Annotated in this window: 168 protein-coding genes, 2 tRNA genes and 2 pseudogenes; 102 read left to right on the top strand and 70 right to left on the bottom strand. The window is 47.4% G+C overall.

Annotated elements, in window-relative coordinates; genetic code table 11:
* The first annotated feature begins 72 nt into the window (after positions 1-72).
* Both H8K52_RS08000 and H8K52_RS07995 read left to right on the top strand, forming a co-directional pair.
* Positions 73-1,179: a substrate-binding domain-containing protein gene (locus tag H8K52_RS08000; RefSeq protein WP_186922371.1), complete on the top strand. Its 1,107-nt coding sequence runs from the start codon at positions 73-75 to the stop codon at positions 1,177-1,179.
* Positions 1,180-1,242: 63 nt separating this feature from the next.
* The gene (locus H8K52_RS07995; RefSeq protein ID WP_186922370.1) at positions 1,243-1,608 is read left to right on the top strand and encodes a hypothetical protein; all 366 of its coding nucleotides are present in this window, start codon (positions 1,243-1,245) and stop codon (positions 1,606-1,608) included.
* 44 nt (positions 1,609-1,652) lie between these two features.
* Here the strand turns inward: H8K52_RS07995 and H8K52_RS07990 are convergent, their stop codons facing one another.
* Entirely contained in the window at positions 1,653-2,567 is a 915-nt protein-coding gene (locus H8K52_RS07990; protein ID WP_186922369.1) for a 1-aminocyclopropane-1-carboxylate deaminase/D-cysteine desulfhydrase, read from the bottom strand.
* 105 nt (positions 2,568-2,672) lie between these two features.
* Here H8K52_RS07990 and H8K52_RS07985 point away from each other — a divergent pair, with 105 nt between their 5' ends.
* The 8 genes from H8K52_RS07985 to H8K52_RS07950 all read left to right on the top strand — a co-directional run bounded on the left by H8K52_RS07985 (position 2,673) and on the right by H8K52_RS07950 (position 11,459).
* Complete coding sequence (locus H8K52_RS07985) at positions 2,673-3,317, top strand: GGDEF domain-containing protein (RefSeq protein ID WP_186922368.1); 645 nt, start codon at positions 2,673-2,675, stop codon at positions 3,315-3,317.
* 128 nt (positions 3,318-3,445) lie between these two features.
* Complete coding sequence (locus H8K52_RS07980) at positions 3,446-5,410, top strand: CocE/NonD family hydrolase (RefSeq protein WP_186922367.1); 1,965 nt, start codon at positions 3,446-3,448, stop codon at positions 5,408-5,410.
* A gap of 163 nt (positions 5,411-5,573) precedes the next feature.
* A complete protein-coding gene (locus H8K52_RS21805; protein ID WP_186922366.1) occupies positions 5,574-7,271 on the top strand; it encodes an HD domain-containing phosphohydrolase in 1,698 nt (565 codons plus the stop codon).
* A gap of 16 nt (positions 7,272-7,287) precedes the next feature.
* Complete coding sequence (locus H8K52_RS07970) at positions 7,288-8,583, top strand: bifunctional diguanylate cyclase/phosphodiesterase (protein WP_186922365.1); 1,296 nt, start codon at positions 7,288-7,290, stop codon at positions 8,581-8,583.
* A gap of 38 nt (positions 8,584-8,621) precedes the next feature.
* Positions 8,622-9,530: a methylglyoxal synthase gene (locus tag H8K52_RS07965; protein WP_186922394.1), complete on the top strand. Its 909-nt coding sequence runs from the start codon at positions 8,622-8,624 to the stop codon at positions 9,528-9,530.
* Between the two features lie 124 nt (positions 9,531-9,654).
* Positions 9,655-10,140, top strand: coding sequence for a phage regulatory CII family protein (locus H8K52_RS07960; RefSeq protein ID WP_186922364.1), 486 nt, complete (start codon positions 9,655-9,657; stop codon positions 10,138-10,140).
* A 132-nt stretch (positions 10,141-10,272) separates the two neighbouring features.
* Positions 10,273-10,869, top strand: coding sequence for a chromate transporter (locus H8K52_RS07955; RefSeq protein WP_186922363.1), 597 nt, complete (start codon positions 10,273-10,275; stop codon positions 10,867-10,869).
* Positions 10,866-11,459: a chromate transporter gene (locus tag H8K52_RS07950; protein WP_186922362.1), complete on the top strand. Its 594-nt coding sequence runs from the start codon at positions 10,866-10,868 to the stop codon at positions 11,457-11,459. Before H8K52_RS07955 ends, H8K52_RS07950 begins: the two co-directional genes overlap by 4 nt.
* A gap of 15 nt (positions 11,460-11,474) precedes the next feature.
* On the opposite strand, the gene H8K52_RS07945 is transcribed toward H8K52_RS07950, so the two are convergent.
* Both H8K52_RS07945 and H8K52_RS07940 read right to left on the bottom strand, forming a co-directional pair.
* The gene (locus H8K52_RS07945) at positions 11,475-12,824 is read right to left on the bottom strand and encodes an ATP-binding protein (RefSeq protein ID WP_186922361.1); all 1,350 of its coding nucleotides are present in this window, start codon (positions 12,822-12,824) and stop codon (positions 11,475-11,477) included.
* 9 nt (positions 12,825-12,833) lie between these two features.
* Positions 12,834-13,556 carry a response regulator gene (locus tag H8K52_RS07940; RefSeq protein WP_186922360.1) on the bottom strand — a complete coding sequence of 241 codons (723 nt, stop codon included), beginning with the start codon at positions 13,554-13,556 and terminating at the stop codon, positions 12,834-12,836.
* 294 nt (positions 13,557-13,850) lie between these two features.
* On the opposite strand from H8K52_RS07940, the gene H8K52_RS07935 reads away from it, so the two are divergent.
* On the top strand, positions 13,851-14,408 hold the full coding sequence (locus H8K52_RS07935; RefSeq protein ID WP_186922359.1) for a Spy/CpxP family protein refolding chaperone: 558 nt from the start codon (positions 13,851-13,853) through the stop codon (positions 14,406-14,408).
* Positions 14,409-14,547: 139 nt separating this feature from the next.
* Positions 14,548-15,618, top strand: coding sequence for a M29 family metallopeptidase (locus tag H8K52_RS07930; protein WP_186922358.1), 1,071 nt, complete (start codon positions 14,548-14,550; stop codon positions 15,616-15,618).
* Positions 15,619-15,643: 25 nt separating this feature from the next.
* Here H8K52_RS07930 and H8K52_RS07925 read toward each other — a convergent pair whose 3' ends face one another.
* Complete coding sequence (locus H8K52_RS07925) at positions 15,644-15,856, bottom strand: SlyX family protein (protein ID WP_186922357.1); 213 nt, start codon at positions 15,854-15,856, stop codon at positions 15,644-15,646.
* Positions 15,857-15,982: 126 nt separating this feature from the next.
* On the opposite strand from H8K52_RS07925, the gene H8K52_RS07920 reads away from it, so the two are divergent.
* The 5 genes from H8K52_RS07920 (at position 15,983) to H8K52_RS07900 (ending at position 19,783) form a co-directional block, all read left to right on the top strand.
* Positions 15,983-16,396 (top strand): GtrA family protein, encoded by a 414-nt coding sequence (locus tag H8K52_RS07920; protein ID WP_186922356.1) that lies wholly within the window; start codon positions 15,983-15,985, stop codon positions 16,394-16,396.
* 142 nt (positions 16,397-16,538) lie between these two features.
* Positions 16,539-17,288: a hypothetical protein gene (locus tag H8K52_RS07915; protein WP_186922355.1), complete on the top strand. Its 750-nt coding sequence runs from the start codon at positions 16,539-16,541 to the stop codon at positions 17,286-17,288.
* A 177-nt stretch (positions 17,289-17,465) separates the two neighbouring features.
* Positions 17,466-19,463 carry a tetratricopeptide repeat-containing diguanylate cyclase gene (locus H8K52_RS07910; RefSeq protein ID WP_186922354.1) on the top strand — a complete coding sequence of 666 codons (1,998 nt, stop codon included), beginning with the start codon at positions 17,466-17,468 and terminating at the stop codon, positions 19,461-19,463.
* A gap of 132 nt (positions 19,464-19,595) precedes the next feature.
* A tRNA-Val gene (locus tag H8K52_RS07905) sits at positions 19,596-19,671 on the top strand.
* Between the two features lie 35 nt (positions 19,672-19,706).
* Positions 19,707-19,783, top strand: a tRNA-Asp gene (locus H8K52_RS07900).
* A 136-nt stretch (positions 19,784-19,919) separates the two neighbouring features.
* Here the strand turns inward: H8K52_RS07900 and H8K52_RS07895 are convergent.
* Complete coding sequence (locus H8K52_RS07895; protein WP_186922353.1) at positions 19,920-20,828, bottom strand: recombination-associated protein RdgC; 909 nt, start codon at positions 20,826-20,828, stop codon at positions 19,920-19,922.
* A gap of 278 nt (positions 20,829-21,106) precedes the next feature.
* Here H8K52_RS07895 and argS point away from each other — a divergent pair, with 278 nt between their 5' ends.
* The 5 genes from argS to H8K52_RS07870 all read left to right on the top strand — a co-directional run bounded on the left by argS (position 21,107) and on the right by H8K52_RS07870 (position 25,940).
* Positions 21,107-22,819, top strand: a complete 1,713-nt coding sequence (gene argS / locus H8K52_RS07890; RefSeq protein WP_186922352.1) for an arginine--tRNA ligase — start codon at positions 21,107-21,109, stop codon at positions 22,817-22,819.
* A gap of 46 nt (positions 22,820-22,865) precedes the next feature.
* Complete coding sequence (locus tag H8K52_RS07885) at positions 22,866-23,501, top strand: SPOR domain-containing protein (RefSeq protein WP_186922351.1); 636 nt, start codon at positions 22,866-22,868, stop codon at positions 23,499-23,501.
* Between the two features lie 40 nt (positions 23,502-23,541).
* Positions 23,542-24,237 (top strand): thiol:disulfide interchange protein DsbA/DsbL, encoded by a 696-nt coding sequence (locus H8K52_RS07880; RefSeq protein ID WP_186922350.1) that lies wholly within the window; start codon positions 23,542-23,544, stop codon positions 24,235-24,237.
* A gap of 84 nt (positions 24,238-24,321) precedes the next feature.
* A complete protein-coding gene (locus H8K52_RS07875; protein WP_186922349.1) occupies positions 24,322-25,110 on the top strand; it encodes an SDR family oxidoreductase in 789 nt (262 codons plus the stop codon).
* Positions 25,111-25,112: 2 nt separating this feature from the next.
* Positions 25,113-25,940 carry a helical backbone metal receptor gene (locus H8K52_RS07870; RefSeq protein WP_186922348.1) on the top strand — a complete coding sequence of 276 codons (828 nt, stop codon included), beginning with the start codon at positions 25,113-25,115 and terminating at the stop codon, positions 25,938-25,940.
* A gap of 117 nt (positions 25,941-26,057) precedes the next feature.
* Here H8K52_RS07870 and H8K52_RS07865 read toward each other — a convergent pair whose 3' ends face one another.
* Together H8K52_RS07865 and H8K52_RS21255 are read right to left on the bottom strand one after the other, a co-directional pair.
* Positions 26,058-28,499: a TonB-dependent receptor plug domain-containing protein gene (locus H8K52_RS07865; RefSeq protein ID WP_343044150.1), complete on the bottom strand. Its 2,442-nt coding sequence runs from the start codon at positions 28,497-28,499 to the stop codon at positions 26,058-26,060.
* Positions 28,500-28,505: 6 nt separating this feature from the next.
* Entirely contained in the window at positions 28,506-28,661 is a 156-nt protein-coding gene (locus H8K52_RS21255; RefSeq protein WP_246464344.1) for a hypothetical protein, read from the bottom strand.
* 327 nt (positions 28,662-28,988) lie between these two features.
* Between H8K52_RS21255 and H8K52_RS07860 the strand changes: the two genes are divergently transcribed.
* The 4 genes from H8K52_RS07860 to H8K52_RS07845 all read left to right on the top strand — a co-directional run bounded on the left by H8K52_RS07860 (position 28,989) and on the right by H8K52_RS07845 (position 38,225).
* On the top strand, positions 28,989-34,094 hold the full coding sequence (locus tag H8K52_RS07860) for an alpha-2-macroglobulin family protein (protein ID WP_186922347.1): 5,106 nt from the start codon (positions 28,989-28,991) through the stop codon (positions 34,092-34,094).
* Positions 34,095-34,307: 213 nt separating this feature from the next.
* Positions 34,308-36,275 carry an AAA family ATPase gene (locus H8K52_RS07855; RefSeq protein ID WP_186922346.1) on the top strand — a complete coding sequence of 656 codons (1,968 nt, stop codon included), beginning with the start codon at positions 34,308-34,310 and terminating at the stop codon, positions 36,273-36,275.
* A 354-nt stretch (positions 36,276-36,629) separates the two neighbouring features.
* Positions 36,630-37,934 carry a type II toxin-antitoxin system HipA family toxin gene (locus H8K52_RS07850; RefSeq protein WP_186922345.1) on the top strand — a complete coding sequence of 435 codons (1,305 nt, stop codon included), beginning with the start codon at positions 36,630-36,632 and terminating at the stop codon, positions 37,932-37,934.
* On the top strand, positions 37,935-38,225 hold the full coding sequence (locus H8K52_RS07845) for a helix-turn-helix domain-containing protein (RefSeq protein ID WP_186922344.1): 291 nt from the start codon (positions 37,935-37,937) through the stop codon (positions 38,223-38,225).
* Positions 38,226-38,297: 72 nt separating this feature from the next.
* On the opposite strand, the gene H8K52_RS07840 is transcribed toward H8K52_RS07845, so the two are convergent.
* The gene (locus H8K52_RS07840) at positions 38,298-39,380 is read right to left on the bottom strand and encodes a TFIIB-type zinc ribbon-containing protein (RefSeq protein ID WP_186922343.1); all 1,083 of its coding nucleotides are present in this window, start codon (positions 39,378-39,380) and stop codon (positions 38,298-38,300) included.
* Between the two features lie 94 nt (positions 39,381-39,474).
* Positions 39,475-40,599, bottom strand: a complete 1,125-nt coding sequence (locus H8K52_RS07835) for an SPFH domain-containing protein (RefSeq protein ID WP_186922342.1) — start codon at positions 40,597-40,599, stop codon at positions 39,475-39,477.
* A 306-nt stretch (positions 40,600-40,905) separates the two neighbouring features.
* Between H8K52_RS07835 and H8K52_RS07830 the strand changes: the two genes are divergently transcribed.
* The 5 genes from H8K52_RS07830 to H8K52_RS07810 all read left to right on the top strand — a co-directional run bounded on the left by H8K52_RS07830 (position 40,906) and on the right by H8K52_RS07810 (position 48,949).
* Positions 40,906-41,943: an AraC family transcriptional regulator gene (locus H8K52_RS07830; protein ID WP_186922341.1), complete on the top strand. Its 1,038-nt coding sequence runs from the start codon at positions 40,906-40,908 to the stop codon at positions 41,941-41,943.
* Between the two features lie 205 nt (positions 41,944-42,148).
* Entirely contained in the window at positions 42,149-43,300 is a 1,152-nt protein-coding gene (locus H8K52_RS07825) for a nuclear transport factor 2 family protein (protein ID WP_186922340.1), read from the top strand.
* The gene (locus H8K52_RS07820; protein WP_343044149.1) at positions 43,297-44,352 is read left to right on the top strand and encodes a serine hydrolase domain-containing protein; all 1,056 of its coding nucleotides are present in this window, start codon (positions 43,297-43,299) and stop codon (positions 44,350-44,352) included. Before H8K52_RS07825 ends, H8K52_RS07820 begins: the two co-directional genes overlap by 4 nt.
* Before the next feature lie 1,117 nt (positions 44,353-45,469).
* A complete protein-coding gene (locus tag H8K52_RS07815) occupies positions 45,470-48,577 on the top strand; it encodes an outer membrane beta-barrel protein (RefSeq protein ID WP_186922338.1) in 3,108 nt (1,035 codons plus the stop codon).
* 84 nt (positions 48,578-48,661) lie between these two features.
* Positions 48,662-48,949, top strand: coding sequence for a DUF1203 domain-containing protein (locus H8K52_RS07810; protein WP_186922337.1), 288 nt, complete (start codon positions 48,662-48,664; stop codon positions 48,947-48,949).
* Between the two features lie 15 nt (positions 48,950-48,964).
* Here the strand turns inward: H8K52_RS07810 and H8K52_RS07805 are convergent, their stop codons facing one another.
* Together H8K52_RS07805 and H8K52_RS07800 are read right to left on the bottom strand one after the other, a co-directional pair.
* Positions 48,965-49,747: an alpha/beta fold hydrolase gene (locus H8K52_RS07805; protein ID WP_186922336.1), complete on the bottom strand. Its 783-nt coding sequence runs from the start codon at positions 49,745-49,747 to the stop codon at positions 48,965-48,967.
* A gap of 10 nt (positions 49,748-49,757) precedes the next feature.
* Positions 49,758-50,792: a M14 family zinc carboxypeptidase gene (locus tag H8K52_RS07800; RefSeq protein WP_186922335.1), complete on the bottom strand. Its 1,035-nt coding sequence runs from the start codon at positions 50,790-50,792 to the stop codon at positions 49,758-49,760.
* Positions 50,793-51,081: 289 nt separating this feature from the next.
* Between H8K52_RS07800 and H8K52_RS07795 the strand changes: the two genes are divergently transcribed.
* Positions 51,082-52,782: an alkaline phosphatase D family protein gene (locus tag H8K52_RS07795; protein WP_186922334.1), complete on the top strand. Its 1,701-nt coding sequence runs from the start codon at positions 51,082-51,084 to the stop codon at positions 52,780-52,782.
* Between the two features lie 131 nt (positions 52,783-52,913).
* Here H8K52_RS07795 and H8K52_RS07790 read toward each other — a convergent pair whose 3' ends face one another.
* Positions 52,914-53,360 carry a nuclear transport factor 2 family protein gene (locus tag H8K52_RS07790; RefSeq protein ID WP_186922333.1) on the bottom strand — a complete coding sequence of 149 codons (447 nt, stop codon included), beginning with the start codon at positions 53,358-53,360 and terminating at the stop codon, positions 52,914-52,916.
* Between the two features lie 170 nt (positions 53,361-53,530).
* Between H8K52_RS07790 and H8K52_RS07785 the strand changes: the two genes are divergently transcribed.
* Both H8K52_RS07785 and H8K52_RS07780 read left to right on the top strand, forming a co-directional pair.
* Positions 53,531-54,127 (top strand): DUF4124 domain-containing protein, encoded by a 597-nt coding sequence (locus H8K52_RS07785; protein ID WP_186922332.1) that lies wholly within the window; start codon positions 53,531-53,533, stop codon positions 54,125-54,127.
* A 13-nt stretch (positions 54,128-54,140) separates the two neighbouring features.
* Positions 54,141-54,569, top strand: a complete 429-nt coding sequence (locus tag H8K52_RS07780; RefSeq protein ID WP_222613723.1) for a hypothetical protein — start codon at positions 54,141-54,143, stop codon at positions 54,567-54,569.
* A 179-nt stretch (positions 54,570-54,748) separates the two neighbouring features.
* Here the strand turns inward: H8K52_RS07780 and H8K52_RS07775 are convergent, their stop codons facing one another.
* Entirely contained in the window at positions 54,749-57,007 is a 2,259-nt protein-coding gene (locus H8K52_RS07775; protein WP_246464370.1) for an NHL domain-containing protein, read from the bottom strand.
* 281 nt (positions 57,008-57,288) lie between these two features.
* On the opposite strand from H8K52_RS07775, the gene H8K52_RS07770 reads away from it, so the two are divergent.
* Positions 57,289-57,678 (top strand): DUF2845 domain-containing protein, encoded by a 390-nt coding sequence (locus H8K52_RS07770; RefSeq protein WP_186922329.1) that lies wholly within the window; start codon positions 57,289-57,291, stop codon positions 57,676-57,678.
* A gap of 53 nt (positions 57,679-57,731) precedes the next feature.
* On the opposite strand, the pseudogene H8K52_RS07765 reads toward H8K52_RS07770, so the two are convergent.
* The 3 genes and pseudogenes from H8K52_RS07765 to H8K52_RS07755 all read right to left on the bottom strand — a co-directional run bounded on the left by H8K52_RS07765 (position 57,732) and on the right by H8K52_RS07755 (position 61,943).
* A pseudogene (locus H8K52_RS07765) lies at positions 57,732-59,633 on the bottom strand (potassium transporter Kup).
* 67 nt (positions 59,634-59,700) lie between these two features.
* Positions 59,701-60,408, bottom strand: coding sequence for a response regulator (locus H8K52_RS07760; RefSeq protein WP_186922328.1), 708 nt, complete (start codon positions 60,406-60,408; stop codon positions 59,701-59,703).
* Entirely contained in the window at positions 60,405-61,943 is a 1,539-nt protein-coding gene (locus tag H8K52_RS07755) for a DUF4118 domain-containing protein (protein WP_186922327.1), read from the bottom strand. The genes H8K52_RS07760 and H8K52_RS07755 overlap by 4 nt, the downstream gene beginning before the upstream one ends.
* A 149-nt stretch (positions 61,944-62,092) precedes the next feature.
* On the opposite strand from H8K52_RS07755, the gene H8K52_RS07750 reads away from it, so the two are divergent.
* From H8K52_RS07750 to H8K52_RS07715, 8 genes are all read left to right on the top strand, one after another.
* Entirely contained in the window at positions 62,093-62,230 is a 138-nt protein-coding gene (locus tag H8K52_RS07750; protein WP_186922326.1) for a hypothetical protein, read from the top strand.
* A complete protein-coding gene (gene kdpF / locus H8K52_RS07745) occupies positions 62,230-62,319 on the top strand; it encodes a K(+)-transporting ATPase subunit F (protein ID WP_186922325.1) in 90 nt (29 codons plus the stop codon). The genes H8K52_RS07750 and kdpF overlap by 1 nt, the downstream gene beginning before the upstream one ends.
* The gene (gene kdpA / locus H8K52_RS07740; protein ID WP_186922324.1) at positions 62,319-64,139 is read left to right on the top strand and encodes a potassium-transporting ATPase subunit KdpA; all 1,821 of its coding nucleotides are present in this window, start codon (positions 62,319-62,321) and stop codon (positions 64,137-64,139) included. Before kdpF ends, kdpA begins: the two co-directional genes overlap by 1 nt.
* Positions 64,140-64,155: 16 nt before the next feature.
* The gene (kdpB, locus tag H8K52_RS07735; RefSeq protein ID WP_186922323.1) at positions 64,156-66,315 is read left to right on the top strand and encodes a potassium-transporting ATPase subunit KdpB; all 2,160 of its coding nucleotides are present in this window, start codon (positions 64,156-64,158) and stop codon (positions 66,313-66,315) included.
* A 416-nt stretch (positions 66,316-66,731) separates the two neighbouring features.
* Entirely contained in the window at positions 66,732-67,304 is a 573-nt protein-coding gene (gene kdpC / locus H8K52_RS07730) for a potassium-transporting ATPase subunit KdpC (protein ID WP_186922393.1), read from the top strand.
* A gap of 29 nt (positions 67,305-67,333) precedes the next feature.
* Positions 67,334-70,099, top strand: coding sequence for a two-component system sensor histidine kinase KdpD (gene kdpD / locus H8K52_RS07725; protein WP_186922322.1), 2,766 nt, complete (start codon positions 67,334-67,336; stop codon positions 70,097-70,099).
* Complete coding sequence (gene kdpE, locus H8K52_RS07720) at positions 70,096-70,815, top strand: two-component system response regulator KdpE (RefSeq protein ID WP_425507530.1); 720 nt, start codon at positions 70,096-70,098, stop codon at positions 70,813-70,815. The genes kdpD and kdpE overlap by 4 nt, the downstream gene beginning before the upstream one ends.
* Before the next feature lie 325 nt (positions 70,816-71,140).
* Entirely contained in the window at positions 71,141-71,887 is a 747-nt protein-coding gene (locus tag H8K52_RS07715) for a TorF family putative porin (RefSeq protein ID WP_186922321.1), read from the top strand.
* A gap of 107 nt (positions 71,888-71,994) precedes the next feature.
* On the opposite strand, the gene corA is transcribed toward H8K52_RS07715, so the two are convergent.
* Positions 71,995-72,960 (bottom strand): magnesium/cobalt transporter CorA, encoded by a 966-nt coding sequence (gene corA, locus H8K52_RS07710; RefSeq protein WP_186922320.1) that lies wholly within the window; start codon positions 72,958-72,960, stop codon positions 71,995-71,997.
* 432 nt (positions 72,961-73,392) lie between these two features.
* Between corA and H8K52_RS07705 the strand changes: the two genes are divergently transcribed.
* From H8K52_RS07705 to H8K52_RS07680, 6 genes are all read left to right on the top strand, one after another.
* A complete protein-coding gene (locus tag H8K52_RS07705; protein ID WP_186922319.1) occupies positions 73,393-77,028 on the top strand; it encodes a hybrid sensor histidine kinase/response regulator in 3,636 nt (1,211 codons plus the stop codon).
* A gap of 125 nt (positions 77,029-77,153) precedes the next feature.
* Entirely contained in the window at positions 77,154-78,365 is a 1,212-nt protein-coding gene (locus H8K52_RS07700) for a pyridoxal phosphate-dependent aminotransferase (RefSeq protein WP_186922318.1), read from the top strand.
* Positions 78,366-78,425: 60 nt separating this feature from the next.
* Positions 78,426-79,019 (top strand): putative metalloprotease CJM1_0395 family protein, encoded by a 594-nt coding sequence (locus tag H8K52_RS07695; RefSeq protein WP_186922317.1) that lies wholly within the window; start codon positions 78,426-78,428, stop codon positions 79,017-79,019.
* Between the two features lie 632 nt (positions 79,020-79,651).
* On the top strand, positions 79,652-83,245 hold the full coding sequence (locus tag H8K52_RS07690; protein WP_186922316.1) for an indolepyruvate ferredoxin oxidoreductase family protein: 3,594 nt from the start codon (positions 79,652-79,654) through the stop codon (positions 83,243-83,245).
* Between the two features lie 313 nt (positions 83,246-83,558).
* On the top strand, positions 83,559-86,837 hold the full coding sequence (icmF, locus tag H8K52_RS07685; protein ID WP_186922315.1) for a fused isobutyryl-CoA mutase/GTPase IcmF: 3,279 nt from the start codon (positions 83,559-83,561) through the stop codon (positions 86,835-86,837).
* Between the two features lie 101 nt (positions 86,838-86,938).
* Positions 86,939-87,400, top strand: coding sequence for a DUF3592 domain-containing protein (locus H8K52_RS07680; RefSeq protein ID WP_186922314.1), 462 nt, complete (start codon positions 86,939-86,941; stop codon positions 87,398-87,400).
* 125 nt (positions 87,401-87,525) lie between these two features.
* On the opposite strand, the gene H8K52_RS21250 is transcribed toward H8K52_RS07680, so the two are convergent.
* The 10 genes from H8K52_RS21250 to H8K52_RS07630 all read right to left on the bottom strand — a co-directional run bounded on the left by H8K52_RS21250 (position 87,526) and on the right by H8K52_RS07630 (position 99,854).
* Complete coding sequence (locus tag H8K52_RS21250; protein WP_186922313.1) at positions 87,526-87,879, bottom strand: alpha/beta hydrolase; 354 nt, start codon at positions 87,877-87,879, stop codon at positions 87,526-87,528.
* Positions 87,880-88,179: 300 nt separating this feature from the next.
* Complete coding sequence (locus tag H8K52_RS07670) at positions 88,180-89,490, bottom strand: methyl-accepting chemotaxis protein (RefSeq protein ID WP_186922312.1); 1,311 nt, start codon at positions 89,488-89,490, stop codon at positions 88,180-88,182.
* A gap of 329 nt (positions 89,491-89,819) precedes the next feature.
* The gene (locus H8K52_RS07665; RefSeq protein ID WP_186922311.1) at positions 89,820-90,644 is read right to left on the bottom strand and encodes an alpha/beta hydrolase; all 825 of its coding nucleotides are present in this window, start codon (positions 90,642-90,644) and stop codon (positions 89,820-89,822) included.
* Positions 90,645-90,852: 208 nt separating this feature from the next.
* Positions 90,853-91,275, bottom strand: coding sequence for an organic hydroperoxide resistance protein (locus H8K52_RS07660; RefSeq protein WP_186922310.1), 423 nt, complete (start codon positions 91,273-91,275; stop codon positions 90,853-90,855).
* Between the two features lie 316 nt (positions 91,276-91,591).
* The gene (locus H8K52_RS07655) at positions 91,592-92,053 is read right to left on the bottom strand and encodes a MarR family winged helix-turn-helix transcriptional regulator (RefSeq protein WP_186922309.1); all 462 of its coding nucleotides are present in this window, start codon (positions 92,051-92,053) and stop codon (positions 91,592-91,594) included.
* Between the two features lie 316 nt (positions 92,054-92,369).
* Positions 92,370-95,366 carry a tetratricopeptide repeat protein gene (locus tag H8K52_RS07650; protein ID WP_186922308.1) on the bottom strand — a complete coding sequence of 999 codons (2,997 nt, stop codon included), beginning with the start codon at positions 95,364-95,366 and terminating at the stop codon, positions 92,370-92,372.
* A 424-nt stretch (positions 95,367-95,790) separates the two neighbouring features.
* Positions 95,791-96,381, bottom strand: a complete 591-nt coding sequence (locus H8K52_RS07645) for a dienelactone hydrolase family protein (RefSeq protein ID WP_186922307.1) — start codon at positions 96,379-96,381, stop codon at positions 95,791-95,793.
* Between the two features lie 124 nt (positions 96,382-96,505).
* Complete coding sequence (locus tag H8K52_RS07640) at positions 96,506-98,116, bottom strand: M56 family metallopeptidase (RefSeq protein WP_186922306.1); 1,611 nt, start codon at positions 98,114-98,116, stop codon at positions 96,506-96,508.
* Positions 98,116-98,508 carry a BlaI/MecI/CopY family transcriptional regulator gene (locus tag H8K52_RS07635; RefSeq protein WP_186922305.1) on the bottom strand — a complete coding sequence of 131 codons (393 nt, stop codon included), beginning with the start codon at positions 98,506-98,508 and terminating at the stop codon, positions 98,116-98,118. Before H8K52_RS07635 ends, H8K52_RS07640 begins: the two co-directional genes overlap by 1 nt.
* Before the next feature lie 74 nt (positions 98,509-98,582).
* Positions 98,583-99,854: an alpha/beta fold hydrolase gene (locus H8K52_RS07630; RefSeq protein WP_186922304.1), complete on the bottom strand. Its 1,272-nt coding sequence runs from the start codon at positions 99,852-99,854 to the stop codon at positions 98,583-98,585.
* 309 nt (positions 99,855-100,163) lie between these two features.
* Here H8K52_RS07630 and H8K52_RS07625 point away from each other — a divergent pair, with 309 nt between their 5' ends.
* Positions 100,164-100,640 carry a nuclear transport factor 2 family protein gene (locus tag H8K52_RS07625; RefSeq protein ID WP_186922303.1) on the top strand — a complete coding sequence of 159 codons (477 nt, stop codon included), beginning with the start codon at positions 100,164-100,166 and terminating at the stop codon, positions 100,638-100,640.
* A gap of 184 nt (positions 100,641-100,824) precedes the next feature.
* On the opposite strand, the gene H8K52_RS07620 is transcribed toward H8K52_RS07625, so the two are convergent.
* The 3 genes from H8K52_RS07620 to H8K52_RS07610 all read right to left on the bottom strand — a co-directional run bounded on the left by H8K52_RS07620 (position 100,825) and on the right by H8K52_RS07610 (position 106,840).
* A complete protein-coding gene (locus tag H8K52_RS07620) occupies positions 100,825-103,680 on the bottom strand; it encodes a DUF4214 domain-containing protein (protein WP_186922302.1) in 2,856 nt (951 codons plus the stop codon).
* Between the two features lie 119 nt (positions 103,681-103,799).
* On the bottom strand, positions 103,800-105,155 hold the full coding sequence (locus tag H8K52_RS07615; RefSeq protein WP_186922301.1) for a DUF1501 domain-containing protein: 1,356 nt from the start codon (positions 105,153-105,155) through the stop codon (positions 103,800-103,802).
* Positions 105,152-106,840 (bottom strand): DUF1800 domain-containing protein, encoded by a 1,689-nt coding sequence (locus H8K52_RS07610; protein WP_186922300.1) that lies wholly within the window; start codon positions 106,838-106,840, stop codon positions 105,152-105,154. The genes H8K52_RS07615 and H8K52_RS07610 overlap by 4 nt, the downstream gene beginning before the upstream one ends.
* Before the next feature lie 266 nt (positions 106,841-107,106).
* Between H8K52_RS07610 and H8K52_RS07605 the strand changes: the two genes are divergently transcribed.
* Together H8K52_RS07605 and H8K52_RS07600 are read left to right on the top strand one after the other, a co-directional pair.
* Entirely contained in the window at positions 107,107-107,571 is a 465-nt protein-coding gene (locus H8K52_RS07605; RefSeq protein ID WP_186922299.1) for an FKBP-type peptidyl-prolyl cis-trans isomerase, read from the top strand.
* Between the two features lie 114 nt (positions 107,572-107,685).
* A complete protein-coding gene (locus H8K52_RS07600; RefSeq protein ID WP_186922298.1) occupies positions 107,686-108,897 on the top strand; it encodes an exonuclease/endonuclease/phosphatase family protein in 1,212 nt (403 codons plus the stop codon).
* Positions 108,898-109,231: 334 nt separating this feature from the next.
* Here H8K52_RS07600 and H8K52_RS07595 read toward each other — a convergent pair whose 3' ends face one another.
* Positions 109,232-109,975 (bottom strand): helix-turn-helix domain-containing protein, encoded by a 744-nt coding sequence (locus tag H8K52_RS07595; protein ID WP_186922297.1) that lies wholly within the window; start codon positions 109,973-109,975, stop codon positions 109,232-109,234.
* Between the two features lie 189 nt (positions 109,976-110,164).
* Here H8K52_RS07595 and H8K52_RS07590 point away from each other — a divergent pair, with 189 nt between their 5' ends.
* Both H8K52_RS07590 and H8K52_RS07585 read left to right on the top strand, forming a co-directional pair.
* Positions 110,165-110,956, top strand: a complete 792-nt coding sequence (locus tag H8K52_RS07590; RefSeq protein ID WP_186922296.1) for a hypothetical protein — start codon at positions 110,165-110,167, stop codon at positions 110,954-110,956.
* A gap of 138 nt (positions 110,957-111,094) precedes the next feature.
* Positions 111,095-111,322, top strand: a complete 228-nt coding sequence (locus H8K52_RS07585) for a hypothetical protein (RefSeq protein WP_186922295.1) — start codon at positions 111,095-111,097, stop codon at positions 111,320-111,322.
* 5 nt (positions 111,323-111,327) lie between these two features.
* On the opposite strand, the gene H8K52_RS07580 is transcribed toward H8K52_RS07585, so the two are convergent.
* Positions 111,328-112,233 carry a DMT family transporter gene (locus H8K52_RS07580; RefSeq protein ID WP_246464342.1) on the bottom strand — a complete coding sequence of 302 codons (906 nt, stop codon included), beginning with the start codon at positions 112,231-112,233 and terminating at the stop codon, positions 111,328-111,330.
* A gap of 13 nt (positions 112,234-112,246) precedes the next feature.
* Positions 112,247-113,320 carry an MBL fold metallo-hydrolase gene (locus H8K52_RS07575; protein WP_186922293.1) on the bottom strand — a complete coding sequence of 358 codons (1,074 nt, stop codon included), beginning with the start codon at positions 113,318-113,320 and terminating at the stop codon, positions 112,247-112,249.
* Positions 113,321-113,509: 189 nt separating this feature from the next.
* Here H8K52_RS07575 and H8K52_RS07570 point away from each other — a divergent pair, with 189 nt between their 5' ends.
* From H8K52_RS07570 to H8K52_RS07455, 24 genes are all read left to right on the top strand, one after another.
* Entirely contained in the window at positions 113,510-113,911 is a 402-nt protein-coding gene (locus tag H8K52_RS07570; RefSeq protein WP_186922292.1) for a MerR family transcriptional regulator, read from the top strand.
* 220 nt (positions 113,912-114,131) lie between these two features.
* A complete protein-coding gene (locus tag H8K52_RS07565; RefSeq protein WP_186922291.1) occupies positions 114,132-115,316 on the top strand; it encodes an isovaleryl-CoA dehydrogenase in 1,185 nt (394 codons plus the stop codon).
* 206 nt (positions 115,317-115,522) lie between these two features.
* Positions 115,523-117,286, top strand: a complete 1,764-nt coding sequence (gene aceK / locus H8K52_RS07560) for a bifunctional isocitrate dehydrogenase kinase/phosphatase (protein ID WP_186922290.1) — start codon at positions 115,523-115,525, stop codon at positions 117,284-117,286.
* Positions 117,287-117,334: 48 nt separating this feature from the next.
* Complete coding sequence (locus H8K52_RS07555; RefSeq protein ID WP_186922289.1) at positions 117,335-118,516, top strand: acetyl-CoA C-acetyltransferase; 1,182 nt, start codon at positions 117,335-117,337, stop codon at positions 118,514-118,516.
* A 98-nt stretch (positions 118,517-118,614) separates the two neighbouring features.
* The gene (locus tag H8K52_RS07550) at positions 118,615-119,283 is read left to right on the top strand and encodes an SDR family oxidoreductase (RefSeq protein ID WP_186922288.1); all 669 of its coding nucleotides are present in this window, start codon (positions 118,615-118,617) and stop codon (positions 119,281-119,283) included.
* Positions 119,284-119,302: 19 nt separating this feature from the next.
* On the top strand, positions 119,303-119,566 hold the full coding sequence (locus tag H8K52_RS07545) for a hypothetical protein (protein ID WP_186922287.1): 264 nt from the start codon (positions 119,303-119,305) through the stop codon (positions 119,564-119,566).
* 37 nt (positions 119,567-119,603) lie between these two features.
* Positions 119,604-120,737, top strand: coding sequence for an acyl-CoA dehydrogenase family protein (locus H8K52_RS07540; protein ID WP_186922286.1), 1,134 nt, complete (start codon positions 119,604-119,606; stop codon positions 120,735-120,737).
* Between the two features lie 220 nt (positions 120,738-120,957).
* Entirely contained in the window at positions 120,958-121,563 is a 606-nt protein-coding gene (locus H8K52_RS07535) for a 2-hydroxychromene-2-carboxylate isomerase (RefSeq protein WP_186922285.1), read from the top strand.
* 108 nt (positions 121,564-121,671) lie between these two features.
* A complete protein-coding gene (locus tag H8K52_RS07530) occupies positions 121,672-122,070 on the top strand; it encodes a rhodanese-like domain-containing protein (RefSeq protein ID WP_186922284.1) in 399 nt (132 codons plus the stop codon).
* A 5-nt stretch (positions 122,071-122,075) separates the two neighbouring features.
* Complete coding sequence (locus H8K52_RS07525; protein ID WP_186922283.1) at positions 122,076-122,372, top strand: DUF7660 family protein; 297 nt, start codon at positions 122,076-122,078, stop codon at positions 122,370-122,372.
* 290 nt (positions 122,373-122,662) lie between these two features.
* The gene (locus H8K52_RS07520; RefSeq protein WP_186922282.1) at positions 122,663-123,040 is read left to right on the top strand and encodes a YchJ family metal-binding protein; all 378 of its coding nucleotides are present in this window, start codon (positions 122,663-122,665) and stop codon (positions 123,038-123,040) included.
* 119 nt (positions 123,041-123,159) lie between these two features.
* Positions 123,160-124,782 (top strand): carboxyl transferase domain-containing protein, encoded by a 1,623-nt coding sequence (locus H8K52_RS07515; RefSeq protein ID WP_186922281.1) that lies wholly within the window; start codon positions 123,160-123,162, stop codon positions 124,780-124,782.
* A gap of 166 nt (positions 124,783-124,948) precedes the next feature.
* Positions 124,949-125,731 (top strand): enoyl-CoA hydratase/isomerase family protein, encoded by a 783-nt coding sequence (locus H8K52_RS07510; protein ID WP_186922280.1) that lies wholly within the window; start codon positions 124,949-124,951, stop codon positions 125,729-125,731.
* 174 nt (positions 125,732-125,905) lie between these two features.
* On the top strand, positions 125,906-126,226 hold the full coding sequence (locus H8K52_RS07505; protein WP_186922279.1) for a DUF6881 domain-containing protein: 321 nt from the start codon (positions 125,906-125,908) through the stop codon (positions 126,224-126,226).
* A gap of 132 nt (positions 126,227-126,358) precedes the next feature.
* Positions 126,359-127,744, top strand: coding sequence for an adenosylmethionine--8-amino-7-oxononanoate transaminase (gene bioA, locus H8K52_RS07500; RefSeq protein WP_281387940.1), 1,386 nt, complete (start codon positions 126,359-126,361; stop codon positions 127,742-127,744).
* A complete protein-coding gene (bioF, locus tag H8K52_RS07495; protein ID WP_186922278.1) occupies positions 127,741-128,925 on the top strand; it encodes an 8-amino-7-oxononanoate synthase in 1,185 nt (394 codons plus the stop codon). The genes bioA and bioF overlap by 4 nt, the downstream gene beginning before the upstream one ends.
* A 290-nt stretch (positions 128,926-129,215) precedes the next feature.
* Complete coding sequence (gene bioD, locus H8K52_RS07490; protein WP_186922277.1) at positions 129,216-129,902, top strand: dethiobiotin synthase; 687 nt, start codon at positions 129,216-129,218, stop codon at positions 129,900-129,902.
* A gap of 11 nt (positions 129,903-129,913) precedes the next feature.
* Complete coding sequence (gene bioB / locus H8K52_RS07485; protein WP_186922276.1) at positions 129,914-130,969, top strand: biotin synthase BioB; 1,056 nt, start codon at positions 129,914-129,916, stop codon at positions 130,967-130,969.
* 2 nt (positions 130,970-130,971) lie between these two features.
* Complete coding sequence (locus H8K52_RS07480) at positions 130,972-131,304, top strand: hypothetical protein (protein ID WP_186922275.1); 333 nt, start codon at positions 130,972-130,974, stop codon at positions 131,302-131,304.
* 20 nt (positions 131,305-131,324) lie between these two features.
* Positions 131,325-133,319 (top strand): acetyl/propionyl/methylcrotonyl-CoA carboxylase subunit alpha, encoded by a 1,995-nt coding sequence (locus tag H8K52_RS07475; protein WP_186922274.1) that lies wholly within the window; start codon positions 131,325-131,327, stop codon positions 133,317-133,319.
* Between the two features lie 194 nt (positions 133,320-133,513).
* Positions 133,514-133,915, top strand: a complete 402-nt coding sequence (locus H8K52_RS07470; protein WP_186922273.1) for an endonuclease domain-containing protein — start codon at positions 133,514-133,516, stop codon at positions 133,913-133,915.
* 48 nt (positions 133,916-133,963) lie between these two features.
* Complete coding sequence (locus tag H8K52_RS07465; RefSeq protein ID WP_186922272.1) at positions 133,964-134,893, top strand: 2-hydroxyacid dehydrogenase; 930 nt, start codon at positions 133,964-133,966, stop codon at positions 134,891-134,893.
* Positions 134,894-134,895: 2 nt separating this feature from the next.
* On the top strand, positions 134,896-135,828 hold the full coding sequence (locus tag H8K52_RS07460) for a hydroxymethylglutaryl-CoA lyase (RefSeq protein ID WP_281387939.1): 933 nt from the start codon (positions 134,896-134,898) through the stop codon (positions 135,826-135,828).
* A 147-nt stretch (positions 135,829-135,975) separates the two neighbouring features.
* A complete protein-coding gene (locus H8K52_RS07455) occupies positions 135,976-136,767 on the top strand; it encodes a TIGR00266 family protein (RefSeq protein WP_186922271.1) in 792 nt (263 codons plus the stop codon).
* A 74-nt stretch (positions 136,768-136,841) separates the two neighbouring features.
* Here H8K52_RS07455 and H8K52_RS07450 read toward each other — a convergent pair whose 3' ends face one another.
* The 19 genes from H8K52_RS07450 to H8K52_RS07360 all read right to left on the bottom strand — a co-directional run bounded on the left by H8K52_RS07450 (position 136,842) and on the right by H8K52_RS07360 (position 188,998).
* Complete coding sequence (locus tag H8K52_RS07450) at positions 136,842-142,199, bottom strand: beta strand repeat-containing protein (RefSeq protein WP_186922270.1); 5,358 nt, start codon at positions 142,197-142,199, stop codon at positions 136,842-136,844.
* Positions 142,200-143,072: 873 nt separating this feature from the next.
* Entirely contained in the window at positions 143,073-148,133 is a 5,061-nt protein-coding gene (locus H8K52_RS07445) for an Ig-like domain-containing protein (protein WP_186922269.1), read from the bottom strand.
* 363 nt (positions 148,134-148,496) lie between these two features.
* On the bottom strand, positions 148,497-150,260 hold the full coding sequence (locus H8K52_RS07440; protein WP_186922268.1) for an ATP-binding response regulator: 1,764 nt from the start codon (positions 150,258-150,260) through the stop codon (positions 148,497-148,499).
* Positions 150,261-150,881, bottom strand: a complete 621-nt coding sequence (locus H8K52_RS07435; protein ID WP_186922267.1) for a response regulator — start codon at positions 150,879-150,881, stop codon at positions 150,261-150,263. It lies immediately after the preceding gene.
* Between the two features lie 98 nt (positions 150,882-150,979).
* Complete coding sequence (locus H8K52_RS07430) at positions 150,980-151,588, bottom strand: PepSY-associated TM helix domain-containing protein (RefSeq protein ID WP_281387938.1); 609 nt, start codon at positions 151,586-151,588, stop codon at positions 150,980-150,982.
* Between the two features lie 309 nt (positions 151,589-151,897).
* The gene (locus tag H8K52_RS07425; protein ID WP_186922265.1) at positions 151,898-159,526 is read right to left on the bottom strand and encodes an Ig-like domain-containing protein; all 7,629 of its coding nucleotides are present in this window, start codon (positions 159,524-159,526) and stop codon (positions 151,898-151,900) included.
* A gap of 305 nt (positions 159,527-159,831) precedes the next feature.
* Complete coding sequence (locus H8K52_RS07420; protein WP_186922264.1) at positions 159,832-166,401, bottom strand: Ig-like domain-containing protein; 6,570 nt, start codon at positions 166,399-166,401, stop codon at positions 159,832-159,834.
* Positions 166,402-166,476: 75 nt separating this feature from the next.
* The gene (locus tag H8K52_RS07415; protein ID WP_186922263.1) at positions 166,477-167,067 is read right to left on the bottom strand and encodes a hypothetical protein; all 591 of its coding nucleotides are present in this window, start codon (positions 167,065-167,067) and stop codon (positions 166,477-166,479) included.
* A gap of 78 nt (positions 167,068-167,145) precedes the next feature.
* Entirely contained in the window at positions 167,146-167,673 is a 528-nt protein-coding gene (locus H8K52_RS07410; protein WP_186922262.1) for a phage tail protein, read from the bottom strand.
* Positions 167,674-167,682: 9 nt separating this feature from the next.
* Positions 167,683-168,204: a phage tail protein gene (locus H8K52_RS07405; RefSeq protein WP_186922261.1), complete on the bottom strand. Its 522-nt coding sequence runs from the start codon at positions 168,202-168,204 to the stop codon at positions 167,683-167,685.
* Between the two features lie 12 nt (positions 168,205-168,216).
* The gene (locus H8K52_RS07400) at positions 168,217-168,744 is read right to left on the bottom strand and encodes a phage tail protein (RefSeq protein ID WP_186922260.1); all 528 of its coding nucleotides are present in this window, start codon (positions 168,742-168,744) and stop codon (positions 168,217-168,219) included.
* A 9-nt stretch (positions 168,745-168,753) separates the two neighbouring features.
* The gene (locus tag H8K52_RS07395; protein WP_186922259.1) at positions 168,754-169,302 is read right to left on the bottom strand and encodes a GNAT family N-acetyltransferase; all 549 of its coding nucleotides are present in this window, start codon (positions 169,300-169,302) and stop codon (positions 168,754-168,756) included.
* Positions 169,303-169,319: 17 nt separating this feature from the next.
* Positions 169,320-169,787, bottom strand: a complete 468-nt coding sequence (locus tag H8K52_RS07390) for a DUF6916 family protein (protein ID WP_186922258.1) — start codon at positions 169,785-169,787, stop codon at positions 169,320-169,322.
* 25 nt (positions 169,788-169,812) lie between these two features.
* Entirely contained in the window at positions 169,813-170,121 is a 309-nt protein-coding gene (locus H8K52_RS07385; RefSeq protein WP_186922257.1) for a DUF6916 family protein, read from the bottom strand.
* A gap of 303 nt (positions 170,122-170,424) precedes the next feature.
* On the bottom strand, positions 170,425-179,091 hold the full coding sequence (locus H8K52_RS07380; protein WP_186922256.1) for an Ig-like domain-containing protein: 8,667 nt from the start codon (positions 179,089-179,091) through the stop codon (positions 170,425-170,427).
* Positions 179,092-179,093: 2 nt separating this feature from the next.
* Positions 179,094-179,942, bottom strand: coding sequence for a sulfotransferase (locus H8K52_RS07375; protein ID WP_186922255.1), 849 nt, complete (start codon positions 179,940-179,942; stop codon positions 179,094-179,096).
* A 446-nt stretch (positions 179,943-180,388) separates the two neighbouring features.
* Positions 180,389-187,570, bottom strand: coding sequence for an Ig-like domain-containing protein (locus H8K52_RS07370; RefSeq protein ID WP_186922254.1), 7,182 nt, complete (start codon positions 187,568-187,570; stop codon positions 180,389-180,391).
* On the bottom strand, positions 187,563-188,411 hold the full coding sequence (locus H8K52_RS07365; RefSeq protein WP_186922253.1) for a sulfotransferase family protein: 849 nt from the start codon (positions 188,409-188,411) through the stop codon (positions 187,563-187,565). The genes H8K52_RS07370 and H8K52_RS07365 overlap by 8 nt, the downstream gene beginning before the upstream one ends.
* Before the next feature lie 269 nt (positions 188,412-188,680).
* Complete coding sequence (locus tag H8K52_RS07360) at positions 188,681-188,998, bottom strand: DUF6916 family protein (protein ID WP_186922252.1); 318 nt, start codon at positions 188,996-188,998, stop codon at positions 188,681-188,683.
* Between the two features lie 192 nt (positions 188,999-189,190).
* Here H8K52_RS07360 and H8K52_RS07355 point away from each other — a divergent pair, with 192 nt between their 5' ends.
* The 5 genes from H8K52_RS07355 (at position 189,191) to H8K52_RS07335 (ending at position 194,652) form a co-directional block, all read left to right on the top strand.
* The gene (locus tag H8K52_RS07355) at positions 189,191-189,679 is read left to right on the top strand and encodes a GNAT family N-acetyltransferase (protein WP_186922251.1); all 489 of its coding nucleotides are present in this window, start codon (positions 189,191-189,193) and stop codon (positions 189,677-189,679) included.
* Between the two features lie 67 nt (positions 189,680-189,746).
* A complete protein-coding gene (locus H8K52_RS07350; protein ID WP_186922250.1) occupies positions 189,747-190,463 on the top strand; it encodes an aspartyl/asparaginyl beta-hydroxylase domain-containing protein in 717 nt (238 codons plus the stop codon).
* 330 nt (positions 190,464-190,793) lie between these two features.
* Positions 190,794-191,474, top strand: a complete 681-nt coding sequence (locus H8K52_RS07345) for a phage tail protein (protein WP_186922249.1) — start codon at positions 190,794-190,796, stop codon at positions 191,472-191,474.
* A gap of 185 nt (positions 191,475-191,659) precedes the next feature.
* Positions 191,660-193,816, top strand: a complete 2,157-nt coding sequence (locus tag H8K52_RS07340) for a DUF4214 domain-containing protein (RefSeq protein ID WP_186922248.1) — start codon at positions 191,660-191,662, stop codon at positions 193,814-193,816.
* Between the two features lie 212 nt (positions 193,817-194,028).
* Entirely contained in the window at positions 194,029-194,652 is a 624-nt protein-coding gene (locus H8K52_RS07335; RefSeq protein ID WP_186922247.1) for a DUF4124 domain-containing protein, read from the top strand.
* A gap of 2 nt (positions 194,653-194,654) precedes the next feature.
* Here H8K52_RS07335 and gshA read toward each other — a convergent pair whose 3' ends face one another.
* The gene (gshA, locus tag H8K52_RS07330) at positions 194,655-196,274 is read right to left on the bottom strand and encodes a glutamate--cysteine ligase (protein WP_186922246.1); all 1,620 of its coding nucleotides are present in this window, start codon (positions 196,272-196,274) and stop codon (positions 194,655-194,657) included.
* Positions 196,275-196,561: 287 nt separating this feature from the next.
* Here gshA and H8K52_RS07325 point away from each other — a divergent pair, with 287 nt between their 5' ends.
* The 5 genes from H8K52_RS07325 to H8K52_RS07305 all read left to right on the top strand — a co-directional run bounded on the left by H8K52_RS07325 (position 196,562) and on the right by H8K52_RS07305 (position 203,595).
* Positions 196,562-197,791 (top strand): efflux RND transporter periplasmic adaptor subunit, encoded by a 1,230-nt coding sequence (locus tag H8K52_RS07325; protein ID WP_186922245.1) that lies wholly within the window; start codon positions 196,562-196,564, stop codon positions 197,789-197,791.
* A 16-nt stretch (positions 197,792-197,807) separates the two neighbouring features.
* A complete protein-coding gene (locus H8K52_RS07320) occupies positions 197,808-198,572 on the top strand; it encodes an ABC transporter ATP-binding protein (RefSeq protein ID WP_186922244.1) in 765 nt (254 codons plus the stop codon).
* Positions 198,569-199,792 carry an ABC transporter permease gene (locus tag H8K52_RS07315; protein WP_246464340.1) on the top strand — a complete coding sequence of 408 codons (1,224 nt, stop codon included), beginning with the start codon at positions 198,569-198,571 and terminating at the stop codon, positions 199,790-199,792. Before H8K52_RS07320 ends, H8K52_RS07315 begins: the two co-directional genes overlap by 4 nt.
* A 154-nt stretch (positions 199,793-199,946) precedes the next feature.
* Positions 199,947-201,224: an Hsp70 family protein gene (locus tag H8K52_RS07310; RefSeq protein ID WP_186922243.1), complete on the top strand. Its 1,278-nt coding sequence runs from the start codon at positions 199,947-199,949 to the stop codon at positions 201,222-201,224.
* A 145-nt stretch (positions 201,225-201,369) separates the two neighbouring features.
* A complete protein-coding gene (locus H8K52_RS07305; RefSeq protein ID WP_186922242.1) occupies positions 201,370-203,595 on the top strand; it encodes a putative bifunctional diguanylate cyclase/phosphodiesterase in 2,226 nt (741 codons plus the stop codon).
* 45 nt (positions 203,596-203,640) lie between these two features.
* Here H8K52_RS07305 and queC read toward each other — a convergent pair whose 3' ends face one another.
* From queC to H8K52_RS07290, 3 genes are read right to left on the bottom strand one after another with little or no spacing between them, the layout of a single operon-like run.
* Positions 203,641-204,363, bottom strand: a complete 723-nt coding sequence (queC, locus tag H8K52_RS07300; RefSeq protein ID WP_186922241.1) for a 7-cyano-7-deazaguanine synthase QueC — start codon at positions 204,361-204,363, stop codon at positions 203,641-203,643.
* Between the two features lie 29 nt (positions 204,364-204,392).
* Positions 204,393-205,145, bottom strand: coding sequence for a DUF3108 domain-containing protein (locus H8K52_RS07295; RefSeq protein WP_186922240.1), 753 nt, complete (start codon positions 205,143-205,145; stop codon positions 204,393-204,395).
* 7 nt (positions 205,146-205,152) lie between these two features.
* Positions 205,153-206,268, bottom strand: coding sequence for a DUF3108 domain-containing protein (locus H8K52_RS07290; RefSeq protein WP_186922239.1), 1,116 nt, complete (start codon positions 206,266-206,268; stop codon positions 205,153-205,155).
* A 133-nt stretch (positions 206,269-206,401) separates the two neighbouring features.
* On the opposite strand from H8K52_RS07290, the gene H8K52_RS07285 reads away from it, so the two are divergent.
* Entirely contained in the window at positions 206,402-207,208 is an 807-nt protein-coding gene (locus tag H8K52_RS07285) for a PhaM family polyhydroxyalkanoate granule multifunctional regulatory protein (protein WP_186922238.1), read from the top strand.
* A gap of 83 nt (positions 207,209-207,291) precedes the next feature.
* On the opposite strand, the gene H8K52_RS07280 is transcribed toward H8K52_RS07285, so the two are convergent.
* Positions 207,292-207,852 (bottom strand): glutathione peroxidase, encoded by a 561-nt coding sequence (locus tag H8K52_RS07280; protein WP_186922237.1) that lies wholly within the window; start codon positions 207,850-207,852, stop codon positions 207,292-207,294.
* A 199-nt stretch (positions 207,853-208,051) separates the two neighbouring features.
* On the opposite strand from H8K52_RS07280, the gene rfaE2 reads away from it, so the two are divergent.
* Positions 208,052-208,540, top strand: a complete 489-nt coding sequence (rfaE2, locus tag H8K52_RS07275) for a D-glycero-beta-D-manno-heptose 1-phosphate adenylyltransferase (RefSeq protein ID WP_186922236.1) — start codon at positions 208,052-208,054, stop codon at positions 208,538-208,540.
* Positions 208,541-208,822: 282 nt separating this feature from the next.
* On the opposite strand, the gene H8K52_RS07270 is transcribed toward rfaE2, so the two are convergent.
* The 12 genes and pseudogenes from H8K52_RS07270 to H8K52_RS21960 all read right to left on the bottom strand — a co-directional run.
* On the bottom strand, positions 208,823-209,917 hold the full coding sequence (locus H8K52_RS07270; protein WP_186922235.1) for a protein-glutamate methylesterase/protein-glutamine glutaminase: 1,095 nt from the start codon (positions 209,915-209,917) through the stop codon (positions 208,823-208,825).
* Positions 209,917-210,408 (bottom strand): chemotaxis protein CheD, encoded by a 492-nt coding sequence (locus tag H8K52_RS07265; RefSeq protein ID WP_186922234.1) that lies wholly within the window; start codon positions 210,406-210,408, stop codon positions 209,917-209,919. The genes H8K52_RS07270 and H8K52_RS07265 overlap by 1 nt, the downstream gene beginning before the upstream one ends.
* A 43-nt stretch (positions 210,409-210,451) precedes the next feature.
* On the bottom strand, positions 210,452-211,285 hold the full coding sequence (locus H8K52_RS07260; RefSeq protein ID WP_186922233.1) for a CheR family methyltransferase: 834 nt from the start codon (positions 211,283-211,285) through the stop codon (positions 210,452-210,454).
* Positions 211,275-211,847, bottom strand: coding sequence for a chemotaxis protein CheW (locus tag H8K52_RS07255; RefSeq protein ID WP_186922232.1), 573 nt, complete (start codon positions 211,845-211,847; stop codon positions 211,275-211,277). Before H8K52_RS07255 ends, H8K52_RS07260 begins: the two co-directional genes overlap by 11 nt.
* Before the next feature lie 9 nt (positions 211,848-211,856).
* Positions 211,857-213,959, bottom strand: coding sequence for a methyl-accepting chemotaxis protein (locus H8K52_RS07250; RefSeq protein ID WP_186922231.1), 2,103 nt, complete (start codon positions 213,957-213,959; stop codon positions 211,857-211,859).
* A 191-nt stretch (positions 213,960-214,150) separates the two neighbouring features.
* Positions 214,151-216,355, bottom strand: a complete 2,205-nt coding sequence (locus H8K52_RS07245) for a chemotaxis protein CheA (RefSeq protein ID WP_186922230.1) — start codon at positions 216,353-216,355, stop codon at positions 214,151-214,153.
* A gap of 21 nt (positions 216,356-216,376) precedes the next feature.
* On the bottom strand, positions 216,377-216,658 hold the full coding sequence (locus H8K52_RS07240; protein WP_186922229.1) for an STAS domain-containing protein: 282 nt from the start codon (positions 216,656-216,658) through the stop codon (positions 216,377-216,379).
* 9 nt (positions 216,659-216,667) lie between these two features.
* Positions 216,668-217,036, bottom strand: a complete 369-nt coding sequence (locus H8K52_RS07235) for a response regulator (protein ID WP_186922228.1) — start codon at positions 217,034-217,036, stop codon at positions 216,668-216,670.
* A 46-nt stretch (positions 217,037-217,082) separates the two neighbouring features.
* Complete coding sequence (locus H8K52_RS21050; protein ID WP_222613721.1) at positions 217,083-218,282, bottom strand: methyl-accepting chemotaxis protein; 1,200 nt, start codon at positions 218,280-218,282, stop codon at positions 217,083-217,085.
* Between the two features lie 795 nt (positions 218,283-219,077).
* Positions 219,078-219,548 carry a tRNA (uridine(34)/cytosine(34)/5-carboxymethylaminomethyluridine(34)-2'-O)-methyltransferase TrmL gene (trmL, locus tag H8K52_RS07225; protein WP_186922227.1) on the bottom strand — a complete coding sequence of 157 codons (471 nt, stop codon included), beginning with the start codon at positions 219,546-219,548 and terminating at the stop codon, positions 219,078-219,080.
* A gap of 75 nt (positions 219,549-219,623) precedes the next feature.
* Complete coding sequence (locus H8K52_RS21240) at positions 219,624-220,058, bottom strand: ComF family protein (protein ID WP_186922226.1); 435 nt, start codon at positions 220,056-220,058, stop codon at positions 219,624-219,626.
* A 114-nt stretch (positions 220,059-220,172) separates the two neighbouring features.
* Positions 220,173-220,334 (bottom strand): annotated as a pseudogene (locus tag H8K52_RS21960) (double zinc ribbon domain-containing protein); the annotation flags it as partial.
* Positions 220,335-220,438: 104 nt separating this feature from the next.
* On the opposite strand from H8K52_RS21960, the gene H8K52_RS07215 reads away from it, so the two are divergent.
* From H8K52_RS07215 to H8K52_RS07190, 7 genes are all read left to right on the top strand, one after another.
* Positions 220,439-221,350, top strand: a complete 912-nt coding sequence (locus H8K52_RS07215) for a methyltransferase domain-containing protein (RefSeq protein WP_186922225.1) — start codon at positions 220,439-220,441, stop codon at positions 221,348-221,350.
* Between the two features lie 217 nt (positions 221,351-221,567).
* A complete protein-coding gene (gene coxB / locus H8K52_RS07210) occupies positions 221,568-222,758 on the top strand; it encodes a cytochrome c oxidase subunit II (RefSeq protein ID WP_186922224.1) in 1,191 nt (396 codons plus the stop codon).
* Positions 222,759-222,775: 17 nt separating this feature from the next.
* Positions 222,776-224,380: a cytochrome c oxidase subunit I gene (gene ctaD / locus H8K52_RS07205; protein ID WP_186922223.1), complete on the top strand. Its 1,605-nt coding sequence runs from the start codon at positions 222,776-222,778 to the stop codon at positions 224,378-224,380.
* Between the two features lie 44 nt (positions 224,381-224,424).
* Positions 224,425-224,529, top strand: coding sequence for a cytochrome oxidase small assembly protein (locus H8K52_RS21040; RefSeq protein WP_222613719.1), 105 nt, complete (start codon positions 224,425-224,427; stop codon positions 224,527-224,529).
* A gap of 18 nt (positions 224,530-224,547) precedes the next feature.
* Positions 224,548-225,150: a cytochrome c oxidase assembly protein gene (locus H8K52_RS07200; protein ID WP_186922222.1), complete on the top strand. Its 603-nt coding sequence runs from the start codon at positions 224,548-224,550 to the stop codon at positions 225,148-225,150.
* Between the two features lie 43 nt (positions 225,151-225,193).
* Positions 225,194-225,409, top strand: a complete 216-nt coding sequence (locus H8K52_RS07195; RefSeq protein WP_186922221.1) for a DUF2970 domain-containing protein — start codon at positions 225,194-225,196, stop codon at positions 225,407-225,409.
* 49 nt (positions 225,410-225,458) lie between these two features.
* Entirely contained in the window at positions 225,459-226,319 is an 861-nt protein-coding gene (locus H8K52_RS07190) for a cytochrome c oxidase subunit 3 (RefSeq protein ID WP_186922220.1), read from the top strand.
* An 83-nt stretch (positions 226,320-226,402) separates the two neighbouring features.
* Here H8K52_RS07190 and H8K52_RS07185 read toward each other — a convergent pair whose 3' ends face one another.
* Positions 226,403-226,603 (bottom strand): twin transmembrane helix small protein, encoded by a 201-nt coding sequence (locus tag H8K52_RS07185; protein WP_186922219.1) that lies wholly within the window; start codon positions 226,601-226,603, stop codon positions 226,403-226,405.
* A gap of 33 nt (positions 226,604-226,636) precedes the next feature.
* Here H8K52_RS07185 and H8K52_RS07180 point away from each other — a divergent pair, with 33 nt between their 5' ends.
* Genes H8K52_RS07180 through H8K52_RS07160 form a run of 5 tightly spaced genes read left to right on the top strand, consistent with a single transcriptional unit; the run spans position 226,637 to position 230,509 of the window.
* Positions 226,637-227,356: an SURF1 family protein gene (locus H8K52_RS07180; protein WP_186922218.1), complete on the top strand. Its 720-nt coding sequence runs from the start codon at positions 226,637-226,639 to the stop codon at positions 227,354-227,356.
* Positions 227,337-227,930 (top strand): SCO family protein, encoded by a 594-nt coding sequence (locus tag H8K52_RS07175; RefSeq protein WP_343044146.1) that lies wholly within the window; start codon positions 227,337-227,339, stop codon positions 227,928-227,930. The genes H8K52_RS07180 and H8K52_RS07175 overlap by 20 nt, the downstream gene beginning before the upstream one ends.
* A 7-nt stretch (positions 227,931-227,937) precedes the next feature.
* Complete coding sequence (locus tag H8K52_RS07170; protein ID WP_186922216.1) at positions 227,938-229,002, top strand: COX15/CtaA family protein; 1,065 nt, start codon at positions 227,938-227,940, stop codon at positions 229,000-229,002.
* Positions 229,003-229,011: 9 nt separating this feature from the next.
* Positions 229,012-229,896 (top strand): heme o synthase, encoded by an 885-nt coding sequence (cyoE, locus tag H8K52_RS07165; RefSeq protein WP_186922215.1) that lies wholly within the window; start codon positions 229,012-229,014, stop codon positions 229,894-229,896.
* A 1-nt stretch (position 229,897) separates the two neighbouring features.
* Complete coding sequence (locus H8K52_RS07160) at positions 229,898-230,509, top strand: SCO family protein (protein ID WP_186922214.1); 612 nt, start codon at positions 229,898-229,900, stop codon at positions 230,507-230,509.
* Positions 230,510-230,686: the final 177 nt, after the last annotated feature.

Here is a 230,686-nt window from a genome sequence, read left to right as displayed (position 1 = left end):
ATTTCATCTATTCAATTCGGCATTGAATTTGAAATATTGCGCTTTATTGTTCACCCTGATCGATTTGGATTTATGACTACTTTCCACAGTAAAAGCTTACTCATCATGTTGTTTGTGTCTTGCTTCATCTCTGGGGCGCAAGCGCAACAAAATTCTATGCAATTTACTAGCGCAGCGAATGCAAAAGTCGCGAAAGCCTCGGCGCTTAAATCTAAATGGGAAGGTCCAACTGCCGGACCACAGCTGCAAAAAGATAAAAAAATTATCTTCATCGCGCATGATATGAGCGATGCTGGCACCTATGGTGTTTTTAATGGTATGAAAGAAGCGGCAGCAGGTACCGGCTGGCAAATTCTTCCACTTGACTGCCGTGGACAATGTAATCAAGGTGCCGGTGTTGTTAAGCAAGCGCTAGACATGAAACCTCAAGGGATCGTGCTCGCTGGTGTTGATGCTGCAAGCCAGTCTAAAGGGCTGACTGCCGCGAGTGAAGCAAAAGTGCCGGTTGTCGGTTGGCACGCCAGTTTTAAAGCTGGCGCTGTGCCTGGTTTGTTCACTAATATCACAACAGATCCAAAAGAGGCGGCACAAATCGCAGCCTTGTTTGGTGCCACTGAGGCGAGCAATAAAGCCGGTATCGTGGTCTTTACCGATACCTCAACCCCATTCTTGGCAACCAAGTCTGGTGCCATCGTTGAGGCCTTACGTCAATGTGAAGCTTGTCGTATTCTCAGTACCGAAGATTTGCCCTTAGCGGAGTCGCGTAAGAAGTTTCCGTCGGTAATCGAAGGTCTGGTCAAGCGTCATGGCTCCAAGTGGACGCATGTCATCGCGGTCAATGATATTTATTTTGATATGTTGGATCGGCCAGAGGTTGAAAAAGTAGTGGCAGCAAATAAATTGCGTGGTATTTCCGCAGGAGATGGTTCCCCTACTGCATATAAGCGAATTCGTAAAAGTGACGTGCAGATCGGTAGTGTTCCTGAACCATTATTTTTACATGGTTGGCAATTGGTTGATGAGTTAAATCGTGCTATGTCGAAAGTGGAGCCTAGCGGTTACAATGCCCCCTTGCATTTAGTAACATTGCAAAATATTACCTACGATGGTGGACCAAAAGATGTGTTTGATCCATCCAATGATTTTCGCGCTAAATATCTCTCCTATTGGGGGAAATAAATCGAAAACGAATAACGAGAAAAGGGCGAATTTTTCGCCCTTTTTTATTCTGAGAACTGAATTATGAATAAAGCAGAAGCAATACAAATCGCCAATGAGTCCTTACGTGTCAATGCACTTCACGAGGGCAATACGCAGTTTTCACAATTGGTACGCTATGTAAGTGATGAGGGGTGGTGGTTGAATATTCCCTTAGCCAATTTTCGGAGAGAAAATCATTTTTTGCTTTGCAGTGAAAAAGCAAAAGTCATCCGGCACATTATGCTAAAGCCAAATTGCATTCTCAGCCCTGCCACTAAATTTCGGGTTAAGGATGGCGTTGCTGATGTGTTCATTTCTGCTGCTAATTCACGCAAGTTAGTCGATGTTTTGGAAGGGGGAAGCAAGTATAGTTTCAATAAACATCTGGTAGACGAACATCGGTTTTGAGGGCACTTGGAAAGCAAGGCTTCGCGTATAAATACTTACTTGAATTAGATAAAGCCTCGCTTACCCTGTAAGCCCCCGGTATGAATGGCGACAATTTTTTCACCTGGTTTGAATTCACCCATTAGACACAGTTGGTGCAACGCGTAAAACATTTTTCCTGTGTAAACTGGTTCAATGGGAATCAGAGTTTCAGAGCTGAATTCATCGCAAAATTTGAGTAAGTCTGGTGAGGTTTTGGCGAAGCCGCCGTGGGTGAAATTGTGCAGAATTCTAAAGTTTTCAGCAGGTGGAAAACCCGCAAGAGACAAAAGATTATCAACGTCATTTGGCAAATAGTGGGTATTTTGTACCGCGGCAATGCCGATGACTTTGCTCCGGCTTTCCACTCCAGCGGCCACACCTGCCAAAGTCGCACCTGTACCACAAGCGAGAATGATTTGCTCGGGCGGCTCTTCCAATTCTTCCAGTATTTCTGCGACCAATTCGGATACGCCACGAACAGCGGCACTGCTGCTGCCTCCTTCCGGTAGCCACAAATACTCGGACGGACTACGGTCAACCCAGCGCTGCCAGGCACTTGGGTTATCACGCAGTTGTCGATACTCCAGGCGCGATAAAAAGTGTAATTGCATGCCTGCTTCCATGCAGTCTCGCAAGCAGGCGGATAGTGGACTACTGTGATCACGCAAGCCTCGCACTAAACCTATGGTTTGTATTGCCGACAGGCGTCCTGCATGCGCTAAAGCATGTAAATGGTTTGACCAAAAGCCCCCCATTGAGACAATGGTGTGGCGATGGAGGTCATCCTTCAGGGATAGCAGGGGATATTTTAACTTTCGAAATTTATTTCCAGAGACTTGTGGATGAAGTAAATCATCGCGTTTGACCCACAGTTTAATTCCGGGAAAAAGTGCGCTGTGTACGTATTGCAAGGGGGAAGAATGCGACAGAAAGTTCATACATGCTTGCTCAACAGCTTCAAAGTGGCTATTGTAAGCCCAATCACATCCGCATTTTCGTGAAAAAAAGGATGTTTGAATAACCTTTTATTGAGTGCTCACTGTATGCCAAAACATACTCAAACCACCATACCATTCGCTCAACAACAGTTGTTGGAAGCGATCGCACAAATTAAAGAGGGGAGTGGGCGTGAGGACGTTTTGCCAAAGTTAGAGGCAGTGATGGCGCAGCTCCAAACTTTGGTAACGCATGACCATTTGACTGGCGCATTTAACCGCAAGACCTTGATTGAACGTTTAGAAAGTGAATTGCAACGATCTCAACGAACTGGGCACACTTTCACAGTGGCGATGATTGGTGTCGACGCGCTCCCAGAAGTGATGGAACAACATGGACAAGATGTTGCCAAGCGTATTTTGCAAGTCTTGACGGCGGAGGCGTTATTGGTATTGCGTAGTCTGGATACTTTCGGACGGATTGAAGCCACCGAATTTGCCATTATTATGCCAACCACGTGGTTAGACCAAAGTCTGACAGCAATTAATCGCCTGAAGGTGCGCTTGCAAGAATTCAATTGGGGCGAATTGGCCGATAATCTGCAAGTGAGTTTCTGCACAGGATTAACGACTAATGCGGCAGGTGATAGTGCGGACCAATTGTTAGCGAGGGCGCAGCAAGCCTTACAGCAAGCACGATTGCAAGGCCATAATTCAGTCGTGCAAATTGAACCTGAATTGCCCGGGTTCTAGGACTTATTGAGCCGACGCACTTCAATGCTGAAGTAACTATGAACTTAGGCGATGCTGTATGGTCAAAGCACAGTTGTTCTTCACCTTATCGTTGCTAAGTTGCGCACCTCAAATTGAAAGACTTTGATATGAAACTCCGATTTTCCCATCATGCGTTGGCTGCTCTGTGCTGGTCTGCGTTCTCGTTGCCGGTACTGGCATCCTCTGCTTCGGTCGTAGTAAATACGACAAGCCTAGCGGTGCAGGATGAAAAAGAAACGGCCGCACAGCGTGCTGAATACATACGCAAACATTACACGAAGTACGAGTATCGTATTCCCGCCCGTGACGGCAAATTATTGTTTACGTCGGTGTATGTGCCGAATGATGCCAGTGCGAGTAAGCGCTATCCTATCTTGTTGGTGCGCACCCCTTATACTGTTGCACCTTATGGTACTGACAAATACAAGAGCCGTTTGGGGCCGACATTTGACTATGAGAAAGAAGGATTTATCTTTGCTTTTCAAGATGTGCGCGGTAAGAATATGTCTGAGGGCGAGTTCGTCAATATGCGTCCTCACATCAGTAAAAAAATGGGTAAAAATGACGTTGATGAAAGCAGCGATACCTATGACAGTATCGACTGGATGATCAAAAATTTACCTGCCAATAATGGCAAAGTCGGACAATGGGGCATCTCTTACCCTGGTTTCTATACTTCCGCTGGTGCGATTGATTCGCATCCTGCACTGAAGGCCGCATCGCCACAAGCACCAATTGCAGATTGGTTCCGTGGTGATGATATGCATAGAAATGGCGCGTTCAATGTGCAGTTGGCATTCAGTTTTTTTAGCGGCTTTGGAAAACCTCGTCCTCTGCCTACCGATGTCAATAATGATCGCGGTTTTGACTGGGGTGTTCCCGATGCCTACCAATTTTTCTTGGAGTTGGGCTCGTTGGCGAATGCCAATACCAAGTATTTTAAGAACGAAATTCCATTTTGGAATGAATTAATGGCGCATCCTAATTACGATAGTTATTGGCAAGCCAAAAATTTGTTGCCGCATTTGAAAAATATTAAAGCTGCCGTGATGACGGTTGGGGGCTGGTATGACACGGAAGACCTCTATGGCCCATTGCAAACCTATAAAGCCATAGAAAAAAATAATCCGGGAATTAATAATACGCTGGTGATCGGTCCTTGGGTACACGGCGGTTGGACAAGTACAACCGGAGAAAAAATTGGTGATGCCAATTTTGGTTTTAAGACCTCGTATAGTTATCAACCAATTGAGTTTGCTTTTTTTAAACATCATTTAAAGGGCGGCGAAAAACCTGCATTGCCAGAAGCCTGGATATTTGAAACAGGTGCCAATCGTTGGCGCGGTTTTGATAGTTGGCCTCCAGCCAATACCCAATCGAAGTCCTTGTATTTTCAAGCTGATGGCAAGTTAAGTTTTAGTATGCCGCAAGACAGTTCTTTGAGTTTTGATGAGTATGTGAGTGATCCCGCAAAACCTGTTCCTTACACCACCGAGATTGGTAATCGTTGGAGCAATCAATACGTTGCGATGGATCAGCGTTTCGCGAGCAGTCGTCCAGATGTGTTGACCTATCAGACCGACGTGTTGGAACGTGACGTCACTTTTGCAGGGCCTTTGGAAGCTGCCTTGTTTGTTAGTACGACCGGTAGTGATGCCGATTTTGTGGTGAAATTGATCGATGTGAATCCGAATAAAATGGACACCGTTGCTGGCGAAGTCAATCGTGGCGCACAGCAGACTTTGGTTCGTGGCGAACCATTCCGTGCCCGCTTCCGTGATGGTTTTGAACATCCTAAAGCGATGCAAGCGAACGAAGTCCATCAGGTGAAGTTTGGCATTAATGACGTGATGCATACGTTTAAACGTGGTCATCGCATCATGATCCAGGTGCAATCTTCCTGGTTCCCATTTATTGATCGTAATCCGCAAAAGTATGTGGAGAATATTTATCAGGCCAACGATAGCGATTTTGTGAAGGCTAATCATCGGCTCTATCGTGGTGCCGGCAAATTAAGTCATTTGCAAGTGCAAGTGTTACCAGCTTTGGATGACAGTCAACATTCCAAATAGTTTATGAATTTGTGTCGAGAAAAACCCGCCTTGCATCTCAGTAGACGGGTTTTTTTTCGTCGATTGCTCGTCGGCATCGATAAAGTCGTTATGATTACGGCTATACGCAAAATAAGCGCATAGGTGCTTGCGTCAGTTTTATTTTTTTAAGAGTGATTAACCCGTGGCCAATAAGACGCATCAATTATGTGAAGCTCTACGCATCCGAATTGATGATTTACGTCTGGGGATGTTCGTTACCGAATTAGATCGACCTTGGGCCCAAACGCCGTTTATGCTGCAAGGTTTTTTGCTCAGCGACGCGTTAGACTTGAAGACCCTGCAAGGCTTAGTCAAAGAAGTCGTGATTGATCCTCGTCGTAGCAATGAACATGCTTTGGTTCATCTTCCTTTTGATAGTTTGTATGAAATGATCCAAGTCGTGCCAGGCTTGGCAAATTCACGCAATACAAGGGGGCGGCGGGGCGAGATCGATATACGGCAAAGTCATTTGGACAAAGTCGTCGGTTGGTTGCATAGCAAATTTACAAAGTCGGATTACGCGACCGCGCATCGATTGCGTCATCACCATCACAAAAAAGCCTTACATCATCACAAATTAGCTAAGCAAGTATCGCCCGAATTGGCTCAATTCGAGCACGCGCCACTGACTGAGCACGAAAGCATCGTACACGCCTTAGATAAAACCCATATCGGTAGCAATAAGCGATTTGCCGCCATGATGCAGGGGATGGAGCCGCGAGATGCGAGCCAGGCAAATCTGAATTGGTGGGAGCGTTGGTTACGTTGGAGCGAACAAGGTCGACACTTGCATCGATCCTTATGGAACCGCCCTAAGTCAATCAAGAAGCGTTCGCATCGGCCAGAATATATTCCTGAAGATATCCACCTGGTGCAATACCGAGATCAGCTAAGTATGGTCGATGAACTGACGCGCGCGCGCGATGTGGTGGAAAAAGCGGAAGGCTTAATTAGCAAATTGCACCAAGACTTGCGCAATATGCAGTCCCTAGAACTGAAAGAAGTGTTACCCACGGTGCAGATTTTAACTGACAGCGTGATTGCTAATCCTTCGGCGATGATGTGGCTATTGAGAATGCGTTCAGAAAATATGAGCGTCGTATCGCATGCACTCAAGGTTTCTGTGTATATGCTAACGCTAGGACGACACATAGGGTTTTCTAAGCAGCAGCTGATTGAGTTGGGTTTTATCGGCCTCTTGCTCGATATTGGCAAACTCGAAATGCCGGAATCCTTGCTGAAAAAACCTACTAAGTTATCAGCGGCGGAAGCGAGTCTTATTCAAACGCATGTGAATGCTGGTATTAATCTGCTCGAGGCACAAGAACCACTTAGTCCCAATATTAAATTGGGAATTAACGAGCATCACGAAAGAATGGATGGCAGCGGATATCCGCGTGGCTTGGCTGGTGCTGAGATCAGTATTTTTGGACGCATGGCGGCCATTGCCGATAGCTTTGCCGCCATGACGTCCGCTCGACCTTATGGAGATACTCGTTCCTCATTTGAGGCCATGAAAGAATTGTTCTACATGGCGGAGGGACAATTGCACGCGCCTTTAGTGGAAGAATTTGTGCAAGCGATTGGAATCTTTCCAGTTGGCAGTCTGATTCAATTGACAACCGGCGAAGTTGCCATCGTCTTGGAGCATAACAAGGTGCGTCGGCTCGATCCGAAAGTCTTGATTCTGACCCGTGCAGATAAAAGTCTATTGGAGAAACCCATGATGTTTGACCTGATGCGCCAGGATTTGGTGGGTGACACAGAGCGTATCAGCATCCTGCGTGGTTTGGCGGATGGTGCTTTTGGTTTAGTTTGTCATGATTTCTACAAAGCCTAAAGAGAGTAAAGCACATATGACAACACCACAAAAATACGCTTTGATCGACAATTTGGATGGATTTATGTCCATGTTGGAAAATGAGATTCAGTATGTCGCCGAACAGAATTTAGTTGCCGTGTTGGTCGTATCCTTGCAACGTAGTGATCGCTTGCAGGCGCTCTTAAATTCACAATACGCGAACATCGTACAGCAACATATTTGTGAAGCTTTGTATCCCAGCTTGCGGGCCAAGGATCGCTTTGTGTTTGCGACAGAGGATGAGTGCTGGTTTATTTTGCCCAATCTTTCTTCCGAAGCATTGGCGGTCTTGGCCGGGCATCGTTTATTGAATGTCTTGAGCGTGCCCTTAAAAATTGAATCCCATACGATTTTTTTTCATCCCAGTATAGGTATCGCCTGTGCGCCTTTACATGCACTTAGTGCAACCGAAGTCTTGCGTATCGCAGATCAAGCGATGAAGAATGCGCAGTCAAATAATTTGCGATTTGAATTCGCCATGGTGAAACGCGATCAGCGTAATCGCCCAGATGATTTGCCGCGCGCGGTCAAGCAGGTACTTGATGACAATGCTTTGGAAATGCATTATCAGCCTAAGGTGGATTTGCGATCCAAGAGCATCAAATCGGTAGAAGCTTTGGTACGCTGGCCTGCAGAGCATGCACAAAGTGTGGCCACTAATATTTTGATCGATACCGCAGAACAATATGGTTTGATTGAACAGCTAACCATGCAGGTGTTTAATAAGGTTTTACAAGAGGCTGCAAACTGGGAACGTCAGGGTTTGCATGTCGTGGTCTGGGTCAATTTGTCTGCACGTTTATTGGCACTTGAGCAGCTACCAAAAGTGTTGGAGCGTATGCTCAAAGTCTGGAATATGCCAGCATCATCGATAGGCTTAGAGGTCACGGAAAGTGCCTTTATTCATGATATTGAACATACGACGGCCTTGTTATTTGAATTGAAGGATTTAGGCTTTCGCTTATCGATTGATGATTTTGGTACAGGTTATTCTTCACTTGCCTATTTGCGTCGTTTTCCGATTGATGAACTCAAAATTGACCGGGTTTTTGTGCAAGGGATGATCAGCTCTAAGCAAGATAAACAAATTGTGCAAAGCATTATTGGCTTAGCGCACAACTTTGGTCTCTCAGTCGTGGCGGAAGGTGTGGAGCAAGAATCTGGATTAAATGCACTGCGATTAATGGGCTGCGACGAAATTCAAGGTTTTTATTTTGCACAGCCGATGCTAGGAAGCGAGTTAATTGACTGGTGCGAGGAATTTAATCGCCACAGCATGGAACGTTTGTAGTTGTCCCTTTTTACCGATTTTAGATTGTCCCGATTATGATGAATGACGCCTCAGACCTTAAGACACATTCGCCTACTTTACGTATAGGACTGATCGCCAATCGTGCTCATCAAGATGCGCCAGACTCGGCGCTGGTTCAACTATTTCAACGGGCGGCAAAATCCATTCAGGCACTGGATATTGAATGGGTCGTCGTTGGGCGTACCTTGGATGCGATCCAGACGCATGGCTTACTGGAACTATGCAGTCCGCATGTGCGCTTTCCTTACGGACGCGATGGTGGTCTGATGAAGCTGGCCGCCCACGTAGTCAATAGCGATCCGCATAACTCAATTGATGCGGTGATTTATTTGATCGACCCAGTTGACCACTCGTCGATTTTCCCCGAAGCTTTGGCGCTCAAGCGTCAGTGTGTGATACACCGCAAACCTTTTTTATCGACCTTGGCTGCTGCTTGCGAATGGTTGGAATTAGAAGCACTTGCCGCTGGCGGCCGTGACCATTTTAGCGATGGTTTAGGGCTGGATTTACAACATGAGAGCATTGCCTTAATCGCGCACGATGCTTTGAAACAGAGCATGTTGCAGATCGCGGAAAAGCATTTTTCCTTACTCGATCGATTTGCCCATCGTTATGCGACTGGTACCACCGGATCATTGCTGAATCAATTGGCGTGCAGGATGAAAGGTGAAGAACTGGGACGACACTGGGTGCAGCCTTTTTTGTCTGGGCCGATGGGCGGAGATGCGCAGATCGCTGAGTTGGTCTTGGAAAAAAAGATACGGCGCATCGTGTTTTTGGAAGATCCACACGTGGCTCGTCAACATGAGGCGGACATACAATTATTGGAACGCGCTGCCAGAACGGTGACAGATTTCGCCTTGGTAGTGAGTGATGGTGAGGGGAGCGACCGATGGTTGCGTCTGTTGCATGAGCGCTTGTCCTAAGCAAATGGGACATGGTTATTTCAATATTGATTCGGTACAATGCCTGTCAATTAGAACTCAGCGCTATGCCATGAGTTATTTGTAAAAACGTATTGCTTTAATGTATCTCGAAAGAAAAGAAACCATGACACGTCGCTATTCCGATATGAACCAACATGATGCCCTGTACAAAGTTGCCCGCGCTTATCCCGGCGGTTTAGATGCGTTGGCGGCACGCATGCAAATGTCGGTGAATGTGTTGCGCAATAAGTTAGCTCCAGGGATAGAAACGCATTATCCTTCCTTTGAAGAAACCTCGGAAATTATCAGTTTATGTCATGATGCTGGCGTGAAAGACGCTTTGTTACCACTGCATGCGATGTTGGCACGACATGGCATGGCGGGTTTTATTGTTCCAGAAACGCAGGAATTTACTAACGATGATTTATCGCAAACGGTTTGTCGTGTCATGAGTCAGGTTGGTAATGCCGCTGAAGCGGTATCCGAAGCGATGATGGACAGAGTCATTACGACGATGGAAGCGGATCTGATTGAGCGTGAATTTCAAGCCGCGTTGGCTGCCATAGGTGAATGGCGGGCGCGGATTCGCCAGCATCATAAAGCGACTTAATGGCCGCTTGATTTCTACTAACCATCCGATAGAGTCTGATGTTTGTTGGGCGCGGCAAATTGTAGATCGCGTCTTGTTTGCTGTCTTATCGTGGCCATCACTTCGATGATTTTCATGTCATTTTTTTAAAAAATGCCAGACCCTCAATTGACTCCTATCCCCGCACAACCACGCTCGCTTGCCGATTTGTTTTGGTCGTTTACGATTTTAGCCATACAAGGATTTGGCGGTGTGGTGGCCATCGTTCAACGCGAATTGGTCGATAAAAAACGCTGGATGACGCGCGAAGAATTTGTCGAAGAGTGGGCGGTGGCGCAAGTCATGCCAGGTCCCAATGTGGTGAATCTGGCGATGATTATTGGCAATCGTTTTTTCGGTTTAGCGGGCGCGTTGAGTGCCTTGGCCGGCATGTTGTGTTTCCCTTTGCTGCTGTTATTGCTGGTTGTTCTTTTGTATGGACAAATCGCGCAACATCCCGGCGTTGCTGGTGCCTTGCGTGGTATGAGTGCGGTCGCGGCCGGCATGATTATCGCTAGCGGATTACGATTACTGCCAGTGTTAAAGACACATCCTCTTGGCACATTAGTTTCCACATCGATTGCTGGCACTAGTTTTTTTGCGATAGCGATCTTTCGAGTGCCTTTGGCTTTCGTTTTACTACCACTGGGAAGTCTGTCGATGTTTCTGGTGTACCGTCAGTTGAAACGTATCGCTGGAGCGCAAGCATGAGTGGGGCGCCGGCGATCACTTTACTTGATTTGACTTGGCTTGATTGGCTGGGCTTTTTTTTGCACTTTATGTTGCTGTCATTGTTGTCAGTGGGCGGTGCAGTATCGACATTGCCGGATATGCATCGTTATCTGGTGAACCAACAACATTGGATGAGTGATGCACAATTTAATGCATCGGTCGCGTTGGCGCAGGCGGCGCCAGGACCGAATGTTTTATTTGTTGCCTTAATGGGCTGGCATGTTGGCGCGAATACCGGTAGTTTATGGATGGCTTTACTGGGCGTGTTGATCGCCATGGTGGGGATCATCTTGCCCAGCGCAACGCTGACTTTTAGTTTCGCAAACTGGAGTCATCACAATCGGGAATTGATTGTGGTGCGCAGTTTTAAATTAGGGATGGCACCGATCGTGATTGGCTTGTTGCTGGCAACCGGATGGATTATGGCAAGCGCGCCGCACGACAACGCGAGACTATGGGCGGTCGCTTTATTGACCGCCATCTCGGCGCTACTTGTTTGGCGTACGCAAATTCATTTGTTATGGTTGTTGGGCGCGGGTGCGCTATGCGGATGGTTTGGATTCATTTGAGCCAGCTGTTTTACATTAGGTTTTTACTGGCAGGCTCAAACGAACTTCCAAGCCCGCCTCTGGCAAATTCGACAGACTGATTTTGCCATTATGCTGCCTCGCGATGTTCATCGCGATAGTGAGTCCCAAACCTGTACCACCAGTCTCTCGTGAGCGTGACGTCTCGATGCGGTAAAAAGGTTCGAAGACGCGATTTTGCTGATCGGGTGGAATCCCATTGCCACGATCTCTTACGCAGATGTGCAGCCATTTTTGTTTGGCTTCGGTGGATTGAAGTAAGTGTATCTGCGCACCATGGCCATATTTGATGGCATTGTCGAGTAAATTATTCAGACAACGACGTAACGCCTGTGGACGTGCCATCACCGTGACTTTGGATTTGTCGATTAAGCTGACATCATGTCCAGCATCGCTGGCATCGGTACATATACTATCGAGTAAGGAGTCGATATCCAAAGCTTGTAAGCTTTCGTTACTGTCCATACTACGGGCTAAATCGAGACCTTCTTTTACCATCATTTGCATATTTGACAGATCACCGACCAGCTTGTCATGTAGTTCATTGTCGGCGACTTTTTCTAAGCGTAAACGCAGGCGAGTCAAGGGTGTTTGTAGATCGTGCGTGATCGCCGCCAGCATTTGTGTCCGCTGTTGGATGTGATCGCGAATGCGCAATTGCATGAAGTTGAATGCCTTGATTGCCTGTTGAATTTCTTTCGCACCACTTTCTATGAGCGCAGGTCGATTAATGTCCTGCCCCAAATCGGTTGCCGCTTGAGCCAATTGTTGTAAGGGGCGTATCGTCATACGGGAAACGAATAGCGCGAGTCCAGCGATACAGGCGAGGAACAGACCAAGATAGTAGTAAGTTTCTGCTTGAATCGGATTAGGTGGCGGCTTTGCAGGAAAAATGGTTTGACGTAAGCCCGAGCCATCGCTCAAAACGAAAATCAAGGCTTCACATGCATCAACCGGGCCGCGATCATCCTGTCGCATCAGGCAGTTTTCAGGGGCTGGTGGCAGAGGAATGATGGTGAACGATTTGCTCAGTCGTTCACTGAGGGCAATTCCATAGGGCGTGCTGGCTTGATAGTTGGGGATTTGTGTGGGAACGGGAACCACTTTGAGACCAAATCGATGAATTGCTTTGAGTAGTCCTTCGCGATTAGCCGCTGGCAGATTATTAATTGCATGAATCAGTTGTTCTGCATGCTTGGCACGATCAGCGCGATAGGAGTTACGTTCATTGCTGATGCTGTGCTGCCGTTCACCAAAGGCTAACCACCAAGTCAGCGCCGCTGAGCACAAGATGCCAAACAGAAGAACAGAAAAGATACGGACAGAAATGGTGTCAAAACGTTTCATGTGCGGGGCTCAAACTTCGGCGTGGACGTTGACGGTCAGCACATAGCCACCATTGCGAACAGTCTTAATGATTTGCGGCGAACGCGCATCTTCCCCGAGTTTTTGACGTAGGCGGCTAATTTGAATATCGATAGAGCGATCAAAGGGATCCGCATCACGACCTTGGGTCATATTTAACAATTGATCGCGGTTGAGCACGGTGTTGGGCTGATCTAAAAAGATATTTAGTAATCGATATTCTGATCCTGACAGGGCAATTACGCGGTTGTCTGGGCTGATCAAGTGACGGGCGACCAGATCTAACATCCATTCACCAAATTTGAGTTTTTGTGGTTTATTAATCTCACCGCTGTCGCCATTGGTTTGGGAGCGACGCAATACGCTTCGAATACGCGCTAATAATTCTCTCGGTTCAAAAGGTTTGGGTAAATAGTCATCCGCTCCCATTTCTAAACCCAAGATACGGTCCAAAGGCTCGCTGCGGGCGGTCAGCATAATGACGGGTAAGTCTGATTTGGCACGCAAATTACGGCATAAGGTCAGGCCATCTTCACCAGGTAAATTGAGATCAAGTACGATCAGATCAACCGCGTGCTTTTCCAGACAAGCCCACATGCCCTGACCATCTCCAGCCATCAAGGTGATATAGCCATGCGTTTCGAGGTAGTCCGCCAGCAAGCTGCGGATTTCACGATCATCGTCGACGATTAAGAGAGTATTTTGCGTTTCCATGTCCGTATTATTGATCAAGGCTTGTGACTCTGCACGATTTTGCTTGATGAGTTTTGTATCGACTTGTTACTGCCCAACAAGATTGAAACAAATCGAAACACGCCAGCGGTATTGAACTGCCACGGTTACAACGCGAAACACATTTTGTACAGTTTGACACTTGCTGATTGCAAAAAGCGCGCAATATGTCTCACATGTGCAGTGCACATAGCAAGTTTCGATGAGCTTCATGGACGATAAATTCCTCTATGGATTTCATTCCAACGCATTTACCTTAACGAAGGAAACATGATTATGAAATTCTTAAAGAACACTTTTTTTGTTGGCTTGACAGCACTTAGCCTTGCAACGAGTGCTGGAGCTTTTGCGCAACAAGCAAATTCTGGCTCATCCCCTTCTCCAGAGCGTGCAAAAAAGATGGAACAAATGCAGCAACGAATGCAAGCTGGAATGGAAAAACACCGCATGCAATTGCATGACAAATTGAAGTTGACCGCGCAGCAAGAACCAGCTTGGAAGGCATTTACCGAAGCGACGTCTCCGCAACACGCAGGCATGCATGAACCTAAAGGAGATCATCAAGCCATGGCGAATCTATCCGCACCGGCGATGATGGAGAAAATGCTGGAGCGTTCTAAGGAGCGCATGGCACGTCAGCAGCAACATCTGGATGCGTTAAAAACGTTTTATGCGGCGTTGACACCAGAGCAGCAAAAAATTCTCGATGACAACCATCGTCGTATGCATCATGGTATGAAAATGCGTATGCATGAAGGTATGCAAAATCGTATGCAAAAACGCATGCAGCACAATATGCACGAAGGACAAATGGCGGCACCCACTACGAAATAATCAAACTTATGTGAAATTGATGACTGATTTCACAGCCATAGTGAGACTATCCGATAAAATGGAGGCTTAGTTAATCAGCCTCCATTTTCTTTTTTTCCGCTGTTTTACGTAGTTAAGACGCGGATCTCGATGTAATCACATGACAATTGCCAACGCTACAATCACCGATGCTACCGGGGGGCTAATCCCCGCTTTGCCAGACAGCGCGGTTTTGACCGCTGCACATCATTTAAACCAAGTGGTGAAAATTTGTTTTTCCCATACGGTAGAACATCGCGCCATCGTTGTGTTTGACCTTCGCAGCGATTTGGCAATGGCGTTGACTAGCGCCTATCGTCAATGTTTGCCAGACGCTATGTTTATTGACTTTGATCAGCATAGTCCAGAGCACGTGATGACGAGCCTGAATGCTTTGCAGGCTGGAGATTTGGTCGTGCTGGTGCAGACGACGAATTTTCGTATGGATGCGTATCGGGTCAGGGTAGAGTTATTTAAGCGTGAGTTAAAGGTCATAGAGCATCCGCATTTGGGACGTATGCCAGCAGAACAGGCTTTGATTTATATTGATTCGCTGGCCTATGACGAACAGTATTATCGCGGTGTAGGACGTGGGCTCAAGCAGTTGATTGATCAGGCACCGTTTGGCGTTTTGGACAGTGGCGAAGGCGCAGAATTAGTCTATGCCTGCCCATTTGAGGACGCCAAATTGAATATCGGCGACTACAGCGGTATGAAAAACTGGGGCGGGCAATTTCCGATTGGGGAAGTGTTTACTGAGGCCAAAGATTTGGAAGCCGTGAACGGTAAAGTGCGTATTTTTGTATTTGGCGACACCTCGTTTTCTGTCAATCAACCAGCCAGTCCAATCACTTTGGTCATAGAGCGCGGACAAGTGGTGAGTGTGCTTGATTCCACCCCAGAATTCGATGAGGTCATCGCTAAAATTAAAGAAGACGAGCAGGTGGTTTGGGTTCGTGAGCTTGGTTTTGGATTAAATCGCAGTTTTAACCGAGAGCGCACCGTTAGCGATATCGGTACTTATGAACGCATGTGCGGCATACATTTATCTTTGGGCGCTAAACATGGCATTTATGGCAAACCTAATTTCAAGCGTGGCGACGGTAAATACCATGTTGATGTCTTTGCCGTGACGGAATCTGTGCGCTTGGGTGAGCAGGTGGTCTACAAAGATGGCGCTTGGATTGTTTGAGATGGCGGCGCTTGATGTTTTCGAACTAGTAATGCGGCGGCCGTTCATCCACAGGTATCTGGCGTTGATTGGCAGCTACAGCGACTTCCCGTAATCGACCAGCCAGCGCGAGACAAAGTTTTTCTAATTCATCGATCTTTTTTTGTTGTTGATACACTTGCATGTTCAAGGTGTCGACGAGGTCATCTTGTCGGCTTAGACGAATCTCCAAATCTACTAATCGTTCTTCTACGCTCATGCTATACCTTGTGTGGATGACGCCAGATCTGGCGTGAGTCCGTATTTTAGCGTATTCATCTGAATAACTTCGGGTGAAGATGTTGAAAGGTATAATTCCCGCCACCTCCTTATTTGAACTGCTTCAATGTTTACATTTTTAGAATCGCCGGCAATCCAACAGTTTTTACGATTTGCAGCCGTCGGCTTGTCGGGTACTGCGGTCCAGTATGTGACGATACAATTGGCAGTGATGCTGCATTTTACGGCGTTCGGAAAGTCTCCTGCAGTGATCGGCTCAGCCCTCGGCTATCTGCTCGGTTCCATAGTGAATTACATACTGAATTATTTTTTGACTTTTGGTAGTGGCAAATCACATGTTGAGGCGGCTAGCAAATATTTTAGTGTGTTGGCAGTCGGTTGGTGTATCAATCTTGGCTTAATGACGCTACTAGTTGAGCAATGGGGAGTTTGGCACTGGTATGCGCAAGTTTTTACCACTGGGCTGGTTCTGTGCTGGAATTTTGCTGGCAGTAAATTGTGGGCATTCAAAGACAAGTAATTCTGCTGTAGTTGATTGAGAGCCTTATCGTCACGAGGTTTCTCGGATGGGAAATGCGCAGTATTTCAACTATCAGGTAAAATCCTTGGCAAGTTAAGATGTGTTTGATTGGTCGCACGAATCGAGATCACTGGGAGTGCTGGTGTTAACAAAAATACTGAGTAAACTGTTTACCTCTATTACGCCGACTGCAGCTGTCGCACCACCGCCTATAGCGGGTTCATCCTTAAGTCAACAAACTGCAACAGATCAAGCCGATCCCTTGTTTGCCGTCAAAAAAGCGGGTAAAGAAATCGCATCAAAGTTGTTTATGGCAATGTCTACCGAGAAGGGCATACACTTAGAGTCTTTACTAAGTGCATTAGGTGCATTAGCGGGATATGCTTGCCAGGTTAGCGTACGTGAAGATTTTGTGGTGCGTCAGGGGCGAGCTGAAAACGATGTTTTTATTCTCGTACATAGCAAGCAAAATTCTGATACCTACTATTTTGGAGATTTGCTTAATCGACCATTGGCTGAAAGTCGTTATTCGGTATGGTCCCTATCATCCGGCGCGACGCAAAAATTAGGCTTGCAAGAATTGATCGATCTGCATGATATTTTTAAACATGTCACGGCCACCCTAGGGACAGTCGATTTTGGCGTTCCTCGTGTCGCGGATGAGCATAAGGCGAAAGAAATACCTTTGAATTATGTCAGTTTCTTATGGCCACAGCTCTTTCCGCTTGCACAAAGTTTTTGTCCAAATCCAACAGATTGGCCTATTATTTTCGGTGTCGCGATACAAGAAATATTGTTTGCCAGTAAAGATCTGATAGCGCCAAAATTAGCACTGACTATCGTTATGGAAAGTGCGGTCCCTATGTCAAAAATATATCTGGCAGATCGATAAAAAAAGCAATGATACTCCTGTGTTTTTGTTCTTTACTTGCCGTTAAACAATGTTAAGATAAAGTAAGTTTTGCCGTTTTCTAGCTCCTTTAGCTAAATAAATTCAATTTAAGGCATATCTATGGTGGCTCAGCGCAAATTAATATTGTCATCGCTCATTTTGGCTTTCTCTATCAGCATGTCTGCGAATGTGCATGCTGATGTTAAAGCCGACTTGGCACGTCTTGATGCCATACAGCTACTGTCTGAACAAGATAATCAAGCCGCGCTTAAACAGCTGAAAGAATTTTATGCGCAATTTAACGTAGAGACAGACTATCAAGTTCGGATTGATACTCTGCGTGAGTTATCTGCAGCTTATGATGACGCCGGTGATATCGCTGCCAGCGAACGAAGTCGCGCCGAAATTTTGCAATTGGCCAAAGCGAAAAATGATAAAGAAGTCGTTGCTTTGATGCAGATTGATGAGGCGTTCAGGCTGCGCGATGCAGGAAAATTTGATTTGGCGATTGCCAAATTAGATGAAATTGCGAAGGTCTTGAAAGGCTCAGTCCGGCCGGAAAACTTGATGCGTTTAGAGATTACTTATGGCGTGATTTACCATGGCGCGAGTAAATTTGAACAAGCCTTAAGTCATCATCTTGAAGCTTTGCGTTTAACCGATCAACTAACACATAGAAAAGCCTTATCAAAAATTCGGCGTTTAGATACCTTAGCCGCATTGTATCTAAGCATGCAAAACCCCGAACAGACTTTGATTGTGTCGAATCAGGCAATGGTGCTCTCGGGACAGGTTGATTCACCGCGTTTGATCGCCAGATTGCGAACAAATCAGGCCATGGCATTAGGGGACTTAAAACGCTATCCTGAAGCCTTGGTCGCCTACGAACGCGCGCTGAAAGCAGCACAAGATGCCAATCTGCCCAAAATGGAAGCATTGATTTTGAGTAATATCGCTGATTTGCATTTGCGCACCCATGATTTCGTGCGGGCGGAAAATATGGCGCGACAGGCTCTGAAGAAAGCCGAATTAATTCAGGATGAACTCTCTATCTTGAACGCCAAAGCAAATATTGGTTTTGCCGTTGGTGGTCAAGGCAAAGTCACGCAAGCAATGGAGTACCTCGCGCCGACATTACAACATTCACGGGATCAGGGCGATAAGGCGGACCTCGAAGCATTTGTTGGTGAGATCAGCCGCATGTACGAACATGCAAAAATGTATAAAGAAGCTTTGGAATACACCCGCGAGCAACAAAAAATCAGTAACGAATTATTTAGAGCAGACCGTTCAAAGACCGTCGCCGCATTGCAGGAACAGTTCGATGCTGACCAGCGCAAGAAGCAGATTGAACTGTTAGCGCGTGAAAATCAAATCAAAGATGCTGATATCAAAAACAGTCGACTGCAACAGATAGTGACTTTGCTTGGTGCAATCTTAACGGTGATGGGCGGGATTTTTATTTATATGCTTTATCGTAAAGTGAAGCTGACGAATGAACGTTTAGAAGAAGTCAATCAACAATTGGAGTTTCATTCGGTACGTGACCCGTTAACGGGTCTGTTCAACCGTCGTTCATTTTTGGAAATGATGAAGGATCGTACCGAAAATGCGTCGCCTGAGCGGCGAGAGGAAGATGGTGATAGTCCAGATTGTTTAATGATTATGGATATCGATCACTTCAAGCATATTAACGATACGTGGGGACACACGGCCGGTGATGCCGTATTAGTGGAGGTTGCCAAGCGTTTACGTAGTGCTGTGCGAGATACTGACATGACCCTGCGTTGGGGCGGCGAAGAATTTTTGATCTTTGCACCAAATACCAAACCGCCTCAATTAATGACATTAGTTGAGAGAGTTCTCAAGTCGATTGGCTCAACCCCTGTCATCGTCGGAAACAATATGATTCCGGTGACGGTGAGCGCGGGATATATTTCTCTGCCATTTTCTGGTATCCCAGAAACCGTCTGTAACTGGGAAAAAGCGATGCAGTTAGCGGATATGGCTCTATATTTGGGGAAAGTGAATGGCCGTAATCGCGCCTATGGTTTACTCAGCTTACTCGTACCATACGAGCAAGCCTTGCCAGAACTGGAGCGGGATTTTTCTGCAGCGATCAAACAAGGTATGGTGGAAATCGCCATCGTACAGGGGCCACAGAGCAGTACATAAGCACTACTTAAGCAAGATTTGCAGAAAAAATGCTGGTACCCCTAGACAAGTTTCAGATTTGTGCCTATAATCTTGTTTCTGTCGTTGCTGATGACACAGCAAACAGTTATTTGAACTAAGCAAGTTGTATATGGGTGCTTAGCTCAGTTGGTAGAGCGGCGCCCTTACAAGGCGTAGGTCGGGAGTTCGAGCCTCTCAGCACCCACCATCAAATAGCTGCAAAAACAGAGTCGTTTCTAAAACGGAGTGGTAGTTCAGTTGGTTAGAATACCGGCCTGTCACGCCGGGGGTCGCGGGTTCGAGCCCCGTCCGCTCCGCCAAGTTGTAAGAAAAAACGCGCTAAGGCGCGTTTTTTTTCGCCTATAAAAAGTGCTGTCAAAAGTGAAGCTGATTTTGATGATAAAAAAATGCCAGCGTTTTGCTGGCATTTTTCGTTAACATCGCGCTGATTGTGATTTATGCAGCCAACGGATCGGCTAATTGACCGCCTAGTGAAAAGACGATGTCATCTAACATTTTTGCTAATTCGGATGCCATTAATAAGAAATCGGCATCAAAACGCTCGTTCTCATCCGCAGTGCGCTGATCTTTGTCTTCGTTCAGGATATCCAGAGGCTTGATGCGTTTGATCGCGAGATTTTCGGATAATACAAAGGAAATCTTGTCATCCCAGGTCATGGCCAATTTTGTGCATTGTTTGCCCGCGGCGATGTGGCGCTGCACGTCATCTGGATCAATGGAATGTCGCACATAACGCACTGTTGCCTTGTCTTCGGTATGCGCGCGTAATTCTGTATCTTGATCAATCGTAAAACCTTTGGGTGCTTCATTGCCGGCGAGCCAATCGGTCATCGCGGTCTGTGGTGAAATTTTCGTGCGCAAACTTTCCATGGGGATTTTGTCGCATTTCAAGAGTAATTTGATCACTTCATCCGCCTTGCTTGGGCTTGAGCTATCAATGACCAACCAACCATTTACTGGATCGATCCAGACCCAAGTTTGGCGAGTGATAGAGAAAGCGCGTGGTAACAGTTCATCCGTAACGCGTTCTTTCAAATCCTTCATGGCTTTACGACCGGGTGCGAAACCTTGTTGCTCTTCCAATTCTTTAGCTCGGGCTTTGGTGACTTGATTGACGACTGAAGAAGGCAGTAGCTTCTTTTCAGTTTGTAAAAGCAGTAGTAATTGTTGATTAACGCTGTGTATCAGGCTTTCGTTATTGCGCGGTGATGCCCAGCCTTCGCTTTGCATATCGCCAGATCCAGTATTCGAAAAGGATTGCGATGCCAATTGCATATTCAATTGTTCTACATCGACTTTCCAAGGCGCAGGAAGACGGAAAACTTGTAAATTCTTAAACCACATGTGCAGTCCCAAAGGAGAGGAAAAGCGACTGATTTTACACCTTTGGTGACTGCTTGTAGACGCTTGTGTGCAGAAAACCTGCTGCAATTTATGTAGCAGTGCTAGCTTGTCTTCAACATTAAGAAGAGGATCGATAGGATATCTCAGTGTTTTTATTGGGATTGGGGTCGCTTGTCGTAAATTCGCAGGCGGACAAAGGTTATAATGCGGACTAATTTTCTTTCAAATATTTGTGCGTGTTGTGAATTGCTCGCACAGCAAAAAACTACTCAAACACCATGTTAGCTCAGCAAAAACTAGACATACTTGAAGCCATCAAAAACGCGGTTGCGCCTATTATTGACGGTACCGATCTTCAACCTACGATTGCATTAGAGCGCCCACGTGATCCTTCCCATGGCGATATTGCTTGCAACATCGCCATGCAAATCGCCAAGCCATTGAAGAAGAATCCACGTGAACTAGCACAGCAAATTGTCGATGCTTTGCTGGCACAGAATCATCCTTTGATTGCCAGTGCAGAATTGGCTGGCCCAGGATTCATCAATCTACGCGTCACGCCGGCAGCGAAGCAAGCAGTAGTGAAAACGATCTTGCAACAACAAGATCAGTTCGGTAAAGGGAGCAAAGGCGATGGTAAGAAAGTGATCGTCGAATTCGTTTCTGCCAATCCAACGGGTCCATTACATGTCGGTCACGGCCGTCAAGGTGCACTTGGTGATGCCCTGTCCGCATTGTTAGAGGCGCAGAGTTATCAGGTAACACGTGAGTTCTATTACAACGATGCAGGTGTGCAGATCGGTAACTTGGCTTTATCGGTGCAAGCGCGTGCTAAGGGCTTTAAACCGGGTGACGCTGAATGGCCTGAGTCTGCTTATAACGGTGAATACATTGCCGAGATTGCACAAGATTTCTTGGGGAAAAAAACAGTTTCTGCCAGCAATGGGGAGCCTGTCACAGGTAGCGGCGATGTCAATGATATCGATTCTATCCGCCAATTCAGTGTGACTTATCTGCGTAATGAACAAGATATCGATTTGCTCGCTTTTGGTGTGAAGTTTGATAATTACTATCTTGAGTCTTCCTTATACACAGACGGCAAAGTTGAAGCAGCGGTGGCGGCCTTAATTGCTGCTGGCAAGACTTACGAACAAGACGGTGCTTTGTGGTTGCGTACGACAGAATATGGCGACGATAAAGATCGCGTGATGAAAAAGTCGGACGGTACTTATACTTATTTTGTTCCGGATGTCGCGTATCACGTGGTGAAATGGCAGCGTGGTTTTAGTCAAGCGATCAATGTACAAGGTAGTGATCATCACGGTACGATTGCACGGGTACGTGCCGGTTTGCAGGCGGTGAATCAAGGCATTCCACAAGGCTATCCTGACTACGTTTTGCACAAGATGGTCACCGTGATGAAAGACGGCGAGGAAGTGAAAATTTCTAAGCGTGCGGGTTCGTATGTAACTGTGCGTGATCTGATTGAGTGGTCAGGTGGCGGTGATGTGCAAAAGGGTCGCGATGCGGTGCGTTTCTTTTTGATTTCGCGTAAAGCAGACACGGAATTTGTTTTCGATGTCGATGTCGCTTTAGCCAAGTCTGACGAAAATCCTGTGTACTACGTCCATTATGCTCATGCACGTATCTGCCGTATGCTGGCGCAGTACAGTGAGTCAGATGCTGATTTGGCCGCATTGAAAGATGTGGATTTATCGCCATTGACGGCAGCGCGTGAAGCCTCATTATTGCAAAAGCTGGCTGAATATCCTGAGATGCTGGAAAGAGCTTTAGAAGAGTTGGGCCCACATCAAGTGGCATTCTATTTGCGTGATTTAGCTGGTGAATTGCATAGCTATTACAACGCTGAGCGTGTATTAGTGGACGATGAGCCAACCAAACTGGCTCGGTTGGCGTTAATACTGGCAACCCGTCAGGTTTTGCGTAATGGACTACAGTTGATCGGTGTCTCTGCACCAAATCAAATGTAAGTAATCAGTCAGCATAACAATCATGTCGTGAGGATTTAGGGGAAATATGCGTTCTAGTACAATCAATAACCTACATAGATTTACGCGTCAGGCAGGGAATACCTTGACTGGCATCATTATTGGTTTAGTGATCGGTTTGAGTATTGCCGTTATCGTCGCCTTGGTGATCAACAAAGCGGCTACACCGTTTACCAATAAAAATGGCAAAAGCGATAAGCCGGACGCGCCAGCGACGCAGATGCAAGACCCCAATAAACCTTTGTATGGCAATAAAGATGCAGTGAATCAAGCAGCGAAAGAAGTGGCTGCGAGTAAAACGGCGGAAAGCGTAAAGCCAGTCGATGCATTGCAAGCCGCAGCGGCCGCCGCGAATCCAGCTCCCGCTTCAACTGCTGTGCCCGCGGTCGCTACCGCTACCGCATCTAAGCCAGAGGTCGCAGACGAGAAATACATCTATTTTTTACAAGTAGGTGCATTTAGAGAAGTTGCTGATGCTGAAAGCGCGAGGGCGAAATTGGCGATGGTTGGGGTGGAAGCGAATGTATCCGATAAAGCCAGTGACAACGGTGTGTTACATCGAGTCAGAGTCGGTCCCTTTGACAGTTTTGACGCTATGAACAAAATGCGTGCAAAGTTGTCAGAGAATAGTGTAGAGACAGCTGTCGTCAGATCTGCCAAGTAAGTTGAATCATTATTTTGAAAAGAAACCTTAAGAGGAAACCATGCGTTTATTTCGTCAGTTACTAGTATTGAGTATTGCTTTTCTGTCTTTTTCCGCAGTGGCGCAAGAGCCACGCTTAGGCCAGGAATTCACCGTGTTGGAACGCCCACAACTGACCGACTCTGGAAAAAAAGTCGAGATCACCGAGTTTTTCGGTTACTTTTGCCCTGCATGTAATGCATTTGAACCGTACTTTGAAGAGTGGATTAAAAAGCAAGGCGATCGTATTGTCGTCAAGCGCGTACATGTGAATTTTCATGAATTGGTTACCCAACAAAAGCTCTATTTCACTTTAGAAGCGATGGGTAAAGTTAACGAATATCAGTTGAAGACTTTTAATGCTTATCACATTGAGCGCAATCGTTTATCTACCGATGCGGAAGTGATGAAATACGTTGAGAAAGTCGGCTTGGACAAGAAAAAATTTGCGGATATCTACAGCTCATTTTCCATTCAATCTAAAGTGAATCGTGCAACGCAATTGATGAGCGATTACAAAATCAATGGTGTTCCAACGGTGGCGATTGATGGGCGTTTTATTGTGTCTCCAGCAGATTTATTTGCCAAATCAAAAGTGCGTGATGGTTCTCACGCTGGCTTAGTCGTCATGGATTGGTTAGTAGACAAAGTGTATAAAGAGAAAAATGGCGCTGCTGCAACTGCGGCGCCTGCTCCAGCGCCAGCGAAGAAAAAATAAGCATTACGTTTAGGAAAAAATCCGTCAATACGACGGATTTTTTTTCGCCTCTATTTTGGCTCGATATCAATGAGAGACAACATCATGCATGCACAATTCACTCCTGCCGTATTTATTACTGGTGCATCCTCTGGCCTAGGTGCCGCCATGGCTCGCGAATACGCTGCTCAGGGCGCGCGTTTGGCACTGGTAGGGCGTCGTGCTGAAGCATTAGCAAGCTTGCGCGATAGCTTAGCTAATCCGCAGTGGCATCAGATCTACGCGGTGGACGTGAATGATCAGGAGGCGCTCACGCAGGCTGCACAGGATTTTATTCGAGTCGCAGGTAAGGTTCACGTTGTGATCGCTAGCGCAGGGATCTCCGTCGGCACCTTGACGGAGGTGTCAGAAGATTTGGCCGTTTTTACACGTGTAATGCAAACGAATGTGATGGCAACCGTAGCGAGTTTTGCGCCCTTCATCGCCCACATGCAGCAGCACGCACAGCAAGAGCCTTGCCGCCTGGTGGGAATTGCCAGCGTTGCCGGTATTCGTGGCTTACCCGGAGCCAGTGCCTACAGCGCCTCAAAAGCAGCGGTGATTAGTTATTGTGAATCGTTGCGAGTTGAATTACGAAGTAGCGGCATACAAGTGGTCACGATTGCGCCAGGCTATATTGACACGCCAATGACCCAGATTAATACGTACGCGATGCCTTTCCTGATGCCAGCACATTTATTTGCACAACGTGCAATCGCCACGATTCAGGCGGGCACTAGTTATGCCGTTATTCCATGGCAAATGGGCGTAGTCGCCAAAGTTTTACGCGTGCTTCCTAATTGGGTGTATGACAGAGCATTTGCAAATGCCCCACGCAAAGCAAGGCAGGAGTAGGAATGAATTCTGACCCGCAATTCACAGCTTCCATGTTAGCGGATGCCATCGGTGTACAACATGAGGCGGTGGCATTGAATGCGCCAGTACGAATAGTTTGTCTGGTGCCTTCGATCACCGAGCTTCTATGCGACTTGGGTTTGGCACCATGGCTGGTTGGACGGACTGGCTTTTGCATCCATCCCAAAGCGGTTGTAAGTGATATTCCTAAAATTGGCGGAACTAAAGACGTCAATATTGGGAAAATTCGACAATTGGCTCCGACGCATTTGATCGTGAATATTGATGAGAATGAAAAACCCACCGTCGAAGAGTTGGCGCAATTTATCCCGCATGTGATCGTTACCCATCCAATCACACCAATGGATAATTTGGCGCTCTTTCGTTTGCTTGGGGCTATCTTCAATGTTCTACCGAAGGCGCAACAATTGTGTGCGGCATTTGAGGCGAATTTACTTCGCGTGCATCGTGACGCCGATGCCACACCAAAGAATATCCTGTATTGCATCTGGAAAGATCCGTGGATGACGGTCAGTCATGACACTTATATTGCCCATACTTTGGCACTGCGCGGCTGGCAGCATTGGCAAACAAAGCAAGTTGAGCAAATTAGTAAGCGCTATCCGATCTTTGAATGGGACGATACTTCTCTGCAAGAGATTGACGCGGTTTTACTATCGACAGAACCATATAGTTTTACGCATTTGCATGTAGAGCAATTGAAGCAGACAATTCAAAAGCCAGTGATTTTGGTCGATGGTGAAATGTTGTCATGGTACGGTAGCCGAGCGATAGCTGGATTAGCCTATTTGGCTGCGCTTGAGATCTAGAATATGTATGTTTGATTTGTATTGAAAAGGTGATTTCCTGACGTAAAAAAAGACCGCGAGTGCATCGCGGTCTTTTTCGTTTGACTTTGATACTTCAGAGAAGTATCAGGAAGTGCTTTAGAAACGATAGTTCAACGAGAGGTTGTACATACGGCCTAATTGGCTGAAATGTGAACCGTCGTAGGTGACCATAGGATAGCGACCGTTAAAGGTAGCATTCGAAATCTGTGTCTTAACTTTTGCTGGATCTTTCAGAATGGCTTCACCCTTTGCTTTGTCTCCTGCGGCCTCGAAATTCCAAGCTGGCGTCACATCAAACATATTGTTGATGTTGAATGCTAGGGTGATATTTTTTGTCACCTGATAGTTGATTGAAAAGTCAGTAACAGTTTTCGTTTTGAAGACGACGGCTAGGTTTTTATCAATATCTGCGTTCCTGAATTTGGTCGGGCCAAACACGGTGTTGTTAAGCGACAGATTAAAATCATCAAAGTCAGCGTCGATTCCAAAGATGGTCTTGAATTTTGGTCTTGAGGTGAACATTAATGCGTCTTGAGTATGGTCAAATACAGACATTCCTGCGCTTGATACGCTGGATGGATTGGTAATATTGCCATCGCGTTCGTTCTTAAGTGTGTAGTTGCCAGACAAATTGAAAGCTAACTTAGCGTCTCCTAATTTGATATTGCGCTGATTGAAAACGTAATCAATGCCGGAAGTCTTGCTATCCATTGCGTTGGCAAAGAAACTCAACCCGACCCATTCGCGCTTAGCCAAGACTTGATCAATCGCTGATTTAGCATCGCCTGTTGGGCCCAAAGTTGAACCCAAGATAATTCGATCTTTCAGTGAGATGTTGTAGTAATCAAGCGTGATACTGGTATCTTTAGTCGGCTTATAACCTAGACCCAGTGTGATATTGGTAGATTTTTCTGCTTTGAGTTTGTTGACGCCCAATTTTGTAGCATCGTCAGAGATGTTGTTGAGAATGCCTGTGACCAGAATTTTGCCACCTGAAAAAGAATATTGATTTTTTTCAGTGTAAATTTGCATTAATGATGGAGCTCTAAAGCCAGATGAAATCGACCCACGCAAAGTAACTTCATCGTTAACCGTGTATTTTCCGCTCAGCTTACCAATCATTGCATTGCCGAAATCACTGTATTTTTCATAGCGACCTGTCACATCAACGACGAATTCTTTAGAAACGTCGATGATGCTACCGCCGTAAATACCATAGTTCGATCGAGTCCAAGATCCGGCCTGTCCTTTTTTCTGTACACCATCTTGAAGGTACGTTGCAGGCGAGTTACCCGCATAGGAATCCGCACCAGCATACAAGTAGGAACCACGGTCACCAGCAACAATAGTGTATTTTTCTGAGCGAATCTCAGACCCAAAATACGCGTTGATCCCTTTCGTGAGCTCTTTAGAAAAGTCTGCATTTAGCACTGCGTGTGTGAATTTTGTTCCGCCAGCATCAAAGCGGGTTTGCCCGTGTTCTGGTAGTACTATGCCGTCGAGGAATTTTTGTTCCACAGCACGGTTAACGGAATTGGTGATTGTGTACGCTTGTTCATTGCCACCAAAAGTAAGACTGACATCGGAATCCCACCCTGCTGTATTAAATTTGCTACCGAATGTTGCATTGTAATCTTTTAATGCGCCCAAGAAACCTGGTACATAGCCTTCATATGGTGTTCCTGCTGGATGGAGTAAGCCATAATCAGTAGGTCTCCAGTATGGCGTGCGGTAGTTGGCATAGCTATCAATTTTCTTATCGACGTATGCCGCGTTCGCATAAATATTCACGCCATCGGTGATGTCATAGCGAGAGTTAATCAGGAATTTATTTGCGCGTGTATCCGGTGAACCATTTACATGGCCACCGTCAGGACGTTTTGCCAAAAATTTGCTTACTGTTGCAACATCACTTTCCCAGTAATTAACTTCATCTTGTACGTTCAAAACGGCTGAGCGATTTGCCAGGCCATTATGGGAAGTGTCAACAGTAAAGTTCACGAATCCTTGATCGCCCAATGCTAAACCTTGGTTCCAGGTCAATCCCTCTGATTTTCCATCGCCTTGGGATGTCTTTCCAAGTTTCGCAGTGATGGAGCCGCCAGTCGGATTGTCTTTCAAAATAATATTAACCACACCAGCAATTGCATCGGAACCGTATTGTGCAGAAGCACCGTCACGCAAAACTTCGATACGCTTAATCGCATCTTGTGGAATAGCAGAGATATCAGCACCACTTTCACCACGACCTGGTGAGGTTTGAGTGTAGACCAATGAGCTAGAATTTTTGCGTTTTCCATTAATCAAAATCAACGCGCGGCTTGGACCCATGTTACGGATCTCATAAGGATCGAGCAAAGACGTGGCGTCATTGACTGGTGTTTGTACGGTATTAAAGGAAGGCACGCGGAAGGCTAAGGCTTTATCCAGAGATGCTTGCGCTGTTTTGGTCAGTTCACTAGCAGACAAAATATCGACCGGTACAGGAGTATCAATCACTGTTCGGTTGGAGCCGCGGGTACCGGTCGATGTCACCACGACTTGTTACACTTCTTGTGTCGCAACGGGCTTGTTTGGACTGGCCTCTTGCGCGTTGGCGATACCACCAGTTGCCAACATCAAAATAGCGATCTGAACAGCGCTTTTTGCAAACAGTTCTTGTTTCGGCGAACGGCCGGAGTTTGTTGATTTATTTTTCAATTCTTATCTCCCATTTGATTTATTTGTATTGAATGACAGGGTGTCATTCAATGCGTATTTATTACTGGTATGCCTTGCTGCCCTGCAAAAATTAGGCTGTTTGATACTACAGGAGCGAATTGTTAGGCGCAATATGATCTATGGGCTTGTTGTTTTTCGGTGTTTTTATTGCAATTGAGAATTGCTTTTTAGATCTTGTTGCTGTATTTGCTTCTTTTTTTATTGATTTTATGTACTAACAAAATCTTTCCGGTAATAGCTTGAGTTTTACACTTTTGTATTCTGTCCAATGCTATATTGGCATCATTGATAATTAGGGAAATGAAGATGACACAATTTTCTAAAAAGAGCCTTGCCGTCGGGTTGTTGAGCATCGCTCTGGTATCTGCTGGTGCAGGAATTTGGTGGATGAAAAAAAGCAAGAATCGTGTGCCAGTGAGTGGTGATGCGGTTGTGCTGAATCCCGATGCACCATTTACGATGGGATCTTGTTTGGCTCGTTTGCATGAGGACAAACCAGCTTTGGCGGTAATGTTTTCGCAAAGCGTCGATCCAGATCAAGCGTTGGACAAGTTGATTGAAGTTACCGATCTAGGTGATAGCAAAGCGGAGCAAAATAAAACGTCGTCCGGTCAGGCCTCGGCCGCTGCCGCATCTAAACCTAGCGATTTGGTCAAAGGTGGTTGGATCGTTTCTGATAATCCGCATGTTTTACTTTTTCCGTTTGTAAAAGCGGGTCATAAATATAGCGTTAAGCTGAGTGGTATGCTCGCTGCCAGCTCGGGCAAAAAATTAGAGAGCGCGGCTAGTTGCGACGTCATTAGTGATGAAATGGCGCCATCTTACTTCTTTGCGAGTAAGGGTACGGTATTGCCAGCAGGTTTAAATGGTGGCTTACCAGTTGTGACGGTCAACATTCCTGAAGTGGATGTGGAATTTTTGCGTGTCTCGCCAGAAAAGCTCCCGAAGTTTATTGATATGGTGATTGGTAAAAATCGACATGGTGAAAGTGTTGACGAAGAAGGTGAAGGCGAGGGTGGTGAGGAGGATTATTATGACTACTACGGTAATCGCAATAAACTCAAAGGCTTAACCTCAGGTTGGCAATTAAATGCCTTGCAAGGTATTGCCGACAGCGTTTATCAAAATCGGTTCGTCACCAATGAAGTACCAAATAGCCGCAAAGTCAGCTTTTTACCTGTCGAAAAAATTACTGAATTAAAAGAACCAGGCATCTATGTTGCAGTAATGCGTCGTCCTGGTCATTACGAATACGATTATCAAGTTACGTATTTTTACGTCAGTGATATTGGTTTGCATGTACGTCGCCAATTGAAACAAACGGATGTCTTCACAACTTCATTAAAAGAAGGCTCGGCGCAGGGGAGCGTTGATCTAGAAGTCTTGGGTGCCGACGGTAAAGTCTTATTGCGTGGAAAAACCGATGGCGATGGTCATGGTGTTTTGCCGGGTTTGCCGAATGGCGCCAAATTATTGTTGGCCAAACGCGGTAAAGAAACCTCAATCATTGCACTACAAGAACCAGGTTTGGATTTAGCTGAATTTGATATTGGTGGCCATTTGCCGCGCGATGCCAAATTGTTCGCGTGGTCAGGGCGTGATCTGTACCGTCCCGGTGAAAAATTCACTGCATCCTTAATGGCGCGCACAGCAGAAGGCGTAGCCTTACCGCCCGCACCGATCAAAGTCGATTTGAAGAAGCCAAGTGGCGATGTCGTCAGCTCCAGCATCTGGCAACCTAATTCCAAGACGCCGGGATATTTGCAGAACACGATCGATTTACCACCTGATGCCGCGACAGGGAAATGGAGTTTGGAATTCCGCGCCGATCCGACGGCTAAACGTCCAGATTCTATCTACACATTTCAGGTGGAAGAATTTTTACCAGAGCGCATGAAGCTGAGTTTGACATCGGAAACCACGCCATTGGCCGATACCACCAGTTTTGGTGTTGACGTGCAAGGCGATTATTTGTACGGCGCGCCAGCTGCTGGTAATCGCTTGCTTGGAAGCGTGGCACAAGAGCGTTTCAAGAATCCTGTTGCGAAAGAATGGCCGGGCTTTATCTTCGGTGATTTCGCCGATGATACGAATAAGAGTCGTTCTGAACTCGAAGAAACGAGCTTGGATGATAGTGGCAAAGCCGAAGTCGATGTGCCTTTCGTTGCGAATGCAAAATCACCATTGAAAGTACGTGCTGCATTTAGCTTATTAGAGTCTGGCGGCCGTCCGGTCGTGCGCTCAATTGAACGTGTCTGGTGGCCTGCGCAGCACATGATAGGCATCCGTCCACTATTTGAAAAAGACGTTACTCGCGAAGGTAGCATGGCGGAGTTTGAAATTATCCGTGTGAATACTGCTGGTAAATTTTCTGTCCTAAAGCAAGCACCATTTAAATTGGTGCGTGAAGAACGCGAATACTATTGGCGTTTTGAAGCCGGGCGTGGTTGGCATTCAGGCTATACCGAAGGTGAAGAAACAATCCATGCCGGTGCTTTGGAATTAAAGAACCGCGCTAAGTTAACTGTGCCAGTGAAGTGGGGGCGCTATCGTTTAGAAATCACCGATCCAGAAACTAATTTAGTCGCACGCTACTTCTTCTACGCAGGTTGGAATGCGCAGGATAGCGAAAGCGTAGGCAATCGTCCTGATCGTGTTCGTCTGCAATTAGAAGGCGCACCAGCTAAACCTGGCCGCGACGTTAAGCTCAAAATTATTCCACCGCATGATGGTGAAGCTCTGGTCTTAGTCGAAGCCGATAAAGTCTTGTGGAGTAAACGCGTTTCCGTCAGCACCGATGGAACGACGGTGAGTATTCCAATTGACAAAGCTTGGAACCGCTCTGATATGTATATCTCGACCGTCGTGTTCCGTCCCGGCAGTCAAGGCGATAAAGTCACGCCTGCGCGTGCAGTCGGTTTAACTTGGTTGCCCCTGGCACGTGAGCCGCGTAAGTTGAAAGTCAGTGTGTCAACACCAGCCCAAGTTGAGCCAGAAAAACGCATGATCGCCAAAGTGAAAGTCGAGAATGCTGCTGGTAAAAAAGCCATGGTAACGGTCTCCGCTGTCGATGTCGGCATTCTGAATATCACTAGTTTTAAAACGCCAGATCCGTTTGATTTCTTCTTCGGAAAACATCGTTTCAGCGCCGAGTTGACCGATATTTACGGTAAATTAATTGAGCGTATGGATGGCACGCCCGGCAAAATCAAATGGGGCGGTGATGCCGGTAAACGTGATACGAAGAGCATGCCTAAGAAGGTGAAATTGGTCGATATCTTTTCAGGTCCAGTGCAGCTCAACGACAAAGGCGAAGCCGATGTGCCTCTGAATATTCCTGACTTCAATGGTACTTTGCGCGTGATGGTCGTCGCATCGACCGATGACGCTTACGGTAGCACTGATAAAGAGCTTGTGGTCAGCGCCCCTATCGTCGCCGAGATCGCAACGCCACGCTTTATCGGTCCCGGCGATACCTCGACATTTGCATTAGATGTGACCAATATGATGCCAAGCGAGCAGAGTATTAACATCAAACTCTCTGCGGATAAATTATTGAAAATCGCCGAAGGTGAACGCAATATCAAACTGGTTCCTAAACAAAGAACGATCTTGCGTTTTAATGTGGAGCCGACCGAACCGTTTGGTTTGTCACGCATCACTCTCGATGTAAAAACCGCAGGTGCAAAACCCGTCGTGATACGCAGAGAATTCGCACTGCAAATCCAACCACCAGTACCGCGTGAGCAAGATGCACGTCGCCTGCGTATCGAGCCAGGCGCAACACAAAAACTCGATGCCAATATGGTTGAGCGTTTCTATCGCGGCTCGGCAACTTTGAGTGTGGTAATGTCGAATCGCCCACCATTGAATGTACGCAGTATCGTCAAGGGTTTGCTCGACTATCCGTATGGCTGTTTAGAGCAAACCACCAGTGCGGCTTATCCACATGTCTACATCGATGAAGAAGGCGCAAAAGCGGTTGGACTAGTACCGCATACGCGTGAACAACGGGCTAAGTTTATCGAAGGCGCGATCAGTCGCATCGCTGGCATGCAAGGAGCAGAAGGTGGCTTCCGCTTGTGGAATGGCAACGATGGTTCCTACGAAATGTGGCTGACACCTTACGTCACCAGCTTCTTAGCTGATGCACGCGAAGCAGGCTTTAATGTGCCAGAAGAAATGAGCAAACGTGCGCAAAAATGGATGACCGAAAAACTTAACGGCGCAGCGAATCAATTCTCGCCATTACCAGCCGCGGTTAAACCAAATGCAAATGGACAGTATGATTGGCGCGATTACGATTTGATCCGCAATAGTCATCAACGCTTTGCCGAATTAGCGCACATCGGTTATATGTTGGCACGCGATCAAAAGGCTTCGTTAGCGTCTCTTCGTTTGCTGCACGACAGCTACCGCGATCGTGCGAAATCACCGCTTGCATTGGTCCATCTGGGTTTAGCGTTGCAATTGATGGGCGATCAAAAACGTGCTGATGTTGCCTTCAATGACGCTATGACGAAACCGTATGGCATACGCACCGACTGGGATTGGGATTATCTCGGCGACTATGGCACGGCAGTGCGCGATCAAGCCATGTCTTATGCTTTGATGTTGCGTCATAAAGTCGCTCACCCACAACGTGAAACCATACTGACGAATTTGGCAGATCGCCTCGGCAAACCTCGTGGTTATTTCTCCACCCAAGAACGTATCGCTTTATTCTTAGCGGCACGCGCAGCCGGTGGCACTGTCACTGATCCATGGGAAGTGGTACTCAAAACTGCCGATGGCAGCAACACGATTAGTTCCAAAAACAGCGAGAGCCGCAGCTTCGATCCCGCCTTGGCAATCAAAGGTATCACGCTGGAAAACAAAGGTGCCAATCCATTGTGGATAGAACTTGAGGCCAGTGGTTATCCATTGAAATTGCCAATTCCAAGCGCAGAAAAAATTAGCTTAGAGCGCAAATGGTTCACCGTTGCAGGCAAACCATGGAGTGGCGGTAATCTCAAAGTTGGCGACATGCTGATCGTACGCGTCACCGCCAAGTCTAAACAAACCATCGAAGATGCCTTGGTAATCGATCATATCCCAGCAGGCTTAGAGGTAGAAAATCTAAACATCTCACAAGGCCCACAAGCAGGTGAATTCAGCATTGACGGTGTCAACCTCGCAGCCGCGATGGCGGATGAACGCATCAAGCACAAGGAATACCGCGACGACAGATTCGTTGCCGCAGTCAGGCTGAGTGGCAGTCCGATCAATCTCTTCTACATGCTACGCGTCGTCACACCAGGCCGCTTCCATGTACCAGGGACTTATGCTGAGGATATGTATCGACCTGATATCCGCGCTAATGGACCTTCGCCTGAAGCGGTGAATGTGGTTGATCCGCGTGGTGGGAAGTAGTTAGTTTGTTAGGAAATGCCTCAAGGACGCGCGTATTGACGCAGTCCTTGAGGTGTTGAAAAGAACCGTGAGCTAAGTCATTCCCGCGTGCCTTTAGCGGGAATCCAGTGGGATAGTATGCCTATTTTGTGTATGGCAGACCTAGTCGACACGATTGATGGATGAATTGAAGTTGAATCGAATGGCCTACAGAAATCAACAGGAATTGTGATTATGAGTATTTATTTGAGTGATTTATTCTTAATAAATCGAGCGCCATTCGAATCTCTGCGATTGGAATTCGGACAGAACGAGATAGCTATATTAAGTGGTGTTAATGGGCGGGGTAAAACCACAGTAATGTCTTACATCGTTGATTCGATTCACGAGTTCGCGAAACTCGGTTTTGAATTGGAGTACGAAGGTAAAGCACAGAAATATTATCGGATATTTACACCAAGTGATAGGCTTGATCCCAGTAAATTTTCTTTGGTATATCTTCGTTTCAGAAATAACGATGGCGAGACATTTGATTACGCGAACATGCTTGGATCTCTCGATTCGAGTGAATACGATTTAACAATTCCATTAGAAGAAAAAATTCCTTATTCCAATTTTCAAGGCGAATCGGTTTTAGGTTCGCCAGTGAAGAGAGTTTCTGCCTCATCAACAAAAGAGAAAATTCAAAAAATATTCTCTGAGAATCTAATGTGTTATTTCCCCTCATATAGATATGAAGCACCTAGCTACCTAAATGATATCTACAAAATAGAAATTGATTTTGCGAAAAAAGACCGATTTTCTGGATTTCTTTTAAATCCGATCGAAGTCGTTACTGGGCTTCCTCAGCTTATCAATTGGATTATGGATGTCTTGTTAGATTTGAATATCAATAAAGATGAGAATTTTTCAAAAAATATATCCCAAAACCTCAATTTAATTTTATCAAAAATTCTGATATCGAAGAATTTTGGAGATGTTCGATTTGGTATAGGATTTCGTAATAATGGCGGTGGGCGCTTGCAGGTTGTTAAGGATACTTATGAAATCATCTCGTCATATTCTGCAACTCCACCATCAAAACATGTCATTAAGCAAATTTATCCATCAATTTTCAATATTTCATCTGGCGAAGCTGCTTTATTGATAATTTTTGGCGAACTTCTTCGCCACATAGACAATTTGTCTGTGCGAAGTACATTAAATGATGTCACTGGATTGGTTCTAATAGATGAAGTGGATAAGCATTTACACATCCGCTTACAGAAGGAAATATTACCAATTCTTTTTGGACTATTTCCGAATGTTCAGTTTATTTTGAGCTCACATTCACCATTTTTAAGCATTGGGCTTGCAGAGACTCAAGCATTGCGTACTCAAATAATTGATTTGGACAATTCTGGCAGGTCTTGCGATCCTGTTAGTAACGAGATGTATAGAGAAGTATATGAAATGATGATTTCCCAGAATAATCGCTTCAAAGATCTATATGATTCATTGAGTGCAAAAATATTAGCTACATCTCATCCACTTATAATTACAGAAGGCAAAACAGACTGGAAATATTTCCTGAGAGCGCTAAAATATTTTCATGGGAAAAATGAGTATTTGGAGATCGAAGATAAATTCTTCCTACGATTTGGTTCGTGTTCTGAAAAAGATTTAACGACATGTGGAACTGTGATCGATTTTGATATGAGTGGCCCTCAGTTACAAGCACATTTGAAAGAACTCATTCAAACCAGAAAAAAGGAACTCAATCCAAATTTCCCCAAGAGAATCGGAATATTTGATTCTGACGATAGCAATATTAAGCTCCATGGGGACGATGTGTTAAATGTTTTTTCTTTCAGAATTCGCCCTGACGATATTTCAACAGAGTTACTTTTTGATGAAAGTGAAATTAAAACTGAATATGATGGAAAGCGATTATTTTTAGGGAGCGAGTTCGATCGCAATTCTAAATTTTGCCATTCTGATTCGAATTTACATATTGCGGGTGAACCTAATAACTCTAATAAGGCGGGGAGAAAAGTAATCGTGGATGAGAGTGTTTTTGATGCCCGCACAAGAGACAATGTAGCACTTTCGAAAGCTAAATTTTCTGAACTTGTTTTTAACGAAGACATTCATATTTCACCGGAAAGTTGGGAGAAATTTCGTTTTATTTTTGATGAGTTAAAGCGGATACTAGCGATTTGATTTGATGAAAAGAGTCATTTCAGTGTGAGTGAGATATGTAAATTCTGGGAGCATGAAATATCGCATATGGTTAAGACATCTCAGTTAAGATTGCGAGCTATCGAAGACCGTGATGAGTAGTGCATCGTTGGACTTAATTTGGTTCATCGCAGACATCCCAATCAACCCACCCCACGCAAATCCAGGTACCAACTCTCAACATCAATCGCTCAGAGTCGCCTTACCAAGACCATAGGACAGCAAGGCACGTTCGCGTAGTAAATCGCATCACTTTTAACTTTTTACTACATTTAAGCACTTTTCCTACATAAATACTCGGTAAACTGCAGATATTACTGCTAGTATTCTGTGCATATGAACCCCTCTACCTGCACATTACAGTTGTTTATTGATGGCGTTTGGCGTGATGCCGCTGCGCTTGATTTGACTGGCGACCCGGCGCTGGGTATGGCTGCGTCTACGTATTTAATCTATTTGTCTGAATTTGCGCTGTCCTATTGGGAGAGGTCGGATGCTGCTGCCTTATCTGTGAATGTGCCTGTTGATTTGCGTAGTTATCCGAGCGAGGCTTGGCCAGCTTTTTTGATTGACTTACTGCCTCAAGGTTATGGACGGGCTGAGTTGTTAAAGCAATTGGCACGGAGTGAAACCGCAGGGCCATCGGCTGACTGGGCCTTGTTGTGTGCAGGTGCTGGTAATCCTATTGGGAATATCCGGATCAAGGAAGCGCATGAATGGGTTGCAGCACGTAGCAGCCAAAACGTCGATGCCAAACTCCGTGGCTTTTCGATGGCAGAGATCGCATCTAGGGCTGGTGATTTCAATGAATACCTCGCCCAACATGGACTATTTTTAGCGGGATCTTCTGGCATACAAGGTGAGTGGCCGAAGATCCTGTTGACCCGTGCGCATGATGGGCTGTACTACCTTGATCATGCTTTACCCGACGAGCTGGCAGAGGCGCATTTTATCGTGAAGTTTGGCCGAGGTCGTGACATCGCGTTAGCGACTATTTTGCGTTTGGAAGCACCGTATATGCAATTGGCAAAGCGACTGGGTTTGCATGTTCATGCCGAGTTGAGTTTGCATGAGCGAGCTTTGTTCATACCGCGTTTCGATCGGGAAGTGCGGGACGGAAAAGTGTTACGCAACGCTCAAGAGAGCATAGCATCTCTTTGTGGTATCAATGGATTTGGTAAGCTACCTTCGCATAATGAAGTGTGTCGTGAGTTAGCTAAAGTCAGCAGTGATCCTATGCGCGATATCGTTGAGTACATCAAGCGTGATATTGCGAATATTGCGCTGGGAAATAAAGATAATCATGCGCGTAACACGGCAATACAACGGTGTGATGATGGCACGATTTCTCTGACGCCTTTATTCGATTTTGCTCCTATGTATTTACATCCTGATGGCATCGCAAGGCGTATCCGTTGGCAACAAGATGACGGTGGATCGCCAAAATGGGCGAGCGTCATTCGTCAGGCTTGTGATGCGACAGCGTTGGATTTTAATGCGGTCAAAAATGGCGTTCAGATCATGGCTGAACCCTTGGCAACGCTGGTCGAGGACGCGCTGTCTTTGGGGATAGAGGAAGAATTTATCAATCCATTTGAAAAGACGATAGCGAATCTTCGATCACAACTGGAGGGATTGTAGATGGATAAACGCTTTATTCCTTTGTCACCCGCCGAGGCAATACAGGCGCGGCGTGCTTTGACCGAAGAGCTTGCCGCTGATCCTAGTATGCCTATCCCCGCAGTCATCAAAAAGATTCGTACTAGCTTACGTTTTACCATCGCCGAGTATGCAAAATTGTGTGGCGTATCGGCGCGCACTTTGCAAGACATCGAACGTGAGGTGTCAAGCCCAAGTTTAGCGACGGTGGAAAAACTTTTGCGTCCTATGGGGATGGTGCTTAGCGCAGTGCCTAAGTCGAGTTCGCGCTGACATCACTTGAAAATAAGCTGTATGTGATGTCAGCGCCTGCTATTTATTTCATGCGCAAAGTCCAAGTTCAGCTTACCTCTTCGTCAACGCAATCACCATCATCACCACAGCAAACGCCAATAAAACCGCACCGGCGATTTTCCAATACGAATAAGGCCGCTCACCCTGTACTTCACCCGTCTGTCCATTGACCAAAAAGCGATAAGTCTTTTCGCCGTACTTGTACGACGATAGCCAAATCGGTAGCAAGATGTGTTTGAAGCTGATGTTGGAATAGCGTGGCTGCATCGCGGTAATGCGTTGGTGGTCGCCGCCGATGTCGCGGCAGATCGCGCTGCGTATGCCGTCTTCCATGATGGCTCTGGCATCGACAAAGCCAGGTTCTAACGCGACCTGATAGGCCTCGACTGTGAAGCCGGAGACATAGTCATCGCGATAGCCTTGTAGTTTGTCGAGGTGCCAGGGCGCTAGATTGTCAGCGTATTCTTTTGGTAGTGTTTTTGAAGCGATCACTAAGACGTCGTCGAAACTCACTTGCACCTCGCCTGCGGCTGGGTACCAATTGGTTTTGGTAACTTGACGGGTTTTGGTTTCGCCATCTTGTACATAGCTTTCAGTGGCGGTGTAATCGACGCCGCGTTGTCCTTGATAGGTCGTGTCGGAATCTGCGTCATAGGTCCAGTATGGCGTATAGATACCCTTCAATCCTCGCTCGGCGCGATAAGCGCGTTTGAGGGCGTTGGGAGCGAACCATAATCCGTGTACCCAATCACTAAATTTTTTGCGAGCATCGCTTTCTTTGATGTCGAAAGGCGCAATCGCTTTAGGTTGAATCTGGCGCTTGGCGTAGGCGTTGGTGGCGATCATCGGTGCCGCGCAAAATGGGCAGCGATCAGAGACAATGTTTTGTCCAAATTGCGATTGCGCGCCGCATCCTGTGCATTTGACAGTTTGTTGTTCTATCATCGCTTCGTTGCCAGCTTGCTTGCTTAAGAAAGCGTCGTAATCCAATTCTTCGTAGGCAATCGTTTGCTCGGTTGCGTCGGCTTCGATTTGATTTTGATTGCCGCAGTAAGGGCATTTGAGTGCCAATTGACCGGGTGCGAATTCTAGTTTGGCACCGCATTGGGTGCAGGGATAAGTTTTGGTTGTCACAAGCGTATCCAAGAATCGGTGGCTGAGTTGATGCTGATCTCACTTCAATGCGAATCCTTTGAAGTGAGATCAGTGTGAACGAAATTTAGTCAGATTATTGCGGTGGCAACGGTGGAGGCATTGCGGAAAACAGGTCTTGTAAATCTGCCTGATCGCTAGCTTTCGCCCAAGCTGCCATCCCTTGACGCCAAACCAGACTGTCGCGTGTCAATGTGCCATTGACGACTTGTGCTTGTAAAGCGGCACGTTCGAAAGGGCCAGCTTGTGCGCCATTCACGGCGATAAAATAAGGCGTCGCGCCTGGTAGTGGTGGTGGCATCGCGCCAGCGGCAGCAGCAGGCGCTGTATTGTTCGCAGCAAACAGGTTTCCCATGCTTTGATTTAACATACCACCCACGCCAACACCCATCATCGCACCAGCCATGCCGGGATTTTGTGCGGCATCACGCAGTGCTTGTGCGCCTTGATATTGGGCGAACTGTTGCATATTGCCGATAGCGCGCATCGCGCCTTGTTGGTCAATGGCTTTTTCGACTTCTTCTGGCAGGCCAATATCTTGTACCTGCACTTCGCACAGCTCTAAGCCGTACTGTTCAAAATCACCCGCGATTTTTTCTAATATGCGTTGACCAACGACGCTGACTTTGCTTTCTAAATCGATGACTGGCACGCCGATTTCTGGCATGACTTCTTTGATGCGCAATCCGATTTTGCCGCGCAGATTTTCTTCGATATCTTGAATTGTGAAATCAGCTTGCGTGCCAACCAATTCCAGTAACACCGTTTTTGCATCGCGAATGCGCAGACCATAAATACCAAATGCGGTAACGCGCACTACACCAAACTCGGGGTCGCGCATGGTTGCTGGCCCTGCTGTGCCCCATTTTAAATTGGTAAAACGTGTGGTTTTGAAGAAGTAGACTTCGGCTTTGAATGGGCTGTTAAAGCCATATTTCCAACCTTTGATCGTGCTTAGGAGCGGCATGTTCTCGGTGCTGAGTTCATACATGCCAGGCATGAATACATCGGCGACTTGTCCTTTGCCCATCTGGCCTTCGTTGACCATGACCGCAACTTGACCTTCACGCACAGTGAGTTTTGCGCCCATTTTGATTTCGTTTTGATAGCGCTCGAAGCGGTGCACCATCACATTGGGATTATCGTCTAACCATTCGACGATATCGATGAATTCATTACTTAGTTTGTTCCACAGTCCCATGGTGTTCTCCAATCTTCAATTTAAAACGAAATTGCGCCAGATTTACTAGTAAGTTTATGCAAGTGCGAATCAGCAGACCTCGCAGAATGACATCGCACTCGGCATTTTGCTAGCGTCGTAGTATTGCCTATTTGGCACAGGATCACAAGTGCTGCGTCAATATCTACGCGGGCTGACTGTTGGGTAGTTTGAAGCGTGAGAGAATTATTTGGATCGAGATTGTTGCTGATTGATAAGTGACTGCGCAATAACGAATAAGTTTATACTCGCGAATTTCATTTGCTGTTATTTCTTTAGCATTCACCAATGATCTCAGGTCAATTTTTATTCTTGTTTAGCGCCCTCGGCGCGATGAACGGTATTTTCTTAGCGATCTATTTTTTTAGTCGCCGTCCGCATCGCTTGGCGAATAGTATGTTGGGCGCGTTATTACTGGCGATCTCAGTGCGTACAGCCAAATCGACTTTCTACTTTTTTAACCCAAATCTTGCGGTTGAATTTTTGCAGTTTGGTTTGTCGGCTTGTTTGTTAATCGGACCGTTGACCTATCTTTATGTGCATTATCATCTGAGGGATTCACGACAAGAGGCTGCGGGGCGCGAATGGCGCTGGCATCTTGGCTTGTCTTTTTTTGTGATTGCTCTTGGTGTGTTTTTTCCTTATGCCGAATATCGTTTTATCTGGCGCCACTCTACTTATGGCATACATGTTTTTTGGTTCTTGTATTTAGTGGCGGCTGGCTGGGAGCTGTGGCGATCACGTGCGATTTTGCTCGATGATGTAGGACGCATGCCTCGCAGCACCTTGCTTCTCTTGAGTGCTTATTGCAGTAGCTGCTTGATTTTGATCGCATACCTGAGTACGCCATTGACCTCGTACATCGTCGGCGCCTTATCATTCACCTTCTCCGTGCACATCACAGTTGTCGTATTGATGTTGCGCAAAGAAGCGCTGGTCGAGACGGGTAAAAAAGAAAAGTATCAAAACCGCAAATTGGCAGAAGACGACGCGCTGACATTATTGACGTCATTGAATCAGCTCATGCATGAACAACAATTGTATTTGAATCCGAATTTAACGCTGGCACTCTTGGCCAAAAAAGTCGGAAGTTTGCAAACCACCGTTTCACAAGTCTTGAACGATAAACTCAATAAAAGCTTCAATCTTTATGTGAATGAGTTCCGTATCGACCATGCCAAAAAACTGTTGCTCAGCGAGTCACATTTGAACATGGAATTGGTCGCAGAGCGTTGTGGCTTCAATTCCAATTCCACCTTTTTCGCTGCGTTTAAGAAAATCACCGGACAGACACCTGCCAGCTATCGTGCTGCGTCCGTCTCATAGCGGAATGTTCTCCGAAATTATGATTCTGTAGTCCTGAATCATGGTTTGGAACCGCAAACCTCCCTACCTATCTTACATTGAGCATCTGCAAAACAGGTGTTCATAGCCGCTGCGCTTTTGACGTTTTCGAATTTCAGTTCTCTCTGAATACCGATTTGTATTTCAATAATTAATGAACAAATATTTTTCGGATTAAGGTGAAGTGATGAATCAAATTTTCTTGGTACGGTTTCTTTTTATGTTTTGTTGTTGGTTTTCGGTAGTCGACCGGAGTCTCGCTACGTCTCTAGTGGCTGATAATGAGGAAGAAAAAGGCATTAAACAAGCCATACACTGGTATTTGAATGGAACCAGTTATAACGATCAAAGCCAGATCAACAAAGCTTTTTACTTCAATGCTCGTTTATATTTGCCCGGCAAAGACGATGCCTTGCGCGAAATGGGTGCGTTGGAGTACTCGCAACTTTTCCCCGCAGAAAAGAAAGGGGAATTCAATGGGCGAATTGGCCGCTTAATTAGTATGGAGGTGACGGGCGACGTCGCCACAGCGAAAGCAGAAATCTTACTGCTGAAGCCAGGTATACGCTTTGTCGATGTATTTTTACTCAAGAAAATTCAAGGTACCTGGCAAATCATTAGTAAGTCGGCGATTCGAGAAAATACACCACAGCACGGCCGTAAGATTTTGTTTGTCGTGTCTAATGCGCAGCAATATCCTGGCACCTCGGTGAATACAGGGAATAATTTCCCCGAGCTAGCGTACGCGTATCAGACCTTTATCAAAGCGGGTTATGCCGTTGATTTCGTCAGCCAGCAGGGTGGTTCTGTCCCTTTGGAAATGATCAATACCTCAGATACGGTGCAGAGGCAGCATCTCTATGACCGTGATTTTATGTGGGCGCTGGCGCATACCAAACATCCCACCGAGATCGCGGCGAAGGATTATGCTGCCATTAATTATATCGGTGGCGGTTCCGCCATTATTGAGATTGCCGATAATCCGGCTATACAAGCGATTGCCATGCAGATTTATGAGCAGCAAGGCGGTGTGATTGCAGCGATTTGCCAGGGTACGCAAGGCATTAGTAATTTGAAACAGCGTGATGGAACATTTTTACTGAGTGATAAGGTACTGACCAGTTTTCCGGATCGCTACCTGAATCAACAATCGCCCATTTTCAAGGCCTACCCTTTTTCGCTAGAAACGACGATTAAGCAACGCAAAGGAAAATTCACCTCTGGCGCAAATGGTTCAAGTCATATTGAGGTCGATGGACGTCTGGTGACTGGGATGAATTGGGAATCTTCGGTTGCAGTGGCGGAAGCGGTGATTCGCTTACTCGATGAGAAGAAATGATGTTGATCTGTTTAGCGCGAGTTTGCTTTCTCTGCTTACTGTTATTCAGTATGCCTCATGCTCGTTCTCAAACCGAGAACGAAATCGATCGTTATGTGAAACAGATACAGCAGTTGCATCACATACCCGGTCTAACATTGGCGATAGTCAGAGATGGCAAGCTTATACACCGAGGTAATTATGGGCTGGCAAATTTAGAATTTTCTATGCCTGTTTCAGATGACACCGTGTTTCCTCTATTTTCCAGTACCAAGATTTTCTCTGTGGTCGCAGTGCATCGATTGATAGAGCAAGGGAAATTATCGTTGGATAACAAGCTGGTGGATTTTTTGACCGACTTGCCCGAGGCTTGGCGCGAGGTAAAAATCGAACATTTACTCAGTCATTCATCCGGTTTGCCCGATATCGTCATGTATGAGAATTTGCCTGAAGCCGAGGCACAGCAAGCGGTGTATGCGCAGGCGATTCTATTTAAACCCGGCGCTCAGTTTGATTACAATCAAACGAATTATTGGTTACTCAATCGTATTTTTCAAAAGATAATTGGTCAAACTCTGAGTGCCTACATCATGGAAACGCAGTTTTCAGGAACACAAACCTCTGCATTTTTTGAAGGAAATCATCTCGCGGTTATGCCTAATTTTGCTTCGGGATATAACAATGCGGGCGACAAGTTGACCAAGCGCAATTGGCATTTTCCTCACTACAATTACGCTGCGGCTGGTTTGAGTTTGAGTATGAATGCTTTTCTCGATTGGAATAAGAAATTGGATGCGGGCGCCTTACTTTCAGCCTCCGGCTTAGTTAAATTACGCCAGCCTTTTGTGTATGCGAAGCCCAGAAATTTCGCTCATGGCTGGGATTTGATTGAATTGAACGGTGTGGCGACATATGGATTTACTGGCGGCATGGCTACGGCCTATCGGCAAGTGCCACAAAAGAAGATGACATTGATTTTGTTAGCGAACGCCATGTTTATTCCCACTGTGCAGCGACCTGGTTTGGATGCGATAGTGAATCAGTTACTTACTATGGCAGACGAGCTTCCTTGACAGTGTACGGTGTAAGATTGACGGAAATGCTTGATACCTGTGCCAACAGACCTTGGCTAGCTTAACTCAAATTTTTCGGTCTTTGGTTGACACTGTTTCGTCGTCTGAAATTTAGCGTCCGAATCCTTTGATGTCCCTCATCCCAAATAAGATCACCCTCAAATACCTCGCCTATCTGAGCATCAAACGGGTCTTTACTCGCTTCGTCACAAGTATCCCATAAAGGCGGTTCATGGCGAGGGCGAATCTGGGTGGATCATGTGGCTCTCCTAGATACACCAGTATTTTTCTGATTACGGCTTCATCGTTAGTCGCCGCAATGAGCCTTATTTCTCCACTGCGGAGTGAACACAGTAGCGGAAAAGCTTGATAAATGCGCTTATTCAGCATCGCACACAGATAGCGAGGGGGGGGGGAGCGTTTAGCGTTGTTTGTATCTTCTTCTGGTTCGGGTCGTGCAGACACGGTGATGATGGGAGTATCTGTCGCAAGTGCTGTGATCGCTTCCCTTAATGGTGAATTGGGCGCTAACACGCCAAAGTAACGGTGTCTATGCGTACGTGGGGATACTAATGCGGCGTTTTGGCTATCAATTCGAGTGGGGTGAGAATCTTCGTTCCCTTTTTGCCACCTGATTGTGGTTTAGGGCAAAGATAGATAAGTTGATCCCCTTTGGCATGTCGCTTTTTTATCGAAAAGAGTGGTCTTGTGCACGAATTTCAAACACCTGCAACAAGCGCTCTTGATCTGCCCGATCAACGCTGGCAATTTACGCGCTTGCATCAACAGAAAAACACGACGTCCCGTGGACAATTTACAACAATTTTATCTTAATATTTCATCTAGTTTTTATTTGTGAGTGAGTGTCAATTTTATAAGTTGACGCACCAACAGGCATCATTTTCCCTATGAAACCAGCGCAATTTCTAGACCTAAAAATATATTGTAAATAGGTTGAACTTTTAGCCAAACATGACACAAGTAAAACTTAAAAAAAATAGGCTTTGATTGATATATTGAAAATTAATTTTCTAGATTAAACTCACAGCTGCGTATTTTTAAGCTATTTTTTTGCTAAATTTCCGCATGGGCACACATTAAAACAATAAGGGATGTTATGAAGAAATTAATTTTTAACAAGCTTACATTTAAGCGCTCGGCCATATCAATTGCAGTGAGTTTTTGCTTCGTTTCTGGCGCATTAGCACAAAATTCTGAAGGTTCAATTTATGGTCGTGCGGAATCAAAAGCACTCATCACCGTTACCAATGTTGACACTGGCGTTTCTCGTCAAATCCACGCGGAGGTAGATGGAAGCTATCGCCTTCCTAAATTGCAGCCTGGTCGCTATTCCTTATCGTCAGGCGCATTGAAAAAGGAAGTTGACGTAGTTTCTGGTTCTGGTGTTGAAGTTTCCTTATCCAGTGCCACGAACGTCGTCATCACGGGTTCCCGTACCCGCTCAGCCATTGACATGAGCTCAACGGAATCGAACGCGATTTTCACTGCGAAACAAATCCAAGCTCTGCCGGTCTCACGCGATACGACCTCTGTTTCTTTGCTGGCGCCAGGCACAGTACAAGGTTCACCAGGCTTAGGTGGTTTGGCTGCAATTGGTGGCGCGTCTGTGGCTGAAAATGCCTATTACATTAATGGTTTTGATGTCACCAATCTTCGTACATTTACAACGTACATCAATCTTCCATTTGAGGCGATTGCTGAACAACAAGTGAAAACAGGTGGCTATGGCGCACAGTTTGGTCGTTCTTTGGGTGGTGTGGTGGCATTGACCACCAAAAGCGGTACGAACACTTGGCAGGGTGGTGCTTCTGTGTACTACAGCCCAAACAATTTCTTCAGTAAAAAACCAAAAAATATCATCGATAACGAACTTTACAATGATCCAGTCACTGGCAAACCCCAAACCACCCCGACTCGGTATATCACGGGTGGTTTCAATCGCGACAATACCGCCGACTCCTTGACCGGCAATGTGTATTTAGGTGGACCCATTATCAAGGATAAGCTTTTTATCTTCGGTTTAATCGCCAGTCGTATCAGTCATTCTGATACTTATGGACGCCAAACTAGCACTCAAGGTAAAACTAACGCACCGAGTGGTGTACTTAAACTTGATTTCAATATCACCCAGGATCACAGGCTAGAATTTACTGGCTTAGTGAATAATTCTGATCGCTACTCCAATATTTACACCAATCTAGTGCGTGACGATAAAGGTAATGTCATCCCAAATGAATATGCTACAAGCCATATAGGCGCAGCGGATCATCAGACTTTTGATTCAAAGTCTGATGCTGAGATGTTCAAGTACACTGGCTATTTGAGTGATAATTTCAATATCTCTGGACAATTGGGGCGTGTAAAAAACATCCGTGAACTCAGAACCAATCCAAACCGAAACGGACGTGATTGTCCTTGGGTATTGGATGTCAATTTGAATCCTATGGGATGTTACGACCCGAATAATAATGGTGCGGAACGTGATGCAAAAATTCCCCGTGATTATGACGAACGCAAATCTGGTCGCCTTGATTTAGAATACACTTGGAAATCGCATACGATCAGAGCGGGTTACGATGCACAAAAATTCACTTCCGCTCAGGCCGGCACATCGCAAAACAATAGTGGTGGCGTCTACTATCGGTACTACGCGGCGGATAAAAATGGTACGGCCAACAACGTATTCGGTCTTTTAAAACCAAATGAAGAGTATGTCCGCGTCCGTGATGATGGTAGTAGCTCTGGCGTTTATGATGTTATTAATACCGCTAAATTCATTGAAGACTCGTGGAGCATCAGTAAAGATATTTTGCTAAATACGGGCTTACGCTGGGAATCATTTGACAACAAGAACGCCATTGGGAAGAGCTTTGCAAAAGCCGACAATCTTCTAGCGCCACGTCTTGGTGCGGCATGGAACGTATTTGGAGATGGTGCAACCAAAATCTTCGGTAATGTAGGTCGCTATTACATTCCAATTTCGTCCAACACGAATATCCGTGCCTCACGTGCCGAATGGACTTTCCATCGCTTCTACACATTTAAGGGCAAAGACCCAAGAACAGCTGCGCCACTCAATCTTGGCCCTGAAATCGGTGCCGCTGGCATTACTGGTAGTGAAATGACACCTGTACCTGAGACGGTCGCAGATAGTAAATTGCGCCCAATGTCACAGTACGAATATATTCTTGGCTTCCAACAAGCACTCACAAAAGAATGGTCTGTTGGTGTGAAATACATGCATCGTCAAATCACCGATGGTATGGATGACTTCTGTGGTTCCACTGGTATCGGTCAATTCATGAAGGACAAAGGCTATACCAAGTTTAATCCTAACACGCTAGCAACTTGTGTCATCATGAATCCAGGTCGTGATTTGAACATCAATGTTGACGCCGCAAACGATGGTAAATTAATACCGGTGACGATTCCGAATAGCTATATTCGTCTCGCTAAATTCGAACGTAAGTACGACGATATACAATTTAGCTTAGATCGTCCTTTTGACGGAAAATGGGGTATGTCTTCTTCCTATACTTACTCCAGAAATCTTGGCACCTCCGAAGGCTATGTGAGCTCCAATAATGATCAGACGGATCCAGGTGTGACCTCAGAATTTGACTTTGCATCAGGCACGGATGGTATTTATGGTCCAACGCCTAACCAACGTACTCACTCACTCAAAGCCTTTGGTACTTATGCGCTCAATGACCGCTTCTCCATTGGCTTGAACGCCAGCTTAGTCTCAGGACGACCAATATCTTGCTTAGGCAATGTACCACGCCCAGGTATGCCAAACGCAGCGTTTGATTTCTACGGTGCGGATGGGACGACTAAAGGCGGCGCCGGTAGCTATGGCTACAGTTATTACTGTCTCAATGGCGAATTCGCACCCGATACGCGCGACCCTAAAAAGCAAATGGCGCAAAGCTCTTTAGTGCAGCGCGGTTCTCTGGGCACTTTACCTTGGACCAAATCATTTGATTTAAGCGTGAACTATAAATTGAAACTCGAAAGCGGACTGTTGACAATTTCTGGAACAATTTATAATCTATTTAACTTCCAAACTGAGCAAACGATCAATGAGTTCAAGGACTATAGTCGCGATACGCAAACAGCTGGACGTATTAGTAAAAATTACGGTCTACCAACCGCATATCAGTCACCTCGTTCGACTCGTATCTCCGCACGCTACGACTTCTAATTGATTTCTGTAAAACGAAAATAAATTGGTTTTCTAGCGTACGCTAAAAGAAAGGCTTCTCAAGAAATTGAGAAGCTTTTTTTTATGGAATATGGTCCGATTTTTATTCGTGCCCATGAACATGAATATCAGAATACGCAAGTGCGTCCCCAGCACCTACCGGGGGTCATAGCGCAGCATTACCTTGGACAACAATTCGTTCTACGTGCCTATTCGGCGCAAGAGCGTATCGTTGACGCCTGTCTTACTACGCCGCTGCAATGCGAAGATGATTTGCAAAGTTTGTTGGCTAAGCAGGAAGTTGAATTCGTCTTCGTCAGATTCCCTACTTACGGTTGTTACGCATGCCGTATTGAGCGCGTGTCTTCTTGAGCATTTTTTCTTTGCTTAGGCCACGTCAAAATCTTTGTCACTAAAGACATCTCTGCGCCATTCCTGGATGGCAGTAATCACCCATTGCGCATCATCTAAGGGTAAGTCGTGGCCGGCCTTGTCGTGGATTCGTAAATTCACTTGCCATTTATCGGCTAAGGTTTGCGAACAATGCATATCCACCAGTTGATCTTGTCGCCCTGCTAGCATCAGAATAGCTGAGGTGGGGGGACGTTCAGGCGCTTGAAATTGCGATGCAGCCCGTAGTTGTCGCAGAATATTCTTGCGCGAAATTGGATACTCCCGCGCGTAATGTACCCATTGGTCAATCACTGTACTGGCTGTTTTTTTGTCGGTCAAACGACTGGTCAACTGCAGAATTAATGACTCACGTTTTTGCGTGTTGCCGAACATTAAGGTACGGAGTAAACGCGGATAGTTCTGAGGACGCAATCGTTCATAAAACGGATTGTGCGGTGCCAGACTTGTGTTGATCATGACTAAGGATTTGATGTCGTCGGGGAACGATTCTGCCCAGGAGACTGCGACCATGGCACCAAGTGAAATCGCCAACACGTGATAGGGCGGCGGCAAGCCCTTGGCCTGCAATTGCTGCTGGCAGTGCTTAGCCATTTCAGGCACGCTGGCGAGGCTTTGTTGCTTGTTGAGAGGGCCATTCCCGGGAAAATCGATGCAGATGATGTCCTCATCACCGATGACTCGCTGCAGTTGATGTGGAAAGTCGCCCCAGTGACGAGATTCACGCATGAGGCCGCGTAATAACACCCAAGTCGTCATTGTGCCGACCTCATGCGCGATACCAACGTGCTACGGCGCGCTCTTGCAAGCGACAGCGTTGGGGTCCTGTGCTGAGCCAGTTTTGATAGCCGCAACTGGCTCTGACTAAAAAATCTAGCCAAGAGGCGTGACGTCGTAACACTCTGTGCAAGCGATGTTCGGCGGTAGGATTGAACATGCCATGTCGCGAGAATAATTGGCGGGGATTTTTCTTCACCCACAGCCATGAGCCCATCTCTAAAGTTAATGGCAAAAATGTGTTTGGTATTGTTGTAGTAAGGCTTGTTTTGTTTTGCTCTTGATGATGCAAATATAAGTAGTCCCAGATATCGCCATGGGTTTGATATTGCAAACTTTGTGGTTCAAATAGATAGCGGTGATGCGGATGGGTTTCTTGAAACAATTCTTCTAGCCTAAGAATATCCGCCAGATGAGGAATCGGATGTTGGCTGTGGGCGTGTGGGAACCAGACTCTATCGACCAAACCAAAGCCCGAGTGACAATCAATTGCCATACTAAATTGCCGGCTGAGGAGTTGTTCTCGGACGACTTTGCACAAGGCTTGATTTTCAATTTCCATCTCCGCATCGATACTGCCACGATACCAAGGCAGACGTGGGCTGATGCGATGTCCGCCTAACAGAAAAGGCACTTTGCCGTGGGCTTCGACGGGGGCATTGCGCATGAGATCAACGCCATTCGGATTGGCGCGCGTTGATTTCCACATACCACCCGGATTCACCAGTGGCATAAACACCAACCGCACATGCTGCAATAGGGCTTGCAAACTGTTATCCCAGACTAACTGTGATAACAAGCCGCGCAAATAGCTGAGTAGCACTTGGGTACCGATGCGCTCTAAGCCATGAATGCCACCGAAAAAACCGATCGCCGGAATCTTAGGATCTGGATTGCCGAGTGCTAATTGATATACCGGAAAACACTTGTGCCTGACTTGAACCTCGCAAGTAATATTGACTTCGAGATGGTGTTTCCCCAATTGTATGAGTCGCTCGAGTTCTTGTAATTCTGGTAGTGCAGGCATGTTGATGCAGACTTTCAGAGATTTGCGGAGGTAGGATGGTAATTGCTTCGCGGAATTAGCGTAAGTCGATCATGCTAGTGCAGTCGACTGGTGAAAGCAAGGCAAGTGCGCAACAAGTCATGATTTTCCTCAATCTCGAACGACCTTTAACTTTCATGGAAAGGCAGTAAAGGCGGCGATTACATTTCGCTAATTCATGTAGCGGATTCGAGGACTTCTTCTAGAAGTCGTCATTAGTGAGTAATAATCAATTCATAGTATCAAGGGCTTTACCACTCAAGGGCTGCCCATGAAAACCCCAAATACCCGTCGTCAATTTATCCGCAACTTTGCCGCAACCACAGCAGCGGCCTCTACCACACTGGCTCTAAGTGCTTGTGGTGGTGCTGGTATCGCTCCCGTTTATGCGACTTTCGAACATGGGATTGCCAGTGGCGATCCACTCAGTGATCGCGTCATCATTTGGACACGTGTGACACCGTCGAGCAATTATGATGGCAGAGATTTTGAGTTGACATGGCAAGTCGCCAGTGATGATCAATTCACTAAAGTTGTGAAGTCGGGCAGTATCGTGACCGGTGCAAGTCGTGACTTTACTGCGAAAGTCGATGTCAGCGGCTTGAGTGCGAATACGGTGTACTTCTATCGTTTTAACTTTGACAGTCGCCTCTCGCCGGTCGGTCGTACTAAGACCTTGCCGATTGGCAGTGTGCAACAGGTTAAATTAGCCGTCGTAACTTGTTCCAATTATCCTGCTGGCTATTTCCATGTATATGCTGAAGTCGCCAAGCTAACCGAGCTCGATGCCGTGATTCATCTGGGCGACTACATTTATGAATACCCACGCGATGGTTACGCTTCACAGGATGCTGCTAGTCTCAATCGTCTAGTTGAGCCAAAGACGGAAATCGTCACATTGAGCGATTATCGCAGCCGTTATGCGATTTATCGTGGCGACGCGGATTTGCAAGCGGTACACGCCAAGCATCCTTTCATCACGGTATGGGACGATCACGAATTCGCCAATGACACTTGGATAGGCGGTGCTGAGAATCATGACCCAGCAAGCGAAGGTCCATTTAGCGCTCGTCGTGCGGCAGCACTGCAAGCTTATAACGAATGGATGCCAATTCGTTTGCCAGACGCAGCCAAGAATGATCGTATTTATCGTTCCTTTGATTTCGGCAGTTTGGTCGCCTTACACATGTTAGATACGCGTCTGATTGGTCGTGATAAGCAACTCTCGTATGCCAATTATATGGGTACGAATGGGGCATTCGATGCCGTGAAATTTACCACCGATATGAGTAATCCAGCGCGTCAATTGATGGGGGCAGAGCAGACCACTTGGTTGCAATTGCAGCTAGCAAAATCAAGCGCTACTTGGCAAATTCTCGGCCAACAAGTGCTGATGGCGCGAATGAATATTCCAGCGCCATTGGTGCTAGGACAAATCAGTTTCTCAGACTACACCACACTGCTTGGCAAAGCTCAGCTTGCGCCAGCGGCATTGACCGTGGCAGAAAAGACGATTCTTGCGCAGCCCGCGATTCCTTACAACCTTGATGCTTGGGACGGCTACGTGGTCGCCCGCGAAACCGTCTTTGCTACGGCAAAAAATCTGGACAAAAATTTGATTGCTTTGGCAGGCGATACGCACAATACCTGGGCTAGTGATTTGAGCGACTTGAGCGGCAATGCCATCGGTGTTGAATTTGGCGTAACTTCAGTGACCTCCCCAGGATTTGAAGAAGTCTTTGCGAAAGAGGATCCGGCCAAGGTCGCGGCAGGTTTAGAGCAAATAGTCGGACCTCTGGTGTACGCAGAAACTAAGAGCCGTGGCTTTATGATCGTCACAGCAACGCCAACGGAAACCCGTTCCGAGTGGCGTTATGTGAATACGGTAAAAGCGAAAACATATAGCGTCGTCAGTGGTAAAACGCTTAAGGTCTTGCCAGGCAAGGCGAATCGCAAGTTACTAGCGGTCTGAAGTCACTAGGGGATCTTGCGAGCTGAGACGTGCGCTAGATTCGGGATGTTTGAAATCGTCTTAAGAGGAGACATCGTGCGACGATGCCTCCTCGACAGTGAATAAGATACGCTTAAATTTTGCGGCTCTATTTACTTGACTAGCTTAGGTTTGCTATACCAAAGCGCATTCACAATGATCCAACGATCACCAAAGCGTCCCATATGAAAGTAGTCGATAAACCATGGTGTCTCTAGTCGAACGGAGGCAGCGGTCTCGCTGACATCCAGTACCTTGCAGCTACGATTCCATTGCTCGACTGGTGTTTTAAGGGCGCCTTGTTTGGTCAATGCCACCAATTCTTCTTTTGACATACGACGTAGTCCAAGGCGTTCGTCCGGTGTATCACCAATCACCGCACGCTTTGCCAGATCCGGATGCAGCGAGCGCGCAACGCGTTGCGGATTTGCTTCTAATTGTCCATCAATATAGTCAAAGCAAGTCGCCTCGATGGCGGCGATGGTCGCTGGGTCGGTATGATTGGCTGCACTGGCGGTGTTAGCGAATAGGGCTGCCGCGAGAAGGGTGATAAATTTCATGATGCACGACTCCTGATTAGGCTTGATTGAAATTGGATCGAGGATTGGACAGAATCCATTGCGTTTGGTTCTTCATATTGAAATCCAGCAGAGAACTGTGCCAGGTTAGAACCTTCTTGTGTATAGTGTTAATTCATTATTTAATTTCTTGTTTGATAAATTACTGCGCCATGAAAACATTTGAGAGTCTAGCTGCGAATTGTTCAAGCCAACATCAGTCTAATTGGCGTCATTTCTTCCTTGTGCTGATCACTATCCCAAGTTTTTTAAATCTGAGCTATGCGCAAGGCGTTTACAAATGGACTGACGCGAATGGCAAAGTGCATTATGGTGATGCGACTATGGCGCCAACCAAGAGTAAGAAAATTGCAGGCAATGATGTATTGGTTGAGGCGGCATCAGCAAGTAGTGCCAGTAAGCCGACAGAGAATAAACAGTCTGGTTCGAATGCTTCGGCAGAAGGCAAATCGGTAGCTCAAGCTTTTCAGGGATTACCCGCCGAGCGAATTCAGAAATGTAGTGGCCTCGCCAAAGAAGCTGCGTTGATTCAAATCACAGGGGAAAATTTGTCGAAAGGTATGAGCAAACAGCGCAATTTACTAGAACAGATTCGCGCCAATTGTACTGGTACCGGCTTTGATTGTTCGCTTAGCCGAACCAATCCGGCGAATGACCGCTGTGAACCTTTTGCATGGAAAGGGAAAGGCGAGATGCTGAGAGCGAATATCGACGGTACTGTGTTAAAAGCGGGACCTGGCGATTTCTAGGCGAGAGTTCTTGATGATCGGTCAATTGCGAATAACTGCGTTGTTGGCGGCCTTATTTTTGAGCAGCACCAGTGGCGCTTGCTCCTGCCCAAGCAATTTGCGGAGTGAGCAGCAAATCGTTGATGCGATGTTACAAGACGGACGCTTAGTTTTTATTGGCAAAGTTGTCGCCACCGGCATGCCAACGATCAAGCTGGCGCAGCGCACTTTCCGTTTTGAAGTTCAAGAAAATTTCAAGGGCAAGAACAGTGGATCGGTGTTGGTGTCAACACCACTGACCAGTGCAGAATGCGGCACCACGGTCGCTCTTGGTAAAACCTATCTCGTGGTTGCATATGGTTCTGAGCGGGCGCCGATTATTCAATCTTGTGACAGGCCAGAGGAGGTGGAATTTGTCGCCGCGCGAATCGCATTATTGCGTGAAAAACGGAAAAGTCCTTGATGTCTATGATGACGATCAAACCAATTTAGACGCTGCATGTGTTTGCATGTAAGTCATAAAACCACACCGATCTTGCAATGTAGTGCAGTGCTGTGCAGTGATAGGAAAAACAAGGGCGCTGTGTTCTATTTTGCCCTTGTTTTTCATTTCTCTATTTGATGAATATCTGCATGCAAATATTAAAAATGCAGCTGAAACACTCCTTGGTCCATCGCTACATAAAATTTTCCTGCGTTGTCAAAGGTGATCCCCCATACATTCCCAAGTGTTTTTATTGAGTAAGGAAGCAAGTTGCCGAGCGTTGCAGTTCCTGCGACAGTGCTAACTGAACCGTCTGGCGTAATTTTTCGGATGGTGCGATTGCCTGTGTCTGTAACAAAAATGTTTCCTGCTTTGTCGATGGCAAGTCTGGTTGGATAGTTGAAGCTCGCGGCGAGGCCCACACCATCCTTTGTCCCGACTAGACCTATGCTAGAACCAGCCAGCGTCGTTACCACGCCACTTGGCGTAATTTTTCTGATGTTGTGATTGAGGATGTCGGCAACATATAGATTCCCCGAGATGTCCTGAACCATGCCGCCCGGATAGTTAAACTTGGCGCTTGTTCCAGTTCCGTCCTGATTGCCGAATTCACCACCTGCCACTTCAGTGGTCGCACCTGAGGGCGTGACTTTGTAGATCACGCCTTTTGATGATGCTGATATAAACAAATTGCCATTGTTGTCGATTACGATACCTTCAGAAGTACTGATTTTAACTTCGTAATTTCTATTGTTTGCCCAGCTTGAAATGATGCTACTGACCATTCCTTGCGGAGTGATTTTTCTGACAAAGTCATTGTTGCCTGTAACATACAAGTTGTCACTACTATCGATGGCAAGCGCCAGTGGATATTCGAATCTTGCGATATTTCCCGCCCCGTCAATTTCCCCAGCCTTTCTTACTGTGCCAGCGAAAAGGCTTACTTGTCCGTTTGTTGAAATTTTGCGGATGACATGATTGCTCATATCCGCAACAAAAATATTACCACTTCGATCTGTGACAATCGATTTAGGATTATAAAATCTAGCAGCATTCCCGATACCGTCGGTACTTCCAACAATGGAACCACTCCCTGCTATGGTACTGACTTCACCATTCGCGGTGATTTTCCGAATCGTCGAATTATCGGCCAAATAGAAATTTCCATTATCGTCTGTGGCAATCCCCCTAGGTGAATTGAATTTTGCTGAAGATGCTGGGCCATTATCGCTTCCTGCAATATTTTCCTGACCGGCCAAAATGCTTACTCGATTGTCCGGTGTGAGTTTTTTAAGTAAATGACTTTGTTGTTCCGAAAAAATGATATCGCCATTGCTCATGACCTTGAGATAAGTAGGTTGTTCGATTTGACCTACGCTTGGTTTGATGGATGTGACATTTCCATTCGTGTCAATTTTTCGAATCATATTGTTGTAAGTATCTGCGACGTACACAGTATTGTTGCGATCAATTGCGATACCCACTGGGAGTCTAAACATGGCAGATTTGGCCGGTCCATCAGCGAAACCGGATGAATTTGGATTGCCTGCTAATGTCGTGACTTGTCCGGTGCTAGAAATTTTTCGAATGAGGCTGTTGAATTGATCCGCGATGATAAGATTTCCTTGATTATCGATTGCGATATCTGCAGGCGAGTTGAAACGTGCTGCAGAGCTGGTTCCATCCGCTTTGCCAAGCTCTAATGCTTTGCCTGCAAGCGTGGTAACAACACCAGCGGGGCTAATTTTACGTATGAGGTGATTCACATTATCTGCGACATATAAATTGTCGCTGGCATCGATTGTGATGCCATTCGGTTCGTTAAATAGAGCCTTGCCCGCCTCACCGTCGGCGGATCCAGGTATCGCAACTTGACCTGCAAATGTACTCACAAGTCCAGAGGGGGTAATTTTTCTGATCGTGTGATTATATTTATCTGTTACGAATAAATTCCCACTCTTGTCACGGGCGATTCCGATTGGTGTATCAAATCGTGCATTGCCACCAATACCATCCGCACTGCCAGGCCCCCCAATATTGCCCGCAATTAAAGTCAACGGTGATTGGGTGACTGCGAGTTTTGATGTTTGCGTCGCACTGCCGCCAGCGCCGCTGCAATTTAAGCTATATGACAATTCGCCCACTTGCGTTGCATTGACAGTCAAACTGCCACTAGTCGCCTGAGTGCCACTCCAATTGCCACTGCCGGTACACGAGCTGGCATTGCTAGCTGACCAGGTGAGGGTGGTCGTCTGTCCAGTAAATGCCGTACTAGTCGACATGCTCATGTTGATGATGGGGGTTGGATTGGCAGGGGTGGGCGAACCACCGCTGCCACCGCCACCGCAGGCACTTAATAAGAATGCCGCGACAATACTGGCTAAACGTTGAGGGAAAGTTAGTCGTATGGATTTCATTTGCAATTTTGGTCCGTAAAAAGTTAGCGAAGACTGGTTGCTGCTTAGTCACTAGATGAAATCGAAAGGGTATCGGGATCGTCCCTTTCGATCAGGAAGTGCCGCTATTTTACCCATATCTTTAATAGACAATGAATATTTGGCAATAAAATTATCTACGTTTAATATCTTCAATTCGAAAAATCGTAAGGCGGTCAACCTTATCAATCCGCATACCGTTGAAACTCTCTACCTTTGCGATTCTGTTAGCGTCTGGTATTGCTTACTTTGAAACCTACCTTATGAAAATTTATCTATATGTCTTGGTTTGCTCTGTCTGTGTTGGTTTTTTTGGCCTGCCAAAACCAGCACAAGCGCTAGCCTTTCGTTGTGACTCCTACGTTATTGATGTCGGCATGCATAAAGCGGAGGTGATGAAGAAATGCGGCAACCCAGCGACGCGGGATCAACGCGTGGAGCGACGTCGAATTGGAGTGCGTCAATCGACGGGCAATCAAGTCTTGCCACCAGTGACTATGCAAGGCAATCGCAATGCGGTTGACTACGAGCGCGAGATTGAAATTCAGATTGAAGAGTGGGTGTATAACTTTGGTTCGCAACGCTTTATGCAGTTGCTGACATTTGAAGATGGGCGTCTAAAGCAAATTCAAGATTTGGGTTACGGCCAATAAAAAAACGAGCACCTGGCTTTGCCAAGGTGCTCGTTTTTTTTGCGCTGACTTGTTTAGATTTGTACCCGGGTTCCCAATTCAATCACACAATTATTCGGTAAGTGGAAAAAGTCCGCCACACTACGAGAATTGCGTGACATCAATGCAAATAACAGCTCGCGCCAGTGCGCCATGCCTGTGCCTTTGGTTGGCACCACGATTTCGCGACTTAGGAAATACGAAGTTTCAAACAAATTGATAGACAAGCCATGCTGTTCACAGCGCTCTAAGGCTTTCGGCAAATCAGGCTCATTCTTAAAGCCGTAATTCACTTTCACCTTTCAAAAACCTGGTACCAGCGGCTCGACTTGTATGCGTTCATTGTCTGCTATCCATGGCACATCGTGGAACACCACGGTTAAGATCAGATTGCGTTCATGCAGCACTTGATTGTGCTTCAAGTTATGCATCAAGGCTTGCGGCACCGTATCAGGATTGGCGACCGCATAAATCGCTGTGCGGGCGGCGCGGTGCATGTTGTCTGCAGAGAGAGCAGTGATGAACGGTAACAATTCTGGATCATCTTGTTGGATGTGGGTGATCAACAATTCACGGCCACGGCGCCAAGTTGCCATGATGGTGAAGATGATGGCGCCGAGTACCAATGGAAACCAGCCGCCTTCGATGATTTTGAACGAACATGACACCACCAATAAGGCATCCAAAGTCATGAACAAACCGGTCGCTCCGAGAGCCAATGCTAAAGGATAATTCCAGGCATGTCGCACCACGAAAAAAGTTAACAAGGTCGTGATTAACATGGTGACGGTGACAGCAATACCATAGGCGCCTGCCATCGCTGATGAGCTGCCAAAACCGAGTACGGTCAACAAGACGCCGACTAACAAAACCCAATTCACACTAGGAATGTAAATTTGGCCAATCTCTTTGACGGACGTGAAATGGACTTGCATGCGCGGCAGCAAGCCGAGTTGCATCGCTTGTTTCGTCATCGAATACGCGCCCGAGATCACTGCCTGTGACGCAATCACAGTCGCTAAGGTAGCCAGGATCACGGCGGGCATCAATAGCTGATCGGGAAACAGTTGAAAGAAAGGATTGTTAATCGCCGATGCATCGCGCATCAATAGCGCACCTTGTCCCATGTAGTTTAATGCCAAGGCCGGCAACACCAGACCAGTCCACGCCAGGCGTATTGGCTTTTTGCCGAAGTGTCCCATGTCTGCATACAGCGCCTCAGCACCAGTAAATGCCAGTACCACTGCGCCGACGACGATGAACACGTGTGCGCCTTGCGCCCAAAGAAATTGCACCGCATACAGAGGATTGAGTGCCGCAAGAATCGCTGGCTGCTGCATGATTTGGATGACACCGAACACGGCCAAGGTCGCAAACCAAATGACAATAACGGGCCCAAATAACTTACCGACCACGGAAGTGCCGTAGCGCTGCATGGCGAATAGCGCAATTAAGACGCCGATTGAGATTGGTAAAACATAGGGTTTGAAATTGGGTGAAATGACTTCTAGTCCCTCAACCGCACTCAAGACTGAGATGGCAGGCGTAATCACGCTGTCGCCATAGAATAAAGCAGCACCGAGCACACCGATTAAGAGTAAGCCGACGCGACGGAAGTGGGTACTGCCTGCGGCTTTACTGGCCAAGGCGGTTAAGGCCATGATGCCGCCTTCTCCTCGATTGTCCGCACGCAAAATTAGGGTCACATATTTCAAAGTGACGACCGTCATGAGTCCCCAAAAGATGACGGAGACCACGCCGATGATGTGCAATGCGTCTAACGGCACGCCAGTGTGGGCACTGAAAATTTCTTTCATGGTGTACAAAGGACTGGTGCCGATGTCGCCATAAACCACGCCTAAAGCGCCCAAGGTGAGTGCCGCAACACTTTCGCGTTGACTATGTTGTGGGTCTTGATTCCCGGATACCTGACTCATAAAAACCTGACATAAATTGAACAGACTTCGATTGTCTTTGTTGTCGTGTTAGGAAGGCATAAGGATCTTAATTGCCATTAGCATTGTCGTCGGAGGTAGCAAGTCGATAGCCGACTCCTGTTTCTGTTAGCAGATAACGTGGCTCGGCGGGGTGATCCTCAATCTTGGCTCTGAGTTGCGCCATGTAGAGGCGTAGATAATGCGTATGCTCTACGTATTCCGGCCCCCACACATCACTGAGCAATTGCCGATGCGTGACTAGATAGCCAGCACTGCGTACCAAGCGTGCTAGTAGATTGAATTCGGTGGGCGTCAGATGTATGGTCTGCCCGCGCAAAGTCACCGCATGTTTGGCTAAATCGATGAATAAATCTAGATGCGTATATTCGGTGATCGCCGCTGCCAGACGCGTACCTCGATGGCGCAGGGCGACGCGCATACGGGCTAAGAGCTCTGGCACGCTGAACGGTTTTACTAAAAAATCATCGGCACCGGCATCGAGTAAACGGATTTTTTGTGTCTCTTGATGACGAGCTGAAATGATCAAAATCGGCAAATTGTGTTGGGTGCGCAACTGGCGCACTAGTTGTTCGCCGTCGCCGTCGGGCAGACCCAGATCAAGTAATAGCAGATCGGGTAAGGCATGCTGTAGCATTGCGCTTGCTTCGCTGATGGAAGTCGCGGTTTGTACCTCGAAGCCTTCTACACTCAGACTAGCGTGTATCAACTTGCGGATTTCTTTGTCGTCTTCGACGATGAGGACACGTATCGTCATGGGTTCGTTATCGTAAGTTCGGGCTTGAATGCTGGTAGTTCGGGAATAGGCAGTGTTAGTACAAAACAGCTACCACCTTGGTCTCTATTTTGAACCATCAAATTGCCGTCATGGGCTTTGGCGATTGCACGACAGACGGCTAATCCCAAGCCTGCACTGCGTTGATTGGACTGATCGTGTTGTGCTAAACGTGAGTAGGCGACAAAGATACTGTCATGCTCAGCGTCGGGAATGCCGGGGCCACGATCTTTGATTGCCACTTGCAAGAATGCTGGGTGCGCTTTATGTTGAACGGCAACGTCCAGCTCCACTAGTTCATCGCTATATTTCAAAGCATCGTCTACTAAGTTGCTGAGCAATTGAGCAATGAGTACGGGATCGAGACGTAATAGTGGTAAGTCTTTGGCTAATGTGGCTTGAATGCGAGACTCATTATTTCCCTGTTTGATTCTGGCCAATACCGCGCCGACGATTTCCTCTATCGATTCCCAATCGCGTCGCAGGCTGTTTTCTGCATGGGTAAGACGTACTAGTTGCAAAGTATTTTCGGTGACATTGGTCAGATAGTTGCCTTCGTTGACAATGCTTTCTAGTAGTTTATCTTGCTGGTCAGCAGAGAGCTTAGCGCCTTGACTTTGTAAGGCACTTGCTGCTCCCACCATCACTGCTAAGGGCGTGCGCAAATCATGGGAGATCGCTGATAAAAAAATACTTTGAAGCTGCTGCTTTTGCGCTTCGTTTTGAGCGGTTTGCAAATATAGGTTTAGTTGTAAGCGCTCGAAAGCCTGCGTTAATAGTGAACATAAGGCTTTGGCATGTTCTTGTCCATCTTCGTCATTCGGTCGTACCGTTTGTATCAATACCGCGCCCCGAACTTGACCAGCACTACCCAAGGGAACATACCAATCATTCAAATCGCCCCAACGCAAACTACCCGCGCCCAGAAATTGCATCTCTTTCATACAGCATCGCAGTCCATCGATTTGTTGCCTGCTTAAATCAGTTCGTTTATCCAAACTCAGGTTCTGATCGGCAAGTATCAGGCAGGTTCTACCCTGAAAGGCGCGTTCAAACGCCGCTTGCCCGAGTTGCTGAATGGCCGCAGTCGTTTCGGTGATGGTCAAGCTTATCGCCAACTCTTGCAACTGTCGCGCACGTTGTTCGTTTAAATGTGCCAACACGGTTTCTTGTTTAAGGCGCGTGGTCAATTGATTGATGACCAGCGCCACGACGAGCATCGTACCTAGCGCAATTAAATGCTCAGATTGCTCGACATGAAAAGTCCAAGTTGGCGGCACGAAGAAAAAATTCAGTAGTAAGACAGACGCCACCGCACCGATGATGGATTGCAATCTGTCCAACTGATAGGCGGCGATCGTCACGACCAGCACAAATAGCATGGCCTGGCTGGTGAAGCTGACAAAGGTGCTTAGTAAGGACGAGAGCAGGGTGGCGATGGATAACAACAAGAGTAGGAACAACCATGCCCGCAGCGCGTAAAGATGTCGCAAAAGTTTGCTAAAAATCGTAGTCATACGAAAGCCTAACATAGGCCTCATTAGAAAAGCGTAAGGAAACCCCGCAATTTTTACACTTTGTTTACACCACGCACCTGTCTTTTAACAAGATTCTTATACGGTTTTTACTATGCTTCTATCTGCAGAAAATGCTTATGGAGGATGGGATGGCTAACTTGATTGAAAACTTGATCGATATTTTATATGTAGGGGGAATCCTAGGATTCTTCCTGTTGGTGCTGGCCCTAGCAGCTATGTGTCACAAATTGGATAACCGTCATGACAACAAGCTGGAGAGCAAATAATGAATAGCTTTTATGTTATCGGCAGCGTGGTTGCAGCGGCTTTGCTGGTGTATTTGGTATATGCATTGTTAAATGCAGAGGAGCTGTGATGACTAGTCAATCTTTAATCTTAATGCTGGTCTTTTTCGCGGTCTTGTTGGTCTTGGCTTATCCATTGGGTAAGTTAATTAGCCAAGTGGCAGATGAAAAAACCAATGTCTCTGGTTTGAATTGGTTGGGCTACTTAGAGCGTGGGTTATACAAATTGGCCGGTGTCAAAAGCGATCAGGAAATGGGCTGGAAAGGCTATGTAATCGCTTTGTTAGTATTCAATGCCTTTGGTACATTGATGGTCTATACGGTCCAACGCCTGCAATTCTGGTTACCCTTGAATCCACAAGGCATGGCGAATGTCAGTGCAGATTCTTCTTTTAATACCGCCGTAAGTTTTGTTAGTAACACCAACTGGCAAGGCTATGTCGGTGAAGCGACTATGAGTTATTTGACTCAGATGTTGGTGCTTGCCGGACAAAACTTCTTTTCCGCAGCGACTGGGATTGCGGTGGTGTTTGCATTGATTCGTGGCTTCTCGCGGCACTCCTCCAAATCCATCGGTAACTTCTGGGTCGATATGACACGCTCAACGGTGTATTTGTTGTTACCACTGTCGGTAATTTTCGCGACTTTCCTGATTAGTCAGGGCGTGATTCAAAATTTCTCTTCCTACAAAGAAGTGCAATTGATTGAGCCTGTGACATATAGCGTGCCAGCAACTGGCGCAGATGGGCAAGCTTTGAAAGACGACCAAGGCGCGCCTGTCATGGAAACGCTGACTACAAAGACACAAACTTTGGCGATGGGGCCAGTTGCTTCACAAGAAGCGATCAAGTTATTAGGGACCAATGGTGGTGGGTTTTTTAATATGAACTCAGCACATCCGTTCGAGAATCCAACGGCCTTGACTAACTTTTTCCAAATGATTGCGATCTTCTTGATTCCTGGCGGCCTGTGTTTTGCTTTTGGTCGTATGGTCGGTGATCAGCGTCAGGGCATCGCGATACTTGCCACCATGAGCATCCTATTTGTGTTGATGGCTCTAGGTGTCATGGCGGCGGAGCAGCAAGCTCATCCTGCTTACGCGGCGCTGAATATTGACCAAGCGCAGAGCGCCTTACAAGCGGGTGGCAATATGGAAGGCAAAGAAAGTCGCTTTGGTATCAGCGCCTCGACCTTGTTTGCAGCGGTGACGACAGCCGCTTCCTGCGGTGCGGTGAATGCCATGCATGACTCCTTAATGCCACTCGGTGGTTTGGTGCCGCTGGCTTTCATGCAATTTGGTGAAGTGGTGTTTGGTGGCGTTGGCTCCGGACTGTATGGCATGTTGATCTTCGCGATTCTTGCCGTGTTTATCGCCGGTTTGATGATAGGTCGTACTCCAGAATATTTGGGTAAAAAAATCCAAGCCTACGAAATGAAAATGACTTCCATCGCGATCTTGGTGACGCCGATTTTGGTGTTGGCTGGTACGGCAATCGCGGTCATGAGTGAAGCGGGACGTGCTGGTATTTTGAACCCCGGTGCGCATGGCTTCTCTGAGGTGTTATACGCCTTTACCTCAGCAGCGAATAATAATGGTAGTGCCTTTGCTGGTCTGACTTCGAACACGCCTTTCTACAACATCATGCTAGCGATAGCGATGTGGTTTGGACGCTTTGCCGTGATCGTTCCTGTGCTTGCGATTGCTGGTTCATTAGCAGCGAAAAAACGCCTGGAAGTGAATGCCGGCACGATGCCTACCCATGGCCCTATGTTTATCGCGCTGTTGGCTGGCACTGTGGTGTTGATTAGTGTGTTGAACTATGTACCGGCTTTGGCTTTGGGGCCTGTGGTCGAACATTTGCAAATGTTTAGCTCAGCAAGTCCACGCTAAGCCCTAGGAGAATCTGATGTCTAATACGAATTTACAAAAAAATCTAGCCGGCGCTAAGGCTGAACAAATCGTTAGCGTCGATACTGCCAGTACGAAAAATCGTCTGGCGCTATTTGATGCGAAGCTGATCAAGCCCGCCATTATCGATGCTTTCCGCAAATTGACGCCACGTACGCAATTACGTAGTCCTGTCATGTTCGTGGTGTATGTCGGCAGCATCATCACCAGTATGCTGTATGTGCAAGCCTTGCTCGGTAAGGGCGAAGCTGATGCAGGCTTTATTCTGGCGATCTCCATCTGGTTGTGGTTCACCGTCTTGTTCGCGAATTTTGCCGAAGCACTGGCTGAAGGTCGCAGCAAAGCACAAGCGGCCTCATTGAAAGGCTTAAAGCAATCGACGATCGCCAAGAAATTGGCAACACCGAAACATGGTACAACTTGGTTGCCAGCGAACGTGCAAGACTTGCGTAAAGGTGATGTGTTTTTGGTGGAAGCCAATGATGTGATCGCGATTGACGGTGAAGTCATAGAAGGTGTTGCGACCGTGGATGAAAGTGCGATTACCGGTGAATCTGCGCCTGTGATCCGTGAATCGGGTGGTGATTTTTCATCTGTCACTGGAGGTACTCGTGTATTGTCCGACTGGTTGGTGGTGCGCGTGACTTCTAATCCAGGTGAAGCCTTCATTGATCGTATGATCGCCATGGTCGAGGGCGCTAAACGTCAAAAAACGCCGAACGAAGTCGCCTTGACGATTTTGCTGATCGCCTTGACGATTATCTTTTTAGTCGTGACAGTCACGCTGTTACCGTTTTCTCTGTTTAGCGTCAGCGCCGCAACCGCCTTAGGTTTGAGTTCTGCACCTGTATCCATCACAGTCTTGATTGCCTTGTTGGTTTGCTTGATCCCGACCACGATCGGTGGGTTGTTGTCCGCGATTGGTGTGGCAGGGATGAGCCGTATGATGCAAGCGAATGTGATTGCCACGTCTGGTCGTGCAGTGGAAGCTGCCGGTGACGTCGATGTCTTGTTATTGGACAAAACCGGTACTATCACTTTGGGTAATCGTCAGGCCTCAGAATTTTTCCCCGCGCCGGGCGTGACGGCAGTGCAGTTGGCTGATGTGGCGCAACTAGCTTCTTTAGCAGATGAAACCCCTGAAGGCCGCAGTATCGTCGTGTTGGCAAAACAGCGCTTTAATTTACGTGAACGTGAAATGGCGTCTTTGCAAGCACAGTTCGTACAATTCACAGCACAAACACGTATGAGTGGTATCGATATCGGTGAAGGTGTGGTTCGTGTAGTACGTAAAGGTGCGGCTGATGCGGTGAGGAAGTTTCAGGAGGCAGCTGGACGTGCTTTCCCTGTCGAAGTCATTAAAACCGTTGATGATATTTCACGACGTGGTAGCACGCCACTTGTGGTGGTCGATGACGGCAAAGTCATGGGCGCGATAGAGCTGAAAGATATCGTCAAAGGCGGCATCAAAGAACGTTTTGCCGAGTTGCGTCGCATGGGTATTAAAACTGTGATGATCACCGGTGACAATAAATTGACCGCAGCGGCCATTGCGGCCGAGGCAGGCGTTGATGATTTTCTGGCAGAAGCAACGCCCGAAGATAAATTAAAATTGATACGCAGCTATCAAGCTGAAGGTCGTTTAGTCGCGATGACCGGTGACGGCACCAATGACGCTCCTGCTTTGGCGCAAGCTGACGTGGCGGTGGCGATGAATTCTGGTACGCAAGCCGCAAAAGAAGCGGGCAATATGGTGGATCTGGATTCGAATCCGACCAAGTTGTTGGAGATCGTTGAAATCGGTAAACAAATGCTGATGACACGTGGATCTTTGACCACCTTCTCGATTGCGAATGATATCGCCAAATACTTTGCGATTATCCCTGCTGCATTTGTGGCGACTTATCCGCAGCTGAAATCGTTGGACATCATGCAATTGACCAGTCCAAATACAGCCATTATGTCAGCGGTGATTTTTAATGCTTTGATTATTGTGTTCTTGATTCCTTTGGCATTAAAAGGTGTGAAGTATCGTGCAGTTGGTGCGTCTTTGTTATTGCGTCGTAATCTTTTGATCTATGGCCTGGGCGGTATTGTCTTGCCTTTCGTCGGGATTAAATTGATCGATATGATTTTGACTTTCTTGAATTTGGCTTAGTTGGTTGCGACCATTAGGTGTCATGACGGACTCTGATTTGAAAATGTATCGGGTCTAGTTTAAAAGGCGGAGAGGCGAACTCTACATACTGGATGATGACCAACTGTTGACGTGTCAACGTTCCCTCTCCCGCAGGCGGGAGAGGGCTAGGGTGAGGGTAGTTCAGCGACAGCAAAGTTATTGAATTGGTTAGAACAGTGCAGAGAACGCAATATGTATACGTTTAAAAGATGTCATCCGAAACTGAACAGCCCTCATCCCCGACCCTTCTCCCGCTTGCGGGAGAAGGGAGTTTCAAACCAAAACTATCAAGAAATTTATTCGAGATAGCATTGTGATCAAGTCCGGCATTACGAAATAAAGCTCCTTGTAAAGCAATCTAAAAAATAGGAAATATCATGAATACAAATAATTCTATCTTGTCGACCTTACGTCCTGCAGTGATGCTGTTTGTGGGACTGACGGTAGTAGTAGGAATTGCTTATCCACTAGCCATGACAGGCATCGCGAAAGTCGCCTTTAACGATCAGGCAGAAGGCAGTTTGATCGTCAAAGATGGCAAAGTGGTCGGCTCTAGTTTAATCGGTCAATCCTTTAGCTCCCCTCAATTTTTCTGGGGGCGTCCTTCTGCGACAGGTCCGATGGCGAACAATGCTGTCAATTCTAGTGGCTCGAATTTAGGCCCGACCAATGCGTCGCAGTTGGAAAATGTGAAAGCCCGTGTTGAGGCTTTGAAAGCTGCTGATCCAAGCAATACAGCAGCTATTCCGGTTGACTTAGTGACCGCTTCAGCCAGCGGCTTAGATCCAGAAATCAGCTTAGCAGCTGCATATTATCAAGTTCCAAGAATTGCGCGTGAGCGTAAAATGGCGGAGACTCAGGTACGCGCATTAATCGAACAATTCTCCCAGAAGCCTGTTATGGGCTTGTTTGGCGAACCGCGTGTGAATGTCCTGCAGTTGAATCTAGCACTCCCGCAATCTAAGTAATTAGTTAAATCGACGACACGCAAATTGTTATGGGAATCAACACCGACCAACGCCCCGATCCTGATGTCCTGCTCGCGCATGTGCAGGCGCAGGAACGGCGTGCAACACGTGGCAAATTACGCATCTATTTTGGCGCCTCCGCTGGGGTCGGCAAAACTTATGCGATGCTATCTGCTGCGCATAAACTGCTGAAAAATGGTGATGAAGTCTTGGTCGGTGTGATCGAAACCCATGGTCGTGATGAGACTGCAGCGCTATTGGATGGATTGGAAGTCTTGCCTCTGAAAGCGATTAGCTATCGTGACAAGACTTTGAAAGAGTTTGACATCGATGCAGCCTTAGCACGCAAGCCTGCATTGATTTTGATGGATGAGCTCGCACATTCGAATGCGCCTGGTTCGCGTCATCCTAAGCGCTGGCAAGATGTTGATGAATTGTTAGATGCCGGTATCGATGTGTTTACCACCGTGAATGTCCAGCATTTGGAAAGCCTGAATGATGTAGTTGGTGGCATCACCGGTATACGTGTCGCAGAGACTTTGCCTGATAAGATTTTTGATGACGCCGATGAAGTGGTGTTGGTAGATATTCCTGCCGATGAATTACTCGCTCGTTTAAAATCGGGTCGCGTCTACAAAATTCAGCAAGCCGAGCGTGCCGCGAAGAATTTTTTCCGCAAAGGCAATTTAATCGCTTTACGCGAACTCGCCTTACGCCGTACCGCGGATAGAGTCGAAGATGATGTCCAAGCCTATCGCATAGAAAAATCGATTAACGCAGTATGGAAGACGGATGCTGCCTTGTTGGTCTGCATAGGACCACAAGCCAACGCCGATCATGTGGTGCGCAGTGCGGCGCGTCTGTCTAAACAAATGAATGCGGAATGGCAGGCAATTTATATTGAGACTCCTTCGCTACAAAAATTGCCAGCGTCGGCACGCGAACGTATTTTAAAGAATCTAAAACTGGCACAAGATTTAGGTGCCAAAACGGCCGTCTTGACGGGCAATGATATTGCGCAAACCGTCGTCGATTATGCCAATCAGTACAATTTTTCACGCATCGTGATTGGCCGTCGCAAAGCCGTATTCAACTGGCGCACCACCTTGGCGCAGCAGTTGGCGGCACGTGCCCATAATCTGGATTTGATTGAGATAGGCGGCGAATCGAATCAGCTTGAAACTAACCAAGACTCGCGCGCCTCAGAAACCAATGCAATGCCGACCGAAAACGGTAATGTAGGCAAACGACGTGCAATGCGCTACGCGCATGCGGCGCTCGCCAGCGTCATCACTGCGTTGGTGGCAACGCCTTTACTCGCGATATTTAATCTCGTCAATATCGCGATGCTATTCCTGCTGACGGTGGTGTTGGTCGCAGTACGATTTGGTCGTGGTCCTTCAGTCCTGGCGACGGTGGTGGGTGTATTGGCGTTTGATTTTTTCTTCGTGCCACCGCGTTTTTCATTCGCCGTTAGCGATCTGCAATATGTCATGACTTTTGGCGTCATGCTCGCAGTCGGTTTAATTACAGGGCATTTGACCGCCGGCCTCCGATATCAAGCCAAAGTGGCATCGCATAGAGAGGCGCGTTCATTGGCTCTGTATGAATTCGCGCGTGATTTGTCAGGCTTCTTGCAGAGCGAGCAAATCACCGAAGCTACGCAAGCGAAAATACAAAGTGCCTTTCGTGCAAAAGCTATTTTGTTACTTCCTGATGATGAAGGGCGCATGCAATTGCCAGAATCCGCCGCGACTGGTTTAGATATGGGTATTGCGCAATGGGCGTTTGACAAAGTCGAAGCAGCTGGAATCAGCACGGATACTTTACCTTCGAGTCCGTACTTCTATTTGCCTTTGGTTGCACCGATGCGTACGCGCGGTCTGCTGGCGATTGCACCAGAAAATCGTAGTTGGATTTTGATCCCAGAACAACGTCAACAACTCGATACCTTCGCCGCCTTGGCAGCGATTGCCTTAGAGCGCGTGCACTACATTGAGATTGCACAAGGCGCTTTACTTCACATGGAATCGGAACGTCTGCGCAATTCCTTGTTGGCGGCGTTATCGCATGATTTACGCACACCCTTGACTTCGATAGTCGGTATCTCCGAAGCACTGAGCACATCGAAACCCGAACTTAGTCATAAACAACAAGACATGACGCAAGCGCTGTACGCTGAGGCACTGCGCATGAGTGCCCTGGTCGCCAATTTGCTAGATATGGCTCGCATACAAAGTGGCGAGGTGAAATTGGATTTGCAGTGGCAACCTTTCGAGGAAGTAGTAGGTAGCGCGATACGTATCAGCACACCGCAACTGAAAGAACATCAAGTGCAAACCCTGCTGGCGAACGACTTACCACTAGTGAATTTTGATGCGGTCCTGATAGAACGCGTTCTCTGTAATTTGTTAGAAAACGCGGCGAAATATACGCCAGAAGGTTCACGCATTACATTGAACGTGAATCTTCTAGAGTGCGATCTCCAAGTGATGGTCTATGATAACGGACCGGGTTTGCCGGTGGGTAAAGAAGAAGCCATTTTCGAAAAATTTACCCGTGGCGAGCGTGAATCGTCGAAGCCAGGTGTTGGCTTAGGTTTAGCGATTTGCCGCGCGATAGTAGAAGCGCATCATGGTCACATACGTGCGGCGAAGTCACCGGATGGCGGTGCTTGTATTTTATTTACTTTGCCTTTAGGCGTGCCACCACAAATGCCGGATTTTGAATTGATGAATGCCTTGCACACAGAGCTGCCATTAGCCATAGTCGTTGAAGGACAGGAACAACAATGAGTCAAGCTATGAAAGACCCTAACGTCAGCACGCCGAGCGCGCTCTTAGTCGAAGATGAGCCGCAGATCCGTCGTTTTGTGCGTTCTGCTTTGGAAGAAGAAGGCTGGCAGGTCAATGAATCGGGCACTTTGCAACGGGGATTGATTGATGCTGGCACGCGCCAACCGGATCTGGTAATACTTGATCTGGGTTTGCCCGATGGCGACGGGATTGATTTCATCAAAGATGTACGTCGCTGGTCTAGCGTGCCAATTATCGTCTTATCAGCACGGGTCAGTGAAGTCGAAAAAATTCGTGCACTCGATGCCGGTGCCGATGATTATCTTACCAAACCATTTGGGATCGGTGAGTTGCAAGCGAGGGTTCGAGCGACCTTGAGACGGCAGCGTCAACCGGGTGTTGACCTGAGTGGCATCGTGCAATTTGGTGATGTGAAGATCGACATGAAGGCGAGATTGGTGACCAAAGCGGATGAAGTCGTGCACCTGACGCCGACTGAATTTAGACTACTGAATGTCTTGGTTAGCAGTGCCGGCAGAGTCGTGACCAACCCGCAATTGCTCAAGGAAGTCTGGGGGCCATCGCATGGCGAAAGCGGTCATTATCTCAGGATATACATGCGTTATCTGAGGCAAAAATTAGAAGACGATCCTACCCAGCCAAAGTACTTGTTAACCGAAACTGCAGTCGGATATCGTCTGATGCTTCCGCATTAGCTAGCCACAAATCAACACCTCAATGCGTAGAAATCGACGATCAATTGATCAGTCGATAGGGCTTGTGTACGCCTAATTTTTGTAGCATCGATAATCCGATAGGTCGAAGCGATTGAAGTACAACAGGGAATAGACGTACCGTAAATGTCGTCATTCCCGCGTGCTGTTAGCGGGAATCCAGTGGCGTTGCTTGATCAACGAAAAACACTGGACTCCTGCCAACGCAGGAGTGACACAGTAAAAAAGTATTTATGTACTTGCTGAACACTGATTCAACAAGAACATTCACCAGAACGACATGGTCGTTAATTTGAAAGGAAGTAAGATGAAAAAAGTATTATTAGCAGCAGCAATGGCGACTTTGTTTTGCAGTCAAACTGCGCAAGCACAAGACGCAGCACCAACGGTGAAGCCAGAGCATGAAGTTAGCTTTAACGCGGCATTGGCGTCAGACTACCGTTATCGTGGTATTTCACAAACACGCTTGCAACCAGCCCTGCAAGGCGGTACAGATTATGTGAATAATCCATCAGGCTTGTATGCAGGCGCATGGGCGTCCACTATCAAATGGACCAAAGACGCTGGCGGTGGTGGTAGTGTAGAAGTGGATTTGTATGCGGGAAAACGCGGCTCCTTGACTAGCGATTTCAGTTATGACGTTGGTGTCTTGACCTATGTGTATCCGTCCAATGGCTTGGCGGTGAGTGCAAATACGACAGAGATTTATGGTCAGCTCAACGATGGTCCAGCGTATGTGAAATACTCGCGCGCGACGACAAATTTGTTTGGCTTTGCGAATAGCAAAAACAGCGGCTACCTGGACCTCGGTGCGAATATTGAGATTGACAGTGGCTTGGTGTTGAACTTACATGCAGGTCATCAGCAAGTGAAGAACAACAGTATTTCTGCCTATACCGATTGGAAAGTTGGCGTCACCAAGGATTTTGGTGTCCTCAGTGCGTCTTTAGCTCTGATAGGCACGAATGCCAGCGAGATTGCTTATGCCTCACCAGCGAACGGAAAATTTTTGGGTAAAACTTCAGTTATAGCGATGTTGAGTAAGACATTCTAAGGCTGGAGGGCATCTTGTCGATTGCCGAATACATTCAACGATTCGCCACACATAGACGTCTAGTCCGGTATCTATCTGGCGAATCGTGAGTGCTTATCTGATACTCCTCACAACCAGCCAGATTTCCTGAAACGATAGTAGAGATAAGCACAAACGCTAATCATCGAGCCTAGTGCGACGGGGTAGCCATATACCCATTTGAGTTCTGGCATGTGTTCAAAATTCATACCCCAGATCCCGGCGAAAGCAGTTGCTACCGCGAAGATGGCCGCCCATGCTGCGAGCCGTTTGTTGACTTCACTTTCGTCGATATTCACCAGCGATAAACTTACCTGTATTGCCGTACTGATGGTGTCGCGAATCGACTCGATCGAGGTGTTGATTCGGTACAAATGATCCTGTACATCACGGAAATATTCTTGCGTGCCGACGCAGATCGGTGGAACTCGGCCACCGTCGAGCTTGCTGACCGCTTCTAATAGCGGTGCAACCGCATGTTTCAACATCATGACTTTGCGTTTGAGTTGATACAGTTGTTCCACATTCAAACGGTGCGAACCTTGTGTGAAAATGTGATCTTCTATCGTTTCTAATTCAGATTCCAAGGCGTCGACCACTGGAAAATAGCGATCCACGACGGCATCCATCAGCGCATACAACACAAAGGCAGAACCTTTCGTCAAGTGATGCGGTTCTAGTTCACAGCGTGCACGCACACCGAGAAAACCTTGTTGGCAGCGATTGCGGATGGAAAGTACATAATTCTCACCGACAAAAACGTCCACCTCACCTAAGGATAGTTCACCATCGATCATTTCAACAGTCTGCATTACGGCGAAAAGGGAATTGCCATACTCTTCGATTTTAGGACGTTGGTGACCTTTCATCGCATCCTCGACTGCCAATTCATGTAAGCCAAATTCGTCTTGCATCTCCGTGAGCTCATGCGTTTCCGCGTCTTTGAGCGCGACCCAGACGAAGCAGTCACTGCGTTTGACGTAGTCACTAATGTCCTCGACCAGAATATCGGCGAGTTTTTTGCCTTCTTGGTAGGCGACGCAATTGATTAACATAAGTGACTTTATCTTCTTGTAATGAGCTGCGGTTGGTTGAGTCGCGTCAGTATGCCTTTCCGCATACGAGACTTTACTGGTCGTGAATTGTAATCTAGGGAGACGTATCTCGTGTCGACTTTACGCTGCGAATTGGTGTCGGCCTGTGGATGGAGGTAAGGCAAAATTCAGATGATGGCACCTGTATCCAATGGTTAATCGATGTCATCATCCTGTTAGAAAGACACATTATATTTTTTCATTTCATATACTTAAGTTTTATTGCTGATAGACGTAAAGTTTGCAAAATGCGAGATCTAACAAGCAGTTGAACAACACAAACAACTGATTGTAGGCAATATTTTTATAGAAATAGCTAGAAACAAGCACTTCGCCTTTAGAATCGCTGATTCGAAGTCGACTTGTGAGTTTTCTCCTGATCGCCAAAACCCGATGACCAAAGCCATACTCTCCAATTTGCAATACAAGATGTTGATGCTGACGCTGCTTGCAGTCTTTGGTGTCCTAGACTTGTGGGCGAGTAGTTTTTGGCAGAACAAAGGCGTTCCACATATCGCAGCAGAAATTGGCGCAACATTTGGCGCACCAAATCGTGATTATCGTTTGCCGATTGAGCAACTAAAGCCAGAATCAAGCTTAAGTGCGTTAGGCGCACAGCGCGGCGATCTTGTGAAATTTGACCATGTCGGAGATCAGGCTCGATTGCTGACGATGGCGGATCAGATTGGTCTGCGTTTGTATCGGGCTGGCGCTAATTCTGATCAAGGCGAGCATCATCAGTTGGCGGTCATTCCTAAAAATTTGCACCACGCCGATATCTGGTCGGCCGTAGCTTTGCTCCAGTTTGCCACCACCTTTATCGCCATTTTTATTATTAGTATGCTGGTGTGTCGACATGCCAATAGTGTTCCAATGCGAGCATTGGCGATCGCGATGATGGCGATTATTCCTGATACGTTCATCATTTATTTTCCTGGTGGCGCCTTACAAGACTTTTTGACTTTGTATGTGTTCCCAATTGAACTCTTTGTTGGCTACGTTTTCTTTACCTATTTCTGTTTGGTATTCCCCGAAAGTCGACCACACTGGCGTTTGCCCGCAGTGCGGGTGGTGTTTTATCTGTATGCGCTGTGCTTTGCCAGCTATACCTTTTGTCATATTTTTTTAAAGCTGGAATTGCTGCCATGGGAATTGCGCGAATGGTTGAATATGCGCTTGTGGCGTCGTGCTTTAGCAGTGACCTCCGTGATTTTTTCTTTGGGGGCACTGGCGATTTCTTGGCGAGTCAGTAGTGGCATCACTCGTCAGCGTCTGGCATGGATAGGCTTTTGCATGAGCCACATCTATACGATTTACTTATTCTATAACTTGGTGCGGATTGTCGATGAGGAATCTGCACTGGCGTACTTCGAGCTGGTTATCACCTTCATTATTTTCTCGGCCTACGGTGGCTTGGGCTATGCTTTATTGCGTAATCGCTTATTTGATTTTAGTTTTGCCTTGAATCGCTTTAGTGTGTATGGCTTACTAAGTCTAGGTTTGTTTGCGTGCTTAGTCGCTATGCAGCTACTCATTGAGCCATATCTGCTCTTGGATACGCGTTGGAAAACGCTTATGTTTGACGCCGTATGCGCTGCCATTTTATTGGCCGTATATAAGCCTTGGCGCGAGTTTTCGGAACGCTTGGTGCGCACGTGGTTATATCCTAAATGGCGGATGCAGGAAGAGGCTTTGCAAATTGTGGTGGCGAATGCTGCCAATATTCAGGGGCAGGATCAATTGCTTGCGCACTATTTGGGTGCTTTTCATGCCTATACCGGTGGGGCGCATAGTGCAATTTATACCTATCACGACGGCTACTGCCGAAAAATCGCGGGGGATTTCGAACAAGCACCGGATAAAATCTATGCGCTCGGTGGTGATTTGGCGCGAATTCTGACGGCAAAATTGCCGCCTTCTTTATTCGATGTCGCCGGTGAAAATGCGATCTTGGTGCCCGTCACCCATCGTGGTAATTTGACTGGTATGTTATTGGTTGGTGGTCGTCCTGATTTTAATCAGTATCGTCCTGATGAAATTCGCACCATTGTGCAGACTGCCGCCTCCCTCGATCAAGATTTGCAAGCCGAAGCGCAGCGTTCGCATCAGCAAATGCTAGCCGAAAAAATTGCTGCAGAGTTGCAAGCTCGTGAAGCTGCCGAATTGGCGAATCAGGCGAAGAGCTCTTTTTTGGCGACCATGAGTCACGAAATTCGTACTCCCATGAATGCGATCATCGGTTTAGCCTATCTGACTTTACGTTCGGATTTGAGCGCGAAGCAAAGAGATGATGTAAATAAAATTCAGGACGCTGGAAATGCTTTATTAGGCATCATCAATAATATTTTGGATTTCTCCAAAATCGAAGCTGGGAAGATGGAGATCGACTACAGCCCATTTTCTTTGGATGATGTGATCAATCATGTAACCACCGTCACTGCGCAAAAAGCCGAAGAAAAAGGTTTGCGTCTGCACATAGATTTACCTGAACACATCCCAAGGTTCTTGGTCGGCGATGCGATGCGTTTGAGGCAAATTTTAATCAATTTGGTGAATAACGCGATTAAATTTACCGAACACGGGCAAGTGCGTTTAAGTGTCCGCCAGGACGACGCGGTTAACGCGCTTCTGGCTAAGCGTTTGTTGTTGCACTTTGCTATACATGACACCGGTATTGGTATGAGTCAAGATCAACTTAGCCGCCTGTTTTCTGCCTTTACGCAAGCTGATAGTTCGACCAGTCGGCGCTTTGGTGGTACGGGTCTGGGATTATCGATCTCGCATCAATTAGTCGATTTGTTGGGCGGGCAAATTCGGGTTAACAGTGAACCAGAAGTGGGTTCGTGTTTCGAATTTACTTTGCCATTTGAGATTTGTAGCGAGGCGACTTTACAGCAGATGGGACGGCGCATTTCCGATGCACTGCAGAGTTATCGCGATACGATGGTGTTGCTGGTCGAAGATAATGAAATTAATCAACAAATCGCCGTTGAATTATTAGCGACAGTGGGGATACAAGTCGCGATCGCGAGTAGCGGACAACAAGCCCTGACGCAATTGGAGCAATCTGCACCGGATAAATTTGATCTGGTCTTGATGGACTTGGAAATGCCGGGCATGGATGGTCATCAAGCTACGCTGCAGATCCGTCAGCAGCCAAAGTATCACGGTCTGCCCATTATTGCGATGACGGCCCATGCGATGGCCGATGTCAGACAACAATGCATGGATGAAGGGATGCAGGATTTCTTGTCGAAACCTGTCCAGCCGACTGCCCTATTTAGTACTCTCACACGTTGGTTGGCACATAAACATCAGAGCACCGGAGCGCATGACTTACAACAAGAGTTGGCTAGTTATGGCAATCCGCCAGCATCGGACAATCCCCAGGCGATCATGGCGTTTCATGGCTGGCGGCACATCGATACCGAACTCGGTTTGAGTTTAATGATGGGGAAGCAGGATTTGTATCGCCAAGTATTAAGCCGTTTTCGGGATGGACAATCCAGCACAGCCCAGTACGTACATGAGGCACTGAGCGCTTTCGATGATGAGCGTGCGCTGTTTCTAATCCACACGTTAAAAGGACTGGCTGGCAGTATCGGTGCCCGTCAATTGCAAGCGGAGGCTTTGCAGTTAGAAAATGGGATTGAGTCCATGCAATCGGGTCAGACTTCGCGCCAGGACTGCATGGCATTACATGCGCAATTAGAAATCGCACTACATGATGTACTACAGGAGTTACATCACAACATTCCAGAAGCAAGTAAGGTCGAGACTGAGCTTACTCCACTTGACGAAGTCAGTCGCGAACAAGTCTTACTCAAATTGGATCAGCTGGTCGAACTTTTGAATACTTCCAGTGGCGATTGCCCGCAATTCTTAACTGAGCATCGCAGGGTCTTGAGTGTGCTATTGGATGAGTCGGTGCTTTTACAGCTTGCGCGTTACATCGACGACTACGCTTACGATGAGGCCTTGTCGTTATTGCAAAGTGGCCAAACCCAGGCATCCTCTGATTTCGCCTGATGGTAAACTTAGACCTATTCCTATCACTTTACTTGATAGGCCAATTGCGAGGTCGTATTTCTCAAATGTAGTTCGCTGGCTTACACTAGACACTTCTTTTGTGTTTCACCTGAATGAACTAATCTATGAATCCAGCAGTTAGCAATACCTCGAAAGCATCCACGGCTTATAGCGCACGTAGCCAAGCGATTGAGCCCTTTCATGTGATGGCCTTATTAGCGCGTGCAAATGAATTGCAAGCCGCTGGGCATGACGTGATCCACCTAGAAATCGGCGAGCCGGATTTTGTCACCGCAGCACCTATTATTGCGGCTGGTCAAGCGGCCTTGGCGAACGGCCATACACGTTACACGGCCGCCCGTGGCTTGCCACAATTGCGTGAGGCGATTAGTGGTTTTTATCAGCAACGCTATGGTGTGCAGATTGATCCAAAACGTATCTTGATTACTCCGGGCGGTTCTGGGGCGTTGTTATTGGCTACTAGTTTATTAGTTGATCCCGGCAAGCATTGGTTAATGGCAGACCCCGGTTATCCCTGTAATCGCCATTTTCTGCGTTTGATTGAAGCCTCAGCACAACTGGTGCCAGTCGGCGCAGAAGTGCGTTATCAACTGACGCCAGAATTGGTGGCGCAACATTGGCAAGACAATAGTGTGGGTGCCTTAGTCGCATCGCCTGCCAATCCAACTGGGACTGTGCTTAGTCGTGAAGAATTGCGCGCCTTGTCACAAGCAATCCATGCTCGTGGTGGACATTTGGTCGTGGATGAAATTTATCATGGTCTCACTTACGGCATCGATGCTAGTAGTGTTTTGGAAGTTGATAATGATGCTTTTGTTCTCAATAGTTTTTCTAAGTATTTTGGTATGACAGGCTGGCGTTTGGGATGGTTAGTGGCGCCGGAAGACGCCGTGCCTGAGTTAGAGAAGCTAGCCCAAAATTTGTATATCAGCGCACCAAGTGTGTCGCAATATGCTGCGCTTGCCTGCTTTGAACCTGCGACCATCGACATTTTCGAACAGCGTCGTCATGCTTTTTCACAAAGACGAGATTTTTTGTTGCCAGCACTGCGTCAATTAGGATTTAACATCGCGGTCGAGCCAGAAGGTGCATTTTATCTGTATGCCGACATCTCTAAATTTGGTGGTGATGCCTACGCATTTTGTCAGCATTTCTTGGAAACGGAATTCCTTGCATTTACCCCGGGTTTAGATTTTGGACACTACAAAGCACAGCAATATGTGCGCTTTGCTTACACCCAAGATTTGCCGCGCCTACAGCAAGCGGTTGACCGTATCGCGCGGGGTTTACAGAGTTGGCGCGTAAAGATGTCTTAGCTTGCTTTGCAATTTGGTCTCACCATGACTATCCTGTAAGCTGACTATTCAGAATAGTGTATGGACATTAATCGCATTTCAGCTAGTTCCACATTCTCATTTGATTCCGCCAAAGCGAAACCTTTGGCGGGGACGACTGCGCAAACCAATGGTACCGAGACACAAGACACTAGTGACAACAAGGCACTGGTGGAGAAAGAAAAGTCCAGGGCATTAAGTGAAGCCGATGCAGCTCAGTTGACCAAACTACAAGCGCGGGATCGGGCGGTGCGTCAACACGAAATGGCACATCTTGCGGCCAGTGGTGCGTTAGCAACTTCGGGCGCGAGCTTTACCTATCAAAAAGGGTCGGACGGCGTGAGCTATGCGGTCGGAGGTGAAGTCGGTATTGATACCTCTCCAGGAAGTACGCCCGAAGATACGATTGCTCGTGCCAGACAAATTCAAGCGGCTGCTCTGGCGCCTGCTGATCCCTCTGGACAAGATCGTGCGGTTGCTTCACAAGCGGCACAAATGGAAATCGTAGCGCGTACCCAATTAGCTGCGCAATCTGGTGCTGATAGCGGCAATACTGAGGCCAGAGAGCAAGCCATTAAAGTGCAACGAGCTTACAGCGAGCCTGTGACTGAATCATTGATTAACGTTTATGCCTAAATCTCTTAGCGCCAGAAAATCATGTATCATTTTTTATGATACCCCTATTTTTATTCCGTATTTTTCAAACAACGCCGTTCTCACTACACTGTGAACACAGCAGATTTCAAAGGAAGTCGAGAAAGCGCTGCAGCGAATGGGTGTGGTCTCCATCCCAGAATTTCGAAAGCTTTCTTTGATGTCTCCGATTCAGATTTGTCTGAAACCAAGTTGGAACTAATTAGAAGTATTAAAACCTGATTCTCAAGCGACTCGAAAGTGCGGTGCGGACAATTAGGTTTTAAGAAACTTCTAAAGAAGATTGCCTGAAGTATTGGCGTCGCAGTACGGAAACTCAAATGTTTGAGGCGTCGTTCCCGCGAAGGCGGGAACCCAGTGTCGTGTAGTTAGAATTCACTGGATCCCTGCCTACCTAGGGATGACATCGCAGCGTTTTGCTATAAAGTGAGTGGAATTACGGCGGTTTTTCTTGGGTATCAGACCTGAATTGAATTAAAATGGCTGCCATCTCAGCCGATGCAACTTGAACTTATGGCGATTACCTTCCCATAAGCTCAGAACAGACTTGTGTCTTACCGGACGCAGCCCAAGTTCTTTGCACACAAAAATCACAAATTTTTTGGAGCTCTACAATGTCATCCGACACAGCAATGAAATCTGCTGGTCTGGTGGAAGCGTCTTCGCTTTCGTCCGCCTCAGCATCTGAAACAAATTCAGCAACATCCTCCGACGTCAACGCAACTAGTGCTTTAGCGCCAGTCACTCTCGACGACAAATACACATCAAACACCGGCACGATTTTCTTATCAGGCATTCAGGCATTAGTGCGCTTGCCGATGATACAAAGACAGCGTGATCTCGCCGCTGGCTTGAATACAGCTGGTTTCATCTCAGGATATCGCGGTTCACCGCTCGGAGGTTTGGATGAAACTTTGTGGAAAACCAAAAAACTTCTCGAACAAAATCACATCAAGTTTGTACCAGGCGTTAACGAAGATCTCGCCGCCACCGCGGTGTGGGGCACGCAAACCGTCGACCTGATCGGCCCGGCGAAATACGATGGCGTGTTCGGTTTGTGGTACGGCAAAGGCCCAGGCGTTGATCGTAGTGCCGACGTCTTTAAACACATGAATCATGCGGGTACCTCGAAACATGGTGGCGTGATCTTGGTCGCTGGTGACGATCACGGTGCTTATTCTTCGACCTTGCCACATCAGTCGGATCACATTTTTTCCGCCTGCATGATCCCTATGTTGTATCCCGCCAATGTGCAGGAATACTTAGACCTGGGTTTGCATGCGTGGGCAATGTCGCGCTTCTCTGGCTGTGCAGTGGGCTTCAAAGCCTTGGCCGACACTGTTGAATCCACTTCCTCAGTTGACGCTGATCCTTTCCGTCTGAAAATCACAATTCCAGAAGATTTCGTGATGCCAGAAGGCGGCCTCAATACCCGCCTGTCACTCGACACCTTAGGCATACAAGCGCGTAAGCAAGAAGCCTTGATGCAAGATTACAAAATCTATGCGGCTTTGGCGTATGCGCGAGCGAATAAACTCAATCATGTCACGATTGATAGTCCGCACGCTAAACTCGGTATCGTCGCTTCAGGCAAGTCTTATCTCGATGTCTTGGAAGCGTTTGAAAATCTCGGCATCGACGAACAAATGGCGGCGGATATAGGTATTCGCTTGTACAAAGTGTCTATGCCTTGGCCTCTGGAACCGGACGGTGTACGTGAATTTGCGCAAGGCTTGGATGAGATCTTGGTAGTCGAAGAAAAACGCCAAATGGTCGAGTACCAACTCAAAGAACAACTCTACAACTGGCGCGATGATGTGCGTCCACGCGTAATCGGTAAGTTCGACGAAAAAGGTGAATGGGTTGCCCCGCGTGGTGAATGGCTGTTGACATCGAAAGCCGATTTCTCAGTATCGCAAATCGCTCGCGTGATCTCCGCACGTATCGCACGCTTCCACACCAGTGATTTGATCAAAGCACGTTTGGCCTTCCTCGAAGCGAAAGATGAAGTGTTGAACAAACAAGTCAACACGCCAGCACGTCCAGCTTACTATTGCTCAGGTTGCCCGCACAACACGTCGACAAAAGTACCAGAAGGCAGTTTGGCATTAGCCGGTATCGGTTGCCACGTCATGGCGACGGCAATTTACCCTGAATTCAATAAGTTGACGACGCACATGGGCGGCGAAGGCGCACCGTGGATAGGTCAAGCAGCGTTCTCGACTTTGCCGCATGTGTTCCAAAATCTCGGTGATGGTACTTACTTCCATTCCGGTTATTTGGCGATCCGCGCTGCGGTCGCGGCGAAGGTCAACATCACATACAAGATTTTGTATAACGATGCAGTGGCGATGACAGGTGGTCAGCCCGTCGACGGTACGATTAGCGTACAAATGATGGCACAACAAATGGCAGCCGAAGGTGTGAAGCGCATCGCCTTGGTGACAGAAGATTTAACACGTTACACAGATCGCAGTGGCTTACCAGCGATCATCACTTTGCACGATCGCAAAGATATGGATGCAGTACAACGCGAGCTGCGCGAAATCGAAGGCGCAAGTGTCTTGATCTACGATCAAACCTGTGCCGCTGAAAAACGCCGTCGCCGTAAAAAAGGTCAATTCCCCGATCCAAATCAACGCATGTTCATCAACGAAGCGGTATGTGAAGGTTGCGGCGATTGCGGTGTGCAATCGAACTGTACTTCCATCATGCCAGTGGAAACGGAATTTGGTCGCAAGCGTGCGATCGATCAGTCTTCCTGCAATAAGGATTATTCCTGCGTCAAAGGTTTCTGCCCAAGCTTCGTCACGGTAGAAGGCGGAAAACTAGTGAAGTCAAAAACCGGCGTAGCTAAGACCGATGACTTCGGCGATCTGCCATTACCTGTTTTGCCAAGCTGCGACACCTCTTACAACATTTTGTTGAATGGTATCGGCGGCACGGGTGTGATTACAGTTGGTGCCTTGCTCGGTATGGCTGCGCATCTCGAAGGCAAAGTCGCTTCCGTGTTGGATATGACAGGCATGTCGCAGAAAAATGGTTCAGTGACATCCCATATTCGTATCGTCGAAAAAGTCAGCAAACTACGCGCGCAACGTATCCCGACAGGCGAAGCAGATCTGATTTTGGGTTGCGACATTTTGACCGCAGGTCAACATGATGCGATCTCCAAAATGCGCGCTGGCCGTACACGTGCGGTGATCAATACACATGAACAACCAACCGGCCCATTCGCTAAAAATCCTGATTGGCAGTTTCCATTAGAATCGACTGAGCGTTTGATCTCTGATTCTGTTGGCGGCAATGTGGATTTCGTCAATGCGACGAAACTCGCGACGGCTTTGATGGGCGATTCGATTGCCACCAATTTGTTCATCTTAGGTTTTGCTTTCCAAAAAGGCGCGATACCTTTATCCGAAGCGGCTTTGTTACGTGCGATTGAATTGAACGGCGTCGCGATCGAAGCGAACAAAAAAGCCTTCCTGTGGGGACGTAGAGCCGCAGTCGATCTGGCTCGCGTTGAAAAAATCGCGATCCCGGGTCAACCGGTTGTGATCCAGATGCCGCAAAGCTTAGACAGCATCATCAAACGTCGCGTCGCCTTTTTAACCGAGTACCAAGACGCCGCTTACGCAGCACAATACGAAGAACTCGTTAGCAAAGTGCGCGCAGCTGAAGAAAAAATCGGCGGGACTAAGTTAGCAACGGCAGTAGCAAAGTACGCCTACAAATTGATGGCGTACAAAGACGAATACGAAGTCGCACGTTTGTACACCAATGGCGAGTTTACTGAAAAATTGAAACAACAATTTGAGGGTGACTTCTCTGTGAAATTCAATTTGGCACCACCGCTGTTTTCAAAAAAAGATGGTCAAGGCCATTTGATCAAAGCGCAATATGGTTCATGGATGTGGCAAGCATTTAAATTGTTAGCGAAGTTTAAGGGTTTGCGTGGTACCAAATTAGATATCTTTGGCTATACCGAAGAACGTCAAAAAGAACGCGCTTTGATCACTGATTACCGCGATACGATCTTGTTCTTGCTGACGAAACTCAACGCTGACAATGTCGATCAAATCATCGCGATTGCGAGCTTGCCAGAAAAAATCCGTGGCTTTGGTCATGTGAAGGAAAAGGCTATGCAGGCTTATCATGTTGAAAAAGCGGCTTTGATGAATGCGCCTAGTAAACAGCAAGCAGCATGATTCTAAGCTCCCTCTCCCGCAAGCGGGAGAGGGTTGGGGTGAGGGTGGTTCAGAAGTCAAAAAGTTTATGAAAGCCGTGAAATCTCTTTAGTAACTGAAACAGCTTTTCTGAATGTATTTACTTAGCTGAACGCCCGTCAAAGCATGCTTTGACTCCCCAACCCTTCTCCCGCTCGCGGGCGAAGGGAGTGAAAACCAACACAAAACCACAATTAATAAGTGACGTGAACGTAAACGTAAATCGAAACGTCATATAATCGAAACCATCGAAAAAAGACGCCCAAACCATGCCACAAGCATCTAAGGAATAAAAATGACTGATCTATCCATCACCGAGAAGTTGACCGAATACAAACCTACCAACAAAGTCCGCTTTGTGACTGCAGCATCCCTGTTCGACGGCCACGACGCCTCGATCAATATCATGCGCCGTATCTTGATGGCGAATGGCGCAGAAGTCATCCATTTGGGACATAACCGTTCAGTAGAAGAAATCGTCACCGCAGCTTTGCAGGAAGACGCCCAAGGCATCGCGATTTCCAGCTATCAAGGTGGACACGTCGAGTATTTCAAATACATGATCGACCTGCTCAAGCAACGTGGCGGTGAACATATCAAAGTATTCGGTGGCGGTGGCGGCGTGATTGTGCCAGAAGAAATTGCGGATTTGCATGCTTATGGCGTCACCCGTATTTTCAGTCCAGAAGATGGTCAACGTATGGGTTTGGTCGGCATGATTTTGTCGATGATCCAAGCCTGCGACATCGATCTCTCACCATTCGCGCCAACCAGCTTAGAGGTGTTGCAACAAGGCGAACTCGCCGATAAACATCGCCCACTTGCGCAACTGATTACCGCATTAGAAAACGATAAAGTGGATGCAGCTTTGCGCGCGACCATTATCGAATCCGCAAAAGCCATCAAAACGCCAGCCTTTGGCATCACAGGTACAGGCGGTGCAGGTAAGTCTTCTTTAACCGATGAATTGATTCGTCGTATTCGCCTCGATCAAGATGATGAGTTGAATATCGCTTTGATCTCCATCGATCCATCACGCCGTAAATCCGGCGGTGCTTTACTGGGTGACCGTATTCGTATGAACGCGATCAACCCATGGAAAGGCAAAGTCAAAGTCTTCATGCGTTCTTTGGCAACACGTGAAGCAGGTTCTGAAATTTCTCAAGCTTTGCCAGATGTGATTGCTGCTTGCAAAGTGGCAGGTTTTGATTTGGTCATCGTTGAAACTTCAGGCATAGGTCAAGGCGACGCAGCAATTGTGCCGCACGTGGATTTGTCGATGTACGTGATGACACCAGAATTCGGTGCCGCTTCACAATTAGAAAAAATCGACATGCTTGATTTCGCTGATTTTGTTGCCATCAATAAGTTCGATCGTAAAGGTGCACAAGACGCGCAACGCGATGTGGCAAAACAATACCAACGCAACCGCGAAATGTGGACCAAGAAGCCGGATGAAATGCCTGTCTATGGCACACAAGCATCGCGCTTTAATGATGACGGCGTTACCGCTTTGTACCAAGGCATTTTGCCTGAGTTAGTCGCACGTGGATTGAAAGCCAAACCAAGTAAATTGGCCGTCGTTGCTTCCAAAATTTCTAGCGCAAAAAACGTCATCGTTCCACCAGCACGGACGCGTTACTTAGCAGAGATCGCCGACACAGTTCGCGCATACCATAAGCATACGTACAAACAAGTTGGCATCGCACGTGAACGTCAACAATTGCAAGCGACTAAACAGATGTTGACTGTCGCAGGCAAGAACGCAGATTTCGATGACTTAATTACAGAGCGTGATAACAAGCTCGATTCAGAATCCAAAAAACTAGTCGCCATGTGGCCAGACATGCAGAAGGCCTATGCCGGTGATGAATACGTCGTCAAAATTCGCGACAAAGAAATTCGTACGCAATTAGTCAGCAGCACTCTATCCGGTACAAAGATTCGCAAAGTCGCTTTGCCACGCTTTGAAGATCAAGGCGAAATCTTGCGTTGGTTGATGTTAGAAAACGTCCCAGGCTCGTTCCCATTCACCGCTGGCGTATTCGCCTTCAAACGTGAAGGCGAAGACCCAACGCGTATGTTTGCTGGTGAAGGCGATCCATACCGTACCAACCGTCGTTTTAAACTCGTATCGCAAGGCATGGATGCGAAACGCTTGTCGACCGCGTTTGACTCTGTGACTTTGTACGGTGCAGACCCCGCGATTCGTCCTGATATCTACGGCAAAATCGGTAACTCTGGCGTATCGGTTGCGACCTTGGAAGACATGAAAGTTCTCTACGATGGTTTCGATCTGTGCGATCCAGCCACATCGGTTTCCATGACCATCAACGGACCAGCACCAACGATTTTGGCCTTCTTCATGAACACAGCAATTGATCAGCAAATGGAAAAATTCCGCGTTGATAATAAGCGCGAACCAACCGCTGATGAAGCCGCAAAAATTCGCGCATGGGTGCTGATGAATGTACGTGGCACAGTGCAAGCCGATATTTTGAAAGAAGACCAAGGTCAAAATACCTGCATCTTCTCGACGGAGTTCTCACTCAAAGTCATGGGCGATATCCAAGAGTATTTCGTGCATCACCAAGTGCGTAATTTCTACTCTGTGTCCATCTCTGGTTACCATATTGCCGAAGCAGGTGCGAATCCAATTTCGCAATTGGCATTCACTTTGTCGAATGGATTTACCTTTGTGGAAGCCTACCTCGCTCGCGGTATGCATATCGATGATTTCGCAGCGAATTTATCCTTCTTCTTCAGTAACGGCATGGACCCAGAGTACACCGTACTCGGTCGCGTCGCACGTCGAATCTGGGCAGTCGCCATGCGTGATAAATATGGTGCAAACGATCGTAGTCAGAAGTTGAAATACCATATCCAAACTTCAGGCCGCAGTTTGCACGCACAAGAAATCGACTTCAACGATATTCGCACCACGCTGCAAGCTTTGATCGCGATCTACGACAACTGCAATAGCTTACACACCAATGCTTACGACGAAGCAATCACCACACCAACTGACGAATCAGTACGTCGCGCCTTGGCGATCCAATTGATCATCAACCGCGAATGGGGCTTAGCGAAAAACGAAAATCCAATTCAAGGCAGCTTCATCATCGAAGAGTTGACCGACCTGGTTGAAGAAGCGGTAATGCAAGAATTCGAACGCATCGCAGAACGCGGCGGTGTCTTGGGCGCGATGGAAACCGGCTACCAACGCGGCAAGATTCAAGAAGAGTCCATGCACTACGAACACCTGAAACACGACGGCACTTTACCTATCATTGGTGTCAACACCTTCCGCAATCCTAAAGGCGGCGAAGCACCACAGAAGATAGAATTGGCACGTTCCACTGATGAAGAAAAGCAATCGCAATTAACGCGCTTGGCAGACTTCCATCAACGTCACGCAGATGTTGCACCACAAGCGCTGGCAGCTTTGCAGCAAGCGGCGATTAACAATGAGAACGTGTTTGCGAAGTTGATGGAGGCTGCGCGTGTTTGTTCGCTTGGGCAGATTACTACTGCACTCTTCGAAGTGGGTGGGCAGTATCGTAGGAATATGTAGTAGAAGGATAGTTGGCGGGGAATCCTCGCCAACTATGGTTTAAAGCAATCTAGGCCCACTAAAGGCTAAGTCTTACTTTTAGAGAGACCCAAGGCAGAATAATGAGCGTTCGGGAAATCATAATTGGCTTGATATTTACAATCGCAGGATTATTGGGTTGCGTGGGAATGATTCGTGAGAACTTCGATGCAATTAATTCTGTGAATTGGATTCGGGTCGAGGGTGAAATTATAACGGCAAAATTAACACCCCCGCCGGGTAGGGGCGCGGTACAGGCAGTTTTTTTCTATGTATATGAAGTGAATCAAAAGAAAATTGTTAACTCAAGAATGACATTCAGCAGTTCGGCACCTGCGTCCCAAATGCTGGAAAAATATCCGTTATTTTCTACCGTGCCTGTTTATTACGATCCGGCTGATCCTGAGAAGTCGGTCGTTGAGCCTGGTTTCGAAGGAACATGGTTTGACTGCTTGTGGCCTCTACTGATGAGCTTGTTAGGGGCTTATGTGCTCTTTTTGAATTATAAGACATATGGACAAGTAGAACGGGAGCCAGCAATCTAGGGCAGGTGTAACCCCCGCTGTAATTCAATCTTAACGATTTATCGTTCGAAACTCTTCTCTCGCATCAACATCGCTGCATTTGAATTTTCTGCTGGCGAAGGTCGCATCCGTCCCTCGTTATCGATTTATATTTTCCGTAACGCCTCATTAAGAAACGGAATCACTCGCGCTCCATAAGCATCCGCCGCATCCCGATAAGCAAAAGTATGGTCGACACCGGGCAATATCATCAGCTCTGTTTTCGCCGCAGCACCGAAAGCGCGTTGTAGACGTTCGCCGAAATGTGGCGGTGTATAAATATCGGCGTCACCGTGTATCAGTAGCACCGAGGGATTTCCTTTGACCATTGCAGCTTGACGTTCTGGTCTGAGATTTCTTTCTAATGAAGGCCAGACGACTTGTGACATGCGGATTGCTGCGTTGGCGACAGGGTAGTGTTTCCAAAAATCAGGCAGGGTGGGGAAGGCGGCTTTTAGCACGGCTGCTTGGTATGGACTACCTTCTCATGTCAATGAACACAAAACTCTTGCCGCACCGAATGAAACGCCAAAATGATGATGTGGGCGATAATTTTTTTAGAATTTTATCTCTTAAATCATCGGACCCTACTCGCTTGCGATGGTGATAGAAAGCTTGGAATTGAACGTGCCGTTGACATTATGTCCTTTGCGGAAATGGGTGTTGGCGCAACGATTTCATCATAGGCGTTATCGGGCGCAGAGCTAGGCAGAAATACAGTGTTGGTGCATATGTCGCGATTCGCAACAAGCCGCTACGGATCAAGCGATTTTGTATACACCACATCCAATCAAGAGATCGCCAGCCAATGCTTCGACATAGGAGACCTTCTCATTCACCGACCCTGTGACAGGATGAATGGTTTGATAGTCCACCCATCCACTACCTTGATCGATACAGGCAAAACCGTCAGCAAGCAAGAGCTCCCACTGCAATCCTTGTACAAGTCGTAGGTGCTTCCCTGTCAAGCTGGGATTCGGGCCGAAAGCCGTGAAGATTCCCTTACGATTAAAAATGAACACGTACATATCGCGGTCAAAAAAATCACTTTGCTTATCTAGAAACTGTTGAACTGCAGATTCTAAGCCTCGTCGTTCAATCAGCGTCACAGCTTTCTTTACCATTGCACGCGCTTCATCGGCGCTACCTTGCTGCAATCGAATTGCCTGCGCAGATTCAGAAAGGAGCCGACTGCGTTCATCGATAGCCGAAGCAAATCGTACTGACTCTTCCACCATTTCGGCGTTTTTTTGCGTCAATTCATCGGCGCTTTTTACCGAAGTGGCGATCCGCGCCAAGCCTTCGGATTGTGCAAGGCTCTCCTGCGCGATGACATCGATTTGTTGCGTCAATTCCCGCACGTTGGTCACGATATCATGTAATGCATCGCCGACTTTCTCGATGCGGGTAACGCCAGTGGCAACTAGTTCAGTGGATTGTGCGATCAAGTTTTTAATCTGAGATGCGGAACTTGCGCTTCGTTGCGCTAAACTTCTAACCTCACTAGCAACGACAGCAAAACCGCGCCCTTGTTCGCCCGCACGCGCTGCTTCGACCGCCGCATTTAAGGCCAGAATATTGGTTTGAAAAGCGATACTATCAATGACCGCGATGATTTCGCTCATCTCTTTCGAGCTTAATTCAATTTTCCTGATTTGTTCGACTGCCTCGTGCATTAATATTTCACCCGATTCAGCTACCTGGCGCATCGCTTTTGATGATTGTTGCGCCTTCGTCGCGGCTTGTTCATTGGCCTGTGCCCGTGATAAATTTTGATCCACTTCTAGGCTAGCGACAGACAGGTTTTTTGCCTGCAATTGCGTGCGCTCGGCTAAGTCCTTCGTGCCGTTCGCTAGCGACTCCCCTGCGATTCCCACGATGGTTGCATGATTACGGATCTGGGCGACTTTATTTGAAAGGGATGTCACCATTGTGTTGAACGACAATCCAATACCAGTGCCAGTAACTGAACGCGACAAGTCACCAAGTGCAACCATCTGTAAAGCATCGTTAATATCCGCTATTTTTGATGCAGACTTGCTCTTGTTGAACCAACGATCGAATAGAGACATCTAGGGATTTCCTTTGGTCTGGAGCACCGGAGGCGCTTTGGTTTTTGCTCGTGGAAAAATAATACCAGAAAATTTTTCTTGGCGTAATTTTGTGTGCATTGAACTAACAGAAATGGTGGTGTTGTATGTACAGATGAACATTTTGGAACGACTTCACCATGTTCTCTATCTAAACTGTCACGAAAGCCACCTAGGGCGTGCAACCCGCGCTGTGAATCAATCTTCACGATTTTTCGTTCAAATATTCGTTCCAAGATCAAATTGCCTTTACGGCATTTTAAAAATTCTGGCGGCGCGGGTTGTACCCGCCCTTCAAATTTGGCCTACGCTCACCGCAATGCTTCACTAAGAAACGGAATCACCCGCGCTCGATACGCATCGGCCGCATCCCGATAAGCAAAGGTATGATCAACACTGGGCAAGATCATCAGCTCCGTTTTCGCCGCAGCACCGAATGCGCGTTGTAAGCGTTCGCCGTAGTGTGGTGGTGTATAAATATCGGCGTCGCCATGAATCAGTAGCACCGAAGGATTGCCTTTGACCAGCGCAGCTTGGCGTTCAGGTCTGAGATTTCTTTCTAGGGATGGCCAGACGACTTGCGACATGCGGATGGCTGCGTTGGCGACTGGGTAGTGTTTCCAAAAATCAGGCAGGGTGGGGAAGGCGGCTTCTAACACCGCTGCTTGGTAAGGACTGCCTTCGCGTGCTAAAGAACATAAGCCCCAAGCAGCGCCGAATGACGCGCCTATGAGTCCAACTGGTAAGTGTGGGTGACGTCGTTGAGCCCAGATACCCGCAGCGAGTATGTCGGCGGGATAGTCGAAAGACTTGCCTTGGCTCTCTCCGAAGCCGTTCGCATCAAACACCAGTACGTTAAAACCCGCTTGGCGAAATAGATCTGCGTGACCATAGCGCAACCAAAATCCTTTGGCTGCTTTGCCCATGGGGTGCGCTAGCACGAGGGTAGCATTAGCGTTGCCCGCATCTCCTGTTTCGCTTGCCGCTGCACCCCACAAGCCTTGTAGATACGCACCGTTTCCGCTTTGAAAGCTGACGCGTTCCCAATCGGATTGCTGGCTATTGCTTGGCCAAATCCATGGCACTTCAAATCGTCCGAAGAAGGGTTTGCGTAGAATTTTATGCGTTAGGCTCATGGATATTCCTTCATCGGCGGGTTGGGCGCATCGTCGTCAGTGCTAGACCTAGGATGGATGTGTCGATGATAGCGTAATCAAAAAGTGGCTTCAAAGTGCAACTGCTCTAATCCTAGTTGGCACTTTGAAAAACTTTGACGGTGTAGGCTCTACCCGACCGACATTGAACATGGCGCGATTGTTTGCTGAATCACTCGCGCCTTTTTTGTTATGCCGCCAGCGTTAAATTTACTTCGATGTTGCCACGAGTCGCGTTGGAGTAAGGGCAGACTTCATGGGCTTTAGCGACGATTCCTTCTGCTACGCTGCGCTCTAATCCTGGTAGGGTAATCGTCAAATGCACTTTTAGGCCAAAACCACCATTGCCATTTGGGCCGATGCCGACTTCGCCTGTGACCGTGGTGTCGGCAGGTAAAGCTTGCTTCGCTGCGCCTGCGACGACCTTCATCGCACCGATAAAGCAGGCGGAATAGCCTGCGGCGAAAAGTTGTTCAGGATTGGTACCTTCACCACCTGCGCCACCGAGTTCTTTTGGTGTGCTTAAGTTCACGCTCAATTTTTGGTCATCGCTATGGGCGCGGCCTTCGCGGCCGCCGGTTGCTGTTGCGCGTGCTGTGTAAAGTGCTTGCATGATAATTCCTTTTTGTTTGTTGGTTCGATATGGGTTTGTCTTGATGAGCCTTTGCTGCTGGATTGTTTTGTCAACAGAACTGGCTTGAGTAGAATAATAGTGTGCAATTAAATTGTGTGCAATCTATTTATTTGGATTGAGGAATATTTATTTCTATTGAGGTCATAGGAAATCTTGATGGGCTAGTGTGTTTGTGTGGAGTAAAAGCCTCGAAAGATGCGAGAGCGGAAAGCGAGTTTCTCGTACTTATTAGAGATGATTCCACGATTGCAAGCATCCCCATCGATAGAACTAATTGTCGAATAGGCGAGACCAATTATTCAGATAATGTACTTTGTAACGCGCTCCGCAGCTGCTGCAACTCTGAACGCAGTTGGGCTAGTTGCGCTGCATCTTGTCCGCTGGCACACAGAACTTGGCGTGGAATTTTTTCGGCGCTTCGGCGTAGTTTGCGTCCTACTTCCGTAAGTCGAACGCGCACTTGGCGTTCATCCGACGCATCACGTTGGCGTGAAATGATTTCCGCTGCTTCAAGACGCTTTAACAAAGGCGTCAGCGTTCCCGAGTCTAAGAAGAGCGCCTCGCCAATATCTTTAACGAGAATATCGTCTTGCTTCCACAGCACCAACATTACCAGATACTGGGGATATGTCAGTCCCAGCTCGTCTAACAAGGGCTTGTACGTTTTAGTCATTGCAAGCGATGCGGAATACAAGGCAAAGCAAAATTGTTTGTCGAGCGCCAGATAGTCTTCGTGAGGAGAGGGATGTTTTTTCATGATGGGCTTACCTTGTTAATGGGTACATTATGGCTACACCTACACACATTATCAATGTCTAGTTTCGCTGCAGGGCTAGCCAGTGCGTTGACTGCAAAGCGCGCGCATACGTGATGTTTCATTTCTCTGGCAATGCTAGGATCAATTTCATAACAGACGGTACCGGGCAAGGTGGTCGTTACTTTGCATACCACCCAGGCCAGTCAAACACGAGATTCATCTTTGTCGAATTTGACTGGGATGATGATGCCTTGATTGATGACAATTCGATTGACATTGTTGAGCCGACAAAATGAGTTAACTTGTCGGCTCTGCACTAGATACGAATGCCATTGTCCACTATTAAATCTAAGGCTAATTGTTGCTGTAGCTGCGCCATAGCTTCAGTCCAATCGCCGACTTGCTGTTGGCGGAACAGGCGTGCGCTTGGATACCACGGGCTGTCTTGGCGAGATTGTAGCCAGCGAAAATCTGCTTCATATGGCAGCAATAGATACAGCGGTTTTCCCAAAGCGCCAGTCAAATGAGCGACCGAGGTGTCGACCGCAATCACTAGATCGAGACAGTTAATCGCAGCGGCAGTATCCGTGAAATCAAGCAGTGCAGATTCCAAAATAAAAATTCGTTTGCCAAATCGCTGCATCATTTCTAGGCTGATGCGATCGTTGCGCTTTAAGTCTTTCTGTAAAATATAGAAATCAGCATCTAGCCCAAATAATTTACTGAAAATCGTCAATGATAAGCTGCGCTGGGCATCATTGCTATGCAGCGCCGAGCCGGCCCATACGACGCCGATCTTTTTGCGAAGTGGTGTGCCCTGTTTACTAGCATTGGCTGCAATTTTATCTTGCCATGCTTGTTGTATCGACTCTGGCGCTTGTAAGTAGGGAATATGCTGCGGAATCGTATCGACACGTAGTTTCAATGCCAATGGCAGACTCAATAATGGACATTGGTAGTCAAAATCCTGCGGCGCCGTCCCGCTGAGATAGACATCCACCGGCAGACAAGCCAATAGTGCCAGCAAGGCGGCAGGGACTTCAAGCATGACGTCGGCACCTAAGCTTTGGAGCTGTTCAATGAAGCGGCAAAATTGCAAAGTATCACCCAATCCTTGTTCTGCATAAATCAGGATTTTTTTACCCGCGATGGTCTCCTCACCTAGCCACAAGGGCTGTGAAAAAACGCGGCGCGACGTATGCCATTGGGCGTTTTTCCAGCGCCATTCATACAGTCGCCACCCTTCTTCAAACTGGCCTAAGCTGAGCAGACACATTGCCTTATTTAGATGGGGGCTGACATAAGTTGCATCGAGTTGCATTGCCAAATCAAAGGCGGCTAGTGCCTCGTCAAAGCGACGTAGTTTTTGTAGCGCCACGCCCCAATTGTTATGTAGTTTGGCATTGCCGCCATGGATGACAAACTCTTGGCGATAGATAGACTCGGCCTGCTGCCAATGACCCTGTTGTAATAAGTCGTTGGCGAGATTGAGTTGGCTAACTGCTAGCTCGGTCGAGCTGATGGAAGAGGGCGCAAATGTCTGATTACATGCTTGTGCTAGCTGCTGCAGAGCACTAGTCCAGTCGCGTGCCTGGGTTTGTCTGAATAGCCTTACACTGTCATACCACGGGCTGTCTTCACGTCCGAGTAACCACCGAAAATCTGGAACATGCGGTAACAAGATCCAGGTGGCGACCCCTAAAGCTGCTGCTAGATGCGCGACAGAGGTATCGACACTAATCACCAAATCCATCTGCATAATCAAGGCGGCCGTATCGCTAAAGCTATCTAATTCTTGAGCGTGATTTTGTATGTGAAAATCGTTTAAGCGTGCGGCATCGCTGTCTTTGATATCTTTTTGCAGGGCGTGAAATTCAAGCTCGCAGCGTAGTTCTTGCTGGAATATGTTCAGTAAATCATTTAAGGGCACGCTACGATTCTTGTCATTACTATGTTTGTCCGAACCTGCCCAAACGATACCGATTCGGCTCTTACGCTTTTCGCCTAAGCTTGCTTGCCAACGAGCGACATAATCGGCGTCAGCAAAAAGATAGGTGCCAAAATTGGGAATCGTATCAAGCTCTGTTTTTAAGACTCTAGGAGCGCTTAGCAAGGGCAATTGATAATGAAACGCTGGTATCTTGGCGCCAGCACTGATGACATCGATATTGCGGCATTCAGGCCACTGCTTGACGCTGTCTAACATCAATTGGTGGAGCGGTGGATTGACGACCAAATAGACCTGTTCTGCTTGTGATGCAAGGAGGCGCGCATAGCGACTAAATTGGATGGTGTCACCATAACCCTGCTCGGGATGCACAATGATGATTTTATTTTGTAGCGAGTCTCGTCCATTCCACAGTGGATAGGCGAATAATTCATTGTGTACCGACATCGCAACATTTTGCCAGCGTGCTTCATATAAGGGCCAACCCTCCTTGAAACGTCCCAGAAGCAAGCACAGCATGCCTTTATTGGCCGCTGCGATATTGTCGCGTGGATCGCGCTTCAAGATCTCGTCGTAGGCTTGTACCGCCTCGTCAAAACGATGCAGATTTTGCAGCGCATTGGCGCGGTTATTGCGCATTCCAGGTAGCTCAGGATCGAGTTGTAGGGCACGGTCAAAGCTCGCTAATGCTTGTTCATATTTAGCTAAGGATAAATAGGCGATTGCCAGATTGCCGTGGGCTTTGGCGTAATCGGCTTGTAACTGAATTGCTTGTAAATAGGCTTGCACGGCGTCATCGGCACGTCCTAGATCCAATAAAATATTGCCACGGGTATTGTGCGCCATGACCAGCTTTGGTTTTAGGCTAAGCAAGTGCTCGATATGTTGCAAAGCCTGTGTATCGTGCTTGGCTTCGCGCAGACTCGCGACTAAGAGCAGAGTTAGATCAAGTGAGTGCGGCAGCAGTTGGCGCGCCTCTTGCAAACCTGCGAGACGTTCTGCTTGACGACCTAGTTGTTCGAGTAAAGCAAATTTGTTTTTGTAGGCAAGCTCATATTGAGGATCGACGGCGATTGCTAGATCAAATTGCGCTAAGGCTTGGTCGTACTTTTTTTGCTGCTTAAGGCAAAGCGCGTAATTATGTCGTGCCAATAATTTACGTGGCTGTATGGCCAAAGCGGTTTCAAAATAGTGCGCACTTTCTGCCGGTTTGCCTAATTGCAAATACAGGGTTGCCAAGGACACCAGCGCATCAACATGCTGGGGTTCTTGTTCAAGTAGTCGTAAATAACCAGTCAAAGCTTCTGCTAGTTTGCCAGCCTGATGGTCTTGAAAGATCGTTTTGAAATTGCTTGCGGTCGTCATGTCGGGAGCATTTTTGTCAATTGGCTGTTATCTATGGACGGAGATAGAAAATCCAACTCGATATCAGTACATCGCATCATAAACCTTTGCTGGACAAGTTGACAGTCTACAATCCTCGGAGTGTGATGTGGCGCCGATTTGAGCATACAGCAAGAGGGGGGCAGAAAGGATCCTCATCGACATGAGACCTCTGCACAACCTACTGCGAGATCGAATTTTGAATCTGCGATGCTCGCTGTGCCCTAGCACAGGTGCGCTTCTCGATCCAAACTTCGACCGCTCGCTACAGTTGTGCCGAGGTCCCAACATATGTTAACTGGAGATGCAAGAATCGTTAGCGCAGTTGGCTAAGTTGATCCAGCCTGAGAACGCAGGCTGAGATTGCTCAGTGATTGTGATTTTGCGTCTAAGTGGCCACTAGAATTTAGGTACCAAATGCCAGCGGTATTGCTGGCTCGTGCTTTTGCGCTATCTTGCGTGCCAAGACTTCCAAATAATGGGTTTGGGTTTTCAAAGAAAAACCCGATGAATATGGATTCATAAAGCCATGTTTGCAACCGATCGCCAATTCGGCTTCATATCCACGTTGACGTAGTGCCTTGACCACTTGCTGAGGTTGGTAGGCATTTTCATGTTCGGCAAAAATCAAATGTGTTGGGTGCTGACATTTGATATCTAAATGATCGCGGATACGTGAACCGTAAAACAGAGTGGTGCTGTGCAGATCATTGAGATGACTGTTGTTGCTCAACCACCAGGCGCTGGCACCTGCGCTAAACCCAATCACATGCCGGATTTGCGTTTGTTCTTGCACGATCGCTTGGAGTTTTTTTGCATAGGTGTGTACCCCTCCCGCCGCCAAAAAAGCTTGATACGCATCTTGTTCATTTTTAGCTGAATAGCCATCGTCAAAGGGAGAAGCCACGATGCACGATTGGCCGAGAGAGCGTTGTAGGCTGGCGATAGCGGGGGTGTTGCCAAAGACGTCGGTGACGATTAAAACAGTTGCAGACATTGAGAGGAATATCAGCCAAAGCTGAGGTGAAGCAAAAAAGAGCGCGAAGCTTAGCGGGTTGGGGCGCGGAATGCAAGTTTACCCGGTGTTCTGTGTCGAGCCCTCATACCACACCTGGGCAGATCTACAGAATTTCAGCAATCGCCCAGCGGATTTCCGCCAAGGCTTGTGGATCGCTTTCGTTTAAACTCTTTTGTAGTGCGGGTAAGCTGCGTTTATCAGCTAGGTCGCCAAGTGCGTGTGCGGCGTTAGCTCGGACGAAGGGGTGGGGATCTTGTAGTAGTGCGGCAATTCTCGCACTCCAATTACGTGTCGCAAAATCTCCCAAGGCACGAGCGGCTTCAGCGCGCACATAGGGATCTTGGTCGTTCAACATAATCGCGATGACAGCCGAGGTTTCCTGAAACGCCATTTCACTCAATCCCCATAGCGCTAAACGACGCACTGCCGGACGCTGATCATGGAGCGCCAATACCAGAGCTGGGATCGCCGCACGTTGTTTGAAGGAAGCGACTTCTAAGGCGTGTCGATGTTGAAAGTCGGCATGGCGTAGAGCCTGTGCTAGAGCGGTGAAATTGGGGTTGTTGAGTTTGTCTAATTCGCTTGCGGCGAGGTTGCCTGCTAGATGTTCTTTGCCATGTTGATTGGCTTGATTCATCTGTAAGGTTTGTTCGAATAATGCATATGGCCAGCGTAATTGTTCACCAGTAAAGCTGATAGCGGCCAAAGGAAGGAGGATCAGCAAGCTGACGATGAGGCTGATAAGCCAAGTTGATTTGCTGACAGGCGTGCGTTGACGGTGTGGTTCTATGATCGCCATGATGCGCGCCATCAGGCTTTTGCCCTTAGCGGCTAAAGCATTGACACTTGCTCGCTGTTGTTCCGCTTGTCGCGATACCTGTAGTAAGGTTTGCGCATAGCCGGAGGCTGTGCCACCACTTTTTAATACACGATCATCGGCAGCACACTCCATATTAAATTGCAGGTCTTTGAGCATCAGCCACATCAGTGGATGAAACCAATACAAGGCAGCAACGAGGCGTGCCAGTATCAGGCTTAACCAATCAAAATGCGCGATATGTGCGAGCTCATGGCGCAAGATATCGTCAGCTTCGCTTTGATCCGAGTCCGTGATTTTCACCAGTGTTGCTTGGTCGAGCAAAATGACTGGATGCAGCAATCCCCAACTGACCGGCGCGCGCAGGCGCGCTGTCCACATCAATTGAACTGGACGATCAATCTGATATAGGCCGCGTAGTTGATGTAATTTGCTAGTCCACTGTTCTGCAATGTGTGGTGCGGTCGGGTGTGCGGACAGTGGTGCAGAGTGCTTGAGTAAATGCCGAAGACGTAGGATGTCAAAGCCTATCTTGAGTAACAACAATGTGCTGATCGCGGCATACATTAGCAGGACATAGTTGAGCAGATGCGGCTCTTCTTGTTGACTGATGCTGTTGCTGATATAGGCAATTCCTGGCAGATCAGGTAGCTGCAAAGGCGCATCACTAATGGCAGAGATAGCCAGTGGTAAGCTTAGTGGCGCTGAGGGTAATAGCCACCATAACATAGGCAAACCAAGTAAGGCCAGTATGCTGAGCTGTCCGGCTAGCACTTTGCGGCTAGCCGATTGCCGTTTGCATAAACTGAGCACCAAAAGCAGAGCCATTAGAATCACGCTGATCTTGATGATGACACTGATCAGATCGAGCATATCCCATGCATCTGCAAGTGGCATTAGCGTCCTTCTTTCTTCGCTTTATCAATTAAGGCTTGCAATTGATCGATGTCGGCGCTGCTGAGTTTTTCCGACATGCCGAGTAGGGCGGTGGCGGCGCTGGCTGGTGAGTCGTTAAAAAAAACGCCGACTAATTTCTTTAATGCGGAGTCGGCGACTTTGTTTTTCGCCTCCACCGCTTTATAAAAATAGCGTTGTCCTTCTTCTCTATGCGTCAGCACCCCTTTTTCTTCTAGGCGACTTAGCATAGCGCGTATCGCTGAGTTACTTGGCGGTTCTTCCAATTGTTCCTGAATTTGCGCTGCGGTCGCTTCTTGCAGACGATAAATCACTTCAACCACTTGCCGTTCCCGCCAAGGCAGATCTTCTAATCCGATTTTTTCTGTAGTCATAGGTGTTTAATTGCGTTGCGTTGTAGTGGAATGAAAGGCGTTAGTTTCAAAACTGACGCTCGGTTTCTTCCGAATCACTTTTTCGACAAAGCTTGCTCGGCCTTGGCTAAATTATCTTGATAGCCTTTGATCGTTTTTGGGCTACGTTGTGGATTGGCCTGTGCCAGCATAATCGCTTTGGCGAATTGGGTTTTGGCTTCTGCGAAACGGCCTAATTCTAACAAAGCTTCACCATGGCTGTCATAGACATTGTCGGATTGCGCAAACTGTTCAACATTAAAGCGGAAGATCAATTCAGCCATGACCGATTGCTTACCTTTGGTCATAACATCAAATCCTAACTGATTGATCTCTGCTTCAGAAAACTGTGAAGCCTTTAATGCCGCAAACACGGTGCCTTTAGCTGCGTCACTTTGCTGATTTTGCAGCTCTGTTCCTGCTTGTCCTAATGCTGTCATCACCGCTTGACGCGCTTGTTGTTTAGCTTGTTGACGGGCGACTTTTTGCGCTTCGATGTTCAAGCCTGAGATGATTTGTTCAATCGCATTAATGACCAAATGCGGTTCATCGTTTTGGATGTGATGACCACTACGATTCGTCACCACATGAGTCGCATTAGAAAACTGTTGTGCGAGCTTGCTGTGTAGATCGCGCTTTACTTGCAGAGCGACAGCGGTTTCTTGGAAAAATGGATTGTTTTTGAATTCTTGTACCGAGCTCAGAATCGCCATCGTTACATTTGGCAGGGCTGCTGGATTCGGTAGTTTTCCTTGATCAAAAATCGCTTGCACCAAAGCCAGATCGGCCTTAGCAGATGGTGGCGCCATGCCCGCTAAGCGTTGTTGATCTTGTGCGACTTTGGCGGCATCGATTTTTTTCAATTCGATTTCTAAAGTTTCATTGGCTGGATCTACCAAGACCAAACCCGCTACCTGTTTCGGAAAGGCGCTGGCGAATTGACGAACCACCCAGCCACCATATGAATGACCGACCAGGATCAAAGGTTTTTTGATATCAAGGGCGGTGATTAATTGATGTAACTCTTCGGTGTGCTGACTCAAATTGAGTGCTTGTGAACGCGCCGGCGATTGACCAACGCCCGCCCGTGAATACACCAAAATCTGCGCTTGCTTCGCCACAGTCGGCGCGACTTTACGCCACACACTAAGGTCGCTGATAAAGCCAGCTTCGAACACCACGGTATAAGGGCCGTCGCCCGTCACAACCGCATGTAATTTGCCGTTTTTGATATCGACCAAGGCATCTTTGTCTTGTGCCTGAGCGATCGAATTGATGGTCAGTAATGTCGCAATCGCGAATACGACATTGTTAAAAAAGTTTTTCATCCTATTTCCTTTTTGTTATTAGCCTCAGGATTTACGCAAAAGCACATTGGCGAACCTTGTCCTGTCAGACCAACTTTGCGCGGCATCGTATTGGGTATGCCGAATAAATACAAGCTACTTATGTAGCATGCTGCAAGTGTAGCATGTGGTTTTAAGTTCTGCCAGTTTTTTAAGCGAAAAAATTGATGGTTCAATGTCGATCTGCCGATTTTTGTATTTGATACGAAAAATCCTCAGTTTCGTCGCAAGACAGAGGCAAGCGACGTCGAGATACGTTGTAATGACGTTTTTGATCAGAAAGGATTCACTATGACTTTTAAGAATTCGTATTTCTCTCGTGGTATCGCCTCATTGCCAATACTCTTTGCTAGTCTATTAAGCGTAACGGCAATGGCAACGGCGCAAACGGGATCGCCATATCCCTCGAATGAGGCACTCGCCATGCTACAAAAGCACGTTCAAGCACAAGCTAATTTTGATCAAAAGACTTTAGACGCGATCATGCATTCTCAGTACATCGAAGTCTCGCCCGCTGGCGAAGTCGATGAACGAAGCAAGGTGTTGAGTTTTTATGCCATAGAAAACAAAAAACAATCACCAGTGGTGGAAGTCCTGGAGCCGGTATTTCGCGATGTGGCTGAGGGCAAACTTGTCATCGCCAAATTGCGCTACAAGATGCAAGCTGGTGAACAAACTCGCCAATTTTCGATCCGCGCCAGTTACATGCTGTGTAAAGAAAAGGCAGACTGGAAAGTTTGTTCCGCGCAGTACACGGGAATCCGATAAGCAACTTGTCGATTGCCGGGATTGGCGCGCCATGCGAGGACTAGCTAAAGTCACGAACCTGTTTGTGAGTTGATTTTGCCACCTGTGGTGGACTTTCAGATGCCCATGCAGCCTTTGTTGATGATTGCATGCGTCTGAAGAGCCGCCCTCATGCTGATCGCTTTGAGTAAGCTCAGCCTGCAAATCAGAGCAAGCTTAAGTCTCCAGAAGCAATGCCGATTAACTTTAACGCGGCACTCGTGTCGTTGAAAGTCACCGCGGCTGCGATCTCCATACCGTGTTTAATGGCATCATCACCACTTGCGTAGCCCAATCCCCAATCGATTGCAAAAGTCTTGGCAACGATGATCTTGTTATCGAGAAGTTCTGGCACCCAACCTAGGGTTGCATGGCCTTTGAAATCATGGGCAGAATTAAGGATTTCAGAGACCAAACTTCCACGTGATGCTTGACCGCCTGTCAATTGCTCATTCCAATATTTTAGTCCGCCAGCATCCGCGCCATCGATCCTACCTAAGACGTTTTTGTAAATGACATTGATAAAGTCGGTATTGGACATGGTCGCTGAAAATCCTGTCAACACGGGGTATTGAACCCCAGCGTTGTAAAAAGAGTCGGCGATTTGGCTGATCGATTGTCCACCTTGCATTTCGCCTATCCAATAAGCAAGACCTTCCGCATCAGGGACTCGATTAAAGAAGGCGACGTACAGTTCCATTAAGCGCTGCACGTTGGCCTGTGGCGCACTGGCGGCGATCTGTTGCACTGAGAGGTTGACTGTCATGTCAGCGAATCTGAGAGTTTCGACATTGCTGACTATATCCGTGCCATCTGTCCCTGTTTTTGCGTGCACTGTGTATTGACTGCCATTTTTAGTTACGCTGTAATTTGATAGTTTGCCGGTGTATATTGCGCTGTCGTTATTAGCTCCACCATTGATCACATCATTGCCACCGCCACCATCGATCGAGTCGTTTCCAGCGCCTCCGTCAATGGTATCGTCACCACCGAATGCGCTGATGTAGTCGCTATATCGACTAGCCGTAATTTGGTCTCTCTCTGGGCTACCACTGACTGTTTTTGTAAGTTCTAAAATTTGTACAAACACAGTGTAGAAGTTGATGTTGCCTTTATCGTCACTCAAGCTATAAGAAAAGCTATCTGACGATGCAGAGATATCTTGTGGTGTGTAGGTGAACTCTCCATTTGACTTGAGTTCTAAACCACCGAAGCGAGGTAGACTTTGGACTTTATATTGAGAATCAACAATACTGAGGTCTGTTGCCGCTGGAAGCGTGCTTGACACAGAGGAGCCTAGATCGACCGATATTTCCAAATCCGAGCCAAAGGCCGCTTGTCCCAAATGAATTGTTTGATCACGAAATGTTAAAGTCTCAACATTGAGCAAAGTATCAAATCCGCTAGAACCATCGCGGCTTGTAACAAAAGTTTTACCAAAAGCAGCTTTTAGAAAGTAATCACTTCTTACTCCCTCAAAGATCGCCGTATCATTCCCTCCCGCACCATCAATCCAGTCATTACCTGTGCCACCAGTGATTTGATTACCTAATTCGTTACCCATCAAGTAATCATCAAAGTTTGAGCCAATTACATTTTCGATAAAAGTATTATCAGCGATGGATATGTTGTTGATTGCGGGAGTGCCGTTTGTGGTTACACCAAAACTACTTAAATGACCAGGAACCAGATCAAGGCTGACGCCGACCGTCGCTTGCCTTGTATCGATGGTATCGACTCCATCGTCGTCGATAATACTAGACTGATATCCACCTAGAGAATTATTGAGAGTATGAACGTTATTCCCGCTGTTTACGTTCTTTGTGCCATAAAGGTATCGCATTGCAGCGACATCCAATGCTCCCCATGTAGACGGAAACAGACCATCAGCCGACAGTGTTTGTGACATTACTGTGTAGCTTGTCAAATCATAGCTACTCAGTATCTGTTGAGCATATTGGTCGCTGGGATCGATATTTCTAGTGTGCCTTAAGCCAAGTGCGTGACCAATTTCATGTAGCAATGCGGCATAGCCTTCCGATCCTGAGGCAAGATTTAACATGGATTCGACGTCCATCCAAATATCACCAGCAGCTGTACCACTTTCACCAGGAAAATTAGTACTGCCTTTGCTGTTTAGTTGTTGACTGACACCAAATCGTATGTCGCCAAAGGCTGAAGTATTCTCGTCTATTTCTTTAAAAGTAAGTCCGGTGAAGCTACTCAGTTGCAATAGAATTTTTCTGACAGCCGTTTGTTCTTCTGCCGTAAAAGCGCGAAACTGTGAACTACCAACTCCGGTTGTCGGCGCCTTTTGTACAAAGCTAAAGCTGACTTCAACGGGTGTTCCAACGCCTGTATTGACATTCCAGCGGTTATTGAGGCCTTGAATTAGGCCCTCTGTCGCTAAATCAGGAAGATTGATAAACTCAGTAAGTGATCGCTGTGTCTCTCTTTGCCCATCCCACAGTACTAAATATTCGACGTTCTTCATGTTGACAATGAAGTCATCACGTCCAGGCATGGTTATCACAGCACTAGTGGCGTCCGCACTGATTTTAAACTTGAAGTCACTCCAGCTTGGTGCCGTACTGGAAAACCATGGCAAGCTGACATAATCATCACCACCGCGTCCATCGACTAGGTTTTTTCCGCCACCCACATAAAATTTATTCTCGTTATTCGTGCCATAAAATTCGTTCTCATTCCAAGTCCCTGCTGCTGATTCAACGCCAATTAAGGTGTCTCTGCCACCCCAGCCATCAAGCGCCCAACCAGCTTGTAATTCGACAACGACTTTCCCAGGCGCGCCATCCCAATAGGCTGCAATCACTTGCCGCCAAGATTCGTTTGGTATGGAAATTTTTTGAATCGTATCGTCGCCGGGGCCGCCAATGACATTACCACCGTAGCTACGAAGTATGTCATTGCCTTCTTCACCAAAAATATTACCGTCCCGATCCCTGTTACTGAGGGACTGAGTGAAATCATCGTTGCCTTTGGTTAAATGAATATCTGGCATACCTATGTCCTATTTGAGACGAGATGAGATTTAGAAAGGATCGTCGGCAACTATGTAATACCTAAAATGCTTTGGTAATCAAATGCGAGCCGGCACTCAAAATAGAGAAAGTGCTGATGCTATGCTTTAAAAATATTGATCGTCTTTTGTGAAAAATTGACTAAATTTGGAAAGACATTGTGAAACTGAGTTGTCGGTAAGCCCATCCATTGCATCAGGCTAGCGCCAAGTTGATCCGTACTAGTGGATGGAACATGTCGTCCACCGCGGCCAGGATCTCCATCATCAGCGCTACCCAGAACTAAGGATGGAAATTGTCCATGCACCTGCCCACCAGCAACCGCTCCTCCCAATACGAACCAATGATTACCCCAAGCATGATCTGAGCCCTCACCGGAGGCTGGACGCAATGTACGTCCAAAATCACTCATCATGAAAGTCGTTACGTCCCTGTCCATCCCTGCCGCGACGATGGAATCGTCAAAGGCCGCTACTGCCTTGCCAAGTATCGCTAATTGCGCATCCTGAGTACGTGCAGCGTTGCCACGTTGTTCATAGTGTGTGTCGAAGCCGCCCCACTGCACCAGGAATATTTGCCGACGGTATCCCATACTTTTGAAAACGGGCAACGCACTTGCAAGTGACCTTAGGTTAGCGGCTAATTCGTCGCTAGAAAAATTACCAGATGGAGCTTTTGCTTTGAGAAAAACTTGAGTTAATATCGTCGCTTCAGTCACACTGTTCCCAAAGGTGCGCGCGTATTCTTTTTCGTAAGGATTCGCGAACTGTAATTGAGCCATATTGTTCAGTGCTTGCGACCAAAAACTTTGAGGTGCGGCTAAATCTGCGCGCCCCCAATATCGGGCGCCATTCGCTGACATGAAAGACGTTTGAGCATTTTTACCTAAAATCAAAGTGCGATCTTGGGTCATCGATACAGCATTGAGTTGGTTGCGTAGACTTGAAGAAAACAATTCCAATCCGCGACCTGCCCAACCACTCTGGTCGGCATCACCGCCCCAGCCTTGTTGCACAGCAGTCTGATCATTATGTGACATCAAAAACGGTGGAACAGCAACAGCATGGTCAATCACCTGTTGTCCCGTCGCTGGCACAATCAGGGGACCAATGTTGGCGATCCATGACAATCGTTGACGGTTATAAAGAGCGGCAAGCGGCGCAAGACCTGGGTGTAAGGCAAAGGAACGTCCGCCGCTTTTCGCCGTGAGATTGATGAGCGATTCTTTTGGTAGTGCCAAAACAGGACGTGATTGTCTGTAGTCGTTGTAGCCGCCATCTGTGGGGATCAATGTGTTGTTTCCGTCATTGCCACCATTCAAAAAAAGACAGACTAAAGCTTTATAGTCGTCGCCTATCGCTGCCTCGCTATCATTAAAACTGGCAAGCAAACTGCTACCTCCTAAACTTGCTACGAGGGGGGCACCTATCGATTTAAGAAAGTGTCGGCGACTCATTTTATGACTCCAAAAGACGGACTGGTCAAGGCAAATTGCAGCACTGATAAAGCTCTTTGCTCGGGAGTGCCCCAGCTATCTCCTTGAATCAAAGACAGCAAGTTGTTACGTAAAGTTGTCGGCATTGCCCCTCGAAACCAGCGCTTACTTACCAGATCTAAGTAAGCACTTGGCGATGCTTTGAAAGCCATACTCAATTCATTCATATTACATGCTGTTTTGCTTAAATTTTCCTGATATGTTGGATTGTTGGGATCTGCAAAGCGCCAGTTCAAGGTACCTAGACGGTCGGTAAATGCCACGGTATTCAATAATTTTTGTTCAGGTGCCAGCAAGTTACTTCCAGGTGCCAGATCAGTAGCTTGGTAGAAGGAAAATATACTAGGTATGTTGACAGGATCTTGATTTGATACGCCATCTACATATTCAATTCCCTGCCAAATGCCATGTGTCATGCGTTTGCATCCCATGCCACGGTAGACAGCGGTTTGCCACAGAATAGGTTCACGTAGCTTTCCATTATTTTTGTCTCCAACATTGATCTGATCTGCAATACGCGCCTCAGGATCCAGCAAAATTGCTTTCACCACAGCCCGTAGATCGCCAGCAACACCTTTGCCGTTGTTCTGGAATTTGGCCGAAATACGCGACAAATATTGTGGGCTTGGATTACTCATGACCAAATGCTGGATTAAACGCAAGCTAACGAAGGGGGCTACATTTTGATGTTTCATCAACATCGCGACGACTGCATTCAACTCTTCTGGGGCGCTCATGCCAGCTTTTAGTACATTGCCCATGACTGTTTTTTGTCCGCTATCATGCAAAAAAGCTTGAGATTCGGGGACCATGGGTTGATTAAAATGCGGCCAATATTGACCAGATAATCCTGTTGTGTTTGGCGGAGCAGTCCATCCAGTGAGAGCACGTGCCAGTTCCTCGACATCTTTTTGTGTATAGGTTTCTTTGACTTTTCTCTGGGCATCACGGACGGTCGTACCGTCTGCATTGAGCTGCACAACACCGACTGAAAATAACTGCATCAGCTCGCGCGCGTAGTTTTCATTAGGCGTACAACCTAAGCACTCGGGTGAATTAGGTCGATTCTGTTCATTATTTAGATAGACCCCCATCGCTGGATGGATGGTCACATCACGTAAAAGATCCACATAGTTGCCAAAAGCATTTTTTCTCAACATATTGTAATACTCAAGGCTACCATTTACCGCACCTTGACTAACTGGGATATATTGAAAAATCGACCATGCAACCCGTTGACGGAGTTGATCTGGTGCGGTAAGAGCGGTGCTCCAAAAATTATCAGCTCGAAATACGCCTTGTTTTTGTTCTATGCGCATTTTCTCAGTGACATCGCTAGTGGCAATCATGATGTCGCGTGGCATCGAACCGGTCGTGGCAGGTAATGCAAACTGCGCATCAATCCATCCTTCAAAACCTAATTTTTGAATCTCTTCAATCAACTCGGGTGTCGCGCCGAAGCTTACCTGTTCGGCAAAGCGGGCAGCAGCGTAGTAGCTAATGTTGGCTTTAGCTTGATTGCTGACTTGGCCTGTTGAGTTATGGCGGACATCGTCGTTGGTGGTGTCGGATCGACCACAGCCTAGAAAGGTCGCGCAAATTAAAGCACAAGTGCCAACTGTCTTTAGTAATGGTTTTTTAGCCAAGATTGAGCTCCTCTGTTTGATGCACCCTCGTGATGCCGCTGTAATTCTAGGCGCAGTTCCCGAATGGAAGCAAGGCATTATTTTTATACTTTTATATTTGCAAATGGCGAATCTAAGGCTTACGATTTTTCTCACAATGATTGGATTCCTTTGTGGTTATTCGCACTCCACAGATCTTTGGATCGTGCTAGGTGGTAAATGAAAACCACCTATATCGCGACTTTCATTCAAGCGCTGTGCTTAGCGAAACAACTACAAGGATAGTCATGCATCGCCAATTTTTCACCTTCGTTCCCAAGATTTCTGCCGTAAGTTTAATTCTGAGTTTGAGCTTAGGCTTAAGTGCTTGTAATCGTCCGACTGAAGCGGTCAATTCTGCCAATAGCGTTGCAGCGATGCAGAGCACTGATTTGGTCGTTGGTACTGGTGTTGTCGCCGAGTCAGGTAAGCAGGTGACCGTGCATTACACAGGTTGGTTGTATGACGCAAAAGCTCCTGGACAACGTGGTGAGCAATTTGATAGTTCGGTAACACGTGGCACGCCATTTAGTTTTCAGCTTGGTGATGGTCAAGTGATTAAAGGCTGGGATCAGGGCGTGGTTGGTATGAAAGTCGGTGGGCATCGTAATTTGATTATTCCATCGGATCTGGCGTACGGTCCGCGTGGACGTGGGCCGATTCCTCCAGCGGCAACTTTGGTATTTGATATCCAGTTAATTGCGGTGAACTAGGGCAGGTATTTTGTATCCAAGCATTGTCTCCGAATGCTTATTAATGAGCGTATTCGCATATTCTTGTTAATCGCGATCATTGATATTGAATGTAATTTATATAGAAAGTCTCGTATGTCAAAAATGAATAAGATTGCTATCGCCCTAGCGCTGAGCTTTGGTTCCTCCGCGATTTTTGCCGCTGAAGTGGGTATTGCTTCGTTTAATTTGGCGTGGATGGGAAGTAAGGATGATTTTAAAAAACATCTCGAAGTTTGTTCTGCTCCGCAGGTGAATTGGTGTGAAACCCGCGCCAGAACCATGCGCAATGCGCAGTCCCCAACGAATGAAGAAGTTGAACGTGCCAAGCAATGTCAGGCGAATTTTGAAACTGCTGCTGGCGGTCCGGAAAAAAGTATGATGGTTGCGCCATGTAATGCCTATCGACTCAATAGCAATAATTGGCAAAATGGGAATGAGTGGTATGTGCAAAAAGTGAATGGCTTGGCTGCGACGATCGATAAGCTGGTGGTCGAAGAGGGAATTTCGATTTTTGCGTTTCAAGAGGTGAGCAATCGCACTGCAATTCAAGATATTTTAGGCAAACATGCAGCAGATTTTGAGTCTTGTGTGGCTGAACACAATGCGTTTCAAACGGTTGGGTTTGCTTGGAAAAAATCGTTAAGCAAAAAGCCGGTCGTTTGTAAGAATGAAGATTCTTTAGCCATCAAAGAAAAAGCCGATGATGTGAAAGGTATTCGTCGTTTACGTCCGGGCGTGGAGTTGAGTTTAACGATACAAGGAAAAACACTGAGTCTATTGAATGTGCATTTGAAATCGTCCTGCGCGAATCTGGTCAACACAGAACGTTATCCTGCACGTTTGCTGACCGATAACGATGCGGCGTGCAAGGTGTTAAATCGTCAAATTGCACCGCTAGAAAATTGGATTGAGGCAGTTGCCGCAAAGACGCCTCTGTTTATCCTCTTGGGTGATTTTAATCGTCGTATTGATGAAGAAGCCGCTGCGAATATTCCTGCAAAAGAAGTGCGCTTGGATGGCTCTGATCCAGCGAGTCCGAACAGCATGGGATCATTTGGTGAAGTGAAATCGCGTGTGATGTGGCAAGAGATTTCGGATGGTGCGCCAAGCTTGGTGCAAATTCCCTTGGCGGAAGGATCTGCGTGCAAAGGCTTCGTTGGTTTAGATCACATTTTGTTTAGCCCTGCATTACATGCGAAACAAGCGCAGGGATTTAACTCGCTTAAATTACCTGTGATTCAAGAAGCAGGGCAGAAGATTATCTCCAGCGATCACTGTCCTCGTATCGTGAAGATGAAGCTCTGAGACCTTTGCGCAAGCTACTGTGCGGCCGAATTTTGAATTTCCGGTGGTAGCAAGTGCTCAAGCACAGGTCCGCTCCTCAATTCAACCCAGAATTTCCATTAGGATTTGAGGTGATGGTGGATGCACTTTTCGAGGCAGTTTTTACGTGAATGAGGCGAAAATAGCTAGCTATTTTCAACGAAGAACGAAAAAAATGACCGAAAATGCGCCGCCAGCGCTCAAATAGCGTCGAAGACGCGCCTAATGGAAAATCTGGGTTCAAACTTCGACCGATCGCTACGGTTCCGCAGCGATCTTTCTGATCTAGCTTAGCTTAGTTTAGTTTGGGAGCTGATTAGTTTTTTCTGAGCTTAGAAAAACTGATTGGTTCCCAAGGACGCATTGCCATCAATACGCCGATACCATGTCGTTTCTTGAGCGGTGATTGCAGACTCTCCGCATGTAGTTCGGCGAATTTTCGCTTGAGTTGTCGTAGTTCAGTTTGCAATTTATTGCTGGCTTCTTCGGTCAGCATGCCGTGGCTGAAAGTGAAGTTTTCCATCTCGTGATGAAAGCGCGAATTGAGAAAGTCAGGCATGCCTTCCTTGCGGAAGTAATCTCGTATCGGGCCGCCGGGTAGCCAATCAAAATCACGGCTGATATTTAAGCGTATGCGGTTGCCGGGTAATAATGTGATGAGGCGCAATTGATCTAGCTTGAGTAAGTGCTTTAAACATTCGGTTTCAGTTAATTTATAAATGCTGAGAATATCCGCCATACTCCAGTGATTGACAGCGCACACCGCGACCATCAGCAGCACGCTGTCTGAGACTAGTTCTTTTTCTTGTGCTGTCGTCAAGGTGGTGAGTTTAGCGTTCGACAAACTCGCCTCTTGTGCTAATTCCGCCAGACTAAATCCCAAAAAATGGCTGATCTCCACGATACGATCGAGGGTGATCGGCGCATCACTGCTATCGCTAAACATGCGCTTGATACTAGCTTCCGACAAATCTAAAGCCGCTGCCACGTCGCGGTAGGTTTTCGCCTGTTGTTTGAGCTGATATTTGATGGTGTTGAGTAGTTGAGTGATTTCTGTCATGGCAGGTTTCGCTGGTTGGCAAGAGTTTGGCTACTGTAGCATTTCGCCTAGGGATTGACTATGGATAGAGTATCGCAAGAAGCAACTTGTTAGCTGTTAATGTGAAACTAAGTAGGCTAAAGTTTTTGATTGCTCTGACATGCTGCATGCTACGCCCTTTCCTTTTTCGGCTAGAAAGCGGTGACAAAAATGACTAAGAAATGGCGCTATTTACCTCTCCTTATCGTGGGAGTTTGTACTCTCTTGATGTTGATGCATGGGACCATACAACAGTATGCGGATTATCACGTTTTTGCTGATACGTCGGCTTATTGGACCATTCCAAATGCACTGGATGTTTTGAGTAATCTCGCTTTTGCTGTGATTGGTCTGCTTGGCTTATTCGCCAGTCGGGCTTATTTTCACCAGCGTTCCTCCAGACGGCACCCCAAAGATTATGCTTATCTATGCTTTGTGTTGAGTATTTTTGCGACCAGTGTGGGATCGACTTTTTATCATTTGGCGCCAGATGATGCACGCTTGTTTTGGGATCGTTTGCCCATTGCGCTAGCATGCGCCACCTTAATTGCCGCCGTACGTACGGAATGTTTCGATCAAGAGTTATTAGCCGCGCGACGTGATTTGATCGCGTTGATTGCGTTCGCTACCGCTTCTGTTTTGTGGTGGCAACAAAGTGGTGATTTACGACCTTATTTAGCTTTGCAATTAATGGCGATTATATTGATCCCGCTTTGGCAGGGAATTTATGCAGCGCCTAAGCGCACACGCTGGATTTATGCTGCTGCGATTGCTTGTTATGTACTGGCGAAAGTTTGTGAAATTGGCGATGCGGCGATTCTATTGCACACCGGTTTGCTGAGTGGACATACGATAAAACATTTGTTGGCGAGTGCTGCCGCTGCTTTGATTATTTGGCATTGGTTGCACCCGAAGTTTCCAAGTGTCGGAAGATCAAGTTCGTGGCCTTCTGCGAAAATTTAGAAATCGAGGTTGGATAAGTATCGAAAATCGCTACGCTACGTAGCGATTTTTCGTACTTTTGAGATAAGTTGAGTAACACTGCAACAAGCTTGGCTGACTGTGTTCCAATCAACTCCTTCTCATTTTTCAACAAGTCATATGCCGCATTATCGTGTATTGCCGCCGATCTTAAATCCATCGCCTAGGCCGCCAGTCGGCCGCGTTTCCATCTCAGAAGTGCCAGCTAAACATGCCTTAAACGTGCAGGGTCAATTGAGGCAAAAAGCCTTGCAGCCTCGTCGCATCGGTTTCATTTATTTGGTGCCAGCAATGATTATGACTACTACTTTGCTGGCCTTAGGGCTATGGTTTTTTCTTGCGGACTGATATCGCTAGTCATTACTAGTTGAGCGATTCGTTAGAGAGACTCCTGCGATCACAAGTAAACCACCAACGATCATCGATATTAATACCGGCTCTTTGAGCATCAGACTGCTCAGCGTGACGCCAAATACCGGCACCAAATTATTAAACACCGCTGTGCGTGCGGGGCCGATGGCTTTGACGCCTTCGTAGTACCAGACAAAACCGATGACCGTGCCAAATATGCCCAAAAAGACAATGGCACTTACCACTTGCCAAGTCAGTTTGCTGGTGTCAAGTAAAGGTAATTGATTGACAGCACCCATGCAGAGCAATGCTAGCCCCCACAATGACGCATAGGTGGTTGCCGCAATGGGTGATAGACCTTTGAGGGCGTGTTTGCCTAAGATCGTGTACGCAGTCCAAGAGCCGACCGCGCCCAACATAAATAATTCGCCAGCACCCATAGAGCTGGAAATGTCATGCACGACACTGAATAAATCTCCCCGCGTAATGACCACCGCGGCACCGAGAAAAGCGATCGCGATTCCCAGCCATTTGATCGCACCTAAACGTTCGCGAAATAATATCGCCATGGATAAAGCCGTGACGATGGGACTGAGGGACACAAATAGGGCGCTGCGTCCTGCTGGCATACGCTCCAGAGCCGCTAGGAAACAAATGTTATACAGAAAAATCCCAGTCGCCCCAAGTCCAAACGTTGCCTGCAATTGTTGACGTGAGAGCTTAGGTAAACCTCCTTCAACGCGCCAGGCTAGCAGAAGTAAAAATACGCACGCAACCAGAAAGCGCCCTGCGGCAGCGATCATGTGTGGAATCTCAGTCGAGACGATGCGACCAGCGATAAAAGTGCCGCCCCAAAATAGTGCAACACAGACCAGTTTCGCGTAAACCGATAACGGTGCTTGTTTCATGGTTTCCATGTTGTCAGATCGCGGTGCTGCGAACAAAACGGTACACATCATCCGCTTCTAAACGGCGTTGCAATTTGCCTTCAAACCAAAGGTAATGGCAATGCGCCAAAGCCTCACCTAAGGCAAAGGTCAATTGATGCGCATCGAGCGGGCGTTTAAACATGATGGGGACGATATCGTGCGCCGATAATGGCGTCGTGCACGCATCTAAGACTTCTTGCAAACGTTCTGCATGATGATCGCGCAATTGTTGGATGCGCTTGTGAATGCCGGTAAAGGGTTTGCCATGCGAAGGCAGCACTAAAACATCGTCCGGCAGATCCGCATACTTTGTTAGAGAGGCCAGATACTGCTTGACCGGATCTGCTTCGGGTTCGGCGGCAAAAACTGACACATTGGTCGATATCCGTGGCAACACCATGTCACCAGCAATCAGACAGTTGAGCGTCGCGCAATACAAAGAAACGTGTTCTGGCGAATGACCAAAACCCGTGATGATGCGCCACTCATGTTGACCGATGGAGATGCTATGACCATCTTGCAGACGATGATAGGAAGTTGGTACGGTCGGAACCAAGCGTGTGTAGTAGGTCTTACGCTCTTGGATTTTGTCCTGCATTTCCGTAGTCACCATGCCATGTTTGCGGAAATGCGGAAACATCGCCGAGCCGTCGACACCAGGCAATCCGGCTGACATCATGCGCGCAAACGCGTACTCACCGGTGCTCATATACAGAGGCGCATTCCAGAGCGAGCAAAGCCAGTCTGCGCTGCCAACATGATCTGGGTGACAGTGGGTCGCGATCACCCGCACGATAGGCAAGCCTTTGAGATGCGAAGCAAACAAAATTTCCCAAGCATCGCGAGTGGCATCGCTATTGATGCCACAGTCAACGACAGTCCAGCCATGCGCTGGTCCTGCTTCGGTGGTGTAGACGTCTTCAATCAACCACAAATTGATATGATTCAGAGCAAAAGGTAGTCCCATACGTATCCACAAGACACCAGGGGCAATTTGTATGGTTTGCCCAGCGTCTGGAATGCGGTCGTTCAAAGGGTAATGTAATTCTTGTTCTAGATGATTCATGGTGATGTGTATGTGGCGCAACAAAGAGGGAGCAGAGGATTTGTAAATTGACGTTTACGTTAACTGCGTTTCAGGTAAGATTCTAAGTTCAAAACGTATTTCATGTTGGCTTTATAGAGGGTTCACCTGCACACATTACGTGTTTTTCAGATAATTTTCTTGCTTTTATTACAGAAAAAAGATTTAGCAATGGCAACTTATACCATCACCGAACTGGCAAAAGAATTCGATATTACGCCGCGGGCAATTCGTTTTTACGAAGATCAAGGCTTGATCAGTCCAAGCCGTGAAGGCCCGAGCGGACGCAATCGTGTGTACTCAGCACGTGAGCGCACACACCTGAAATTAACCTTGCGTGGCAAGCGTTTGGGCTTGAGTCTATCGGAAATTAAACACTTGGTCACAATGTATGACTCGCCTAAAGATACAGAAGTTCAGTTGCAGAGTTTTCTTGATGTCTTGGCGAAACACCGAACGTCGCTAGAGCAACAAAGAGAAGACATCGAAGTCATGCTGGATGAAATCACCGCGCATGAAGAGGAAAGCCAGCGCCTTTTGGGAATTGTTAATAAAGCAAAATCAAGTTCGTAATTATGTAACGATAAATTGTTTGAATTGACGTTTACGTTAACGTCAATTAGAAGTATCATTTTTGACTGACGCAAAACGGGCTTTTAAATCGTTTTGCAAAATTTTTCGACATTCAAGCAGGCATATAATCTCAAGCTCACTTTCTACCGACTTTGAGTCGAACGAGCGAGCTACAGCAGCTTGAAGTCATATCATCATTACTACCTAGATTGGGGACACCATGTTGCACTTACCAGGTTTAACGTTTGATCATGGCGAAGATATCGCCGCATTGCGCGAAGCTGTACAACAATTTGCTGCTGCCGAAATCGCACCGTTGGCCGCCGAGATGGATAAAACAGATCAGTTTCCTATGCATTTGTGGAAAAAAATGGGTGAGATGGGCTTGCACGGCATGACCGTTTCCGAAGAATACGGTGGAGCCAATATGGGCTACTTGGCGCACATTATCGCCATGGAAGAAATTTCCCGCGCTTCGGCTTCCGTTGGTTTGTCCTACGGTGCGCATTCCAATCTGTGCGTGAACCAAATTAATCGCAACGGCAATGCCGAACAAAAAGCGAAATATTTGCCGAAGCTGATTTCTGGTGAACATATTGGTGCTTTGGCGATGTCTGAGCCAAATGCAGGTTCCGATGTCGTGAGCATGAAATTGCGCGCGGATTTGAAAGGCGATCGCTACGTTTTGAACGGTAACAAAATGTGGATCACCAATGGTCCAGATGCAGACACTTTAGTGGTCTACGCGAAAACCGATTTGGAAGCCGGCCCACGTGGCATGACTGCTTTCATCATCGAAAAAGGCTACAAAGGTTTCAGCATTGCGCAAAAACTCGACAAGCTCGGTATGCGCGGTTCGCACACTGGCGAATTGGTGTTCCAAGATTGCGAAGTGCCAGTGGAAAACGTACTCGGTGGCGTTGGTAAAGGCGTCAATGTGTTGATGTCTGGTTTGGATTTTGAACGTGCAGTCTTGTCAGGCGGCCCATTGGGCATTATGCAAGCTTGTATGGACGTCGTGGTTCCTTACATCCATGAACGCAAACAGTTTGGCCAAGCCATCGGCGAATTCCAACTGATGCAAGGCAAGATCGCTGATATGTATTCCACCATGATGGCATGTAAGGCATACGTCTATGCGGTTGGCGAAGCATGTGTACGTGCGAAAACACCGGAGGCAACACGTGCTTTGCGTAAAGACGCAGCCGGCGCGATTTTGTACTCCGCAGAAAAGGCGACTTGGATGGCGGGTGAAGCTATCCAAACATTAGGCGGCAATGGCTATATCAACGAATACTCTGTTGGTCGTTTGTGGCGTGATGCGAAGTTGTATGAGATTGGTGCTGGTACGAGTGAAATACGTCGTATGCTCATCGGCCGTGAACTATTCGCCGAAACCCTGTAATGACGCATTGATAAATCCGATTCTGGGGTGCATTTCGGCGTTGCCGATCCTCGCAATATCGACATATTGCTGCGGGCGGCGCCTTGAACTGCCTCCCCATAATCGAATTTCTCAACGGTCATTGGTTAGTTGTATTCAATGATGAAAATCGTTGAACTGGGTTCCTTGCCAGTTTGTATTGAGAGGTTTTGAATCGGTTGACGCTTATGCCCCAAATCGCCTTTCCTAAATTGTTGTCTTCGCAAATTGCATTCGACATTGCAAGGACCATACTCGACGGTTTTGATAAGCATTACCGTTTGTTCCGTGCGACGACGCAGATGGCGAAGCAGCGTTTTGAACGCGGCGATTGGAAAGCAGCACAAGAAGATGCGCGTGAGCGGATTGCGTACTATGACAAGCGCGCCAAGGAATGTGTACAAATTCTCGAAGATGAATACGACAATGATGATCTGACTGATGAGGTGTGGCGCGAAGTGAAGCTGCATTACATGGGTTTGCTGATCGACCATTTGCGTCCCGAATTGGCAGAGACTTTCTTCAATACGGTCTGCACCAAACTTTTACACCGCACCTACTTCCACAACGACTTCATTTTCGTGCGTCCCGCCACGGCGACCGACTATATCGAACGTGACGATACACCAGCCACCTATCGCGTTTACTATCCCGCAGCCGATGGCTTAAGCTTTAGCTTAAAACGCATCGTCACCAATTTTCAGTTGCAAACACCGTTCGCGCATCTCGATGATGATCTGGCGAAAGTGGAAGCGCGTCTGTTAGAACAATTTGGTGACATGCGTTTTGAACCGAATCATCAGTTCCAAGTTTTAGCGAGTTTGTTCTTCCGTAATAAAGCCGCTTACATTATTGGAAAAAGTATCAACGGCAATCAAGAAATGCCCTTCGTGATTCCCATCATTCACAACAAGAATCGTGAATTGATTTTGGATACCGTGCTCTTCGATAACATGCACATCACCGTCTTGTTCTCATTCACACGTGCCTATTTCATGGTCGACATGGATGTGCCATCGGCCTATGTGCAATTCATACGCAGCATCTTGCCGCGCAAGCCGCGCAGTGAGATTTACACCATGTTGGGTTTGCAAAAGCACGGTAAAAATTTGTTCTATCGTGATTTCTTGCATCACCTTAAATACTCATCTGACATCATCGAGGCTGCGCCTGGTATTCGCGGGCTCGTGATGTTGGTGTTCGCATTGCCATCGTTTCCCTACGTCTTTAAGCTAATCAAGGACAGCTTCCCACCGCCAAAGGAAACCACTAAAGCTTTGATCAAAGAAAAGTATCAACTGGTTAAAAATCATGATCGCGTGGGTCGCTTGGCAGATACTTTGGAATATTCTGACGTAGCCTTTCCACGCGCGCGTTTTTCTGAGGATTTGTTGGCAGAAATTCGACGCTATGCACCGTCGATCTTGGAAGTGAATGATGATGAAGTCATCATCAAGCATCTGTACATCGAACGTCGCATGACGCCATTGAATATCTGGCTGACAGAAGCAGAGCAAAAGGGTGATGACGCCGCGATGGAACATGCGATAGTCGAGTACGGCAATGCAATCAAAGAATTGGTCGGGGCAAATATTTTCCCTGGCGATATGTTGTACAAAAACTTCGGTGTAACACGTCATAAACGTGTCGTTTTTTATGACTACGATGAGATCGAAACCATCGTGGATTGCAATTTCAGAACGATCCCTTTGCCACGCAATGAAGAAGATGAAATGTCAGCCGAGCCTTGGTATCCGATAGGAAAATACGATGTATTCCCAGAGCAGTTCGGTACCTTCTTATTGGGTAACGCCAAGGTCAAACAGTATTTTATGAAACACCATGCTGACTTGCTGACTGCGAAGTATTGGCAAGATCGGAAAGAACGAATTGTGAAGGGTAAGGTCGATGATGTTTTTCCTTACCCGCAAAGTATCAGATTTGTGAATTAGCGGTTTAAAAATTATCAAAAACTACGAACAATTTAATTGGAGAAAACCATGAATGATCCTATCGTTATCGTCGGCGCAGCTCGCACTCCTATGGGCGCGTTTCAAAGTGATTTCGCGTCTTTGACTGCGAGCCAACTCGGTGCAGTGGCGATCAAAGCAGCTGTCGAACGTGCAGGCCTTAAGCCAGAGTTGGTCGAAGAAGTTTTGTTCGGTAACTGCTTGATGGCAGGTCAAGGCCAAGCACCAGCGCGTCAAGCTTTGTTGGCAGCGGGCTTGCCATTTTCGACTGGTGCGGTCACTTTATCTAAGATGTGCGGCTCTGCGATGAAAGCCACGATGATGGCCTATGATTCCTTACTGGCTGGCAGCAACGACGTGTTGGTCACTGGCGGTATGGAATCGATGACGAATGCCCCATACATCATTCCTAAGGCACGTGGCGGCTATCGTATCGGTCACGGTACGATCATGGATCACATGATGCTTGATGGTTTGGAAGATGCTTATGATAAAGGCCGCTCCATGGGCACATTTGCAGAAGATTGCTCCGCGAAATACGGCTTCACACGTGAAGCACAAGACGCATTTGCGATCGCCTCCGTAACACGCGCACAAAACGCAGCGAGCAGCGGCGCATTTTCTTGGGAAATCGCCCCAGTGACGGTATCTGGTCGCGGTGGTGATGTTGTTATCGATAAAGACGAAGGTCCATTGAAAGCCAAGCTCGACAAAATTCCAAATTTGAAGCCCGCATTCAAAAAAGACGGCACGATCACCGCAGCATCTTCCTCGTCCATCAATGACGGTGCAGCAGCCTTGGTATTGATGCGCGAATCCAAAGCCAAAGAATTGGGTTTAACACCAATCGCAAAAATTCTCGGTCATGCAACCCACGCACAAGAACCAGGCTGGTTCACGACAGCGCCAGTTGGTTCTATCGAAAAGCTCTACAAAAAAATCGGTTGGACGACGGCGGATGTCGATTTGTTCGAAGTCAACGAAGCATTCGCCGCAGTGCCAATGGCAGCGATGCATGACCTCGGTATTTCTCACGACAAGATGAACGTCCACGGTGGTGCATGTGCGTTGGGTCACCCAATCGGCGCATCTGGCGCGCGTATCATCGTGACACTGATCGGTGCTCTGAAAGCACGCGGCGGTAAGCGTGGTGTGGCGTCTTTGTGCATCGGTGGTGGTGAAGCGACCGCGATGGCGATTGAGTTGGTGTAATCGCCTGAATTATTGACGTAGGTTGGGCTGCAAAGCCCAACATCAATCTGTAGAGAATCTTACGCTCTGCGAGTGAAGTAAAAAACGGAGTAAAAGCAATGCCAACAGCCTTAATCATCGGAGCCTCACGCGGCATAGGTCACGAATTTGCGCGGCAATACAAAGCAGCAGGTTGGCGTGTGATCGCTACTGCACGCAAGTCCGACGACCTCGCGCAATTGACCGCACATGGTTGTGAAGCGCTGCCTTTGGATGTAAACAACTTGAATGATTGCGCAGGATTGGCTTGGCGCCTCGACGATGAAAAAATCGATGTTGCCATTTTGAATGCGGGTGTATTTGGTAGTAGAACAAATGGTTTGCAATCGCCACAGCAAGAAGAGTTTGATCAAGTCATGCATACCAATGTGTTAGCTGCAATGCGCTTACTGCCTTTGGTATTGCCTATGGTTGAAAATGCCGGTGGCAAGTTGGCTGTGTTGTCCTCACGTATGGGATCCATCGGTTTGCGTGAAAACAATGTGGCATGGCTGTATCGCGCCAGCAAAGCCGCATTGAATTCCGTATTGAAAGATGCCTCACTTAGTACGCAAAAAGCGACATGCATCGCATTTCATCCGGGTTGGGTGCAAACTGATATGGGTGGTATCGGTGCTGAGATTAGTGTCGATGTCAGCGTCGCCGGCATGCGTCAAGTCATTGCGGAAAGTAGCCGCGTGCAGAATGGGCAATTTTTGAGTTATGACGGAGTAACTATTGAATGGTAAGTCGAGAGGTGTCTATTAAATGACTAAATGGCCGAAGGATCGAGTTGTTGTGGCAAGCGATATGAGTTCGCGTGACGGTATTGGAGTCGAGATATATAGGAATGACGAGCTCGTTATTGAAATATTTCGCGACGATAGTGAAAAGACCCGAACAGTGACGCTCTTCAAAAAGTCTGTCTCTTTAGAATTGATGAATGAAGCGATCGAGACTTTTAAGCGTGAAATTCCTTGGGACTTTATTGATTACGACAAACTTATTGCAGACGATCAATCTAGAAGCTGACTTTTCAAATTTCGAGAATTTAAGAAACGAGTAAAACATGCAATTAACATCAGAACACGAAATGATCCGCGACGCAGTGCGTAGCTTTGTGCAAGAACGCATCACGCCAAATGCCGCACGTTGGGATAAAGAACATCATTTTCCAGCCGAGGAATTGAAAGAGCTCGCGACGATGGGCGCCTATGGTGTGGCGGTGCCAGAAGAATTGGGCGGCGCAGGCATGGATTATTTGTCTCTGGCTTTAGTGCTGGAAGAAATTGCTGCCGGTGATGGTGGAACCTCGACTGTGGTGTCGGTGAATAACTGCCCTGTTTGCAGCATAGGCATGATGTATGCGAATGCCGCACAAAAAGAACAATGGCTGCGCCCGTTAGCACAAGGCGACATGTTAGGCGCATTTTGCTTAACGGAACCCCATGCTGGCAGTGATGCTTCCGATTTGCGTACGACGGCAAAGAAAGAAGGCGATGAATATGTCTTGAATGGCGTGAAGCAATTTATCACCAGCGGTAAGCATGCCGATGTGGCGATCGTGATGGCCGTGACCGATAAAGCGGCCGGCAAAAAAGGGATCAGCGCGTTTTGGGTCGATACCAAAACGCCAGGCTATATCGTTGCGAGCCTTGAACATAAGATGGGTCAGCATTCTTCCGATACAGCGCAGATTCTGTTTGAGAATTGCCGTATTCCCGCCGCCAATTTAATCGGTGAAGAAGGTCAGGGCTATAAGATCGCTTTGTCTGGTTTAGAAGGCGGCCGCATCGGTATCGCCTCGCAATCGGTCGGTATGGCACGTGCTGCATTCGAAGCCGCTTTGGCTTATGCGAAAGATCGCCGCACGTTTGGCAAAGCAATCTTTGAACACCAAGCCGTACAGTTCCGTTTGGCGGATATGGCGACGCAAATCGAAGCAGCACGCCAATTGATCTGGCATGCAGCGAGTATGAAAGATGCGGGTAAGCCGTGCTTGAAAGAAGCAGCGATGGCGAAATTGTTTGCGTCGGAAATGGCGGAAAAAGTGTGTTCCGATGCGATTCAAATTCATGGTGGTTATGGTTACGTCAGCGACTTCCCAGTTGAGCGTATCTACCGTGATGTGCGTGTGTGTCAGATCTATGAAGGTAGTTCGGATATTCAGAAGATTTTGATTGGTCGTGGTTTGTTGGATTGAGTTTGGGTACAGTATTTGATAAATCAGCGTGTAAATTAACCGAGCATTAAGTTAACCGTCATTCCCGCGAAGGCGGGAATCCAGTGACTTTGGTTTTCGGTTTACTGCTAAAACTTTTTAGAGACTGAAAGAACGACGCTGGATTCCCGCCTACGCGGGAATGACGGAAACGAAGTGTGCAGTACCTGTAATAAATCACGAATTGAATTGGAGAGTCATAATGAACAATCGCATCGAATACTGGTTTGACTACGTTTCACCGTACGCCTATCTAACCACGCAAGTAATAGAAGAGCTCGCAGCAAAATATGGTCGCGAGATCGATTGGAAGCCGATGTTATTGGGCGTGGTGTTCAAGACCACCAACTCTAGTCCATTAACAATGCGCCCACCGATGATGGCGAGCTATCACAAGCAAGATATGTTGCGTTCAGCGCGCTATGCGGGTTTGCCATTTGTCTTGCCTGAGCCATTTCCTATCAATACACAAAACACGGCACGCGTTTGTTTGTGGATGAAAGAAGTCGCACCTGAACGTGTTGGTGAATTCACGCGTTTGGTGACGAAAGCTTACTTTTCCGGCCCCGCGGGATTGAATGATATTGCGTGGTTAGCAGAATACGTAAATCAAATGGGCTTAGATGGCGCTGCCGCTGCCGCAGCATGTAGAGACGAACGCTATAAAGCGCAGTTGAATGCGGCTTGCGAAGAAGCTGTGAGCAAAGGCGTGTTCGGTGCACCTTGGGTGATTGTCGATGGCGAACCGTTCTGGGGCAATGATCGCTTGCCACAATTAGAAAAATGGTTAGCGACGGGCGGTTTTTAAAAGAGCTATGTTGAACCGCAGAGGCGCAGAGAACGCAGAGAAATACATATAGAACTCTGCGACCTCTGCGCCTCTGCGGCAAAGAATTTGGTCTTAAGGAAATGCATGATGAAAAAAGGCTACAAACAATTAGTCGACGAAGCAAACGCACAGATCAAAACCTATAGCGTGGCCGAAGCGCAGGCGAAGTTAGGCGATCCGCAAGTGCAATTCATCGACGTCCGCGATATTCGTGAGCTTGAAAGAGAGGGCATCGTTCCCGGCGCGTTTCATGCCCCACGCGGCATGATCGAATTTTGGGTCGACCCAGATTCGCCTTACTTCAATCCCGTGTTCGGCGAGAACAAAGAATTCATTCTATTTTGCGCGGCCGGATGGCGCAGTGCTTTGACGACTAAGACCGTGCAAGACATGGGCTTAGAAAATGTCGCGCACATCGATGGTGGCTTTGGTGCATGGAAAGCAGCAGGGGCGCCTACGGCGGTGAAAGAAAGTAAGAAAGCATAAAAATTATGGATGAAAAACTTCAGCAATTGTTGGAATTAGTGGATAGTGAAGAGTCGTTTGTGCGCTTCATTGAAGGTTTGTCTCAAGATTGGTATGACTCAGAAGCGAAAGAAATAGAAGCTCCGAGTTCTCCGTACGGTCGTGGCCACAACGGTTGGGAAAATGGAACGATTGGTGGTTTTTTGGAATCTGCGGCAGCGTGGGCGGTTGCATCGAAGAAAGATACAGAATTCTATAAGAAGCCAGAAAATCCATGGCGCTGTGCAGCAGAGATCATTTACATGGGAAAAATTTACGAGTAGCCAGGACCTTGTCGGTATTTGGTTTTGACTTTCATCCGCTTCTGAACAGCCAATGATGCGACACAGAAAATGGAAAAAGAAAGCGTTGCTGTTTGAGCGTAGCGAGTTTCAACGCTTTCCCATTTTTTGTTTCGCAGCATTGGGAACCCGAAGGGCTGTGAAGTGCGGTCGCCTTTTTTGGGTTACCTTTTTTGGCGAAGCAAAAAAGGTAACTGGCTGTCGGGCCACCCCCGACCTGTACAAGATGAATTTGTGTTGAAGTAATTTTCGTTTAGAAATTTAGGCAAAGTGTGAGCAAAACAATCTGCCCCTGTGGCTCCAACAAAGAATTCGAGCAATGCTGCCAACGCTACATCAGCGGTGCAGAGTTCGCACCAACAGCAGAAGCACTGATGCGTTCGCGTTACACCGCATACACGCTCAACGATGAAGCGTATCTGCGAGCGACTTGGGATGAGCGAACTTGCCCTAAAGAGCGCATCGTCGATGGTGGTGCATCGAAGTGGTTAGGTTTGGAAGTGAAGAAACATGAAGCACAAGAAAAAGAGGCGATGGTGGAATTTGTCGCCCGGTACAAAATTGGTGGCAAAGCCCATCGCTTGCACGAGAAGAGTCGGTTCGTGAAGTTTGATGGAAAATGGTTTTATGTTGATGGAATTTACGAATAAAAAGCTTAACCGCAGAGGCGCGAAGGACGCAGAGAAATCTCTTAAAAATCCTCTGCGAACTCTGCGCCTCTGCGGCAAATGCTTTTAAAAAAATGTGCAGGTTTTTCGGATAAACAATTATGACAACCCTAGAATCCAAATTAAATCCTCGCTCTGAGGACTTCAAAGCCAACGCTGCGGCGATGCAATTGATCGTCGATGACCTTAAAGAAAAGGTCGCCAAAATTGCGTTGGGCGGCGGTGAAGAAGCGCGTCAAAAGCATCTCGGTCGCGGCAAATTGTTGCCACGTGATCGTGTGCAAAACTTACTCGATCCAGGTACGCCTTTCCTAGAGTTTTCTCAGCTCGCGGCCTTCAATATGTACAAAGAAAAGAATGATGCGGATGCTGCACCAAGTGCGGGTGTCATCACAGGAATCGGTCGCGTTGCTGGGCAAGAATGCGTGATCGTCTGTAACGATGCGACGGTGAAGGGTGGTACCTACTATCCGCTCACGGTTAAAAAACATTTACGTGCGCAAGAAATCGCTGAGCAAAACAATTTGCCTTGTATTTATTTGGTGGATAGCGGTGGTGCGAATTTGCCGAATCAAGAAGACGTGTTTCCAGACCGTGATCACTTCGGTCGTATCTTCTATAACCAAGCGAATATGTCGGCCAAAGGCATTCCACAAATCGCGGTGGTGATGGGCTCTTGTACCGCCGGCGGTGCGTATGTGCCGGCGATGAGCGATGAGTCTATTATCGTTAAGAATCAAGGTACGATTTTCCTCGGCGGCCCACCATTGGTGAAAGCGGCAACGGGCGAAGTTGTGAGTGCGGAAGACTTGGGTGGTGGCGACGTCCACACACGTTTATCGGGTGTGGTCGATCATTTGGCGCAAAACGATACGCATGCCCTCGCGATGGCGCGTCAAATCGTGTCGAATTTGAACCGTCAAAAACCACAAACCGTGGTGATGAAATCCGTGGAAGAGCCTAAGTATCCGGCGAGTGAATTGTATGGCGTCATTCCGGTTGATACACGCAAGCCTTTCGATGTGCGTGAAGTGATTGCGCGTGTGGTGGACGGTAGCCATTTCGATGAATTCAAAGCGCGCTATGGCACGACCTTGGTCTGCGGTTTCGCGCATATTCACGGTATGCCAGTCGGCATCATCGCCAATAACGGTATTTTGTTTTCTGAATCCGCATTAAAGGGCACGCACTTCATCGAACTGTGCTGCCAGCGTAAGATCCCACTGATATTTTTGCAGAACATCACGGGCTTTATGGTTGGACGCAAATATGAAAACGAAGGTATTGCGCGTAATGGTGCCAAGATGGTGACAGCGGTAGCGACTGCAAACGTGCCGAAGTTCACAGTCATTATCGGTGGAAGTTTTGGTGCAGGTAACTATGGTATGTGCGGCCGCGCTTATTCTCCACGCTTCATGTGGATGTGGCCAAACGCCCGTATCTCGGTCATGGGTGGCGAGCAAGCAGCGAGCGTGTTGGCAACAGTGCGTCGTGACGGCATCGAAGGTAAAGGCGGCAGCTGGAGTGCGGAAGAAGAAGCCGCGTTTAAACAACCGATCAAAGATCAGTACGAACACCAAGGCCATCCTTACTATGCGTCTGCACGCTTATGGGATGACGGTGTGATTGATCCGGCGGATACGCGTATGGTGCTTGGATTGGGATTGTCGGCTGCACTCAATGCGCCGATTCCAGATGCGAAGTTCGGGATATTCCGCATGTAACGGTCATCGCGCTAAATCCAATTCTCGGGCGCATTGCTGTGTCGCAAATCCTCGCAATATCGACATATTGCTCCGGTTTGCTTCTTGCACTGCATCCCGATAATTGAATTTTTCGCATTGACCTTGCCTCCAGAGAAGTTGTAGAAAATCGTAAGAAGGAAGTCTCATGTACCAAACCCTAACACTCACTCGCGACAACAAAGTCGCCACAGTCACTCTAAATCGTCCCGATGTGCGCAATGCATTTAACGAAACGACGATTGCTGAGATTACGCAGGTGTTTAATGAATTGAGTAGCGATAACAGTATTCGTGCAATTGTGTTGGCGGCGAATGGTCCGGCGTTTTGCGCTGGCGCTGATCTCAATTGGATGAAGAAGATGGCGGACTACACGCACGCTGAAAATCTCGCCGATGCGGGGCAACTAGCAGCGATGTTGTCAGCGATTTATACCTGTAGCAAACCAGTCGTAGCGCAAGCGCAGGGCGATTGCTATGCCGGCGGTATGGGCTTGGTGGCGGCATGTGACGTCATCATCTCGGTCGATACCGCGCAATTTTGTTTGAGTGAGGTCAAGTTAGGATTGATTCCTGCAACGATTTCACCGTATGTGATTAAGGCCATGGGCGAAAATGCTGCACGTCGTTACTTCCTGACAGCGGAGCGTTTCGATGCGGCGCAAGCCTTGCGCATAGGTTTTGTGCATGAAGTGGTCGGCGCAGACGCGCTAACAGCGAAAGTAGCGGAAATCGTCAAAGCACTGGTAACCAACAGCCCGAATGCGGTCGCCCAAGCCAAGGTGTTAGTACGTGATGTGGGCGGTCGTGAAATTACACCGGAGTTGATTGCAAATACCGTAGAAGGCATCGCCGTGATCCGCGCCTCCGAAGAAGGGCGTGAGGGAGTGCGGTCTTTCTTAGAGAAACGCAAGCCGAGCTGGCTCAGTTGAGCAAGAATTGATCACGTATAATGGCGGGTTAGATAGTTGTTCCCCCTTCTCCCGCAAGCGGGAGAAGGGTTGGGGATGAGGGTGCTCAAGGTTTCTGCAAGGCAAGCGAAGTACTAGCATTGCAGATTTCTGAATCCCCCTCACCCTAACCCTCTCCCGCCCGCGGGAGAGGGGATGAAAAGCAAATTCGTAGATCAAAAGTTGGTGAGAAATATGCGTTATTTTCAAGTTGATTGGTTACAGGAAAACGATGAATACCCTATCACGATCTTTGCTGAAATCGATGATGAAGGTTGGGAAATACGCAAGATAGAAGTTTTTCGAGATCGACACAAAGGTTTCGCTGAGAATTTTGAAGATGAGGGCGAGACTATGTTAGGTGAAAAGCCTTGGCCCGAAATTGAGGTTATCGTGTCCGATGATCAATTTAAAGCTAGGGAATTAAGCTCCGCTGAATTCGAATCAGAATGGTTAAAACGATTTGAGAATTCGTAGGGCGGGTGCAACACGCACCGCCTAATGGTTGAACAACAGCGCGGGTTGCACCCGCCCTACATGTTAGATATCGCAGTAATAGGCTCCGTACCAAGCAGCAAAGTGAATCATTAAGAAGAATTAGGAACAAAGTTGACCGCAGTGAATACCGAATTGAAAACACCGAGTAACTCATGGGTAGAGCGTAGCCTGCAAAGCGTGTGGCATCCGTGCACCCAAATGCAGCATCATGAGACCATGCCACTCATTCCTGTCAGTCATGGTCGTGGTGCCTGGTTGGTCGATATGGATGGCAAGCGCTATTTGGATGGCATCAGTTCCTGGTGGGTGAATCTGTTTGGTCATGCTAATCCGCGCATCAATGCAGCGCTAAAAGAGCAACTCGATCAATTAGAACATGCGATGTTGGCAGGCTTTACGCACGAGCCTGTAGTTCGTTTATCAGAAAAACTATCAGCCTTGACTAGTGGCGTACTCGGTCATTGTTTCTACGCATCGGATGGTGCGTCGGCGACGGAAATCGCCTTGAAGATGAGTTTTCATTTTTGGCGCAACCAAGGGCAAACTGAAAAACAAGAATTTATTTGCCTCAAAGGTAGTTACCACGGCGAGACCATCGGCGCTTTAGCTGTCACTGACGTCGCATTATTCCGCGATGCCTACGGCCCTATGATACGCAATGCCCATGTGGTGGCGTCGCCTGATGCACGTCAGGCGCTTGATGGCGAGACCGCGATTGATGTCGCACGACGCGCCGCTGCTGATATGGAGCGCTGCTTGCAAGAGCGCGCAGGCAAAATTGCCGCGGTGATTTTGGAACCCTTAGTGCAATGCGCGACAGGTTTTGCGATGCACGACCCTGAGTATTTGCGTCTGGTCCGTGCGCTCTGCGATCAATACCAAGTGCATCTGATTGCCGATGAAATCGCGGTCGGTTGTGGTCGTAGCGGTACTTTCTTCGCGTGTGAAAATGCGCAGATCTGGCCTGACTTTGTGTGTCTATCTAAGGGCATCAGTGGCGGTTACTTACCCTTATCTTTGGTGATGACACGCGATGACATTTACCAAGGGTTTTATCACACCGATGTGCGTCGCGGATTTTTGCATTCACATTCCTATACGGGAAATCCTTTAGCTTGCCGTGCAGCCTTGGCGACTTTAGAAATTTTTGAGTCTGACGATGTGTTGGTACAAAATCGTATAAAGGCTGAAGCAATCACGCAAGCATTGCAGCCACTAGCGCAACACACTCAAGTCAAACATTTCCGCCAACAAGGCATGATGTGGGCTTTTGATGCGGTGTTCCATGATACAAATAAGGAAGCAAAAGACGAACAAGCGGCCAAGACATTTTCGCGCCGTTTCTTCACGCAGGCTTTGCAAGAAGAATTATTGTTACGCCCCATCGGCAACACGGTGTATTTGATGCCACCGTATATTTTGAATCAAGAAGAAATAAGTTTAGTTGGCGAGCGCATGCTGAAAGTCTTCAATCAGGTAATGGGAGAAGCGGCGTGATTTTACTCGATCAAATCCAACATGAATTAGCTGCCTTAGATGCGAAGAGTCTGCGTCGTCGCCGTCGTCATGCAGAGAGCCCGAGTGCCCCACGGGTAAAAGTTGATGGTCGCGACATGCTGGCGTTTTGTAGCAATGATTATCTTGGTCTGGCAGCACATCCTAAGATCATCGCTGCCTTGCAAGAAGGTGCGGATTTATATGGTGTCGGTAGTGGTGCATCGCATTTGATCAGCGGCCACAGCCGCGCTCATGCTTTGCTCGAAGAGCGTTTGGCGGAGTTTGTATCGCCGCATCTTCATCGAGCACGAGCCTTGTATTTCTGCACGGGCTATATGGCCAATCTCGCGGTGTTGGCGGGCTTGGCAGCGGTATCTGGAAAAGACACGGAATTATTTTCCGAATCCTTGAATCATGCGTCATTGATTGATGGCGCTAAACTCTCGCGTGCGAAATTGCATGTGTTCCCGCATGGTGATGTCGCTCACTTACGAACGCTATTACAAGCCTCGACTGCGGCGACCAAGATTGTCGTCAGCGATAGTGTCTTTAGTATGGATGGCAATCTGGCGCCAGTACCCGAATTACTCTCAGTGTGCGAAGAATTCAATGCTTGGTTAGTGATCGATGATGCGCATGGTTTTGGTGCCTTGGGTGCCAATGGTCGCGGGGTTTTAGAGCATTACAATTTATGCTCTCCTAATTTGGTGTACATGGGAACATTGGGTAAGTCGGCTGGTGTCGGCGGCGCCTTCGTTGCCGCGCATGAGGATGTGATTGAATGGCTGGTCAATAAAGCCCGTCCGTATATCTATACCACGGCTGCGCCACCGGCATTGGCACATGCTTTACTGACGAGCTTGGATATCATTCAAGGCGAAGAAGGGCAAGCGAGACGTGCTCATTTGCAGGCTTTGATTGCACAGTTACGCCGTGATTTGAAACTTAAACGGTGGACTTTGATGCCATCGGATACAGCGGTGCAGCCTATCGTGATTGGTGACAATGCCGAAAGTTTACAAGCCGCAGCGACTTTGTACGAGCAAGGTTTTTGGGTGCCAGCGATACGGCCACCGACAGTGCCGGTAGGAACGGCACGTCTGCGTATTACTTTGTCTGCTGCGCATACTAGTGAAGATTTGGCTTTGTTGATTGATGCTGTGAATGCTTTGGAAGAATGAAGTTTTAAAGTCCCCTCTCCCGCAAGCGGGAGAGGGCTAGGGTGAGGGTAGTTCAGAGAGTGCATAGTGATTCTGATGTCAGTGATAGAGAATCGTTGAACTAATTTGAACCACCCTCATCCCCGGCCCTTCTCCCGCTCGCGGGAGAAGGGAGTGAAAACAGTATGTGTAGGGCGGGTGAAACCCGCGCCGCCGAAACATTGAGCGTCTGAGCAGCGCGGGTTGCACCCGCCCTACGAGATTGACAGCGCAAGAAATAGAAATAGTTTTGAGAGAACAAAGTTTAAGAAATGCAAAATAGAAAAAACGATTATTTCATCACTGGTACCGACACAGAAATCGGTAAGACGTTCACAACGTCAGCCTTGTTGCGTGCCTTTGCAAAGCAGGGCAATTCGACATTAGGGTTGAAACCAATCGCCTCGGGTGCCGAAGAAATCGATGGCGTTTTGCATAACGAAGATGTCGATAGTTTGGTCGCGGCATCCAGCGTCAAAGCGCCACAGGAAATCGTTGTGCCGTATTTAATGCGAACACCAGCAGCACCGCATATCGTTGCCGCGGTAGAAAACGTAAAGATGGATGTGCAGCACATTGCAAGTTGCTATCAACAAGCGCAGCAATTAGCAGACGTAGTCTTAGTCGAAGGCGTAGGTGGATTTTGTGTGCCGTTAGACGATGAAACCAGTACTGTCGACTTGGCGCAACGTTTGGCCTTGCCGGTAATTTTGGTAGTTGGTATGCGTCTCGGTTGCATTAATCATGCATTATTGACGGCGCAAGCAATTAACGCGAGTGGGCTTCGTCTGGCGGGCTGGGTGGCAAATACGGTTGATACGGATATGAAGTTTTTTGAAGAAAATGTGCAGGCGCTTAAACAGCGTTTAGATGCACCTTGCCTAGCTGTGATGCCTCGTTTAGCTGTCAATGAGATTGAGCAAGCGAGCCAGTATTTAGATTTGAATTTATTGAAGTGAAGGAAATGAACATGGAACACTTGGAACAAACGGTCGATAACGCAAAAGCTAAAGAGACAGTGCAAGGCATACAGTTTCACGCACCAGTGAAAGCCATCGAAGCGGAGACCTGGCCGGTTGACGATGTGATGGCATTGTTTGATTTGCCTTTCAATGATTTGATGTTCAAGGCACAGGTTCTGCATCGTGAAAACTTTCCGAATGCCGATGTGGAACTGGCGACTTTGCTGTCGATTAAGACTGGTGGCTGCGAAGAAGATTGTGGCTATTGTCCCCAAGCAGCGCGCTATGATACTGGTGTTGAAGCGAAGAAATTGATGGATGTGCGCGAAGTCTTGAGTGCAGCCAAAGCCGCCCGCGAAAGCGGTGCTACCCGTTTCTGCATGGGCGCAGCATGGCGTTCGCCAAAAGATCGTGACATGGAAAAAGTCGAAACCATGGTGCGTGAAGTTAAAGCCATGGGCTTAGAAACATGCGCGACCTTGGGCATGCTTAAAGAAGAACAAGCGCAACGTTTGAAAGATGCTGGTCTCGACTACTACAACCACAATCTCGATACTGCACCTGAGTTTTACGATAACGTCATTTCAACACGCGACTATCAAGACCGTCTCGATACCTTGGGTCACGTGCGTACCGCAGGCTTAAAAGTATGCTGCGGCGGCATCGTTGGTATGGGCGAAACGCGTCGACAACGTGCTGGCTTAATCGCGCAACTGGCTAATTTAAACCCTTACCCAGAATCAGTACCGGTGAATCATTTGGTGCAAGTAGCAGGTACACCTTTGCATGGTCTTGACCCGCTCGATCCTTTGGAATTTGTACGCACTATCGCTGTCGCACGCATCACGATGCCGAAAGCACGCGTGCGTTTATCCGCAGGCCGTCGTCAAATGGGCGAAGCAGTACAAGCGATGTGTTTCCTCGCTGGCGCTAACTCGATTTTCTACGGCGATAAATTGTTGACGACGGATAATCCTGAAGCGGAAGATGACAAGGTTTTGTTAGAAAAATTGGGTTTGAAGACGCGTGGTGTGGTGGAGAAAAAAGCGGGTAGTTGTAGTTAATCATGGATCGCTCACCAGACGCCGAAGTGATGTTTGATTTACTCGCTACTGAGATGGGCGGTAAAGATCTCCCTATCAAATCTGGCTACAGACCAGCGTATGCGATCAAGGAAGATTATTGGACTTCGACGAATCATGACTTTCTTGACGCTCCTGAGCTTGCACCTGGGGCAACAGGTAGGGCGAATGTCTGGTTTCTGACGCCTGAAGTTTATCCGAAGAGTCTCTGGATCGGACGAGAAATGTCAGTCGCAGAGGGGAATCGTGTTGTTGGTAAAGCGGTTGTTGTAGCGATATTTAATCCATTGTTGTTAGCCGAAAAAATTAATTTTTGATATTTTGAAGAGATCAAATTATGTTTAGCAAAATCCTCATCGCCAATCGTGGCGAAATTGCTTGCCGTGTTGCGGCGACTGCTCGTCGCATGGGTATTAAAACGGTGGCGGTGTATTCCGAAGCCGATGCCAATGCCAAGCATGTGGCGGTGTGTGATGAAGCGGTCTTGATTGGCCCAGCACCAGCGAAAGAAAGTTATCTGCGCGCCGATAAAATTATCGAAGTCGCGTTGGCGACTGGCGCGCAAGCGATCCATCCTGGCTATGGTTTCTTGTCTGAGAATAGTGAATTCGCAAATGCCTGCGCCAAAGCGGGTATCGCTTTCATTGGACCACCAGCGTCTGCGATTGAAGCGATGGGTAGTAAGTCGGCAGCTAAATCCTTGATGGAAAAAGCGAACGTGCCTTTGGTACCTGGCTATCATGGTGATAACCAAGATCCTGATTTCTTGCAGAATGAAGCGGATCGTATAGGCTACCCAGTGTTGTTGAAAGCCAGCGCCGGTGGCGGTGGTAAGGGCATGCGTGTGATCGAGCACAGCAAGGATTTCAAAGATGGGTTAGCTTCGTGCAAACGTGAAGCGATCAATTCTTTTGGCGACGATAAAGTCCTTGCTGAAAAATATTTGCAACGTCCGCGTCATATTGAGATTCAAGTGTTTGCCGATACGCATGGTAATTGCGTGTATCTGTTTGAGCGTGATTGCTCAGTACAACGTCGTCATCAAAAAGTATTAGAAGAAGCTCCAGCGCCAGGTATGACCGCTGAACGTCGCGCAGCGATGGGTGAAGCTGCGGTCGCAGCAGCAAAAGCAGTTGGCTATGTTGGTGCAGGCACGGTGGAGTTCATCGCTAATCAAGACGGTTCTTTCTATTTCATGGAAATGAATACGCGCTTGCAGGTCGAACATCCCGTGACTGAAATGATCACTGGTACCGATTTGGTCGAATGGCAATTGCGCGTTGCCGCCGGCGAACACCTACCTTTGCAACAATCTGAATTGCAGATCCACGGTCACGCGATAGAAGCACGTGTGTATGCAGAGAATCCAGAAAAAGGTTTCTTACCTTCGATTGGCACTTTGCGTCATGCACGTACACCAAGCGCCGTCAATTTCGAATTGGGTGGTTCACCAGATCCAGCATCATTCAGGATCGATAGTGGCGTACGCGAAGGCGATACGATTTCCCCTTTCTACGACCCTATGATCGCGAAGATGATCGTGTGGGGTAAAGACAGAACAGAAGCCTTGGCGCGCATGGCACAAGCTTTGTCTCAATATCAAATTGTCGGTTTGAATTCGAATATCGCTTTCTTATCACGTTTGATTACTAGCCAAGCATTCTCGACTGCGGATTTGGATACTGGTTTGATTGAACGCAATCAAGACGCTTTGTTTCCGACGCCAGCACCAGCGAGTTTGCATGCGTTGTCCTTTGCCGCAGTGGCATTGATTAGTGCAGAAAATACTGGTGGCAGCGATCCTTGGCAAAGCAATCAAGGCTGGCGTATGAATACACAAATGCAACGTGGTTTGCAATTTGTGGAAGAACATCAAACGCACGCAGTTCACGTGACTTACACGAATGATGCATGGGTAATTGCGGCGAATGGTAATAGCCAATCGGTACGACTTGTACGTCAGCAAGCAAATGACTATGTCTTGGCAATCGCTGATCAAACTGTAACTGCCACGGTGGTGCGCGATGGCGAGCATTTCCACATCTTTAGTCAAGGCGCGTATACCGATTTGCATTACAACGACATATTGGCGCATGCAGGTGAAGCCGAAGCAGAGGGCGGACGTTTAACTGCACCAATGCCAGGCAAGATCGTTGCCGTAGTGGTGAAGAATGGTCAGGAAGTCAAAAAGGGCGAAGCCTTATTGATCATGGAAGCGATGAAGATGGAACACACGATCTCCGCGCCGCATGATGGTGTGGTGGAGGAAGTCTTGTATGCGGTTGGTGATCAAGTGACTGAAGGTGCGCCGTTGTTGAATTTTAAGCAGTAATGATTGTAGAACCCCTCTCCCGCTAGCGGGAGAGGGGTAGGGGTGAGGGTGGTTCAGGCTAGCTGTAAAATTTGAAAGTGCATTGAAAATTTTTAGCCAATATTAGAGCATCATACGATTTTGTTGCTCAACCACCCTTATCCCTAACCCTTCTCCCGCATGCGGGAGAAGGGGACTGAAAAGCGAAAGCGATCATGGAAGACATTGCTCCCCACCATCCGCAAAAAAATCCAGATGATCTGAAAGCGTATGCACGAGAGATGCGTAAGAAAATGCCAACTGCAGAGCAATTGCTGTGGTATGTGCTTAGAAATAGAAGAGTGGCTGGAGCAAAGTTTCGCAGGCAGCATCCAGTAGGTCGGTATATTCTTGACTTCTATTGCGTAGAGAAAAAGTTAGCGGTTGAGTTGGATGGCGGTCAACACAGTGAGCAACAGAACTATGACCAGCAACGCGACGCTTATTTAAAGAAACAAGGTATTGAGGTTCTACGTTTCTGGAATAATCAAATGCTGTTGGAAACCGAGGCAGTTCTTGAAGTGATTTATTCAATCCTCACCAAATCACCCCCTCGCCCGCTAGCGGGAGAGGGGTGAGGGTGGTTGAGCAAGTTCCAACTGTTTCAATAGATTCGTAGACAAAACATGAACATAATTTATTACGCAGCTGGTGCCAATCCTGAGGTTTGGTTAAACGCTTTTCACCGCTATCTGCCCGGCGCGACAATCCGGATTTGGGAAGAAGGCGATACCGCGCCAGCCGATTACGCCTTGGTGTGGAAACCACCAGCAGCCATGCTGCGAGGGCGTACCGATCTGAGAGCGATTTTTAATCTGGGTGCTGGTGTCGATGCGATCCTGCAGCTGGGTGATAATTTACCGCAAGGTGTCCCTTTGATCCGTGTCGATGATGCCGGCATGGGTGTGCAGATGGCGGAGTATGTTAGTCACGCGGTGCTGCGCCACTTCCGTCGTTTTGATGAATACGATGCGCTGCAAGCCGACACGCAGTGGCGTCCTTTACCACCGCATCGTAAAGAAGATTTTAGCATCGGCATTTTAGGCTTGGGTGTTTTGGGGAATTGCATCATTGATGGCTTGCGCTGTTTCGGTTTCCCTCTGCTTGGTTGGAGTCGTTCCGCAAAACAGATAGCTGGTGTGCAGTGCTTTCACGGCGACGATGGCTTGGATGCCTTTTTAAGTCAAACCAAAGTTTTGGTTTTGATTTTGCCGCTGACTAAAGAGACCGAAAACCTGATGGATAAAACCAAGCTAGCGAAGCTAAAACAAGGCGCATATATCGTGAATGTTGCCCGTGGCGCGCACATTGTCGAAGATGATTTATTGGCGTTAATACAGCAAGGTCATATCGCAGGTGCTACGCTCGACGTGTTCCGAGAAGAGCCATTGCCGCCTACCCATCCATTCTGGAATGAAAAACGCATCCACATCACGCCACATATTTCTGCGCTGACGGTGCGCGAGGAAAGTGCGAAACAAATTGCGCATAAGATAGCCGCATTGCAGCGTGGGGAATCTGTGGTCGGCGTGGTTGATCAAAGTAAGGGATATTAAGAATGAACACACCAATGAACACACAAGCAAGTTTGCCTAAACAAGTCAAAATCGTTGAAGTCGGCCCACGTGATGGTCTGCAAAATGAAAAAGAAACGATTCCTGCGGAAGTTAAAATCGAGCTAGTCAATCGTTTGACACAGGCCGGGTTTGTGAACATCGAAGCAGCCTCCTTTGTGTCGCCAAAATGGGTGCCGCAAATGGCTACCTCGACCGAAGTGATGGCAGGTATTACGCGCAAAGCTGGTGTCATCTATTCCGCGCTGACACCGAACATGAAAGGTTTTGAAGCGGCCTTGGCAGCAGGTGCAGATGAAGTCGTGATCTTTAGTTCTGCATCCGAAGCCTTTGCACAAAAGAATATCAATTGCTCGATTGCGGAATCGATAGAGCGTTTCCGCGATGTCGCCGCCGCGGCGAAACAACATGGCCTGCGTTTGCGTGGCAGTATTAGTTGCGCCTTTGGTTGCCCGTATCAAGGCGAGGTCACACCAGAGCAAGTTGCCGATGTCGTCAAACTGATGCGTGATCTTGGTTGCGATGAAATCGATATCGCCGATACGATAGGCGTTGGCACACCGCGTCATGTACAGACCGTGATGCAGCGTGTTGCGCAAGAGTTTCCGATTGCGCAAATTTCTGGTCACTTCCACGATACCTACGGCCAGGCTTTAGCGAACATTTATGCCAGCATGGAAGTTGGCGTCAGTATTTTCCATTCTTCTGTTGCGGGTCTCGGGGGTTGTCCGTATGCCAAAGGCGCGACGGGCAATGTCTCGACGGAAGATGTGCTATTCATGATGCAAGGACTTGGCGTGGAAACAGGCATTGATCTGAATGCCGTGGTGGATGCGGGTCAATTTATTTCTCAACATCTGGGACGCAAAGCCGTCAGTCGTGCGGGTAACGCGATTGCGGCGAAACGCGCTAATTGAGATTGATGCTGCGCGGTATTCATAAAATTTTTTTACCGCGAATTTCTTCAACTCTGCTAGAAAAATCTGGTTAAAATGCACGGCACCTTCTGCAGCTTTTTACACTTGATTGCAGGGTATTTTTCAACCAATGACTAAGGAATGATCATGGCAATGGATGTAATCGATTATCAAATTTTTGGCGACGACATGCAATTCGTAGAGATCGAACTCGATCCACGTGAAGCTGTGGTTGGTGAAGCTGGTTCTATGTTTTACATGGAAGACCAGATCCAGATGGAAACCATTTTCGGCGATGGTTCAGCGTCGCAGGGTGGCATCTTGGGATCCTTGTTGGGCGCGGGCAAACGTCTGGTGACTGGTGAGTCGTTGTTCACGACGGTGTATACCAATCAGGGAAGCGTTAAACGTAAAGTGGCGTTTGGCGCACCGTATCCCGGTCGAATTATCCCTATGCATTTGGATCAGTTAGGTGGCACTTTATTGTGCCAAAAAGATGCCTTCTTATGTGCAGCAAAAGGTGTCTCCTTGGGCATCGCATTTCAAAAGCGTTTAGGTGCAGGCTTCTTTGGTGGCGAAGGCTTTATTTTACAAAAACTCGAAGGCGATGGTTTGGCCTTTGTGCATGCAGGTGGCGCATTGATTGCCAAGGATTTACAACCAGGCGAAACCTTGCGCGTGGATACCGGTTGCGTGGTCGCTTTTACCAGCAATGTCGACTATGACATTCAGTTTGTCGGTGGCGTTAAAACAGCCTTGTTCGGCGGTGAAGGCATTTTCTTCACGACTTTGCGTGGACCTGGTCGCGTCTGGTTGCAATCTTTGCCTTTGGCACGCATGGCCAATCGCATCGTCGGTGCGTCTAAAATCGGTGGCGGGCGCGGCGGTGAAGAGGGATCTGTGTTGGGCGGATTAGGTAATTTGTTTGAGCGTAATTGATCAATATAGAACGATTAAAAAAACGGGGGATGAAGTTTAAATTCATCCCCCGTTTTTTATTCTGCCAGCAAGATCTATAGTAAGAAGCCAGATGAATGCTGTTGAACCCCAATCAGCAAATCATTGGTAGCAACGAAGTTGATCGCGATCTCGTCTGAAGAAGGCAGCAACGAAGCCTCTGGCGCAGGTGGAATTGCTGGCAAGCTGTTCCCAAACAAATCAGCGATGCCGGTTCCGCTCGTTTTCAAATTCAAGGTCAAACTACCAGTCCCGACAATTTGATCAATGTACACACGATAGGCATTGCCGTTCAGTGCTGTGATTGAACTCAAGTGTGCGGTAGCACCACTGCCCGACGTAAGGAAGAAATCGTCGAGGCTGACACCAGTTACGTTTTCGTTAAACTTGACGATATAGCTACCCGTGGTGATGGTTGGACGTGGTGAACGCAGAGTTTCAATCGAGGTGATGTAAGGTGCAATATCGTCATCTAAACTGACTGTGAGTTTCTTGGAAAAACTCAAGCCATTGGCGTCAGTCGCTTGTACCATCACGAAGTAATTACGCTCCGTCATGAGTGCAGGATTGATCACTTTAAGGCTATTTCCCACGATGGCAAACTTCGTATTGTCGTTAAACGCGTTGGCTGCGCTAAGCGTAAAGCTGTGTGTATCACCGACGTTTTTATCGATGGCAGAGAGTAGGCCAACGGTGGCGTTGGGACCTTCTGATTGGGCAACATTCGCGTCTGAGAGCAAAATATCGCTTGGTCCTGAATTGAAACCAGTGATCATCACGGTCGTGTTGCTATCCGTATTGGAATCACCGAACTCATCTTCAACGGTAATGGTTATTGTCGTGGTGTCGCTGGCATTGATAGGAAGACGCGCAGGGTTCGGTTCAAATACTAAGGCGCGAATAGCAGCTTGCAATTCGGCTGGAGTTGCAGCGTCATGCAAGTAGGTGATGCCAGCGTCGTTAGTGTAAAAACCGCTCAAGGCCATCGAATTGGCGGTGAAGCTACCTTTCAAAGGATCATCAAGAGAGATAATTGCGGTCTCGAGTGCGTTGATGTCTGGATCGGTGATGCTGATGGTTTGGAATGGGCTTAGTCGCATTAAGTCGGTCGTCGTCTGACCAGCATTTGTACCGCCTATGGTTGGTGCGGTGTTGACCGTGTTAATCGCGAAGTTAGGCGAGTCTATCATTCCTAACCCAGCATTTCCTGCCACGTCGGCGACGCCCGACGTGTCCAAGCTAATCAAATTACTTGCATCGCTAACCCCAAACGGCGGCGTAAAAGTCGCGGTCCAAGTCAGTCCACCGTCACTAGAGCTGACAGGGGATAGAGACCCCATAGGCGCAGTGACAGGTAAGGTCAGATCGGCGTTAGTAAAGCCGGTAACGGCTTCAGTGAAGGTGAAGGTGACGAGTGCCGTATCGATGACGCCAAGGTTGTAATCAGACAGCGTGATGGTCGCCGTTGGCCGCAAGGTATCAATCGTATAGTTAGGACTGACCGTCGTGCCGGTACCAGTATTGCCATTGAGATCGGTATAGCTGGTGTTGTCGAGGCTTATGGTATTGGTCGTATCGCTGACACTAGCGTTCGGTGTCAGTGTGGCTGTCCAAGTGATGCCGCCGTCGCTTGAGGATAAGGCGGAGAGTGCGCCGTTAGCGACAGTGAAATCGCCAGTTGTTAAACCCATGACGGCTTCAGAGAAGACGATCGTCATCAACGAGGTATCCCCAATGACTAAGGCACTATCAGCGAAACTCATGTTGCTGCTAACAGTAGGACGTACCGTATCAATTGCGTAATTGCCAGAAAGCTCTGTGCCTGTTCCCGCATTGCCTGCTAGATCGGTGATGCCGGTGTAATCGAGTGTCAGGATATTGGACGTATCCGTGGTGCTGGCGCTTGGCGTTAATGTTGCAGTCCAAGTAATGCCAGCGTCAGCCGAACTCAAGGCACTTAAACTACCATTCTCGACCAACACATCCGCAGTCGTAAAACTCGTCACCGCCTCCGTGAAGGTGAAGGTAACGGTTGCCGTATCGCCTACGCGTAATGCGGTATCCGATATCGTGATGGCGCTGGCCAGAGTGGGTCTGACCGTATCGACGGCATAATTAGCTGATGTTGCCGACCCAGCTCCCGCATTGCCTGCCAGATCCGTGAGTCCGGTGTAGTCGATGGTCAGCACATTGGATGCATCAGAGATGCTGGCGTCGGGTGTTAAGGTCGCCGTCCAAGTAACACCGCCATCGCCTGAGACCAAAGCGGACAACACGCCATTCGGGCTCGTGATGTCGGCCGTGGTGAAATTGCTGATCGCCTCGCTAAAGGTCATGGTGACGGTAGAGGTATCGCCAATCTTTAAGGCACTATCCGAGAGAGTCACGGCAGTAGCTAAGACAGGGCGAACGGTGTCTATTGCATAGTTATTGGAATCTGTGCTTCCGGTACCGGCATTACCAGCCAAATCGGTAATGGTGGTGTTATTGAGGCTGATCAGATTAGTGGTATCGGTAATGGTATTGGTCGGCGTTAAAGTTGCCGTCCAAGTGACGCCACCATCACCAGAGGAGACAGCGCTTAAGCTACCATTAGCAATGGTCAAATCGGTGTTGTCAAAACTCGTGACCGCTTCAGAAAAAGTGATGGTGACCAAGGACGTTTCACCAACGATCAAACTAGTATCGGCCACCACAATCGTTGCCGTCGGACGTGTACTATCAATCGCATAGTTCTGAGAATCGGTCGTACCAGATCCCGCATTACCCGCCAGATCAGTGACGGCGGTATTGTCTAAGGTCATGACATTAGTAGCATCCGTGACACTCGCATTAGGTGTCAGTGTTGCCGTCCAAGTGATACCGCCATCGGCCGTCGAGATGGCAGACAAGCTGCCATTGGCGACCGTCACATCGCTGGTATCTAAGCCAGTGACTGCTTCTGAGAATGTGAAAGTCACAGTCGCCGTTTGCCCAATCGCCAATGCCGTGTCATCGACAGTGATCGCCACAGTTGGACGCAAGGTATCGATAGCGTAATTATTCGAATCAGTCGTGCCGCTTCCTGTATTGCCCGCAGCATCGGCGACGCCAGTGTTATTGAGACTGATCAGATTGGTCGTGTCTTCGATACTCGCTGTTGGTGTCAGTGTTGCTGTCCAGGTGATGCCACCATCGCTGCTACCTACCGCTGTCAAACTACCATTAGCAATGGTCAAATCGCTATTATCAAAACCGGTAACCGCCTCACTAAACGTGATGGTGAGCAACGAAGTTTCGCCCACTTTTAAGGCGTTATCCGCGACCACAATGGTGGCGGTAGGACGCAGGGTATCGACCGCGTAATTATTGGAATTAGTACTACCTGTACCGGTATTGCCAACCGCATTGGCGTACCCGGTATTGGTCACGGTAATGAGATTGCTGGTGTCTTCGATACTCAATGTTGGCGTCAATGTCGCAGTCCAAGTGATACCGCCATCGCTACTGCCAACGGGCGACAACGTTCCATTGGCAATCGTTAAATCGGCATTGGTAAAGCCGGTGACGGCTTCGGAGAAAGTAAAGGTCACTGTGGGGGTATCACCGATTTGCAGCGCGGTATCGCCAACTGTCACTGAGACCGTTGGACGTACTGTTTCCACCGCATAATTATTCGAATTGGTGGTGCCGGTTCCAGCATTGCCAGCCAAATCGTTCAGTGTCGTGTTGTCGAGGGTAATGAGATTGGTCGTATCAGAGACTGAGGTAGTCGGTGTCAGCGTCGCCGTCCAAGTAATGCCACCATCGCCAGTAGATACCACACTCAAAGTACCGTTAGCAATGGTCAGATCGGCATTGCTGAAATTAGTCACCGCTTCATTGAACGTGATTGTGACTAAAGACGTCTCACCGGCTAGCAAAGAACTGTCCGCTACCACGATCGTTGCAGTCGGACGTACGGTATCGATCGCGTAATTATTGGAATCGGTGGTGCCGGTTCCAGCATTGCCAGCCAGATCTTCTAGCGTTGTGTTGTCGAGCGTAATGAGATTGGTCGTATCAGAGACTGAGGTAGTCGGTGTCAGCGTCGCCGTCCAAGTAATGCCACCATCGCCGCTAGATACCACGCTCAAAGTACCGTTGGCAATGGTCAGATCGGCATTGCTGAAATTAGTCACCGCTTCATTGAACGTGATCGTGACTAAAGACGTCTCACCGGCTAGCAAAGAACTGTCCGCTACCACAATCGTTGCAGTCGGACGTACGGTATCGATCGCGTAATTATTGGAATCGGTGGTGCCGGTTCCAGCATTGCCAGCCAGATCGTTCAGTGTCGTGTTGTCGAGGGTAATGAGATTGGTCGTATCAGAGACTGAGGTAGTCGGTGTCAGCGTCGCCGTCCAAGTAATGCCACCATCGCCGGTAGATACCACACTCAAAGTACCGTTAGCAATGGTCAGATCGGCATTGCTGAAATTAGTCACCGCTTCATTGAACGTGATTGTGACTAAAGACGTCTCACCTACCAGCAAAGAATTATCCGCTACCACGATCGTTGCAGTCGGACGCAAAGTATCAATAGCGAAATTCCCTGAATCCGTGTTTCCCGATCCAGCATTACCAGCGAAATCGGTGAGCCCCGTCATATCGACCGTGATTAAATTGGTGGCATCTTGTAGGCTAGCATTCGGCGTATAGGTCGCAGTCCAGGTGATGCCACCATCGCCACTTGATACGGCGCTTAAACTACCATTCGGAATCCCGGTGATATCGGTGTTGTCGAAACCGGTGACTGCCTCGTTGAAAGTAAAGGTGACAGTGGCAGTGTCACCGACCAACAGGGCGGAATCGGAGAGGCTGATGCCGACGGTTGGAACAGTAGTGTCAAGCTCAATATCACTGTTCGCCCCCAGAGAGCCTGCAGCACCAGGATTTGCTAAGGTTAGGTTTGCTGGATTCGTATTGTCGGCATCTACTAAGGTCGAGCCATTGGCATTGCCTAGTACCAAGGCTGCATTGGAGACGTACTCTAAGTCTGCAATATTGTCACCCGCTTGTACGGTATAGCTAAAAACCAGGGTGTCGTTGTTGAATGTGGTTTGGATACTGCCCGTGTAATCAGCAAATGCAGGGCCTCCTCCTGTGTTCAGTTCTAGCCGGAAGGTGTCGGGGGGATTCAGCGTTAAGATCATCTCTTCATCAAAGATCACATGGATGGTGATGACGTCGCCAGCAATATAAGGGCCGTTTGCGTTTAACGCAATCACATTCAGTAATACCGGCGGTGATCCTGGTCCAGGCTGATAAGGGGTGCCCATTTCTGATTTGTAAAGTTCGCCACTGCTAGGCAATTGCTCTATTAGCGATGCATTTATCTCTTCATAACTATCGCGGGAATTGTCGTTGGACTTTGATCTGTTAAAGCGGCTCATGTTAAATATCCTGTCGTATTAAATTTTAGATTGGGGGGAGTCAAGACGTCGATGCGCAAATAGCGACCGTCGGTCAAAATGCCAGAGATACAGTTGCTACAGTCAATCACGGAGGGAGAGAAGGTGGGTTGAATAATTGGATCGTCGCTGTGGTGTTACACCGACCATGAATCGCTGTCATCCAATAGATAGACAAGCTTTCCAGACGTATTCGTTGAAGAATCTCAATAAGCAAGGTGGTCATCAGTGCAATGTCCTGTAAATGGAAAGACTGCTAAAGCTGCTGTAAATTCTATTTGTTAATATTATTTGTTAATACCATTAATCTATATCAAAAGGCTCGCTGTGTGGCATTTAAACCCTGAAATAAATTCATTTAATTGCCATGAAAGAATACAGATCTAAAGATACAGAGACGGTAGTACTGACTTGCTGAGACTTTTATTGTTTGTTAAAAAGTGTGTCTTTTTCGGATGCGTGAATCATATTAGCACTTGAATAGATAATTGCAATAGATAAAAATTGCTCTGTGGAAAATTTTTATCTATCCTGATTCATCGATGGCAACTCGTTGGTTTAGAAAAATTTATTTAAATTTTGAGGATTTTTAGGCGAGGTAAAGCAACTGTTTACTGGGGGGAAATCGATAATTCCACTCACTCGATTAGCGATTTTATTGATAGTTGAAAAACTGAGAAGTTGTACAAAAGAACATCAAAAGTGCGATTTTGGCTATTTTGAGTCCTTGGAGATGTGACGAGTTTTTGATCTAGCGCATAAACAACAGAAAGGAAAAAGGGCGTATGTTGCTCTTTTTGGAGAGCTCACATACGCCCAACTTTATTGACGTTTTTTCATACTACTTCACACTGCTTACATAAAAATGTCCGCTAAGGATTGCACGCCGATTAATTGTTGATCGGTGTTCGCAGCAATCGACGTCTGAATTTCAAATGCTGGCATTGGCGCGCCTTGAGGCTCAGTAAAACCAAACATCGCGGGCACACTATTACCCAACAAATCGGCAATGCCGGTACCATTAGTTTTCAAGTTCAAATTCAACACCCCAGACCCAACGATTTGGTCGAAATACACCCGATAGGCATTGCCACTTAAGGCGGTGACCGAGCTTAGATGGGCTGTCGTGCCATCAGTCGATGTCAGGAAAAAATCATCGATGCTGACCCCAGTGACAGCCTCACTAAATTTAACGATATAACTACCGGTGGTAACGGTTGGACGTGGTGAGCGCAGTGTTTCAATCGAAGTGATGTAAGGAGCGACATCATCATCAAGGTGGACGGTGAGATTCTTGACTAAACTCAAACCACCAGCATCGCTTACCTGGACTGAAATCTTGTAATCGCGTTCGGTCATGAATGCAGGATTAATCACCTTAAGACTATTGCCAAGGATCGTAAATTTCGCATTGTCGTTCGCAGCATTCGCGGCACCCAAAGTAAAAGTGTGACTATCACTCAGATTATTATCCACTGCCGATAGAACACCCACAGTAGCGTTAGCGCCCTGCGACTGAGCAACGATTGCATTGGATAGCAAGATATTCGTTGGCGTCAGATTGACGGCAGTAGTCATTACTGTCGCACTTTGATTGTTTGCCGTTCCCGCATGTTCATCGCGCACGGCGATGTTGAAGACAGTAGTTTCACTCGCATTGACCGCTAAACGGCTTGGATTCGGCTCAAAAACTAAAGCACGGATCGCGGCTTGCATCGCGCTTGGGGTGACAGCATCGTGTAGATAGGAGACACCACCATCCGTCGTGTAAAAGCCGCTTAGTGCAAGCGAGTTATTAGTAAAGCTTCCTTTGGACGGCGTATCGAGCGAGATGGTGGCTGTTTCCAGCGCGCCGATATCGGGATCGCTGACAGTGATAGTTGCGAATGGCTGTATGCGAGTTTGATTATTGATGGCTTGTCCAGAAATCGCACCGCCAATAGATGGTAGTGTATTCATCGTATCGATGACGAAATTAGCAGAACTGTTGATACCAAGTCCGCTATTGCCAGCCAGGTCAAGAACGCCGGAAGCATCTATGCTGATTTGATTGCTTGAGTCGAATACACCGAATGGCGGGGTGAAAGTCGCAGTCCATGTCTTGCCGCCATCGCTAGAGCTGACCGGTGATAACGAACCAAGTGGTGCGGTGGTGGGCAAGGTGATATCGACATTACTAAAATTGGTGACAGCTTCACTAAAGGTGATCGTGACAAGGGCATTTTCACTAAGTCCGAGCTTAGAGTCGGACAAGGTAATGGAGGCGCTTGGTCGTATTGTATCGATGGCAAAGTTGGGGCTAGTCGAACTACCACTGCCGGCATTGCCTGCTAAGTCGTTGAAGCCAGCATGATTCAATGTGATGCTGTTATTGGTCGCATTGACGTTGCCATTTGCCGTGATCGCTGCCGTCCACGTGAGTCCGCCATTCATGGGGGCAAAGTTCGAAAGACTACCGTTACTGAAGTTGAAATCACTCGCATCAAGATTAACGACCGCTTCGGTGAAATTAATGGTCATCGTTGAGACATCACCAATTTTTAGAGCTGTGTCACTGATCTCGATTGGATTCGCGAGAGTCGGGGCGATACGATCGACTGCAATCGTGCTACCGTTAGTGAAGCCTGTACTAATTGTGTTGCCCTGCATATCGACGATGTTAGTTCCAGAGGATTTCAAATCTAGGCGTAAATTACCATCACCAGCTACGTTGTTGAGGACAACTGTGTAGATATTTCCGGTACCAGCAATGGAGGCGATGCTGGCTGACGCCGTGTTGCTAGCGGTGACAACAAAATCAGTGATATCAACACCAGAGACATTTTCACTAAAGGTAACCGTAAATGAGCAAGAAGCTGCGTTGGTGCTAACTAGGTCTGTAGGCGCAATGCTGCTGACCATCGGCATAACGCGATCAATCGTGTAGATCTGCCCGCTTGTGTAGCCACCCGCTATCGCATTGCCAGCACTATCTGTGATGCCGGTACCTGAACTCTTCAAATCTAATCGCAAAGTGCCTTCGCCGCTCACACTATCTACGCGGACCGTCCAATTCGTGTTGGATCCATAGGTGGCTAGAATGTTGCCGCTCGCCGTTCCTGTACCCGAGAGTATAAAATCGTCCGGAGTCACGCCACCGTAGGCTAGACCTTCCGAGAAAGTGACTGTGAAATCGACTTCGCTTGCATTGGTCGGTGTTGATGAAACGCGATTGATGCTCACCAAACTGGGTGCGATACCATCAACTAGTATTCCCGAGGTACTCCCTACGCTGTTTAAAGTCAGGGCAGCGTTATTGCCCGCGGCATCAGTAATATTGCCACCATTGGCAGCAATGCTTGTGCCTAGCGTAATGCCGTTGGTATCCGTGTTGCCATTCGCGATGGTATAGCGGAAAACTAAATCGGACGAGTTACTTCCACTAAAATAAGTCGCATTGACGGTGCCTCCTGTGTCGAGCGTTACCGGTATTGAAGGAAGGCCAGTGACAATGACGTTCTCATCAAAATTGACCGTGAAATCTAGATCTTGTCCGATCGCATAAGTTGTATTTGCTGGAACACTGACGCTGGAGACCGCAGGTGTTCTAGTATCAAAAGCGAGTGTAGTGCTGCTACCTGCAGCACTACTATTGCCATAGACATCCGTATAGGTTCCAGACATAACGCTGATATTCGCCGATCCTTGATTGGCTCCCGCAGTTGGAGTGAAGTTCGCTGAATAACTACTGCCTGATCCACCGAAGTTACTTAAAATACCTCCAGCAACTGCAACGTCATTCGCAGCAAAACCTACCTGTGCTTCACTAAAATTGAAAGTAATTGTTGCCGTTTCACCAGCCTTGAGTGCGGCGCTACTGCTACCGATAGTGAGAATAGGTAACTTGGTATCTACAACGAAATTGCTACTGTGAGTAATACCGACGCCAGGTGTATTGGTGGAATTATACGTACCCGCCAAGTTGACCGAAATCTGATTGTTAGCGCTTTCAAAATTCGCATTCGGTGTAAAGATAGCGGTGTAAGTGATGTTGTCACTTGTTTGCAAACCTGACAGCACGCCGTTCGCAATATAGATATCTGCGCTGCCAAAGTCGGTGACCGCTTCGGAAAATGTAAATGTTAGACCTTGGGTATCGCCGGCTTTGATCGTAGGTTGTGATAAACCGATACTTACTGTTGCTGGCGTGCTGTAGGGGAAGATCGTACCGAGTGCGCCATCAATGCTACTACCATTGACGCCATTAGCATTCCCCGTCCCAGATGCCGTCCCACCAGAGCCACCTACGCCTTTGTTATCTGTACTTAGTGTCGCGACCGATGCGGAATCCATGAAAAGCGTACCGGTTGACCAGATACCACCGATTCCTTTTCCACCCACGCCGCCGTTGCCCTTGCCCGCATAGTTGGACGCAGCACCGCCACCACCACCGCCGCCAGCGGCAATATTATTTGAGATTGTGCTGTTGGTGATTTTTAAAGTGCCGCTGTTAAAGATGCCACCAACGGCATTTCCACCCGTGCCACCGACATAAATTCCGCCGCTACCGCCGCCACCGCCTCCGATGGACATTGTGCCATTATTGGCCGTCGCACCAGCGCCACCGATTGTATAGGATAAACCGACCAACATGACGGTTGCGCCGCCGCCAGCACCTCCTGTATTACTCCCGCCAAAGCCGCCACGCTGACCACCATTGGTACCAGAGCCGTTGCCACCATGACCGGGACTTGGTGCGGTCGGCATTTCACCAATTCTGTCTTTGCCACCGATGCCGCCCAGACCATCACCAAATCCGCCGCCACCACCACCACCTCCTCCTCGTGGATAGCCACCGCCAGTACCACCGCCACCGGAGGCTTTGTTTGCAGTAATCGTACTGTTGATGATGACGAGTTCGCCAGCGTTGTAGATTCCGCCACCTGCGCCATCAAATCCGGCTCTCCCTGGCCCTTCTAAGTTGTCGGTATTATCGCCACCATTCCCCGCAGCCAAACCATTGGTGATCACCAAGTTTTCTACAGTCGCTTTGGCCCCGCTGGCTACGCTCATTACCCGTGTTAGATTTCCGCCATCAATGGTGACTATGCCTCCCGTATTATTTTTGCTGCCTATGATCGTGAGCGAATGGCCAGAGTCTGCTGCGATGTTAATGGTGTTGTTATTGGCAATAAAGAGAATGTCGCCAGTCAGGGTCAATGTGTCATCAACGCCATTCGAATTAGCGGTTGCCATCGCCACTTGCAAGCTCGCCAGATCGGAAGCAGATAGTGTGGCTGCGAGGTGGTTCCAATCGATGATTTGTTCTGCGTTGATGAAACTTTGCTTGCTATCGATGCTGCCAGTGGATATTTCTAAAATCCAATCGCCGCCGCGTTCAGCGGTGCCGGTATCGTTTGTTGAGGCCGCGATATCTGCATCGGTAGCGAGTGCTAGCGCTTGAATGAAATTTTGTCCCTTAATGCTCGCTGCAATATTGCAGCCGTACAGTAATAGGTCGCCGCTTGCGTTTAGTGCACCACTGATGACGTCTAATTCACTTTGATAGGTAGCCAGATTCGCTGCATGTAAAGCCGTATTCCCCAACAGAAGTACACCATCATCGCCGTGCGAGATAATCGATATCGAGTCGAGGTTTTGATAATCTTTTAATGCCGCTGCAATTTGTTGCAGACCATCTTGCGTTTTGTCGAGGATGACTACGGTGGTGCCAACTGGGACCGCAGCAAGCAATTGTTCGAAATCTGGAAGCCGGCTATCAATAAATACGATCGCATTTGCCCGCGAGTGCGGTTGTACTGGTAAGAGTAGCTCACTTGTTGCAGTTGATACTTGCCTACCTTCTTGTGTAAGTTCTGATGTTCTGGTGAAGTCTGTGGAAAATGGATTAAACGGTGGTACGTGCAGCATGGTCATAGGAATCTTTTCACTTAAAACAAATGGAATACGAAGCGGGTAGTTTTGCAGACATCTTGTTGGCAATAAATTGGTAGCACAAGTGAGCTTTCATTCACTAATGCAGCTTTCTTAGAATAAATTTTTTACCTTCAATGTACGTTGTTGAATGAGTAGACAGAACTTAAATTGAAAAAATTTTACAAGATCAAATAGTGAGCAACTATGCTGTCTTTGAGCTGGGATTGTCTATAGTCTAATAAGACTAGCGATGGGTGTCATACGCTTATTTACAGGCATAGCTTGAAACGGCTTTGAGTCAAACCGAATTTAGTGACAGTGAAAAGAGGTTGGTATGAAGATATCTGAAGTTTTCTATCGCATTTATTGCTTTGTCTGAGTCAGCATTAATGAGAGCTGCGCATATAGTTGCGAAGGGGATACAGGTTTATGCAGTAATGGGAGTGCAGATGTACTTGCTTCACGTAAGCGAACTGGTGCGGTATCGCCGGTCACTAAAATGGCAGGAATGTCGGCGTTGCAGAGCGTTCGCACCGCTTGAATTACCTCAGTTCCTTTGCGATGATCGCGTAAACGGTAATCACTGATAATCAGGTCAGGAGCATTCAGTTCAGCAAGCGTGGTAGCCTCGTCAAGCGACGCAGCAAGATCGCAATTACAACCCCACTCATTCAATAGAGATGCCATCGCTTGGCATACGATGGTGTCATCATCGACGACTAGAATCCGCGCTTTGAGCGCGTGTGTGACGAATTGTGGCGTATTTTTTTCATCTTCAAGCACTGTCACGGAAGTCAGCGGTAATCGAATTTTAAATACACTACCACTGCCGGGGCGTGATGCTAGTTGTAATTTCAGACCTAGTATGTTGATCATCTTTTGAACAATCGAGAGCCCCAAGCCTAGGCCTTTTTGACGATCACGCTCGCTGTTTCCTAATTGTTGGAACTCTTTAAAAATATCTTCGAATGATGATTTGTCGATACCGATCCCGCTGTCCCATACCTCGAGACTGACTTCGGACTCTCTCTTTCTTGCCACAATTAGTACGCCACCTTTTGACGTGTAGCGAATCGCATTGCTGACCAGATTTCTGATCATCATTTCTACCAATGCCGGATCAGAATTGATCACATAATGCGTTTCCGGTGAACGATAAACTAAGCCCTTTATATAGGCTTGCTGTGCCAGTTCATTTTCGATTTTACTCAATAAATTTTGCAAGCGAAACGGACGTATTTGAGTCTCCACAACGCCAGCTTCGATGCGTGAGTAGTCGAGTAAGGTATGCAGCATTTCTGTCGTTGCATTTGCAGCTGCACAGATGCTTTGTACAAGCTCGCGTTGAGATTCAGATAGTTTGGTTGACTGTAAGACTTCGAGAAACAAACCTTGCGCATGAATCGGTTGTCGTAAATCATGGCTGGCTGCGGCTAAGAAATGTGATTTCTCGGCGTTAGCGCGTTCAGCGGCAGCTTGTGCTTGTTCAGCATTTTTCTTTGCTAAATTTAACTGTTCAATCAAATCCAAATTTTCAAAGCGCAATTGTATTGATGCACGCGCAGTTCTCGACGTATTGTAGGCCTGACCCATCAGGGTAATCGCATACATTCCGACTGCGATGCCGATAGCCCAATATGCAGGATCGTTGAGTGTAATAACGGCATACACCATAGAGCCGAGTTCAAACAAAAGAAAGAGTGCAAATGCCGGCAAAACCGGCGATAAAATTGACATCGAGTTCGCAGCAATTCCAGCCAATACTGCCAATATCAACACACTTCCTGCCGTTGTCGCGGATTGCAAAGCTAGCCAAGCCAGCGCACCCCACACGGCGCCATCAATTGCATGCAATATCATCAGACGCTTTTGTACGCTGACGACCTGATCTGGTTTGATACCGTGTTGGATAAAACGCTTTGCATCATAAACATCGATTAACTTCGATAAGGTGACGGCGATGCACCAGATGCTGAGTCCAACGACATTGTGTTCATTTTTTAACGTGAAGAACAACACAAGAGCAACTAATATCCCCGGCAGCATAGAGCTACCCAGGTTGCGCATTAATAGTAATTGGAGTTCTATGCGGATATTTTTTTCAACAGGGTCATAAGCATTTAGCATCTATGCGACCAATCCCATGCGACGTGCGGTAAACGCGGCTTCAGCACGATTTGACGCATTTAATGCTGCAAGCAATACTTGAACGTGACAACGCACAGTGTTTTCAGATAATTCGAGTTGGCGGGCGATCATTTTATTAGAATGCCCTTTGCAAACTAGATCCAATACTTCGTACTGTCTTGGTGTCAGTAAATTTTTGTTGCTCGTTGATCTTGACTCAAATTCTTTTGGCGTCTTTGTGAATTCTATCCCGGGATCGTCTAGCGCTTTGATAATGATTTGTAAAATGGCATCGGCAGAGCTGGTTTTTGGTATGAAATATCTCGCGCCTTTTTCTTGCGCCAGACGTAAAGTCTCTAAAGAGTTATCTGCCGAAATGACAACGATGGGTGTTTCAGGCCATTTTTGTTTTAGTAGTATTGCGCCATCCAATCCGTTCAAACCTTGTAATTTAATATCCAATAAAATCAGATGTAGCAACGGATTTGGTAGGCGCATGGCGTCTTCAAGCGAATTGGACTCTACTATGTCGACGTTCGCTAAACTATTGCAAATTAATGTCTTTAGTCCGCTGCGAAATAAACTATGGTCGTCAATCAGTAGAATGCTCTTGTTTGCCATGTAATTTAATTTATCGAATCAAAACAAAGGTGGTGGGCAAAATTGTAGTCGATTAATTGGTTGCATAGAGCGACATTATTTCTTATTGACGGTCGGTGTTAAGTTGGATGTTGTCGTTTGTGTGCTTTGAACCAAATTGGATAGAAAAATAAATAGAAACCCGTCAGGCTAAGCCAGAGTAGAGATAGACCCGTCATGCTCATCACGAAGAGTTTTGTGAACTCTCCAAACACAGCGAAGCTGTGAATATCAGACCACAGCTGGTCGCCACGCAATCCGACATTGAGAACGGCTCCGGTAATCGCATCGATTTGGATTTCTCGAGGAGAGCTCCAATTATCTTTTGCTTCTAGTCGCACTTTGTACATGCGCTTGTTTGGGCGTAACTCTATGCGGTTAATATCAGTCATTTGTCGAGCTTCGGGAAGTCGTAGCGCAAGAATAATGTTAACGACTTTTGATGCGGAAATCACCGCGTTGATTTCGCCTGCGACCCCGCTTTTGTTACTTGGCTGAAGATATTCGAGGTGTGATTTAAATGCGATAAAACCGCCGCTAATTGAAATAGTGACTGCAAATAGGACCAAGAGAATTCCCGACCATTTATGTATTTTGCGAGAAAATTTTGCAAATTTTAGTGACGCAGCAGTTTTTTTTTGCACACGATAGTCTTGAGCGACATCATAATTTTGAGCGGGAGGAAGCATGCTTTTGTTTGTGGTATATAAAAGTAACCGACTTCGAGTTGGCGGTTTCAGTATTGTGGTTTTGACTCAATGCATTCAACCATTGCTACGTCAAATTAAATTTAATTTACCACATCAGACTCATCGATACTTTAAAAGTTCCTGTGACTGAGTGCCAAAGGATATCAGGCCTATTTTTGAGAATACCTTACGGTTTGGCAAATCTTTTTCAATACCGAATGCTGACTTGAGTATTTTTGCTTTGGCGTTATCTTTTGCCAGCGCGCTAAGATGCGGTCAAATGCTTGACGGCATCTTAGCGGCCGCTATTTACATCCAGAAAGATTCTTGTTGTTGAATACCGATTAAATTTGCAGTGCTAGTAACCGACGGCTCTTCCGGTGGGTTTGATTGATTCGGAAGAGAGATACCAACCTCTGTTACAGGCATCCAAGAAATGGGGAGGTTGTTGCCGTAGAGGTCGGCAATGCCGGTACCACTAGTTTTTAAGTTCAAATTCAACACCCCAGCCCCAACGATTTGGTCGAAATACACCCGATACGCATTGCCAGTTAAGGCGGTGACCGAGCTTAGGTGGGCTGTCGTGCCATCAGTCGATGTCAGGAAGAAATCATCGATGCTGACACCAGTGACGCTTTCATTGAATTTCACGATATAGCTGCCAGTCGTGATGGTTGGGCGTGGTGAACGCAGGGTTTCAATGGAAGTAATGCTCGGTCCGATATCATCATCAAGGTTGATCGTGAGCTGTTTGAAGTAGCTTAAACCATTCGCATCGGTTGCTTGCACTGTCACAAAATAAGCTCTTTCAGTCATCGCAGCGGGGTTCAGCACTTTCAAAGCATTACCAACCACAGCGAATTTCGTATTATCGTTGGAGGCGTTCGCCGCACCCAACGTGAACGTATGGGTATCACCGATATTACGGTCAGTTGCTGAGAGCAAGCCAACGATGGCGTTAGCACCTTCCGATTGAGATACATTGGCATCGGAAATCAAGATGTCAGTTGGCGCAGAATTGACATTGCTGATGGTGAGCGTGGTATTGGCATCGACAGCGACTGCCAAATACTGATCTTTGACTTCGATCGTGAAGGTAGCAACATCGCTCGTGCCCACCGACAAACGTGTCGGATTAGGCTCGAACACCAAGGCACGAATAGCCGCTTGTATCACAGTCGGCGAAGCCGGCGTGTGTTGATAAGTGCTACCGCCATCAACGGTGACGAAACCGCTTAGTGCCAGTGAATTGGCGGTAAAGCTACCTTTGATCGAATTGTCCAAGCCAATCGACGCCATCACCAGCGCGCCAATATCAGGATCAGTCACGGTAACGCTACTAAATGGCAAGATACGATTAGAGTCTGTTGTACTCAAGCTCGGTGTGATACCACCCAAGCTTGGAGCGATGTTGACGGTATTGATCGTAAAATTCGGCGAATTGACCACCGCTACACCAGGATTGCCTACCGCATCAATCACACCGGCTGTATTTAAGCTAATGAGGTTGCTGGTGTCCAATAAGCCAAATGGCGGCGTGTAAGTGGCAGTCCAAGTCAAACCACCATCACTAGAACTCACAGGCGAGAGCGTGCCCATCGGTGCGGTGACAGGTAAAGTCAAATCGGCATTCGTAAAACCTGTGACTGGCTCGGTAAAGGTGAAAGTGACTAGCGCCGTATCGATTACGCCAAGATCGATGTCAGACATGGTGATCGTAGCGGTTGGGCGCATGGTATCAATGGCGTAATTGAGGCTGGTTGAAGTACCTGTGCCGGTATTGCTATTCAGATCGGTATAGCCAGTGTTAGCGAGAGTGATGGTATTGGTGGCATTGTTGATATTCGTGTTGGGTGTCAGTGTTGCGGTCCAAGTGATGCCCCCATCGCTGCTAATCAGGTTGGAAAGAACGCCATTCGGGACAGTGAAGTCTGCTGTCGTTAGGCCAGTGACCGCTTCGGAAAACGCCAATGACATGACGGCTGTCTCGCCGATGGTAAGCAGGTTGTCAGAGAAGCTGATATTGCCAAAAACAGTCGGGCGCAGTGTGTCGATTGCATAATTGCCCGAAGTCGCCGTGCCTGTTCCTGCATTGCCAGTTAGATCGTTAATACCAGTGTAGTTGAGCGTCAAGTTATTGATCGTATCCGTGATACCGGCACTTGGGGTCAAGCTGGCGGTCCAAGTTAGGCCACCGTTAGCCGTGCTTAATGATGACACGCTAGCGTTCTCTGCGGTCACATCAGCGGTCGTGAAGTTCATCACTGCCTCAGTAAACGTGAAGGTGACAGTCGCCGTATCACCGACTCTTAACGCGGTGTCAGAAATTGTGATTGCGCTCGCCAATACTGGTCTGACCGTATCAACCGCATAGTTCGGGGAAGTGGTCGTTCCAGCACCTGTATTGCCAGCCAAATCGGTGATGCCAGTGTAGTCCAGCGTCAGTACATTTGTTGTGCTGGTGGTGGCGACATTCGGTGTGAGTGTTGCACTCCACGTAATCCCACCATCGGCTGTGCTTAATCCCGATAGCACGCCATTCGGCGTACTCAGATCAGCGGTTGTAAAACCTGTCACTGCTTCATTGAACGTAAAGCTTACGGTCGAGGTTTCGCTTATCGCCAAAATGGTATCGCTGAACGTTATGGCGGAGGCGAGGAGAGGACGCTGCGTGTCTACAGCGTAATTAGGACTAGAATAGGAACCGAGACCTGCATTTCCACGCAGGTCAGTAATGGTCGTCAGATCCAAGCTCACCACATTGGAGGCGTCGGTCACATCCGCACTTGGTGTTAAGGTCGCAGTCCAAGTGATACCGCCGTCTCCACTGATCAGATTCGAGATCGAGCCATTAGGTATCGACAGATCGGCACTGGTCAGATTGGTGACTGCTTCGGTAAAGGCGAAACTAACGGTCGAGGTATCACCGATTTTTAAGGCATTATCTGAGACCGTGACAGAGCCAACTAAGGCAGGGCGTGCGGTATCGATGACGAAGCTACCGAAGTTACCGATACCGACGCCGACATTGCCTGCGGTATCGGTCACGTTGGCATAGTTGACATGGACAAAGCTTGCTAAGTTGGTGGTAGAGGCATTGGGTGTGACTGTGAAATTCCATGTGGTGCCGCCATCCGGTGTTGAGAGGGCAGAAGGAACCGCGTTGTCGACGGTGATATCACCAATGGTCAATCCTGATACTGCTTCAGTGAAATTGAGACTGAGGATGGCGGTCTCACCTACTGTTAAACTTGCGTCAGTGAGGGCGATGTCAATGACACTCGGACGAAGCGTATCAATCGCATAGTTAGAACTCGTGCTGGTACCGGTACCAGCATTTCCGGCTAAATCGGTCAAGCCAGCTAAAGCGACGCTGATTACATTGCTGCTGTCTTCGATATCCGCACTAGGCGTGAAAGTCGCTGTCCAAGTCGTACCGCCGTCACCAGATGACACGGGGCCTAAAGCGCCGTTAGGGAAGGTAACATCCGCATTTGTGAAATTCGTCACGGCTTCCGAGAAGGTGAAAGTCACGGTCGCGGTGTCCCCGATTTTTAAAGCGGTGTCACTGACGCCGATGGAGACGGTCGGGCGTAACGTCTCGATGAGGTAATTGTTTGAATCAGTGCTTCCACTACCTGCGTTGCCTGCCAGATCCGTGATCCCAGAATTATTGAGTGTAATTTTGTTGACGGCGTCTTGCAGATCGACTGTCGGCGTTAAGTTTGCCGTCCATGTAATGCCACCGTCACTAGATGACACGGCACTTAAACTGCCATTGTCAATGCTCAGATCGGTGTTACTGAAATCTGTGACTGCTTCGTTAAAGGTGATCGTGACTAAAGACGTTTCACCGGCAAGTAAAGTGGTGTCGGCGACGACAATGGTGGCGGTTGGTTGTGCGGTATCGATTGCATAATTATTCGAAGTCGAGGAACCAGTGCCAGTATTGCCAACGGCGTTAGCGTAACCAGCATTGGTGACGGTGATGACATTTGATGAGTCATTCACACTTGCATCTGGTGTTAATGTCGCGGTCCAAGTGATACCGCCATCGCTAGTGCTAACTGGCGACAAAGTCCCGTTGGCAATCGTTAAATCGGCATTCGTAAAACCAGTGACCGCTTCAGAGAAAGTAAAGGTCACCGTGGAGGTTTCGCCGATTTTCAAAGCTGTATCGGTCACTGCCACAGTGACCGTTGGACGTACGGTTTGCACCGCATAATTATTCGAATCGGTGGTTCCTGTGCCAGCATTCCCAGCGAGGTCATTGAGTGTGGTGTTGTCGAGCGTGATCAGGTTACTTGCATCGGCAATAGCTGTGCTCGGCGTGAGAGTAGCGGTCCAAGTGATACCGCCATCACCGCTAGCAACCGCAGATAACGAACCATTGGCGATGGTGAGATCGGCGTTGCTGAAGTTGCTGACAGCTTCGTTAAAAGTGATTGTGACTAATGACGTTTCACCCGCTAAGAGCGTGGTGTCGGTAACCACGACGGTGGCATTTGGTCGTACCGTGTCAATGCTGTAATTATTGGAATCGGTGGTGCCTGTTCCTGGATTGCCATCCGCGACGCTGGTATATCCACTATTGGTAATGGTTATGACATTGCTGGTATCGGCAACACTCACATTTGGCGTAAAGGTCGCGGTCCAAGTGACACCACCATTACTAGTACTAACTGGCGTTAAGCTGCCATTGACGATGCTTAAATCGGCATTGCTAAAACCAGTAACCGCTTCTGAGAACGTAAAAGTAACGAGCGAGGTGTCACCGATGATGAGTGAGGTATCGCTAAATGTCGCGGTGACAGTCGGGCCAGCTGTCGCGACCACATAGTTGGCCGAGCTGCTATCGCCATTACCAGCATTGCCGGCAGTATCGTTCACACCGACCTTATTCACTGTGATCACGTTTGTTGCATCATCGAGTAAAGGTGTAGGGGTAAAAGTGGCCGTAAAAGTAATATTGTCGGAAGTCGACAAGGCGCCTAAAGTGCCACCACCAATCACAGTAATATCACCGCTGGTAAAGCCCGTGACCGCTTCTGTGAATGTGAAGGTGACCGTGGTGGTTTCACCGGTCGTTAGATTGCTATCCGCTAGCGTGATGGCAACATCCGGGCGTTGCGTATCGATTGCGAAATTGCCCGAATTGGTGCTGCCAACACCGGCGTTGGCGGCGGCATCGGTGACGCCTGCCATATTGACGGTGAAAAGATTGCTGGCATCTTGTATTCCAGCAGTTGGGGTAAATGTCGCCGTGTAAGTGACACCACCATCGCTACTGCTCACGGCGCTTATGGTTCCATTCGGAATGCTAGTGATGTCGGTATTGGTAAAACCAGTGACCGCTTCTGAGAAAGTAAATGTGACAGTTGGCGTCTCGCCCAAAATAACGGAGGAATCGGCAATGGCGATTGACACTGTCGGTGGCGTTACATCGGGAGCTAATAAGACTCGGCCTTCGATACCGTAGTTATTCGGACCATCGGAAGACGCATCGGTCCAGACGGTGGCAAACGCATCGGCGGCGAGTGCTGTCACTTTCGGATTGAATTGGTTGCCCGCACTAAATTCATTGATCTGGAATTCAGTCGCATCAACAGCGGTGCCTGTCGAGGTAAAGCGGCGACCAAAAATACCGCCACCATCATTGTCATCGTTTGGTGAAGTCCATGTGATCACGAATCCGCCACCTGACAAAGCATCGATACTGGTGCCAGACTTATCGATACCTGCACCGCCGTTGACATTCGCTTGGGTTACAGCACCTTGGGCTGCACCTGCGTTGTCGAAGCGTTGGAAAAAGATGTTTTTACCGGTGGTTGGACTTTCCCATGTAACGACAAAGCCGCCGCCAGTCAGGCCAGTGACTTGTGGATTCCATGCATTATCGTTGTTATCTAAGATGATTACAGTCGACGGCGCGGTACTCACGACCGCTTTGAGTGCGCCTATCGTATAGTCATACCAAGTGACGACGTAGGCACCATTTGATAATGCTGTAATGTTAGAGTAGTCATGGCTTTCGCCCGTCGCCGTGATGGTAAGTTCCACCCCGTTCTTGGAACCGTCGGCTGCATTGAATTTTTGCGCGTGCACTTCACTGCTGGTGTAGCCTGCGTTGTAGGTAGTCCACGAAATGATGAAAGAACCATCACTCAAGGTGCTGATGGACGGCGTGAATTGATCATTTGCTGTGGCCGTATTGGCGATCAATTCGCTGCCGACCGTGCCGTTTGCAGCTACCAAGCGATAAGCGATGTCAAAACCAGTTTCCGTATTGTAGGCCACGGCGAAGCGACCATTATCGAGGGCGGTGACGACAGGAAAATTTTCGTCAACGTCATTGTTTAAGGTCGTGATGGCGAATTCACTTCCTTGCGGTGTTCCAGTTGCGTCATAGATACGGGCGTAAATACCATTCTTGCCCAAAGTCTCGGTACCTTGACCATCCGATTGCCAAACCACCACAAAATTGCCATTGCTCAAGGTGGTCACACTAGAATAGTCTTGCGAGTTGGTGGCCGCGGTGCTGATATTCAGATCGGAACCAAAATTGGCGAGATCTTGGGTTTGACCAGAAACAATATTGAAATTGAAGGTCTGGGGAACGCCTTGACCACCAATCGGATTGCCGCTACCGTCGGTTTGTAAACCATCATAGTAACGTAGGGTCACACTGACCGGTGTGCCTGCCGCAGGCATCGTCCCGCTGCCAATTGTTAAGTTAGCTGTATTGCCCAATGCGGTATTTGATGTGATCGAAAACAGATTGGCATTGGTTTGACTGTCGATGGCCCAATAGCCGCCTGTAGTGCTGCCTGTATCGACGGGAGTCAAGGTCGAGATCGCAGCGCCTTGCGCGAACGTGCTTAGAATGTTGGTACTGGAAATCGTTAAGTTTTGTGTGATATTCGTTGGTGCTAGATCGGGAATAATTTGCACGCTATCCGTCACCACGGTTGTTTCGCCTGAGGTTAACCAGCCTATCGCCACTGTGTCGGCCGTGGATGAGTTGCCAGGGAGTAAATCGAGGAATCGCCACACGGTATTCGCATTGTTGACACGTGCTGTCTGATAGTCGTATTGAAGTGCTGCCGCGCTTGCGGTGTAGTTAGTCCATGCGCCACCACTCACACTGTATTGGAAAATGCCGCGGGTGAGTATCCAGTCTGTTGTGGGGGCACTAAAGTCAATATTGGAAAATCCGATACTGGTGATCGGGGCACTTTGATTGAGATCGGACCACACTTTTCCAACGCCGAAGGTCCAGGTGTTACTAGTGCCGCCTGGACGAACATAAATATTCTTGATGCCACTGCCACCATTAAAGGTCGATGGCGTTGCCAACAAATCCGCATAATTGGAGAAGTCATACTGCGGAGCATTAATGATGCCTGTTTGGTACTCCAAAGCCCAATCACCACCGAGTCGTGTCGGGCCAGTGGAATTGGTCGAGGCGGCAATATCGGCTTGGGTTGCTAGCGCTAGTGCATCGATCAGCGCGGCACCATCGGAGTCTTTGGCAATATTGCAGCCATATAACAAAATATCCGCATCAGCAGTCAATGCCGCGCCGATTGCTTTGAGCGCTGGATTCTGTTCGGCTAGATTTTGGGCAGTTAATTTCAAAGACCCTAAGCCAATCGAGGCAGCAGTGCTATGCGACAAAATATGGATCGCTTGTACGTCGGTCTGACCTTCCAGGGCAAGAGCGATTTGGCGCAAGCCATTTTGATTTGAATTCAGAAAGGCAATTTTTGCATCGGCAGGGATATTGCTCAATAGGCTTTGCCAATCTGGCAGATTGGTGTCGACAAATACGTAAGTCTTTGCAGCCGTTGGTGCTGGCGCTGTGATGGAGGCAATTTCTTGATCAACTGTGTTGTCGCCATTGATCGATAGTGCGAGTTGGTAAAGGCTGAATTTCATTATGTTGATCCTGTCTCTAAAAGTTAATCTCGTCCTGCCGCCAAAATTGAGGCCAAGTTGATCATGAAAGCAATCGATGTGTTGTTGGTCTTTATGCTGACCAGGCAAACTACAGAAAAATGTTTGAGGGGGACTTCAAAAGTCACTTTTTGATAAGACTAAATCACACAAAATTAGTTCGGTCAAGTAAAAAAACACGATCAAAAAAAGATGTAAAAACATATTTTTTTGATCGTGTTTTTTGTTGTGTTGAGTTTTTGTAAAACTCCCATGGGCCGGAGGTATCCGGCACATGGGAAATTCACTTACATTACCAAGAAATCTTGAAAATGTTGGATACCAATTAAGGACGCATTGCTCGTTGCGGTTTCATTTGCTGCGATATTGCTGATGCTAATGGACGGGCTCTGCTGTTCAGCGAACTTCGACATCGACGGTAAGCTGTTGCCAAACAAATCAGCGATACCAGTGCCATTTGTTTTTAAGTTCAAATTCAAACTACCAGTCCCAACAATCTGATCGATATACACGCGGTAGGCGTTACCAGTCAGTGCCGTGATTGAACTCAAATGCGCCGTGGTCCCATTGCTCGATGTGAGGAAGAAATCATCAATGCTGACACCGGTCACGTTCTCATTAAACTTGACGATATAGCTGCCAGTTGTAATGGTTGGGCGTGGTGAACGCAGGGTTTCAATCGAGGTGATGTAAGGCGCAATATCATCATCCAAGCTGATCGTGAGTTGTTTGAAAAAACTCAAACCACTGGTATCCGTTGCTTGTACCGTGACGTAATAGTCTTTTTCTGTCATTGAGGCAGGATTGATGACTTTCAAGCTGTTGCCAACAATGGTGAACTTCGCATTGTCGTTAGACGCGTTGACAGCACCTAAGCTGAAGACATGGGAATCTCCAAGATTACTGTCAACTGCAGAAAGCAAGCCCACAGTCGCATTCGCACCGTCTGATTGTGAAACTGACGAATCCGATATCAAAATATTGCTTGGTGCTACATTGACCGCGCTGGTGATAATTGATGTTGTGTTGTTGCTTGCGGTTCCCAAATGTTCATCCCGAACCACGATATTGAAGACGGTGGTTTCCGTCGTATTCACTGCCAAACGCGTTGGGTTTGGTTCGAAAACTAAAGCGCGAATGGCAGCTTGCATCGCGGCGGGCGTGACGGCATCATGTAGATAACTTAAGCCGCCATTGTTGGTGTAGAAACCGCTCAGTGCTAATGAGTTTGGTGTGAAACTTCCCTTAGCCGCATCATCGAGTGAGATTGTCGCTGTCTCCATCGCGCCTGGGTCTGGATCGCTGACAGTGATGTTGGCAAACGGCAAAATACGAGCCAAGTTGCTAGTGACTTGTGCAGCAACAGCGCCACCGATACTTGGTACGGTATTGACCGTGTCAATGATGAAATTCGCTGAACTGTTGATACCTAAGCCAACATTCCCCGCTAGATCACTGACACCCGCAGTATCAACACTGATTAGATTACTCCCATCAAAGATGCCAAATGGTGGCGTGAATGTTGCAGTCCATGTTTTACCGCCATCGTTTGAGACGACAGGACTTAGAGAACCAAGCGGTGATGTCACGGGTAAGCTGATGTCGGCGTTAGTGAAACCAGAGACCGGCTCGTTGAACGTGATGGTGACGACTGCAGTGTCACTCAAACCTAAATTGCTATCCGATAACGTAATCGTTGCACTTGGACGCAATGTGTCAATCGCTAAGGTCGGGCTAATCGACGTGCCACTTCCGACATTGCCAGCCAAGTCATTAAAGCCAGCATGATTGAGTGTGATGGTGTTGCTGGCGGCATTCACGTTCGCATTCGGGGTCAATGTTGCGGTCCAGATGGTGCCGCCATTGCTGGATATAAAGTTGTTGAGGCTACCATTGCTGACGGTGAAATCACTCGCGTCCAGATTGACGACCGCTTCGGTGAAGCTGATTGTCATCGTCGACGTTTCACCAATTTTCAGCGCGGAATCTGAAAAACTCATGTTGGAGGAAACACCTGGACGGACAGTATCAATGCTGTAGTTCCCGCTCGTTGCACCTCCTACACCTGCGTTGCCAGCCAAGTCGTTGATGGTGGCAAGGTTGAGTGTGAGGTTGTTGAGGCTATCGGTGATACTTGCTAGGGCGGTTAAATTGGCAGTCCATGTGATACCACCGTCAGAACTAACTGGGTTAGACAGTGTTGCATTTTCTGTTGTGACATCCGCCGATGTGAAATTGGTGACTGCCTCACTAAACACAAAACCAACAACAGCAGTGTCACCAATTTTTAAAGCCGTATCCGAAATTGTCATGCCACTAGCCAATGTCGGCTGGACAGTATCGACCGCATAGCTGGGTGAAGTCGCTGTACCAGTGCCGGTATTCCCCGCCAGATCTGTGATGCCGGAGTAATCGAGCGTGAGTGCATTGCTTGTGCTGGTGGTGCTCGCGTTCGGCGTCAATGTCGCGCTCCAGGTGATGCCGCTGTCGCTCGTGCTTAAGTTAGATAAGACGCCATTTGGACTTGCAATGTCTGCAATCGTGAAACCGGTAATCGCTTCATTGAAAATGAAGCTAACAGTCGCACTATCGCCAATTTTGAGTGCATTGTCGGAGACCGTGATAGCTGACGCCAAAACAGGACGGACGGTGTCGACTTGATAGTTCGCACTGTTTGCTGTGCCACTGCCCGCATTGCCGGCCAAATCCGCGATGCCAGCCATGTTTAAGCTAATAATATTGACGCTATCGGTGATGCTATTTGTTGGTGTTAAGGTCGCAGTCCAGATCGAGCCGCCATTGGACGTTGTTAAGTTGCTGATGGTGCCATTTTCAACGGTGAGATCATCCGTGGTCAATCCTGAGATTGCCTCGGAAAAAGTGAAGGTGACGGTCGAGGTGTCACCAATTTTTAAGGCGCTGTCAGAGATCGCAATCGGGACAGCCAATGTCGGTGCGATGCGATCGACCGTGATCACCGTGCCGCTGGTGTAGCCTGTGCTAATAGTGTTGCCAAAGGTGTCAGTGATTGCTGTGCCTGAAGACTTAAGATCGAGGCGCAGACTGCCGTCACCAGCGATCGTATCAACCGTCACAGTGTAAACATTTCCACTACCAGAAATTGACGCGACATTGGCTGTTGCGGTGTTGGTGCCACTAACCACAAAATCGCCAATGTCAACACCGGTGACACTTTCACTAAAAGTCACTGTGTAAGAACTTGACGCCCCGTTAGTCGTTGCCGCGCCCGCAGGCACAATGCTACTGACAATTGGCGCAACACGATCGACAGTATAAGCTTGGCCGGCTGTGTAGCCTGACGCAATCGCATTGGTGACGCCGTCGATAATCCCTGTGGCAGAGCTGTTCAAATCTAAACGCAATGTGCCTGCGCCAGTCACACCATTGACAGTGACTGTGTAAGTGCTACCACTGCCAGTAACGGCAGACACCGTGCCATTCGCACTACCGGTTTTACTCAACACAAAATCACTGGTATCGAGACTACTAATACTCTCGCTGAACACAACATCAAACGTGAGGCTGCTGGCGTTGGTATTGTCGCTCTGCGCACGCGTGATGGTATTGACGACAGGCGCTGTACGGTCGAAAGTATAAATTTGACCAGCGGTAAATCCGCCTGCAATCGGATTGCCGAGCGCATCGACGATGCCAGTCCCACTACCTTTCAAATCAAGGCGCAGGGTACCTTCACCCGCCAAACCATTGACGGTCACGGTGTAGCTTGTGCCACTACCCGAAACCGCGGCGATATTGCCGGTGATGTTGTCAGTCGGTGTCAAACTAAAGTCAGACGTGCCTACTCCACTGACGCTTTCAGCGAAGGTGACGGTGAAATTAACGCTAGTGGCATTGCTTGGCGTGCTGCCAGTACGCACAATACTGCTGACACTAGGAGCTAAAGTATCGCCAGTTAGTGTCGGATTGATGGTGCTAGCAAGATTTGGCTCCGCAGTGTTATTGGTAAACATATTGGCGGCGATACTGACACTGCCAGAGACGCTTTGTGTTGCTGCGGTTGGCGTAAACGTGGCTGTGTATATTTTGTCGTTGCCGCCGTCGACTGTCAGATTGCTGATGCTACCACCGCTGACGCTGATATCGCTTTCGGTAAAACCTATCGGAGTTTGACTGAACGTGAATGTGATGCTAGCGGTATCTCCGGCTTTAAGCGGACCAGCATTCGAACTGATAGCGACGGTCGGATTGGTGAGGACGCTCAGCGTCACACTAGCCGCGGTCGAGCTGTCGGTGCCGTCGTTGACGATGACATTTACTACGCGGTCACCTTGGACGCCAGTCGCATCGAAGTTTAGATTCTGTAACAACGTTGAAACGCGTGCTGGTGTCGCCTGCGCATTGAAGTTGACGATCAGGTTGTCGCTGCCAGCGCCTGTTCCGCCGTTGGCGATGGTGCCGATGACTTGGCCATCAATCGTAATGGAACTGCCAGCGAGCATATTGTTAGATAGGGTCACACCAGAACCTGTGCGTATCGCCAATACGTCACCGCTTTGTCGCCCAGATCCAAAAGAGACTCTTAGGCTACCAAGGTTGAAGTTAGCGGTATCGGCATCCGTCACGCTGGCCGCTGTGCCGATGTCGATTAAGACGGCTGATGAAATCGCTGGAATCGATTGGTTGTCTGCAGCAGATAAGCCAGTAATCATCGGGAGATCATTGACCGATGTGGCCGTCACAACTGTTGCCGTGTTAGCACGACCATCACGGGCGCCATCACTTGGCGTGATGGTGAATCTGGTTTGTACTGTATTGGTGAGTGGTACTTGATTTGCTGTTGGAACAAAAACCAAAGCACGTAGTTCGCTATTTAATGTGTCGAGCGAAGCGGTAGTTGTCTCCAGAACATAATTGCCCGGAACGCCGCTCAATCCGCTGCCAGTGAAGCTACCATTGGCAGCGTCGTAAGTAATCATAACTTTACCAACAACAGAATCGATATCGGAGATTGTCAGATTGGCGAACGGTGTGATTGTGGCATTGTCATTGACTGTACCAGTGTCAGTGAAGTCGCCGTTGAGTGTAGGTGGATAGTCGGCGGGTACCGTGAAGGTATTGTAAGAAACGACCGACACTGCGCCACTTGTGACTAAGCCAGTGGCATTGGTTACGGCGTTAGTGATCCAGCCACTCGTGACTTGGCCATTGAATGCGACTTCCGGTGTATTGGCAATTTTGCTGGCATCGGCGATCACTTGACTCGTTGAGCCTGCGGCAGGATTAAAGCCATCGATCACATAACCGAGTTTAGCGGTGTCAGTCGCACCGCCAACCGCCAGATAGTCACCAGACAAAGACAGTTGAACCGAATTTAAATTGGCTACAGAGATGACGTTCGGGATCGGGGTATTGAAACTGCCATCGGTGTTCAACACTTGTGTCCAATAACTGCTACTGGTATTGCCGACGCCTGACACCACATCATTGCCGAATAAATCAAAACCGCCTCCGAACATTGGCGCGATCACCGCGGCGGTTTGGTAGTAAGCAGTATCAAATATGCCGACTTTGGTGTTCGCCGGGTTCCATAAAATGACTTGACTGTGCGTGAACACATCATTCGCGCTGATGGGTACCGCGATATTGCCGAAAGAATCGATGGCGGCATTTTGCACCACAGGGATCGTGGTCGCGAATGTCTCCGAAATGGTCGCACCACTCGCAACACCTGACGCATTGTAGCGCTGATAACTGACGGTTACCGCGTTGCTATTGAGGGCAGTATCATTCACGGTCCAGAGTAGGACAAATCCACCATCGCTGCTGGCTAAAACTTTAGCGGATGGATTGATGGAACTCGTGTAAGTCGCCGGTGCCGTGATGGATAGCGACGTACCTGTGTTGTTATACATCTGTACGCCATAGCCATCATCGGAATAGGACGAGACAACAAAACCACCATTTTTTAGCGCAACAATAGAAGCCGCGTCCTTGGTTTGGACACTATTGCCATTATTGGTGACGCCAGCATTATTGTTGATGACGTTGGCGACTGTGCCGGACAGACTGATTTCGGACAGCGTGCCTGCGCTAGTGATTAAGGAAGCCTTCAGGTAGTCCAAATTAGCTGTGCCAAAATAATCGGCATGATTATTGGCCTGCAGAACGACACGCGTGCCATTACTTAATTCTGTGGCTCCCAAGATCGCCATGGGAACGACACCAGCCGGGCTGTTAATGTAGTCATTGCCTGTCGCAATCGCGATCTCTTCGCTCGCTGTAACGAGCCCAGCGAACACTTGTTCATATTGGCTCAATTGTGAGGCGATCGATTGCAGTGCTTCGTTCATGCCAGAGTGATGGCTGATGAACTGACCGTCTTGATTGGCAACGGCTTCCAAAGTCCAATCGCCTCCTAAGGCAATCGCGCCCGTGGTATTTGACGATGCCGCGACAGTGACACCGCTCAGGCTTGCCAATTGACTGATGAAAGCTAGTCCAATTTCACCTTGCGCCAGATCGCAACCATAGACCAACATCATGCCATCTTCAACCAAAGCACTGCCGATTCGCTGCAAGTTGGATTGTGCTTGTGCCGTCGTGATCGTACTTGCGTTCAGATAACTAGACCCCAATTGCAGACTGCCGGGACTGGCATGTGAAAACAAATGCAGTGCTGAGATCTCAGGAAATTGTCCGACGGCGGCAGCGATCGCTGCTAGACCGTCAGTACGCCCATCAATCAACACCACTTGCATGGTGAGTGAAAGCGCTGCGACAATTTGTTCATAGCCTTGTAGGCGAGTGTCAATGACAGCGATTTGCACGCCAATTGTCGAAGATGTTTCTGGTGTCGCGTAAGAGTCTAGTTTCATTTTCTAACCATGATGAGAGCACTACAATGTTTTGATCGGACGGCGAGCTGGCAGCCGTGTGAATCCGTGATCAGCTTATTTCAGAGGGCGTTTCGTTGCGACTTTCATGTGCATACCACCGAAAGCACTATTTCCAGGTAAGGAAAATAGATGCAAGTCGCCATCCACCACGCCAGTACCAGAGGCATTTTTTTCAATCCGGCGTTCTAGCTCGACTGTATTGGTCGCGGTGCTGATGCTAATGTTGTATTGAACATTGCTGAGGTCGAGTTCCTGAGGGTTTTGGATAATTTTCGTCAGGCTAAACCCCACAAAATTACTCGGCGTTGTATTGTTTGTGTCGCCAAATGCAAACACATATTGAATATCTTTGCTGCCGGTAAACCGGATAGAACAATCTTGACCCGAGATATTCACTGGATACACCACGCCCGCCGTCAAAGGCGCACCCGCACCTGGCAAAAAGGCGGGATCAAGGACGCCGTCATAGGTACCTTGCATCGCACTAAATAGGTCTTTGACTGTGCCACTGCAGACAAAACCTGGCGTCGATTGCACAGCTGTTGTACTTGAGCCAGATGAGCTACTGCCGCCACATGCACTGAGTGCCAAAAGCGCCAAAGGTGCTAAGTGCAGCACTGAAACTTTAAAATTAAAACGAGCCATACTTACGCACCATTCTTAAAAATATCGAAACTGAAGCGATCTAGGGATCGCATCAAACGGATAAGGTCACAGTTGCCGTTAATTACGTGAAGGGAAAATACCTAGCATCGCAATGGCAAAGTTCAACGTTAAATACGGTTGTATATTGTTATGCGGTTGGTTACCGCCGGTCGGCAGTGCTGTACTTGCGTGCATGGTACCGGTTGCTCCACTCATTGGCGCATACAAAGGAGCGCCTTTTGCGCCAACTGCTAGCGTAGTGTTATTCGCTGGATTGCTTGCCGTACCAGGGCCGTTGATGGCGGCCATAGAGTGAGTGTGATTTGGCATTTGGTTTGCGGTTAAGGTCACGGTTTCTGTTCCGCCTGTTTGTCCCAGAGCGTAGTCAGACAGACCCGGTCCCTGACCCGCGTGCATCACTGCCCGGCCTTGTAAATTTGGTAAAGCAAAGGTCGTTTGGCCGTTGCCTCCATAGGTGGTGCCAAGAAGGGAAAAAAGCGCAGTGTTTTGTGCTATTGAGGTTATTTGTCCGTGGCAATATGCCCAACCACGTGGGGCAAAGTTAAAGGCAAATGCACGGATTTCTGCAATAAAAGGTTCTGACATGATTGGGCCTTAATTTCGACTCGGGAAAATTCCCTCTAAGCAAATAATGAAGTTGATTGCCAAGTAGGGCATGAGATTGTCGTGCGCTTGACTTCCGCCCGCAGCCGTCATCACCGCATTGTTCATAGCAACTGTTGGTCCGCCTGTTGCGTAAGCCTTGATCGCACCGCCAGCAAAGCGGTTGCCGATCGGCGTGGTATGCGTGGCATTGCCGTTCGGGGCCGAAGCCGTTGCCGCTAAAGTACCAAAAGCATGGCTATGCGCGGGTAGCTGAGTCGAATTTAAGGTCACCATCTCCTGACCACCCTCCGAACCAAGCGGATAATTGGAATCCCTATGCAGGGGTATTCTTCCGCGCAGATCTGGCAGGGCGTACGTTGTCTGTCCATCACCCCCGTAGGTCGTGCCTATCAACGCGAATAAAGTAGTATATTCTGCAATGGAAAGTAGTTGGCCATTGCAAAACATCCAACTGCGCGGCGCAAAATTGCCAGCAAACATTCGGATCTCACCAATAAATGGGTCAGCCATTTTCTATACCTATTAGTTACGTGAAGGAAAAATGCCCTGCAGGGCAATGCAAATATTTAAAGCTAAATAAGGCTGCATGTTTTGATGCGCTAGCGAATTGCCGGCATTACTGGTAATGGGCGCGCCACTAGTCACCGCTTCATATACGCTGCCGGGTGTGCCATCCGAGAACATCGGGGTTGCTGATTGACCCACGCTAGCATTTGCTGGACTAATCAGGTTTGCGCGTTTGTTAGAGGCATTGACCAGATGTTGATGGCTTGGGATTTCGTTGGTGTTTAACGTGTGTGTTGCTGTACCACCCGCCTGAGCTAGTTGGTAAGTGCTGCCAGAGTTGCTCCCGAAATGAATTGGTGTGCGTCCCTGTAAATTTGGTAAGGCAAAAGTTGTCGTTCCATTGCCACCATAGTAAGTTCCCAATAAAGAAAATAGCGCGGTGTTCTGCTGAATCGACATGATTTGTCCATTGCAATGTGCCCAGTATTTCGGTGGGAAATCGAAACCAAAAATTCGGGTCTCTCCGATAAATGCTTCTGACATAGTATCTCCTTAAAATGCGGTCGAGCTGACCTTGTCAGCTAACTTGGTTTGGTTCGATGCCTGAGCAGGCTTCGTATTTGCACTTTGCCTGACGATGAAAATGTACACTTCACGATTCTCGACTTCATCGAAGCCTAGACGGGCATATAAACGGCGTGCCGGATTGTTATGTTCTACATGGGCACTCAGGCTAAGTTGTTTAGCGTCTGCTTCTGCGATTAATTGTTGTAGCAAAAAAGTGCCTATGCCACGATTGCAGTAGGCAGGCAAAATATTGATATCAATAATACGCATATCCTCAGCACCACGGTCGACATATAGACGGCCAATCACAGTAGAATCTAGCAACACACAATCGTACTGCGCTTGTCCATAGTAGGCTTGATAATGACTATGTTGGGCATCAAATTGTGAAGCCAAAAACTGCAACTTCTGCTCATCATTGAAAGGAAAAAAAGTCATTTCCTCTGCGCGTGATGCATAGTAAATTTCGCGTAACACAGGCATGTCCGTTTCAGCAATCGGACGCAGCGAAATCGAATTGAGAGTGTTCGTCATCGTTGATCTCAAAAGATTTAACCGAAAACCACTTCATAGCGCGACTTACCCGCCTCAGCTTGTCCTATCTTTGTCATCATGACTTTCATGCCGCCAATTTGAGGATGTCGTAGATCATAGATGTCAGCATGTAAATTTAAGTCTTGCGGTGCTACAAACACCAAACTAAAGGGCTCACTGCGAACATGGCTTGGACGTGCATCATCACGGACTACATACGATGTGGCTTTGAACAATTGCATACGCACTTGTTGCTTCCCTGCACCGACTGAAAATTGTTGTCCCAGCAAATGAGTGAAATCTTGCAAGCTAAATTCACGTAAGCATAGATGGTCAGTGTGACTGAAATCAGTGACGCAACTTGGCAACACCTCGTGCTCAAGTAGGGCTGTCGCTAAGGACGTAGACGCGGTCACTGAGGTGAGCGCTAGTGCACCGCCATACAAAAGAAAACTACGACGCGCCAGATTCTGCTTGTTTGGCATCTTAAGACTCCATTCTGTTCAAAAATTAATTGAATATGGCTTGATAGCACATATTCTTACTGACGTTGTCGGGGCCAATTGGGACGATAAATAAGTCAAATTGCCCGATTACCGGATGATCAAAACCATAGATTTGCTGCGGATAATAGTTCGCATTTTCGGCCTCGAAAATGAGCGAAAACTGTTCCTTCGGATGCGTCGGCGTACTTGCTGGACTCACACCTAAATCGGAGATGGATCTCAGCACTAAAGTTTCATGTAATTCATGGCTAACTTGTACTTGAAAACCGCTACCTAAGTTGTCAGAAAAGGCTTGATGTGTTGGTAATGTCATCGTAATTATCAAAGAAACAAATTGGCGCTAATCTTATTGTGAAAGTTGATTGCAGTCAAGTGTAACTATATGTTTTTAAAGGAAATTTCACTTTACATGTAAAGCCTTTTAGAAAAATGATTGAAAGGTAAATAGTTATATTTACTTTACATTCTCTATGGCAATAATTTAACGATATCTAGGTTTGTTGATGTTAATTGTGCTTCTTTTAAAGAGAGGTTTTTTATCTTTTCATGTGGCTCGGCAAATTTAAAAAACGAGCGGTCAATGACTGACCGCTCGCCTATTTCAGATAATGCAACATCACATCACGATAAAATCTTGGCCTTGCTGTACGCCAACGACCGAGACATGTGGGATCAGCTCAGCAGTTTGTGTGTCTGCCAGAGATATCGCTGAAATCGGCGCCAATGGAACAGCGCTTGGCAAACTATTTCCAAACAAATCACTAATGCCAGTGCCAGAGGTTTTCAAGTTCAGATTCAACACCCCAGTGCCAACGATTTGATCGAAATAAACGCGATACGCATTGCCAGTCAGTGCGGTGACGGAACTCAAATGCGCCGTGGTGCCAGCGCTAGACGTGAGGAAGAAGTCATCGATGCTCACCCCAGTGACGCTCTCGTTGAACTTCACAATATAGCTACCCGTTGTGATCGTTGGTCGTGGTGAACGTAAGGTCTCGATCGACGTGATGTATGGCGCAATATCATCGTCCAAACTCACAGTCAGTTTCTTGGTAAAGCTAAGACCATTCGCGTCTGTCACTTGCACCGCGACAAAGTAATCCTTTTCTGTCATCGAGGCAGGATTGATCACTTTCAAACTATTTCCAACCAGTGTGAACTTGGTGTTGTCGTTGAAGGCATTCGATGCCGCTAAGCTAAACGTATGCGTGTCGCCGATGTTTTTATCGACGGCTGACAGTGTACCGACAATCGCATTAGCGCCTTCCGACTGCGAAACAATCGCGTCAGACAATAAGATGTCGGTCGGTGCTGAATTCACATTGCTGATCGTGAGGGTGGTACTGCTATTGGATACCGAGTCCAAATACTGATCGCGGACCACAATGGTGAAGGTGGTGACATCACTTGTGCCGATTGATAAACGAGAGGGATTCGGTTCAAAAACCAGTGCGCGAATCGCTGCCTGCATCACAGTTGGTGAAGCAGCGTCATGCACATAAGTGATACCGCCATCATTGGTATAAAAGCCGCTTAAGGCCAATGAATTGGAGGTAAAACTACCTTTGACAGGATTGTCTATGCCAATAGTCGCCGTTTCCAGTGCGCCAATATCAGGATCGGTGACGGTAACGCTGGCAAACGGCACGATGCGCATGGAGTCGGTGGTGCTCAATCCCGGTGTGATCCCGCCCAAGCTTGGCGCGATATTTACGGTATTGATCGTAAAATTAGGGGAATTGATCAAACCTAAGCCGGGATTGCCCAAGCCATCGATGACGCCAGCGGTGTTTAAGGTAATCAAATTGCTGGTATCCAATAAACCGAATGGCGGCGTATAGGTCGCTGTCCAAGTCAATCCACCGTCACTTGAGCTAACCGGAGATAATGTGCCCATTGGCGCGGTCACAGGCAGAGTTAGATCATCGTTTGTGAAGCCAGTGACAGGCTCGCTAAAGGTAAAGGTCACCAAGGCAGTATCGGGTACACCAAGATCGATATCTGACATCGTGATCGTCGCGGTCGGTCTCAAGGTATCGATTGCATAATTGGCACTGATGGTGGTGCCAGTCCCGGTATTGCCAGCAACGTCGATATAGGCCGTGTTATCGAGAGTGATGGTATTGGTCGCATCATTGACACCGGCATTGGGCGTCAAGGTTGCGGTCCAAGTGATACCACCATCGCTGCTGGTGAGGTTAGAAAGCACGCCGTTTGGAACCGTGAAATCAGCGATCGTTAAGTCACTTACCGCTTCAGAGAAACTCAATGACATGGTCGCCGTGTCACCGATCGCTAACACGTTATCCGTAAAGCTCATATTGGTGACAACGGTAGGACGTACGGTTTCTAAGGTATAACTTTGGCTATACTCAGGACCTGAGTTCGCATAGGAATCAACGACACGTACTTTGAAATTGCTTGTGCCATTCGATAAAGTAGCTCCTGCCAGCGACCAAGTACTTTGGCCAACGGTGGCGCTTGCTGTTGTCCACGAACCGCCATTATTGGTCGATACTTCTACCGATTCGCCTAGGAGCAAATTGGCACTGAGCGTACCGGAGATCGTTTGCGCGGCTGTATTCGTAATGAAATCACTTGAGGACGTGCCTGCGTCAGCAGAGAAGCTTGACGCAGTGATGGATGTCGTTGGATTGACACCTGAGACAGTGATGAAATTGCCAAACAGATCAGCGATCACGACAGCGGTGGCAGCACCCGTATTCCAGTCTTCGAGCATACCGATATTATAAGTTGTTAAATCGGTGGAGGATGTACCATTCTTGTTGAACCTCAGTGCCAGTTGCGCCTTGTCGGCGACACTCATGGTCATGGTGAAGCTGGTGTTGGAGGTGATGTCGATGTTGGGGGTATTAGTCAGGGTGTAGTTGATAGCATCTTGCCCTAGGAAGCGAATCCTATTGGCGGTAATGTCATTGTTGGCGCCTGTCAGCGACAGGAAGTTATTGCCTGTGACGACCAGTACCCCAGTAGCGACGTTGTAAGTGGCAGATGAGACCGTTGGCGCCACTACGTTCGAAACAGTGACCCCATTGCCGGTCAGATCAGCAATGACGACAGCGGCATCAGCCCCGGTATTCCAGTCTTCGTTCGCGACCAGATTGTAAGTATTGACACTGGTGGAGCTGGTGCCATTCTTATTCATGATCAGATTCGCACCTAAACGATCGGCAGCACTCAATGTCAGCGTGAAGGAGGTGGTTGAATTGATCTCGACGTTGCTGGTGTTCGTGAGCGTATAGCTAGCACCGCCTTCACCTTGCAGGCTGAACTTATTGGCGACGATATCGTTGTTCGCACCGAATGCACCACGAAAGCCTGTTCCTGTGACGACCAGCGCACCGGTACTCGCGTTATAAACTGAAGAGGTGATGGTCGGAACAGGCACATTCGCCACTGTAATCGGCGAGGTCGCATCAGCGATATTGCCGCCAGTGATGACGCTATTCCAATCATCGGCAGCGGCGAGGTTGTAGCTAGTGCCGTTAGTCGAGGTCAAACCATTTTTTGTAAACAAGGCTTCCACTGCCGCTTGATCAGCACCAGCTAAGGTAATGGCAAAGCTGGTATCGGAAAGTACTTCGACATTACCCGTTGTCATCAAAGCACGAGTAGCACCACCTTCACCTGTGATAGTGAGGGCATCGACGGTGATGTCATTCGTCGCCCCCAGAGTACCGACCAAACCTGTGCCTGTGACGGTCAATACATGCGTGGTGAAATCGTAGGTTGCAGAGGTAATGCTTGGTGCGGTAACGTTAGAGACCGTGATGGCGTTGTCTGTGGTGTCGGCGCCAGATGCTCTGCTTGAATCCCAGTTGGCGGCAGCAGAAAGATTAAACGTCGCGGCACTGACTGCCGATGTGCCATTGTTATTGAGGATACCGTTAATGGCAAGTTTATCGGCTGCATTGAGCGTGACCGAGAATTCAGTCGCACTAGTTGCGGTAACACCAGCCGTTGTTAATGTATAAGATCCTCCCTCACCAGTGATCGATAGTTTGGAGACGTCGATGTTGTCGGCAGCAACGATATTGACAGCGGAGACAGTTAATACGCCAGTTGCTGCATTGTAAGTCGAACTAATGATGCTTGGTGCAGCGTTAGTGACAGTAATGCCATTGCCAGTCAAGTCCTGAATATTGCCACCAGTGACGACGCTATTCCAGTCATCGGCGACAGCAAGGTTATAGGTAGTACTGCTGCTAGCCGACGATGTACCATTTTTATTGAGCAAAGAATCTACAGCGGCGATATCGGCACCCGCTAAGGTGAACGTAAAGCTATTGTCTGAGGTGACTTCGACATTGCCAGTGGTAGATAAAGTATGTGTTGCACCGCCTTCGCCAGTGATGGTTAAAGCAGAAATCGTCACGTCATTGGTTGCACCGATAGTCTTCACTAGATTCGTACCAGTCACCACAAACACATGACTTGTGCCATTGTAAGTCGCTGAGGTAATCGTCGGTGCGGTGACATTCGATACTGTGATTGCGTTACCAGTTGTGTCGGCACCGGAGGCGGTGGTTTGATTCCAGTTGGTTGCAGCGGAAAGATTATAAGTCGTGGTGCTAACAGCGGAAGTTCCATTGTTATTGAGAATGCCGTTGATTGCGAGTTTGTCAGCTGCGTTGAGCGTGACGGAGAATGCAGTGGAGCTGCTAGCAGTCACTGGTGCAGTGGTTAAGGTATATGAACCTGCTTGACCAGTAATGGAAAGTTTAGACACATCAATCGTGTCACCGCTAACGATATTCACAGCGGAGACAGATAGAATTCCCGTTGCTGCATCATAGGTTGAGCTGAGGATACTTGGTGCAGCGTTAGCGACAGTAATGCCATTGCCAGTCAAGTCCTGAATATTGCCACCAGTGACGACGCTATTCCAGTTGTCTGCGACAGCGAGGTTGTAGTTGGTACTGCTACTAGCTGAAGACGTACCATTTTTATTGAGTAAAGAGTTCACAGCAACAATATCCGCACCCGCTATCGTAAAAGTGAAGCTCGTTGCAGACGTGACTTCAACATTGCCAGTTGTCGATAATGTGCGTGTTGCACCGCCTTCGCCAGTAATGGTTAGAGCAGAGATGGTAATGTCATTATTAGCACCAATCGTCTTCACCAGATTTTCACCTGTGATGACGAAGACACGGCTCGTGCCATCGTAGGTCGCTGAGGTAATCGTTGGTGCGGTGACGTTGGAGACAGTGATGCCGTTGCCCGTTAAATCAGCAGTGGTATTGACCGTCGTATTCCAACCTGCTGCTGCAGCTAAATTGAATGTCGCTGCATTAACGGAAGATGTACCGTCATTGTTGAGAATACCATTGATTGCGAGTTTGTCTGTCGCGTTAAGTGTGACAGAAAAAGCAGTTGCGCTACTTGCGTTAACTCCTGCACTAGTTAGGGTATAAGCTCCACCTTCGCCAGTAACAGACAGTTTAGAGACATCAATTGAATCGCCATTGACCATGTTCGCGCCAGTGACTGACAAAATCCCTGTACTGGCATCGTAACTGGCTGAAGTAATCGTTGGCGATACCACATTTGATACCGTAATTGTGTTGCCGCTAGCATCGGCAATATTGAGCGTTGAATCTGCACCGTTTGCCCAATTATCTGCAGCAGCTAAATTGTAAGTCGTACCGCCTGAGGATTGGGAGCCATTGTTGTTGAGTAGCGTGCGCAATCCTGCTTTGTCTGTCGATGATAGTACTAATGTGAAACTGCTATCAGAATTGATTTCGACATTTGCCGTATCAGTCAACGAATAGGTGCTGCCACCTTGACCAGTCAGCGTAAACGTATTGGCGATAATATCGTTGGTCGCGCCTGCACGATGAGTAAATCCCGAGCCAGTGACAACCAGTGTACCCGTGCCTGCATCATAAGTCGCTGAGGTGATGGCGGGAGGCGTGACTGTAGCAGTAATACCATCACCGATCGTGTCAGCAACGACAACTGCCGCATCCGCACCAGCCGCCCAATCTTCTGCAGCTGCCAAGTTATAAGTGGAACCACCGGTGGAGCTGGAACCGCTTTTATTGACGATTTGATTGAGGGCGGATTTGTCGGTTGCGCTTAGAACCAAGGTGAACGCCGTCCCGGAGGTGATCTCTACGTTTGCTGTGTTGGTCAACGTATAGGTCGAGCCACCTTCGCCAGTGATGGTGAATTTGTTGGCGATGATGTCGTCCGTTCCGCCATTATTCAGGTGAGTGAAACCCGTTCCAGTGACCACTAAATTACCCGTGCTGGCATTGTAAGTGGCGGAAGTAATCGTTGGCACCGCAACGTTACTGACGGTAATGAAGTTGTTGACAATATCTTTAGTGTCGCCTCCCGTGATGACGGTGTTCCAATCGTCAGCACCTTTAACAAGGTAAAGTGAAGAAGCAGACGTTGGGAGAGTGCCGTCTTTGTTAATGTATTGGTTGAGGCCCGCCTTGTCAGCAGCGCTCAGGATGAGCGTAAAGGAAGTCGCAGACGTGATGTCCACATCTGCCGTATCAGTTAACACATAGGTGACGTTGCCCTCGCCGCGTATAGAAATTTTGCTGGCAGTGATGTCGTTGTTTGACCCAATGGCCTTGACCAGATTGGTGCCCGTAACAATGAGTGTGCCTGTGTTGGCGTCATAGGTGGCAGACTCGAGTGTCGGCGCGGCGACGTTGGAGACAGTCACGCCGTTGCCAGTCAAATCAGCTGAGGCAGCGGCTGTTACATCCCAGTTGGCTGCGGCTGCCAGGTTGAACGTGACGCCGCCCGTTACGGAGGTGGTTCCATTGTTGTTTAGCACGCCATTGACAGCAATTTTGTCCGCGGCGCCAAGGGTGACAGTGAAGGAAGTCGCACTGCTCGCAGTCGGATTGCTAGTAGCTGCTGTCAGTGTGTAAGAGCCACCTTGCCCAGTCAGGCTTAATTTGGTGACATCGATCGTGCCACCATTGGTGATATCGGTACCCGTAACGACTAAAACGCCAGTGTTGGCATCATAAGTAGCGCTGGTGATGCTTGTGGGAACAGCGGCGGAGGTAAATGTCCAAGTTGAATTTGAACTAATACCATCATACGTGTTGCTGCTGCCATCTTGGAACGCACCGCTATCAATTAAGACATAGTAGCCTGTATTGCTTACAAGAGTCGCAGTCGGATTAATTGTTACCTGACTGTTTGTGCCACCTGTGCCGCTACTGAACGTCACTTTGCCAGTATCGGTCGCAGCGATCGTTTCCAAAACGGCGTTGTCAGATTGACGGTAGATAACGATATTTTTTGCAGCAACAGCGGTCACAGCTGTACCAAATTCAATGCTGAGATTGTAATTTGATGGAACATCAATCGCCCCTCTGTTTGGCGATACCACGCCAGTAAAATCGAAGGTGTTATCGTCACTAAATTCGTATGCCCCGATGTCTACTGTGCCACCTCGTCCAACCCCGCGCGCGTCTGTGGTTGGCGCACCAGTAATGGTGCCGTTGCCAATGGCATTACTTCCAGCGGCAACAGCAATCGTTTTTACTGGACCACCATTGAAAGCAAGTGGGCCTAACGCGCTGCCTAGTGAAGTTTGAGTGCTTGTTGTGGTATTGGTCGCAGTGTAATTTAAGCCCACAGCGGTCGGAATTAAATTGCCGGTTCCAGACATCGATCCCGAATGGGTAACGATAACGTCGGTATCGGTCATTACGGTATTCGTACTCGTATTATTGGCAATAATATTATTTCTTAATATGGCTGCGCCTCCATTAAACAAGGATAGTCCGCCACCACCGTTATTCGGCGCATTACCACCATTCCAGGCATTATTGACAATTGTTGAGTTGGTAATGACAACGCTCGGCGATTGGATAATAATCCCACCACCGCCACCCGCTTGAATATTTCCACTACCTGCTGAATTCCCCGCAATTGTGGTATTGGTTACAGTGACGGTACTTCCTACACCACCAAGAAAAGCGCCACCTCCATAAAACCCTGTTGTATTGGTATTGTTGCTAATTGTTGAATTGGAGATGGTAATGCTATGGGATTGAGCAAAAGCAGCAATGCCACCGCCAGTACCATTTGCACCACCTGCTGAAATAGAATTACTATCAAAAGTTGAAGTGTTAATGACTAAATTCCCATTATCACCCCCAAATTTAAGCCCACCGCCACCACCACCAGCCGTGCTATTTTTTACGACAACATGATCAAGTGTTAGGTTGCCTGAGTAATAAGACAAGATCGCACCACCACCAGCACTATCTCTTGCACCTGCTGAAGTGGCATTGGTCAATGTCATGCCTGAAAGTGATAACGACGATGTATTTGCAGCATAGACAGGAGGGACATATCCTGGTTGCCCAGCAGTACCAACAGCTGGAACGATTTGATTATCTGCCATAAAAACCCGTGATGCATTATTACCACTGATGGTCAACAAATTCTCTCCTGGACCAATGATGGTAAATGCATCTAAGTCGCCATCACCATGGACATTTAATGCGCCACTAGTTAAGGTTAATGTCGCTGCACCACTAGCAAATAAAGCGGGGTCAAATACGATGGTATCGGCTGCCGCGTTACCCGTCGCACTAGTAATAGCTGCTCGCAAAGAGCCTGCGCCACTGTCATTTAAATTGGTGACTTTAATGGTGGCCAAATCAAAACCATATTCGCTTGCTGCGACTACGTTGGTCTCAACAGCACCGCTTTGATATTCCAGTACCCAATCGCCACTAACGCCAGTGTCATTGGTGGATGCGGCAATATCCGCGCCGGTGATTTGTGCCAGTTGGCTAACGAAATGCGCGCCCACTTCACCTTTGGCGACATCACAGCCATACAATAAAATATCAGCATCCGATGATAAGGCTGCGCGTATTTTTGCAAAGCTGCTTTGGTAGTCCACCAAGTTATGTGACGACACCATCGTATTGCCCATGACCAGATAGCCTTCGCCGCCATGTGACATGATATGCACAGCAGTAATACCGGCTTTGCCTTGCAAAGCATCCGCTATTTGTTGCACACCATTTTTTAAGGGGTCGAGCGTGATGATTTCGGTGCCAGGTTTAATATCCTTGATTAGACTCTGCCAATTTGGCAACGTGGTGTCGACGAACACAATCTCATGGGCAACCGTTGTCGTTGGCTTTGGTGCCGTCTGTGTAGCTGATACTGAGACGGCAGAAGATGATAATGGTGCTGAACTCGCGTCGCTATCGATGCTGGTATCAAGGGCTCTGTGGTTCTGTTGCGTGGTCGTAGTGTTCATTATCAATTTCCTGTCGCAGTTGGGATAAATTTGGCGGTAATTACGTTGGCACGGCTAGCCGTAGTATCTTTCCAAAAAGAAAGCTGGCTGTATTGTTGAAACAAATCGGGTGGCAGTATGGTGTCTCGCGCTTCGAAGCTGACTTCAGACCTGACTTTGTGTAAGCCTCGCATTCCCAAAGGCGCATCAAATTCGGGGGCGTCATACTGGATGTTCTGGAAGTCATGTTCAAATGGTTCCGCGCCAATGAAGTCGTAAATCAGCGGTAAGACCTTTTGTGGTGCCTGAGCGAGGAGGTCATAGTCAATTAGTAGCATGGAGGCCGCATGCTCGCTATAAAATGCACTTTTTAATGCGGCCCAAGGATAGCCCACCATGCGATTGCGCTGTGCCAGCGTTTCAACGCGGCTATACACGGTCGCGCGTTCGTTGTCATCATTAAACAAACGTGTAATTTCATAAGGATCTGCCGCGTATTTTCGTTCTATGCTATCCATAATCCATGCGACGTTTCTTACGCACGCAATGACTTTTGAACCGGGAAATTGATCCATCAGCATAGGCAGGTGAGCAGTCCACATACGGTTGGTATCAAACACGACTTCTTTGTCCCCGTGCTCAGCGTAATAGGAGTCAAATAGACCCCGAACGAGACGCTTGCGCTCGGGTTTGGTGATCACCGGACCGAACTCAGTCCCCGCGCCAAACTGATGTAGCATGCTGGTATATAGCGCGCCAACCGGACTAGTCATCCCTGCATGAAATCGTGGATTTTGTAAAAGCAAAGCGGCCAATAAAGTGGAGCCTGAACGAGGTAACCCTGAGATAAAATGATATTTGGCAAGTGACATATTTATTTTTATATTTTAAAAAAGCATTAAGTTGTTGAGTTGCTGGTTAGCTCAGTTATTTCATGTAATTCATGGCTAACTTATACTTGAAAGCCGCTACCTAACTTGTCCGAAAAAAACTGCATGTGTTGGTTATGTCAACGCAATTATCAAAGATACAAATTGGTTTCAAGCTTATTGTGAAAGTCTAGCCCAGTCAAGTTTAAGCCTATGTTTTTAAAGGGCATTTCACCTTACATGTAACGCATTCTAAAAAAATGATTGAAAGGTAAATAGTTATATTTACTTTGCATTCCCTATAGCAATAGCTTGCGCTATACCTAGGTTGATCGCTGTTAGTTATGCTCACTTTAAAGAGACGTAATTTTTTAACTTTTTGTGTCGCTCGGCACTAAAAAAACGAGCGGTCAATGACTGACCGCTCGCCTACTTCAGATAATGCAACATCACATCACGATAAAATCTTGCGCTTGCTGTACGCCGACGACCGAGACCTGTGGGATCACCTCAGTAGCTTGCGTATCTGTCATTGATGCCGATGATTCAATCGGCGCCAGTGGAACAGCGCTTGGCAAACTATTTCCAAACAAATCACTAATGCCAGTGCCAGAGGTTTTCAAGTTCAGATTCAACACGCCAGTGCCAACGATTTGATCGAAATAAACGCGATACGCATTGCCAGTCAGTGCGGTGACGGAACTCAAATGCGCCGTGGTGCCATTGCTAGACGAGAGGAAGAAATCATCAATGCTCACCCCAGTGACGCTCTCGTTGAACTTCACAATGTAGCTACCCGTGGTGATTGTTGGTCGTGGTGAACGTAAGGTCTCGATCGACGTGATGTATGGCGCAATATCATCGTCCAAACTCACAGTCAGTTTCTTGGTAAAGCTAAGACCATTCGCGTCTGTCACTTGCACCGCGACAAAGTAATCCTTTTCTGTCATCGAGGCAGGATTGATCACTTTCAAACTATTTCCAACCAGCGCGAACTTGGTGTTGTCGTTGAAGGCATTCGCTGCCGCTAAGCTAAACGTATGCGTGTCGCCGATGTTTCTATCGACGGCTGACAATGTGCCGACAATCGCATTAGCGCCTTCCGACTGCGAAACAATGGCGTCAGACAATAAGATGTCGGTCGGTGCCGAATTCACATTGCTGATCGTGAGGGTGGTACTGCTATTGGATGCCGAGGCCAAATGTTGATCGCGCACGACGATGGTAAATGTGGTGACGTCGCTAGTGCCTACCGACAAACGCGCTGGATTTGGTTCGAACACCAAGGCACGAATAGCGGCCTGCATGTCTGATGGTGATACGGCATCGTGTAGATATGTCACTCCGCCATCATTCGTGTAGAAGCCACTTAATGCTAACGAGTTCGGCGTGAAGCTACCTTTTAGTACATTGTCGATACTGATGATGGCGGTCTCCATCGCGCCGAAATCAGGGTCTGTGACAGTGATGCCTGTGAATGGAAGGATGCGTGCCATGTCTGTCGTGCTTAATCCACCCGTTGCCCCACCCAAACTCGGTGCAATATTGACCGTGCTGATGACAAAATTCGGCGAATTGACATTCCCCGCACCAGCATTGCCAACCGCATCAACTACCCCTGAGGTATCTAAGGTGATCAGATTGGTTGCGTCAAACACCCCAAACGGTGGCGTATAGGTCGCTGTCCAAGTGAGCCCACCGTCACTAGAGCTGACAGGGGAGAGCGCACCCATCGGCGTAGTAACAGGTAAAGTTAGATCGGCGTTAGTAAAACCAATGACAGGCTCACTGAACGTAAAAGTCACCAGAGCGGTATCGATTAAACTGAGATCATTGTCAGACAGTGTGATGGTCGCGGTTGGCCGTAAGGTATCAATCGTATAGTTAGGACTGACGGTGGTGCCAGTACCAGCATTGCCATTGAGATCGGTATAGCTGGTGTTGTCGAGGCTTATGGTATTGGTCGTATCGCTGACACTAGCGTTCGGTGTCAGTGTGGCAGTCCAAGTGATGCCGCCGTCGCTTGAGGATAAGGCGGAGAGTGCGCCGTTAGCGACAGTGAAATCGGCAGTCGATAAACCCGTGACGGCTTCAGAGAAGACGATCGTCATCAACGAGGTATCCCCAATGACTAAGGCACTATCAGCGAAACTCATGTTGCTGCTAACAGTAGGACGTACCGTATCAATCGTGTAATTGCCAGAAGTGACGCTACCAGTGCCCGCATTCCCCGCCAGATCGGTGATGCCGGTGTAATCGAGTGTCAGGATATTACTAGTGTCAGTTACGCTAGCATTTGGCGTCAGTGTCGCGGTCCACGTAATGCCGCTATTTGCCGTACTCAAATTCGACAAAACCCCATTCTCGACAGTCACATCCGCGGTGGTGAAATTCGTCACTGCCTCGGTAAAGGTGAAAGTCACGGTTGCGGTATCGCCGATTTTCAACGCAGCATCGGAGATCGCCATCGCACTAGCGAGTGTTGGACGTACGGTATCAACGACATAGTTTGAGGATGTCGCTGTGCCTGAACCAGCATTGCCCGCCAAATCGACTATGCCAGTGTAATCGAGTGTCAAGATATTGGTGGCACTGTAGGTGCTTGGACTTGGCGTAAAAGTGGCGGTCCAGGTGATGCCGCCGTCGCCAGTAATCAAGTTCGATAAGACGCCATTGGGGCTGAGGATATCGGCAGTCGTGAAGCCAGTAACGGCCTCGGTGAACGTGAACCCGATGGTGGCGGTTTCACCGATGGCAAGCGCACTATCGGAGAAGGTGATGGCTGAGGCGAGGGCAGGACGTACCGTATCGACCGCATAGTTCGAACTAGAGGATGTTCCCAGGCCTGCATTGCCACGCAAATCGGTGATGGTCGTCAGATCTAAAGTCACCACATTGGTGGAGTCAGACACACTGATTGACGGTGTCAAAGTCGCAGTCCAAGTGATACCGCCATCGGCGCTGTTCAGATTCGAGATCGAGCCATTCGGCGTCGACAGATCGGCACTGGTCAGATTGGTGACGGCTTCGGTAAAAGCGAAACTAACGGTCGAGGTATCACCGATTTTTAAGGCATTATCTGAGACCGTGACAGAGCCAACTAAGGCAGGGCGTGCGGTATCGATGACGAAGCTACCGAAGTTACCGATACCGACGCCGACATTGCCTGCGGTATCGGTCACGTTGGCATAGTTGACATGGACAAAGCTTGCTAAGTTGGTGGCAGAGGCATTGGGTGTGACTGTGAAATTCCATGTGGTGCCGCCATCCGGTGTTGAGAGGGCAGAAGGAACCGCGTTGTCGACGGTGATATCACCAATGGTCAATCCTGATACTGCTTCAGTGAAATTGAGACTGAGGATGGCGGTCTCACCTACTGTTAAACTTGCGTCGGTGAGGGCGATGTCAATGATACTCGGGCGAAGCGTATCAATCGCATAGTTAGAACTCGTGCTGGTACCGGTACCAGCATTTCCGGCTAAATCGGTCAAACCAGCTAAAGCGACACTGATCACATTGCTGCTGTCTTCGATATCCGCACTAGGCGTGAAAGTCGCTGTCCAAGTCGTACCGCCGTCGCCAGATGACACAGGGCCTAAAGCGCCGTTAGGGAAGCTAACATCCGCATTTGTGAAATTCGTCACGGCTTCCGAGAAGGTGAACGTCACGGTCGCGGTGTCCCCGGTTTTTAAAGCGGTGTCACTGACGCCGATGGACACAGTTGGACTCAAAGTATCGATAGCGTAGTTATTCGAATCAGTCGTGCCGCTTCCTGTATTGCCCGCAGCATCGGTGACACCAATGTTATTGAGATTGATGAGATTGGTCGTGTCTTCGATACTCACTGTTGGAGTCAGTGTTGCTGTCCAGGTGATGCCACCATCGCTGCTACCCACCGCTGTCAAACTACCATTCGCAACGGTCAAATCGCTATTATCAAAACCGGTGACCGCCTCACTAAACGTGATGGTGACCAATGAAGTTTCGCCCGCTTTTAAGGCGTTATCCGCGACCACAATGGTAGCGGTAGGACGCAGGGTATCGACCGCGTAATTATTGGAATTAGTACTACCTGTACCGGTATTGCCAACCGCATTGGCGTACCCGGTATTGGTCACGGTAATGAGATTGCTGGTATCTTCGATACTCAATGTTGGCGTCAATGTCGCAGTCCAAGTGATACCGCCATCGCTACTGCCAACGGGCGACAACGTTCCATTGGCAATCGTTAAATCGGCATTGGTAAAGCCAGTGACGGCTTCGGAGAAAGTAAAGGTCACTGTGGGGGTATCACCGATTTGCAGCGCGGTATCGCCAACGGTCACTGAGACCGTTGGACGTACTGTTTGCACCGCATAATTATTCGAATCGGTGGTGCCGGTTCCAGCATTGCCAGCCAGATCGTTCAGTGTCGTGTTGTCGAGCGTAATGAGATTGGTCGTATCAGAGACTGAGGTAGTCGGTGTCAGCGTCGCCGTCCAAGTAATGCCACCATCGCCGCTAGATACCACACTCAAAGTACCGTTAGCAATGGTCAGATCGGCATTGCTGAAATTAGTCACCGCTTCATTGAACGTGATTGTGACTAAAGACGTCTCACCGGCTAGCAAAGAATTATCCGCTACCACGATCGTTGCAGTCGGACGTACGGTATCAATCGCATAGTTAGCCGAATCGGTGGTGCCACTACCGGCATTGCCGCTAGCAACACTGGTATAACCGCTATTGGTAATGGTAATGACGTTGGTCGCGTCGGCTACACTCACATCGGGGGTAAAGTTGGCTGTCCAGGTGATGCCGCCATCGCTAGTGCCAACGGCAGACAAATTGCCATTGACGACATTTAGATCGGCGTTGCTAAAACCAGTAACGGCTTCAGAGAAAGTGAAAGTAACGACAGCGGTATCGCCAATTACTAGCGCGGTATCACTAAACGTCGCGCTCACCGTAGGACCCACGGTCGAGACGATGTAATTGGCAGAGCTACTACTACCACTGCCGACATTACCAGCCGTATCGGTGACGCCAGTCTTGTCGACGGTGATGACATTGGTGCTATCCAACAGCGAGGCGGTAGGCGTAAAGGTCGCGGTATAGACGACGTTGTCGACAGTCGAGAGCGTACCTAAGGTTCCACCCTCGACGGTAATATCGGCATTAGTAAAGCCGGATACCGCTTCGGTAAAGGTAAAAGTGACAGTGGTCGTTTCGCCAGCAGACAGGGTCGTATCACTGAGGGTAATGGCGACATCGGGACGCAAAGTATCAATAGCGAAATTACCCGTATCTGTGGTTCCTAACCCAGCATTGCCAGCGAGATCGGTGAGCGTCGTCATATCGACAGTGATCACATTGGAAGCGTCTTGCAGACTAGCATTCGGCGTATAGGTCGCAGTCCAGGTGATACCGCCATTGCTACTTGATACGGCGCTTAAACTGCCATTCGGAATCCCAGTGATATCGGTGTTATCGAAGCTTGTGACGGCTTCTGTGAAGTTGAAGGTCACCAGTGATGATTCACCGAAGATTAAATTACTGTCGGCCAGACTAATACTCAAGACTGGACGTTCCGTATCAATGGCGTAATTGTTGGAGTTGGTGGTGCCGCTACCAGTATTGCCGCTGGCAATACTGGTATAGCCGGAATTGGTGACCGTGATGATATTAGTGGTATCGGTGATTGATAAGGTCGGTGTGAAAGTCGCTGTCCACGTGATGCCATCGCCAGAACTGACGGCAGTCAAGCTACCATTCGCAATACTCAAATCCGCATTCGTAAAACCGGTGACCGCCTCTGAAAAAGTGAACGTGACGAGCGAGGTGTCGCCAATCTGAAGTGCGGTATCGCTGACGTTGACCGTGACGGTTGGGCGTACTGTATTAACCGTGTAATTGGCTGAACTGCTACTGCCACTACCGGCGTTGGCCGCTGCATCCGTCACACCGGTTTTATCGACGGTAATCACATTGGTAGCGTCATTGGTACTGGCAGTTGGTGTGAAAGTTGCCGTATAAGTGATATTGTCCGAAGTGGAGAGTGCGCCTAAAGATCCACTTCCGCTCGCGGTAATGTCGGCCAGAGTAAAGCCCGAAACGATTTCAGTGAACGTGAACGTTGCCGTAGTTGTCTCGCCAGCGGTCAAATTGGAATCTGCCAGTGTGACGGTGACACCCGGGCGTTGTGTGTCTATCGAAAAGTTATTCGAATTGGTGCTACCGACACCCACATTTGCAGCGGCATCGGCGACGCCAGTCATATTAACCGTGAACAGATTGCTAGCATCTTCGACGCCAGCATTGGGGGTAAATGTCGCCGTGTAAGTGATACCGCCGTCGCTGCTGCTGACGGCACTTAAATTACCATTTGGAATACTCGTCACATCTGCATTGCTGAAGCCAGTGACCGCTTCGGAAAACGTGAAGGTTACTGTTGGAGTATCGCCCACCTTGACTGCCGTATCCGATACGCTGATGGTGACGGTTGGCGGAGTGGTATCTGGTGGTCGAATATTCGATAAGGCAATTTGATCGAGATTCATATAATATATGTTCCCGCCACCAGTTTCCACTATTCGCAAAGTCTTAATTCCGTCGAAACCTGTTAAAGTGATTGGCGTTGCGACGAAAGCTCCAGAGAGAATCGTGAAATTTTGCGTGACGATTTGATTATCGCTCGCATCCAATCCAATAAATGTCAGATTCTGCGTTGGTGAGCTTGTTTGATTCCAGATCTCTAAGCTGTCAGCATCAAAAATTTGGCCTGCTGCAAAAGTAAAATCTACCCGCGTTTCCGTATTTGTGGCGTTAAAGTCTATGGTCACATAGTTTCCGGGGTCTCGATTAATACCTTGATTGAGGCCATCAATCCGCAAAACATAATTAGGATCAGCATCTAGTATTTGATACGCGACATTTTGTCCGGCGTTGGCATAACCACCGACATCCGTAAAGACACCTGTTCCGTTGTCGAAGGTGATTAACGCGGAATTAATATTGAGCACATCAAGATAAGTTGCAGCTAACTGTGGATTACTGATATTGCTCGCTTCAATATTGCCGGTGCTAATTTCCAGATCCCAATCCGCAGCAAACTTGATACTGCCAGTCAAATCATTCGAGGCTGCGATATCAGCGCCGGTCAGACTGGCAAGGCGATTCAGTAAGGCTGTGCCTTGATTAGCGCCAACCTCGCAGCCGTATAACAAGATATCGGCGTTTTGGTTCAGGCTTGCACCGATTGAAGCGAGTTCGCTTGCGTGTGCATCGATCGTGCTTTGGTCCAGAATCAAGGCGCCTAAATTGATGGAGGCGGCTTTGCCATGTGAGATCAAATGTAAAGCATCAATACCAGTTTGGCCTGCAAGAATTTGCGCAATTTGCTGCAATCCATCTCGCGTGGAATCGAGGATGTGAATCTCTTTGCCAGCCCCGATGGCTTCACGCAAAGCTGAGATATTGCGAACATTATCTTCGATAAAAACGATTTCTCGTTTAGCACTTTCGGTTGGCGGGCTGTTATGCGCCGGTTGGCCAATCGAATCGGAACCGAATGGTTCAAATGCATCGGACAATTCTTGATAGGCTGGGCGGATATACAAGCCAGTTTTGTCGTTGATTGTAAACTTAGTCATGCTTGGTTTCCTTCACATTGGTTTTTGGGGCAATTACATTGGCGGAACTTGGGCTTGGGGTATTCCAAAAGCTCATTTTTGCGTACTTCTCAAATAGATCGGGTGGAATGATCGTCTGGCGTTCTGTCAATTCCACTTTGGGCCGTACTTTGTGCAGACCCGGCAGTCCGAGTTGTAGATCAAAATCAGGGGCGTCGAAGGAGAGTTGATCAAAGTCATGTGTGAACTGCGGTTCGCCTAGAAAATCATAAATGAGTGGAATCACTTTTTGCGGTGCTTGAGCGAGTAATTCGTAGTCAATGACGAGTAGGGATTTAGCGTGCTCACCATAAAATGCCTCACGTAATCCGGCCCAGGCGAAACCGACTAATTGATCATGTTGCGCCAATCCTTCGAGACGTTGGTAGACCGTGCTGCGTGACATATTGTTGCCAAATAGCTTGGTGTTTTCGTAGGGATTGCTGCGAAATTGGCGCTCTATGCTGTCCATTACCCAAGCGACATTACGAACACAGGCGATCACTTTTGACTGCGGAAACAGATCAAGTATGGTTGGTAATTTGGCGCACCACATACGATTGGTATCAAATACGACACGTTTATTTTGTTCTTTTTTGTAGTAAGCGTTGAATAAGCCGGTGAGTAAGTCTTTTCTCTGCACATTGTCGACTTGCGACGCAAACTCACTACCTGCGCTCACTTGGGCAAGGATAGAGTTCATAAAACCGCCAACGGGACTACTGATACCAGCATAAAAATTCGGGTTCTGACATAAAATCGCTGCCAATAGCGTCGAGCCAGAACGAGGTAGGCCGGAAATAAAATGGTAGTTAGTTGACATTAATAATTGTGGTGTTAGATAAAAACAGTAATGCTGCTTACATCAGGCAATGCTATAAAGATCTTCACAAATCCTCTGAATGTATTCTTAGTGCTTAAACGGAAGAATATAAGCAATTTTTACGCCTGATCCCCTGTCATGATGCACTCATAGTGGATCGATGACTGATCAAGTTAGGTGTTTGCGACTTGATCACATACTTTACGTGTAAATTTACATTTCACATGTTAAGAATTTACATGCCGTTGAAATACATTTATGGTCTTTGTTTAATTAAATAGCGCTTGATAATAAAGTAGCGGCACATTATCAACAGTAATGGGAGCTTGTGACGGCGGTATGACTGCGGCTAAGGTCCAAAACTGGCGATCTAGTTCAGGATGGTCGATGTAGTAATTATCTTGTGACAGAATTGGTGTTGCAGGAGCAGAAAAAATGAGCACAAAAGGCGTGCGGAACTGTGAAGGAGTGTTGTGTCGAGGCATTTCCTCGGTTTCAATAAGACGTAGTTCGACAGTGCCGACCGAAGTGTGCACGATAAAACTGCTGCCGATTAATGACTGCGCTTTTTCAAAAGTAAATGACATTCGTAATCCTCAGTATTTCCAATTGGTGTAGATGAAAAATTATGCATGCTAGCAAAATTTTGAAGCGCCCGCATGTTTAAAACTGGTTTGGCCTGATTTTGGCCTAACTATAGTCAGCAAATCGCATGCCAAATGCTGATGGAATGAAACTTGCGTTAGTAAGCTCTTTTGTGTCGATCGTTGGAGTGAAATGTGTTGGATTTGCTAGCGCCATTGGGCATACGCCCAGAGTCTCCACAGGATAGAATGTTTTTGGAGCAGTTGTACTGTGAAAGCCGTGAAGATTTATATGCTTTAGCGACGCAACCAGAAATTTTTCAGCAGCTGATGCAGATGCAATTGACGATCCATCTACAGGGTCTGCAGCAGCGTTATCCTCAATCGCAATCATGGTTGATCACTCGAAATGGGCAATCGATTGGGCGTATCGTGACTGACATGGGGCAAAACGATTTACGTTTGGTGGATCTAGCGATTTCAGTGACGGCAAGGTCGCAGGGTATCGCTCAGCAAATTTTACGTGCAATGCAAAATTTTGCTGATCACCATCATTTATCGATCAGTTTATCGGTCATGTGTTCTAATCACCGTGCCGTTGATCTGTATAAAAAATGCGGATTCAAACAAATCAGCGAGGATAGTTTATTCTTGCAAATGTGCTGGCTAGCACCTTTGGCATAAATGGCGTCAAGGTTGTTGGCTTGCTTAAAGACTGATCGTCATTCCATCACTTAACTATCTATCCAAGATGCCAAAGACTCGTTATTTGCAATTACCATTTTCTTTTGATATTGAGCGCCTGCAGCAGGATCTGATGATTGCGAATCAATCAGATTGGATCAGTCATTTTAATACGCAGGCTTATGAAAATGATTGGTCTTGTATCCCATTGCGTTCGGTCGGCGGCAGAAGTGATCATATTTTGCCGCTGGATGGGCTGCCATTTGAAGATACGCCGATTCTTCAGCAGTGCCATTATTTCCAAGAAGTGATACGTCAATTTGAGTGCGAAGTGACCTCAGTTCGGTTAATGGCTCTGGCGCCAGGTGGTGAAATCAAAGAGCACAGAGACGCTGGCACCTCGCTCGAAGATGGCATTACGCGTCTACACGTTCCGATTCAATCGAATCCGCAAGTCTTGTTTAGCATTGACGGAGAATTGGTGCATTTTTCGGTTGGGAATACGTGGTATCTGAATGCTAGCTGCCTGCATGGTGTTCGGAATCCCAGCACGCAGAACCGCATTCATTTAATGTTGGACTGTGTGACTAACGCTTGGCTAGAAAATGTTTTTTTGAAGGCAGGATGGATACAGCCAGAGCCTTCAATTTATGCCGATCGCAGCATTAACAATGAGAATGTGCAGCAAATTATTTCTGCTCTCCGTTTGGGTGGTACTGAGACGGGTTTGCTCATGGCAGACAATTTAGAGCGAAGTTTTCAACAGCAAAAACGGCTTGAATAATTGGTCTACTTATTTTGTCTGCTTATTTGGTTCGCTCAATTAGTCTGATCAACTCAATTGGTTTGCTTCATCCCACCTAATATCTCCCGAGCATGGATCGATGAATCTTGCTATCGATGTCGTTTTTGATAGTTTCTGGCACATCACTTGCTTTACTCCTATCACCATGGAAACTGGTGACATCTGTTGCAATAGAGGCTTTTGCTTTTTGCATAAAGCTCTTTTAAAGAGAAGATATAAAATCAATTTTTTTTAAAATGAATTTTTGCTTATAATGGCTTGGTCAACGCAGGTGGTTTTTGGGTAATTACTTTCAATTAAGGAGATAAAATGGATGCATTTATTGGAACAGTTTTACCGGTGGCGTTTAATTTTCCGCCACGCGGTTGGGTATTTTGTAATGGACAAACGATGTCGATTTCTCAAAATTCAGCCTTGTTTGCTTTAGTCGGTACGATGTATGGTGGTGATGGCCAAAATACATTTGGCATTCCAGATTTGCGCGGTCGTACTATCGTTGGCTCTCAAGCAGCAGGGCCAGGATTGACTTCAGTAGCGCAAGGCGAAAAAGCTGGTACCAATGGTGTGACAGTAATCGCCAATGGCACAGTGAATATCAATTTGTCGGCGGCAAATTTACCAGCCCATACGCATCCGGCAACCATGACGCCAGCAGGCTTAACAGCAAATACGACAGTAACGGTTGGAACAGCACTGGTAGGTTTGCCGACGGCGGCACCAAATAACGGTGGCTTAACCAATACACCAGCGGGCGGCACCGGTGCAAATCTCTTTTTGCCAGCAGGCACTAGTCCAGTGTCACCGAATAATTTAGGTGGCGTATCGACACAGTTGGGTGGAACGGCTAACGTTAGTGTTGCTGCTAACACCGGTGGTGGTCAACCCGTGGTAGCACCGGTGGTGACCAGTGCGAATGTGTCTATCATGCAGCCTTACCTCGGTTTAAATTACATCATTGCTGTGGAAGGTATTTTCCCTTCTCGTAATTAAGACGAAATCGACTGAGTGGATTACAAAGCCTAGACCTTTGTAGCACAATCTGACTTGTTGTTCGTGGTAAAGCCAATGCTAATTTAGCATTGGCTTTTTTTATGACTCCTCAACCTTCACACAGCGTTAAGGCGGGCTTCCCTGCACTGGGCTTATAATCGGTTTTTTTGTATGCGGAGAAAGCGATGACTTTCATGAAATCGGGTATGTTGCATGCGGGCTATCGAACTAGTTTGGCGCTCATGAGTCTCGTATTGGGATGTGGTCTGTATGGTTGCGGTGGTCAAAGCCAGTCCGATTCGGCCAGTTATCGTTCCGCACCAATGTCTCCCGCACCCATGTTGCTGGACAGTGATGTTCAAAGTTTTCCTGGTACGCGTGCCAGCTATACGATCGCGAAACTGAGTGTTGGCTATCTCGTTACCGACATGGTGACAAATCGCGATATCACCGTTGTTCGGGATAAGAAACAATTACGTTTTGCCGATGTCACCGTTAATTTAAAAATATCCGAAGTGCTAAATCAAGTGAGCGCTGCGGATTTACGTTCTGTCATTGAGCTATATATCGCCTTTTTTAACCGTGTTCCTGATGCCGATGGATTGGCGTATTGGTTAGGAGAACTCAGAGATGGCAAAACCTTGGATCAAATTGCCAATAGCTTTTATCAAGCAGCGATTTATTTTTCGGCGCAAACCAGCTATACCGCCGACATGAGTAATCAAGATTTTGTCAAAATTATTTATCGTAATGTCTTGGGTCGCAGTGCAAGTAAAGCACCTACCGATGAAGAGGTTAATTACTGGGCCAATGAATTATCACGAGGGATCAGCAAAGGCAGCATGATACGCAGTATGCTCAATTCGGCGCGCACCTTTGTCAATGATCCAAACTGGAAATTTGTCCCAGCGTTATTGGATGGTAAATTACAAGTTGGGATGACATTTGCCGTGAATCATGGGCTTGGCTATATCAGTTCAGAAGATTCTATTTTGAAAACGATGGCGATTGCTGCCGCAGTGACGCCGACTAGCACCGCAGAGGCTCTTAAACTGATTCCAGTCAAAGACCTCAGTACAAACCTGGCAGCAGCTGCCAGCGCCGCTGGTTTTGCTGGCATCTGTACTCCAGCAGCCGAAAAGAGTTGGGCGCGCGGACATGTCGATGATGTGTATCTTTGGTACCGCGACGTCCTAGAAGTGCCGCAAAATGCGGAAATGACATTGCCCACTTATTTCGACAGTTTATTGGTCAAAGGCAAGGATAAATTTAGTTTTACATCGCCGCAGTCGGTGATTGATGACTTCTTTCAATCGGGATCCAGCTTTAGCTATGGCTATTCTTTACTGAGGCAAGGCTCACGATTGCGAGTCCTATTTGTTGAGCCTGGTTCACCCGCCGATTTGGCCGGTTTGAAACGCGGCATGACGGTCGCCAGTGTGGATAATACTTCTCTTGAGCAAAGTGCCAATGACATTCAATATGCAGCACTGTACCCTAGCAAAATAGAGACCCATACGTTTGGCATCGCCGCGCTTGATGGTAGTTTGCGTAGTGTCGAGATGACCTCAGCACTGGTCGTCAAATCACCAGTACTAGAATCCAAAATCTTAAACGACAACGGTAAAAAAATAGCTTACATGGTATTCAATGACCATATTCGAACTGCCGAACAGCCGCTGATCGATTCTATCCGCGGTTTCCGTGAGTCTGGTGTCCATGAAATCGTGCTCGATCTGCGCTATAACGGTGGTGGCTATTTGTATATTGCTGACGAGCTAGCTGCCATGATCGGTGGCTATCGCACTGCTGGCTCGATTTTCGAAACGCTCATACACAATGATAAGTATCCGGAGAAAACTGAGTATTCAAGCTCATGGTTTTATTCTTATGATACCAATAGTCGTCCTTTGCCATGGCTGAACGTACCACGCGTTTTTGTATTAACCGGCAGTCGTACTTGCTCCGCCAGTGAATCGATTATCAATGGTCTATCGCCATTTATGGAAGTCATTTTGATCGGTGACAAAACTTGTGGCAAGCCATATGGATTTCGACAAAAAAACAATTGCGGAACTGCCTACTTTGCGATTGAATTTTCTGGTGTCAATGCCTTAGGCAAGGGCGATTATGTTGATGGATTTGCGCCGCAATGTAGCGTCGCGGATGATCTTGATCATCTGTTAGGCGATCCTCAAGAGCGTAGATTAGCGGCGGCCCTGAATTATGTGCGAACTGGAAAATGCCCGGCCGTTACTGGTATGGTCAGCCCGCAGATGCCCCCTTCGCAAGCGTCTGAGCCTGACCCTTATCCTTGGCGGAGCATTCGCTTAGTGCGGTAGGCCAGCATTGCGTGGCAATCTGGCCAAGAGCTTGCGCGCCACATGAATTCGACCATAGAGGGTTTGTAATTCATGCAATTAGTTTGCCGTTGCATGTGAAAATGCAACGGCTTCAGCTTGCATTTGCAACTAGTCGTACCGCAGTTGAGGAAATCGTGTAAATTCAAAGACTATGTTCTTGTTTGCAATTTTCTCGCCTTTTCGATTAGCAGATGGAAAAACCGATTTTTTCAATTCTGGGCTTGTTGTGTGTCGTCACGATGGACGACGCAGGGGCGGATATTTTTCGCTGCACCAATGCGCAGGGGAAAGTGTTGACTTCGGATAGACCAATCCCCGAATGTGTCACGCGAGGTATGAAAGTTTATTCAAATAATGGTCGATTTAAGCATCATATTTTGCCACCACAATCTGCTGAAGAAAAACAAAAAGTAGCGGAGGAACTGGCACGTAAGAAAAATGAAGAGCTTGAGGAAGAAGAGCGTAAAAAAGAAGAGCGCTATATGTTGGCGCATTATCGTAGTGAAGCCGATGTCGAGGTCGCGCGCAAACGTGCAGTCGATGTATTGAGTGAAAAACAGCGCTTTGCGAAGGAGCAGTTAGAGGCCTTAAGTCAGTTGATTTTAGGCTTGCAAGACGAGTTGAAAAAATCAAAAAAAACCACACAAGAATATGATTCGATTCGACGTCGTGCCGACGATCTCTCTGCCAATGTGAACAGCACGCGTAAAGCGATTGCTTTTTATGAGCAAGAGATTACGCGTACTAATCAGGAGTATGAGGAAACGCTGAAGCGTTATCGTGCAGTTCTTAGTAAAAGTCGCCGTTCTAATTGAACCTAGCTCAAGCCATCGCAACAAATCTGGCTTGAGGTGCGCGAGCGATAATCCTCAATAAAGTCATCGAAGCTCCCGGTCTGATTTAGCTCCATCGCTGTTTGCTCAGTGATCGAGTTGCGCGCCAACTGTTCAAAATAGGCTTGCATTTCAGAGCTTGGTGGATTGCTCTTAAAATGTTCGGCAAAGTACTGACTCTGGGCCAGCGCAAACTGGGGGAAAGAATGATTGTTGTGCTTGATTGCCTCAAGCACGCGTGCCGACGGTGTTAAGTCGGGATCGCGCAATTTTTCCAGTTGATTTGATAGACTCGTTTGATGCTCGGTGGTCTGACTTTGTTGGTCAAGCAAGGCGGCCAGTGGTCGTATCTTTTCCAATAAATTGTTGCCCCAAGTTTGCAGCGAAATCGCTTTCCCTTGTTGTTGCAACATCAAGCCAGGTTGACGGCCGTACTTTACGGTTAAGGCGAAATTATCCAGGTTTTCTTGCCCTTCAATATCGTTCGTGAGCGGGCTCTCGTCTAAGGCACAAAATAGCAAGAAGGCATCTAGAAAACGCGATGTGGATAAATTGATGCCCAAGGCTTCAAACGGGTCAACATCCATGCAGCGCACTTCGATGTACTGAACGCCGCGAGCGCACAAGGCTTCGACCGGACGTTCTGCCGTTTTAATCACGCGTTTGGGACGTATGGTGGCGTAAAACTCATTTTCAATTTGCAGCACATTGCTGTTGATCTGCATCCATTCCCCGTCCTTTTTGATCCCTAATTCGGCATACGGTGGATAGGGTTTTCTGACCGCCAAAGACAGGCTACGCATGTATTCCAACAGATTGTTATAGGGCGGCACTAAACCATCTTGCACATTGTTTTGATAGCCCAGATCACTCATGCGCAGGCTAGTGGCATACGGCAGATATAAGGTGTCCTCTGACAGACTTTCCAAATTGTGCTGGCGTCCGTGCAAAAAGCTTTTCGACAATGCTGGAGAAGCGCCAAACAAATACATTAGTAACCAGCTATACCGATGGAAATTACGAATTAAGCCAATATAACTTTCCGACTGAAAATCCTGATGACTACGAGTGTCACCCTCGGTGTCTGCAATCAGCTTCCACAAATCTTCTGATAAAGAATAGTTGTAATGAATACCAGCGATACACTGCATGCTCTTACCATAACGAAGCGCTAGGCCGCGTCGATACACATGCTTGATCATGCCAATGTGGGATGTTCCATACCAAGCAATGGGAATATCTTTTTCCTCAGGCAATTCGCAAGGCATGGAGTTATTCCATAGCATCTCATCAGAGAACTTGCTATAAGCAAACCGATGAATGGCATCCAGCTTGTCCAAGGCAATGGAAATATCTTGCTCAGCCGGTGTAATGAATTCCAGCAAGGACTCTGAATAATCCGTGGTAATTAGAGGATTGGTCAACGCGGCACCAAGGGCTGGCGGATGCGGTGTCAACATCAAATGCCCTTGTCGATCAACTCGCAAGGTCTCTCGCTCAATACCACGCAAGCCCTGTTGTAATAGCGGCAGATGTTCGGGGGTATTAATGCGTTGTAGACGTTGCTTGAGCAAATCGCTGTGATGACTATCCAAGTTGAGCATCCTTTGCTGGTGGTGAATCGAAGGCTTTTATGATCGAAGGATCAAAAATTGTGTATAGCATAGCCGAAATTTTGAAAACGCATATTTGTCGGCTTGGTTTCTTGCCGCGGTTTCCCTTGGATTTGAAGTGAACTATGCGCCACAACCATCCTCTTAAAACGGTACTTCATTGACGAAATCGTGGCGTTCATCCAAATCAGCTAATCATCTCTGCCATTTTATGGTCTCATGCTAACTGTGCCGCAATCTGTCAATTTTTCATTATTACTCACAAGGATGACATCTCCATGAAAATCTTTACCCGTAAGCGAGTCGTTTTAGCGATTAGTTTGTTAATCATTTCTGGCGTTGGCTTTACCTATTTTTCCTCGCCCCGCAAGGACAAGTTAGAAGAACCAAAATATCGAACCGCACTGGTCGAGCAGGGCAATATTACCCAAACAGTGACTGCCAGCGGGACGTTAAATCCAGTGGCCTTGATTAATGTTGGCTCGCAGGTTTCTGGCACGGTGATCGAGCTCAATGCTGATTTCAATGACCGTGTCAAAAAAGGGCAGGTGTTGTTGAAATTAGACCCAACCATTTTTAACGCGCAGATCAAACAAAGCATGGCAAGCGTGGCATCGGCCGAAGCGTCTAAAAAATTAGCGATTGCCAACTATGAACGTAACCTTAAATTAGTGGCACAAAATTATGTTTCTGGTGTCACCTTGGAGCAATCGAAACGCGAGGTGGATGTAGCTGACGCGAATCACAAATTGGCGTCAGCGCAATTAGACCGCGTTCGTGCCGACTTGGAAAACAGTATCATTCGTTCGCCCATTGATGGTGTCATTATTAAGCGAACGATTGATCTTGGACAAACTGTCGCGGCATCATTTCAAACCCCAAATTTATTTCAGATCGCCCGTGATTTAACCAAGATGCAGATTGATACCAGCGTCTCAGAGGCCGACGTTGGTGCACTCAAAACTGGTTTGCCAGCGCGTTTTGTGGTCGATGCCTATCCTGATCGTGAATTTGATGCCAGCTTGCGTCAATTTCGTCTGGCTGCCACGGTGCTGCAAAACGTGGTGACTTACAACGTGGTGTTGGATGTCGATAATAAAGATGAGTTATTAAAACCTGGCATGACTGCTCAGGTGCGTTTGGTGGTTGGTAGTCGGCAGAATGTATTGCGGATTCCAACTGCGGCACTGCGGTTTAAGCTTAGCGATAAAGATATTGCTGAAAAAGAGAAAAAAGAAAAGAAAGCTTCGAAACAAGCATCGGCAAGTGAATCGGCCGCTGTGGTCGCGAGTAAGCCGGAGCCGGAAGATGATATTGGTTTTCGAAGCAAGAATGAGATCACACGTTCATTTAAGGTCTACAAGCTGGATTCAAAAAATGAAGCTCAGCCTGTGGATATCAAAATTGGCATTTCCAATTTTCGATATACCGAAGTGCTTTCTGGTGATCTGAAACTTGCAGATAAGGTCATTATCCGTTCGCTAGAAAAACTGGCAGCTGACAATTGAGAAGCGGGGAATGGCGATGACAGAAACGAAAAAATTGCTGATTGATATTCAGCACATTACCAAAAGTTATTTTTCTGGTGATGTCGAAACGAAGGTCTTGTTTGGCATTGATGTACAAGTGCCGCATGGCGATTTTTTAGCGGTGATGGGACAGTCTGGCTCTGGTAAATCCACGTTGATGAATATACTCGGATGCCTCGATCAGGCGACGACTGGGACCTATTTACTGAATGGTGTCGATACTTTGAGCTTATCGCGAGCCGAGCTAGCGAGTATTCGGAATAGCACAATAGGATTTGTGTTTCAAAGTTTCAACTTAATCAAGCGTATGTCGATTGCAGAAAATGTGGCACTGCCTTTGATCTATGGCGGTGTGTCGCGGGCGAAAGCGTATCAAAAAGCCTTAGTCGAATTAGAGCGCGTGGGTTTGCAGGATTTTGCTAAACGCATGCCAAATCAATTGTCTGGGGGGCAGCAGCAAAGGGTGGCGATAGCCCGTGCTTTAGTTGGTGATCCACCTTTGCTATTGGCGGATGAACCAACTGGGAATTTAGATACGCAAACCAGTATCGACATCATGCGTTCCCTGCAGCATTTGAATCAAGAACGAGGCATTACCATTCTGCTAGTGACCCACGAGCCAGACATTGCGGCGTATAGCAAGCGCTTGGTCAGGTTAAAGGATGGTCGTGTGCTATATGATGGTCCTGCGGCAGCAGGATTACAACAGCTAGCGATGAGTCACGATCAGCCGTCCTCATTACAGGAGACTGCGACATGAATTTGATACAGATTTTTATCGAGGCCTTTCGCGCCATGAATGCCAATCGCTTGCGTACCGCGCTGACGATGCTTGGGATTGTGATTGGTATTACTTCTGTGGTGTTGATGATGGCGGTTGGGCAGAGTGCACGTAATTTTATCGACAAAGAATTAGATACGCTGGGCAATAATTTATTGATCGTCTCACCTGGCGCAAAGCGAGCACAAGGTGTACGTGCTGCCGCGGGAACAGCGCCATCGCTGACCTTAGAAGATGCCAAGGCGATGAATGACTTACCGAGTTTGAACGGTGCTGCGCCTTCATTGACTGGTTTTTTTCAAATTTCGGTAGGAAACGAAAATTCAAGTAATTCTGTCCAAGGGATCACCTCGGAGATGTTTGCATTACGGAATTGGAAAATTGATCAAGGAAATTATTTCAGTGATTCTGACATTCGTGCAGCGGCACGCATGGCGGTGATTGGTAAAAAAATTGCAGAACAATTTTTTTATAAAACGAATGCGCTTGGACAGTTCATCCGTATTAACGGCATTCCGTTTCAAGTGATCGGCATTTTGGAAGGAGAGGGGCGGATGTTCGATGGTGGCGACTTGGGGGAATTGGTATTGATTCCAATTACCGCAGCACGAGCGAGTCTAATTCGTAGTCCATTTCCTCGCAATGTGCAATCGGTCTTGGTGCAGGCAAAAGATAGTAAGAGTCTGAAAGATGCCGAGCTTGATATTGCTGAGTTATTGCGTGACCGCCATCGAATTAGAACTGATCAAGTCGATGATTTTCGTATCGATAACTTGGCTGCGTTCGCGGAAGCAGGTGCCAAAATTAGCGCAGGTCTGGCGGCGATGTTAGGTGCTATCGGTGCAATTTCTCTGATTGTGGGAGGAATCGGTATTATGAATATTATGTTGGTGTCGGTAACAGAACGTACCCGTGAAATTGGGATACGTATGGCAATTGGTGCTAAACCCCATGACATCCTGTGGCAATTCTTGACGGAAGCCGTGGTGATCTGTCTGGTTGGTGGTGCCTTCGGTGTGCTGTTAGCGACCGGTGGTGCAGCCCTAATTACGGCTCAGAGCCCTTTGGAAGTGTTGATTAGTACCAAATCGATGATCATTGCTTTTGGTTTTGCTAGTTTTATCGGTATCTTCTTCGGACTTTATCCAGCCCGTCGTGCATCGCGGTTGTTGCCTGTGGATTGCTTGCGTTATGAGTAAATCACTGGTCTAAGCTCCGTTAGTGCTATCTAGATCCTAGCCTTCTCTTGTTTGTAGTGCAAGAGAAGGCTTTTTTATTGCTTACAGCTACAAGCAACTAGTTTAAGATCTCAGCTTTGTAAAAATCGCTGTATTGGCAGGAATAGGATGTTGCATGACTAGTGTGTGTGGTTTGGATTTTGGTACCTCGAATTCGACAGTGGGCTTCCATGATGGAAATGAAGTAAGTCTACTAATGTTGGAGGATGGAAAAGCAACTTTGCCTTCCGTCATTTTCTTTAACGCGGATTTGGATGAGGTTGTCTACGGGCGTGCGGCTTTGACGGCGTATTTAGATGGCTATGAAGGGCGCTTAATGCGCTCGATGAAAAGTTTGCTAGGAACCTCGTTGATTGATGGGCAAACCGAAGTGCAGGGACGGCGGCTCGCGTATAAACAATTATTAACGCAATACATTACCGAACTAAAAAAACGTGCAGAGTCAGCGGCACAGACCTCATTCGAACAAGCGGTTTTTGGGCGTCCTGTTTTTTTTATCGATGACAATCCGGCGGCGGATCAAAAAGCCGAGCAGACTTTGCGCGAGATTGCCCAAGCTGCAGGATTTAAAGATATTGCTTTTCAATTTGAACCGATTGCCGCTGCGCTCGATTACGAGTCTCGAATAACGCAGGAAGAATTGGTGCTGGTGGTCGATATTGGTGGCGGTACCGCAGATTTTTCTGTGGTACGTCTGTCGCCGCATCGACGTCAGAACATCGACCGGCAGTCGGATATTTTGAGTAACACCGGGGTGCATATTGGCGGTACCGATTTTGATAAATATCTTAGCTTGCAACATCTGATGCCAATGCTGGGTATGGGCGGACGCCTAAGCAATGGCATGGAAATGCCGTCGGCAAATTATTTTAATCTGGCGACCTGGCATACGATTAATCTGGTGTATTCACAAAAAATCGTCAGAGAAATTCAAGACATTTGTCGTGATATTTCTGATCCCTTGCTACGTTATCGTTGCGAGTGCTTTTTGCATTTGATAGATCAAAGAGATGGCCATTGGCTTGCACTAAAGGCTGAAGATGCCAAGATCCGCTTGAGCGACGCCGACACGGTACAGCTAAAACTCGAACGTTTGCGTGGCAAACACATCGATGAAACGCAGCGCGCATTGTGCTTGAACAGGGCGCAATTAGATGCAGCAATTGCGCCCTTATTTGTACAGCTAAATCAAACTATTGCGAATGCGATAGCCAATGCTGGCGTGGATAATGCACAAATCGATACGGTTTTTTTTACCGGCGGTGCTAGTGGCATTCGCGGCTTGCGACAAGACCTAGCGGATCTACTGCCGAACGCTAAAATGGTACAAGGCGATGCCTTTGGTAGCATTGGTGCAGGCTTGGCTTGGGATGCAAAACGACGTTTTAGTTAATTGTTATGAAGCACGTAATGTGTGGACGTTGTTTTCCTTAAAGCGATTGGCAAGGTACTCCCAATTTGTTGTTGCGTGGCAAGGTAGTTGCGATATACTGAAAAGACATTGGTTTGTGTGAGTTTCCATACATTTTGGGGGCAGCATGTCAGAAAATCTGGATGACGACGAGATACTGATCGAGGAAGATCTTGAGACGGATGTCTTGGCAAATATCTCGCAGCGCACCTGGAAAATCGCGATTGTCGATGATGACGAAGATGTGCATCGTGCCACCGAATTCTCATTGCTCGACGTCAAAATTTTGAATCGTCGTCTAGAATTTATTCACACCTACTCAAAAGCAGAAACTCACGAACGATTTGCGGTTGAATCGGATATTGCCGTGGTCTTATTAGACGTGGTAATGGAGACCGAACACGCCGGACTTGATTTAGTTTTCTTTATCCGCGATGAGCTTAAGTGGCGCGACACCCGCATTATTTTGCGAACGGGACAACCTGGTTATGCTCCTGAAGAAGATGCTATTCGTGATTACGACATCAATGACTATAAAACCAAAAACGAACTCACCCGTAAAAAATTGCTGACGGCGCTTACTGCCGCGATTCGTTCCTACGATCAATTACGCACGATTGAAGCCAGTCGTCGCGGATTACATCAAATTATTACCTCGAGTGCCGCATTGTCTATGCAAGATGGCATTGAAGGATTTGCTTCCGGCGTCATTACGCAAATCGCTGCCTTATGCGGTGTTCCCTCCGAAGGTTTATTGTGCGCGCAATGTGATGAGGCATTGCAATTTGACAATAACTTTCGATACAGCGTGATCGCTTCGGCTGGTCACTACCGCAGTTTGATGAATCGGCCGATTGATGAAATCGATAATCCGATAATTCGCGATGCGCTGCGTCGCGCGCTGTCTGAACGGACTTCCTTATTTGAAGAGCACAACATGACTTTGTATTTCTCTGGTAGAGGAAAACGAGCCATTGCGGCCTTCATAGAATTACCTTTTGCTTTGTCGTCGGTTGACCAGCAATTATTAGAAGTATTTTGCTTTAATTTAGGCGTTTGTCTGGATAACCTAGGGCTGATCAGTCAACTCAAGAGTTTTGCTTTCCGTGACCAATTGCTCATGCTGCCAAATCGGCTTAAATTTATTGAACAGCTCAACACGGTGATCGATAAACGTAGCCCAGATCAAATGGTCGTGCTAATTGATATCGATGATTTTGCGGAAATTAATGATGTACTCGGACATCGTTACGGTGATCTCTTACTTCGAGCGGTAGCAAGCCGATTGCAACAAGCTTTGGGTAACAGAATCTCGTTGGCACGCATCGGCGGCGATGTGTTTGGTTTGCTTGGTCATAGTGCTGCGCTAAAACCAGAGGATTTACAAAAAATGTTTGTTGATCCTTTCATCATTGACGATACGTCGCACAGCGTCTCAATGTCGATGGGCATGGTTGCTTTGGACTCCTACGCACAATCGGGTGCTGATGTATTAAAAGACGCCAGTATTGCGCTCAAACGTACTAAGGGATATCAGCGCGGTTCACACACCTTATTTACCCGTGAAATGGGAATCGAGATTCGCGAACGCGCGGTACTGATGCAGCATTTACATAAGGCCTTTGACGCTGAGCGTTTGTATTTGATGTACCAGCCGCAAATTGATTTGAGTAATCGACGTATCATCGGCTTTGAAGCGCTCCTGCGTTGGCGTACCGATGATGGACAAATGATCCCACCAACAGATTTTATTCCGCTGGCAGAGCATTCTGGGCTGATCATTAGTTTAGGCGCCTGGGTCTTGCGTACCGCTTGTTTCACCATGATGCAATTACTTGAGAAAGGCTTCGAGCTCGATCGGATTGCTGTGAACGTATCTGTGATTCAGTTCCGTCAGCCAGAATTCATCAAGCTAGTCGAGCGAGCATTGCATGACAGTGGCTTGGCACCACATTACCTAGAATTAGAAATCACCGAATCCGTGACCATGAACGGTGCTGGTATGTTTGAAGAAGCGCTCGCCGGTCTAAAAACCTTAGGCATACAAATTGCCATCGATGATTTTGGCACAGGCTTTTCATCTTTGAGCTACCTAGATAAATTACCGGTTGATCGTTTAAAGATTGATCGGGCGTTTGTAACACAAATCGATACTTCCGCTGGCCCTCGCATCGCCGAACTGATTACACAGCTTGGAAAGAAATTGAATGTAAAAATTATTGCAGAAGGTATAGAAACTGAATTGCATTGGGATGTTCTGCAAAAAATGGGCTGCGATGAAGGACAGGGGTTTTTGATTGCACGGCCCATGTTAGAGAGTGCAATCGAACCATGGTTAAGAAGCTGGAAATAAGCTGGAAATAAGTTTGAAATAAGTTTGAAATAAGCTATCGGGTGCTTAGCCCGCAGTAAACTCTTGGTAGCCTTTAGCACGTAACTCACAGGCAGGGCAGCTTCCGCAACCATGACCCCATGCATGCATTTGCCCACGTTCCCCTAAATAGCAGGTATGGGTATCGCGCCGGATTAATTCGATCAAGGCGCTTCCACCCAAGCTGTCAGCCAGGCGCCACGATTGCGCTTTGTCTATCCACATCAATGGTGTCTCTATATTTAAGCGACTGTCCATGCCCAAGTTAATCGCCACTTGCAATGCTTTCAGACTGTCATCACGGCAATCAGGGTAACCGGAAAAATCCGTTTCGCACATGCCACCAACAAGAATCCCCAGTTGACGACGATACGCCAATGTTGCAGCTACCAACATGAACATTAAATTTCGTCCTGGAACGAAGGTATTGGGAAGGCCATTTGCTTGCATTTGTATGGCAATATTCTCTGTCATGGCGGTATGAGACAGTTGTGAAATCAGTGATAGATCGATGACATGGTCTTCACCCAAACGATGATCCCAGTCACTCGAAATCGTACGTATTTTTTGTAAGACTTGTGGCCGCATGCTGAGCTCGATGGCGTGCCTTTGCCCATAATCAAAACCTATCGTCTCCACATGTTGGTAACGACTCAAAGCCCAAGCGAGGCAAGTGGTGGAATCTTGTCCACCGCTGAATAAAACTAAGGCGCGTTTAGTGGCGTCCTGGACTTCAGATACGACTGTCATGATTGGTCTCAACTCAAAAGGAAATGTTTTTATTGCGCTGGAATTAGCTTGTTAATCGTGATAATTTTTTGATCGACTTGATCGCCATTACTATCTTGAAAGCGCACGCGAACTGGATAGTAATCCAGGTCGGTCGCCAGCCACAATTCAAGCTTTTGTCCTTGCGCATCTGGTGGCGGTGCTTTGACGATATGCATGACATTCAGCTCGCCAAGTGCGCTAGTGATTTTGCTGTACTCGATGAGCGTAAAAGTCCAAGGGTCGGCGTCTTTTAGGCCAGCTACAAACATTTTCCATTCTTGTCCGGGTTTGTTGCGCTCAGCTTGTTGACGTACTAAACCGACTAATTGCCAAGTCGCACTTAAGCGATCTTGCTCGCCACCTTGAATTGGATAACTAAGATCCGATTCTGAAAAATGGATATTTTTTTGTTCCCTGTCAAAATACGTGGTCGCTTCAGGGCGGCGGAAACGTTTTTCAATAAAGCGATCTGGTGCCAGACCATATTCCAAGATGCTACCTTGACTGCTGCTGACCAAAATTTTGCCGAATATGGCAACCTTAGTTTCTGAGGATAATCGGTATTTCCGTGCTTGTTGATCTTGCTCTGTCACTTGCCAATTGACCACGGCTTCACCGCTGACGGGGATCCCTTTTTGACTCGACTTTAGGCTATAGCGCAAGCTCGCAGATGGTGCGAATTTTAATTTTTCAGCCCAGCTCACCGATTGCCAGCACAGGCCATAAGTGAGCAGAACAAGGGTAATTAATTGCTTGAGCATGTGGGGTTTAGTTCTCGCGGTTGATTTTTTGTTTAAGGGCAACCACGACTTGGTTGGTCACGCTGCCATTGCTCTCGGTATTACGGATTTGCACCGGATACCAACCTAGAGAAGGTGCGAACCAAATGTCTAATTGTGAATTATAAAAACCAGGTTTCGGTGGACGACTTACATGGACGGTCATTAGTTTGCCTGTTTCTGCCGCCAATTTACTATCGATCTCCTCTTCTCCAATCACACGAAATAAAAAAGGTGTGGCATCACGTCCTTCGGCGACTTGGATTGTTAATTCTTTACCTGCGGTCAATTGCGGTTCTTTCGCGTTCCCAATGGCGGCGAGTTGAAGCAAAACGCTGACAGCATCTTGTGCCCCATTTTCCATCGCAACTATCTTATTGGACGCAGAAAAGCTGATGGTTTTTTCAGTATGATTAAAATGAATTGCCGTTGCTGGGCGGGTGCGTCGAATATCGTTGCTGATGACTGGGGTTAAGCCAAACAAATCGATGTGTCCTTCGCTCGTGATCGTCAGTAAATTCAAGTTGGTAATTAACAGATTGATGCCAGCTTCGATCGACAATCGATATTTGCCATTTGCTCGCTCCCAAGACAGACTACCAACGCCAGTGGTGGGATTGCCGTTGACTTTGGTATGGGTGATTTCCATCTGCATTTCTGCCGATTCAGGAACCCGTAGACTAAATTCCGGCAGAGCCTCAGCGCTTTTTTCGTCAATCGGCGCTTGGATTTCGGTAGGCTTTGGTTCTACAACTTCGCTTGTTTCCTTAACGGCTGACTCACTTGCAGGGATGGCTAGGTCTTCGGTTTTAGTCTCAATCTGTGCCGCTTTAGTGGCCTGTGGACGGGGAGCCTTGGCGATCGGAGTCGATTGTTTTGGACTTAGCTTAGCCTTATCTTCTGTCGGCGGCAGCGCTTCCGTGCTGGGGCGCAAACTGACAGTTATGTTAGGCAAATCCTCTAGTGTTGGTTTCGGCGTCCACTCTTTTAAGCCGGCTGACTCTAGCAAGACGATATGCAGTAAGATGGTTGTAAGTAGAAACAACCAAGTACTTAGCTTGCTAAGTTGCTGTCGTAGTTGGGATGAAAAAAAATGCTGGCTCATAACGATAGTGTAATCGTTCTGGCTTAATCTTGCGATGATCCTGCAATCTCTGTTGAATTGATTCAAGCACAATATAAAAATCTTCACTTAACATTTGCATCTTTTAAAGATACTCGCCTAAGGAGACGCACACATGCAAAATCCCTTTCAATCTTCTGCTGCTAACAATATAAATGACCCCTTAGCTTTCGTGAAAAAACTGTGGGGAGATATGCAATTGCCTGGGATGGTCACGCCGACCTTGTCAGTCGATGAGCTAGATAAACAGATTAAGGACTTAAAGACGGTCGAGTCCTGGCTTAATGTCAATATGAATATGCTGAAAGGCACGATTCAAGCCTTAGAAGTGCAAAGAGCGACTATCTCTGCTTTAAAGACGATGGGGGAAAGTTTTGCACAGGCCACCACCAAATCTGAACCTGGATCCAGTGTAGACGAGTCCACTGCAAATTGGCCCATGCACGCGTCCCATAAGGCAGGTTCCGGCGCAAAGACAAGCGCAATCAAGGAGCCAAGCGTAGAGGAAAATGAAGAGGAGACTGAAGACGATGATGCAGAAAGCCCGCCAGAGGATATAAAGGCTGAAGCTAAGAGAGAAACGACCGCTACTGCTGAGCCTCTAGCAGCTGATAAATCATCGATGCACAATCCTGCTGCGTGGTGGACTGTATTGCAAGATCAATTTAAGCAGGCACTTCATCATGCGATGAAAGACGAAGCGCAACAGACACCAGATGCTTCAGCGCCTGTGGCACCTAAAAGTGCAGCAAAGCCGACTAAAAAAACTGCGGTAAAAGCAGCGCCGGCAAGTCGTCAACGTGTTACTAAAGCAGCCGCGGCGAGCACACCAAAAACGAAGGTGGCAGTAACGAAGCCTAAGAGCGCGACGAAAGTGGTAGCAAAAACCACGACAACAAGTAAATCCCGTTCGCGCGTTTAAGCGGATATCGGATCAAATGGAAAATCATCCTCAGGTCTGACGCAAATCTAGTCTGACCTGAGGATTGCTTATAAAAACTCGGATTATTCCGCTAACGCTTTTTCAATCGCCGCCACTAAACCCTTATTTTCAGGTGTGGTTACGCTGGTATAGGAAGCAATGACCTTGCCATTGCGATCTACCAGATATTTATAGAAATTCCACTTTGGTGTGGTGCCACTCGCTTTGATCAATTGTGCATAGAACGGATTGACATCATCGCCACGCACAGAGGATTTGGCAAACATCGGAAACTTGACGCCATAAGTGTTGAAGCAAAAATCGGCGATCTCTTTACTGGAGCCTGGCTCTTGTTTGCCGAAATCGTTTGATGGAAAGCCTAACACCACTAAACCGCGTTGCTGATATTTGGCATACAGCGCTTCCAAACCCTCATATTGTTTAGTAAATCCGCAGTAACTGGCTGTATTGACGACCAAGGCGACTTTACCTTTGTACTGGCAGAGATTTTGCGGCGCTTCATCCTGTAGGCGATTAAAACTATGCTGCAAAATCTCTGGACAGGTTTCGGACTGTGCGTTGGCATTTCCTGCTAACGATAGCAACAAGCAGGTGGCAATAATCGTGATGGATGCAAAAGACATGATGACTCCTTGAAAGTGAATTACTTGTGCAGAGGTCTCACGACGTGAGACTTGATTCGGAAATAAAGGTAAGCGAGTAATGGTAACGCAATTTAAATGCGCTCGCTGTTAGTTGCCGATTCTGCTGCCACACGCTAAAGTACCTGCATTCCTAAAATCAGCGTAACACGCGAACGCTTAACCTAATTGTTGATAGCTCATGCCAAACTTCGAAAGCAAAATTTGTGAACCAGATCAATTAATCCTAAGGGCGCAACAGTTAGCCCATCCGGTTGTGTTGACAAATGGTGTTTTTGATTTATTACATCGGGGGCACGTTACCTATTTGGCTCAGGCTAAGGCATTAGGCGCATCCTTGATTGTGGCGGTCAATACTGATGCTTCTGTCAAGCGCTTGGGGAAAGGCGAAGAGCGTCCGATTAATACTTGTGCCGACCGCATGGCGGTACTAGCGGCGTTAGCATCAGTGGATTTGGTCGTTTCTTTTTCGGAGGATACGGCACTTGAAACGGTGAATCTGGCGCGACCCGATATTTATGTGAAGGGCGGTGATTACGATATGCACAAGATCCCCGAAGGTCAAGCGGTGCTTGCTTACGGTGGTACAGTTCATGCGATTAACTTTGAACATGATCGTTCCACTACTAAAACTTTACAGAAACTGCGCCAATCCGAGGTGTCTGACTAGCTCTCAAAGATGCTGTGGAAAACTGGCAAAACCTAAGCGAATTCAATCTTTTTTCAGTTAAACACTGTTTGAACCGATTTCAGGCAATGTTGATTACATCACTCCACTCCTCAATTCCACCTCACGAATGGATTGAGCATGGCGTACAGATGGATCAAGTAAAGGCAATTCGTGTTGTACGTCGACTCTCGCACACGTTGTCGTGGCTAGTATGCTCGGAAATGACTTTCCGTAGTTTTTCAAGTTTGATGGGTTTTATAAACGCACCAATGATGGTGTCATTTATTTTTTACCATAAGCTTCAATTAATTGATGGATCGTATCGAGTGGCACGATTTTATCGACCGCGCCGAGTTTGACCGCTTCTTTTGGCATGCCATAGACTACACAGGATTTTTCATCTTGAGCGATCGTTTCTGCACCGGCATCATGCATGTCCTTCATGCCTAATGCGCCATCGTCACCCATACCTGTCATGATGATGCCAAGTGCATTCCGGCCTGCACATTTTGCAACTGAACGAAACAGAACATCAACCGAAGGGCGATGGCGATTCACTGGTGGGGCATCGATAATTTCCACATGATACTGAGCACCACTGCGCTTGACTTGCATGTGTCGACCACCCGGTGCTACTAACGCGCGGCCTGGAATAAGCCGGTCGCCATTCTTTGCTTCCAGCACTTCCATTTCACAGATTTTATTTAGGCGATCGGCAAATGCTTCGGTAAATTTTTCTGGCATATGTTGGACGATAACGATGCCTGGAGCAGTTCGTGAAAGTTTTTTTAGCACCACTTCAAGTGCTTGCGTGCCACCCGTTGAAGTGCCGATGGCGACTAGTTTGTCTGTGGTCACCGCCATTGCACTGGTTAAGCTCGCGTTCAGAGCAGGCATGACTTCATCAATTTTTATTTTGTTAGGTGGTGTTGCTGCCGCATTTATCGCACTGAGATTACGGAAAGGCCTCAGGTTGGCACCAGCCGCAGCCTTGACAGCTTGAACGATATCGCCAGCGTCAATTTCAAGAAAATTTTTCAGCCCCGCTTTGGGTTTCGTAACGATAGCGACCGCTCCGGCTGCTAAAGCTTGCATTGATGTTGCGGCACCTTTCTCGGTGAGGGTTGAGCAAATAATGACAGGGGTGGGCCGAATCGACATGATCTGTCTGAGAAAAGTAATACCATCCATGCGCGGCATTTCTACGTCAAGCACAATGACGTCTGGCCAGTTTGAATTCATCTTGTCCATTGCAAAGATGGGATCGGGCGCAGACGCGATGACTTCAATGCCGCTATCTTTTGTTAGCAGAGCGGTTAAGACTTGTCGTACCACAGCAGAGTCGTCTACTAACATGACTTTGATTTTTGATTTCATTATTCTTTCATTTTATCTACATGTTTAACCCACACATCTCCGGACCATAGGTCAAACATAATATTTCGATGTCCAACGCCACCCAAGTGCTCGGACTTAATTTTAAAACCGTACTCTTCAAGTAGTTGCCGACCTATTTTTACATTCTGTTCGGATACCGAAAATACGCGTTGGTCTTGACCTGGGAATTGATTGCCTCCGCCAAAAATTTTTACCTCGTAATCATGAACCGAAGTGCGAGAATTTTTGATCTCCTGCAGAAACAGGCGCATCACGTCTTCGGCATATTTTCCATCAACTCCGACGCTATGTGGTGTGCGTTTATTCTTTGGTAGCATATAGTGACACATACCACCAATTCGTTTGATCGGATGCCACATAGTAATCGAGACGCAGGATCCTAAAAGAGTACGGATGCGTGTTTCATGATCGCCGAAGTAAAACTCTCCCGGTTGTAAAAAAATATCAATATAGAAGCTAGGTTCATTCATACAGTTTCGTTAGATGTCAGCGATATGCACAGGGAAGTTGTCCCTAAGCGGTCTTCTGATAGATTGAAGGGGCGACTAATTTCAGAGGCGAATCTAAGCCATTGAGTGATTCTGAATGACTAACGATGAAATAACCTCCCGGACGTAATCTTTCACTGATCTTTTCCACCAGACGTTTTTTGGTGTCGCGATCAAAATAGATCATGACATTGCGTAGAAAAATAATTTCAAACATTCCGAGGTCGGGTAATGGTTCAATCAAATTGGCGATACTAAAGTGGACGCGTTGTCGAATTGCCGATTCGAGCAAAAAAAAATCTTCGAATTCCTCACGCCCTTTCAAGCAGTATTTCTTTAGCAGTTGGCGTGGGATTTTGTCTGCGGCGAGCATAGGATAAAGGCCACGCCGCGCCTTCTCGACCATGCGTGTCGAAATATCTGTGCCTATGACTTCCCAGTCGTTACTATGGAAGGACTCTGCCAGCGTTATTGCAATAGTGTAGGCTTCTTCCCCGCTGGAGCTCGCAGCACTCCAGATACGGATTTGACGTTGTCGTTGATACTGCGGAAAAGCGATATTTTTTAGAAAATCGAAATGCTTGGGTTCGCGAAAAAAATAGGTTTCGTTCGTCGTTAGTAAATCAATGGCGACCGTCGTTTCATCCTCGAACCCTGGTCGACCCAGTAAGGCAAAATATTCACTATATGTCGTCAAATTGCGTTTACGCAGGCGCTTATCCAAACGTCCCATCACCAACGCCTGTTTTCCCTCGTTTAAAGCAATCCCAGTTCGTTCATATAAAAAGCGAGAAATCCATTCAAACTCGTTTTTTTTAATCGCGACCTGGGTGGTAAATTTACTGGATTTAGTGTTCATGCTCCGACTCAGTGGAGTTCGTCAGCGCAGGTGTAATCGATTGTCCGAGTGCGAGCATTTCATCCACAGAAAGTACCCGGTCTAAGTTCAGCACAATAATGAATCGACCATCTTTTTTCGCCATCCCACTGATAAAGTCCGGTCGGATTTTGGCACCGAAAGAGGGTGGTGGTTCAATATCCGCGCTGGCAATTTCAATCACCTCATTGACGGCGTCAACGACGATACCAATACTCTGTGCATCTGCTTGATCACTTTGTTCCATTTCAATAATCACGATGCTGGTGCGACGAGAAATACTGGTGGTGCCACGATTAAATCGTGCGGTTAAATCGACTACAGGTACGACACGACCACGCAGATTAATGACCCCTCGGATAAAGTTCGGCATCATCGGTACTTCCGTTAAATCTCCATACTGAATAATTTCTTTAATATTTAATATGCCGAGTGCAAAGACTTCTCCTCCAAGTACAAAGGTGAGGAACTGCGCTGATTCGGATGATGGCTTGTCTTTACTGCTAGTCAGAGCGCCGTTGTTCGCTGTGCTGATTGCATTCATACCGCTCTCCTAAAACCTTTCAAATTTTGCTTCGTCGACACTACTGCTGCCAAAATTTGGTTTGGCTCGTTTGGGGGTGCCGCGAACAACACTGCGTTCATTAGTTTGTGTTGAACTAGAAGACTTTGTACTTTGTCCGAGGTGAAAGAAACTGACCAATTCAATTAATTGCTCAGCTTGACTTGTCATCTCTTCAGCGGTTGCTGCCAGCTCTTCACTTGACGATGCATTTTGTTGCGTGATTTGATTCATTTGATTCATCGCGGTATTGATTTGTCCAACACCAGCGGATTGTTCTTGTGATGCTGCGGCAATTTCTTGCACCAGGTCAGAGGTGCGGCCAATGCCGGGAACAATTTCATCTATCAGATCACCCGCACGTTCAGCCGTCTTAACGCTACCGCTGGCCAGATCACCAATCTCTTTAGCCGCAACTTGGCTACGCTCAGCCAATTTACGAACTTCCGCTGCCACGACGGCAAATCCTTTGCCATGCTCGCCAGCGCGCGCTGCTTCAATCGCAGCATTGAGCGCGAGCATATTGGTTTGATAAGCGATGTCATCAATGATGCCGATTTTCGATGCGATCTCTTTCATCGCAGACACCGTTTGTTTGACTGCACCACCACCCTCAATGGCTTCTTTGGATGCCTTACCTGCAATGCCATCAGTGACTTTGGCATTTTCTGCGTTTTGATTAATTCCCGCAGCCATTTGTTCGATGCTGGCGCTAGTTTCCTCTACGCTGGCCGCTTGCTCACTAGCCGCTTGTGATAGTGCTTGTGAAGTGGCACTGACCTGTTCTGACGCATTCGATAATGCATCTGTCGCGTTGCGCACTTCGCCTACGATGGTCGCCAGTTTTTCGCAAGCAGTATTTGCATCTTCTTTGACTTGGTTAAACATTCCCGGCGCGTCGCGTGTAATCCGTTGTCCTAGATCGCCGGTTGCTAAGCCGCCGAATATGCGTGCAATGTCCTCGATCGTTTGTGTTAATTTTTCACTAGCTGAGTTGGCATTCTTTTTAACGTCGTCAAACATTCCAGTGTATTCACGTTCTATGCGTTGTGACAGATCACCTTCGGCAAATGACTCCAGTACCCGACTGACATCATTGAAGATAATCGAGGTAGTTTCCATCAAAGAGTTGACGCCAGAACAAAGCGCAAGAATCGGCCCTGTTTTACCATCTAGTGGAATACGTTGACTGAGGTCGCCATCTTTTGCTGCCGAAGTAACTTTTTGCGCCTGCTCGACGGCTTCTTTGAGCATATTTGCGGCATTTATTTGCGCAGTGACATCGGTGGCAATTTTCACGATTTTGAAGATCCGTCCCATCTCATCTTTGACGGGAGCATAAACCGCTTGTATCCAGATTTCTTTACGTGATTTGGTAATCCGTTTAAATACGTTACTTTGTGCTTTGCCAGCATTGAGATCCGCCCAAAATTGGGCGTACTCGGGCAAATTGGATTGCGATGGATCGACGAAGGTACGATGGTGCTTTCCCTTTATTTCATCGAGGTGATATTCGACCAATGCCAGGAAATTTTTGTTTGCTTGTAGAACGTTGCCACCGAGGTCAAACTCGATATAGCCATAAGATTCATCAATTGCATCTAATACGCCCTTGGCATTTTGACGTTCGAGTTCCTGTACCGTGATGTCATAGCGCACGCCTAAGTATTTTGTCGGCTTTCCGTTTTCACCTAAGAATGGTGCGATGACTGCATCGACGTAGTAAGGCGTGCCGTCTTTCGCACGATTTTTGATCACCCCGCGAAATGTACCGCCGCGTCCTATGGTCGACCAAACCTGCTTAAACGTCTCTTTGGACATATCAGGATGACGGGTAGTGTTGTGTGGTCTGCCTATCAGTTCATCGCGGCTATATTTTGATACTTCGGTGAATTTATCATTGACCGTGACGATATCACCTTTCAGATCTGCAAATGAGACGATGCTAGTGAGATCCATGATGTCAGACCGGACTTTTAATTCTTGTGATAATTCAGCGATCTGTTTTCGTAGTGCTGCCAGCTCAGTGGCCTGCGCCTCAAGTTGCGCACCACTGACCAGTTTTGAAATCCAAGATGTATTGACTTGACTCATTTCATATCCCCTAAAATAGTGTGAGCGCTTCTAATGAAAGTAACGAAATTCGGTTATTCATATTGATTTTGTCTCTATCGATTGCAGCTTGAAAAATCAATATTGCTAGTGATAAATCAAATCAAATTAATTTAAATCCATTCATGCATGGAAATCGCATCGCATCAATTGATTTTGATTGCATGATTTTTTTACCTACTGGAATTCTGCGGCACTGCAAGTAGTCGTTTCTGCTCCATTCTTGAATAGTGTTGCGTCATACTCGTCACACTTAAAATTAAGGCGACTTCGCCACTGCCTAAAATGGTGGAACCACCGATACCTTGCAGATGGCCGAATAACTTCCCTAGAGGCTTAATGACGGTTTGAAATTCGCCCATCAGTCGATCAACTACTAAGCCAGTTTTATTCGTGCCATTGCTGATAACCACGACATTTTGACGGCGTGGTTCCTCGCCCTCAATTTCAAACATTTTTCGTAGACGAATAAACGGTAACACTTCACCGCGCAGGTCCATAAAATCACGATCCGCGCACTCTTTAGGTAGTTCGACACACTCCACTACTTGGTCAAGTGGGATGACAAAGGAAGATTTACCTACACCCACTAAGAAACCATCAATAATTGCTAAAGTAAGCGGCATGCGGATGCGCATGGTTGCACCTACACCGATTTCACTATCGATGTCGATACTGCCTCGTAGCGACGTGACATTGCGTTTGACAACATCCATGCCAACACCACGACCTGAAAGATTTGAGATCTGATCTGCGGTTGAAAAACCAGGTTCGAAAATTAAGGCATAAATTTCTTTATCGCTTAATGCTGTTCCTTCTGAAACCAAGCCTTTTTCAATGGCTTTCGCCAAAATTTTGTCGCGATTTAACCCTCCGCCATCATCGCTGACTTCAATCACAATACTGCCAGATTCGTGATAAGCATTGAGCCGTAAAGTTCCCTGGGCTGGTTTGCCGCGCGCGATTCTGATCGAGGCACTTTCAATGCCGTGATCCATAGAGTTACGAACAAGATGCATCAATGGATCGCCAATTTTATCGACGACAGATTTGTCAACCTCGGTCTCCCCACCCGAAATCTCAAGCAGAATATCTTTACCAAGTTCGATGCTGACATCGCGAACCACGCGCTGGAAGCGACTAAATGTCGTACCGATGGGAACCATTCTTAATTGCAATGCGCTATCGCGAACTTCTTCTACCAATCGCATGACTTCACTGGTTGATTCGAGTAGTGCGACATCATTTGATTTTGTTGCCCGTAAATTAGCGCCGGCTCCTGCGATGACTAACTCACCAACCAGATCAATCAATCTATCGAGTCTTTCGGCATCAACACGAATGTTTTGTTTTTCTCTTGCTTTGTTATCTTTAACTTGCTGTTGTTTGTGAAGTGCGGCATTTAAGATGGGTTCTTGCAGCATCTCTTGCTTGACCAGAATTTCTCCGATCGGCGACTCATTGGTTTCTCCGCGCGTGATGCCTTGACGCTGCTTTTGTAAATTCAAACACTCTTCCAACTCATGCTTCGTTAGCACGCCACTTTTAATTAAAATTTCTCCGAGTAATTCATCGTCATTTGGTAAGTTGTTGATAATGTCGATGTACTCATCAATTTTGCTACGCGGCGGTACGATACGAATAACACTATCTTCGCGCACAAATTCAAAAACGTTTTCAATGGCTTCTTTGCTCGCACTACTTTTGAGGACGACTTCAAATCCAAGGTAACAACTTTCTGCATCCATCTGATCCAACTGGGGAATGTTGTCGGTAATGGTTATAAGATTAATGACATCGCCCAAAGTGCTCAGGTAGCGAATAAATGACAATGGATCCATGCCGTTACGCAGACAATCAGATCCGAAGCGAAGCGATAAATACCAGTTTCCCGAGTCGACTAAACCGCCGCCAGAGGATTGCGCATGTTGTTCGTGTTGTTGAGCAATGTCTGAGCGTTGATCTGACGAGCTAGCATGAGCGAATTTGCTCAGCTGTTCATGTAAGGCAGTACTCGCAGAAAGTTGTTCAGCGGTTCCTTCAATATGGCCAGAAGCGACACCGTCAATGAGGTTGCTAATGTGATCGCGGCAGGGCAGCAGAACCGCAATTAAGTCTGAGGAAACCGCAATTTCTTCATTGCGTAACATGTCCAGTATGCTCTCCACCAGGTGGGTGAAATGAACAATATGGTCTAAACCAAACAAGCCCGCAGAACCTTTGATGGTATGGGCTGCACGAAAGATTGCACCGATTGCGTCATGCGGATTATCGTCATGTTCCAGACCTAATAAACCGTCTTCCATGTCTTGTAGTAATTCGCGGCTTTCGACTACAAAGGTATCTAGCGCAGCCCTCATTTCATCTTCAAAACTCATACGAAATCTCCCGCGATTTACTCAAGTCAAAATAACTTGGTCACCAAACGTTGCTGTCATATTGCACATTTCTAAGACTTCTAATACTGCTTTGCTATGCATGGTGTAACGCAGTTTTTTATTGCGTCGGAGTGCTTCCTGTTTCATCAAAATGAGTACTTGTAAGCCCGCGCTATCCATTTCAGCGACCTGTGATAGATTCACTTCCAAATCATCACCGGTCTCTAAAAATTCTTGTAAATGCTGTTTTTCGGATGCCGCCGTGTAGATTGTCAGTTCACCTGTAATAGATTGTGAATGCACGATATACCTCTACGGTAAGATGAGTTTGGAAACTGCGGCCAACATTTGTGCTGGCTGAAATGGTTTGACCACCCACGCCTTGGCACCAGCTGCTTGTCCTTGCAGTTTTTTGCCTTCTTGTGATTCAGTCGTCAACATGATGATCGGGGTAAATTTGTACATAGGAAGTTTTTTGACTTCTTGTACAAAGGTGATGCCGTCCATTACAGGCATATTGACGTCAGAAATAATTAAATGGACTTTTTGCCCATTCAATTTGCCTAGCGCATCCTGGCCATCGACTCCTTCGATCACGATGTAGCCCGCACCACGAAGTGCTAAGCCGACGACTTGCCTGACGGACGCTGAATCATCAACCACCATTACTGTTTTTGACATGTTTAACCTCGGCTATTGAGTGTTTTTGGAACTGGTACTGACGTATTTAAAAGAATGTGATTTCGGAATTATTACCATCGGCTGCATTGGCTGCCGGATTTGCATTGGTTCGCGTCTGATCATGGTTGAAATGTTGATCATCCATGGTGTAATACTTTTCTAAATCGTTTAACCATTCGGCAGTTGTTGGGATGCCGCGGTTCTCATTAATGATTACCAATAGCTTGTTGATATCCCGATCCAATACATTGAGCATTTGACTGACACGATCTTGGTATTGCAATGTGATCAGTAAGCTTTCCACGTCATTGCGTATCACTTCACCTTGGCTGCGCATTATTTCTGCCGCATTTCCGAGGTCTTGCACATGACCCAGTACGGTTTTGACTACATTTCCTGAGCGCAGCAAAATGTCTCGATCGTGGTCGTTGGCTTTTTTTGCGGCTTTGAGAGTTTCTTTCACCACGCTGGTAATGTCGTTGACGCGTGTGGTAATTGTTTGTCCTGTTTCGGATGACATAAGTGACAAGCGGCGTACTTCACCTGCAACCACCGCGAAACCTCGACCATGCACACCAGCGCGGGCGGCTTCGATGGATGCATTGATGGCGAGTAAATTGGTCTGTGCTGCAATCGTCGCCACGCTGTGCGCCATGTCTTTTAAGTCAGCTGTGGAAGTCGCCAAGCCACTGATGGCCTCTAGTAAATCATTTTTGTTGTCAATCATCGCTTCTAGATGCTCGATTACAGGTTGTAATTCATCGCGGCATAGATTGAGTAAATGCATGGTGGCTGTGTGATTGGCCGATTCACTTTCAGCGTTTTGTGCTGCGAATCCAGCCGCGTCAAATTGGCTGATTATCGAGCTGAAGCTGTCGATTAATTGGGCGACTGCAGTTTCAGTTTTGTTTTTGACTGAGATCACATGGTTTTGCCAGACCGGTAAAACACCCTGAAAAAAATCTGTTTCATTCGCACTTGGGGTATACCTAGTCACCACAATTTCTCTGGCTTGCACCACTTCAGTTTGTGCTTGTGGCGGCGGTGTATTAGGCTCCTGACGGGATATTTTTTTCCAAGCGTAAGCGCTGAGACTAACACCGACAAACGAAATTAATTCTAGAGGCCCAGGTTTTGAAAAAATGGGTAGTAGGGCGAACATGACTAATGCTAATGGCATTAGCAATTCGAGATCAAGCTTGCCAATTACCAGTATCGGTTTACATGAAGTTCTGGCTGAACGCATTTTTCTATTCTTCCTGATTGATGCTGAAAATAAATGTAAACATCTTAACCATAGAATACGTATTCATGTTGCTTTGTAGATAGAGCTTAGCACGCTTCTAAATCGACTTGCTGCATAAATCAACAGACATGTTGTAGTTTAGGAATATATTGAAGGAAATCTGAACTCTTGTGTCTGGCGATGTTGAAGGATCTCAAAAAGTCGCGATTTTTAGTTGTGATAGCGATGTTTTTTGACATATGTCGTTGTTTATTCGCTTTGAAATAAGTTGAAACCTTGGTTGCAATATCTGAACAAGGTGCACGTGGAATCAAGGATGGGGCTTGCTTTTCGATGTCGAAAGAACAAAGAGAGAGAAATAGATGTGCAAGCAAGCGCCGGTGAGGCTACTGATGGTGAAACCGGTGTCGCGAAGTGTGAAAAGCAGCGGCCGGATATCGTGTTATTGCACGCCGTGATGATGACATTAAATGGACTTGACGCTTTTGCGAAAATCAAGTCATCTGTCCATCATCAATGTTGTCGAAGGCTTCCAGTGCGGAGGAAGATGGTATCGTTGAGCAGGCATCAAGTCTTGGTGCGAGCGGCTACATTTAAAAGCCATTTAATACCGCAAGCGTGATGGAAACACTACATGATGCACGCGAATATTTGATTGTGTGTAATGCCGCTTCAGCTAAACGTCAGGATTAATTTAGACGTCAAAATAGAGATGGTGATGGTTGATGAGTTTGCATCATTTTCATTTTGTCGCAGCACCTCCGTGGTCTTAGAGACGAATCGTCATTTCTGCTATCAGAGACCACCTAAAAAATCATTTTGGCGCCATGCCTCATATACAACAATTGCCACGGTATTGGAAAGATTTAAACTACGATTGTCTGGACGCATTGGCAGCCTGATACGCTGACTAAGGGGAAAAGATGCACGCAAGTCAGGTGCTAAACCACGAGTTTCGGATCCAAAGACGAAGTAATCACCTGCTTGAAATGCCAGCTTGGCGAATGTTGTCGATCCATGTGTTGTCATGGCGAAAAGACGGTCAGCGGCGGGCTGTTCTGTCGCAAGAAAAGCTTCCCAGTTTTTATGAACTTTCATTTGCGCGTATTCGTGGTAATCCAGTCCTGCCCGCTTAAGTTTGCTATCTTCTAAAGGGAAACCCAATGGCTCAATCAGGTGGAGTTGCACACCGGCATTGGCACAGAGACGAATAATATTTCCAGTATTTGGTGGGATTTCTGGCTCGACTAAAACAACATTAAACAAGGTGATTCCTTCACTAAATTTAGTATGCGCATGATAGCGCAAACTTGGTCTGTGAAGCGAATTGTCAGGTTCGGTTTAGTGCCAAGTCGTTCTGGCAAAGACAAAATTGGTAACGCGCACTGCACCAGCTTGTTTCAATAATTTTGCAATTGCATTGAGGGTCGTTCCTGTGGTGATGACATCATCGATCACAGCGAGATGTTGACCTTGAATCTGGTGGGCAAGTGCAGGATTGGTGAAGAACGCGCCCCGTACATTGCGTTGCCTATCATCGGGATGTAAGCTGCTTTGCTGCAAAGTGTTTTTTAAACGCCAAATTAAATCTGGGATTAAAATGCCGCCATCTGGCAAGTTGATTGGTCTGGCGATTTCTAAGGATTGATTGAAGCCGCGAGTGATCAGGCGTTGCCGGCTAAGTGGTACTGGGCAAAAAATGGCAGGGTTTGTCGGCATGTGTTTTAAGTTATTCTGGATCGTTTCTTCCAAGAACCCGGCGATCAGGGTTGCCATGTGCAGCTGGTGGCCAAATTTGAGACCTAAAACGAGGCTGTCGATAGGGGCGCTATAATTGCAACTGACGAAAGTCGCATCAAAAAAAGGTGGCGTTTTTATACAATTGCCACATGCTGAGTCAATCTTGGAATAGAGCGGAATGCCGCATTGATCACAACGTCGAATACTCCTAGAAAAATAGTCCACCTCGCACTCCTTGCAAATTCCTCGCTCAGAAGTTTGTTGGCAAAGCGCACAGTGGTTTGGAAGGAGAAGCTGAGGCAGACTTTGCATGACTTGTTAACTAAGGTTGATCATAAATTGTTGGAAGTTATCATTTAGCCTATCTTAATTCAAATTTTTACACCGCATTATTTTTAATTACTAAGCCGACACCTATGCAAAGCGCACCTATCAGCTTGAATCAAGTCCGCCGTTTGTTTGCATCGCCAACCCGTGTTGAGGGTGGGCAGTTTCTGTTGAGAGAGATTGCCAATAGAATGGCTGAGAAACTCGACTTAATTAAAATTGATGCCAACCATGTGCTCGATATTGGCTGTGGTGTTGGTGTGGATTTGCTAAGGCTGTCCGAACGGTTTCCCGACGCAAGCTCCATAGTCGGCCTTGATGGGTCTTATGCCGCTTTGTTGCAGGCACCTCGCAGTGAAGTCGTTGCTAATGGGGTGAGTGATTCATTTTTCAATCGGATACTGTCGATTGGGAATAAAAAAAAGCGTCAAATTGATTTGGTTTGTGCGGATTTCGCCAACTTACCGATACGTTCCAATCGGTTCGATGTCTTATGGTCAAACCTAGCTTTGCATTGGCATCCTACGCCTGATTTGGTGTTGCGAGAGTGGTTTCGGGTCATGGAGAAAAATGGCATTGTGATGTTTTCTAGTTTTGGTCCAGATACTTTTATTGAGCTAAAGCAGGCGTTTTCTGAGATTGATGATTTCCCACACGTGCTACCTTTCGTAGACATGCACGACTTTGGTGATATGCTGGTGGCGGCTGGATTCGCCACACCAGTCATGGATGTCGAGCGGATTACTTTGCGCTACGCCAAGCTTGAGCAATTGTTCGCCGACCTCAAAGCACTCGGCGGTAACCCAATGACTTCGCGTCGCCCAGGATTACTGGGACGTCATGCGATGGCGAAATTGTCTGCACAATTGGAAAAAAATCGTGCCGACGATGGAAGAATTCCACTGACAATTGAAGTTGTTTTTGGACACGCATTCAAGCCTGTTCCGACAAAACTTGCTAGTGGGGAATCAATTATCCGGGTCGATTTCCCTAAAAAATAGTTGCACTTATTAATAATTTTTAATATTAGTAAGTTCGTTTCGGTGGTTGTTTTTCCTAGCAAAGATCTTGCTTGTCAATATGATTTTGCACAGATGTACCATGATTTCTTCTTGATATAGCTCAGCTTTACGCTTTATACTCTCGCAGTTGTGGAAGTTGTCTGCATAATCTTATGACAACTTCTGTTGAAAATTCTAATAGGTTTTTGGGGAAATCATGAAACATGCTATGCGATTAAAGTCGAGAACGCTTGGTGCCTCTTTGGTGCTAGGTGCTTCGCTTTTGGCTGCTGGGATGCCAGCTTGGGCCGTTAAAGATAGCCCAGGTGGTCCTGCCGTCAAGCAGTTAAACCTGCAAACACCCGTGACACAAATCGCGGAGCAGATCTATTCCATCCATAACCTCATGCTGTATATCTGCTTGGCAATTTTTGTAGCAGTATTCGGCGTGATGTTTTATTCCATTCTCAAGCATCGTAAATCCTTGGGTCATAAGCCAGCTACTTTCCATGAAAGTACGACCGTTGAGATTTTGTGGACGATCGTGCCTTTCTTCATCGTGATCGGTATGGCATTGCCTGCAACCAAGACTGTGGTGGCAATGAAAGATACGTCCAATGCCGATATCACGATCAAGGCAACTGGTATGCAATGGAAATGGGGATACGATTACCTCAAAGGCGAAGGCGAAGGTATCTCCTTCTTGTCTACCTTGGCAACGCCACGCACGCAAGTTGGTGCGCCGGGCTTAGCGCCAACTGAGGCACGCGGCGTCAATTATTTGTTAGAAGTTGATAACGAAGTGGTCGTTCCAGTTAATAAGAAAATTCGTATTATCACAACTGCAAATGACGTGATTCACGGTTGGACTATTCCAGCGTTTGGCGTGAAACAAGATGCGATCCCAGGTTTCGTTCGTGATACTTGGTTTAAAGCAGAAAAAATCGGTACTTATCGCGGTCAATGCGTTGAATTGTGCGGTAAAGAGCACGCCTTTATGCCTATCGTTGTTCGCGTGGTATCTGATGCCGATTACACAGTTTGGGTAGACGGTAAGAAAAAAGAGATGGCCGCAAAAGCCGATGATCCAAGCAAGGTATGGACAGTGGACGAATTGAAGCAACGTGGCGAAAGTGTCTATGCTGCCAACTGTGTCGCTTGCCATCAAGCAAATGGTAAAGGTGTCCCAGGCGCATTTGCAGCCTTAGATGGTTCTCCAGTTGTGAACGGTCCAAAAGCAGCCCAAGTTGAGATTCTGTTGAATGGTATTCGCGGTATGCCAGCATGGAAAGCGACTTTGTCAGATACAGAAATTGCAGCGGTAATTACTTATACCCGTAATAGCTGGTCGAATAAAGCAGCAGAAAATATCGTCCAGCCAGCCGAAGTTTTGGCTGCGCGTAAGTAATTGAACAGGAGATAGAGATGAGTAATACAGCAGTTGATCACGCACACGATCACTCTCATGGTCATGATGACCACGCCCACGATCATCCACACGGCTGGCGTCGTTATTTGTTCGCGACGAACCACAAAGATATCGGTAATTTATATCTATGGTTCGCGTTCTCAATGTTGATGCTTGGTGGCGTCATGGCCTTGGGCATTCGAAGTGAATTGTTTCAACCAGGTTTGCAATTGATGCAACCAGAGTTTTTTAACCAGTTGACGACCATGCATGGTTTGATCATGGTGTTTGGTGCGATTATGCCGGCCTTCGTTGGTTTCGCTAACTGGATGATTCCTTTGCAAATCGGCGCATCAGATATGGCTTTTGCCCGGATGAATAACTTCTCCTTCTGGTTGATGCCGCCTGCGGCACTTCTGTTGGCTGGTTCTTTCTTCGTACCAGGAGGCGCTACTGCAGCTGGTTGGACTTTGTATGCACCTTTGTCAACGCAAATGGGACCTGGCATGGATATGGCGATTTTCGCTGTGCATATCATGGGTGCTTCATCCATCATGGGTTCCATCAACATCATTACAACGATTTTGAACATGCGCGCTCCTGGCATGACTTTGATGAAGATGCCAATGTTCTGCTGGACTTGGCTGATTACCGCTTACTTGTTGATCGCTGTTATGCCAGTGTTGGCAGGCGCGATTACTATGACTTTGACTGATCGTCATTTCGGTACATCATTCTTTAATGCTGCTGGTGGTGGTGACCCAGTCATGTATCAACACATTTTCTGGTTCTTCGGACACCCAGAGGTGTACATCATGATTTTGCCAGCCTTCGGTATTGTTTCTCAGATCATTCCAGCATTTGCACGTAAGCCTTTGTTTGGTTATGCATCCATGGTGTACGCAACGGCTTCCATCGCGATTTTGTCTTTCATCGTTTGGGCGCATCACATGTTTACAACAGGTATGCCAGTGACGGCACAGTTGTTCTTCATGTACGCAACAATGCTGATTTCGATTCCAACTGGCGTAAAAGTGTTTAACTGGATCGCGACAATGTGGAAAGGTTCGATGACTTTCGAAACGCCAATGTTGTTTGCGGTTGGTTTCATCTTCGTATTTACGATGGGTGGTTTCACTGGTCTGATTTTGGCGGTAACACCAATTGATATCCAATTGCAAGATACTTACTATGTTGTTGCTCACTTCCACTATGTGTTGGTGGCAGGTTCCTTGTTTGCCTTGTTCGCCGGTTTCTACTATTGGGGACCAAAGTGGACAGGCTTTATGTACAACGAAGCTCGCGGTAAGTTCCACTTCTGGGCATCATTGGTAACGTTCAATATTACTTTCTTCCCTATGCATTTCTTGGGTCTTGCCGGTATGCCACGTCGTTATGCTGATTATCCAGCGCAGTTTGCTGATTTCAATATGATTGCTTCGTTCGGCGCTTTTGGCTTCGGTTTGATGCAGGTGTACTTCATTTTATTCGTCGTGATTCCGTCGATTAAAGGTGGTAAGCCGGCAGATGCAAAACCATGGGAAGGTGCTGAAGGATTGGAATGGACAGTACCAAGTCCGGCACCATTCCATACATTTGAAGAACCTCCTGTCGTTAAATAAAGAATGGAATGCAACCCCTACTTCGGTAAGGGTTGCTTGAAAAGATGAAAAACCAAAATAAAAGTAATCTCAAAACCGCGTTGGTTTTATTGTCTGTCGTTTTGATATTTTTTATTGGTGTGATCGCAAAGCAAACACTCTTGCGTTGAGAATGAATCGGGATTTGCATGTCTGAGGAATTGAAGCAAAAAGTAGTTGAGGAAGCGGCTGAAGAGCAAGTGATTACAAAGAGACTCAATTTCTTAATGTTGAAGAAGTTGGTGGTCATTGCGATCGTGATGTTTGGATTTGGCTACGCTTTAATTCCAATTTATAAGCAAATTTGTGAAATTACTGGGATCAATATTTTGACGCCCAAGGATATTTCCGCAGATGCTGTCGTGAATTCGCAAGTGGATAAGAGTCGTTTAATTACGATTGAGTTTGATGCAAACACGCAAGGTCCTTGGCGTTTTCGTCCTACGGTTTCTAGTTTGCAAGTTCATCCAGGCGAAATGGCGCAGGTTGTTTATGAGGTTGTGAATAAACAGTCTTATAAGATGGATGCCCAAGCGATTCCGAGTTATGCACCGCAACAAGCCGCCGCTTTTTTCAAGAAGATGGAATGCTTTTGTTTTCAGCAACAGACGTTAGAAGCAAACGAAGCGCGTCAAATGCCTGTATCGTTTTTTATTGATCCTGCATTACCGAAAGACGTAAAGACGATTACTTTGTCTTATACATTTTTTGAGGTTGGACTCAAGCCAACGGCGGGTAAAACCGGATCATGATCAGATGTGAAATCGATCGGATGCAGATAGAAAGCGGGCAGGCATGGATGACTTAAAACAGGCAACGAAACGTAAAGCATCGTTTTTAGCAACAATGAAAGCGGTGTTGTGGTCGTTCTTGGGAATACGTAAGAAAAGTGCATATGAGCAGGATGCGGCACAATTAAATCCGGTTCATGTCATTATTGCAGGATTGATAGGCGCGGCGATCTTCATTAGTATTTTAGTTTTGATTGTGAAGCAAGTCGTAGCAAAATAAAGAAATTAGTTATCAACTGAGTTTAAAAAAATTGTATCGGGAGATGGAAATGAGTTCTCACAACGCTAGCGCACCTTATTACTTCGTGCCAGGTCCTTCACAGTGGCCTGTATTAGGTGGCACGACCCTATTGTTGACTATGCTTGGTGCTTCAGCTTGGGTAAATGGGGCCACTTGGGGTGCCTATTTGAATTTTGCAGGGATCATACTGACCTTATTGGTTCTGTATAAATGGTTTGGCGATGCGATCGCTGAATCTGAAGGCGGTAAATATAGTGCTCGAATTGACACTTCTTTCCGCTGGAGTATGAGCTGGTTTATTTTTTCTGAAGTGATGTTCTTCGGAGCCTTCTTCGGCGCGTTGTTCTATGCTCGCAGCATTAGCATGCCGTGGTTGGCGGATTTGGATCATAAAGTTTTATGGCCAGATTTTTCCGCAGTTTGGGGTGGCGTTGGTCCAGCAGGTACGGTCGAGAAGTTCACAACCATGACACCATTTTGGATTCCAACGATTAATACGGCTTTGTTATTGACCTCTGGTGTTACCTTGACCTTATCGCATCACGCGATTCGTGAAGGTAAGCGTCCACAGACCTCATTTTGGTTGTTTGCGACAATTGTTCTAGGCGCGATTTTCATGGGTTTCCAAGTCTATGAATACATGCATGCTTATAGTGATTTGAACTTGAAGTTAACTTCTGGTATCTACGGCGCAACCTTTTACATGTTGACTGGTTTCCATGGTTTTCACGTGACCATGGGGGCGATTATGTTGTCAGTCGTTTTGTACCGCCATATGAAAGGGCACTTCACAGCAGAGAACCATTTTGCATTTGAAGGCGCTGCTTGGTACTGGCATTTTGTTGACGTTGTCTGGTTGGGTCTGTACGTTGTTGTGTACTGGTTATAAGCGTCATAGTTGAATTTATGCACTCGAAGAAAAAGCCGCACTTAGTGCGGCTTTTTCTTCATCGGGCTGATTGTAAGCAGCGTTTAATGGATTCCGGTGGGTTGGATTAATCCAAAGTGGTTTGCAACTAAAATTAGAATAAATAGGCTAATCGAGAAACCCACACGAAAAGCGAGTGCCTTGACGGTACGATTACTTTTACCCTTGTCTTTCATCAGATAAACTAAAGCTGAGCCTAAGCTGAAAAGAATTAGTAAGAAGGCGATGGCAACCAGAATTTTCATGTTAATCACTTTTTCCGCAAAAGGGCTATTGTAATGCTTAAGCCTAGTTTGATTCGTATATTGCCATTGCTAGCGACTGCAATATTATGTGCTGTCGGTATTTCCTTGGGAAATTGGCAGACCCGACGTGCCGAGGAGAAAGAAACAATTGCTGCGTTGATGCAAGAAAAATCGCGGCAAGCCCCTGTGGTTCTTAGTAGTGCGCAAAAATTTAGCCAACTCCAATCATTTCAAAAGGTAAAGTTAGTTGGGACTTTTGAGCAAAACTGGCCTTTGTATTTGGATAATCGTCCATTGAAGGGCGTGGCAGGTTTTTATGTGTTGATGCCTTTCAAACTTCAAGACAGTGAGAAGTATGTGCTCGTGGCGCGGGGGTGGCTTCAGCGTAATCCAGCGGAACGGACTAAAATACCGTCTTTACTAACCGCTCAGGGCGTAGTCGAAGTTGAAGGTGTTGTGCGTGAACAATTGGATCGCACTATGCAACTGGGGAAGTCCGAGAGTTTAAAACCCGGAAGTATCGTTCAGAGTGTCTCCTTTGATGAGTTACGTCAGCATACTGGGTTGGCGATAATGGATAAGGTTTTAGAGCAGACATCTAGTGCAGGCGATGGTTTGATACGTGATTGGCCAAAACCTTCGGATGGATCAGATAAACATCGTGCTTATGCATTTCAATGGTATGGCTTAGCTTTGATGGCTGCCATCTTTTTTGTTGTTACAGGAATTCGTCGTGGAAAAATTAGAAAATAGAAGAGCAGCTGGTCGTTGGAAATTACTCGCGGTTTTAGCGGTGTGTGCATCGCCCATGATTGCTTCTTATTTCACCTACTATGTGATTAAGCCAGGCGCGAAGAATAATTACGGCGCATTAATTGATCCGCGTCAGTATCCTATGCCCACTTTGCAATTGCAAGATCAAGACGGCAAAGTTGTGGAACTCAGTAGCCTCAAGGGTAAGTGGCTGATGCTACAAATTGATGATGCGAGTTGTGCCGACAATTGTCAGCGTAAATTGTTAGAGATGCGTCAATTGCGCCTGGCGCAAGGTAAGGGCATGGATCGAATTGAACGAGTTTGGTTGATTACCGATGCTTTACCGATCGCAGAACAACTAAAGCCCGGTATTGCTGGTACGCATTTACTTCGCAGCGATAAAAGCAAGTTGGAAAAATGGTTACCAACCGAGAATGGCACAACACTTCAAGACCATATCTATGTAGTCGATCCTTTAGGTAATTTGATGATGCGCTATCCAAAAGATGCCGATCCCAACAAGATTAAAAAGGATTTGATTAAGTTGCTTAAGGCTTCGGCGATAGGCTGATACAAACATGCTGATCCAACTCGCTATCATCGGGATTTTGTTTGCGGTAATTCCGCTAACTGTCGTTCTCTTATCAAAAGAGCAGAACAAGTACAAGAAGCTGATCGCCGTTACACTATTCTTAACTTTCGATCTCATTATTTTTGGCGCATTTACGCGCCTTACCGATTCCGGTTTGGGTTGTCCCGACTGGCCGGGGTGCTACGGTGAAGCTAATCCATTTCAAGCCCACAGTGAAATCAAAGCCGCCGAGAGCCTTTTGCCGACTGGTCCTGTGACAGTTGCTAAAGCATGGATCGAAATGATTCACCGCTATCTCGCGATGAGCGTGGGTTTTTTGATCACGCTACAAATGGGTATTGCTTGGTGGAAGCGGAAGACACGGCCGTTTTCTCCATGGTTAGCGACCAGTTTGTTTGTGTTAGTCGGCATACAGGGGGCATTTGGCAAGTGGACAGTAACGATGAAGTTGCAGCCCATTATTGTGACCATTCATTTGATTTTGGCATTATTGATTTTGTCGCTATTGGTGTGGGCGTGGCAGCGAGAATCAACGCGCTCAGGCAATCAATATTCATCGAAATTGTTTAAGTTATTACCATTTGCCTTTGCGATCTTATTGATGCAAGTTGCACTTGGTGGTTGGGTCAGCACTAATTACGCTGCTCTCGCCTGTCACGACTATCCGCTGTGTAATGGTGAGATTGTTCCGCAGCTCGATTTCGAACATGCTTATGTATTGTGGCGGGAATTAGGCCGTACTGGTAGCGGAGATTTTTTACCATTTTCGGCATTGATGACCATTCATTGGGTGCATCGTACTTTCGCTTGGGTCGTGTTCGCTTTGTTAGGCTATGTAGCTTATTTAGGTAGAAAACATGCTGATACCAAAACATTATCGAACGGAGTGTTGGCGGTTTTGCTGATGCAATTGATAACGGGTGTTGCGACGATTTTTTTCTCTTGGCCTTTAGCTATTGCTGTTTTGCATAATGCTGGAGCCGCAGTGCTTGTGCTATTGCTGAGCATGTTAAACTATCGGGTTCGCTCCAGTGTTGCTAATGAATCTTAATCGCCCCCAATGACAACTCAAAGTACTTTGTTCAATCGCTTTTCTCAATATGTGGCGCTGACCAAGCCGCGTGTAACGCAGCTAGCGGTTTTCTGTGCCGTTATCGGCATGTTTTTGGCAACGCCCAGCTTGCCAGACTGGCGCATCGTTTTAGCAGCAACGATTGGGATTTGGTTGCTGGCAGGTGCTGCCTTTGCAGTTAACTGCTTGGTGGAGCGCGAAATTGATGCGCGTATGGCGCGCACTGCCCGCCGCCCTAGTGCACAAGGCGAAATGAGTACCAAGCAGATTTTGGTATTTTCATTTTTGATTGGCGGCGCGGGCATGTGGATTTTATATGCCTTGGTCAATCCGCTCACGATGTGGCTGACCTTTGTTACCTTTGTTGGTTATGCAGTGATTTATACGATCATTTTGAAGCCTGCTACGCCGCAAAATATTGTGATTGGTGGATTATCTGGCGCGATGCCACCGGCTTTGGGCTGGGCGGCTATCGCTAATGAAGTGCCAATGCAAGCTTGGTTGTTAGTGTTGATCATTTTCGTTTGGACGCCACCGCATTTTTGGGCGCTGGCAATGTATCGTCGCGATGATTATGCGAAATCTGGATTGCCGATGTTACCGATTACGCATGGTCTTGAATTCACGCGTTTCCATATTTGGTTATACACCATCGCCTTGTTCGCGACGACTCTGTTACCGTATGCGGTCAAGATGAGTGGTTTGATTTATCTTGTTAGTGCCGTGATTCTGGGCTTGGGATTTTTGTGGTACGCCTGGCGTATTTATCGACACTATGATGATGTGCTGGCGCGTAAGACTTTCACATTCTCGATTGTCTATCTCTCCTTATTGTTCGCTGCATTGTTGGTCGATCACTACCTTAAATTCTGATATGAAAACACTATCCACAAGTTCAGCTTGGACGCGAATTGTTTCTTGTTGTTTGGCTCTAGCAACTGGTTTGATATTGAGCGCATGCAATAAGCCAGAAGAGAAATTTCTGAATACGGATCTGACAGGTCTTTCTTATGCTAAGGATTTCGCCTTGATCGATCAAAATGGTCAGCCACGCACCTTGGCTGATTTTAAAGGTAAGGCAGTCGTTGTGTTTTTCGGTTATACCCAATGTCCTGACGTATGCCCAACCACCATGTTTGAAATGTCAAAAGTCATGACGCAACTTGGTCCTTTAGCAGAGCGTGTGCAAGTGTTGTTTGTGACAGTAGATCCAGAGCGCGATACGCAAGATTTGCTAGCTGCCTATGTGCCGAATTTTGATAAGCGCTTTTTAGGGCTCTATGGTAATGCGGAGGCAACGGCGAAAGTCGCAAAAGAGTTTAAAGTGTTCTATCAAAAAAGTCCGGGAAAAACACCAGACAGCTATACGATGGATCATACTGCCGCGAGCTATGTGTTTGATCCGCAAGGTCGAATCCGTTTGTATGTTCAATATGGACAAAAGCCTGAAACCATCGTGCATGATTTGAAGATATTGCTGAAGTAATCTTGCGTTTGGCATCGGTGAAAAGACAAAAGGCACTCGATTGAGTGCCTTTCAGATCGCTGACAAACCCCGTCTTTTATTAAAAGCGGGGTTTTTTATTGGGTAATGATTGCGTCTCTAGTAGGCACTTTAAAAATAAAAGAACTTCGCCACGTATTTTTCAAACGAAGACTCAAT

This window comes from Affinundibacterium seohonense (genome assembly GCF_014284305.1).
GTDB lineage: Bacteria > Pseudomonadota > Gammaproteobacteria > Burkholderiales > Burkholderiaceae_D > Undibacterium > Undibacterium seohonense.
This window is presented reverse-complemented; position numbering and strand designations above follow the sequence as displayed.

Excerpts from the sequence above, each read along its gene's own strand:
- H8K52_RS08000 (WP_186922371.1), top strand. The coding sequence starts at position 73 with ATGACTACTTTCCACAGTAAAAGCTTACTCATCATGTTGTTTGTGTCT.
- H8K52_RS07995 (WP_186922370.1), top strand. The coding sequence starts at position 1,243 with ATGAATAAAGCAGAAGCAATACAAATCGCCAATGAGTCCTTACGTGTC.
- H8K52_RS07990 (WP_186922369.1), bottom strand. The coding sequence starts at position 2,567 with ATGAACTTTCTGTCGCATTCTTCCCCCTTGCAATACGTACACAGCGCA.
- H8K52_RS07985 (WP_186922368.1), top strand. The coding sequence starts at position 2,673 with ATGCCAAAACATACTCAAACCACCATACCATTCGCTCAACAACAGTTG.
- H8K52_RS07980 (WP_186922367.1), top strand. The coding sequence starts at position 3,446 with ATGAAACTCCGATTTTCCCATCATGCGTTGGCTGCTCTGTGCTGGTCT.
- H8K52_RS07970 (WP_186922365.1), top strand. The coding sequence starts at position 7,288 with ATGACAACACCACAAAAATACGCTTTGATCGACAATTTGGATGGATTT.
- H8K52_RS07965 (WP_186922394.1), top strand. The coding sequence starts at position 8,622 with ATGAATGACGCCTCAGACCTTAAGACACATTCGCCTACTTTACGTATA.
- H8K52_RS07960 (WP_186922364.1), top strand. The coding sequence starts at position 9,655 with ATGACACGTCGCTATTCCGATATGAACCAACATGATGCCCTGTACAAA.
- H8K52_RS07955 (WP_186922363.1), top strand. The coding sequence starts at position 10,273 with ATGCCAGACCCTCAATTGACTCCTATCCCCGCACAACCACGCTCGCTT.
- H8K52_RS07950 (WP_186922362.1), top strand. The coding sequence starts at position 10,866 with ATGAGTGGGGCGCCGGCGATCACTTTACTTGATTTGACTTGGCTTGAT.
- H8K52_RS07945 (WP_186922361.1), bottom strand. The coding sequence starts at position 12,824 with ATGAAACGTTTTGACACCATTTCTGTCCGTATCTTTTCTGTTCTTCTG.
- H8K52_RS07940 (WP_186922360.1), bottom strand. The coding sequence starts at position 13,556 with ATGGAAACGCAAAATACTCTCTTAATCGTCGACGATGATCGTGAAATC.
- H8K52_RS07935 (WP_186922359.1), top strand. The coding sequence starts at position 13,851 with ATGAAATTCTTAAAGAACACTTTTTTTGTTGGCTTGACAGCACTTAGC.
- H8K52_RS07930 (WP_186922358.1), top strand. The coding sequence starts at position 14,548 with ATGACAATTGCCAACGCTACAATCACCGATGCTACCGGGGGGCTAATC.
- H8K52_RS07925 (WP_186922357.1), bottom strand. The coding sequence starts at position 15,856 with ATGAGCGTAGAAGAACGATTAGTAGATTTGGAGATTCGTCTAAGCCGA.
- H8K52_RS07920 (WP_186922356.1), top strand. The coding sequence starts at position 15,983 with ATGTTTACATTTTTAGAATCGCCGGCAATCCAACAGTTTTTACGATTT.
- H8K52_RS07910 (WP_186922354.1), top strand. The coding sequence starts at position 17,466 with ATGTCTGCGAATGTGCATGCTGATGTTAAAGCCGACTTGGCACGTCTT.
- H8K52_RS07895 (WP_186922353.1), bottom strand. The coding sequence starts at position 20,828 with ATGTGGTTTAAGAATTTACAAGTTTTCCGTCTTCCTGCGCCTTGGAAA.
- argS (WP_186922352.1), top strand. The coding sequence starts at position 21,107 with ATGTTAGCTCAGCAAAAACTAGACATACTTGAAGCCATCAAAAACGCG.
- H8K52_RS07885 (WP_186922351.1), top strand. The coding sequence starts at position 22,866 with ATGCGTTCTAGTACAATCAATAACCTACATAGATTTACGCGTCAGGCA.
- H8K52_RS07880 (WP_186922350.1), top strand. The coding sequence starts at position 23,542 with ATGCGTTTATTTCGTCAGTTACTAGTATTGAGTATTGCTTTTCTGTCT.
- H8K52_RS07875 (WP_186922349.1), top strand. The coding sequence starts at position 24,322 with ATGCATGCACAATTCACTCCTGCCGTATTTATTACTGGTGCATCCTCT.
- H8K52_RS07870 (WP_186922348.1), top strand. The coding sequence starts at position 25,113 with ATGAATTCTGACCCGCAATTCACAGCTTCCATGTTAGCGGATGCCATC.
- H8K52_RS07860 (WP_186922347.1), top strand. The coding sequence starts at position 28,989 with ATGACACAATTTTCTAAAAAGAGCCTTGCCGTCGGGTTGTTGAGCATC.
- H8K52_RS07855 (WP_186922346.1), top strand. The coding sequence starts at position 34,308 with ATGAGTATTTATTTGAGTGATTTATTCTTAATAAATCGAGCGCCATTC.
- H8K52_RS07850 (WP_186922345.1), top strand. The coding sequence starts at position 36,630 with ATGAACCCCTCTACCTGCACATTACAGTTGTTTATTGATGGCGTTTGG.
- H8K52_RS07845 (WP_186922344.1), top strand. The coding sequence starts at position 37,935 with ATGGATAAACGCTTTATTCCTTTGTCACCCGCCGAGGCAATACAGGCG.
- H8K52_RS07835 (WP_186922342.1), bottom strand. The coding sequence starts at position 40,599 with ATGGGACTGTGGAACAAACTAAGTAATGAATTCATCGATATCGTCGAA.
- H8K52_RS07830 (WP_186922341.1), top strand. The coding sequence starts at position 40,906 with ATGATCTCAGGTCAATTTTTATTCTTGTTTAGCGCCCTCGGCGCGATG.
- H8K52_RS07825 (WP_186922340.1), top strand. The coding sequence starts at position 42,149 with ATGAATCAAATTTTCTTGGTACGGTTTCTTTTTATGTTTTGTTGTTGG.
- H8K52_RS07820 (WP_343044149.1), top strand. The coding sequence starts at position 43,297 with ATGATGTTGATCTGTTTAGCGCGAGTTTGCTTTCTCTGCTTACTGTTA.
- H8K52_RS07815 (WP_186922338.1), top strand. The coding sequence starts at position 45,470 with ATGAAGAAATTAATTTTTAACAAGCTTACATTTAAGCGCTCGGCCATA.
- H8K52_RS07810 (WP_186922337.1), top strand. The coding sequence starts at position 48,662 with ATGGAATATGGTCCGATTTTTATTCGTGCCCATGAACATGAATATCAG.
- H8K52_RS07805 (WP_186922336.1), bottom strand. The coding sequence starts at position 49,747 with ATGACGACTTGGGTGTTATTACGCGGCCTCATGCGTGAATCTCGTCAC.
- H8K52_RS07800 (WP_186922335.1), bottom strand. The coding sequence starts at position 50,792 with ATGCCTGCACTACCAGAATTACAAGAACTCGAGCGACTCATACAATTG.
- H8K52_RS07795 (WP_186922334.1), top strand. The coding sequence starts at position 51,082 with ATGAAAACCCCAAATACCCGTCGTCAATTTATCCGCAACTTTGCCGCA.
- H8K52_RS07790 (WP_186922333.1), bottom strand. The coding sequence starts at position 53,360 with ATGAAATTTATCACCCTTCTCGCGGCAGCCCTATTCGCTAACACCGCC.
- H8K52_RS07785 (WP_186922332.1), top strand. The coding sequence starts at position 53,531 with ATGAAAACATTTGAGAGTCTAGCTGCGAATTGTTCAAGCCAACATCAG.
- H8K52_RS07780 (WP_222613723.1), top strand. The coding sequence starts at position 54,141 with ATGATCGGTCAATTGCGAATAACTGCGTTGTTGGCGGCCTTATTTTTG.
- H8K52_RS07775 (WP_246464370.1), bottom strand. The coding sequence starts at position 57,007 with ATGAAATCCATACGACTAACTTTCCCTCAACGTTTAGCCAGTATTGTC.
- H8K52_RS07770 (WP_186922329.1), top strand. The coding sequence starts at position 57,289 with ATGAAAATTTATCTATATGTCTTGGTTTGCTCTGTCTGTGTTGGTTTT.
- H8K52_RS07760 (WP_186922328.1), bottom strand. The coding sequence starts at position 60,408 with ATGACGATACGTGTCCTCATCGTCGAAGACGACAAAGAAATCCGCAAG.
- H8K52_RS07755 (WP_186922327.1), bottom strand. The coding sequence starts at position 61,943 with ATGACTACGATTTTTAGCAAACTTTTGCGACATCTTTACGCGCTGCGG.
- H8K52_RS07750 (WP_186922326.1), top strand. The coding sequence starts at position 62,093 with ATGGCTAACTTGATTGAAAACTTGATCGATATTTTATATGTAGGGGGA.
- kdpF (WP_186922325.1), top strand. The coding sequence starts at position 62,230 with ATGAATAGCTTTTATGTTATCGGCAGCGTGGTTGCAGCGGCTTTGCTG.
- kdpA (WP_186922324.1), top strand. The coding sequence starts at position 62,319 with ATGACTAGTCAATCTTTAATCTTAATGCTGGTCTTTTTCGCGGTCTTG.
- kdpB (WP_186922323.1), top strand. The coding sequence starts at position 64,156 with ATGTCTAATACGAATTTACAAAAAAATCTAGCCGGCGCTAAGGCTGAA.
- kdpD (WP_186922322.1), top strand. The coding sequence starts at position 67,334 with ATGGGAATCAACACCGACCAACGCCCCGATCCTGATGTCCTGCTCGCG.
- kdpE (WP_425507530.1), top strand. The coding sequence starts at position 70,096 with ATGAGTCAAGCTATGAAAGACCCTAACGTCAGCACGCCGAGCGCGCTC.
- H8K52_RS07715 (WP_186922321.1), top strand. The coding sequence starts at position 71,141 with ATGAAAAAAGTATTATTAGCAGCAGCAATGGCGACTTTGTTTTGCAGT.
- corA (WP_186922320.1), bottom strand. The coding sequence starts at position 72,960 with ATGTTAATCAATTGCGTCGCCTACCAAGAAGGCAAAAAACTCGCCGAT.
- H8K52_RS07705 (WP_186922319.1), top strand. The coding sequence starts at position 73,393 with ATGACCAAAGCCATACTCTCCAATTTGCAATACAAGATGTTGATGCTG.
- H8K52_RS07700 (WP_186922318.1), top strand. The coding sequence starts at position 77,154 with ATGAATCCAGCAGTTAGCAATACCTCGAAAGCATCCACGGCTTATAGC.
- H8K52_RS07695 (WP_186922317.1), top strand. The coding sequence starts at position 78,426 with ATGGACATTAATCGCATTTCAGCTAGTTCCACATTCTCATTTGATTCC.
- H8K52_RS07690 (WP_186922316.1), top strand. The coding sequence starts at position 79,652 with ATGTCATCCGACACAGCAATGAAATCTGCTGGTCTGGTGGAAGCGTCT.
- icmF (WP_186922315.1), top strand. The coding sequence starts at position 83,559 with ATGACTGATCTATCCATCACCGAGAAGTTGACCGAATACAAACCTACC.
- H8K52_RS07680 (WP_186922314.1), top strand. The coding sequence starts at position 86,939 with ATGAGCGTTCGGGAAATCATAATTGGCTTGATATTTACAATCGCAGGA.
- H8K52_RS07670 (WP_186922312.1), bottom strand. The coding sequence starts at position 89,490 with ATGTCTCTATTCGATCGTTGGTTCAACAAGAGCAAGTCTGCATCAAAA.
- H8K52_RS07665 (WP_186922311.1), bottom strand. The coding sequence starts at position 90,644 with ATGAGCCTAACGCATAAAATTCTACGCAAACCCTTCTTCGGACGATTT.
- H8K52_RS07660 (WP_186922310.1), bottom strand. The coding sequence starts at position 91,275 with ATGCAAGCACTTTACACAGCACGCGCAACAGCAACCGGCGGCCGCGAA.
- H8K52_RS07655 (WP_186922309.1), bottom strand. The coding sequence starts at position 92,053 with ATGAAAAAACATCCCTCTCCTCACGAAGACTATCTGGCGCTCGACAAA.
- H8K52_RS07650 (WP_186922308.1), bottom strand. The coding sequence starts at position 95,366 with ATGACGACCGCAAGCAATTTCAAAACGATCTTTCAAGACCATCAGGCT.
- H8K52_RS07645 (WP_186922307.1), bottom strand. The coding sequence starts at position 96,381 with ATGTCTGCAACTGTTTTAATCGTCACCGACGTCTTTGGCAACACCCCC.
- H8K52_RS07640 (WP_186922306.1), bottom strand. The coding sequence starts at position 98,116 with ATGCCACTTGCAGATGCATGGGATATGCTCGATCTGATCAGTGTCATC.
- H8K52_RS07635 (WP_186922305.1), bottom strand. The coding sequence starts at position 98,508 with ATGACTACAGAAAAAATCGGATTAGAAGATCTGCCTTGGCGGGAACGG.
- H8K52_RS07630 (WP_186922304.1), bottom strand. The coding sequence starts at position 99,854 with ATGAAAAACTTTTTTAACAATGTCGTATTCGCGATTGCGACATTACTG.
- H8K52_RS07625 (WP_186922303.1), top strand. The coding sequence starts at position 100,164 with ATGACTTTTAAGAATTCGTATTTCTCTCGTGGTATCGCCTCATTGCCA.
- H8K52_RS07620 (WP_186922302.1), bottom strand. The coding sequence starts at position 103,680 with ATGCCAGATATTCATTTAACCAAAGGCAACGATGATTTCACTCAGTCC.
- H8K52_RS07615 (WP_186922301.1), bottom strand. The coding sequence starts at position 105,155 with ATGAGTCGCCGACACTTTCTTAAATCGATAGGTGCCCCCCTCGTAGCA.
- H8K52_RS07605 (WP_186922299.1), top strand. The coding sequence starts at position 107,107 with ATGCATCGCCAATTTTTCACCTTCGTTCCCAAGATTTCTGCCGTAAGT.
- H8K52_RS07600 (WP_186922298.1), top strand. The coding sequence starts at position 107,686 with ATGTCAAAAATGAATAAGATTGCTATCGCCCTAGCGCTGAGCTTTGGT.
- H8K52_RS07595 (WP_186922297.1), bottom strand. The coding sequence starts at position 109,975 with ATGACAGAAATCACTCAACTACTCAACACCATCAAATATCAGCTCAAA.
- H8K52_RS07590 (WP_186922296.1), top strand. The coding sequence starts at position 110,165 with ATGACTAAGAAATGGCGCTATTTACCTCTCCTTATCGTGGGAGTTTGT.
- H8K52_RS07585 (WP_186922295.1), top strand. The coding sequence starts at position 111,095 with ATGCCGCATTATCGTGTATTGCCGCCGATCTTAAATCCATCGCCTAGG.
- H8K52_RS07580 (WP_246464342.1), bottom strand. The coding sequence starts at position 112,233 with ATGAAACAAGCACCGTTATCGGTTTACGCGAAACTGGTCTGTGTTGCA.
- H8K52_RS07575 (WP_186922293.1), bottom strand. The coding sequence starts at position 113,320 with ATGAATCATCTAGAACAAGAATTACATTACCCTTTGAACGACCGCATT.
- H8K52_RS07570 (WP_186922292.1), top strand. The coding sequence starts at position 113,510 with ATGGCAACTTATACCATCACCGAACTGGCAAAAGAATTCGATATTACG.
- H8K52_RS07565 (WP_186922291.1), top strand. The coding sequence starts at position 114,132 with ATGTTGCACTTACCAGGTTTAACGTTTGATCATGGCGAAGATATCGCC.
- aceK (WP_186922290.1), top strand. The coding sequence starts at position 115,523 with ATGCCCCAAATCGCCTTTCCTAAATTGTTGTCTTCGCAAATTGCATTC.
- H8K52_RS07555 (WP_186922289.1), top strand. The coding sequence starts at position 117,335 with ATGAATGATCCTATCGTTATCGTCGGCGCAGCTCGCACTCCTATGGGC.
- H8K52_RS07550 (WP_186922288.1), top strand. The coding sequence starts at position 118,615 with ATGCCAACAGCCTTAATCATCGGAGCCTCACGCGGCATAGGTCACGAA.
- H8K52_RS07545 (WP_186922287.1), top strand. The coding sequence starts at position 119,303 with ATGACTAAATGGCCGAAGGATCGAGTTGTTGTGGCAAGCGATATGAGT.
- H8K52_RS07540 (WP_186922286.1), top strand. The coding sequence starts at position 119,604 with ATGCAATTAACATCAGAACACGAAATGATCCGCGACGCAGTGCGTAGC.
- H8K52_RS07535 (WP_186922285.1), top strand. The coding sequence starts at position 120,958 with ATGAACAATCGCATCGAATACTGGTTTGACTACGTTTCACCGTACGCC.
- H8K52_RS07530 (WP_186922284.1), top strand. The coding sequence starts at position 121,672 with ATGAAAAAAGGCTACAAACAATTAGTCGACGAAGCAAACGCACAGATC.
- H8K52_RS07525 (WP_186922283.1), top strand. The coding sequence starts at position 122,076 with ATGGATGAAAAACTTCAGCAATTGTTGGAATTAGTGGATAGTGAAGAG.
- H8K52_RS07515 (WP_186922281.1), top strand. The coding sequence starts at position 123,160 with ATGACAACCCTAGAATCCAAATTAAATCCTCGCTCTGAGGACTTCAAA.
- H8K52_RS07510 (WP_186922280.1), top strand. The coding sequence starts at position 124,949 with ATGTACCAAACCCTAACACTCACTCGCGACAACAAAGTCGCCACAGTC.
- H8K52_RS07505 (WP_186922279.1), top strand. The coding sequence starts at position 125,906 with ATGAAAAGCAAATTCGTAGATCAAAAGTTGGTGAGAAATATGCGTTAT.
- bioD (WP_186922277.1), top strand. The coding sequence starts at position 129,216 with ATGCAAAATAGAAAAAACGATTATTTCATCACTGGTACCGACACAGAA.
- bioB (WP_186922276.1), top strand. The coding sequence starts at position 129,914 with ATGGAACACTTGGAACAAACGGTCGATAACGCAAAAGCTAAAGAGACA.
- H8K52_RS07480 (WP_186922275.1), top strand. The coding sequence starts at position 130,972 with ATGGATCGCTCACCAGACGCCGAAGTGATGTTTGATTTACTCGCTACT.
- H8K52_RS07475 (WP_186922274.1), top strand. The coding sequence starts at position 131,325 with ATGTTTAGCAAAATCCTCATCGCCAATCGTGGCGAAATTGCTTGCCGT.
- H8K52_RS07470 (WP_186922273.1), top strand. The coding sequence starts at position 133,514 with ATGGAAGACATTGCTCCCCACCATCCGCAAAAAAATCCAGATGATCTG.
- H8K52_RS07465 (WP_186922272.1), top strand. The coding sequence starts at position 133,964 with ATGAACATAATTTATTACGCAGCTGGTGCCAATCCTGAGGTTTGGTTA.
- H8K52_RS07460 (WP_281387939.1), top strand. The coding sequence starts at position 134,896 with ATGAACACACCAATGAACACACAAGCAAGTTTGCCTAAACAAGTCAAA.
- H8K52_RS07455 (WP_186922271.1), top strand. The coding sequence starts at position 135,976 with ATGGCAATGGATGTAATCGATTATCAAATTTTTGGCGACGACATGCAA.
- H8K52_RS07450 (WP_186922270.1), bottom strand. The coding sequence starts at position 142,199 with ATGAGCCGCTTTAACAGATCAAAGTCCAACGACAATTCCCGCGATAGT.
- H8K52_RS07445 (WP_186922269.1), bottom strand. The coding sequence starts at position 148,133 with ATGACCATGCTGCACGTACCACCGTTTAATCCATTTTCCACAGACTTC.
- H8K52_RS07440 (WP_186922268.1), bottom strand. The coding sequence starts at position 150,260 with ATGCTAAATGCTTATGACCCTGTTGAAAAAAATATCCGCATAGAACTC.
- H8K52_RS07435 (WP_186922267.1), bottom strand. The coding sequence starts at position 150,881 with ATGGCAAACAAGAGCATTCTACTGATTGACGACCATAGTTTATTTCGC.
- H8K52_RS07430 (WP_281387938.1), bottom strand. The coding sequence starts at position 151,588 with ATGCTTCCTCCCGCTCAAAATTATGATGTCGCTCAAGACTATCGTGTG.
- H8K52_RS07425 (WP_186922265.1), bottom strand. The coding sequence starts at position 159,526 with ATGAAATTCAGCCTTTACCAACTCGCACTATCGATCAATGGCGACAAC.
- H8K52_RS07420 (WP_186922264.1), bottom strand. The coding sequence starts at position 166,401 with ATGAAACTAGACTCTTACGCGACACCAGAAACATCTTCGACAATTGGC.
- H8K52_RS07415 (WP_186922263.1), bottom strand. The coding sequence starts at position 167,067 with ATGGCTCGTTTTAATTTTAAAGTTTCAGTGCTGCACTTAGCACCTTTG.
- H8K52_RS07410 (WP_186922262.1), bottom strand. The coding sequence starts at position 167,673 with ATGTCAGAACCTTTTATTGCAGAAATCCGTGCATTTGCCTTTAACTTT.
- H8K52_RS07405 (WP_186922261.1), bottom strand. The coding sequence starts at position 168,204 with ATGGCTGACCCATTTATTGGTGAGATCCGAATGTTTGCTGGCAATTTT.
- H8K52_RS07400 (WP_186922260.1), bottom strand. The coding sequence starts at position 168,744 with ATGTCAGAAGCATTTATCGGAGAGACCCGAATTTTTGGTTTCGATTTC.
- H8K52_RS07395 (WP_186922259.1), bottom strand. The coding sequence starts at position 169,302 with ATGACGAACACTCTCAATTCGATTTCGCTGCGTCCGATTGCTGAAACG.
- H8K52_RS07390 (WP_186922258.1), bottom strand. The coding sequence starts at position 169,787 with ATGCCAAACAAGCAGAATCTGGCGCGTCGTAGTTTTCTTTTGTATGGC.
- H8K52_RS07385 (WP_186922257.1), bottom strand. The coding sequence starts at position 170,121 with ATGACATTACCAACACATCAAGCCTTTTCTGACAACTTAGGTAGCGGT.
- H8K52_RS07380 (WP_186922256.1), bottom strand. The coding sequence starts at position 179,091 with ATGAACACTACGACCACGCAACAGAACCACAGAGCCCTTGATACCAGC.
- H8K52_RS07375 (WP_186922255.1), bottom strand. The coding sequence starts at position 179,942 with ATGTCACTTGCCAAATATCATTTTATCTCAGGGTTACCTCGTTCAGGC.
- H8K52_RS07370 (WP_186922254.1), bottom strand. The coding sequence starts at position 187,570 with ATGACTAAGTTTACAATCAACGACAAAACTGGCTTGTATATCCGCCCA.
- H8K52_RS07365 (WP_186922253.1), bottom strand. The coding sequence starts at position 188,411 with ATGTCAACTAACTACCATTTTATTTCCGGCCTACCTCGTTCTGGCTCG.
- H8K52_RS07360 (WP_186922252.1), bottom strand. The coding sequence starts at position 188,998 with ATGTCATTTACTTTTGAAAAAGCGCAGTCATTAATCGGCAGCAGTTTT.
- H8K52_RS07350 (WP_186922250.1), top strand. The coding sequence starts at position 189,747 with ATGCCAAAGACTCGTTATTTGCAATTACCATTTTCTTTTGATATTGAG.
- H8K52_RS07345 (WP_186922249.1), top strand. The coding sequence starts at position 190,794 with ATGGATGCATTTATTGGAACAGTTTTACCGGTGGCGTTTAATTTTCCG.
- H8K52_RS07340 (WP_186922248.1), top strand. The coding sequence starts at position 191,660 with ATGACTTTCATGAAATCGGGTATGTTGCATGCGGGCTATCGAACTAGT.
- H8K52_RS07335 (WP_186922247.1), top strand. The coding sequence starts at position 194,029 with ATGGAAAAACCGATTTTTTCAATTCTGGGCTTGTTGTGTGTCGTCACG.
- gshA (WP_186922246.1), bottom strand. The coding sequence starts at position 196,274 with ATGCTCAACTTGGATAGTCATCACAGCGATTTGCTCAAGCAACGTCTA.
- H8K52_RS07325 (WP_186922245.1), top strand. The coding sequence starts at position 196,562 with ATGAAAATCTTTACCCGTAAGCGAGTCGTTTTAGCGATTAGTTTGTTA.
- H8K52_RS07320 (WP_186922244.1), top strand. The coding sequence starts at position 197,808 with ATGACAGAAACGAAAAAATTGCTGATTGATATTCAGCACATTACCAAA.
- H8K52_RS07315 (WP_246464340.1), top strand. The coding sequence starts at position 198,569 with ATGAATTTGATACAGATTTTTATCGAGGCCTTTCGCGCCATGAATGCC.
- H8K52_RS07310 (WP_186922243.1), top strand. The coding sequence starts at position 199,947 with ATGACTAGTGTGTGTGGTTTGGATTTTGGTACCTCGAATTCGACAGTG.
- H8K52_RS07305 (WP_186922242.1), top strand. The coding sequence starts at position 201,370 with ATGTCAGAAAATCTGGATGACGACGAGATACTGATCGAGGAAGATCTT.
- queC (WP_186922241.1), bottom strand. The coding sequence starts at position 204,363 with ATGACAGTCGTATCTGAAGTCCAGGACGCCACTAAACGCGCCTTAGTT.
- H8K52_RS07295 (WP_186922240.1), bottom strand. The coding sequence starts at position 205,145 with ATGCTCAAGCAATTAATTACCCTTGTTCTGCTCACTTATGGCCTGTGC.
- H8K52_RS07290 (WP_186922239.1), bottom strand. The coding sequence starts at position 206,268 with ATGAGCCAGCATTTTTTTTCATCCCAACTACGACAGCAACTTAGCAAG.
- H8K52_RS07285 (WP_186922238.1), top strand. The coding sequence starts at position 206,402 with ATGCAAAATCCCTTTCAATCTTCTGCTGCTAACAATATAAATGACCCC.
- H8K52_RS07280 (WP_186922237.1), bottom strand. The coding sequence starts at position 207,852 with ATGTCTTTTGCATCCATCACGATTATTGCCACCTGCTTGTTGCTATCG.
- rfaE2 (WP_186922236.1), top strand. The coding sequence starts at position 208,052 with ATGCCAAACTTCGAAAGCAAAATTTGTGAACCAGATCAATTAATCCTA.
- H8K52_RS07270 (WP_186922235.1), bottom strand. The coding sequence starts at position 209,917 with ATGAAATCAAAAATCAAAGTCATGTTAGTAGACGACTCTGCTGTGGTA.
- H8K52_RS07265 (WP_186922234.1), bottom strand. The coding sequence starts at position 210,408 with ATGAATGAACCTAGCTTCTATATTGATATTTTTTTACAACCGGGAGAG.
- H8K52_RS07260 (WP_186922233.1), bottom strand. The coding sequence starts at position 211,285 with ATGAACACTAAATCCAGTAAATTTACCACCCAGGTCGCGATTAAAAAA.
- H8K52_RS07255 (WP_186922232.1), bottom strand. The coding sequence starts at position 211,847 with ATGAATGCAATCAGCACAGCGAACAACGGCGCTCTGACTAGCAGTAAA.
- H8K52_RS07250 (WP_186922231.1), bottom strand. The coding sequence starts at position 213,959 with ATGAGTCAAGTCAATACATCTTGGATTTCAAAACTGGTCAGTGGTGCG.
- H8K52_RS07245 (WP_186922230.1), bottom strand. The coding sequence starts at position 216,355 with ATGAGTTTTGAAGATGAAATGAGGGCTGCGCTAGATACCTTTGTAGTC.
- H8K52_RS07235 (WP_186922228.1), bottom strand. The coding sequence starts at position 217,036 with ATGTCAAAAACAGTAATGGTGGTTGATGATTCAGCGTCCGTCAGGCAA.
- H8K52_RS21050 (WP_222613721.1), bottom strand. The coding sequence starts at position 218,282 with ATGCGTTCAGCCAGAACTTCATGTAAACCGATACTGGTAATTGGCAAG.
- H8K52_RS21240 (WP_186922226.1), bottom strand. The coding sequence starts at position 220,058 with ATGGCAACCCTGATCGCCGGGTTCTTGGAAGAAACGATCCAGAATAAC.
- H8K52_RS07215 (WP_186922225.1), top strand. The coding sequence starts at position 220,439 with ATGCAAAGCGCACCTATCAGCTTGAATCAAGTCCGCCGTTTGTTTGCA.
- coxB (WP_186922224.1), top strand. The coding sequence starts at position 221,568 with ATGAAACATGCTATGCGATTAAAGTCGAGAACGCTTGGTGCCTCTTTG.
- ctaD (WP_186922223.1), top strand. The coding sequence starts at position 222,776 with ATGAGTAATACAGCAGTTGATCACGCACACGATCACTCTCATGGTCAT.
- H8K52_RS21040 (WP_222613719.1), top strand. The coding sequence starts at position 224,425 with ATGAAAAACCAAAATAAAAGTAATCTCAAAACCGCGTTGGTTTTATTG.
- H8K52_RS07200 (WP_186922222.1), top strand. The coding sequence starts at position 224,548 with ATGTCTGAGGAATTGAAGCAAAAAGTAGTTGAGGAAGCGGCTGAAGAG.
- H8K52_RS07195 (WP_186922221.1), top strand. The coding sequence starts at position 225,194 with ATGGATGACTTAAAACAGGCAACGAAACGTAAAGCATCGTTTTTAGCA.
- H8K52_RS07190 (WP_186922220.1), top strand. The coding sequence starts at position 225,459 with ATGAGTTCTCACAACGCTAGCGCACCTTATTACTTCGTGCCAGGTCCT.
- H8K52_RS07185 (WP_186922219.1), bottom strand. The coding sequence starts at position 226,603 with ATGAAAATTCTGGTTGCCATCGCCTTCTTACTAATTCTTTTCAGCTTA.
- H8K52_RS07180 (WP_186922218.1), top strand. The coding sequence starts at position 226,637 with ATGCTTAAGCCTAGTTTGATTCGTATATTGCCATTGCTAGCGACTGCA.
- H8K52_RS07170 (WP_186922216.1), top strand. The coding sequence starts at position 227,938 with ATGCTGATCCAACTCGCTATCATCGGGATTTTGTTTGCGGTAATTCCG.
- cyoE (WP_186922215.1), top strand. The coding sequence starts at position 229,012 with ATGACAACTCAAAGTACTTTGTTCAATCGCTTTTCTCAATATGTGGCG.
- H8K52_RS07160 (WP_186922214.1), top strand. The coding sequence starts at position 229,898 with ATGAAAACACTATCCACAAGTTCAGCTTGGACGCGAATTGTTTCTTGT.